The sequence below is a fragment of the Arthrobacter sp. Helios genome (assembly GCF_023167125.1).
GTDB classification, from domain to species: Bacteria; Actinomycetota; Actinomycetes; order Actinomycetales; family Micrococcaceae; genus Arthrobacter_B; species Arthrobacter_B luteolus.
In genome coordinates, this window is record NZ_CP095402.1 from 917,573 (window position 1) to 1,146,678 (window position 229,106).

Consider the following 229,106-nt stretch of genomic DNA (forward strand, 5'->3'; position numbering starts at 1 on the left):
GACTGAGTGGTCGAAGCTCCCTGCCCGGCCAGCAGCAGGCGGTACTCACGGTAGGCGGCGAGCTTGGCGCTGAACACGGCAAACGTGAACGGCTTGATCAGATACTGCGCTATTCCGGCCGACATCGCCTGCCGGACCACCGGCAGTTCCCGGACAGCGGTAATTGCGATGACGTCCGCCGGGATTCCGCTGCCCCGGATCCGCCGCAGCAGGTCCAGGCCGTGCAGGTCCGGCAGGTTCATGTCCAGCAGGATCAGGTCGCAGGCTGAACCCGGCGCCGTCAGGAACCCCAGGGCCTCCGCAGCCGTGTGGGCGACACCGGCCAGGGCAAATCCCTCGCAGCGCCGCACATACTCGGCGTGGGCTTCGGCCACCACGGGTTCGTCCTCCACCACCAAAACGGTGACCTGATCTGCCGCGTTCACTGCCGCACCCCTGCCGGAAGCGGGATCCGCACCGTAAACCTGGCACCGCCGCCGTCCGCGTCATCGAGCACCAGTGTGCCGCCAAGCCGCATGACTGCCTGCCGGACCAGGGGCAGCCCGAAGCCCCGGCCAGCCCCGGCGGAGAACGCCCCCGCCGCGTCCTTGGTGCTGAATCCCTGTTCGAAGATCTTCTCCCGGGACGACGGCGGTATGCCGGGACCGCTGTCCTGGACACTGATTTCGAAACCGTACCCGGTGCTGTCGCGGTCCACGGCCAGCCGGACGGCCACCCACGGTGACGGAAGCCCCTGGACAGCGTCGAAGGCGTTGTCGAGCAGATTGCCCAGAACCGTCACCAGTTCACCGGACTCCAGCAGCGCCGGCCCGGTTTCCGCGGCCGGATCATCGGCGAGTTCGATCCCTACCCGGATTCCCCGCTCCCTCGCCTGTGCCTTCTTGCCGGCCAGCAGCGCCGCCAGCGCGGGATCCCCCACGGAGGCGGCGACGTCGTCCGCCAGCTGCTGGGCGTGCGCCAGGTCCCGGGTGGCGAACTCGAGTGCTTCCTTCGGGCGGTTCAGCTCAATCAGGGACACCACCGTGTGGAGGCGGTTGGCGTGCTCGTGTGCCTGGGACTGCAGTGCATCGGTCAGGGTGCGCATGGACTGAAGCTCGCCGGTGAGGGCCTCCACCTCGGTATGGTCGCGCAGTGTGGTCACCGTCCCCATCCGGCGGGGTGCCGCAGCAGCCAGGGGCCGGCCGATCCACCTCCGGCCCGGCGTGCCGTTCGTGCCCGGCGGCGGCACCGCGGGGGACTGGTTCACCACCAGGATCCGGTCCCGGGTGAAGTGGAATTCGTCCTGGGCGCTCCGGCCGGTGTGCAGCAGGTCGGCGAGGGGAGCGGGCAGTCCGAGGTGCCGCGGATCCTCCGGTTCGGTGCCGCTGCTGAGCTGCAGGCCCAGCAGCTCAGCGGCATGCTCGTTCCAGAGCACCAGCCGGCCGTCGTTGTCCAGGAGCAGCAGGCCTTCGCGCAGGGAGTGCAGCGCGGAGTCGTAGAACGTGAACATATCCCGCAGTTCCTCCGGGTTGCGGTCCCGGGTGGTGCGCCGCAGGTACCGGCTGAGCCCGTAGGCTGCCAGGGACCCGCAGGCCAGCGCGGCCAGCGAAATGATGAACGCGGCCGGGAGCTGGGCGTCCCGGGCAATCCCCACCCGGTCCACTGTGATGCCGGCTGACACCAGGGCGGTCACGGAGCCGTCCGGCCCCATGACCGGAGTGATGGCCCGCACCGAGGGGCCGAGGGTGCCGGTGTACACCTCGGTGAAGGGCTCTCCGCTCAGTGCCTCGTCAATCGACCCCAGGTAAATCCTGCCGATCTGCTCCTCGCTCCGGTGGGTAAACCGGGTCCCGTCGGGAGCCATGATGGTCAGAAAATCAATTCCGGCGGCGTCCATGACCGCGCGGGCAAAGGGCTGCAGTGTGCTGCTTGGATCCGGGGAGGAAGCGGCGGAGAGCACAAATGGATCCGCTGCCACTGTCTCGGAGATGGCCAGCATCCGTGCAGCGGTCTCCGTATAACTGCGCTTTTCTGCCTGGTGGTAGAGCGCCCAGGACAGGCCTGCGGACAGGCAGACGATAAAAACCAGCTGCCCGATGAGCAGCCGGCTGGCGAGACTCCACTTCCCCACACAAACTCCGATGACTTATTCCAGGTGCCCGCTGCTGTGCGGCCGGGCTGCGAACAGTATGACCACAACCGTGACAGCGATCACATTGCGCGGCGACGATATTGAGGAGCGATCCCGTCCCCGGGGAACAGGCCGGCTCCGAAGACGGAGGCGGCGCAGAACCTGCCGTGCGGACGGATCAACAACCAAAGCCTAGGAGCCGTACCCCCATGGCATCTGCCACCCCTCCCAACGGCGCCGGCTCACCGACGAGCCGCCGCACCAAGGATAAAACGCATTTCCTCTACATTGCCGTCATCCTGGCGGTGGTCCTCGGCGCTGTCCTGGGCCTGCTGAGCCCGGACTTCGCCAAGGGGTTGAAGCCCATGGGAACGGCCTTCATCGCCCTCATTAAGATGATGATCGCCCCGGTGATCTTCTGCACGATTGTCCTCGGTATCGGCTCCATCGCCAAAGCGGCCACGGTCGGCAAGGTGGGTGGGCTGGCGCTGGGCTACTTCATCCTGATGTCCACCTTCGCCCTGGCCATCGGCCTGCTGGTGGGAAACCTGATCCACCCCGGGACCGGCCTGAACCTCGAAGCCAGCGCTGCTGATGCTCCCGCCGCTCCGGAGGACAGTGAAGGGCTGGTCGGATTTGTCCTCAGCATCATACCCGCCACGCTCCTGGCCTCACTGACCGGTGAGAGCATCCTGCAGACTCTCTTCGTTGCCCTGCTGGTTGGCTTCGCCCTGCAGAAGATGGGTCCCGCCGGTGCGCCCATCCTGACCGGCATCGGCCACCTCCAGAAGCTCGTCTTCCGCATCCTCGCCATGGTGATGTGGCTGGCGCCGATCGGAGCCTTCGGTGCGATTGCCGCCGTCGTCGGCGAAACCGGTGTAGGTGCGATCAAGAGCATGGCCGTACTGATGATCGCCTTCTACATCACCTGCATCCTCTTTATTGCCGTTGTCCTGGGCAGTGTGCTCAAGCTCTGCACCGGGGTGAACATCTTCAAGCTGATGCGCTACCTGGGCCGTGAATACCTGCTGATTTTCTCCACGTCCTCTTCGGAAGTCGCACTGCCGCGCCTGATCGCCAAGATGGAACACCTCGGCGTTTCCAAGCCAGTGGTCGGCGTGACCGTTCCCACCGGCTACTCGTTCAACCTGGACGGCACGGCCATCTACCTGACCATGGCGGCTCTCTTCGTGGCCTCGGCCATGAACAAGCCGCTGGAATTCGGTGAGCAGATCTCCCTGCTGGTCTTTATGATCATCGCTTCCAAGGGTGCGGCCGGTGTCACCGGGGCCGGTCTGGCCACGCTGGCGGGCGGCCTGCAGTCCCACCGCCCGGACCTGGTGGAAGGCGTCGGCCTGATCGTCGGAATCGACCGCTTTATGTCCGAAGGCCGCGCGCTGACCAACTTCACCGGCAACGCCGTCGCCACCGTCCTGATCGGCACCTGGACCAAGGAAATCGACAAGGAGCAGGTCAACGCCGTCCTGAACCGGGAGCGCCCGTTCGACGAAGCCACCATGGATGACGATCACCACCAGCCCGCGGCTCCCGCAGCGGATCCCGAGCTGGAAACCGCCACGGTCCGCTAAGACCGCTCACAGCTTCGGTATCCGGTGCAGGGTCCGGATACCGGGCCAAAGGGCGCTCCCGCAGTCAGCGGGGGCGCCCTTTGTGCTGGGCGGGGCAGCCGGGTGTCCGGGGCGATGTTGGGGAACCCCTACCGGGCGGCGGCCGCCGGCGGGGACAATGGTTGGATCAGCACAAATCCGCCTGGGAGGGTACGCCCGCAGGAGGAAACGCTCTCCCAGGCTCTTGAGAAGGAGGGGTTATTTTGCTGAAGGAACAAGAGATCATGGCGGTCCTCCCCGCCACGGACATGGCAAGGGCCAGCGATTTCTACGGAAACGTGCTGGGCCTCGATCCGCCGCAGGTCCTGGACGATGAGAACCTGCTCTATCACAGCGGGAATGGAACGGGATTCCTGCTGTACAAAACCGACAACGCCGGCAGTGCCAAGAACACCCAGATGGGGTGGGAGACCAACGATCTTGACGGTGAAGTGGCCGATCTTCGGAGCCGCGGCGTTGTCTTCGAGGAGTACGATTTCCCGGGCCTGAAAACAGAAGGCGGCATTGCCTCGACTCCCGTGGGGAAAGCCGCCTGGTTTACGGATACGGAGGGCAACATCCTGAACCTTTTCCAGCGCTTGTAGCCATCCGGGCGCTGGGTCCCTTTCAGTGGTTCCAGCCGGCTGCCCCGGCGACGGCGGCTGGCCTGCTGAGGGCGGGTCCGGTGCCCGCCGTCCAAAGCTTCTAGTTAAGGTTGAGCGTCAAGGCTCGCGGCGTTCCACGCCGCTGATTCGCGGTATCGGTGTTGCACAGTTGTAATCTTGGAGAGGACAGCCGCAGGACAGCTAGAGACGGAAGCGTGGATTTATACGTGAGCAGCGAACAGAGTTCCACAACTCTGCAGGGGCCAACGCAGGGCGCAACCGATGAAGCCATGGGTCCGACCGGCCGCCCGCTGACGGAATTCCCCGAGCCTCCGGTCCTGACCTCCCACGGTCCGGCCCGCATCATCGCCATGGTGAACCAGAAGGGCGGAGTCGGTAAAACGACGTCGACCATTAATCTTGGTGCCGCCCTCGCCGAAGCCGGACGGAAAGTCCTGCTGGTGGACTTTGACCCGCAGGGAGCCCTCTCCGCAGGGCTGGGTACCAACCCGCATGAACTGGACGTGACCGTCTATAACGTGCTGATGGACCGCAAGGTGGACATCCGCGATGCCATCCAGGAGACGCACGTCGAGAACATCGACCTGCTCCCCGCCAACATCGACCTCTCGGCCGCAGAAGTCCAGCTGGTCAACGAGGTAGCCCGCGAGCAGGTGCTGGAGCGCGCGCTGCGCCGGGTCTCGGATGACTACGACGTCATCCTGATCGACTGCCAGCCTTCCCTGGGCCTGCTGACCGTGAACGCGCTGACCGCCGCCCACGGCGTGATCATTCCGCTGATCTGTGAGTTCTTCGCCCTGCGCGCGGTGGCGCTGCTGGTGGAAACCATCGAGAAGGTCCAGGACCGGCTGAACCCGGGACTGCAGGTCGACGGCGTGCTGGCCACCATGTACGACGCACGGACCCTGCACAGCCGCGAAGTGATCGGCCGCCTGGTCGAGGCCTTCGGCGACAAGGTCTTCGAGACCGTCATCAAGCGCACCATCAAGTTCGCCGACGCCACCGTCGCCGCCGAGCCGATCACCTCCTACGCCGGCAACCACGCCGGTGCGGAGTCCTACCGCCGCCTTGCCAAGGAACTGATTGCCCGCGGCGGCGCACCCTAGCCTCGCGGCGGACGCCGGGGCAGGGGAGACCCAGGAGCAGGCAGCAGACGCAGACGGACACCAGCCCGGCGGATTTGAAGTCCGGCTGGAAAACTTCCGCGGACCCTTCGACGTGCTGCTGGGCCTGATCTCCAAGCACGAGCTGGACATCACCGAAATCGCCCTGGCCACGGTCACGGACGAGTTCATTGCCTATATCCGTGCCCTGACCGCTTCCGGCCAAGGTTGGGCCCTCGATGAAGCCAGCGAGTTCCTGGTTATTGCGGCCACGCTCCTGGACCTCAAGGCAGCCCGGCTGCTGCCTGCCGGGGATGTGGAAGACGACGAAGACGTTGCCCTGCTGGAAGCACGGGACCTGCTCTTCGCCCGGCTGCTGCAGTACCGCGCGTTCAAGGAAGTGGCTTCGCTGATGGGCACCCGGCTGGCCGAGGAAGGGCTGCGGTTCCCGCGCGATACCGCCCTGGAACCGCACTTGGCAGCGATGCTGCCGGAGCTGGTCTGGCGGACACCGCCCGAAGAATTTGCGCGGCTGGCGGTCAAGGCGCTGGAACCCAAACCCGGAATACCCACCGAAGTGGGGCTGGCGCACCTGCACGCTCCGCGCGTCAGCGTCCGGGAACAGGCACAGATCATCAGCGGCCGCCTGGCGGAGCGCAGCCCGCTGACCTTCACCGAACTCACCGGCGGGGCAACACCGCTGGAAACCGTGGCCCGGTTCCTGGCCCTGCTGGAAATGTTCCGGGACGGAGTCCTGGCCTTTGACCAGCCGGAGCCGCTGGGCGAACTGCGGATTATCTGGACCGGGGCACCCGGTGCGGATGGAGAATGGTCCGCGGAAGCGCTGACGGAAGAATACGACGAGGAGATGCATGCAGCACCCGCCGACGCCTGAGCCGAACAGCATCCATTCCCGGCCCGGCGGACTCCGGGCAGCGGCGGAAGCCGTGCTGATGGTGATCAACGAACCCGTGACCGCCGCCCAGCTGGCCGCAGCCCTGGAGGTTCCCGCAGCCGAGGTGGCCCAGGTCCTCGCCGATCTGCGCGAAGACTATGACGGCTATACTGGGGGTGGATCCACCGGGCTGCGCGATTCCCAACCGCGGGGCTTCGAGCTCCGCGAAGTGGCCGGCGGCTGGCGCATTTACTCGCGTCCCGGCTTTGCGGACATCGTCGGGCAGTTTGTGCTGGAAGGGCAAAGTGCCCGCCTCTCGCAGGCAGCACTGGAAACCCTGGCCGTGATCGCCTACCGCCAACCGGTGTCCCGGGGACAGGTATCAGCTATCCGGGGAGTCAACGTGGACTCCGTGGTCCGAACGCTTATCCAGCGCGGGCTCGTCGAGGAAGCGGGTACCGAACCGGAGACCGGTTCGCTGCTCTACGTCACGACACCGTACTTCCTGGAGAAACTGGGGCTGGGCAGCTTGGAGGAGCTGCCGCAGATCGCACCCCACCTGCCCGGGCTGGAAAACCTTGCAGAATTTGAAGAGACTACTTACTAACCGCTACACCCGAAGGATTCTTAATGACACAGGCACCCCGTTCCGGAGCAGGCCGCAGCAATCCGCGCGGCGGAGGGGCCTCAGGCGGCAGCCGGGGCTTCGGCAAGGGCTCCAAGCCCTCCACCGGCCGCACCGGCGGACCGAAGTCCGCGTCGGACCGCGGCGCCCCCTCCGAGGGCTACAAGTCCGACGGTTTCAAGTCCGGTGCACCCCGGTCGGGCGGTTTCAAGTCCGGTGCGCCTAAGTCCGGCGGTTTCAAGCCGGGCGCACCCAGGCCGGCCCGCGACGAGGCGCCCGCAGCTGACGGCTACCGGTCCGGCGCCCCCAAAACCGGCGGTTACAAGTCCGGTGCGCCTAAGTCCGGTGGCTTCAAGTCCGGCGGTCCCAAGAAGGGCGGCGGCGACCGTGCCTTCCGCAACGAACGCTTCGGACAGAACCTGGGCCCGGTTACCAAGCGTCCGCACACCCGCCGCCCGGGCAAGCCCGTGGTGTCCGAACATCACGATCCCGAAGGCATCCGGCTGCAGAAGGTCATGGCCAGTGCAGGCGTAGCCTCCCGCCGCGTGTGCGAGGAAATGATCCAGGAAGGCCGGGTGGAGGTCGACGGCGAAGTCGTTACCGAACTCGGTGTGCGCGTTGACCCCAAGACGGTTTCCATCCATGTGGACGGTATGAGCCTGCAGCTGGACGAGACGCAGAAGTACTACGTCTTCAACAAGCCCCGCGGCGTCATCTCCACCATGGAGGACCCGGAAGGCCGTCCCTGCATCAGCGACTACCTCAAGAGCACCAACAAGCATGAGCGCCTCTTCCATGTCGGCCGCCTGGACAACAACACCGAGGGCCTGCTGCTGCTGACCAACGACGGCGAGCTGGCCAACCGCCTGACCCACCCCTCCTACGAGGTTCCGAAGACGTACCTGGTGCAGGTCCGCGGTCCCATGGCCCACGGCGTCGGCGCCCAGATGCGCGAAGGCCTGGAACTCGAAGACGGTTTCGCCAAGGTGGACTCCTTCCGCCTGGTCGATTCCACTCCGGGCCACATCCTGGTGGAAGTTGTGCTGCACTCCGGCCGGAACCGGATTGTCCGCCGCCTGTTCGAGGCCGTTGGACACCCGGTCGAGCGCCTGGTGCGCACCCAGATGGGTCCGATCCGCCTCAACGACCAGCGCCAGGGCAGCATCCGCGTCCTCGGCCGCCATGAAGTGGGCCACCTGCTGGCTTCCGTAGGGCTGTAGCCGGTGACGGTACTGGTTAACGGGGGTACACACCTGTCCGGGCCGGTCCTGGTGATCGGCACCGGCCTGCTCGGCGCCAGCATCGGCCTGGGCCTGCGGGCCCGGGGGATCGACGTCGTGCTCTCGGACATCTCTCCCTCCACAGAGGCGGTGGCGAAGGACATCGGTGCCGGGCGGCTGCTGTCCGGCGTCGAGGCGGGCTTCGCGCCCCAGCTCGTTGTTGTCGCAGCTCCGCCGGATGTGACCGCGCCCCTCGTGGCGCAGGCGCTGAAGGACTGGCCGTCCGCCGTCGTCGTCGACATCGCCAGCGTGAAGGCCGCCGTCCTGGCCGGCCTCGAAGGCACCGGAGCCGACCTGTCCCGTTATGTGGGAACGCACCCGATGGCCGGACGCGAAAAGTCCGGTCCGGTGGCCGCCCTGGGTGACCTTTTTATGTCCAATCCGTGGGTGATCTGCGCCGGGGAGCACAGCTCAGCCGAGGCGGTGAAGACCGCGGAGGCCCTGGCCATCGACCTTGGTGCCGTTGTGTCGCGCATGGACGCCGAGGACCATGACCAGTCCGTTGCGCTGATTTCGCACCTGCCGCAGGTGATGTCCTCGCTGGTGGCCAGCCGGCTGCAGGAAACTCCTCCGTCGTCGCTGGCGCTGGCCGGCAACGGGCTGCGCGACGTGACCCGGATCGCGGCCAGTGATCCGAAGCTGTGGGTGCAGATCCTCAGCGGCAACGCGCCTCGGCTGGTCTCCATCCTGCAGGGGGTACGCGAGGACCTGAACCGGCTGATCAACACGCTGAAAAACCCGGAGGCGGACGGCGCCCGGCTGGACATGGCCCAGCTGATCGCGGAAGGCAACACCGGACAGGCCCGGATTCCGGGCAAGCACGGAACACCGCCGCAGTCCTTTACCAGCTTCACGGTCCTGGTTGATGACACCCCGGGCCAGATCGCGCAGCTGCTGACCGAAATCGGTGAAATCGGCGTCAACCTGGAAGACCTCCGGCTGGAGCACGCCTCCGGACGCCAGGTTGGCCGGGCGGAAATCTCGGTTCTGCCGAGCAAGGTGCACGGGCTGGTCAGTGAACTGACCTCGCGCGGGTGGAAGGTAGTGGAGTGAGCGAAGAACGTAATCCGGCCCAGTTCCGGCTGGGCAAGCCACTGGTGGTCGCCATCGACGGTCCGTCCGGATCCGGCAAGTCCAGCATCAGCCGGGAAGCGGCCCGCCGTTTGCGCGCCGCCTACCTCGACACCGGTGCGATGTACCGTGCCGTCACCATCGCCTGCATGCGTGCCGGGATCGACCTGACCGACGCCGTCGCCGTCGAGGCCGCCACCCGTGCGGCGGACATCCAGCTGAGCACCCACCCTGACCAGGAATGGGTGCGGGTTGGGGGAGAGGACGTCACCCAGGCGATCCGCGAACCCGAGGTGTCCTCCAACGTCAGCGCCGTGGCCACCACCCTCGGTGCCCGCGCGGACCTGGTCCGCCGGCAGCAGCAGCTGATCAAGGACTCCGGACTGCGCATCGTCGCCGAGGGACGGGACATCACCACGGTGGTGGCGCCCACGGCTGAGGTGCGGATCTTGCTCACTGCTTCGGAAGAGGCACGCCTGCGCCGCCGCGGCGTCCAGCTGGGCGGATCACAGACCGCCGCGCAGCTGCGCGAACAGGTCCTGACCCGCGATGTAAAGGACTCCACAGTGGTGAACTTCCAGAAGGCGGCCGACGGCGTGGTGACCATCGATTCCTCCGACCTGGACTTTGAAGAAACTGTCCAGGCAGTCCTGGACGTTGTCTACAGCAGCACACACTGACATTTGCAGCGGTGAAGCGCCGGGCCCCAATGGGGTCCGGCGCTCCTTGCCGTGTTTCAATGGACTGGTGGCTGCACGGGAATCTTCGTGCATTAACCCCAAAATACTTACCCGGGCTGAACGTCCGGAGACGGCCGGGCGCGTATGTGCTGAGGCCTCAACGGAAAGAAAGCAATAGTTTATGAACGCCAACCCTACCTTTGACGGCGACTCCGGCGAGGAGTACGTGCCCGCAGGCGAGGACCAGATCGACGAGCGGCTTGCCGCCCTCGACGACGACGAAGCCGAACTGCGCGCGGAAACCCTGCGCGCCGGGCTCTCCGACTACGAACTCGATGAGGAAGACGCTGCGCTGCTGGCCGGCGGCTTCGACGAGATCGACGATGACGCTCCGGTCCTGCTGGATCCCGTGGTCGCCATTGTTGGACGCCCGAACGTCGGCAAGTCCACCCTGGTTAACCGCATCCTGGGCCGCCGCGAGGCGGTAGTGGAAGACACCCCGGGTGTCACCCGCGACCGCGTGTCCTACCCTGCCACCTGGAACGGCGTGAACTTCACGCTCGTAGACACAGGCGGCTGGGAGCACGACGCCCGCGGCATCCACGCCCGCGTCGCCGACCAGGCCGAGATCGCCGTCGACGTCGCCGACGCCGTGATGCTGGTTGTTGACGCCACTGTGGGTATCACCGCCACCGACGAAGCCGTCGTGAAGATGCTGCGCAGCAAGGGCAAGCCAGTCGTCGTCGTTGCCAATAAGGTGGACGACATCCAGAACGAAGCCGACGCCTCCACCCTCTGGGGCCTGGGCTTCGGCGAGCCGTACCCCGTCTCCGCGCTGCACGGCCGCGGCACGGCCGACATGCTCGACGCCGTCCTGGACGTCCTGCCGGAGTACTCCGCGTACGGCGGGCTGGACCGCAGCGGCGGCCCGCGCCGCATTGCCCTCATCGGCCGCCCGAACGTCGGCAAGTCCTCCCTGCTGAACAAGCTCGCAGGTTCTGAGCGTGTGGTTGTGGATGACACGGCCGGCACCACCCGCGACCCGGTCGACGAAATGATTGAACTGGGCGGGCGCACCTGGCGCTTCGTTGACACCGCCGGCATCCGCCGCCGCCAGCACATGGCCCAGGGTGCCGACTTCTACGCCTCCCTGCGCACGCAGGCCGCGCTGGAAAAGGCGGAGGTCGCCGTCGTCCTCCTCGCCGTGGACGAAGTCCTCTCCGAACAGGATGTGCGCATCCTGCAGCTCGCCATCGATTCCGGCCGCGCACTGGTGCTGGCGTTCAATAAGTGGGACCTGCTCGACGACGAACGCCGCCGCTACCTCCAGATCGAGATTGAGCGCGACCTGGCACACGTTGAGTGGGCGCCGAGCGTAAACATCTCCGCCAAGACCGGCTGGCACAAGGATAAGCTCGTCCCCGCCCTGGACCTTGCCCTGGAGAACTGGGACAAGCGCATTCCCACCGGCAAGCTCAACGCCTTCCTGGGCGAACTCGTGGCAGCCCACCCGCACCCCGTGCGCGGCGGCAAGCAGCCCCGCATCCTGTTTGGCACGCAGGCCTCCTCGCGTCCGCCGAAGTTCGTGCTCTTCACCACCGGGTTCCTGGATCCCGGCTACCGCCGCTTCATCACGCGCCGCCTGCGGGAGACCTTCGGCTTCGAAGGCACGCCTATTGAGGTCAACATGCGGGTGCGCGAGAAGCGCGGCAAGAACAGCAGGCGCTAGCAGTCTTTAGCATAGGGAGCTGCCCCGGAGCCAATATGAACTCCGGGGCCGCCCCGATGCGGGGAATTCGGCAAGTCTGTTGTAGAGTATTTGAGTTGGTTCGGCCGGGAATGCTCCGGCTAGCGGGTCAATGAAGTAACGGGTTGTGGCGCAGCTTGGTAGCGCACTTGACTGGGGGTCAAGGGGTCGCAGGTTCAAATCCTGTCAACCCGACGATAAGCCTGATGGAACGTAAGTTCTGTCGGGCTTTTGTCGTTTCCGGGGGGTCTGCCACAGGATCCGCTGGGCGGCGCTGTGGGTTGGAGCTGGAGTCATCGCCATAATGCGATATGATCGCCCTATGGCGATCATAAAGCAGGGGTTGGCGCCCCTCGACGATGCGGCAACGGCCGCGTATGCACATCTGTTCCAGGCCTTCGCGGAGCCGACACGCCTCGCGATCGTCCAGCATCTCGCTTCGGGCGAGCACCGGGTCCGGGACCTGGTAGACCACATAGGCCTCGCCCAGTCGACGGTGAGTAAGCACGTCGGCTTCCTGGTTGAATGCGGCCTCGCGGCCATGCGTCCCGAAGGGCGTTCGACCTGGTACTCGCTGACACAGCCGGAGCTGCTGCGCACCCTCATCGCTGCCGCCGAAAACCTCCTCGACGCGACCGGCACACAGGCCACGCTGTGCACGCACCTGCGGCTCCCGCATACTCACACCGCGTCATTTGCGGAGGAGATATAGCCATGGGTGCAGGACATCATCACGGTGCCGCTGCCGGCGGATCCGGACATCCCGGGGACTTCCGCAGGAAGCTGTGGATCGCCTTCTCCCTGACGGCTGTCATCGTTCTTGCCCAGGCGGTGGGCTCGGTCATGACCGGCAGTCTGGCCCTGCTGACCGATACCGCCCACGCCGTCGCAGATTCGACCGGGCTCCTGGTCGCACTGATCGCCGCCACCCTGATGCTCAAACCCGCAAACTCCACGCGGACCTGGGGGTTCCGGCGGATCGAGGTGATCGCCGCTCTTGGCCAGTCGACCCTGCTTCTTGTGGTTGGAACCTATGCGGTCATCGAGGGCATCCGGCGGCTGTTCGAACCCGCAGAGGTGCCCGCCGGCGAGCTGCTCATCTTCGGCCTCGTTGGCCTCGCAGCGAACATCATCGCGATCGCAGTCCTTGCCTCCGGCCGGGACTCGAACTTCAACATGCGGGCGGCCTTTCTCGAAGTCCTCAACGATGCACTCGGCTCCCTTGGAGTGGTTGTCGCGGCAATTGTCATCGCCACGACCGGCTTTATGCAGGCCGACGCCATTGCCGGACTGCTCATCGCGGCCCTGATTGTGCCACGCGCCTTCAAACTCATGCGGGAGACGACCAGGGTGCTGATGGAGTTCACCCCCAAGGGCCTCGACCTGGACGAGGTGCGCACGCACATCCTCGAACTCGACCACGTCAAGGACGTGCATGACCTGCATGCCTCCACCGTCGCGACGGGCCTGCCTATCCTGACCGCCCACGTCGTCGTCGACGACGAGTGCTTCACCGACGGCCACGCTGCCGAGACGCTTGAACAGGTCAAGGCCTGCGTCGCCGGACACTTCGAGGTCTCGATCCACCATTCGACCTTCCAAATCGAGACCGAGCACATTGCCGAGCACGAGCCGGCGGGATGCCGGCACGGCTGACACGCGTCGCCTGCGTGGATGAATGCCTTGCTAGCCTGAGGCCATGACAACGTTCTACGAGCCCACCCCCACCGAACTGAACCACCTGCGCCGCTGCGCCGAACTTGCCCGCGCTGCCTGGGAGGACGGCGACGAGCCGTTCGGCTCGCTGCTCGTTGATTCCGACGGCAAAGTGCTCTTCGAAGACCGGAACCGCGTCAAGGACGGCGACGCCACCCGTCACCCCGAGTTCGAGATCGCCCGGTGGGCTGCCGAGCACCAAACCCCCGCCGAGCGCGCAGCCAGCACGGTCTACACCTCCGGGGAGCACTGCCCGATGTGCGCGGCGGCCCACGGCTGGGTGGGGCTTGGACGCATAGTCTACGCGGCCAGCGGCGCACAGCTCTCGGAATGGCTGACGGAGTGGGGAGTACCGGCAGTGCCGGTCGCCAACCTGCCGATCACCGCCGTCGTCCCCGGAGCTGAAACAGCCGGCCCGGTCGCTCAGCTGCGGGACGAAATGCGTGCGCTCCACGCACTCCAGAACGGGCGCTGAACCCACCTGCAGCGAGGGCGGGCGGTCCTGGACACACGGGTCTATGTCCCGGGCGAAGTTGCCTAACTTTTGGGTGGGAACCGCCGATTATTACTTCGGTGAGGGATCTGCCCCGCTACGGGTTGCCTGAACTGGTTACGAAGGATAAATGCGGTTAGCTGCACATGAATAAGGTAGGCCAAAACATGAGATCGTACCGGGAGACAAGTATTGAGACGTCTGCTCTGTGCGTTCTGTTCGTGGTTGTGATGTTGGTGTTGACCTTTTCCTTCACAGGTGAGGCCGTTCCCTTGTGGGAAAATGAGTCGACTATCAGTGCTGGAGATGTTCTCTTCGATCAGCTCGGATGGGTGCTGACTGTTTATATCACGGTCTTGTTGGGATTCTATGCTGCATCTTTGGGGAGACAATTTTACAGTGACCAGCAACTCGCTGATAAGTCCAGGAATGAGTTGGGATTCGCCGCTGAAATGATGACAGCGGCCGCGGCAACCATGATTGTCTTCATTGCTCTCGGGTCCTTCAACCGACCGGAACGCTTTGGGATGATCATTGTTGTTGTTCCAACATTCTGCCTGATGTTCTTTCTGGCCACGAACCTGGGTCGTTTTGTTGTGGTAGGCAAAGTATCTGCGAGCCGGCTTCATGGGGACTTGAGCAAGGTTGCGGCCAGGTCAACGGGATTGGGCAGGGGCGCGCGTGGACGGCCACTGCTGGTCATGGTGGGCAATGTCCTCTTCATCACCGTGGCAGCAGCTTTTCCGGCGTTCAACGAGCCGGCTCAGGTGCCTGGCGTTCTTCTTTTCAATTTAATTCCAACCACTGTGCTGGTGGGCGCATACGCTTATGCTCGGTACAATTTCCTCACAGAATTCTATACTGTCGTCAGATGGGGTTCATGGATATTTCCGCTTTGCGCTGTCCTCTCCTTGGTCATGACCGTGGCAGTTGCGTTGCTTGGCGAAATATCCATGCCGTGGGAAATTATCATTGCTCTCGCGTTAATTATGGTGTCCGTGCCGGTAAGTACTTTTATTTATTCCAGACGGGAAAAGTCTCGGATTCCGAATTGGTCGCTTAATGGTGCAGTCAACGCATTGGCACGTAAATCTCTGGCCGAGGCGAGCGTGCGGATATCTGGTGAAATCAATGATCTGGAGGACTCGCCAGGCAGCAACGTCGAAGCCGAACAGGTAGCCGAACGGGTACCTGTCTCTGTTGGTTGCAGCTGCAGTTCCCAGGGCGAAGCTATCGAACGCCTGCAGTCGCAGTTGGAAGGTCGGGAGCTTCGCGACACAAAAGCCCGCAGAATGGTTGCCGTTGGCTGCGCTGTATCGGTGGGGGCATTTCTCGGCTGGCGCGGGGGCACCCGGCAGGGCCGGCTCTAAGCTGGAACCTCCTGTCAGGAGGCACCGCGGACTACCAGCCGATCGACGCCGTGTCTTCCGTGACTGCCCCCATCCGGCCCTGGAACTGATGGCCCCCGGAAGGGTGCCGGCGCACGATGGCGGCAGCAGCGACTCGAGCCGGTCCACGTGATCAATGGGGACCGTGCCGTCGTCACGGCAATGGTGCAGGAACATCGGCAGACCAGCTGGTGCCTCGAAGCCGGGAGGTAACGCGTACTCGCCTGTCAGCCCTCAGGCCCCCAGAACGGCGTCGCCAGGAGGACCATGGCCCCGGGGCAACTCGCCGGGCCAGCCGTCCGCGAGCCGGAGCAGCAGAATCGACGCCCCGAAGGAGTGTCCAACGATTACCAGCTCCGGTCCGAGGGATTCCAACTGCCGGTCCAGCACTTCCCGCCAGGCCGCCGCAGACATGTCCCCGTCCGGGAAGCGCGGCATCTCAACGTTGTCCAAGGTGGACCGCAGCTCAGCGGCCAAGGCCTGGTCATCCAGCCAGCCCCCGGCACCGTGGACAAATAGGACTTTCATACTGCACGACTGTCCCGTACGCGACGTCTCCCATCCAGTCCCGGGGGGGGGGGGCGTTAACGACGACGACGGCTCACCTCAGCCGGAAGGCCGCGACAATATTCGCTGGATGAGGAAAACGCATGCCTGCCACCCGGTTGCCGCCGCTAGAATCGGGAACGGCCGTGCTGGAGTTAAAGGAGGTGGTACCCGTGAACGGATCGACGTTGGTGCTCCTCAGCGGGGTCAGGGCAGGGCGGTAGCCGCCCGGGCGCGCCATTCAGAGAGCACTCCCGAAAAGGCGCCACCATGCACTTCACTTCAGCAGAACAGAACGGCGACGTCGACTAACGCGAATTCACCCTCGGCGGGATCCCGGGCATCCTATGGGCGCCCGCCTTCGCCTCGGCCACCATCGAACTTCCCGATGCCGGAATGGCGGGCCGACATGGACGCTCTTCTGGCACTCCCCGGGATTCGCGGCCCGGTGGGGCTTTCGGGCGGCGTGACCGCCATTGGTATCCGGCTGGCGCTGGTCGAACCGCGCATCGCGGCCGCCGGCCTTTTCTCCGGGAGCTTCGTGCCTCGGATACTCAACTGACCTGCGTGAGCGCCTCGTCGACGAGCGACTCCACCGCCTCGCGGGCACCCGCACGATCGGCGGCGACGAGGCCGATGCGGGTGCGCCGGTCAAGCACATCGTTGGCGTCCAGTGCGCCTTCGGCGAGCACCGCGAATTCGATCTCAGCGCGGGTGACATCGATGCCGGGTGCAATGAGCGCGGCCGGGTTGGCGATGCGCGCCAGGGCGAGCACGGCGGGCGCCTCGGCGCCGAACCGTGCCACGAGCGAGGGTGGCAGAGCCGCATCCGTGGCACCAGATGGATCTGACCGCGTCACCGCAACGGGTGACCCCGGCGCGCCGACGAGCGGCAACGCGCGTGTGCGGCACTCGCCGCCGTTGAGTCCGCCGTGCCGCATAGCCAGACCCACGGCGTCCTCGGCCATCGCCCGGTAGGTGGTGAGCTTGCCGCCGAGCACGTTGACAATGCCGCCGGGAGAGACGCCCACATGGTGGCGCCGCGACAAGTCAGCCGTCGCGCCCCCGCCTGAGTCGATGAGGGGACGCAGGCCTGCGAAGGCGCCGAGCACGTCGACGCGCGCCAGCTCGCGTTCGAGTGCGGTGGAGAGCGTCGCGAGCAGGAAGTCGATCTCGCCGTCGGTCGGTGCCGGCACCTCCGGCACCGGCCCCGGTGCATCTTCATCGGTGAGGCCCACGACCACCCGTCCGAGCTGCTGGGGCAGGGCGAAGACATAGCGGCTGATGGAACCCGGGTGCGGCACTGTGAGTGCGGCGAGGGGATTTCCCATAGCCGCCGCGTCGAGCACGAGGTGTGTCCCGCGGCTCGGGCGCAGCCGGATGCCCGGGTCAATCTCGCCCGCCCAGACGCCGGCCGCATTCACGACGGTCCTGGCGCGCACCCGCAGCGATCCGCCGCCGAGCGCATCCTCGAGCAGGGCGCCGTCAGCCGTTACCGAGGTGGCCCGCATCCGCGTGAGGACAGCCGCGCCGAGCGCCGCCGCGGTGCGGGCTATAGCGATGACGAGCCGGGCGTCGTCGACGAGTTGCCCGTCGTAGGAGAGCAGCCCGCCGCGCAGGCCCTCGCGCCGGGTGGCGGGAGCGAGCCGCAGGGTCTCGCCGCGGCCGATGCGACGCGGGTGGGGCAGCACCGAGCCGGGGGTGCCGGCGGTCAGCCGCAGGCCGTCGCCGAGGCCGAACCCGAGGCCGCCGAGGACCCGCTGCCGCGTCGTCACCGCGGGCACGAGGGGCACGAGCTGGGGGAGTGTGCGGACCAGATGGGGTGCTGTGCGGGTCATCAGGAGGTGCCGCTCGATGGCACTCTCGCGGGCGACGCCCAGGTTGCCCGAGGCGAGGTAGCGAAGGCCCCCGTGCACGAGCTTCGAACTCCAGCGGCTGGTGCCGAACGCGAGGTCGTGCGCTTCGACGAGCACAACCGAGAGCCCACGCGCGGCCGCATCGAGCGCGACCCCGGCACCCGTGACGCCGCCGCCGATCACGAGCACGTCGACGGGGGAACCGCCTGCGCTGAGCGCGTCGAGCTCGCGCGCCCGGCGGCCCGCGTTAAGGGCGGCGGAGCCGGGTGCGGCCTGGCTTAGGGGCGCAGATGCCCGTCGAGTGCGTGCCATAGTTCAGTGCTCCAATGTGACTCGTCGATGAGGGTGGAGACGGTGTTGTGCGACAGGATCGCGGACTGTGCAATGAGCAGGAGCATGACCGAGATGTCCCCGGGGTTGCCTTCCCGGACGGTGCCGCCGCGCTGGGCGGCCGTGATCGCGGCGGTGAGCCAGTGCAGGATAACGCGCTGGCTCGTGCCGATGCGCTGCAGCGTGTAGCGCATAAACACCTCGGGTTCGCGTTCGAGCAGGCGGCCGTAGAGCGCATCCTCGCGGAAGAGCTCCGAGAAGCGCAGCACATCGCGCACGATCTCGGCCCGGGTCGTTGCGGGCGCGCCGAAACCGTCAATGATGCCGACGGCGGCGCGCAGCAGGGCAGCGCGAACGATGTCGTCGGCGCTCGCCCAGCGGCGGTAGACGGTTGGGCGGCTCACCGCAGCATTGCGGGCGACCTCCGCGATGGTGACGCCGTGCACTCCCCGTGCCGCGATGAGCTCGGCGGCGGCATCGAGCATCCGCTGCTCGGTCGCGTCCCATACGGGCCACTCAACGGCCTGCCTGGCAGACCAGGGGCGGGCCTGGGTACCTGAGATAGCACCTGCTGCGTCTTGACGATGTTCCATAATCTGTCACACTGTAACGCATGCTCGACGATGACGCAGCCCACAGTGTAAATCCCAGTGCCGCCCCCGGACCGATGCGCTGGAACGGCTGGGGTGACCCCGCCAAGGCCAAAGACCTGCCCGGCGCGGTGCGGGCTCTGCTGCCCGTCAAGCTTGGCCGTATCCCGCGCCCCGCACCCGCCGTCTCCATCGATGAGGTCGAACTCGCGGACTCCGCTCTTTCCGAGGCCGACAGGCTTGCGTTGGCAGCCATCGTCGGCGAAGAACATGTGCGCACCGACCGCGAGGCACGCATCCGGCATGCGGGCGGTAAGTCAACGCTGGACCTGCTGCGGCGCCGCGAGGTGCGGCAGCACGCGCCGGATGCGGTCGTCGACCCGGCCGACGACGCCGAGATCGCCGCGGTGCTGCGGCTCGCGGGTGAGCGCGGGATCGCCGTAGTGCCGTTCGGCGGGGGAACGTCCGTTGTCGGCGGGCTGGACCCCGAGGGCGGGACCGGCCGCGGCGGCAGTCACCGCCGCGCCGTCGTCAGCCTCAAACTGCACCGGCTCTCCGGGCTCGTCTCACTCGACGTGCTGAGCGGCGAGGCGACCCTCCGCGCGGGCACGACCGCGCCGGAGGCTGAGGCGCTGCTTGCCGCGCACGGCTTCGAACTTGGGCACTACCCGCAGAGTTTCCGCTACGCGACGATCGGCGGTTTCTCGGCCACCCGCTCCTCCGGCCAGAACTCCTCGGGGTACGGCCGTTTCGACGCAATGGTCACGGGGCTGCGTGTTGTGACCCCGAGCGGCGAACTCGATCTTGGGCGCGCGCCGGGTTCGGCTGCCGGCCCCGACCTCGTGCAGCTTTTCCTGGGTTCCGAAGGTGCCTTCGGCGTCATCACCGAGGTACGGCTGCGTGTGCACCCGGTGCCGGAGGTGCGGCTGCACGACGCGTGGACCTTCCGCGACTTCACCGCGGGCGCGGACGCACTGCGGCAGGTCGCGCAGCTCGGCACCGGGCCGACCGTCATCCGCCTCTCCGATGAGGCCGAGACGGGGGTGAGCCTCGCGCAGGTGGGGCGCATCGGCAAGGCGCTCACGAAGGGATGCAGCGTCATCACGGTCTTCGAGGGCGAGGCCGCCATCACGGCCGACCGGCGGGCGCGCACGGCCGCCGTCCTCACGGCCGCGGGTGGGACGCACGCAGGAGAGCGGCCAGCCGAAGAGTGGGTGCACGGCCGGTTCAACGCGCCGTACCTGCGCGATTCGCTGCTCGATCACGGGGTTTTCTGCGAAACCCTGGAGACCGCCACGACCTGGTCCAACCTCGAGCGGCTGAAGCGCGAGGTTACCGAGGCGATCACCCTCGGCTTCTCCGCGCACCGGGCGAAATCGCTGGTGCTTTCCCACGTCTCGCACGTCTATCCCACGGGCGCTGCGCTCTACTTCACGGTCCTCGCGGGAGTGAAGGGCGACGCCCTTGAGGTCTGGGACGAGGTGAAGCCGCGCGTGAACGACGCAATCATGGCCGGCGGCGGCACGATCAGCCATCATCACGCCGTCGGCCGCGACCATGCCCCCTGGCTAGAGCGCGAGATCGGCGGACTCGGCCTGCGCGTGCTCAGCGCGGTGAAGGCCGAGCTCGACCCCGCCGGGATCCTCAATCCGGGTGCGCTGCTGGCGGCAGGTGCCGCCGAAACCCGGAGCCGCTGAGGTGCCCGGGCACATCGCCTTGCTCGTGAATCCGGTGTCGGGCCGTGGCCGCGGCACCACAGCGGCCGATACCGCGGTCGCCCGGCTCCGTGAGCTCGGCGCCGAGGTGCGGGAGTTCACGGGCACCTCCGTCGACGACACCCGCGCCCTGGCCTCCCAGGCGGCCGCCGGCCGGCCCCGCGCCCTCGTTGTGGTCGGCGGCGACGGCACCCTGTCGTCGGTGCTGGACGTGGTCGTCGGCGCAGGCATTCCCATTGCACTCGTGCCGGCAGGTACCGGCAACGATCTCGCCCGCGCGCTCGGGCTCCCGTACGAGTCCTCTGCTGCCGCCGTCGCAGCTGCTGCCGAACTCGCGCTCAGCGGAGTGCCGCGCCGCATCGACATCGGACTGGCTGAGACGGCTGGCGGGGTGCGGCGGTTCCTCACGGTCGCAGCGCTCGGCTTTGATGCCCGGGTGAGCGAGCGCACCAACCGCCTGCGCTGGCCGCGCGGGACGGCGCGCTACTACCTTGCCCTTTTCGTGGAGCTCGTCCGGCTGCGCCCGGTGCCGTTTTCAATCGGCGTCGACGGTGCACCCCGGCAGCACCTGCCGGGCACCCTCATAGCAGTCGGCAACACGGCGAGCTACGGCGGCGGCATGCCCGTCTGCCCCGCCGCCAACCCGTGCGACGGACTGCTCGAAATCACACACATCGCGCCGCTTGGCCGCCTCAAACTCATCCGCCTTTTCCCGCTGCTGCTGCGCGGCCGTCACATCGAACGCAGCGAGGTGACGTCGACGGCGGCCGGCACGATCGAAGTCGACGCGCCAGGGCTCGTGGTGTACGCCGACGGCGAGCGGCTCGGCGGCGGTGCGGTGCGCTTCTCGCTGCTCCCGGGCGCTCTCACGGTGCTGGTGCCCGGCACCGTGCCCGGCGCCGTGCCGGACGCCGCGCCGGACGCCGCCGTCGCCCCGCGGAGGCAGGTATGAGCAAGGCCATGGGCGGGGCCCGGTTTGACCATGACGTCGTGATCATCGGCTCGGGATTCGGCGGCTCGGTCGCTGCTCTTCGGCTCCGCGCCAAGGGCTACGGAGTGCACGTCTACGAGGCCGGCCGCCGATTCGCCGATGAAGACTTCGCGAAAACCTCATGGAATGTGCGCCGCTACCTGTGGGCTCCTGCGCTCGGGTGCTTCGGGGTGCAGCGCATTCACAAGCTGCCGCACGTTATGGTGCTCGCCGGTGCCGGTGTCGGCGGCGGCTCGCTGAACTACGCGAACACGCTCTACGAGCCGGGCGGGGTGTTCTTCGCCGACCGGCAGTGGGCGCACATCGCCGACTGGCGGGCCGAGCTCGCGCCACACTACGCGACCGCAAAACGGATGCTCGGCGTCGTCGAGGAGTATCCCCACGAGGGGCCGGTGGAGCGCATCATGGCGGGTGCCGCGGAAGATCTCGGCGTTGGCCACACCTTCCGGCGCGCCCCGGTCGGCATCTGGTTCGGCAAGCCGGGCGAGACGGTGCCTGACCCGTTCTTCGGCGGCGAGGGTCCCGGACGCACGGGGTGCACACTGTGCGGCAACTGCATGGTCGGCTGCCGCGTCGGGGCGAAGAACACGCTGGTGAAGAACTACCTTGCGCTTGCCGAGCGGCTCGGCACGGTGATCGAACCGCTCCGCACCGTAACCGAGGTGCGGGCGCTCGACGGCGGCGGATACCGGGTCACCACGGAACGCTCCGGTGCGTGGCTGCGCCGGGACCGGCGCTCGGTCACGGCAGAGCAGGTGGTTTTTGCCGCGGGAACCTGGGGAACGCAACAGCTGCTGCATCGCATGAAGGCCTCCGGCGCTCTGCCCGGACTCTCCGACTCGCTGGGCCGGCTCACCCGGACGAACTCTGAAGCGCTCGACGGCGCGGTCGCCGTCTCGCTGCCTGCTGGGCTCGAGCTCGCGCGCGGGGCCGCGATCACCACTTCGTTCCATGTCGACGAGACGACGCATGTCGAGAATGTGCGTTACGGTCCGGGCTCGAACCTCATGGGCGGGCTCGCGACCGGACTCGTGCCGGGTGATGCCCCACTCCGTGCGCGGCTCGCCGCCCTCATCGGCGGGTTCCTCCGGGCACCCGTCACGGCCCTGCGGCTCGGCTCGCTCCGCCGCTGGAGCGAGCGGGGCATCATCGCGCTCGTGATGCAGACAGCCGACAACTCGCTCACGCTCTCGCTGAAGCGGAGCTTCGGCCGCCGCGTGCTCACGAGCGCGCAGGGACACGGTGAGCCGAACCCGAGCCACCTCCCGGGTGCGCACCGGGCGGTCCAGGCCATCGCCGCCCGGCTTGAGCGCGACGGCGGTGTGCCCGCGGCGGCGCGCGGCTCATGGCCCGAGGTGTTCGGCATCCCGATGACCGCACACTTCCTGGGCGGGGCAGTCGTCTCGGACTCGCCCGAGCACGGCGTCATCGACCAGTTCCACCGGGTGTGGGGCCATCCGGGCCTGCACATCGTCGACGGGGCGGCGGTGCCCGCGAACCCGGGCGTGAACCCCTCGCTCACGATCACCGCGCTGGCCGAGCGGGCGATGTCATTCTGGCCACGCCGCGGGCAGCCGGACGTCCGGCCCGGGCAGGAGACCCTGCATTCCGGCGTCGAACACCGCTAATACCGTGAGTTCCGTCAGCCCGCCGATACACCTGACCGAACGTGTGCTTCGTCGGGCGTTGTCGTTTCCGGACCTCGCTTTCCACTTCCGCAGACCTTTAGGCTGGCCCCGTGGACGCCGTGTGGGTCTCTCTAGGTGTCGTCGTTTTGGGTCTGACTCTCCTCGACGTGTTCCTTACCGCGCTTGACTACGACGAAGCGGGTTTTCTGGCCGGCCGACTGGCCAAGTGGCAGTGGAGTCTCACGAGGCAAATAACGCGCCGGATACCTCGGCGCCGGCGCCCAGCAGTGTTGCGGCAAGTGACCGGCCTTCAGATCATGGTCAGCATCCTGGCGTGGCTGAGCGGGGTGATCGTGGGATTTGGGCTGATCAACCTGGGTCTGATGCAGGGAACGTCCCAGCTCACGCCGAACACCGATGTGTTGCGTTTACTGTCGATCGTGGAAACGATCACGGGCGTTGTGCTCGTGTCACTGATCCTCACGTTTCTCCTCGGCACTTACGGAGTGATCAGCAATCTCCGTGCGCTGTCGGAGCAGTTCTTCAGCGCGGGCGGTGGGGTTGGCGAACCCATCGCGAGCCTGGAACCGTACTTTCCACACGGGAAAGCACGTGGCCTCGATTCTCATCTCCAGTCAATCTCGGAAAGCTTCAGCTCGTACAGCAACGGCATCCGCCTGCACCACGCCGCCTACTATTTCCAGAGCGGCCGCGACACCTTCTCCCTTCCGTACTCGATCCGCATGATGGGTGGGGTGATCGGCGGGCTGCGCTGGGGGTTGCCAGGGAGTAACGCCGTGACTCAAGCGCCAGCGCTGCTGCCCCTGACCCAGCAGTTTGAGCAATTTGAGGACTACATGCATCCGTTGCTCAACTGGACCAGCAGTGCGGTGCCGGAAACGGTGGAGCTGAAAGAATTTCGCCGGATGATCGCTTTGGACGCCCAGCGGCATGCCGTCCAGCCCGTCAGGAAGGCCCCCCGGTGGCACACGGCCGACGATGACGGGCTGGACCGGTGGGTGCGCGAATTCGCGAAAGTGAACCGTGAGATGTCCGCTCTTGTCCACGGCGAAGCGCTCGTCAATATTGAGGAGGCCTACCAGCGTTATATGGCCTGGCTGCCATTTGCGTACCGGGCGCAGCAATTCACAGCAGCCGTCAGCCGGGATCTCGACTATCAGCCAGTGCTCACGGGCGGTACAGCCGGCGACACGGAGGCAGCCGTGCCTGCCTCGCCGCCTCGGAAGCACCATGGATCCTGGTTAGCGCATCTCAGCCGTCGAATGACACTCATTGATCCTGGCAACATTCGGCTCCTCGGAGCCTTGAGGGCGCTGGGGGCAGCAACCGCGACGGTGTGCGTGCTCGGGCTAGGCTTCAACGCCTTCGGGCTTCCGCTCATGCCAGCGGCGGTATTCGGCGGAATGATCTCCATGTTCGCGGGTTTGGGTTCCGGGCGAAGCCCCGGCAAGAAAGGTCCGGCCCTATTGGCCGGACTCGTGGGGATCGTCCCTGTGTCCGCAGCGATCGGACTGAACGCCGTCATTCCCCGCGGGCCCCTCGCCTCGGCGATTGCACTGGTCGTGCTCGCCTTCGTGGGCATGGGGCTTGCCCAATTCGGCCCTGTTCTCCGGGGTATGGGACAACTCGCATTCTTCACTTTTTATTTTGCGTTGTTGCTTCGGCTGCGCCCGGGCGAAGCATGGCTCTACTTGGCGGCGGGTCTTGCGGGTGTGCTTATCGCGGTGCTCATTCAGGCGATCCCGGATCGTCACGCGCATTCACGGCTTGTGCTGGACGGTGTTAATGCCTTTGAACAACGAGTAGCCCGCCTCTTCAATCCGCTCATCGACGCCGTCTCGGCAGCACGCTGGGACCCTGACCTGCGCAGGCGCACGCAGGCAGAACTTAAACAGATTCATCACAACGCGGCCTTCCTGACCGGTCAACTCGCTGGGAACGATCCGGAGCTGGGTTTGACCATGGAGCAGACTGATGCCCTGCGGATGCGGGTGTTCGGTGCCGAACTCGCGGCGGTTAATCTTGCGGCCGCAGCGCGGGAAGCAACGGGGACGGGGGTCCGGCTCCAACTGCGTGGACATTTGGCAGGTGAGCTCGATCAGGTGCGGCGGCGCGTGGGGCACTATCCTGCGCTGCCATTATGGGCCGACAGGACCATGAACAGGGAGGTACCACCGGCGCCTTCACCCCTTGAACTCACCGAAGCACCAGCCAACTGGCCTGCACCAGCGCGTCGTCTGCAGCTGGCGATCAATGAGATGAGTGCTGCCGCCGAGGCATTGCAGAACACGCGGGCCGGTGATCTTGGTCCAGCAACGGGCGGGAACGCCGGCCCGGGCTCCGCTTCGGCTGAATCAGCTCCTACCGGCGCAGGAGTCCGGGACAGCACCGGAGAAAACTCCGGGAGCCACCAGACCACAGCAACGCCGGAGAGACGAAACCGGCTGCGGCGTGCGGTGCAGGCAGCACTCTCGACGGGGCTCGCGCTGTGGGTTGGATCGCTCGTCTCAGTGAGCTACCAGTACTGGGCAGCGCTGCCGGCATTCCAGGTACTGGGGGGAACCGACGGCGAAACTTTCGTGAAGGCGATGCAGCGCATCGTCGGCACCGTGGCGGGGGCGGCCGTCGGCTTTGGCCTGGCTATTGCTGTGGGTTCCCATCCGGCCGTGCTGCTGCCCGTTCTGGGACTATGCGTTTTTGCCTCGACGTATTTCCGCCCGGTTTCGGCACCACTGGCAACCTTTTGGCAGACCATGATGTTCGCCCAGCTTTACGAGCTGCTCGGCAAGCTCGACACCGAGACCATTGAGTTGCGCATCCTGGAAACCGTGATTGGGGCGGTCATTGCGCTGGCGGTTGCAGCGCTGATCTGGCCGACACATACACGGAGCAAATTAGCGGCAGACACTTCGCGGTTCGTGCGCACGGCAAAGGGAGTGGTGACCATGTGCCTCCTGCGTTTGAAGGGGAACGAAGCAGGAGCTTATGACGCTGCTGAATTCTCCCGCCAGGAACTGGTGATGACGGAACAACTGCGGAAGGTGCAGACAACCGCAGCACCGCTGCGCCGCTCGTGGGGGGCGCTCGATGTTCGCGGCGTTGAGGGGCAGCTGACGGCGTTATGGGCGCTCCTTTTCTACACGAACCACTTCATCGCGGCCGGCGAGAAGCTCTCGGCACGAGAGAACACACTTTCCCCGGAACAATGGTCGGAACTGCAGAGAATGACCGAGGACAATTTTGACGCCCTGCTGGCTGCCCTCGAAGGACGTTTGGCGGGCGTGGTGCATGGCGATCTGAGGCTGGCCCACGATGCTGTCTTCCCGCAGAGCCGGGACCTGCACAGGGTATTGCATGCACTGGAGCGGATCATGCAAACCACTGCGGTCCTCCTGCAGGACGTACAACCGTCACGGACCGATTCCGGATCAACCCGCTGAGAGCGCTGGGGATTTCCCAGCTGCCCAGAAGCGGCACAATCTACGATTCGGGCCGTCATCACACAGTCCGTGGCGGTTGAGAACGGATTCCCAACCCGAGTCTGGATAGGCCTGTGGGTGAAGCGTATGGTCGCAAGAGTGGGCCAGGGCGGCTGGCTTGGGGAGTCCCAGCAGCGGGCCCAAGCGGCAGCCTTGGGGGAGCGGAAACACCCCCTGAAACAACGGCGAACGGCGGATATGAAATGAACCTCACTCCACGCGAAATCGACAAACTCATGGTCTACCAAGTGGCGGAGCTCGCACGACGGCGGCGGGATCGGGGAACAAAGCTCAACGTAAGCGAAGCCACGGCTTTGATCACCGAGGCGATTCTCGAGGGGGCCCGCGATGGCCGCTCGGTCGCCGAAGTCATGGAACTGGGCAAGACAATCGTCTCTGAACAAGACTGCATGGATGGCGTGCGGGAACGGCTGGCCCTGCTCCAGGTTGAGGCGACCTTCCTCGACGGCAGCAAGCTCGTTTCCTGCCACGACCCGATCGGTGTCTAAGGTGGCCCCGCCCACTTCCGCGCACACGGCAGTCGTGCTCGTGGGGAGCCATGAAAGCGCGAACGGCGCCGATCTCCTGTCCCTAAAAGACGACGATCCCAGTGTCATCGTCACCACGGCGGGGCGCCCGCTGCACAACGTGGTCGCCCAGCTCTCGGCCGGAGACGGGCAAATCGTCGTCATTCCGATGACATTTGGCCGCAATCCCACCTTCGTCGCAGACACTGCGAAAACCCTGAAATGGCTCTCAGCAGGTGCGGAGGGACGTCTGGTGCTCGCCGATGCGTTCGGGAGCATCGACCACCTCACGGCCTGGCTGCGCACGGCTGCCAGCGAGGTGCGCAAACGCGACCCCGAGGCCGCGCTGGTGATCAGTGCCGATGCGGCCAATCCTTTTGACGATGCCGAGCTTTTCCGCATCGCCCATCTGGTGTGCACGCACGGAGCGGGCAATGTCGTCGAAGTGGCTGTTATGGAGACGGAAGCGGACTTGCTGGCCGTTCTGGACAGGCTGCGGCTCCTGGGCAGCGGCCGTGCCGTCATTGTCCCTGCCGGCTTTCAACGGGAGTCATCGACCGCGTTCGGACGAGACGGTTTTGCCGGCGCCCAGTTCTACGGTCCGCTGATGAGCAGCCAGGCGGTTCTGCGCGTGATCCGGCAGCGCACCCGGGACGCCCTGCACGAGCTGAGCCACGGCCGCACCGGCATCGCGGCTGGCCTGCAGGCAGACCACGGGCACGGTTACGCACACTCACATGCCTTCGAAGAATCCCAGGGCAAGGGGCACAACCACCCTCAGGGCCACTCTCATGGCCGGTCCACGCTCACACACACCCACTGACCACCCACTGACCGAATTCCGTCAGGTGAAGCACTGAAGCACGACTCTCCGCGAGGGAAGGAAGCATCATGCTAGGCAGTCCGAAATATCAGCACAGGGAAGACGAGATCGAAATCAACGCCGGGCGGCCGAGCGTGACGCTGCTGGTGAGTAACACCGGCGACCGGGCGGTACAGGTTGGTTCGCACTTCCACTTCTTTGAAGTGAATAAGGCGCTGCTCTTTGAACGGGAACAGGCCTACGGCATGCACCTCGATCTCCCGGCTGGAACCGGTATCCGTTTCGAGGCAGGTGACACCAAGGAAGTCACTCTTACCGCCTATGCCGGGAGCCGGTACGTCATCGGCTTCAACAATCTGGTGGACGGCGGACTGGACTCGGCGGCCACGAGGATTAAGGCAATCGCGCTTATGAACGAACTCAAGTTCCAGAACGGGAAGCCAACGGCGCACACGAGCGCAAAAACCGCGAAGAGTAAGGCAAAGGGGAAGAAATAATGGCGATCATCTCCCGCAAGCAATATACCGATCTCTTCGGACCGACAGTTGGCGACCGGGTGACCCTGGCCGACACGAACCTGGTCATCGAGATAGAGAAGGACTTCAACGAGGGCCACTACGGCGACGAAGTTGTCTACGGCGGTGGCAAAACCGCCCGCGACGGCATGGCCGCTGACCCGCAGGCAACCGGGGCGCAGGGGGTGCTTGACCTCGTTATTACCAACGCGATCATTCTCGACCCCGTGCTTGGTGTCATCAAGGGCGATATCGGGGTGCGGGACGGGAAGATCGCGGGCATCGGCAAGTCCGGCAATCCCCACACCCAGCATGGGGTCGACCCGCGCCTTGTGGTTGGGACGGGTACCGAGATTCTGGCAGGTGAGCACCTCATCGCAACCGCCGGGGGCATCGACTCGCATGTGCATTACATATCGCCGCAGCAGGCACAGGCGGCGCTCTCGAACGGCATCACGACGCTGTTCGGGGGTGGCACCGGGCCAACCGACGCCACCAACGGTGTCACCACCACTCCCGGGGCGTGGAACCTGGCGCGTCTGCTGGAATCTGCTGAGGCAATGCCCGTGAACATGGGCTTTCACGGCAAAGGTAATGGTTCGCTGCCCGATGCTCTTGTCGAACAACTCAGGGCGGGAGCATCAAGCCTGAAAGTCCACGAAGACTTTGGTGCCACTCCGGCAGCCTTGAGCTGCGCACTCGACGTAGCCGACCGCTTTGATGTTCAGGTTTCCCTGCACTCGGACAGCCTGAATGAGGCTGGCTACGTTGAAGACACGCTCGACGCCATCAACGGCCGCACGATTCACACGTACCACACGGAGGGCGCCGGCGGCGGGCACGCTCCCGACATCATCAAAGTAGCGGGCCATCCCAACGTGCTGCCGTCATCGACCAACCCGACGCTGCCCTACACCGTGAACTCCGTTGATGAGCTGCTTGACATGGTGATGGTCTGCCACCACCTCTCGCATGACATTCCCGAGGACGTATCCTTCGCTGATTCCCGGGTGCGCGCGGAGACTATCGCTGCTGAGACGGTGTTCCAGGACGAGGGCATCATCTCGATGGTCTCCTCCGACTCTCAGGCGATGGGCCGCGTGGGGGAGTCCTTCCTTCGCACGTTCCAGGTCGCGCACCACTGCAAGGACCAGCGCGGCAAGCTGCCGGAAGACTCGGAGAGCAACGACAACTTCCGTGTGCTGCGCTACCTGGCAAAGATCACCATCAACCCCGCCATCACGCAAGGGATCTCCGACTACGTGGGTTCACTCGAAGCCGGCAAGATTGCTGACATTGTGCTCTGGCCCGTTAACTCGTTTGGTGCAAAGCCCAAGCTCGTCGTGAAGGGCGGTCTCATTAACTGGTCGCTGATGGGCGATCCGAACGCCTCGCTGCCAACGCCGCAGCCGGTGTACTACCGGCCGATGTTCGGGGCGCAGGGCAAAACGCTTCAAAGCACGCGGGTGACGTTCATGTCCAAGGCCGCAATCGAGGACGGTGTTCCCGAACGGCTGGGCTTGAACAGCCAAGTGCTTCCCGTTCAACGCTGCCGCGGCATCGGAAAAGAACATATGGTGCGCAACAGCTCGATGCCCAAGATCGAAGTCGACCCCGAAACATATGAAGTGACGTGCGACGGCGTGTTGACGACGATCGCGCCGGCAAAAACACTGCCTCTGACCCGGCTCTTCTTCCTGGCATAGAAGGGCAACATGGCGAACTCGGAAGTGCGGCAGCTGCTCTCGAGCCTGCAGTTCTCAGACTCTGCCTTTCCCAGCGGCTTCTACACGATGTCCCACGGCCTGGAAGGGTTCAGTCAAGCGAAGCTCGTCGCCCGGGGCGGCCTGCCGGAATTGCTGGCTGACCTGCTGACCCATTCGGTGGGGCCGGGGGATGCCACAGCCCTTGCCACGGCCCACCGCGCTGCTGCCGCGGGCAACTGGTCACTGGTGCAGGAAATAGATCAGCGGCTCTTTGCCTCGAAACTCAATGCGGAAATGCGGAAAGCCTCAGTGCGCAGCGGGCATCAGCTCGCCGATCTCGCATCTGAAGTGCTCGGCGGAGAGGCGCTCACCGACTTCGGAGCTCGGGTGAAGGCGCGCTCCACGCCCGGCTGCCAGCCAGTGGTGAGCGCGGTTGTTTATGCGGCCAGCGGAGTAGGGACAGAGCTGGCGGTGGCCTCGGACCTCTTCGCCTTTGCGGTGAGTTTTGTGGGCGCGGGACTGCGGATGAGGCTCACCGACCACCGGGACGCGCAGGTGATTCTTCACGGGACTGCTCCCGTGATTGAACGGGTTGCAGCTGATGCCCTGGCCCGCGGTATAGAGGACATCGGAGGGTGCGCGCCCCTGGCAGACATCATGTCTGCCCAGCACGAGCGGGCTGAAGCGAGGTTGTTCGCCAGCTGATCACGCACGAAGCCACGCACGAAGCACTGTGCAGAAACGAGCGGCACGAGGGAATGAGGAAACCATGAGCGAGAACGTCCTGAGAATCGGTATCGGCGGCCCGGTAGGTTCGGGCAAGACGGCGCTGACGGAGGCGCTCGTGCCGTTGCTGATCGCAGCGGGCCGTACGCCCGCAGTGATCACGAACGACATCTACACGCAGGAAGATGCGGAACACGTGCGGCGTGAGCTCGCTGGCGTCCTCAGCCCAGACCGCGTAGCCGGGGTGGAGACCGGTGCCTGTCCCCACACAGCAGTGCGGGACGATCCCACGATGAACCTCGCCGTGGGGGCCGAAATGCTTGAGCGCTTTCCTGACGTTGACACGCTGATCTACGAATCGGGCGGAGACAACCTCACGCTCACCTTCTCACCGGCGCTCGCCGATGTGTTCGTGTTCGTGCTCGACACGGCCGAGGGGGAGAAGATGCCCCGCAAACGTGGCCCGGGAATCACCGAGAGCGACATTCTCGTGATCAACAAGATCGACATTGCGCAGTACGTGCGCACCAACCTTGAGGTGATGGAGAGCGACGCCCACCGGGTGCGCGACGGCAAACCGGTGGTGCTCACGAATTCGCTGACAGGCCAGGGACTCGACGAGCTGCTGAACCAGATCATGAGCCACTGGAACAGCACCGGAGCAGAACTCGTCGGATGACGGCCCTGAGCACGGCGGCGGTGAATGCCCCAAACCCAGGTGGATACCGCCTGGAGCCGGAATTTTACGAACCCTCCCACGTGCCGATCGAGGTGCGGCGGCATGCCGGGCAGCCACCGAGTCTGCCGGTCGGCAGTCCGGGAAAGGTGGGTGTCCTGCAACTGGGCTTCGCGCAGAACCGCGGACGCACTGAGCTTGTGCAGCACTACCAAAAATCACCGCTGCAGATTATGCATCCGCTGTACTTCAACCCCTTGCGCAGCGACATGGCCTACACCTACCTGATGTCACCGGGCGGTGGTGTGCTGCAGGGAGACCGGCTCCGTACCGACCTGGACTTTGGGCCGGGAACCTCGGCTCATGTGACGAGCCAGGCGCACACCAGGGTCTATCGCATGGAGCATGGCTACGCCACGGCGATGATGAACATCAGGGCGGAAGCGGATGCCTATGTGGAGTACCTGCCCGAGCCCGTTGTGCCTTTCGCCCAGTCGCGTTTCTATCAGCAGACCTCGGTTGTGCTAGCTCAAAGCGCATCGCTGCTGCTGGGCGAGACGGTTTATGCCGGCCGGCTGGCGCGTGGAGAAAGACACCAGTACGAGGTGTACGCGTCAGACCTTGAGGTACGGAGGCCGGATGGCACGCTCGTGGCACTCGACCGGGTGCGGCTCTGCCCGGGCGAGACAGCACCGGGTACGGGCGGGGTAGCCGGGCTTGGGGTGCTCGCGGACCACGATGTGCTCGCCATGCTCTACGTTCTCACGCCGCTCGTGCCCGTGGCTGAGCTGGCCGACGCATTGCACCAGACTCTCGCCGGCGCATTCGACGGCGACGTGATCTTCGGAGTGAGTGCGCTGCCCGGTGACGCCGGTGTGTGGATGCGTCTGGTCGGCAATGACACAGTCGCGGTAGCACGCGCCAATACTGCAGCGGCTTCCGTCGTTCATGAACTTCTCACGGGCAAAGCGGCCCCGGTGATTCGCAAGAGCTAGGGCGGCAACAACCAGTTAAAGGGGCTGACGATGCAGAAGCAAGCGTTGCGACAGCGATCGTACCGGGCGCAGGTGCTCGTGGCGTTCATTCCCGTGGTGCTCATACACATCGTGGGTTTCGGGGTCTTCTTCATCCTGGTGGAGCCGCTGCACCTGGAATTGGGCTCGTCTGTATTCGGCGTCGGCATTGCGGTGGTGGCCTATGTGCTCGGCATCAGGCATGCTTTCGACGCCGATCACATAGCGGCGATCGATAACACCACCCGGAAGCTGGTTGATTTGAATCGGCCGGCAGCCGGCGTTGGCCTGTTCTTTTCGCTGGGGCACTCAACCATTGTCTTTTTGATGGCAGCGCTTTTGGCGCTCGGCGTGAGCTGGGCCGTGGGGCTGACGGATGACGGAAACGGGGTGCGCAACGGGCTGGGGGTCTTTGGCACAGTGGTGTCCGGGGTGTTCCTCCTGCTCATCGGATTGATCAACGCCGTCGCATTTATGGGGCTCCTCAAAGTCTGGCGGGCCTCGCGCGACGGCAAACTCGATGAAGCGGAGCTCGAGAAGCATCTGCAGGGCCGCGGATTCATGACCCGCATCATCGGACCCATGATGAAATCGATCGACCGGCCGGGAAAGATGTACTTCGTTGGCTTTCTGTTCGGTCTCGGCTTCGACACTGCCAGCGAGATCGCCCTGCTGGTGCTCGCGGGAACCGGCGCAGCAACCGGCCTGCCCTGGTACGCGATTCTCTGCCTCCCGCTGATCTTTGCCGCAGGTATGAGCCTTTTCGATACCCTCGACTCGGCCATCATGGTGAAGGCCTATGGCTGGGCAACAATCAACCCGATTCGCAGGGTCTATTACAGCCTCACGATCACGGGCCTCTCGGTGATGATCGCCGTGATGATCGGCGGCATCGAGCTGGTGGGGCTGCTCAACGAGAAGATGGGGCTCAGCGATCCGCTCACCGGCTGGATCGCAAGCATCGACCTGGAAAACGTGGGATACATCATTGTGGGCACGCTGCTCATAGCATGGCTCGTCTCGACCGCTTATTGGAAGTTCGGCAAGGTCGAGGAGCGTTGGGCGGCCGCGAAGGCACAGCCCCGCCCGCCAAGGCCGGAAGGAGGTGCTTCATGAGCGCTGTCGAACCTGCTCAGAGTCTGGGCCTTCCCGACTGGATCCGCGGAGGCGGGCGCGGCCTTTCGCAGATATTCTTCCAGGCCAATCTCCTGACAGCGCTGCTGATTCTGGCGGCCTTCGCCGTGGCAGATTGGCGTATGGCGGTACTGGTTGTGCTGGGATGTGCCGCGTCAACAGTGGCTGGCCGGCTGCTGGGCGCCGCAGCATCCGATATCACCGCAGGCTTGCAGGGCTTTTGCGGAGCACTCGTCGGCGCAGCCACGTTCTCTGCCATCGGCGGGCAGTGGGCGGCATACCCTATCGCCATCGCCGCAGGGGCGCTCTGCGCACCGGTCACATGGCTCGTCGTCGCACTCTTCACAAAGACCCCGTTGAAGGTCTACGCGCTGCCCTCGACGACCGCTCCGTTCTGCATCGTCGCGACTGGCGTGCTGCTGAGCACTCAGCCGCTGCATGTCAGTTCGACGGCCTCCGAGACCATTGACTCTGTGCCGCTGGCGTTCGCCCGCTCGCTGCTCACCAACGTTTCAGAGGTGGTGCTCATCAACAATGTGTGGGCGGGCGCTCTCATTTTGCTGGGATTGTTCGTGGCAGGTTGGAAAGTGGGCGCCGCGGCCCTTATCGGCAGTGTGATCGGCAGCTTGTGTGCCCTCGCCCTCGGGGAGGGGCTCACGGAAACGGCCAACGGTTTGGGCGGGTACTCGGGTGTGCTCACCGCAATCGCGCTCGCCGTGGTATTTCTTCAGAGCAGCACTGTTTCATGGGTGCTGGCCGTGATCGGCACTATCGTGACTGCCCTGGTGACCCTGCTGATGCACCAGATCTCGGCCCCCACCTACACCTGGCCGTACATTCTCACAACGTGGGTGCTGCTGGTGGCTGCATACTATATTCCGGCAGCCAGGCGGCCGTAGCGAAACCAGTGCAGGCATAGAGCTAGAGGGACGTTCCTATCCAGAGGCCCAGTACAGCGGCAGCCACCGAAAGCACCAGCATCCCGAGTCCGCTGATGAACGATGCCATATGCCTGCCCTGCTTGATGAGTTGTACTGTCTCATAGCTGGCCGTGCTGAAGGTCGTGTACCCGCCAAGGAAGCCGGTTCCGATGACAATGCTGAGATCCGTCGGCAGCACCCGGACCAGGGTGAGCCCGGTGAGGAAACCGAGCACCAGCGAACCGGAAACGTTAATGATCGTCGTCGCCCATGGAAAAGCGGTCTTGAGGTGCGAGCGAATGAGCCCGTCGAAGAGGAAGCGCACCGCAGCGCCAACTCCGCCGGCCAGGGCCAGGAGCAGGAAGATGAGCGGAGTCATGCTGAATCCCCCTGCTCAGTTGCCCGGTGCTCAGCTGGCGCCTCCGGCGCTGCGGTTTGCCGTCTCCGGGAATTACTCCTGCTGGCCACGGCAATGCCAAGCCAGGTGGCGCATGCACCTATCAACACCGTTCCGACCGAGTAGGCGGCGGCAACCCACGGCAGTCCGTCGCGGAAAAGCACGGCCGTGTCCGTGGCGAGTGAACTGTAGGTGGTGAAACCGCCGCAGTAGCCGGTGCCGAGAAGGAGTTTGAGGTTTTTACCCGTGGGCTTTGCACTGTCCAGGCGGGTGACCGCTTCGTAGAGATAGCCGAGAAGAAACGCGCCGATCACATTAATGATGGCGATGGAGATGGGTACTTCGCCGAGCTTGGGAATAACGAGTGAGAGTCCCTCACGGCTGGCTGCACCGAAGGCACCGCCAATGGCCACGAGGGCGATGGGCGCCCAGCGCAGGTGTGCTGGGCGGATGCCCGGCCTCACGCTTCGGCCCAAGGGGGCGGCGCGGTGGCTCCGGAGGAAAGCGAGGGAATGATGACGACGGGGCGCAGCTGCTGGTGTGCGAGATTAACGCCGACCGAGCGGTTGAAGAACTCCTGGATTGTGCCGCTGAAAGAGCGCTCGTGGGCGCCGACCACAATCATCGCCGCGTCGAGGGTGTCTCCGAGGCGGCCAAGCGCTGCGGCCACGTCCCCGGCAAGGACGACAGTGCGCCAGTTCACGTCGCTGTCCGCCAGGATCCCGCCGAGCCCATCGGCCAGCCGGGCGTCAAAAGCGAGCTCGCGCTCGTCTGCGAAGTCGGGATCAATCGATGCTGTGAGCAATGAGCCGTCCTGGGACTCTGACGTGACGAAACGGCCAGGATTCACATGCGCGCACACCAAGTCAGTGTCGAATCGGGCGGCGAAGCGCGCCGCGTGCAGAACGACATGCGGAGGCTGGCCGGGGGATACTCCGGCAATGACTGGATGCATTCGCTGATTCTCGGCATGCGTGCCCACACATCGACGCTACCCTCAGGCCGCACAGGGTACAAGGATCGACGGCGATCGGCCGGCGCCGGGGACGTGAGGCCGTGCTTGACGGGCAGCGGGCCGGCGCCACGGGCGCTGAGCTCAGTGACGGAAGAGCGGCGGGTATGGCGCAGGTCCAGCGGCCGCGGCTAAAGTTTAGTCAGCCGTGCCGGAGAGTGAGGAGGTGGTACCCGTGAACAAACTGATGTGGGTGCTCCTCGCTGCAGTCATGGCCGGGCGATAGGTCGTCCGGGAGCGCCGTAGAAAGCACTCCCGAAAGGCACGACCATGCACTTGACTTTTGAACGCTTCACTTTTGAACACTTCGCTTCCGAACACGTCACTTCCGAACAACTCACTTCCGAACAGGGTCTCGAAGACGGCGTCCTCGAACGCGGATTCACCCTCGGCGGGATCCCCGGCATTCTGTGGACTCCCGCATCCGCGTCAGCATCCGCTCCGGCGCCGCTGATCCTGCTGGGCCACCCCGGGGGGCTGCGGGCGATGCATTCCCGGCTGGCGGGACGGGCCCGGCAATCCGCGGCGAACGGCTTCGCCACGGCCAGCATCGAACTCCCGGGCGGCGCAGGCAGGTCCCGGATGCCTGGGATTGAGCAGGCCCGGAGTGATCTGCACGCGGCGTTAGCGGCCGGAAAACCGGTAACCGGGATCGTTGACCGGCTGGTCCTCCCGCTCGTGGAGAAAGCAGTTCCGGAATGGCAGACTACCCTCGACGCGCTCCTGGCTCTGCCGGAGATCCGCGGGCCGGTGGGGTTCTCCGGCGGGGTCATCGCCATCGGAATCCGGCTGGCACTGGTGGAATCACGCATAGCGGCAGCCGGTCTCTTTGCCGGGAGTTTCGTGCCCCGGGTGATGTTCGACGACGCCCGTCAGGTCACGATTCCGCTGCACTTCCTGCTGCAGTGGGACGACAAAGGAAACGACCGGCAGCAGGCGCTGGATCTGTTCGACGCCTTCGGGTCCCAGGAAAAGACGCTGCAGGCCAATATGGGTGGACACACCGGGGTCCCGGAGTTCGCGGGGGAGGATGCGGCCAGGTTCTTCATCCGGCACCTGAATTAGCCGGCTGTCCAGCGGATGAAAGCCGCCGCGTCCTCTGCGGCTGACGCCATCCGGCCCTCGAACTGGTGGCCGCCGGTAGGGTGCCGGCGAACGACGGCGTCCGGGAGCAGGGATTCCAGGCGGGCAAGGTGATCGAAGGGCACCACGTCGTCGTCACGGCAGTGGTGCAGGAAGAGTGGCATGCCCGCCGGGGGTTCAAAGCCCGCCGGCAGTGCGTACTCGGCCTGCCAGCCCTCGGATCCCCAGAACGGTGTCGCCAGGAGGACGAGTCCACGCGGCGGGGGATCCTGCCAACCCGTGGCCAGGTGGAGCAGTGCCATGGACGCGCCGAAGGAGTGCCCGATGATCACCACATCCGGACCGAGGGTATTCCGCTGGCGGTCCAGTTCATCGAACCAGGCGGCAGCGGACATCTCATCGTCCGGGAAACGGGGCATCGCCACAGGAACCCCCAGGCGCTGCCGCAGCTCCTCGGCCAGCGGCTGGTCATCACTCCAGCCGCCGGCACCGTGGGCAAAGAGGAATTCCATGCTCCTCTCCTCCTCGAAAGTTGATCCTGCCGGCGGACGCCGCCAGTACCACTTTCCTACAATGGGAGCGGTCCAGCCAGCACCGTCGCCCGCACTGCCTGCCTGATTCGGCAACAGGGTCACCGGAGCTTCGGTCCCTCGTTGCGTTATACCCTCCAGGGGTATACAGTCTGTTACGGATACCCAGTAGGGGTATACGCACACGGAAGGAAAAGCGCAATGGCCACCAATGAATACCAGGTAACCGGAATGACCTGCGGGCACTGCGAACTGTCGGTCCGCGAAGAAGTGGAACTGATCCCCGGAGTCGAGGACATCCAGGTCAGCGCCCAGACCGGCAAGCTCGCTGTCACGGCCTCCGAACCGCTCGACGATGCCAAGATCCTCGCTGCAGTGGAGGAAGCAGGCTATTCGGCCGTGCGGACAGCATGAACACCGGCACGCGCCTGGGGCTTTACGGAGCGGGCCTGCTGGTGGCGTTCGGCGGTGCCTTCGGAGTGGCCGGCGCCGTGGTACCTGACAGCGCGGTCAACGGCTGGACGGAAAACAGCCGGACTGGAGGGGACGATATGAAAGCCCACAGTGAAGGGCAGCAAACCCCCGCCAGGGGAGCTGCCGCAGGCCCGTCTCTGCCGGACGGCGTCAAGGGCCTCGCAGCCGGGACCGACGGATACCTCCTGTCCCCGGTCCAGGCACCCGGAGCAGCGGGGGAGACGGGCACCCTCAGCTTCCAGATCCAGGACGCTGCCGGGAAACCGGTCACGGACTACCAAACCTCGCACGAGCAGGACCTGCACCTGATCGTTGCCCGTTCAGACGGCAGCCACTTCCGCCATGTGCACCCGGTGCTCGATGAATCCACCGGTACCTGGTCAATCCCCTGGGGATGGACTGACGCCGGCAGCTACCGTGTCTACGCGGACTTCACACCGGCGGCAGCCGGTGCCGACGCAGGGTCCCTGACGCTGACGCGAACGGTCCAGGTGGCCGGAGACTTCACGCCCACAGCACCGCAGCCCACCCGGTCGGCCCAGGTGGATGGCTTCACCGTCTCGCTTGGCGGTGACCTGACCGCGGGCACCTCCAGTGACCTCACTCTCACGGTCACCCGCGACGGGGAGCCGGTCACCACCCTGGAACCCTATCTGGGCGCCTTTGGGCACCTCGTGGCGCTCCGCGACGGGGACCTGGCCTATCTGCATGTCCACCCCCAGGGCGAGGAACCTGCACCGGGAGAGACTTCCGGGCCGGAGATCGGATTCGCCGCCGAGGCCCCCACTGCGGGCCGCTACCTGCTGTATCTGGATTTCCAGGTGGATGGCCAGGTCCACACCGCCTCCTTTGTGCTGGACGCCGCGCACGGCAGCTCCACCAGCAGCGGCCGCGCCTCCCCGGACACCGGAAGCGGACCGCATTCTGAACCCGGCCACTGACCCGGTCCCGGCAAACAACCCGCCCCAGCAGACAAGCTAAGCGAAGGAACAACACATGAGCACATCAACATCCCCGGGCGTGGGCACCGGCATCGAGCTGGAGATCGGCGGAATGACCTGCGCTTCCTGCGCCATGCGGATCGAGAAAAAGCTCAACAAGCTCGACGGCGTCACTGCGACCGTGAACTACGCCACCGAAAAGGCGAAAGTCACCGTCCCGGAGGGTTACGACCCTGCGCAGCTGATCGCGGAGGTGGAAAAAACCGGGTACACCGCCGTCGTGACCGCGCCGAAGGGCGGCAAGGATGGCGGCGCTGCATCCAGCGCCGCCGGGGACGAAGACCCCGAGCTGGTCTCGCTGCGCCACCGGCTGATCGGCGCGGTTGTGCTGACGGTGCCGGTGATCGCCATGGCCATGATCCCGGCGCTGCAGTTCACCTACTGGCAGTGGGCGTCGCTGGCACTGGCTGCCCCGGTGATCGTGTGGGGGGCATGGCCCTTCCATAAGGCGGCCTGGGCCAACCTCAAGCAGGGCGCCGCCACCATGGACACACTCATCTCCATGGGCACCTCGGCCGCCTTCCTCTGGTCCCTGTACGCGCTGTTCTTCGGCACCGCCGGCACCCCCGGCATGACGCACCCGTTCGAATTCGCGCTGGCACCGTCCGACGGCGCCGCGAACATCTACCTGGAAGTCGGCGCCGGGGTAACAATGTTCATCCTGGCCGGCCGCTACTTCGAGAAGCGGTCCAAAAAGCAGGCCGGCGCCGCCCTGCGCGCACTCCTCGAACTCGGCGCCAAGGAAGTTTCAGTGCTGCGCGGCGGAGTGGAAACGAAGATCCCCGTCGAAGAGCTGCAGGCCGGCGACGAATTCATCGTCCGGCCGGGAGAGAAGATCGCCACCGACGGGGTGGTGGTTTCCGGCACCTCCGCAGTGGACGCATCAATGCTCACCGGCGAATCGGTCCCCGTCGAGGTTGCTGAAGGCGACACTGTCACCGGCGCCACCACGAACGCCGGCGGCCGGCTGGTGGTCCGCGCCACGCGGATCGGAGCGGACACACAGCTGGCGCAGATGGCCAGGCTCGTCGAGGATGCCCAAACCGGGAAGGCCGAGGTACAGCGCCTCGCCGACCGGATTTCGGGTGTGTTCGTACCGGTTGTGATCGTGATCGCGGTCATCGCCCTTGGGGGCTGGCTGGGAGCCGGCTTCCCCGTGACAGCGGCATTCACCGCAGCCGTCGCCGTGCTGGTGATCGCGTGCCCCTGTGCCCTGGGCCTGGCCACACCGACGGCACTGCTGGTCGGCACGGGCCGCGGCGCCCAGATGGGTGTGCTGATCAAGGGCCCGGAGGTGCTGGAATCCACCCGTAAAGTCGACACAGTTGTCCTGGATAAGACCGGTACCGTCACCACCGGCAAAATGACGCTGGTCGACGCGGTCGCTGAGCCCGGCACCGGCCGGGCCGAGCTGCTCCGGCTGGCTGGAGCGCTGGAAGACGCCTCGGAACATCCGATCGCCCAGGCCATTGCCAAGGGTGCTGTCCAGGAGACCGGCCCGCTGCCGGCACCTGAGGACTTCGCGAACGTGGAAGGCAAAGGCGTCCAGGGTGTCGTGGACGGGCACGCCGTCGTGGTGGGCCGCGAGTCGCTGCTCGCCGAATGGTCCCTGAAGCTGAGCCCCGGACTAACCGCCCTGAAGGCCCAGGCAGAGGGTGAAGGCAAAACCGTCGTCGCGGTGGGCTGGGACGGGCAGGCCCGGGGCATCCTGGTTGTGGCGGACACAGTGAAGCCGACCAGCGCCGAAGCCATTGCACAGTTCAAGGCAATTGGCCTCACTCCGGTTCTGCTCACCGGCGACAACGACGCCGTCGCCCGGCAGATTGCCGCCGAGGTGGGCATCGAGGAAGTCATTGCCGAGGTCCTCCCGCAGGACAAGGTCGACGTCGTCCGCCGGCTCCAGGCCGAAGGCAAGGTGGTCGCGATGATCGGCGACGGCGTCAACGATGCCCCGGCCCTCGCCCAGGCGGACCTTGGCCTGGCCATGGGCACCGGCGCGGACGTCGCCATCGAAGCCTCCGACATCACGCTGGTGCGCGGTGACCTCCGCAGCGCGGTCGATGCCATCCGCTTGTCCCGCAAGACCCTCGGAACCATCAAAACCAACCTGTTCTGGGCCTTTGCCTACAACGTCGCCGCTGTTCCGGTCGCGGCGCTCGGGATGCTCAATCCCATGCTCGCCGGAGCCGCGATGGCCCTGTCCAGCGTCTTCGTCGTCGGCAACAGCCTGCGGCTGCGTGGCTTCAAGAGCACCGCCAAGCAGTAGCCGGGCCCAGGGCATCAATTCCCATCAATCACGCAGAACACGAGAGGCACACCATGACGAATGACTCCCAGGCGGCCGCCAGCTGCTGCGGTACCAGCGCTCCCAACCCGGCCGCGGCAGGCAACGGCCGCGGGAACCTGCTCGGCAGCCAGGCGGATGACCTAACCACCTGTCCGGTGATGGCCGGCAGCCCCGTCAGTAAAACGGCCGCCGAGGCAGCCGGTCTCTACCGGGACTACGAAGGGGAGCGCTACTACTTCTGCTGTGCCGGCTGCGGACCCGCCTTTGACGCGGATCCGGCCGGGTACGCCGCCAGCATGGCCTGACTGCGGGGCTTCTGCAGGGCCTGCATCCCGTTCCCGGACGGAGAGCGGGCCCTGCAGGCAGTTCCGAAGGGCAGCAGCTACAGAGCCCGGACATCGGGGTTACACCGTCATAATGCGAAATCTTGGACTCAGTCCAAGAAGATGGTGGTGTGAAGACAACTCAAGACGCGGTAGCCGAGCCTGCCGGAACCGTTGATACCCACTCACGCGGCCGCGCGCGGGTCATGACCTACGTGGCACTGTTCGCCGGAGTGCTGGTGGTGAACGCGGCACTGTTTGTGTGGGGCCTCGCCGCCGGCTGGTGGCAGCCGCACGCCCGCAGCCTGCAGGTGATCGCGGCAATCTCCCAAATCAACATCCTGTTCTCCATCCTCCCGCGGCAGCACTGGATGGTGAACCTGATTTCCTACCTGGCCACCAGGGCTCCAACCTCGTGGCCGCTGCGGCTGCGCTGGCGGCTCGCGCAGTACTACCACGTCGGCGGACTGCACGTCGGCGGCGCCATTGCCGGAACCTTCTGGTACGTGGCGTACGTCGTGCTGCTGGCCCCGGCCTGGGCCGACGGGGAAGCCGGGTACGACGACGTCTCGGTTGCCCTGGCGCTCGTCGTCTCCGCGGTGCTCATCACCATCTGCGTCCTGGCCAATCCCGGATTCCGGACCCGCCACCACGACGTCTTCGAAGCGTCGCACCGCTTCGGCACCTGGACCGTGCTGGTGCTCGGCTGGACCAACGCGCTGCTCCTCGCCAAGCTGCAGACGCCGGCGCGCAGCTTCAGCGAAGCGCTGCTGACTTCTCCGATTTTTTGGATGCTTGTGATCTCCACCGGCCTCGCCGTATGGCCGTGGATCCTGCTGCGCAGGGTTCCGATCACCACCGAGCGCCCCTCCGACCACACGATTATTGTGCGTCTCAACCATGGCTACGTTCCACGGGTTGGCACCACACGGGCGATGAGCCGGCATCCGCTCCTGGGCTGGCACCCGTTCGCCTGTGTACCGGCCGCGCCGGGGGAGTCCGGCTACCGCATGGTGGTTTCCCGGGCGGGAGGCTGGACCGGCGATTTCATCAACAACCCGCCGACACACGTCTGGGTCCGCGGCATCCCCACCGTGGGTGTCGCGAACGCGAAGCGCCTCTTCAAACGCGTGCTCTACGTGACCACGGGCAGTGGGATCGGTCCCGCCCTGGGTCACCTGCTCACCGACACCCAGGGTGCCCGGCTGGTGTGGGTCACCAAGACTCCGCGGGCAACCTACGGCGACGCCCTGGTCGACGAGGTGGAGGCCGCGCAGCCTGACGCCGTCATCTGGAACACCACGGAGCAGGGCAAACCCGATGTGTTCGAACTGTCCTATGACGCGTTTGTGGCGTCCGGAGCGGACGCGGTGATTATTGTTTCCAACAAGTCCGTCACCGGGCGGGTCGTCAGCGAGTTCGAACGCCGCGGCATTCCGGCCTTCGGCCCCATCTGGGACTCCTAGAACGAAACTGGCTGCTGCCGTCCCGGGCCGGGACGGCAGGGACAGCAGCGGGAGATGGGGGCCGGGCCGGGCGGAAGGCGGCAGGCCGCAGGTGACTGCCGGCCCCGGCACTGCTAGCGTCGTCCCACCGGGAACCGGAGCGGGTTCCCGGGTCTGCCTCACGACAGGAGCAGGTCCATGGCGGCTGACGCGCCCGCACAAAAGGTCATCATCCACGGCGCCGGCGGCGCGATTGGCGGGGCCGTGGCGGAGGAGTTCGCCCGCCACGGCGCGGAGCTGTTCCTGGCCGGCCTCCACCGGAACTCCGTGAATGCAACAGCGGAGCGGATCCGGGCGGCCGGGACGGCACGGGTGCACGTGAGCGAGGTGGACGCCAGCGATCCGCTGGCGGTAGACGCCCACACCAACGCCGTCGTTGATGAGGCCGGCCGTATCGACGTGCTGCTCAATGCTGTGAGTCTTCCGCTGGTGCAGGGGACCCCGCTGCTGGACATGTCCGTGGAGGACGTCACCGCTCCGGCAGCGGCCTGGCTGCGGACGCAGTTCATCACCGCGAGGGCGGCCGCAGCCCAGATGGTGCCACGGGGGAGCGGGGTCATCCTGACCCTGTCCGCGTCACCGGCCCGCGTCGCGATTGCCGGTGTAGGCGGTTTCGCCGCGGCCTGCTCCGCCGTTGAGGCGCTGACAAGGACGTTCGCGGCCGAGCTGGGGCCGGCGGGCGTGCGGGTGGTCTGCCTGCGTCCCCAGCGCATCCTGGAAACCATCGGCAGCACACCGGACCTGCCCATGCCTTTGGGGGAATTCACCCGCTTCCTCGAAGCGCTCACCACCACGGGGAAGCTTCCGACGCTCAGCGAAGTGGCCAAAGCAGCCGTCTTCCTCGCCCACGGCGGCGCGGACAGCCTGAACGGCTCCGTCCTCAACCTGACCGCCGGAATGAGCGCGGACTGAGGCGGCAGCAGGCAATGAACGGACGACGGCGCCTGGCCGCCTGGACCGCTGCCGCCGCGTTTACCGTCCCCACCATGGCAGGCTGCACGGCAGGGGAACCGGAACCTCAGGTGTCCTCTCCGGCATCCCCAGAGGCAGACGCCACCGGAGTGGAGGGCGCCCAGGAGGTCCTCGCGGCTGGACTCGACGCGCCCTGGTCGATCGCTTTCCACGACGGTACTGCGCTGATCAGCGAACGGGACTCCGCCCGGATCCTCGAACTCAGCGGTGGAACCCTCCGCGAGGCCGGCACCATCGGCAACGCAGCCGGGCAGGGAGAGGGCGGCCTGCTGGGAATCGCAGTGCGGGACGGCTTCCTCTATTCCTACCTCACCGCCGGCGGGGAGAGCCGCATCGAGCGCCGCACTTTGACAGGCAGCCCGGGGTCCCTGGGCCTGGGTCAGGTCGAAACAATCCTCGACGGCATCGAGGCCGGGCCCATCCACAACGGCGGGCGCATGGCCTTCGGTCCGGACGGGGCGCTTTACGCCACCACCGGGGACGCCGGTGACCGGGCCAGTGCGCAGGACCTGCAGTCCCTGAACGGGAAGATTCTGCGCCTTGCCCCGGACGGCTCCGTCCCGGAAGGCAATCCGTTTCCCGGATCGCTTGTCTACAGCTATGGGCACCGCAACCCGCAGGGCCTCGCCTGGGACGCAGGAGGTACCCTCTACGCCAGCGAATTCGGACAGAACACCTGGGATGAACTGAACGTGATCCTGCCCGGCGGGAACTACGGCTGGCCGGAGGTTGAGGGGATTGCCGGGGAGAGCCGTTACCTTGATCCCGTCCAGCAGTGGGTCCCGGCCGATGCCAGTCCCAGCGGCATTGCCGTCACCGGCGGTTCCGTCTTCATCGCGAATCTGCGCGGGGAACGGTTACGGGAGGTGCCGCTGGACGCGCTGGAATCATCTACGGAACACCTGGCCGGCCGGCACGGGCGGCTCCGCGACGTCGTCAACGCGCCGGACGGTTCACTCTGGATCCTCACGAACAACACCGATGGGCGGGGCGATCCCGGACCGGACGACGATCAGGTGCTGCGCCTGGACCCCGCTCAGTGGATTAGCCCGTCAGTGGAGGGCGTTCATTCCCGGCGAGGGTGCGGAATTCCGGACCCGGGACCCGGTAGCTGAGGCACCAGCATGCGGCGGTGGCAGGTTTCCTGGCCGCCAGGACAGCGGTGAGGTCATCGAAACGGTCGACCGTGGCGGGATGAACCTCAACCCGGGGTAGGCGCGCATCGGCATTCATTGCCCCACTGTAACTCCCGGCCCTTTCCAGTTTAGGCGCGGACGCGGGGCTTGCGGCAAGACCGGGGTCCGCGGGGAGAATGGTCAGCCGCGGCCGGAAAAGCGCGGCAACCACCTGCCGTCCTGCCGGGACCACGGATTGCGAACCGAGGTGCAGCATGATCGACGTCATTATTGCCGGGGCCGGACCCACCGGGGTTTTCCTGGCCAGTGAACTGCGGCTCCAGGGATTGGAGGTCCTGGTGCTGGACAAGGAAGAGGCACCCACCGAGGTAGTCCGCGGGCTCGGCCTGCACGCGCGCAGCCTCGAGATCCTGGACCAGCGCGGTATTGCCGATGAGTTCCTGGACCTCGGCACGAAGCACCCGCTCGCCGGCTTCTTCGCCGGTATCACCACCTCCCAGCCAGAAGGTCTCGACACCACGCACCCCTACGTCCTCGGGATTCCGCAGACCACCACCGAACGACTGCTGACGCAGCATGCCCTGGACCTCGGCGTCGAAATCCGGCGCGGGACGGAGGTTACCGGATTCACCCAGGACGAGGACGGCGTGGAGGCCGTGCTCAGCGGGAGCACGCGGCTGCGCTCGCGGTATCTGGTGGGGTGCGACGGCGGCAGGAGCACGGTGCGGCGGCAGCTCGGCGTGGGCTTCCCCGGGGAACCGAGCCGGCGCGACCACCTCTTGGGGGAGCTGGAGCTGACAGCCGCCCCGGAGACAGTGGCCGCCGTTGTGGCTGAAGTCCGCAAAACGCATAGGGACTTCGGTGCCGGGCCGGCCGGGAACGGCGCCTACCGGGTTGTGGTGCCCGCCGCCGGCGTGGCCGGGGACCGGACTGTCCCACCCGCGCTGGAGGAGCTGTCAGCGCAGCTGATCCGGCTGGCGGGCACGGATTTCGGGGCGCACTCGCCGCGCTGGCTGTCTCGCTTCGGCGACGCCACCCGGCTGGCGGAACGCTACCGGTCCGGACGGGTCCTCCTGGCCGGGGACGCTGCCCATGTTCATCCGCCGTTCGGCGGGCAGGGGCTGAACCTGGGGATCCAGGATGCGTTCAACCTTGGCTGGAAACTGGCGGCCCAGATCACCGGTTGGGCGCCGCCGGAGCTGCTGGACAGCTATGCGGCCGAGCGGCGTCCGGTGGCGGCGCAGGTGCTGGACAGCACCAGGGCCCAGTCGGAGCTCACGTTGTCCGAGCCTGGCCCGCAGGCGGTCCGCCGGCTGCTGGCTGAGCTGATGGAGTTTGCGGAGGTGAACCGGTACCTGACCGAGAAGGTCACGGCCACCGGCCTGCGCTACGACTTTGGTGAAGGGCACAGGCTGCTGGGCCGGCGGCTGCCGGATGTGCAGCTGGCCCACGGCCGGCTCTACGAACGGATGCACACCGGGCGCGGCATCCTGCTGGACACGTCCGGGCAGCTCTCCGCCGCTGGCTGGGAGGACCGGGTGGACCTCGTCACCGAGTTGGGCGGCCAGGGACAGGAGCTGGCCCGGAAACTCGAAGCCCCCGCGTTATTGCTGCGGCCGGACGGCCACGTTGCCTGGGCCGGTGCCGGTACCGGTGGTGGCAGCCAGGCGGAACTGCCTGCGGCTGCGGTCCGCTGGTTCGGGCCGCCGGCCGGATCAGCGGGAACCGGCCTGCCAGGGGAAACCGGTCACGGGAAACCCGGGGGATGGCGGCCGGACAGCCCCGGTACGCCTACCGGACGCCGCGGCTTCATGTGATCGTTTGGGGATGACATCCATCCAGCGCCTCCGCCCAGAGGGGCTCGTTGTGAGCCCTGCCTTCAGCCACGTTGCCGTCGTGCCGCCCGGAGCGGCGACCATTTACATCGGCGGCCAGAACGCCGTTGACTCCTCCGGTTCACTGATCGGCGGCAGCGATACGGGTGCGCAGTCCGCCCGGGCCCTGCAAAACGCTAAAACCGCGCTCGCGGCTGCCGGGGCGAGCCTCACCGACGTCGTGCAGTGGACGGTCCTTTTCACCGAGGGCGCGGACCTCGCGGCGGGCTACGGGGCGGTGGCACAGGAACTCGCCGCCGACGAACCAGCCCTGGTGCTGGCCGCCCGCGTCAGCGAATTGGGTGTGCCGGGCGCGCTCGTGGAAATCAGCGCCATCGCTGCCGTACTCCCCGACGCTTAGGAGCTGGACACGGCTCCGGGAGTCGGTCGCGGGCCTCACTGGCCGGCCAGAACCTCCGCATCGCGGGCGTCGTCGTACCTGTCCCGTGCCTCCAGGATGGTGGGAACGTGGTTTTCGGCCCATTTCCTCAACTGAGCCATCGGCTCCAGGAGTGAACGGCCCGTGTCTGTGAGCTCGTAGTCGACTCGGGGCGGCACCTGGGCATAAACGGTCCTGGTGATCAGCCCGTCGCGCTCCAACGTCCGCAGGGTCTGGGTGAGCACCTTGGGGCTCACTGCCCGGACCTTGGCGCGCAGGTCGGAGAACCGGACCGGCCCATCGGCGAGAACCTGGACAATGAGTCCGGTCCATTTATCTCCGATGCGCTGGAAGATCACCCGCGAGGGGCAGTTCGGGTCAAAAATGTTGACCTCATTGGTATCCAATAGGTAATCCAGTTTCTTTGAGGCTATCAGTATCAAATAGATACTCTCATGAGTGTCAAAGGGACAGCAGCACCGAGCGTTACTTGAGGAGTACCAATGAAAATTGCCGTTTATGGAGCCACAGGCATGGTCGGAAGCCAGATTGCCGCAGAGGCGCTGCGCCGCGGACATGACGTCACGGCGGTCTCCCGCAGCATCTCGGAGATTCCCGGGGCGCTCAGCCGCCAGGCAGACCTGGGCGATGCCGCCGTGTTCGCCGAAATTGCCGGCGCGCACGACGCCGTCGTCCTGGCCACCGGACCCAGCCGCACAGGCGGAGATCACGGTGACTGGCTAAAGGCCATGAAGCAGGCCTACAGCAGTGCCGGCAGTACCCGGCTGCTCATAGTGGGAGGCGCCGGGGCCCTGGAGGTTGACGGCAAGCGGCTAGTTGACACCGCCGGGTTCCCGGAGGAATACCGGGCCGAGGCACTCACCTTGGCCGAGGCCTACGAGGCGGTCCTGGCAGCTCCGGCACAGCTGGACTGGACCATGCTCGCTGCCGCCCCGGAGATTGCGCCCGGCGTCCGGACCGGCTCCTACATCACGGCCAAGGACTCTCCCGCCGGCGGCAGTATTTCCACCCAGGACTACGCGGTGGCCATGCTCGACGAAATTGAACGTCCCGCCCACCGCAGGGAGCGCTTCACCGCCGCGAACTGACCCGGCTCCGTTCCGGACCGCGGGAGCAGGGGTGCAGATGCTTCCGCGGTCCACTGGGAGAGGCACTGCAGACTAAACAGTTTCCTGTACAGACCATTTGGTCGGCTACACTGAACGCATGTCACGAACGACTGCCCCGCCCTCTTCCGCCGGACCCCGTGAATGGGCCTCACTGGGCGTACTCACGCTCGCGGTGATGCTTCTGGCTGTGGACGGCACGGTTCTTGCACTGGCAGTGCCCTCCCTCAGCGCTTCCCTGGAGCCGACCTCTACGCAGCTGCTCTGGATCGGCGACATTTATTCCTTCGCGTTGGCGGGCCTGCTGGTGACCATGGGTAACGTGGCGGACCGGATCGGCCGCAAACGGCTCCTGCTGATCGGCGCAGCCGGATTCGGTGTCGCCTCGGCGCTCGCGGCATTCGCTCCCACCCCGGAGATCCTGATTGCGGCCCGTGCACTGCTGGGTATCAGCGGCGCCACCATCATGCCCTCGACCCTTTCGATTATCCGGAACGTGTTCGCTGTGCCGGCGGAGCGGACCCGTGCTATCGCCGTCTGGTCCGTCGGTGCCGGCGGCGGGGCGGCGCTGGGCCCCCTGATCGGTGGAATTCTCCTGGAGAACTACTGGTGGGGATCGGTCTTCCTGATCAACATCCCCGTGATGCTCCTGCTGCTGGTCAGCGGCGCCATCCTGCTGCCGGAGTCCCGGAATCCCGCGCCGGGCAAGCTGGACCTGTTCTCGGCGGTCCTCTCGATTGCCGCGATCGTGCCGATTGTCTACGCCGTCAAGCGGGCGTTCGGCTACGGTATTGAACCCCTTGGCATCGCCGCACTGCTGGTGGGACTGGTTTCCGGCTGGATCTTCATTCACCGCCAGCGCATCGTCCCGGATCCGATGCTGGACGTGGAGCTGTTCCGGCGTCCGGCGTTCCGCGGAGCCGTCATCGCCAACGGTCTATCCATCTTTGCCCTGAGCGGCCTGCTGTTCTTCTTCTCCCAGTACCTGCAGCTGGTGCGCGGCTTCGGGCCGCTACAGGCGGGCCTTGCCGAGCTGCCGGTGACCTTGGCCATGATGGCCGTCGTTTTTGTAGTTGGTACTTTGGGGGCCCGCACCGGGGTTGGCCCAGCGATCGGCGGCGGCCTGATCCTTGGAGGGGTGGGCCTGGTCCTGCTGTCCATCGCTGAGGGGTTCGAAGGCTATATCGGCATTGCGGCCGCACTGGCGCTGACCGGACTGGGTATTGGTGTGGCCATGACTCTGTCCACTGACGCAGTGGTCGCTTCTGCCCCGCGGGAGCGGGCTGGTGCTGCGTCCTCGGTCTCCGAGACCGCCTATGAACTCGGGGTTGCCCTGGGAATCGCCGTGCTGGGCTCTGTGCTGTCGGCCCTCTACCGGACCGGACTCCCGGACTTGTCTGCCCTGCCGGCGGATACCCGTGCAGGCGTGACAGACTCCTTGGCTTCCGCCCTCAGCGCCCTCAAGGGTGGTCAAACCGGGTTGATCGCTGAAGTCCAGCACGCCTTCACCGGCGCCATGCAGATCACCGCACTGGTCGCTGCCGCGATCCTGCTGATCGCCGGCACCATCGCCTGGCGCGTCATCCCCGCGGTCCTTGAGACCAACGACGGCGGCGCCGTCAACGGGGCTGTTGGAACCAACGGAGCTGTTGAAGCCAGCGACGCCCGGGAAGCCAGCGAGGCGGGGGAACCCAGCGCCGCGGCGACAACCAACGCCGGCGCGGTACCGGAACCGGCCGAGGAAGGAACAGCGGCCGGCACGGATCCGCAGGTTTCCGGACGGAGGGAGCAGCCGTGACGGATACTGACGGGAAGCGGAACGCCGAACGGACCCGGCGCTCCGTACTCGATGCCGCGGTCAGTGTGCTGGCAGAACGCGGGACTGCCGCGACACTGCAGGACATTGCCACCGCCGCGGGTCTGTCCAAGAGCGGCCTGCTGCACCATTTCCCCGACCGTGAGGCACTGCTCTGCGCGGTGGCGGAGGATTACCTGGAACGGTTCCGGGCTCGGGTCCTGGAGCTGGTGGACCTGTCTGAGAACCGTCCGGGCAAAGTGCTTCGTGCCTACGTGCGTGCGCTCTGCGGAACGGACTCCGGTCTCCTGGCCGAGTACGGAACGTTTGGCGGTATCTGGCCCGCCCTGGAGAAAATCCCCGGCGTTCAGGCTCTCAGCGACGCGGACAGCGACAGCTGGTTCACCCTGTTTGAACAGGACGGTCTGGACCCGGACCGGATCCTGGTAGTCCGGTACGCCGCTGAGGGGCTGGCCATTGCCCACTCCTACGACGCGAACGTCTCCACCCGGGTGCTGGAGCGGGCCCGTACGGTGCTGCTCGGGCTCATCGATGAAGCGGCGGAGTAGGCCATGCGGGAAGGAAAAACCTGCGCCAGTACCCGCTGTCCCGGTTCCGGAGTACCTTCGTCTCCATGACGAAGGTCAGTTACGCGGAGTTCGAGAGGCGCTGCGCACTGGTGATCGGCACCCTCCGCGGCACGGTGCTGGAGATCGGGGCGGGCTCGGGCGGCAACCTTGGGCTACTGGCGGCCGACGCCGACTGGATCGGTCTGGAGCCGGACGCCGGCCGGCGCCGGGAACTGGACGCGGCCGCAGCAGCCCATGGCTACCCGGCAGCGCTGGCCCGGAATGCTGAGGACACCGGACTGGCTGCGGGGAGCGTCGACGCCGTACTGGCTACAAAGGTGCTGTGTTCGGTCGCGGATCCGCAGGCAGTGCTGGCAGAGGTCCTGCGGGTCCTGAAACCGGATGGCCGTGCCGTCTTCGCAGAGCACGTGGCGGCACCGGAGGGAAGCTTCAAGCGGGGGCTGCAGCGGGCGGCGTCGCCTTTCAGTGCCAAATGGGATCACGGGTGCCGCTGGGACCGGGATTCCGCCGTCCTGCTGGCTGATGCAGGCTTCCGCGGACGGATGGAGAGCCTCGACGTCAGTCAGGGGATCCTCCCCTCCGTCCCGGTCATCCTCTTTGACGGCACACCGCCCGCCTAGCAGGACGGGGACGAAAAATCTCCTGTGCCGCCCGGGCCGTGTAACAGGTAGGCTAAGACAGCCGGTAAGGCACGAACGGTAAGCGAAATAGATCAGGGTAAATCAGGCCAGCCGCAAACCAACGCGGGATGGCCGGTTCTTTTTGGGGAGGAAACACCATGGCGGGCGAGGACTACAACGCCGCACGTGCGGATGATCAGCGTGGCTTCAGTGCGGAGGACACGACGTCGATCAGCCTTCCGCCCATCTCGGATGCGGCGTCGATCGAGCCTAAGCTCAGTGCTGACGAGCGTGCCGCGGTTGCTGCACTTCCCGCAGGTTCGGCCCTCCTGATCGCCCACTCCGGCCCCAACGCCGGAGCCCGCTTCCTGCTCGATCAGGATGTCACCAGTGCCGGACGCCACCCAAACGCAGACGTCTTCCTGGATGACGTCACCGTTTCACGCAAGCACGTCGAGTTCCGGCGCAGCGCCGAAGGATTCCGGGTTGTCGACTCCATGAGCCTTAACGGCACCTACGTCAACAACGACCGTGTGGACACCTTGCTGCTGCGCACCGGAAACGAAGTCCAGATCGGCAAGTTCCGGCTCACTTTCTACGCTGCACGTCCGGCTGCCGGTACGGCCTAAAGGCGGAATCGAATGCCAGGACCAGAGGCTGCGCGGCGCGCCGTCGGAACCGCCGCGGAGCGTGCGCGTCCGCGTGTGCTCAACATCGGCCAGGTCCTTGCCGACCTCAGCGGCGAGTTCCCCGGGATCAGCGCCTCCAAAATCCGGTTCCTGGAGGAGAAAGGCCTGGTAGCGCCGCAGCGCACCGCCGCGGGCTACCGGAAATACTCCATCCAGGACGTTGAACGGCTGCGCTTTGTCCTGGCACTGCAGCGGGACCAGTACCTGCCGCTGAAAGTCATTAAGGACTACCTCGACGCGATCGACAGGGGAGAGCGCCCGGAATCGCTGCCCGGCGGTATCAGCCTGGCGCCGCGGGCCGTTTCAGAACAGCTTGCGGAGGAACTCGCCGCCCGGACTAGGGCGCGGCTGTTCACTTTCGATGAACTGGTTGCCGAATCCGGTGCCACGGCGGAGCTGGTCCGAAGCCTCATCAGTTTTGGCCTTATCAGCGCCCCGGCCCAGCAGTATGATGAACACGCCCTGAAAGTCGCCAGAGCCTGCACACAGCTGGAAGCCCACGGCATAGAGCCACGCCATTTGCGGCCCTTCCGTGCCGCTGCAGACCGGGAACTGGGGCTGGTGGAGCGGGTGATCGCACCCGTTGCCTCACGCAGGGACGTCGCCTCGAAAGCGCGGGCGGCAGAAACAGCGCGGGAGATCAGCGAACTTTGCCTGAACCTGCACAGCGCCCTGGTCAACGGCCAGATAGCCCGGATGGAGAGCTGAAGCCGATGCAGGAAGTCGAAGTGGTAGGCGTGCGGATCGAGCTGCCGTCCAATCAACCCCTGGTGCTCTTGAAAGAACTGGAGGGTGAACGCCACCTGCCAATCTGGATCGGGGCCCCCGAGGCCAGCGCCATCGCCTTCGTACAGCAGGGGATTGTGCCACCGCGCCCCATGACGCACGATCTGATGGTCAGCGTCATCAAGGCACTGCAGCACCTCGTCACCGAAGTCCGGCTGGTCTCGGTGGAAGACACGGTCTTCCATGCGGAGCTGGTGTTCGACGACGGTACCCGGGTCTCCTCCCGGGCTTCCGATGCGATCGCCGTCGCCCTGCGTGTTCCCTGCCCGATTTTCTGTGCCGAAACCGTGCTGGATGAGGCGGGAGTACGCATCACGGAGGCTGACGCCGATGAGGATGAGGACGAGCAGGAAAACGCAGAGCAGGAACTGCGCCAGTTCCGTGAGTTCCTTGCCGACGTTGAACCCGAGGATTTTGAGCGCTGAGCGGCTCGACACGCCTAGAGAAAAAGAGGCCGCATCTTTGACCTTGGGCGTCCACGGATCTAACGTCGAAGCATAGAGTTCCCATTGCGCTAATGGGTCATCAGGAAGACACTTAGACGAAAACTGAGACAGGGTCCGCAGGGGCTGGTTGAGACACCGGCCACGGCAGCAAACCTACCCAGAGTGCCTCACAGGCAAGTGTCTAACTGGGTTACACCAGTCCCGATGACCTCTGGCAGCCGCCGACTTCACGGGGACCATTACTAGGAGGAACAGTGAGTCCGAAAGGCGATGCCGGCGAACACCGCGCCGTTGCACCCGGAAAGGTACTTCCGGCCAGTGCCCAGGGACTGCTGTTCACCGAAGACCTGCCGGTCCTGGATGAAGATGCCGGCTACCGCGGTCCCACCGCCTGCAAGGCGGCCGGGATCACCTACCGCCAGCTGGACTACTGGGCACGCACCGGACTGGTGGAGCCCGCCGTCCGCGGCGCTTCGGGGTCCGGCACCCAGCGCCTTTACAGTTTCCGGGACATCTTGGTCCTGAAGGTCGTCAAGCGGCTTCTTGACACCGGTGTTTCGCTGCAGCAGATCCGCACCGCCGTCGAGCACCTGCGGGAGCGCGGGGTGGAGGATCTGGCTCAGATCACTTTGATGAGTGACGGCGCCAGCGTCTACGAGTGCACCTCCGCTGACGAGGTCATCGATCTGGTCCAGGGCGGACAGGGCGTCTTCGGTATCGCCGTCGGCCGGGTCTGGCGCGAGGTCGAAGGAAGCCTGGCCCAGTTGCCCAGTGAGCACGTTGATGATCATTCCTACGCTGAGGACGAACTCAGCCGGCGGCGCGCCGCCCGCAAAATCAGCTGATCTTTAAACGCAAGAGGCCGCTTCCTCCGGGAAGCGGCCTCTTGCGTTGTGTCTGGCGGCCGGCCGGGAGCCGGCAGCGGCCCTTAGCTGGCCGGGCGGCGCATCACCCGGTTGCGGACGCTGCCGGTCTGCACCAGGTTCTTCAGCAGGGCATCGAAGGTTCCCGCAGCCTGCTTCGCCGATTCTCCGGGCCAGTGGTGCACCGAATGCGCAGCGCCCTGGATCTGCTGCCAGTTGGCCTGCTCGGCGATAGTCGGATCCAGGACCAGGTCACCGAACATCTGCTTCATTTCCGCGAGGCGGAAGGTGTGTTCGTTGGAGGTCGAGCGGACCCGGTTGGCCACAATGCCCGAGGGCGCCAGGTTCGGGGCGAACTCCTGGCGGAACAGGTCCAGGGCACGCATGGTCCGTTCGGTGCCCGCCACTGAAAAGAGCCCGGGTTCGGCTACGAGGAGCACGCGGTTGCTGGCCGTCCATGCCATCCGTGTGAGGCCGTTGAGGGACGGCGGGCAGTCAATGAGGACCAGCCCGTAGCCGCTGATCTTTGCGAGCAGGGTGGAGAGGCGCTTCAGGTCCCGCTTGCCGAGGTCCGGGCGGTCGTAGATGCCGGAGAACGCTGATCCCATCGCGACGTCGAGGACGGGCTGGCGGGGAGTGCCCTGCCCATTGAGTTTGCGCGCCGTTTCGGCCCACCCGCTGGGGACCACGTTGGCGGCCAGATCCGCCCTGCGCGCAGTGCGGAGCATCTCTCCGATGCCCAGGTGGTCTCCCGCAGAGACTGCCAGGCCGGTGGTGGCATCTGCATGTGGATCCAGATCCACGACCAGGGTAGGAATTCCGGCAGCCAGTGCGGCTGATGCCAGGCCCAGCGTCACGGAGGTCTTGCCGACGCCGCCCTTCAGGCTGCTGATGCTCACTACTTGCACTTGTTGAACCAATACCTAACGTGTCGAGGATCACGGGCGCTGGGTCCGTGCCGGGGAACCACACTCATTCTATGTGACGTGTGCCGACAAGCCGGGCAGGCTCGGGTTTGCACATCTGCGCCCGGGCCTGAACTATGCTCGAAGTGATCTGTCTCACTGGTTCTTGCCGTTTCCGGCGGCCGTCATGAGACTGAAAGCTGATGGCTGGTCCGCTTCACCCACCCGAAACTGTGCAGGAGTGCAATGTTCTCGAAGATCCTGGTCGCCAACCGCGGCGAAATCGCCATCCGCGCCTTCCGCGCAGCCTATGAGCTTGGCGCGAAGACAGTTGCGGTTTTCCCTCATGAGGACCGCAACTCCATTCATCGGCAGAAGGCCGATGAGGCCTATCTGATCGGCAGCGAAGGCCATCCCGTCCGGGCCTACCTCGACGTGGATGAGATCCTGCGCGTGGCGCGGGAGGCCGGCTGCGACGCGATTTACCCGGGGTACGGGTTCCTCTCCGAAAATGCCCAGCTGGCCAAGGCGGCCCAGGAAGCGGGCATCACCTTCATCGGTCCCGGAGCGGATGTCCTGGAGCTGGCCGGGCACAAGGTCCATGCCCTGAATGCCGCCCGGGAGGCCGGGATCCCGGTCCTCCGTTCCACCGAACCGAGCGCTGACCCGGAGGAACTGCTCGCCAAAGCGGAGGACATCGGTTTCCCCATCTTCGTCAAGGCCGTTGCCGGCGGCGGCGGCCGCGGTATGCGGCGGGTGGATACTGCCAGGGATCTCCCGGAAGCGCTGAACGCCGCCATGCGGGAAGCGGACACCGCGTTCGGCGACCCCACCGTGTTCCTGGAGCAGGCCGTGCTGCGCCCGCGCCACATTGAGGTGCAGATCCTGGCGGACAAGGAAGGCAACGTTGTCCACCTGTTTGAACGTGACTGCTCGCTGCAGCGCCGTCACCAGAAGGTCATTGAGATCGCTCCGGCACCGAACCTGGATGAAGGGATCCGGCAGGCGCTGTACCGGGACGCCGTCACCTTCGCCAAATCGCTGAACTACGTCAACGCCGGCACGGTCGAGTTCCTGGTGGACACCATCGGCGAACGGGCCGGCCAGCACGTTTTCATCGAGATGAACCCCCGCATCCAGGTTGAGCACACGGTCACGGAGGAAATCACCGACGTGGACCTGGTTCAGGCGCAGATGCGCATCGCGGCCGGGGAGAACCTCGCCGACCTGGGTCTGGTGCAGGACGAACTGCAGATCCGCGGTGCGGCCCTGCAGTGCCGCATCACCACCGAAGATCCGGCCAACGGTTTCCGGCCCGACGTCGGCAAGATCAGCGCCTACCGCTCCGCCGGCGGTGCCGGCGTACGGCTCGACGGCGGCACCGTGTACGCCGGTGCCGAGATCAGCCCGCACTTCGACTCGATGCTGGTGAAGCTCACCTGCCGCGGGCGGACCTATCCCGCCGCGGTGAACCGGGCCCGCCGTGCCTTGGCGGAGTTCCGGATCCGCGGCGTTTCGAGCAATATTTCCTTCCTCCAGGCGGTCCTGGATGACCCCGACTTCATAGCCGGGGACGTTGCCACCTCCTTCATTGAAGAGCGGCCGGAACTGCTCAACGCCCGCGGACCCGCAGACCGCGGAACCAAGCTGCTGAACTGGCTGGCCGATGTCACCGTGCACAAACCGCATGGCGAACTGCCGGCGCAGGTTAACCCGCTGGAGAAACTCCCCAAGGACCTGCCGGAACCCCGCCCCGGCTCCCGGCAGCGGCTGCAGGAACTGGGACCGGAGAAGTTCGCTGCGGCCCTTCGCGCGCAGCAGGCCCTTGCCGTCACCGACACCACGTTCCGGGATGCCCACCAGTCGCTGCTGGCCACCCGGGTCCGCACCCGCGACCTGATTGGCGCGGCGCCTGCTGTGGCCGCCCTGACTCCGGAACTGCTCTCGGTGGAGGCCTGGGGCGGAGCGACCTATGACGTAGCGCTCCGCTTCCTGGGCGAGGACCCGTGGGAGCGGCTGGACGCGCTCCGCCAGGCGCTGCCTAACGTGTGCATCCAGATGCTGCTGCGCGGGCGGAACACCGTGGGTTACACGCCGTATCCCACCGAGGTGTCGGATGCGTTCGTCGAAGAGGCGGCCGCAGCCGGCGTCGACATCTTCCGCATCTTCGATGCGCTGAACGACGTGAGCCAGATGGCACCCGCCATTGAAGCGGTGCGCCGGACCGGCACCGCCGTCGCCGAAGCGGCGCTTTGCTACACCGCAGACATGCTTGATCCCAAGGAAACCCTCTACACGCTGGACTACTACCTGGACCTGGCGCAGAAGATGGTGGATGCCGGAGCGCACATCCTGGCGATCAAGGACATGGCCGGGCTGCTCCGGCCGGCTGCAGCGGCGAAACTGGTGGCAGCCCTCCGCGAGCGTTTCGACCTTCCGGTCCACCTCCACACGCACGACACCGCCGGCGGGCAGCTGGCCACCCTCCTGGCAGCCGCTGAGGCGGGGGTGGACGCAGTGGACGTCGCCAGTGCCACACTGGCCGGCACCACCAGCCAGCCCTCGGCGTCGTCCCTCGTGGCCGCCCTGGCCAACACCCCGCGGGACACCGGGCTGAGCCTGGATGCCGTCAGCTCGATGGAACCGTACTGGGAAGCGGTCCGCCGCGTGTACGCCCCGTTTGAGTCAGGGCTGGCCGGCCCCACCGGGCGGGTATACCAGCACGAGATTCCCGGCGGACAGCTGTCCAACCTGCGCCAGCAGGCCATTGCCCTCGGCCTGGGGGAGCGGTTCGAAGCCATCGAGGACATGTACACCGCCGCCGACCGGATCCTGGGCCGCCTGGTCAAGGTGACGCCCTCGTCCAAGGTCGTCGGGGACCTCGCACTCCAGCTCGTCGGCAGCAATGTCTCACCGGACGACTTCGAAGAGAATCCGCAGAACTACGACATCCCGGACTCGGTTATCGGTTTCCTCAGCGGCGAACTGGGTGACCCTCCCGGCGGATGGCCCGAACCTTTCCGCACCAAGGCACTCCAGGGACGGACGCCCAAGCCGCGGATGGTGGAGCTCACCGACGTTGATGAACAGGGGCTGGCCGGAGATTCCGCCACCCGGCGGGCAACCTTGAACCGCCTGCTCTTTGCCGGCCCGGCCCGCGAGTTCGCCGCGGCCCGGGAAGCTTACGGGGACCTCTCGGTCCTGGACACGCGGGATTACCTGTACGGCCTTCGGCCAGGGGTGGAGCACGTCGTCGAGCTGGAAAAGGGTGTGCGCCTGATTGCCACGCTGGAAGCTGTCTCCGAACCCGATGACAAGGGCATGCGGACGGTCATGACGACCCTGAACGGGCAGATGCGCCCGGTCATGGTGCGGGACCGCCGCGTGGAGAGCAGCGCCAAGGCAGCGGAACGGGCTGATTCGACGCAGGCCGGCCATGTGGCCGCACCCTTTGCCGGAGCAGTGACCCTGACCGTTGAGGAAGGCGCGGAGGTCGCTGCGGGGGAGACAGTCGCCACCATTGAGGCCATGAAGATGGAGGCTTCAATCACAGCTCCGGTGGCCGGAACCGTCAAGCGGCTCGCCATCGCCGGCGTGCAGCAGGTGGATGGCGGGGACCTGCTGGTGGTCATCGAGACCAGCTGACATTGCCGGGGCCCGAGGCCCGGAGCCGGCCGCCGATAGACTGGCTGAGTGACTCATTTTGATCTCGCCATTATCGGCTCCGGCTCCGGCAACTCCCTGATCACCCCGGAATGGGACGGCCGGAAAGTTGCCGTCATTGACGGCGGTACCTTCGGTGGAACCTGCCTGAACGTCGGCTGCATCCCCACCAAAATGTTCGTTTATCCCGCCCAGCTCGCCGGCTCCACAGCGGAGGCCGGGCGCCTGGGTGTGGACCTGCGTCTCGACGGCGTGCGGTGGCAGGAGATCCGCGACCGCATCTTCGGGCGGATCGATGCCATTTCCGACGGCGGACGGCGCTACCGTGCCGATGAGCTGGAGAACGTCACCCTCTACAGCGAGTACGTCCGGTTCACCGGCTCCCACCGCCTGGAGACGGCATCCGGTGAGGAGATTACGGCAGACCAGATCGTGATCGCCGCCGGATCACGGCCGGTACTGCCGCAGATCCCCGGGATCGACCTGCCGCAGGTCCATACCTCCGACACAGTGATGCGCGTTGATGACCTGCCCGAACGGATCCTGATCCTGGGCGGCGGCTACATCGCGGCCGAGTTCGGCTTCGTCTTCTCTGCGTTCGGCTCGCAGGTCACCATGGCCGTCCGTTCCGGCGCGCTGCTCCGGGCACAGGATGAAACCGTCTCGGAACGCTTCACCGCCGCCGCTGCGGCCCAGTGGGACGTCCGGCTGCACCACACGCTCGATTCGCTGGCGGAGAACGCCGACGGATCGGTCCGCGCTGTTCTGTCCGGACCCTCCGGAGCGGCCGAAATCGACGTCGACCTGGTCCTCGTCGCCACCGGCCGGACTCCCAATACCGACCGGCTCGACGTGACGGCCGCAGGCCTCGACCTCGAGGAAGACGGCCGGCTGGCCGTCGATGAATACCAGCGCGTGCTCAGCGGCGGCCGGCCCGTCTCCGGGATCTGGGCACTGGGCGACGTGAGCAGCGAACATCAGCTGAAGCATGTTGCCAACTACGAAGCCCGGGTAGTCAGCCACAACCTGCTGCATCCAGGGGAGCTCCAGGCTTCTTCGCACCGCTTCGTTCCGGCTGCAGTCTTCAGCCATCCGCAGGTCGCCTCCGTGGGCCTCACCGAGGCGCAGGCGAGGGCGTATGCCGCTGCACACGGACTCGAGCTGGCAACGGTGGTGCAGGAGTACGGTTCGACGGCGTACGGCTGGGCAATGGAGGACACCACGGGGTTTGTGAAGCTCCTGGCCGACCGCTCCAGCGGACGCCTGCTCGGGGCCCACATCATGGGACACGAGGCTTCCATGCTGTTGCAGCCGCTGGTCCAGGCGATGGTCTTCGGCCTGGATGCACACACCATGGCGCGGGGCCAGTACTGGATCCACCCGGCACTCACCGAGGTGGTAGAGAACGCCTTGTTGTCCCTGGAGACCCAGCCGCAGGAACCGGCCGCGATCCGGCCCTAGCAGCGCACCCGGAACGGAAAACCGGCACCGGAACCACGGAGGACAAGAACAGCAGGGGCACGGGAGGAATCCCGTGCCCCTGCTGTTCGCTGGCCGGTGCGGCCGTGCAGCGCGGCTAGACGCGCTGCCCGGAGTAGATCTCTTCGACCACGTCCGAGAAGTCCTTGAGCACCTGCGCACGCTTGATTTTCATGGACGGTGTCAAGTGGCCGCTGGCCTCCGTGAAGTCGGTGGACACCACCCGGAACACCTTGATGGCCTCGGCCTTGGAAACAGCCTGGTTCGCTCCATCCACCAGTGCCTGCAGTTCATCCTGCAGCTGCTGCGTCTGAGCGGCTTCGGCCACGGTGGTCCCGGCCGGAAGGCTGTGCCGCTCCAGCCATCCCGGCAGCGCCTCCTCGTCCAGGGTAATGAGCGCGGAGATGAACGGCCGGTGGTCGCCCACCACAACGCACTGCGAGACGATCGCGTCGGCGCGGATGGCGTCTTCCAGCACGGCGGGAATCACGTTCTTGCCGCTGGCAGTGACGATGATTTCCTTCTTGCGGCCGGTGATCTTCAGGAATCCGTCGGAGTCGAGCTGGCCGATGTCACCGGTGCGGAACCAGCCATCAACGAAGTTCTCCTCCGTCAGGTCCGGGCGCTTGAAGTACCCCTTCATCACGCTGACACCCTTGGCCAGGATTTCTCCGTCGTCGGCGATCCGGACCGCGTTGCCGGGCAGCGGGGCACCGACGGTGCCGATCTTGATCAGCTTCGGCGTGCTGACGCTGACCGGCGCCGTGGTTTCGGTGAGCCCGTAGCCCTCCAGGACCATCACGCCGATGCCGTTGAAGAAGTGGCCCAGGCGGTCGCCCAGCGGTGCGCCGCCGGACACGGCGTACTGGACGCGTCCGCCCATGGCCGTGCGGATTTTGGAGTAGAGCAGTTTGTCGAACAGGGCGTGCCGCAGTTTCAGGCCAAGCGGAATCTTGCCCTCCTCCTTGGCCTTGGACCACTCGATGGCGGTCTGGGCGCCGGCGTGGAAAATCTTGCCCTTGCCGCCGTCTTCGGCTTTGAGCATTGAGGAGTTGTAGACCTTTTCAAAGACGCGCGGCACTACCAGGAGGAAGGAGGGCTGGTAGCTCTGCAGATCGGGCAGCAGGCTCTTGACGTCGGGTGTGTGGGCAACCGTAGCTCCCGCGGCGACGCACAGCACGGAGATGAACCGGGCAAAAACGTGCGCCAGCGGCAGGAACATAATCGTCTGGGCGCCCTCCCGGGCGACCTCCGGCAGCGCCGCCATGGCGTTGCGGGAGAGCTCGACGAAGTTGCTGTGCGTCAGCTCGCAGCCCTTGGGCTTGCCGGTGGTCCCGGAGGTGTAGATGATCGTGGCGGTGTCTTCCAGGTTCGCCAGCGACCGCCGGGCTTCAAGCTCTTCATCGGTGATGGCTGCTCCGGCTTCGCGGAGCTGGTCCAGCCCGCCGCCGTCCAGCTGCCAGACATGCTTCACCCCCGAGAGGTCTTCATCGGCGGCCGCCTGGCGGACGACGTTTTCATGCCGTGCTGCCTCGACGATGATGGCGCTGGCTTCGGAATCACCGAGGATCCAGGCGACCTGTGCGGGGGAGGAGGTCTCATACACGGGTACGGAGATGCCACCGGCAAACCAGATGGCGAAGTCGACCAGGGTCCATTCATACCGGGTGCGGGCCATGATGCCGACGCGGTCACCGGCACCTATGCCGGAGGCCATGAGCCCCTTGGCGATCCGCTTGACATCGGCAAGGAACTCGGTGGCGCTGATATTCGTCCATGCATCACCGGTTGAGCGCACGGCGAAAAGAGCGGGGTTGGAGGGCTTGGCAGCCTGTTCCAGAAGCAGGTCCGTTGTGTTCGTGTCCGGTGAGGACTCCACCAGGACGGGGACGCTGTATTCGCGCACGATAGCTCCTTCGATATCATTTCGGACGGCGGGGTGTTCCCCACCCTATAACTTAGATCACATTTTCGTACTCGCTGGTAACTTTCGAAACCATAACGCTTGACGGTGCCGGAACCGGGTGCAGCCGGGGCGCCTAGAATTGGTTGTTGATGCCTCCCGTAAATCCAGCTCCTGTTCCCCCTTTCCCTGCTGCCCGGTGGTCCCGGCGCGCGGATCCCTTCCGGCCGCGGCGGACCGCCCGGCTTTCCAGTCCGATGCGCCGGCGGGGCCTGGCCATCGGCATAGACATCGGCGGCACGAAGGTAGCGGCTGGGCTGGTCGATTCCAGCGGGCGGGTCCTTGCGGAAGTCCGCCGCTCCACTCCGGGGCAGAACCCCCGGGAGGTTGAGCAGGTCATCGTGGAACTGGTCCGGGAACTCTCGGCGGAGAAACACGTCTGGTCCGTGGGAATTGGTGCCGCCGGGTGGATGGACCTGGCCGGCAGCACGGTGCTCTTCAGTCCGCACCTCGCCTGGCGGAATGAACCGCTCCAGGCCAACCTGGAAAAGCTGCTCAAGCGGCGCGTGTACCTGGCCAATGACGCCGACGGCGCGGCCTGGGCGGAGTGGCGCTTTGGCGCCGGGGCGGGGGAGAGCAGGATGGTCTGCATCACCCTGGGCACCGGGATCGGCGGGGCCATGATCATGGACGGGCGGCTGGAGCGGGGCCGCTTCGGTGTGGCCGGCGAGTTCGGGCACCAGATCATCATGCCGCAGGGCCGGCGCTGCGAATGCGGCAACCGCGGATGCTGGGAGCAGTATGCCTCGGGTAATGCGCTGGGCAGGGAAGCCCGCGAACTGGCGGAGGCCAATTCGCCGGTGGCTCAGGAACTGCTGCGCAGCGTCGACGGCCGGATCCCTGACATTACCGGCGCCGTCGTGACCCGCCTTGCCCTCGAGGGGGACCGGACGGCCATCGAGCTCCTCGGCGAAGTTGGGGAGTGGCTGGGCCTGGGACTCGCGAACCTCGCAGCCGCCCTTGACCCCGGGATGTTCGTCATCGGCGGCGGCCTCAGCGACGCCGGCAACCTCCTCCTGGAACCGGCCCGGCGGTCCTTCTCCCGCAACCTCACGGGGCGGGGGTTCCGGCCCGAGGCCAGGATCGAGAAGGCCGCCCTCGGCCCGTCCGCGGGCCTGATCGGCGCGGCCGACCTTTCCCGGGTGGCCGCCCGGCGCTGACTGGTTCCCGCTGCGGCTAGACCGCAGCGCCGTCGTCGTCCTCATCCCGGTGCTGGGGAAGGCGGTAGAGCAGGTAGCCGGAGGACGCGACAAACAGGGCCACGATGCCCAGCACAACGGTGAGCGGAGCGCTGCGCCAGAACATGGCGAAGAGCAGGAGCAGCAGCGGTCCACCCGCGGCGCCGAGCCAGGCGAGGATGACCAGGGGCTCCCCGCTGCCCAGCGGCGGCGGTTCCTCCGGGACGAAGCTGCCGTCGGACTCGTCCTCCTGCGGGCTGTAGTCGCGCGGCCCGGTGCTCGGACCGGTCAGCGGTTCGCGGCGCAGGGGCTGGTTTTCGAAGATGGCGCGCGTGCGTTCGGCCGGTGTCCTCGGGTCAGGCGGAGTGCGGGTGTCCGGCTGCACAGCTGCGGCCGGTCCGGGATGGGCGCCCCGCTCCGGGGTGTCCGCCCCGGGGTCTAGGTCCGGGGTCTCCTGCAGCCGGGCCACCAGATCCTGCCAGGTGGCGTCGTCAGTGGATTCGTTGCGTTCCGGTTCGCGGTCAGTCATGCCGGGGCACCTGCACTCACCCGTTGGATAAATTCATGGGAGCGTTCAAAGATCAAAGGAGCATCGTGGTCCATGGTGGCCACGTGGTAACTGTTTTCCAAAGGGACAACCTCGAGTTCGGTACTTCCGATCAGCTTCCGCAGCAGATCCATGCTTGATTCCGGTACCACCGGATCCACTGTGGAACGGAAAGCGATGACGGGTGCGGTGACGCTGGGCAGGTGAGCCGCGGTGTCCCTAAACAACCGCAGGAGTTCAGCCACGGCGCCCACGGGGGTGCGGGCGTACGCGATTTCATCCTGACCCGGCAGCTTGATGCTGTTGCCAATAGCCGGAACGGAAGGCATCACGTATTTGAGCAGGCGGGCGTACCGCGCGCGGGGATCTGCCACAGTCAGTCCGGGATTTACGACGGCGACGCCGGCTACCGGGCGGAGGGCAGCCAGGCGGAGCGCCAGCGCCCCGCCCATCGACAAACCTGCCGCCACGACCCGGTCGGTCCGGTCAGCGAGGCTGGCATAGGCATCGTCATAGGCCTGGTACCAGTGCTCCCACGGGGTGCGCGCCAGCTCCTGCCAGGTTGTCCCGTGTCCCGGAAGGAGCGGAAGGCTGACGGCGTAGCCGGCATCGGCCAAATAGCGGGCCCAGCCCAGCATGCTCACGGTTGAGCCGGTGAAGCCGTGGCTCAGCAGCACGCCGGTGGCAGCATTCGGGCCGTCGCCGGCGCTCGAAAACGGCGTCGGGCCCCCAGGGGATGTCATAGCTCTATGGTTGCATTAGGATGCTGATTTTCCACCCCGCAGATAACAAAGTTCCGGGCCCGCGCCGCGGCAGAAATCCTATGCCATGCCTGCGGCCCTTACAGTAGTACGTAGGGGAGCCAAACAGGCGCCCAAAAGTGTTTGTCCGGACGGGAGAGCTGGCCGCGTGTTCTATTGGGTGATGAAGACGATTTTCATCGGACCGGTGGTGAATCTCCTGTTCCGGCCGTGGGTCAAAGGCATGGACAACGTACCTGCCACCGGACCGGCGATCCTCGTCAGCAACCATCTCTCCTTCTCCGACTCGATCTTCCTGCCCCTCGCGGTTCCGCGCCCGGTGAGTTTTCTGGCCAAGTCGGAGTACTTCACCGGCAAGGGACTCAAAGGCAAGCTGACCGCCATGTTCTTCCGGCTGACCAATCAGCTGCCGATCGACCGGTCCGGAGGGGCCGCATCGGAGGCTGCCCTGCGCGCCGGCGTCAAGGTCCTCGAAGGCGGGAACCTGCTCGGTATTTATCCCGAAGGTACCCGCAGCCCGGACGGCCGGCTGTACCGGGGCAAGACGGGGGTTGCCAAGATGGCGCTGCAGACGGGGGTCCCCGTGATTCCCGTAGCCATGATCGGCACCGACAAGGTCCAGCCGATCGGACGCCGGATCCCCAACATCCGCCGCATCGGCATTATCGTCGGTGAACCCCTGGACTTCTCCCGCTACGCCGGGCTGGAAAATGACCGCTTTGTGCAGCGCTCCGTGACGGACGAGATCATGTACGAACTGATGCGGCTCTCCGGGCAGGAATACGTTGATGTGTACGCGAGCACGGTCAAGGACAGAATGGCCGCGGCACGCAAGGCCTCCAAAACCGCCGAATCTCGCAGCGCCGCCGTCCGGCTGCCTGCCCCGGACGAGCCGGAGACCGGCGTGGGCCCCGCGGCCGGCCGGCGCAGGAACCACAAGGAACCCGGTGAAGTCACCGTGATTGGCGCACCGGAGGCCGCTCAGCCCGCCCCCACGGACATCAGTCCGCACGGCCCGCAGGAAACCGGCGGAGCAGAACAGACGCCGCACAGCGCCTAGGGGTTGTCCCGGCAGGCTGCGTAACAGGACACATTTGATCGCCCCGCGTCCCTGCCTGCCAGTAGGATTTAACCCGTGAGCCATACACCTGCAGAACTCGACCCCAGTTTCCCTCCTTCGTCCGGCGCGGCCGTGTATCCGGGCCTGGATGAATGGCGGTCCCTGCCGATCTCCCAGCAGCCCACGTGGCAGGACGATCCGGGGTATGCCGCAGCAGTGGCAGAGCTTTCCATGGTTCCGCCGCTGGTCTTTGCCGGTGAGGTGGACATCCTCCGCGACCGCCTCGCCCAGGCTGCCCAGGGCAAAGCCTTCCTGCTCCAGGGCGGCGACTGCGCAGAGACCTTCGAAGCCGCCACGGCAGACAAGATCAGCGCGCGGGTACGCACCATCCTGCAGATGTCCGTGGTCCTGACCTACGGCGCCTCCCTCCCGGTCATCAAGATGGGCCGCATGGCCGGCCAGTTCGCCAAGCCGCGCTCCTCCAACGATGAGACACGGGGCGGAACCACGCTTCCGGCCTACCGCGGCGACATGGTCAACGGCTTCGAATTCACGCCGGAATCCCGCCGCCACGACCCGGCACGCATGGTCCGGGCCTACCACACCTCGGCATCCACGCTGAACCTGATCCGGGCCTTCACCCAGGGCGGTTTCGCCGACCTGCGGCTGGTCCATCACTGGAACCGGGGCTTCACGGCCAACCCCGCCCACTCCCGCTACGAATCCCTGGCGCGGGACATCGACCGCGCCGTGCGCTTTATGGACGTCTGCGGAGCAGATTTCGAAGCACTGAAGCGGGTGGAGTTCTTCGCCAGCCACGAGGCCCTGCTGCTGGACTACGAACGCGCGCTGACCCGGATTGATTCGCGCACCGGACAGCCCTATGACACGTCGGCACATTTCCTGTGGATCGGGGAGCGTACCCGGGACCTGGATTCCGCCCACGTCGACTTCCTTTCCCGCGTCCGCAACCCCATCGGCGTAAAGCTTGGTCCGAACAGCACTCCCGAGGACGCCCTGGCCCTGATCGACAAGCTGGATCCGAACCGCGAACCCGGACGCCTGACCTTCATTACCCGGATGGGTGCCCAGAACATCCGCGAGAAGCTGCCCACGCTGGTGGAGAAGGTAACTGCTTCCGGGGCCCAGGTCCTGTGGGTCACCGATCCCATGCACGGCAACACCGTGACCTCGCCGAACGGCTACAAAACCCGCAACTTCGACGATGTTATGGATGAAGTCCGCGGGTTCTTCGAAGTGCACAACGCACTGGGTACGTTCCCCGGCGGCCTGCATGTGGAAATGACCGGAGACGACGTGTCCGAATGCCTCGGCGGCGCCGATCCGGTTGACCAGGAAGCGTTCGTGGAAGGCTACGAATCGGTCTGCGATCCCCGCCTGAACCACATGCAGTCCCTGGAAATGGCATTCCTGGTAGCAGGGGCACTGGCCGAGAAAGGCTAGTTTCTCCGGCCCTCCGGCTAGACGACGGTCAGCGTGATAACCGAGCCTTCGGGCGCGGTTCCGCTGGAGGGATCCTGGGCGCGGACGGTTCCGAAGAACCCGCCCAGGATCTCGTTCACCTGGACCCGGAAGCCCAGTGCCTCAAGCTCTTCGCGGGCGGTGTCGGCCTGCTTGCCGACGTAGCTGGGAACCTGGATCATCCGCGGTCCGTCCGAAATGGTCAGGGTGACCGTTCCGCCGCGTTCCAGTAGACCGGATGCCGGTGTCTGGGTCACAACGGAGCCCTTCGGGACATCTGTGCTGTTGACCCGGCTGGGCGCGACGGAGGCTGTGAGTCCTGCGCTTTCCAGCGCCTCTACGGCGTCGTCCTCTGTTTTGCCAACAACGGACGGCACCTCCACGGGGGCCGGCCCCTTGGATACTGTCAGATCCACCGGAGTGCCCCGCCGCAGTTCCGCATCAGCAGCCGGGACCTGGGCAATGATCTGGCCCGCCGGTACGGTTTCGTTGAATTCCTCAGTGACCTTCCCGGCAGTCAGGCCCGCCTCGGCGAGCTCATCCCCGGCCGATTCCACGGTGCGCTGGATAACGTTGGGAACGGTGAACAGCTCCGGACCCCTGGACACGAGCAGCGTGACGGTCTGGAACCGCCGGACCTGCTGCGGGGCGGCGGGATCCGTGCCGATGGCCAGACCGGCAGCAACCACCTCGTCATAGACCTCGTTCGTGGTGTACCGCAGCCCCTCATCGCCCAGGCGGGCGGAGGCCGCAGCAGCGGATGTGTTGGCGACCTCCGGGATGGAGACCAGTGCACCCGGACCGGCTCCGAAGAACCAGCCGGTGAAAGCGGCCGCCGCCACCAGGAGGAAGAGCAGGAGGCCCACCAGCACACCGCGCCGGCGCGGGCTGCCGGACCGAAGTGACACCTCGGGACGCTGGGCGTCCCGGCTGGACTGCTTCTGCTGTGCCTTGAAGTCCCTGCGCGCCTGCCGCCGCCCCGCCCGGGCAGAGACCACCGGATAGCCGCCGCCCTCGTCCTCATCGCCGTCGTCGTAGTCCTGTTCATCGGCCTGGGCCCGCAGCCCCGGCATGACACTCGTGGCGTTATCAGCGCGCTGGATGACCTCGGTGGCGTGGGGTTCGGCGCGGCCAATCACTTCGGTGGCACCGGCGGGGGCTCCCGGGCGGACCACGGCCGTCCGGGCCGTGGCGCCGTCCTGCTGACTTGGAAGTGCCGCCTGCGTTGGGTTTCCGGCTGGATGTCCGGGCGCGGGCGTACCGGGAGCGTGGAAGTCCAGCTGCTCGTCGGTGAGGGACGTGCGGATATGCCGGAGTTCCCCCAGGAGTGCCCGGCCGTCCACGGGACGTTCCTCCGGGTCCTGGGCGGTGCACCACTGCACCAGCTCATCGAGATCCTGGGCGAGGCCGGGGCAGGCTGCAGATGGTGCGGGCACGGTGGAGTGCACATGCGCGAAGGCCACCTGGATGGGTACCTCGCCGGTGAAGGGCTGGGAGCCGGTAAGCATCTCATAGAGCATGATGCCCGCTGAGTAGATGTCGCTGCGTTCATCCGCACCGTCCCCGGTGACCAGCTCCGGCGCCAGATAGGCGACAGTGCCAACCAGGGTTCCGGTGTTGGTGCTGGTGGTGACGGCCCGGGCAAGGCCAAAGTCGGCAATCTTGATGGCGCCGCTGCTGGCCAGCAACACGTTTTCGGGCTTTACATCGCGGTGCACCAGGCCAGCTTCATGGGCCGCGGCGAGGCCGTCGACCACTGCATCCATCATCGCCAGGGCGAGCCGAGGGGTGAGGCGCGTGCGTTCGTTCAGGACGTCCCGCAGGGTGTGCCCCGGGACGTACTCCATGACCAGGTAGGCCAGCGATTCCTCGATCCCCTGATCCAGCACACCGACGACATGGGGGTGGGACAACCGGGCTGCGGATTTGGCCTCCCGCTCGAAGCGGTCGAGGAAGCCGCGGTCCGCAGCGAGATGCGGATAGAGCACCTTCAGCGCCACGTCCCGGTCCAGCCGGGTGTCTGTGGCGAGATAGACCGTGGACATTCCGCCGCGGGCAATACGGGAGCGCACCAGATAGCGGTTATCTACCAGGGTCTCCAGAAGTGGGTCATTCACGGGCTCATGCACCCTTTGATCCTATAAGCGCAGACGGGCAGGAGGAGGATCGACACCCGATCCCGCCTCCTGCCCTTTGTTTGTCCTACGCTCAGCGTGGTTCCTGCTAAGGCCTAAAACGTTGCCCGGTGTGCGAGGACGGAAGCCACGTAGGCCTCCGTATCCGCATACATGCCCTGGGTCGTTACCGAGTACTGGCCCTGGTAATACGAGGCAATCGCGATTTCGAGGCTGGAGCTGGTGCGGATCAGGGAACGGATGATCGCGACGCCGGCGGTAACGTTGTCCTGCGGGTCCAGAAGGTTGAGCTGGCGGCCGACCAGGCCAGATGCCCACTCTCCGGAAGAAGGAATGACCTGCATGGTGCCGATGGCGTTGGCGGGGGAGACCGCCCGCTGGTCGAAGCCGGATTCCTGGAAAGCGAAAGCCTGGGCCAGGGCCGGATCCACGCCCATGGACAGGGCGGTTTCCGCTACCAGCTGCTGCATCTGGGCACGGGAGGGAACCTCAACGGAGTTCAGTGCCTGCTTGTTGAGGTTCGCACCAGCCACGACGTGCTGCGGGTAGGTGTAATGCAGGAACGTGCTGGGCACCAGGTCAGTGGGAGCCTCAGCCGCGGGGGCGGCAGGCGCTGACGGGGTGGCCAGGGTGGTGACGGAGGAAGATCCGCCGAGGGCCAGCTCCTGGCCGGGGCGGATGACCGAGTTCATGTTCAGGCCGTTGGCCTCCAGGACGGACTGCAGTTCGACACCGTGCTTGGCAGCGATGCCTCCGAGCGTGTCACCTGCGGCAACCGTGTAGGTCCCAGCAGATGCCGGAGCTGCGGGCGCTGCGGCCGGTGCCCTGGATGCGGTGGAGATTTCGGCGGCGCCGGAGCCCAGGGAGATTTCCTGGCCCGGCTGAATGATCGAGGTCATGTTCAGGCCGTTGGCCTCCAGGAGCGACTGCAGGGAGACATCGTGCTTGGCTGCGATCGCGCTCAGCGTGTCTCCCGGGACCACGGTGTAAGCCGCTGCGGGGGCAGCAGCCTCGGGGGCCTTGGCCGTTCCGGTCAGCTTCAGTTCCTTGCCGGCGTAGATTACCGAGGCCGGCTGCAGGTTGTTGGCACGGAGAACCTCGTTCATGTCGAGGCCGTACCGGGCAGCGATGGAGCTGACGGTATCGCCCGGAACGATGCGGTGCGTCGCGGGGACGGCGGACTCAGCAGCGACCGTGGCGGGCATCTGCGTGGCCAGCTGGGCAGCCGGGATGGTTGCGCCGGCGGCAATGTTCTTCTGCGCCTGCAGGGGAAGCTGCGGGAAGAGGGCCTTCGCCGGTGTCTGCGGCTGGACTGCTTCTGCGGTTTCCGCCAAAGCCAGGGAGGACATCATGACGGCGGGAATCGCTGCCGTAGTGACGGCGACGCTCAGTTTGCGGGGCATTCCCGCGGTCGCTGAACGCGGCCGGGGTTTGGGCTGCACGGTCATAAGGGGTTGTTTCCTCATCTGTTGGCGGTGCGGCCTTTACCGCAGTCCGTGTGACAAAAAACAAGTAGTGATACGGGTGATGCTCGTGTGAATACTGTGACTTATGTGAATTTACACGAGAATGGGGCTTCCGCAATACCCGAGTAGCAATAAATCCAGGACCGGGCAGCGGCAAAACGGTGTCGACTGGCCCGCTCCGCCACAGGCGTGGCAATCTTGGGAGGGTGAATGAACTTGAGGAACTGGTTTCCGACTGGCTAACCCTGCCCGACGTGGCTGAACAACTAGATATCTCCATCAGCAAGGTGCACAGCCTGCTGGAGGAGCGTGCGCTCCTGGCGCTCCGCCTGGGCGAACGGAAAATCCGCAGCGTTCCAGCCGCCTTTATTAACGACGGCGCCATCCTGGACAGCCTTAAAGGAACCATTTCGGTGCTTACCGATGCGGGCTTTACTGACGAGGAAATGATCCGCTGGCTTTTCACAGCGGACGAAACCCTGCCCGGCCGTCCCGTGGACGCGCTGCTGGAAGGACGCAAGACGGAAATCCGCCGCCGCGCCCAGGCCCTGGCCTGGTAGCAGGCTTCGGTTAGGAGGTCCTGGTTACGGCTGCATGCGCCAAGGATTCCAGAGCTGAGCGGGTCTGTTCGTCCACTGCCATAGTGGCAAGGGTGCTGAACGCCTGCTCTGTATGCTCTGCGATCAGCGACTCGGTCGTAGCCAGGGCTCCGCTGTCCTCGATGATCCGGCGAAGCGACGCCACGGCGTCGTCGCTGAGATCCGGGCGGCCGAGCCCGGCGGTGATTTCGCGCCGCGCCGTATCGGAACTGCCGAGGGCATAGGCGATCAGCACGGTGCGCTTGCCTTCGCGCAGGTCATCTCCGGCAGGCTTCCCGGTAACCGCGGGATCGCCAAAAACCCCCAGCACATCGTCACGAAGCTGGAAGGCTTCTCCCAGCGGCAGGGAAAATGCGGAGTAGGAGGCCAGCAGTTCCTCGCTGGCTCCTGCCAGGGCACCGCCAATAGCCAGTGGATGCTCGATGCTGTACTTGGCTGACTTATAGCGCAGGATGTTGCGCGCCCGCACGACGGCCCGCTCCGGCTCATGTCCGGGGCCGACAACCTCTTCCAAGATGTCCAGGTACTGCCCGGCCATGACCTCGGTGCGCATCCTGTTGAACACGGCGCGGGCCCGGGTCGCGTACCCCGCCCGGTCTCCCACTGACGTAAAGGCCTCTTCGCTGAGGGCCAGGCAGAGATCTCCGGCCAGGATGGCTGCGGAGGAACCAAAATGGGATCCGTCCAGGAACCAGGCCGCTTCCGCATGCCGGTTGGCAAAGTGCCGGTGGACGCTTGGCGCCCCACGGCGGGTGTCGGAGCGGTCAATGATGTCGTCGTGGATCAGGGCCGCACTCTGGAAGAGTTCCAGTGCGACTCCGGCTCGCACAGCGGGTGCCCCCAGCGTTTCTCCGCCCGCACCGCGCCAGCCCCAGTAATTCAGCAGCGCACGCATCCGCTTTCCACCCTTTGCCAGCGAGTGGACAGCGTCCAGCAGCGGCACGGATTCCTCCGAGACGTCTTCGAGAACCTCCCGCTGCCGGCCGAAGAAATCTTCCAGATCGGCGGCAAGCTGCTTCCGGTAGGCGTCCTGTTCACGGGAGGCCTGGTCTGCTCCCGTTGTGGGTGCCTGGGCCTGGCTCATGGCTGTGTCCTACTCCGCGGATTCAGGAAGCACGTTGGCTCCCACTGTATAAATGGTCTGCCCCTCGCGGCTCACCATCGAAACGTTGGCGGTTTCGGTCTCCGTGCCGGTGGTCCGGGCGAAGTCCTTGGTGCTGGTGGAGTCCACCGCATCGCCTTCCAGCGCGGCGAAGCCCTGGGCCTCGAAATGCTGCGTGTAGAAGGCTGCGATTTCCTCCGGAGCCGCGGCAGAGGAGGCGGTCAGGGAGGCGGTCAGCAGCTTGCCGTCTTCAGCAAAACTCGTGGCAGTCGGGGTGGAGCCGGCAAACAGTGGGATCAGGGTCTGCGGAAACCCTTCGGCGATGGCCGGGGATTCAGACGGCGACGGCGACGCGGACTGCGGTGCCGAGGGCTCCGGTGACGCCGCGGCAGACTTCGGTGCGGTCGGGGAGGAGGACGCACCCGAAGACGGGCTGTCGCCCGAACCGCATCCGGCTAAGCCGGCGATCATGGCCGCACTGCCGGCAAGGACAAGTAGTTTCTTCTTCATTCGGACTCCGCATCGACGAAGGGACAGGGCCTGGGATCCAGTCTAGGCGACGGCCCGGAACCTCCCGGCGGCACGGCGGGGAAAGGAGGGCGGCGTCCGGCTACTGCTGTCACCGCTGCGCTTTAGGATGAAATGGTGGGAACAGAGCCGAACGCCGTGGGGGAAAACCGCAACTGCGCCATCATGCACGTGGACATGGATGCTTTCTATGTTTCCGTGGAACTGCTGCGCCGTCCGGACCTAGTGGGTGCCCCCGTCATTGTCGGCGGCCTGGGCGGTCGGTCGGTGGTGCTGTCCGCCTCCTACGAAGCCCGGAAATTCGGCGTCCGTTCGGCCATGCCCATGGCCAACGCGCGCCGCCTGTGTCCGCAGGCCACAGTCCTGGAACCCCACCAGGAGGTCTACCGCCGGGTCTCGGCCCAGCTGATGGGAATCTTTGACTCCATCACACCGCTGGTGGAACCCCTCAGCGTCGACGAAGCCTTCCTGGACATTGCCGGGTCCATGCGCCGGCTTGGACCGCCGCGCGGGATTGGCGAGCTGATCCGGGCCCGCGTGTCCGACGAGCTGGGCATCACCGCCAGTGTGGGGATCGCCGCCACGAAGTTCGTGGCCAAGATCGCCTCCACCCGCTCCAAACCCGACGGACTGCTGCTGGTTCCTAAGGCAGACACGATCCGTTTCCTGCATTCGCTTGACGTCTCGGCTCTTTGGGGGGTGGGGGCCAAAACCCGTGAGGCCCTGGCACGCGTGGGGATTTCCACCGTCGCCGACGTCGCGAACACGCCGCCCGCGGTCCTGCAGCGGCTCCTGGGTGCGGCCGGCCTGCACGTGTATGAGCTCTCCTGGGGCCGGGATCCGCGGGTTGTTACACCTGTTCGGGTGGAAAAGAGCATTGGTGCCGAGGAGACGTTCGCCCGGGACGTGGACAGGGATGAAATTCTGGAAACGGAACTGCTGCGCCTGGCCCACCGCACAGCAGCCCGGATGCGTGCAGCCGGACTGCAGTGCAGATCGGTGGCACTCAAGCTGCGGTACGAGGATTTCACCACGCTGACCCGGACCAGGACCCTGACGGAACCGGTTGACAGTGCGCAACTGCTCTACGAAGCCGTGCGGGGGCTGCTGAAGGCGCTGGGACGCAGGCCCATGAGCGTCCGGCTCGTCGGGCTGCGTGCGGAAAACCTTGAACCGGCGCAGGGTGCGGCCCAGCAGCTGACCCTGGACGGGCGCGACGACAACTGGCGCTCCGCGGAAGACGCCCTGGACCGGATCAACCGCAGGTTCGGAGACAGTGGAATCATGCCTGCCCGGCTCCTGAAGCCGGAAAAACCGGGAACCAGGGGTGCCGGCGATAAGCAGGCTTAGCCGTGGGTTTCCCCTGACCCAAATGCAACCTATCCTTGAAGTAGTGCAGATCAGCGTCGAGACCTCAGCGGGAACAACCGCCACGTCGGGTTCGTTGCTTGGTTTACAGGGCATATTTGGACCGCAAGGAGGCAGTGATGGCACTCTCAGAACACGAGCAGCGCTTGCTTGATCAGCTGGAGCAGCAATTGCACGCCGAAGACCCCAAGTTCGCCAATTCCATGGCGACGTCGGGCGGCCGTGGAATGTCGACCCGGCGCATCGTCCTGGGCGCACTCGTGGCAGTGGCAGGCATAGCCGTCCTGATCCTGGGAATTTCCCTCGAGAGCCCGTTCAATATCGTCGTCGGAATCCTTGGCTTTATGGTCATGGGAGCCGGTATGTACTACGCGACCACCAAGGGCAAGCAGAGCCAACCGCACGTACCCGCAGGTAAGAAGGAACGTGAAGCCGCTCCGCGGGGCTTTATGTCCAACCTTGAAAACAAATGGGATGAACGCAAGCGGGACCAGCCGTAGGTCCGCCTTCAACCACTTTCCTCCCCAGCGTTCCGCTGGAACCTGAAAAGACCCGCCTTGGCGGGTTTTTTTCGTTTAACCCGGTCCCGGTGACGCCTTTTCCCTCCACAGTGCCCCCTGCCGGTCCTTCCCGCGCCATTACTGGGAAGCGGCGGCACGCCGCGCCGGAAACCGTTATCGAATTGCGTTGACTGTGGAGCAAAGTGGAGTAAAGTGGGGGACGTAAGAGGGTAGGGGCGGTGCAGGAGGGGTAAAACTCCCATATCGGACAGGCGGTGGCTGATGTTCCTCGGAACTCATTCACCGCGCCTGGACGAGAAGGGGCGAATCATCCTTCCCGCCAAATTCCGCGATGAGCTGGCCGACGGGCTGGTTTTGACCCGGGGCCAGGAACGCTGCATCTACGTCTTCAGCCAGAAGGAATTCGAAAAGGTCCACGAGCAGATGAGGCAGGCGCCGCTGTCATCACGCCAGGCCCGTGACTACATTCGTGTTTTTCTGTCCGGAGCCTCGGACGAAATCCCTGACAAGCAGGGCCGGATCACCATCCCGCCGGCACTGCGCTCGTATGCCGGGCTCGGTCGTGAACTCGCCGTAATCGGTGCGGGCACCCGTGCTGAGATCTGGGATGCCACGGCATGGCAGACCTATCTGGAGGAGCAGGAAAACGCCTTCTCGGAAACCGATGAAGACGCGATGCCAGGGATCTTCTAGAAGCAAGATCAGCGGGACAGCAGTAAACAGCAGGAAACAAAGTACAGGCACCAAATACAGGAACCGGGAAGCCGGCGGGATCTTGAACGAGATCTCCAGCCGCCCCGCGGAATGTTCACCTGGCTCACCTTCCCCGGAGCCAGGCGGGCACCGTGAGGCGCGGATGGGGATCTGGTCCAAGAACCGCCGTACCGGATCAGCAGCGGAAGGAGAGACCAATGAGCGAAGACCGTCCCACCGAAGACCGGCACATCCCCGTCCTGCGGGACCGCTGCATTAACCTGCTCGCCCCGGGCATTGAGGCCGCTGAAGCGGCAGGCCGGACCGCCGTCGTCGTTGACGCGACCCTGGGCATGGGCGGGCACACCGAAGCGACGCTGGAGCGCTTTCCCAAACTCCACGTGATCGGCATTGACCGGGACCAGCAGGCACTGGCCCTGGCAGGGGAACGGTTGGCCGCATATCAGGACCGGACTGACCTGGTCCACGCGGTCTACGACGAAGTCGGCGACGTCGTCCGGGACCTCGGGTTCGACTTCATTGACGGCGCACTCTTCGACCTGGGCGTCTCTTCCATGCAGCTGGACGAGCGGGACCGCGGGTTCGCCTACTCCTACGACGCACCGCTGGACATGCGCATGGATACCAGCCGCGGCCGTACGGCTGCGGACATCGTCAACACCTATGACGAAGCCGAACTGGTTTCCATCATCCGCCGCTGGGGCGAAGAGAAGTTCGCCGGCCGGATTGCCTCGGCAATCGTGGCTGCCCGGGCCAAGACACCCTTCACCACCACCGGCGAACTGGTCGAAGCCATCCGCTCTGTTGTTCCCGCCGCCGCCGCGCGCACCGGAGGGCACCCCGCCAAGCGGACCTTCCAGGCCCTGCGGATCGAAGTCAATGAGGAACTGGACGTCCTGGAACGCGCCATCCCCTCCGCACTGTCGGTGCTGGGCGTCGGAGGCCGGATCGTCGTGATGTCATATCACTCGCTCGAAGACCGCATCGTGAAGGACATCTTCGCGTCGGGCTCCCGGTCCTCGGCACCCAAGGGCTTCCCCGTGGAACTCGAAGAGCACAAGGCGCAGCTGAAGCGGCTGACCAAGGGCACCGAGGTTCCCACGGAGCAGGAGATTGGCGAAAACCCGCGGGCGGCGTCCGCCAAGCTGCGGGCAGTTGAGCGCATTCGGGCAACCATGGACGGGGCACGGTCATGACTGAAGAGACACGGCGGCACCGTCCGGCGGCACCGCTGCGCGCGGTCCAGGGAAATCTGGCACGCAGCGAGCAGTGGGAACCGGCAGAGCCGCAGGCGCCGGCCCCGCGCCGCAGGACCCCGCTCTCCCTTGTGCCAGCGGCGGCCCGCAGGCGGCGGGTCCCCGTCGCGGCCCTGTGTTTCGTATTCCTGGCAGCAGGCCTGGCAGCGGTGCTGCTCCTGAACATCTCCGTGTCCAGCGGCCAGTATCAGCTGGTTCAGCTGCAGAACCAGCGCACGGAACTCGTACAGAAGAACGAAGCCCTCACCCAGCAGGTGGAAAATCACCAGGCACCCCAGGTGCTGGCGGCCACGGCCGCTGAACTGGGAATGGTGTCGTCCCCGTCATTCGGTACGATCGATCTGCAGACCCTGGCCGTCACGGGCAACCCCGAGCCGGCCAAGGAGGGCACCAAGCGCGAAGCTCTCATCGGCCTGCCGCAGGTCCTGACCCAGCCGGTCACCCCGGCCCAGGCCCAGCCGGCAGAGCCGGAGAAACCGGTGGAGAACGTCCGGGCTGCGGAGGCACAGGACAGTGCGCCGGCAGCCGCGGATGCATCCCCGGAGGCACCGGCACCTGCCGCCCCCGAAGCAGACCTGAACGGCGGCACCATTCCGGCCCCGAGCCAGAGAAGCGGACAGTAACCACCAAATACCCACGAGGACACGTTGTGGCAAGAGCAGGACAGACTCCGGCCCCGGAGGACCACAGGGTGTTCCTCGTCTCCGGACGGCTTCGCGCAGGACTGGTGATAGCCCTTGTTCTGCTCACCTTGCTTGGGGTCCGGCTGTTCCAGGTCCAGGGCCTGGACCCGGAAGGCAAAGCAGAAGCCGCCGTCGCCAACCGGCTGGTAACCACCACCGTTCCCGCCCTGCGCGGCGGAATCCTCGATGCCAACGGCAACTACCTGGCGCGCAGCGTGGAACGCTTCGACATAGTGGTGGACCAGCGGTTGTCCCAGGACAAAGACGAGTACCCCCGCCGGACCCCTGAAGGTGAGTGGGAGGACGTCACCTTCGACCAGGCGTTCGATGAGCTCTCCGCGATCCTGGGACAGGACGCAGACACACTGCGCCGTTCCATCCTGGGGGAGAAGGGCTTCAACTTCGTCGCGAAGACCGTCACTCCGGAGATCCGCGACAAGGTGCTCGCCGTCAAATTCCCCGGAGTCTACGCCGACCGCACCACCCTCCGCACCTACCCCTCCGGGGCAGTCGCCGGCTCGATCGTCGGTTTCCTCGGCACGGAGGGAGCCCAGGAAGGGCTGGAGCTGACACAGGACAGCATCCTGGCGGGCGAGGCAGGCAGTAAGACCTATGAAATCGGCGGCGACGGCATCCGCATTCCCTACGCCACGAACGAAGACGTCCCCGTGAAGGACGGCGACTCGATCAAGCTCACGATCGACCAGGACCTGCAGTGGTTTGCCCAGGACGCTATTGCGGCCCAGACACGGGAATACAACGCGGAGTGGGGCAACGTGGTGGTGGTCGAGGTGGCGACCGGCAACATACTGGCCATGGCCGAATCCACCACGGTTGATCCTAACAACCCCGGCGCCACCGAAGCGGATTCCCGCAAGGCGCGGTCCGTCACGGATTCCTTTGAACCCGGTTCCACCACCAAGGTCATCACCATGGCGGCCGCAATCGAAGAGGGGCTCATCACCCCGACCTCCCCCTTCCTGATCAACTCGAACTACACCGTCGACGGGCAGACGTTCAAGGACGCGTACGAACACGGCACGCTGCAGATGACAGCCTCCGGCATCCTGGCCAATTCGCTGAACACCGGAACGGTGATGGTCGGCGAGCAGCTGACCCCGCAGGAACGCTACGACTGGATGCGGAAGTTCGGCATTGGAACCGAGCTCGGCACCGGCCTCAACGGCGAGACCTCGGGACTGCTGGCAAAACCGGAGCTGTGGGACAGCCGCCAGCAGTACACCGTCCTCTTCGGTCAGGGCCTGACCCAGACGGCGCTGCACACCGCCATGGTCTACCAGACGATCGCCAACGACGGCGTGCGGCTGGCCCCCCGCCTGGTCGACTCGACCATCGATGCCGACGGCGGGGAGCACACCATCGACAGCGGTGAGGGTACCCGTGTGGTCTCGAAGAAAACCGCCGAGGAGGTCCAGCGCATGCTGGAGACCGTCACGGTGGAAGGATCCGGTTCCTCGGGTGCCCTGGAAAAGTACCGTGTCGGTGCAAAAACGGGTACAGCTGAGGCTCCCAGCCCCAACGGCGGATATGACGGCGTCACCGTCTCCTATGCTGGTATTGCACCCATGGACGATCCGAAGTACGTCGCCGTTGTGACCATTCAGCGCCCCAAAGGCGACCTCTACTACGTCGAACCGGGCAAGACCTTCCAGAAGGTCATGGAACAGGTTCTGACCACCCACAACGTTGCCCCCTCCACGGGGGAACCGGACATTTACCCCATCGAGTACTAAAGCTGGAGCAGTGCAGTGCCACATAGCAATAATCAGCGCGCCGGAAGCGGCATGCGCCCCGAACGGGTCCGCCCGGTCACCCTGGGCGATGCCGCGGCAGCGCTGCCCCCGGGAGCTCCTGCGATCCAGGCTGCTCCCGGCACCGGCGCGTCCGGGTGGGGAACAGAACTGACCGGCGTGAGCATCAACTCACGCCAGATTGTTCCCGGAGACCTTTACCTGGCCCTTCCGGGCGCCCGCCACCACGGCGCGGTCTTCGCCGGCGATGCCGCGGCCGCCGGAGCTGCAGCGGTGCTCACCGACAGTGCAGGGCTGGCTCAGCTTCCCGAGACAGGGCTGCCGGTCTTCACCGCCGAGGACATCCGGCGGCTCGTCGGGCCGCTGTCGGCAGCGGTCTTCAACAGCCAGCCGCGTGACGGCTCCGCGCCCGTGCTGTTCGGCATCACCGGAACGAACGGTAAAACCACCACTACTTACTTCATCAACTCTCTGCTGCAGGCGCTGGGGAAGTCCACCGGGCTGATCGGCACCATCGAAATCCTGGCCGGTGGTGAACCCATTCCCAGCGTCCTGACGACGCCGGAATCACCCCAGGTCCACGGGCTGCTTGCGCTGATGCGCGAGCGGGGACTGGATGCGGCCGCCATGGAAGTCTCATCCCACGCGATCTCCTACCGCCGCGTGGACGGGGTCGTTTTCGACGTTGCCGGCTTCACCAACCTCACCCAGGACCACCTGGACCTGCACGGTTCCATGGAAGAGTACTTCGAGGCGAAAGCCGCGCTGTTCAGCGCCGGCAGGTGCCGCCGGGCCGTCGTAACCGTTGACGACGCGTGGGGCCGGCAGATGGCCGACGTGGCGGGGGAGCGCGGCATCACTCTCTCCACCAGCGGCGAGGCCACCGGCGCCGACTGGCAGGTCCGTGCCGTCACCCGCGACGGGCTCGGCCACACGTTCGAACTGCGCCCGCTGCAGGGCGAGCCGCTGCGGGTCAGGACCGGCCTGCCGGGAACCTTCAACGTTTCCAACGCCGCCCTGGCGCTGGCCATGGTCCTGCAGACAGGCGCCTCCGTGGAGGACGTCCAGCGGGCGCTGGATGAGCACGATCCGTTTACTGTCGAGGTGCCCGGACGCATGCAGCTCATCAGCGAGTCCCCGGCAGCGATCGTCGATTTTGCCCACAACCCCGATGCGCTGTCGCGCACACTGGAATCCGTCCGGCGCCCCGGCGGCCGGGTGATCGTGGTTTTTGGTGCCACCGGTGAGCGGGACCAGACCAAACGGCCGCTGATGGGTGCCATCGCGGCCAGGCTCGCCGACGTGGTAATTGTCACCGACGATGACCCGCACGACGAGGACGAGGCAGCCATCCGGGCGGATGTGCTCCGCGGTGCGCACAGTCAGCAGTCCGCCTCCGGACGCAGCTGCACCATCCTGGAGGTTGCTCCGCGTGCTGCCGCCATTGCCCGTGCCGTGGAGGCTGCCGGACCGCAGGACACTGTCCTGGTGGCCGGGCGCGGCCACGAGGTCTGGCAGGAGGTCAAAGGAGTGAACCATGCTCTGGATGACCGGGTCGAACTGCGGGCCGCCCTGGCCCAGGCCGGATTCACGGTGCTTTCAGGCGACGGGGTAGAGTCCTAAATCGTCATGATTGAACTTAATGCAGCCGAAATAGCGGCCATCACGGGCGGCACACTGGTGGGGGCAGCAGCCACCGACCCGTCCATCTCAGTGACGTCAGCCACGACCGACTCCCGCGGGGCGGGGGAAGGCACGCTGTTTATCGCCAAGCCCGGCGAGGTTTCCGACGGCCACCTCTTCGTGGCCCAGGCCTTCGAAGCCGGTGCTTCCCTGGCGCTGACGGAACGCCCCGTCACCGATGCCGGCGGCACCGTATTCCCCGGAATCGTGGTGCCGGACGCCGTCCTGGCCATGGGCGGCATCGCCGCGGAGATCGTGCGGCGGCTGCGGGCCGACGGCCCGCTGACCGTCATCGGCATCACGGGGTCCGCCGGCAAGACCACCACCAAGGATCTGCTGGCCGGCATCCTGTCAGCCCACGGAGAGACCGTTGCCCCGGTGGGCTCCTACAACGGGGAGGTCGGCGTTCCGCTGACCATCTTCAGCTCCGGCCACGGCACCCGCTACCTGGTAGTGGAAATGGGCGCCACGGGCATTGGGCACATCTCCTACCTGGCGGACATGGTCCGTCCGGACATCGGTGTGGTCCTTTGCGTCGGCACAGCACACGCCGGTGAGTTCGGCGGCGTGGAGAACATTGCCCAGGCCAAGGGTGAACTTGCGGAGGCCATCGCGCCTGAAGGGACAGTCATCCTCAACGGGGACGATATCCGCGTCGCCGCCATGGACAAGCGCACCACCGCGAAGGTCCTGCTCTTTACCTCTTCCTCCGACGAACTCCCGGGCGGCCACCAAACCCTCCGGGCCGTCGACGCCGGCACCGATTCCGAGGGCCGGCCGGTGTTCAGCCTCCGCTTCCCCGACGGCAGCTCACACCGGGTCGAATCCGGCCTGATCGGTATGCACCACACAGCGAACCTGCTCGCCGCCGCCGGTGCGGCGTGGGCCGCCGGCATTGCCCCCGCGGACATCGCCGCCGGCCTTTCCGGGCAGAAAGCCGCCAGCCGCTGGCGGATGGAACGGACCGACCGGCCCGACGGCGTCACTGTGATCAACGATGCCTACAACGCCAACCCCGAATCCATGCGGGCCGCCCTGCGCACCCTTGCGGAACTCGGCAAAGGCCGCCGGACCTGGGCTGTGCTGGGCGAAATGCTCGAACTCGGCCCGGAATCCGTCACCGAACACGACGCGATCGGCCGGTACGCCGTGCGCCTGAATATCTCCAAACTCATCGTCGTCGGAACCGGAGCCCGGGCCCTGCACACGGGTGCCGTCATGGAAGGTTCCTGGGGTGACGAGTCCCAGTTCGTCCAGAGCCCCGAAGAGGCGCAGGCGGTTCTTGAAGCCGCCCTGGAACCCGGCGACATCGTTCTCTTTAAATCTTCCAACGGAGCCGGCCTGCGGTTCCTTGGTGATCGGATTGCCTTGAATACCCCACTCGAAGGTCCAGCTGCCGCGGAGACTTCCGCTGATCCCTCCCTGCGGGGTGGACTGTGATGATTTCACTCCTGATCGGCTGCTCCCTCGCGCTGGTCCTGGCCTTCGCGGGCACACCGCTGTTCATCCGTTTCCTCGTCCGCAAGGGCTACGGACAGTTCGTCCGCGACGACGGTCCGACGTCGCACCACACCAAGCGCGGTACACCCACCATGGGCGGGGCAGTGATTGTCGCCTCCGTGGTGGCCTCCTACTTCGTCACGCACCTCATCAGCCACGCCATCAACCCGACCAGCTTCGGCCCGTCCGCCTCCGGACTCCTGGTGCTGTTCCTGATGGTGGGAATGGGGCTGGTCGGGTTCATTGACGACTACACCAAGATCTCCCGGCAGCGCTCCCTCGGCCTGAACGCGAAAGCCAAGATCACGCTGCAGGCGATCGTTGGCATTGTCTTTGCCGTGCTGGCGCTGCAGTTCCCGGACGAGGGCGGACTCACGCCTGCCTCGACCAACATTTCCTTTGTCCGCGACACCGCCATCGACCTGGCGTTCGCGGGAACCATCATCGGTGCGATCCTCTTCATCCTCTGGTCCAGCATCATCATCACCGCGGCCACCAACGGCGTAAACCTTGCCGACGGGCTGGACGGCCTTGCCGCCGGAGCCTCGGTGCTGGTCTTCGGCGCCTACTTCCTGATCGGCATCTGGCAGTCCAACCAGAGCTGCCTGGGCGCCCCCGCCGACGCGGGCGTCTGCTACGAAGTCCGCGACCCGCTGGACCTGGCACTGCTCGCGGGTGCCATGGCCGGAGCGCTGATCGGCTTCCTCTGGTGGAACACCTCTCCGGCAAAAATCTTCATGGGCGACACCGGGTCGCTGGCGATCGGCGGCGCCATTGCGGCCTTCGCCATCCTGTCGCGGACCGAACTTCTGCTGGTCATCCTGGCCGGGCTGTTCGTCATCATCTCCGCCTCCGTCATCATCCAGGTGGGGTACTTCAAGCTCAGCGGCGGTAAACGCGTTTTCAAAATGGCACCGCTGCAGCATCACTTCGAGCTCAAGGGCTGGGCGGAAGTCACGGTGGTGGTCCGCTTCTGGATCATCGGCGGGCTCTGCGTCGCGCTGGCCCTGGGACTCTTCTACGCCGATTGGGTGGCCGGACAATGAGCACTCCCTACACCGAGACCCCCCGCCTCGCACCGCTGACCACCTGGGATGCGGACTGGCGCGGACTGCGGGTGGTGGTGGCCGGGATCGGCCTCTCCGGATTCTCCGCAGCAGACACGCTGATTGAGCTCGGCGCCCGGGTGGTGGTGTTTGACGGCCGTGACAACGAAGAGAACCGCGGCAAGGCAGACACCCTGCGGATCGTCGGTGCCCACGACGTCCTGCTTGGTCCGGAACATGCGCAGACCCTGCCGCTGGTGGCGGGCGAGCAGGCCGAGCTGGTTGTGACCTCCCCGGGCTTCAGCCCGGCCCATCCGGTGCTGGCCGAAGCCGCTGCCGCCGGCGTGCCGGTATGGGGCGACGTCGAGCTGGCCTGGCGCGTGAGGATCCGTGAAGGACGGCCGACAGCTCCCTGGCTGGCGATCACCGGTACCAATGGAAAAACGACCACGGTCTCGATGACGGAAAGCATGCTGCGCGCAGCCGGGCTCCGCGCCATCGCCGCCGGGAACGTCGGCACTCCGATCCTTGACGCCATCCGCGACCCGCAGGGCTGGGACGCAATCGCCGTCGAGCTCTCCAGTTTCCAGCTGCACTGGACCCACACCATGTCCCCGCTGGCGAGCGTCTGCCTGAACGTGGCCGAAGACCATGTGGACTGGCACGGAGGGTACGAGGCATACCTGGCTGACAAGGCCAAGGTTTACGAAAACACGCAGGTTGCGTGCATCTACAACGCCGAGCAGGCCGAAACCGAGCGCATGGTCGAGGAAGCCGACGTCGTGGAAGGCTGCCGCGCCGTGGGCTTCACCACCGGAATGCCTGCCATCAGCATGGTCGGGATCGTGGAAGGGCTGCTCGTGGACCGCGCGTTCATCGAACAGCGCCGCGACTCGGCCGCCGAACTGGCCTCGCTCGGGGATCTCGGGGACCACACACCGCGCCACCTGGCCGCCAACGCCCTGGCGGCGGCCGCGCTGGTCCGGGCCTTCGGCGTCGAACCTGTGGCCGTCCGCGACGGACTGCGCAACTATGCCCCCGGCGGGCACCGGATCGAGCCGGTTGCCAAGCTTCATGATGTGCTGTGGGTCAACGATTCAAAGGCCACCAACCCGCATGCGGCCGCGGCCTCCCTGGCAGCGTTCCAGCCCGTTGTGTGGATCGCCGGCGGGCTTTCCAAAGGTGTGCATTATGACGGCCTCATCCAGGCCCACCGCGGCCGGCTCCGCGCCGTCGTGCTCATCGGGACCGATTCGAGTGAGCTGCGCGGCGCTTTGGCCCGACACGCCCCCGACGTTCCCGTGATCGACGCTGCGGGAGCGGACACTGGAAGAGAAGGCCCGCCCACCGGCGAGGCAGTCATGGCCGCAGCAGTTGCGGCCGCGGCCGCCGCGGCGGAGGCCGGAGACACGGTCCTGATGGCGCCGGCATCGGCGTCCATGGACCAGTTCCGTTCCTATGCCCACCGCGGTGAGGCCTTCATCGAAGCTGTCCGCGGTTACGTGGAAGGACAGGCGCAGACCACCAAGGAGCCGTAGATGGTGACCACGCCCACGGGCAAGGCCCGGAAGCCGGCGGCGCGGAAACGCCCGGCGGCCCCCGCAGCCACACCGGGCCCAAAACCGGGCACCAGACCAGGCAAGGGGCCAGCAGCCGGGAAGGCTGCTGGCAAAACCGTCGCTCCGGTCCCTAAGCGGCGGCTCAAGGACCACCTGGAGCGTTTTATGGTCCTGCTGGAGGGCAGCGACGCGAAGGCCACCGGGTCCAGCTATTACATGATCCTCGGATCGACGCTGGCGCTGACCGTGATCGGGCTGATGATGGTGCTCTCCGCCTCCTCCGTGGAAGCGATCGCTGCGGCCGCCGGTTCCGGTGCTAATGCGGCCAGCACCTTCGATCTTTTCGTCAAGCAGCTGATTTTCGCCGCCATCGGTGTTGCGGCCATGCTCATGCTCTCCAAATTCGGTCCGCGTTTCTACCGTTTCATCGCCTGGCCCGCGCTGCTTGGTGCGGCCTTCCTGCTGGTCCTGGTGCTGATCGTCGGTGAAGAGGTCAACGGCAACAAGAACTGGCTGACCTTCGGACCGGTTACCGGACAGCCCTCGGAGGCTGCCAAGCTGGCCATGGCGATCTGGCTGGCCATGGTCCTGTCCCGCAAGAAAGGCCTCATCGACCAGCCGCTGCATGCCCTGATTCCGGCCGTTCCCGGTGCCGGCATCCTGGTGGCGCTCGTGATGGCCGGCCACGACCTCGGCACCGTGCTGATTATGGGCGCCATTATGCTCGCCGCCCTCTTCTTCGCCGGTGTGCGCTTGAAGCTCCTTGGCCTCCTGGCGCTGGCGGCCGGCGCCGGCGGCCTGCTGATGTCCGCCATCAGTGGAAACCGCACCAGCCGGATCAGTGCGTGGCTCCAGATCGATTGCTCCGCCGGGCTCTGCGACCAGGCCAACGCGGGGATGTACGCGCTGGCATCGGGCGGCTGGCTGGGCGTTGGCATCGGCCAGAGCCGGCAGAAGTGGACGTGGATCCCCGAAGCCCACAACGACTTCATCTTCGCCATCATCGGCGAGGAGTTCGGCCTGCTCGGCACCCTGGTGGTCCTGGCGCTCTTCGGTATCCTTGCAGTGGCCACCGTGCGGGTGACCATGCGCCACACCCAGCCGTTCATCCGGATCGTCTGCGGCTGCATCCTGGTGTGGATCATCGGCCAGGCCTTCGTCAACATCGCCATGGTCACCGGACTGTTTCCCGTGATCGGCGTTCCGCTTCCGTTCATCTCCTACGGCGGGTCCTCGCTGACCTTCACGCTGGCAGCCGTTGGAGTCCTTCTGTCCTTTGCCCGCACTATCCCTGAAAGGGAACCCGCAGCTCCATGACGCAGTCCCCACTTTCCGTTGTTCTCGCCGGAGGCGGCACAGCAGGGCACATCAGCCCGCTGCTGGCCATTGCCGACGCCGTTAGGCAGTTGCGGCCCGAGGCCCGCATAAAGGTGGTGGGCACGTCCTCCGGCATGGAGACCCGTCTGGTTCCGGCGGCCGGCTACGAGCTGGCCGTGATTGACCGGGTTCCCATGCCGCGCCGCCCCAGCGGCGACCTTGCCCGGCTTCCGGCCAGGCTCTCGCGCGCCGTGCGGCAGGCAGGCGACATTCTGGACGAGGCCCAGGCCGACGTCGTCGTAGGGGTTGGCGGCTACGTTTCGACTCCGGTCTATCTCGCGGCCCGCAAGCGCCGGATCCCGATCATCGTGCACGAGGCCAATGCCCGTCCCGGCCTGGCCAACCGGGTCGGCGCCCGGAACGCCGAAGTCGTGGGGGTGGCCTTCGAAGAGACCAAGCTGCCCGGTGCCCGCTGGGTAGGGATGCCCATGCGCCGGGAGATCTCCCAGCTGGACCGGACCGCCGCCCGCGGTACCGCCCGTTCCGCGCTCGGCCTGGACCCGGACCTGCCCACCCTGGTGGTGACGGGCGGGTCCTCCGGTGCCGCCAGCATCAACGCTGCCATCACCGCCGCCCTGCCGGCCCTCGCGGCGGCCGGAATCCAGACCCTTCACGTGACCGGCCGCGGCAAAGCTGCGGCGGACGCCGAAGGCAAGGCACTGACGGCACCCCTCTACCGCCAGGTGGAGTACGTGGACGGCATGGAACTGGCCTATGCGGCAGCTGACCTGCTGCTGGCCCGTTCCGGTGCCGGAACCGTCAGCGAAATTTCCGCCGTCGGGCTGCCCGCAGTCCTGGTGCCGCTGCCGCACGGCAACGGTGAGCAGGCGCTCAATGCCGCCGGGCTGGTGGAGGCCGGAGGCGCCCTGCTGGTCCGCGACTCCCTGTTCACCCCCGAATGGATTTCGGAGAAGCTCATACCGCTGCTGCTGGATCCGGCGGCGCTGGCAACCATGGCAGCCGCATCCGCCGCCCGGGGCATCCGGGACGCCGATACACAGATGGCTGCGCTGATCCTGGAAGCAGCGGAACGGAAAGAAGCATGAGCACGATCGATCTTCCGGCACTGGGCCGCGTCCACTTCATCGGCCTCGGCGGCGCCGGAATGTCCGCCGTCGCGCGGGTGATGCTGGGCCGCGGAGCGGCAGTCTCCGGATCCGACGCCAAGGACTCAGCCGGGCTGCGTGCCCTGGAAGCCCTGGGCGCCAGGATCTCGGTGGGGCACGACGCCGCCAACGTCCGGGACGTTGACACCGTGGTGGTGTCCACGGCCATCCGTCCGGACAACCCCGAGCTGGCCGCCGCCGAATCCGCGGGCCTGCGGATCATCCACCGCTCGGTGGCACTCGCCGCAGCGATGGGCAGCCAGGACCTGGTGGCCGTCGCAGGGACCCACGGCAAGACCACAACGACGGCGATGATCACCGTCCTGCTGCGCGAAGCGGGCCTCGACCCCTCCTTCGCCATCGGCGGGGACGTCGCAGCGCTGGGGGTGAATGCCGCCGCCGGGTCAGGCAGCGTATTTGTCGCCGAAGCGGACGAGTCCGACGGGTCCTTCCTGAACTACTCACCGCAGATCACCGTGGTGACCAACGTCGAAGCCGACCACCTGGACCACTACGGAACCGCCGAGGCTGTTTTCGCGTCCTTCGACAGATTCGTCGAGCTGCTTCCCGCCGACGGGCTGCTCGTCGCCTGCGCCGACGATCCGGGCGTCCGGGACCTGCTGGCGCGGAACTCACCCCCGCGGACCAGGACCTACGGCTACTCGCCGGACGCGGACGTGCGGATCAGCGGCACCACCGCGGACGGCCGGACCAGTTCCAGCACACTGCATTTCTCCGCCGCGGGCCGCGGATTCGAGCAGCAGCTGCAGCTGCAGGTTCCCGGCCGGCACAATATCCTCAACGCGGCTGCCGCCTTTACCGTGGCACTGGATCTGGGGGTTGACCCCCAGACCGCCGCGGACGGGCTGGCCGCTTTCACCGGAGCCGCCCGGCGGTTCGAAGCCAAGGGCACATCACGCGGCGTCCGCGTTTTTGATGATTACGCCCACCACCCCACCGAGGTTGCCGCTGCCATGCAGGCAGCCCGTGCGGTAGCGGGGGACAACGCCGTGCACGTGCTCTTCCAGCCCCACCTGTTCAGCCGCACCCGGAACTTCGCCGCAGAGTTTGCCGCCGCTTTGGACCTGGCCGACTCCGTAACGGTGCTGGAGATCTATCCTGCCCGCGAGGATCCGATTCCCGGCGTCACCAGCGGGCTCATCACCGACCTGCTGAGCACCCCCGGAGAAGTCGCGCCGGATCCCCTCTCCGCTGTGCGGGCCATCGCAGGCCGTGCCGTTGAAGGGGACATTGTCCTGACCGTCGGGGCCGGTGACGTCACCCAGTACGGACCGGTCATCCTTGAGGCACTCAGCGCAGCCGGTAACGGAGCGGAAAGCGGTGCCGATGGCAGGTAGGAAGCCCAGACAGCCTCCTGCCGGCGCGGGCGGAGAGCTCCGGCCGCCTTCAACTGTCCGCCGGGGCAGGGCTGCGGCCTCCCCGGATTCCCTGGCTGGAAGCACCGCTGCCGGCCGCCCCGGTCCGGAGGCACCGGGACAGGAGCCAGCGGCTTCGTCCGCCGGTCCACGTTCCGCCGCGAACTCCTCCAAGGTGCAGCTTCTGCCCAGCGAAGGTGCCCAGATCCACGAACTCTGGCCCGGCGCGGCAGCCGCTGGAGCCGGGGCGCCCGGGAAAACCGGTGCGGACGGGGCCCCCGGGAATATCGGTGCCTCCCGGGACTGGGAGCCGGCGGCAGCCCCCTCCGCCCGGTCCGTCGGCAGCCGGGGCACTGCCGCAGCAGATAAGCAGTCAGGCCCGGCGGACGGGATCCAGGGATCCGCCGCCGAAGCCAGCATCCTGGCCTTCCCGGAACCCCCGGTGCGGCGCCGGCGCCGGTACGTGCTGATCGGCACCGGGGTGTCCGCCGCGCTGCTCGCTGCCCTGTTCGCGGTGCTGTTTTTCTCTCCGGCGCTGGAGGTCAAGAACCTCCAGGTGCAGGGCAATTCACTCCTGACCGTGGAAGAAGCCGAAGCGGCACTTGCTCCGCTGCTGGGTACCCCGCTGACCCTCATTTCCGATGCGGATGCCGGAGAACTGCTGGCGGCCCGCCCGGAAGTGGAAAAAGTTGAGGTGGCGGCGGTGCCGCCCTCGGACCTGCTGGTCACCATCACCGAACGCGTGCCGGTGGCCGTGCTGCAGAACGGCCGCGAGTTCCTGCTCATCGATGAAGACGGACGTCAGCTCAAAGCCGTGGGGGAGCGGGGAGCGGCGGCTTTGCCGCTGATCGACGGCGGCGCGGATGCGGTCAACAGCGAGGTTTTCTCCACGGTGACCGCGGTGCTGGCAGCCCTGCCCCAGGGTGTGCTGGCGCAGCTCGACCATGCCTCGGCAGAGACCCTCGACTCGGTTGAACTCAAGCTGGCCAACGGCCAGACGGTTTTTTGGGGCAGCTCGGACGCCAACGCGGCAAAAGCGAAGGCACTGGAAGCCCTGCTGCTGGTTCCGGCCACGGATCCGCCGGTCCAGGTGTTCGATGTGAGCACCCCGAACCGGCCGGTAACCCGGTGACCGGACACCGCCGGGAAATACCGGCAAAAGATTCTGACCGACACGCGCGGGACGGTAATTGCGGAAGCTATCGCAGCCCCATAGCGTCGTGGATAGAGCATTACTTGACATAACTATAACCCTCAACTCGAGGGTTAAGGTTGTTCGGTTGAAGGTTTTGGCTGGGGAAGTCCCGGCCGCATTGATCAGTTGCACAGATTCGAACAAGGGACACAGGACGTGGCAGCACCGCAGAATTACTTGGCCGTCATCAAGGTCGTCGGCATCGGCGGCGGTGGCGTGAATGCCGTAAACCGAATGATCGACGTCGGACTCCGCGGAGTGGAGTTCATTGCCATCAATACTGATGCGCAGGCTCTGCTGATGAGCGACGCCGACGTCAAGCTCGATGTTGGACGTGAACTGACCCGCGGCCTCGGCGCCGGCGCGGATCCCGAAGTTGGCCGCAAGGCTGCCGAGGACCATGCCGAGGAAATCGAAGAGGTGCTGCGCGGTGCGGACATGGTCTTCGTGACCGCAGGCGAAGGCGGCGGAACCGGCACCGGCGGAGCGCCCGTGGTGGCCCGGATCGCACGCTCGCTGGGTGCCCTGACCATCGGCGTTGTGACCCGGCCCTTCACCTTCGAAGGCCGCCGTCGTTCCAACCAGGCCGAATCGGGCATCGACACCCTGCGGGACGAAGTCGATACCCTCATCGTCATCCCCAACGACCGCCTGCTCTCGATCAGCGACCGCAACGTATCCATGCTGGACGCGTTCCGTTCGGCGGACCAGGTGCTGCTGTCCGGCGTCCAGGGCATCACCGACCTGATCACCACTCCGGGCCTGATCAACCTTGACTTCGCCGACGTCAAGTCTGTGATGCAGGGTGCCGGATCGGCGCTCATGGGCATCGGCTCGGCCAGGGGAGAGGACCGCGCCGTCAAGGCCGCGGAACTGGCCATTGCTTCGCCGCTGCTTGAGGCATCGATTGACGGCGCCCACGGCGTCCTGCTTTCGATCCAGGGTGGTTCCGACCTCGGTCTGTTCGAGATCAACGAGGCAGCCCGCCTGGTCCAGGAAGTCGCCCACCCCGAAGCCAACATCATCTTCGGTGCCGTCATTGACGATGCCCTGGGCGACGAAGCGCGCGTCACGGTCATTGCCGCCGGTTTCGACCAGGTGGACGTCACGTCCCAGCCGTCTGCAGCCAAGCCGGCCGAACCGCTGACTCCTCCGGCTGCCGCGGCCGCCGGTGTTGCGGGCGGAACCTCCGCCTGGGCCCAGCGCCCGCAGGTGAGCGATATTCCCGCAGACGCCGGATTCGACATCGACCTTCCGGCCGTCGTCGAGCCCGACCTGAGTGCAGGACGCCAGGACGACCTGGATGTTCCCGACTTCCTGAAGTAAGAACCAGCTGAAGTAAAAGCAGAACGCAGTACCTGCAGATCGGCGCGAGGTTGTCTGAGCGAATGTTTTGGTGGGAGGGGCACGGCCCCGGCGGCCTTCGGGTTGCATTCACCGGCACTCCCGCAGGCAACCTCGCGCTGCATGTCGGCGATGATCCGGGGGCCGTCCGTGAGCGCCGCCGCTCCCTGGAGGAGCACATGGGGATCCTTCCGGGATCCCTCAGATTCATGGAGCAGGTCCACTCCGCCACCGTCGCCCGGATCCCGGCCCTGGACGGGGCTCAGGAAGAGGGGCCGGAAGAAGCGCCCCCGGTCGCTGACGCCCTGCTCAGCCCTGACGGATCGGCCCCGCTGGCAGTGATGGTGGCCGACTGCGTGCCCGTGGTCCTTGCTGGAACCCGCACTGCCGGTGCACCGGTAACCGCAGCCGCCCATGCCGGGCGTGCCGGGCTGCTCGGCGGGATCCTGCCCAACACCGTCCAGGCCATGCGGGCCGCCGGAGCCGGAGAGCTGACGGCCTGGATCGGCCCCAGCGTTTGTGGACGCTGCTATGAGGTCCCCGAAGCCATGCTCGCCGACGCAGCCCACCTCCCGGGTGCCGCGTCCCGGACCAGCTGGGGTACCCCCGCGCTGGACCTTCCGGCCGCAGCTGCGGCCCAGCTCCAGGGCCTCGGGGTGGACACGTTCCGGCTTCCCGGATGCACCATGGAAGAACCGGACCTTTTCTCGCACCGCCGGGACGCACCCACCGGCCGGTTCGCCGGACTGATCTGGCACCCCCAAACGACCTAGCAGTCCAGGGCCTCCCCGCCGCGGAAGAACTTCCGCCGCGGCGCCGACGGACCGCACACGCAATACCCGCACACGCAACACAAGGAAGACATGAGCAGCGCAATTCCGGACCGGGCCGCCGATCTCCAGGCCCGCCTGACATCCGTCCGCCGGCGGATTTCCGACGCCGCGGCAGCCGCCGGGCGCGAGGAACCCCGCCTGATCGTGGTCACCAAATACTTCCCGGCGTCCGACGCCGCGCTCCTGGCCGGAATGGGTGTGCGCGATGTAGGTGAAAACAAGGCCCAGGAGGCCGAGTCGAAGGCGGCTGAGCTCCCCGGATCCGGGTTGAACTGGCACTTCATCGGCCAGCTGCAGACCAACAAGGCAAAGTCGGTGGTGAAGTACGCCCGGGCGGTGCACTCAGTTGACCGTCCCGGTCTGATCACAGCCCTGGCGAAGGCGATGGCCGCCGAGGACGCCAGGCGCCGGGAAGCAGGCGGGGAAGGGCGGGAGCCGCTGGAATGCTACCTGCAGATGGACCTGCGCACGCAGCCCGACGAGGCCGCGGGGCGCGGGGGTGCCAGGCCCCAGAACATGCTTGAACTTGCCGCTGCCGTTGAGCGCGAGCCGGCACTGCGGCTGAAGGGCCTAATGGCCGTCGCTCCGCTGGGGGAGGACCCCGCCGCAGCCTTCGGCCGGCTCCAGGAACTCTCCCGCGAATTGACCGCCCGCCACCCCGCCGCAGCCGGCATTTCCGCGGGTATGAGCCAGGACCTGGAAAGCGCCGTCGCCTGCGGCGCGACACACCTGCGGATTGGGTCCGATATTCTCGGTCCCCGCCCCGCCGTGAGGTAGCGTCAAGCATGGCGGGTCCCATTTTGCGGGCCGCCGCAAACAGGCGAAAACAATGCCCACACTGGACAACGCGGGACGCTGAAGGACTGAAGGAGCAACCATGGCTGGCGCAATGCGCAGGACGATGATCTACCTTGGGCTCGCCGACGGCGATGAGCTGTACGAGGACGAGCAGAAGCCTGTGCGGGAGGCTGCGGCCAGGGACGAGGAACGCGCACCGGAAGACGAGCGGACCGACCGTGAACCGGCCGCCGCAGCGCAGCTGGCCCGTTCCACCGCGGTAGAGGAATACCGCGCGCCCGTTACACCCATCAAGCGTGCCCCCTCATCGGCAAAGGAAGACGTGGCAGGATTGCGGCAGATTACCACTGTTCACCCCCGTTCCTACAACGACGCCAAGCTCATTGGCGAGAGCTTCCGCGACGGAATCCCCGTCATCATGAACGTCACCGACATGGGAGAGGCCGATGCCAAGCGCCTCGTTGACTTCTCCGCGGGACTTGTCTTTGGTTTGCGCGGTACGATCGAACGGGTGACCAACAAGGTCTTCCTGCTCTCGCCGTCCTACGTCGAGGTGCTGGGAGACGACAAGAAGGTCAGTGAATCCCAGTCGGCCTTCTTCAACCAGAGCTGACCGCCGTCCCGGTCCCTGGGACCGTGCGGACAGCCTGACCTCCTACGGCGGAAACGAAAACACGCGTGAGTATTATTTTTGCCCTGCTGTATCTGGTGCTGATGCTTTTTCAGCTCGCCCTGATTCTGCGGATTGTCTACGACGCGGTGCAGATGTTCGCCCGCCAGTGGCGGCCCAAGGGTCCGGCCCTCGTGCTGGCCACGGTCGTTTACGGCGCTACGGACCCGCCCGTCCGGGCACTCCGCCGGATTATCCCGCCCCTCCGCCTGGGGGGTGTGTCCTTGGACCTTGCGTTCCTGGTGCTCTTTATCGTGGTCGGAATCGCCATGCAAATCGTGGTGGCGGCCAGCTAGGGCCGAGCAGCGCCGGGGACGCCCCGGTTCGTCATCAGTTCACAAAAGATATAATGTGAAAAATATAGTGAATTGATCCCTGATTTTATGTTCGAGATTCTGTACCTAGACAACCCGTCAACACGGGCAAGTCTTATAACCAGTATGAGGTGACCAGATGGCTCTGACGCCAGAAGATGTTGTCAACAAGCGGTTCCAGCCGACTAAGTTCCGAGAAGGCTACGACCAGGATGAGGTGGATGACTTCCTCGACGAGATCGTCGTCGAACTCCGCCGCCTGAACGCCGAAAACGAAGACCTGCGCCGGCAGCTTGCCGAGGCAGTGGCTGGTGCTCCTGCAGGCACCCAGGTCCCGGCACCGGTTTCCGCCGCTTCCAAGACCGAGCAGGTAACCCAGCCGGTCAAGGAAGAGAAGAAGCCCGAGCCTGAGCCCGAAGCCAAGCCGGAGCCCAAGGTTGAGGCTCCCAAGGCTGAAGCTCCCCGCCAGCAGGAATCGGCTCCGGTGTCCAACCCGGCCGAGTCGGCTGCCGGTATCCTCGCGATGGCTCAGAAGATGCACGACGACTACGTCGGCGCCGGCGTGGAGCAGCGGGACAAGATCATCGCCGAAGCGCAGATCGAAGCCAGCGGCCTCGTGACCGAAGCCCAGGAGAAGAGCCGGAAGATCCTCAGCTCGCTCGAACAGCAGAAGGCTCTCCTGGAACGCAAGGTCGAGCAGCTGCGTGGCTTCGAGCGTGACTACCGTTCACGCCTGAAGGCGTACATCGAAGGCCAGCTGCGCGATCTGGATTCCCGCGGCTCGGTTGCCTCGGAGACTGCGGACGCGTAGAGCGCTTCACGCTTCGTTCGGTCCGTCTGGACGGATATGAATCAGGATTAGACTGGTAACAGAATTGCGGGCCGGTGGCCGGGATCTCCCGGCCACCGGCCCGACCTGTTCCAGTGCGCAGTGTTCCACACTTGCGCACGAAGCACCTTCAGTGCCGGCATTTTCCGCCTGCCCGACCCCGAAAGCACCATGACAGATTCCTCTGACGCACCCGCCGAGCAGCCGCTGCCGCCGCCGCGCCCGAAAGCCGCGCTGACCCGCTACGCACTGATCATGGCCTGCATCGCGCTGGCCGCCTGGATCCTGGACCAGCTGACCAAAATCTGGGTGGTTTCCACCATGACCGAGGGCCAGGTCACGGATGTCCTGCCCCCGCTGCTCCGCTGGCACTTCATCCGCAACCCGGGAGCTGCCTTCTCGATCGGTACGGATTACACCTGGATCTTCACCATCATCATGGTGCTGGTCTCCGGATTCCTGGTGTACCTGATGTTCCGCCTGCGGTCCGTGGGCTGGTCCATCGCCCTCGGCCTGGTCCTGGCCGGTGCCACAGGGAACCTCACCGACCGGCTGTTCCGTGAACCCTCCTTCGGCCAGGGACACGTGGTCGATTTCATCGCTCTGCCGAATTTCGCGATCTTCAACATCGCGGACATGTGCGTGGTGTCCGGCGTGATCCTCGTCTGCCTGCTCACCCTGCGCGGCATCAACATGGACGGCACCCGCGCCGTTTCCGGCAAGGACAACGCAGATGCCTGAAATCCACTCCCGTTTCACCATCAGCGAGGAACACGACGGCGGCCGGGCCGACGCCGTGTTCGCCAAGCTGCTGGACATCTCCCGCTCCACCGCGGCCACCTGGTGCGGCGAAGGCTGGCTGACCCGTTCAGGCAAACCCGTGGCTAAGTCGGACCGGCTGCACACCGGTGACGAGGTAGCCGCGGACGTACCCGAGCTGCCCGACCCGCTGGCCGTCGTCGTCGAACCCGTTGAGGACCTCAAAATCCTGGCCGACGACGAGCACTTCGTTGTCATCGACAAGCCCGTCGGTGTTGCCGCCCACCCGTCTCCGGGCTGGGTCGGACCCACCGTTGTGGGGGCCCTGGCCGCCGCCGGCTACCGGATTTCGACCTCCGGCGCCGGGGAACGGCAGGGGATTGTCCACCGGCTCGACGTCGGTACCTCCGGGGTGATGGTTGTGGCCAAGACCGAACACGCCTACACCCTGCTGAAACAGGCCTTCCGGGACCGCACCGTGGAGAAGGAATACCATGCCCTGGTCCAGGGCCTGCCGGACCCGCTGGAAGGAACGATCGACGCACCGATCGGCCGGCACCCCGGCCACGACTGGCGGTTCGCCGTCCTGGACGACGGGCGGGCATCGGTGACGCATTACAAGGTTCTGGAGGCCTTCGGCCGGGCCTCCCTGGTGGAAGTGCACCTGGAAACCGGCCGCACGCACCAGATCCGCGTGCATTTCTCCGCCCTGAGGCACCCCTGTGCAGGTGACCTTACCTACGGTGCGGATCCCCGGCTCGCAGCCGAACTCGGACTCACCCGGCAGTGGCTGCACGCCCGGAAACTGGGGTTTACCCATCCAGGCACCGGAAACTGGGTGGAGTTCGTCAGCGACTATCCCCAGGATTTGCAGTATGCCCTCGACGCGCTGGACAGCGGGCTCGTCTAAGCGCCCCCGCGGGACACCTAGAATGGTTAGGTGGCTTCAGTAACTAGTTCGTCGAAATCGTTTGTCCATCTTCACAACCACACCGAATACTCCATGCTGGACGGTGCCGCGCGGCTGACCGACCTGTTCAGCCACGCTGATGAGCTGGGCATGAATGCGCTGGCGACGACTGACCATGGGTTCGTCTTCGGTGCCTTCGACTTCTGGAACAAAGCCAGGAACTCCGGCATCAAGCCGATCATCGGCGTCGAGGCCTACCTGACGCCGGGCACGGCCCGCCAGGACAAGACCCGTGTGAAGTGGGGCGGCGGCGGACGCGACGACGTCTCCGGTGCGGGTGCCTACACCCACATGACCATGTGGGCTGAATCCACCGAAGGCATGCACAACCTGTTCCGCATGTCCTCGCTGGCCTCCCTGGAAGGCCAGCTCTACAAGCCGCGCATGGACCGGGACCTGCTGCAGACCTACGGCAAGGGCCTGATCGCCACGACCGGCTGCCCGTCGGGTGAAGTGCAGACCAAGCTCCGTCTGGGGCTCTACAAGGAAGCCGTGCAGGCTGCCTCCGACTTCCGGGATATTTTCGGCACGGAGAATTTCTTCTGTGAACTCATGGACCATGGCCTGGACATCGAACGCAGCGTCCAGGCGGACCTGATCAAGCTGGCCCGCGAACTGAACCTGCCGCTGGTGGCCACGAACGACCTCCACTACACGCACGCCGAGGATGCCAAGGCCCACGCCGCCCTGTTGTGCGTGCAGTCCGGTTCCACCCTTGCGGACCCCAAGCGGTTCAAGTTCGACGCCGACGAGTTCTACCTCAAGTCCCCGGCCGAGATGCGGGCCGTGTTCCGCGACTACCCGGAAGCCTGCGACAACACACTGCTGATCGCCGAGCGGTGCGACGTCGAGTTCAACACCAAAGCCAACTACATGCCGCGGTTCCCGACCCCCGAGGGCGAGAACGAGGAGTCCTGGTTCGTCAAGGAAGTCGAAAAGGGCCTGCAGTTCCGCTACCCGGGCGGCATCTCCGACGACGTCCGCAAGCGTGCCGACTACGAAGTCGGCATCATTGCCCAGATGGGCTTCCCTGGCTACTTCCTGGTGGTGGCCGACTTCATCAACTGGGCCAAGAAGAACGGCATCCGTGTTGGTCCGGGCCGCGGCTCCGGCGCCGGTTCCATGGCCGCCTACGCCATGGGCATCACCGACATCGATCCGCTGCAGCACGGCCTGATCTTTGAGCGGTTCCTGAACCCGGACCGCGTTTCCATGCCTGACTTCGACGTCGACTTCGATGATCGGCGCCGTTCCGAAGTGATCCACTACGTCACCGAGAAGTACGGCGACGAGCGCGTGGCCATGATCGTTACCTACGGCACGATCAAGGCCAAGCAGGCGCTGAAGGACTCCTCCCGGGTGATGGGCTACCCGTTCTCCGTGGGTGAGCGCCTGACCAAGGCCATGCCGCCGGACGTGATGGGCAAGGGTCTATCCCTGGCTGATGTGCACAACAAGGAAGCCAAGCGGTACGGCGAGGCCGAGGAACTGCGGGAACTGCTGCGCACCGATCCCGATTCCCAGCGCGTGTTCGAAACCGCACTGGGCCTTGAGGGCCTGAAGCGCCAGTGGGGCGTGCACGCCGCCGGCGTGATCATGTCCTCGGACCCGCTCATCGACATCATCCCGATCATGCGCCGTGAACAGGACGGGCAGGTCATCACGCAGTTTGACTACCCAACCTGCGAAGGCCTGGGGCTGATCAAGATGGACTTCCTCGGGCTGCGGAACCTGACGATCGTCTCCGACGCCGTGGAGAACATCAAGGCCAACCGCGGCGAGGACCTGGTCCTGGAAGACCTGCCGCTGGATTTGAAGGAAGCCTACGAACTGCTGGCCAGCGGCGACACCCTGGGCGTGTTCCAGCTCGACGGCGGGCCCATGCGGTCGCTGCTCAAGAGCATGCGCCCGGACAACTTCGAAGACATCTCAGCCGTCATCGCCCTGTACCGTCCCGGACCCATGGGTGCCAACTCGCACACCAACTACGCGCTGCGCAAAACCGGGCTGCAGGAAATCACTCCGATCCATCCGGAGCTCGAGGAACCGCTGGCGGAAATCCTGGACACCACCTACGGCCTGATTGTCTATCAGGAGCAGGTGATGGCCATCGCCCAGAAGGTGGCCGGCTTCAGCCTCGGCCAGGCAGATATCCTCCGCCGCGCCATGGGCAAGAAGAAAAAATCGGAGCTGGACAAGCAGTATGCCGGTTTCCACCAGGGAATGGTCGACCGCGGCTACTCCGAGGCCGCCATCAAGGCGCTCTGGGACATTCTGCTGCCCTTCTCCGACTACGCCTTCAACAAGGCCCACTCCGCCGCATACGGCGTGGTGTCCTACTGGACTGCCTACCTGAAAGCGGTCTATCCGGCCGAGTACATGGCCGCCCTGCTCACCTCTGTCGGTGATGACAAGGACAAACTGGCCATGTACCTGAACGAGTGCCGCAAGATGGGCATCACCGTGCTGCCGCCGGACGTCAACGAGTCCTCCGTGAACTTCACCCCTGTCGGCAAGGACATCCGCTTCGGTATGGGTGCCATCCGCAACGTCGGTGCCAACGTGGTCCATGCCATGGTTGGTGCCCGGGAGGAGAAGGGCGCTTACACCAACTTCAAGGACTTCCTGATGAAGGTCCCGGCGGTGGTCTGCAACAAGCGGACCATCGAATCCCTGATCAAGGCTGGCGCCTTCGACTCCATGGGCCACGCCCGGCGGCCGCTGGCGATGATTCACGAAGAAGCCATCGACTCCGTGGTGGTGCTCAAACGGAACGAGGCCGTGGGCCAGTTCGATCTGTTCGCCGGGATCGGCGAGGCCGAACCCGAGGCCTCCATCAGCATCGACATTCCGGACCTCCCCGAATGGGAGAAAAAGGACAAGCTGTCCTTCGAACGGGACATGCTCGGGCTCTACGTTTCCGATCACCCGCTGCAGGGCCTGGAAGGCATCCTGAGCCAGCACGCCGATTCCTCGATTACCTCGATCGTGGGGGAGGAAGGCCCGCAGGACGGCGCCATCGTCACGATTGCGGGCATGATCACCTCCCTCCAGCGCCGGATCGCGAAGAACAGCGGCAACGCATATGCCCGCTGTGAAATCGAAGACCTCGCCGGCTCCATGGAAGTGATGTTCTTCGGCCAGGTGTACGGTCCGATCGCCGCCGTGCTGGCGGAGGACCTCATCGTCGTCGTCCGCGGCCGGCTGCAGCGCCGGGACGACGGTGCTGTAACCCTGAACGCGCAGGAACTTACCGTTCCGGACCTCAGCGAGGGGCATTCGGGACCAGTGGTTATCTCGATGGCGACCTACAAGGCCACCGAAACCGTGGTCACCCAGCTGGGTGACGTCCTGCGGACCCATCCCGGAACGTCCGAGGTGCAGATCAGGCTCAACGGCAGCCGCACCGTGGAGGTCATGAAGCTGGGCGTGGACATGCGCGTTAACCCGACGCCGTCACTCTTCGGTGACTTGAAAGTCCTGCTGGGACCGGCGTGCCTCGATGGCTAGGTAGAATGGAAGATGTGACTTCCTCCACCCCAGATGTACGTTCCGACCAGCCGTATTCGGCCCTGCGCACTATCGACCTGCGCGGCAGGGAGCTTTCCCCGGCAGAGCTGAAGGCGGCCATGCCGCGGGCCGAGACCACCACTGACGCAGCCGCTGACGCGGTGACCGCGATCATTGGCGACGTCCGCACCCGGGGCTTTGCCGCCCTGGCCGACCTGGCGTCGAAGTTCGACGGCGTTGAGCAGACGCATCCGCTGGTCCCGCGGGAGGCGCTGCGCGCTGCCCTGGACAGCCTGGACCCCGAGGTACGCGCCGGCTTGGAAGAATCCATCCGCCGCGCACGGATGTTCGCCGACGCTCAGCGTCCCGGTGACGTAAAGGTTGCCATTGCCGACGGCGCCACGGTCACCCAGCGCTGGGTTCCGGTTCGCCGGGTGGGACTGTATGTTCCGGGCGGCTTGGCCGTCTACCCGTCCTCCGTAGTGATGAATGTGGTGCCCGCGCAGGCAGCCGGGGTGGCCTCGCTGGCGCTGGCTTCTCCGCCCCAGAAGGAATTCGGCGGACTGCCGCACCCAACCATCCTGGCGGCCGCGGAACTTCTCGGCATTGACGAGGTCTACGCCGTCGGCGGTGCCCAGGCCATCGCGGCGTTCGCCTACGGCATCCCCGCAGCTGCCGGCGGTCCGGCGCTGGAACCGGTCGACGTCGTCACCGGACCGGGCAACGTCTTCGTTGCGACCGCCAAACGGCTGGTCAAGGGAGTCGTCGGCATCGACGCCGAGGCCGGCCCCACCGAGATCGCCGTGCTGGCCGATGCCACGGCCGATCCCCGGCTCGTGGCTGCGGACCTGATCAGCCAGGCCGAGCACGATCCCAATGCAGCCTCCGTCCTTGTCACCGATTCGCCGGAGCTGGCCGACGCCGTGCGGGCCGAACTGGAGGTTCAGGTTCCGGCGACCAAACACTCAGAGCGGGTGCGCACGGCGCTGGCGGGAGGGCAGTCCGCCGTCGTGCTGGTGGACGGCCTGGACGCCGGAATCGCTGTCTGCAACGCTTACGGCGCCGAACACCTGGAGGTCCAGACCGCTGATGCCGCGGCGGCTGCCGCCCGGATCACCAGCGCCGGAGCGGTCTTCGTAGGCAGTTACAGCCCGGTCAGCCTCGGCGATTACTGCTCCGGCTCCAACCATGTGCTCCCCACCGCCGGAACCGCGGCGTTTTCCTCCGGCCTGAACGTCACCACGTTTATGCGCGCCATCCAGGTCATCGACTACAGCCGGGACGCCCTGCGTGAGGTGAGCGGTCACGTGGTGGCGCTCTCCCGTGCGGAGGACCTGCCCGCCCACGGCGACGCGGTGAGTATCCGCTTCGCAGGGTAGTGCGCGCCGCAACGTCCTGCTGTCGGCTGTAGATTAGCCCTAAGACAGCTTTTGAACGGGGTGCGCGAAGCACCCCGCCGCATGCGCTTGAAAGGACCGAGGAATGTACTGTCCGTTCTGCCGGAACGCTGACTCCCGGGTTGTGGACAGCCGTCTGGCCGATGACGGTTCCGCGATCCGCCGCCGCCGGCAATGCCCGGAGTGCGGCCGGCGGTTCAGCACCGTGGAGACCACCAGCCTCAGCGTCATCAAACGTTCCGGGGTGGCCGAACCGTTCAGCCGCAGCAAGGTGATCAACGGTGCCCGCAAGGCCTGCCAGGGCCGTCCGGTGAGCGAGGATGACCTGGCGCTGCTGGCCCAGGAAGTCGAGGAGACCATCCGCGCCTCCGGGGTGGCGGAGATCCAGGCGCACGAGGTTGGCCTGGCCATCCTGCAGCCGCTGCAGAAGCTGGACCAGGTGGCCTACCTCCGGTTCGCCAGCGTCTACCAGTCCTTCGAGTCACTCGAGGACTTCGAGGCTGCCATCGCGGCGCTGCGGGCCGAGTCGGCGCGGCTGGGCAGCGTCCCGGCCGGCGCCCAGCGCCCGCTCACAGCTCAGTAGCCAGGCCAGCGCAGTAAACCCCGGCCGCCGCCGTGCGGCGCCCGGGGTGCGCAGGGAGAGTTACTTCAGGTATTTGAAGTGCAGGGCGGCCTGGAGAGCCGCTCCGACAATGCCGGCGTTGTTTTTCAGGTTGGCGGTCACCATCGGCGTGCGCAGGTCCAGCATCGGCAGGAAGTCTTCGCTGCGCTTGGAGATGCCGCCGCCGACGATGAAGAGGTCCGGGGAGAACAGGAACTCCACGTGGGAGAAGTAGCGCTGCAGGCGCTTGGAGTACTCTTCCCAGGAAATATCGTCCCGCTCCCGGGCTGAGGCCGAGGCACGCGTCTCCGCGTCGTAGCCGTCAATTTCCAGATGCCCGAGTTCGGCATTGGGCACCAGGTTGCCGTTGGAGATCAGGGCCGATCCGATGCCGGTGCCCAGCGTGATAACCAGGACCGTTCCCTGGACGCCCTTGCCGGCACCGTAGCGGGCCTCAGCCAGGCCGGCGGCGTCGGCGTCGTTCATTACCTGCACTTCGCGGTTCAGTGCCTTGGTGAGCAGGGCATCGACGTCGGTGTCCACCCAGCTCTTGTCCACGTTTGCCGCCGAGCGGGCCACGCCGTGCTGGATGATCGCGGGAAAGGTGACGCCAACCGGAACGTCGCTGCCTGGGCCGTCCGTGCGGGAGGAAAGCTCGGCAACGATCTGGCCGACGACGCCCGCCACTGCTTCGGGAGTTGCCGGCTGAGGAGTGGGAATCCGGAAGCGTTCGCCGATGAGCTTGCCCTTGGCAAGGTCGACGATTCCGCCCTTGATTCCTGTGCCGCCGATGTCGATCCCGATGACGGCGTCGTGCTTGGTTTTATGCTTCTTGGCCATGGTTCTCCAGTGCTAGGGCGTAACGCTACGGCAGGGTCAGGATTTCAGCACCGCTGTCTGTGACGAGCAGGGTGTGTTCGAACTGTGCGGTGCGCTTCCGGTCCTTGGTGAGCACGGTCCAGTTGTCGTCCCACATGTCCCACTCAACGGTCCCGAGAGTGAGCATAGGCTCAATGGTAAACACCATCCCGGTTTCGATGAGCCGGCTGTAGGCCGGCGCGGCGTCGTAGTGCGGAATGATGAGGCCGGTGTGGAAGGCCTCGCCCACACCATGGCCGGTGAAGTCGCGCACCACGCCATAGCCGAAGCGCTTGGCGTAGGACTCGATCGCCCGGCCGATGACGTTGATTTCGCGGCCCGGCATAACCGCCTTGATCGCGCGGCGGAGGGATTCGGCCGTCCGCTCGACCAGGAGCCGGGATTCTTCATCAACGTCACCGACCAGGAAGGTGAAGTTCGTGTCGCCGTGGACCCCGTTGATGTAAGCGGTGATATCCACGTTGACGATATCCCCGTCCTGCAGCACGGTCGTGTCGGGGATGCCGTGGCAGATCACCTCGTTGACAGACGTGCAGATCGACTTGGGAAAATGCCGGTATCCGAGGGTTGAGGGGTATGCCCGGTTATCCAGCAGGAACTCATGGGCCACGGCGTCCAGCGCGTCGGTGGTGACGCCGGGCTGGATGTGGTTGCCGACCTCCACGATGGCCTGGGCAGCGATCCGGCTGGCAATGCGGATCTTTTCGATCGTCTCCGCGGTCTTTACCTCGGATCCGGTGAATTTCGCCGGTGCGTCCTTGTCCACATACTCCGGACGGGGAATCGAGGACGGAACGCGGCGGCGGGGGCCGACCGTTCCGGGCTGGAGGCGTCCAAGAGGTGCTGTGGCAATATTCTGGGGCATAGTATCGATCTTATCGCCAGCGCTTCGTGCCGCCGCATGGACCGGACAATGTGCACTGTCTGTCAGCCTATCCGGGGCACGGGCGCCTAACAGAAGGAGGGCCCATGGCCGAGTACTGGTTCAACGTGCAGACCCACGAAGTCGAGGTTGGCCCGCAGTCGGACTGGACAAAGCTGATCGGCCCCTACCCGACGCGGGAAGAGGCCGAACTGGCGCTGCAAAAGGTCAAGGCCCGGAACGAAGCCTGGGATAAGGACGAAGACTGACCTGGTCGGGCTAGAAGCTGTGCTCCGGGCCCGGGAAGGTGCCGCTGCGTACCTCGTCGGCAAATTCACGGGCGGCAGCTGAGAGCACCGAGCGCACATCGGCGTAGGCCTTCACGAAGCGGGGGGCCTTGCCGCTGCCCATTCCGGCCATGTCCTGCCAGACCAGCACCTGCCCGGTTGTTGCGCTGCCCGCGCCGATGCCGATGGTCGGGACCGGAACGGCGGCGTCCACTGCGGCGGCCACTTCGGCCGGGACCATTTCCATCAGGACACAGAATGCTCCGGCCTCCACGAGGGCGGTGGCGTCATCCACCACGGCCTGCGCAGCGGAGCCGCGGCCCTGGACTTTGTATCCGCCCAAGGCATGCTCGCTCTGCGGTGTGAAGCCGACGTGCGCCATCACCGGGATGCCGGCAGCAGTCATCGCCCGGACGTGGCCGGCATAGTGTGCGCCGCCTTCCATCTTGACCGCCTGGACGCCGGCTTCCTTCATCAGCCGGACCGAGGACTCGATGGCCTGGGCGGGGGAGACCTCGTAGGACCCGAACGGCAGGTCGCAGACGATCAGGGCACGCTTGGCACCGGCCGAGACGGACTTCGCAAACACGATCATCTCGTCCAGCGTGATCGGCAGCGTCGTGTCATGGCCCATCACGTTGTTCGCCGCGGAATCGCCAATCAGCAGGGTCTCAATACCGGCTTCGTCGAAGATCGCAGCCGTGTACTGGTCGTAGGCGGTGAGCATGGCGAATTTTCCGCCGCTGTCCTTGAGCTGCTGGAGGTAGGAAATCCGTACGCGCTTGGGCGGAACAGGGGTCTGGGCCGTGTGGGTGCCGTACGGTTTGGGTTGTTCAGCGCTGGTCATCCTCTGAGCCTACTAAACCCGGGGCCGGACGTACGGCCCGCCAGCTGTTCAATGCCGCGCGTAATGTCCGGCCACACCACCCTCCTGGGCCGGAAAACCGGTCATGGCTGGGTAGAGTAATTTCAGATCCGCGAAAGCGACCACAGCGAAAGAGGTAAGGCATGAACCGCCAGCAGGAATTCGTTCTGCGAACGATCGAAGAGCGCGATGTGCGGTTCGTCCGGCTGTGGTTTACCGACGTCGTGGGTTCCATGAAATCCGTGGCGCTGGCACCCGCCGAAGTGGAGGGCGCCTTCGAAGAAGGGCTGGGGTTTGACGGTTCCTCGATCGAGGGCCTGGCCAGGGTCTTCGAATCGGACATGCTGGCCCAGCCGGATCCCTCCACTTTCCAGATTCTGCCCTGGCGCGGTGACGAGGAGCAGACCTCCCGGATGTTCTGCGACATCCTCACCCCGGACGGCCAGCCTTCCGCCGCGGACCCCCGAAACGTCCTGAAGCGGCAGCTGGCCAAGGCCGCTGACATGGGCTTCACCTGCTACACCCATCCGGAGATCGAGTTCTACCTGTTGAAGTCGGACCAGCCCGGACCCGACGGCGAACCCGTTCCCGTGGACCAGGCAGGCTACTTCGACCACGTTCCCGGCGGCGTGGCCCAGGATTTCCGCCGCACAGCCGTATCCATGCTGGAAGCCGTTGGCATTTCAGTGGAGTTCAGCCATCACGAGGCCGGGCCCGGGCAGAACGAGATCGACCTGCGCTACGCCGACGCACTGCAGACGGCGGACAACATCATGACCTTCCGGACCGTGGTCAAGGAAGTTGCGCTGATGACCAACTGCTACGCGACCTTCATGCCCAAGCCGTTCACCGCCCACCCCGGATCCGGGATGCACACCCACTTCTCCCTCTTCGAGGGCGATTCCAATGCCTTCTTTGAAGCCGGAGCCGAGTTCCAGCTGTCCTCCACAGCCCGCCAGTTCATGGCCGGCATCCTTCGGCACGCACCGGAATTCACGGCGGTAACCAACCAGTTCGTGAACTCCTACAAGCGTCTCTGGGGCGGCGGCGAAGCTCCCAGCTACCTGTCCTGGGGACACAACAACCGCTCGGCCCTGCTCCGCGTACCGCTGTACAAGCCCGGTAAGGGACAGTCAGCACGGATCGAATACCGCGGTATTGATTCCGCGGCCAACCCGTACCTTTCCTACGCCGTGCTGCTCGGCGCCGGCCTGAAGGGGATCGAGGAAGGCTACGAACTGCCGCCGGGTGCCGAAGACGACATCGAGTCTCTGAGCGCCGCTGAACGCCGCGCCATGGGACACGCGCCGCTGCCCTCCAGCCTCCACGACGCGATCCGCGTGATGGAGGATTCGGAACTGGTGGCGGACATCCTGGGCGAGCAGGTGTTCGAGAACTTCCTGCGCAACAAGCAGGCGGACTGGAACGAGTACCGGCAGCAGGTCACCGCCTTCGAACTGAAGAAGAACCTGAGTATCCTCTAGCGAAAGCGCTGCCATGAGCCTGACCAGACGCCTGATCGCAGCCGGATTCACCGACCTGGAGAAGAGCGAAAGGTTCCTTGGTGCGCCCGAACTCGCCGGGATCGACGGGGAGAGGCTGTTTGCCGGGTTTACCCGGGCGGCCAACCCGGATATGGCTCTGCAGTCCCTGGTACGGCTGCTGAGCCGGGTTCCGTCCCTGGGCGACCTGGTTAACGCCGGGCCGGACCGCAGCGAGGCCCTGTTCCGGGTGCTGGGGGCCTCCGAGGCCCTGGCCGAATTCGTGATGCGGCATCCGGAGAACGCGGATCTCCTGGATACGGAACTCTCCGCCGAGCCTCCGGAAGTTCCGGCCCGGGCCCTGCGGGCCTCGCTGCTGGAGTCTGTCCGGGCCGGAACCGGCCCGAACCCGGTGGCCGGGCTGACCGGGACAGATGCCTACATCCAGCTGCGGACACGGTACCGCCGCCACCTGCTGGACCTGGCGGTCCGGGACCTGGGTGCTGCCTCCCCGGAGGACATCATGCCCGCCGTAGGCCGGGAGCTCGCGGATCTGGCCGGCGCCGCGCTGGAAGCAGCGCTGGCCGTTTCGCGGGCCGAACTTGCAGGATCCTTCCAACCCGCCGACGTATCGGCGGTGCGCCTGTCCGTCATTGGCATGGGCAAATGCGGTGCCAGCGAACTTAACTACATCTCCGACGTCGACGTTATCTATGTGATCGACGCGCCGGACCTGGATGAAACCCTGGCCAGCCGGATCGGCACCGCAATGGCCGCGGGAATCTCGCGGGTCATCAACGCTTCGGCACCGGAACCCGGACTCTGGGACGTGGATGCGAACCTGCGGCCGGAGGGCAAGGACGGGCCCCTGGTCCGGACCCTGGACTCCCACCTGCACTACTACCAGCGCTGGGCGCACACCTGGGAGTTCCAGGCCCTGCTCAAGGCCCGTGCGGTTGCCGGCGATCCGGAGCTGGGGCGGCGCTACGAGGATGCGGTGGCACCGCTGATCTGGTCCAGCTCGGAGCGGGAGAACTTTGTCGAATCCGTCCAGGACATGCGCCGCCGGGTGACAGAGAACATTCCGTCCCACGAGGAAGCGCGGCAGATCAAGCTGGGCCCGGGCGGCCTGCGCGATGTGGAGTTCACTGTCCAGCTGCTCCAGCTGGTCCACGGCAGGGTGGATGAAACGCTGCGTGTGCAGACCACCACGTCCGCGATCGCCGCGCTGAGCGAGGGCGGCTACATCGGCCGGGGCGATGCCGCGGACCTCGACGCCGCCTACCGCTACCTCCGGGTGCTGGAGCACCGCATCCAGCTGGTGCACATGCGCCGAACCCATCTGATGCCGGAAGCCCCCTCCGCCCTGCGGGCACTGTCCAAGTCCTCAGCGGGTTCGCTGCAGCTGGTGCGGCCCAGTGCGGAGCGGCTGCTGGAAACCTGGCAGCGGACCAAACGGCTGGTGCGCCGGCTGCATGAGAGCATTTTCTATCGTCCGCTTCTGAACACTGCCTCCAACCTCTCCGAGGATGAAGTCCGGCTCACCCCCGAAGCCGCCCAGGCCCGCCTGGCTGCGCTGGGTTATGCCGATCCCAAGGGCGCCATGCGGCACATTGAGGCGCTGACCAAGGGGATCAGCCGCCGGGCGGCCCTGCAGCGGCAGCTGCTGCCGGTGCTGCTCGGCTGGCTGGCCGACGGCGTTGACCCCGACGCCGGGCTGCTCGGCTTCCGGCGGCTGAGCGAATCACTGGGGGACAGCCACTGGTACCTGGGGATGCTGCGGGACTCATCGGCGGCGGGGGAACGCCTCTGCCAGATTCTGTCCTCGAGCCGGTTCATCACCGACCTGCTGGAAGTTTCCCCGGAGTCCACGGCCTGGCTGGGTACCGACAAGGACCTGGCACCGGTCGGTTTCGACGCCCTGTGGCAGGAGATGCGCGCCAAGATGTCCCGGCACCCCCGGCCCGGGGAAGCGGTGCGGCTTATCCGGCTGATCCGCCGCAGGGAGATGCTCCGTATCGCCCTGGCCGACAGCGCCGGCCTGCTCTCCCAGGAGGAAGTGGGCAGGGCCCTGTCGGACAATGACCGCGCCGCCGTCCTGGGGACGCTGCACGCGGCGGAGAACGAGGTGTACGGCACGGAGGAACAGCTCACCGACATGCTGGTGGTGGCAATGGGCCGCCAGGGCGGGCGGGAAATCGGCTACGGGTCCGACGCCGACGTGCTCTATGTCCACCGGCCCCTTCCCGGAGCGGATGCCCAGGCTGCCCAGCGGCAGGCGGAGCGGATCGTCGGACAGATTTCGTCCCTGCTGCAGCAGCCCTGCCAGCCGGCGGTCCTGGCCGAACGGGTGCTGGAGCTCGACGCCGGGCTGCGTCCCGAGGGACGCCAGGGACCGCTGGTGCGCACGCTCGACTCCTACGCCGGGTACTACGAACGCTGGTCGCAGGCCTGGGAGGCCCAGGCCCTGCTCCGGGCCCGGCCCATGGCCGGGGATGACCGGTTGGCCGAGGACTTCATCTCGCTCATCGACCCGCTCCGCTATCCGGAGTCCCTGGATACAGCTGATGTGCGTGAGATCCGGCGGATCAAGGCCCGGGTTGAGTCTGAGCGGCTCCCGCGCGGGGCCGATCCCTCCCGGCACATCAAGCTGGGCCGCGGGGGACTCAGCGACGTCGAGTGGCTGGTCCAGCTCCTGCAGCTGCAGTATGCCCGTTCCTACCCGGCGCTGCGCACCACTGCGACGCTCGCGGCGCTGGACGCGATCGGCGACGCAGGGTTCCTCCCGGCCACTGATACGCAGATCCTGAGGGAGAGCTGGCTGCTGGCCAGCCGGATCCGTTGCGCAAATGTGATTCGCGGTGGACGAAACGCCGACGTGCTGCCATCTTCCCGCCGCGAACTCGAGGCTGTAGCCCGGTGGTGCGGCTACGCCGCAGGTCAGGGCGGGGTTTTGGAAGAAGATTATCTCCGGCTGACGCGGCGCGCACGCGGCGTCTTTGAGCGCTATTTCTACGGATACGGTGTCGAAGAGGACTGAGCAGCGGGCCCGGCGGTAATTTGGGTGCCCGCATTCCTAGTAAGGTTTTTTCTGGCGTTTGCTGCGCATCGCCGCGAACCATTAGCTAGGAGACGTTTACTTTGCACAGTGGCAAACGGGCGCTGAAAGGCCCCGCCTCACTCGCGGTTCCCCTCACCAGCCTGCTGGCGGCCTTGGCGCTGCTCCTGGGCATCCCTGCATCCGGGGCCTTCGCGGCCACGCAGGAGCCTGGCGGCGTAGAGGGTAAGACCTACACCATCGGCACCGATACTACGTTCGCACCCTTCGAGTTCCGGGAAAACGGCGAACTCGTGGGCATCGACATGGACCTCGTCAACGCCATCGCGGAAGACCAGGGCTTCGACGTCGAAATCCGTTCGCTGGGCTTCGACGCCGCACTTCAGGCCCTGCAGTCCAACCAGGTGGACGGCGTAATCGCCGGTATGTCCATCACGGAGGAACGCCAGAAGGTCTTCGACTTCTCGGACCCGTACTTCGAGTCCGGCATCCAGATGGCCGTAGCGGAGAACAACAATGATGTCTCCGGATATGAGGACCTCGAAGGCAAGCGTGTTGCCGTCAAGACCGGTACCGAAGGCCAGGCCTTCGCCGAGTCCATCAAGGACCAGTACGGCTTCGACGTGATTGCGTTCGCCCAGTCCGCGCAGATGTACGACGACGTCAAGGCCGGCTCCTCTGTCGCGGTCTTCGATGACTATCCCGTACTGGCCTACGGCATCAAGTCCGGCAACGGACTGAAAACCGTCACGGAAAAGGAAGCCGGTTCCTCCTACGGCTTCGCCGTTAACGCCGGCACCAACCCGGAGCTGCGGGAAGCGTTCAACGCCGGGCTGGCCAACCTGCAGGAAAGCGGCGAATACGAAGAGATCATGGACCGCTACCTGGACGCCGGCGCTGCCGACTCCAGTTTCTGGTCCCTGGTCGCAGACAACGCTCCGGCCTTCGCCAAGGGCCTCGGCCTGACCCTGCTGGCCACGGCACTCTCACTGTTCTTCGCGCTGATCCTGGGCGTGATCTTCGGTTTCTTCAAGGTCAGCTCCAAGGTGGTACTGCGCGGTATTGCCACCACCTACGTAAGCATTTTCCGCGGCACTCCGGTGCTGGTGCAGGCGTTCTTCTTCTACTTCGGCCTTCCGCAGCTGATCGGGCAGCCGGTCGACGTGCTGACTGCCGGGGTACTGACGCTGAGCCTGAACGCCGGTGCGTACATGACGGAGATCGTCCGCGGCGGCATCCAGTCCGTGGACCCGGGCCAGATGGAAGCCGCCCGCAGCCTCGGCCTTGGCTACGGCAAGACGATGCAGAAGGTTGTCATTCCGCAGGCCATCAAGATCATGACGCCCTCCTTTATCAACCAGTTTGTGATCACCCTGAAGGACACCTCGCTGCTGGCCGTCATCGGCTTCGCCGAACTGACCTACCAGGCGCAGCAGATCTACGCGGTGAACTTCCGTACCGCGGAGGTGCTGCTGATCGTCGCTGCCCTGTACTTCATCGTCATTACGCTGCTGACCAAGCTCGCGGACGTCCTGGATAAGAGGTTCAACAAGTGACCAAGATTCAAACCATCGGGCTGCGCAAGTCCTACGGATCCAACGAGGTCCTCAAAGGCCTGGACGTGTCCATCGCCGAGGGCGAAGTCGTGTGCGTGATCGGCCCGTCCGGCTCCGGCAAGTCCACGTTCCTGCGCTGCCTGAACAAGCTCGAAGACATCACCGCCGGCAAGGTCGTGGTGGACGGTTTCGACCTGACCGATCCCAAGGTCGACCTCAACAAGGTCCGCCAGCAGATCGGGATGGTGTTCCAGCACTTCAACCTCTTCCCGCATATGAGCGTCCTGCAGAACATCATGCTTGCGCCCGTGGAGCTGAAGAAGGGTTCCAAGGCCGAAGTGCGGAAGAATGCCCTCGCCCTGCTGGAACGTGTGGGGCTCGCCGACAAGGCGGATGCCCGCCCGGCACAGCTCTCCGGCGGCCAGAAGCAGCGAGTGGCGATCGCCCGCGCGCTGGCCATGAAGCCGGATGTAATGCTGTTCGACGAAGCCACCTCCGCGCTGGACCCGGAAATGGTCGGCGAGGTGCTGCAAGTCATCCGTGACCTGGCCAAGGAAGGCATGACCATGGTTGTCGTCACCCATGAGATGGGCTTCGCCCGCGAAGTCGCTGACCGGGTGATCTTTATGGCCGACGGACACATCGTGGAGGAAAACGCTCCCGAAGCCCTCTTCGACAGCCCTGAGTCCCCGCGCCTGCAGGACTTCCTGGCCAAGGTCCTCTAGGACTCCACAGAAGCAGCAATAGCAACAGCGCACGACGGCGGTGCGGTGGACGGTCTCAACAGGCCGGCACCGCACCGCCGTCGTTCCTGTTTGCGGATCTTCCTGCTTACCGGTTCCCGCCTGCGCGCAGAGCCCCGAACGGTTCCCAAAACCAGTCGAAACCGTCCGCGGGACCGGTGAGGAAACGCTGGGTGAACAGGACCCCGAGGTCCCCGTTCGGATAGACAGCGGCGCAGGTTCCCGAGCCCCCGGCCCATCCCCACATTCCAGGTTCCGACCACGGCGGCCCGGGAGCGGTCTGGACGGCCGTGAGGTAGCCCCAGGACTCGTCCAGGCCGGCCATGTCGGTGAATCCGGTGCGCTGGGTTTCTGTCAGCTGGCCGGAGGTCATCTCGTCCCGCAGCCCGGATGGGAGAAGGACGCCGTCGGCCAGCGCCGTCAGGAACCTCAGATAGTCGGGAACCGTGGAGATGAGGCCGCCGGCCAGCGACTCGAACGCCGGTGCTGCCGCGAACGCGTCCCGGTAGGCTTCCGCTTCCACCACCCCAGTGCCTGTGACCTCGTAGACGGCGGGGAACTGCTCACGCCCGGTAGCGAATCCGGTTCCGGTCAGGCCGAGCGGACCGGTGATCTGCTCGGCGAGCAGCTGACCCACTGACTTTCCGGCGGCCCTGGCGAGCAGGACTGAGAGCACATCGGCCCCCGCGTGGTACATCCATCGCTCGCCCGGCTGGGCCGCCAGCGGAAGGGCGCCCAGACGGGCCAGGTAGGTATCCGGGTCCATCGCAGGAGGATTTGGTCCCCACAGGAAGTCCCGGGTTGCCGCCGAATAGGGAGTCTGCCCGAAGTCCACCCCGAAGCCTGCGGTGAAGGTCAGCAGCTGGCGGAGGGTGATCGGCCCGCGGGCCGGAACGGTGCTGGAAAGCGGCGCATCGGGGGAGGTCAGCACCTGCAGCCCTGCCAGTTCGGGGAGCCAGCGGGCGACGTCGTCGTCCAGTTCCAGCATCCCGTCCGCTACCAGCCGCAGCGCCAGGGCACCGCCCACCAGCTTGCTCAGGGATGAGATCCGGAACGGCGTCTCTTCGGTCATTGGCTGGGAATCCTCAAAGCCGCAGCTGCCCAGGGCCAGGATTTCCGTCCCGCCGCCGATCCGCACGCCGGCCACCAAGCCGGGACACCAACCGGAGCCGATCTGGGCCTGCAGGGCCTGCCGCAGGCCGTTGCGTGTTTCAGGCATGGCCCTACCCTGCCCGTGGTCCAGGCTCTGGTCAACGGAAGAGCCGTGCGGGACGAAGAAGGCCCGCGCAGCAGGAGCTGCACGGGCCTTCTTGCTATCGGCGTTGAACGCCGGACGGGGGAGTCTTAGACGCCGTAGTAGAGCTCGAACTCGAAGGGGTTCGGGCGCAGTGACAGCGGGAAGATTTCCTGCTCGCGCTTGTACGTGATCCAGGCATCGATCATGTCCTGGGTGAACACGCCTCCGGCCTGCAGGAACTCGTTGTCGGCTTCCAGGGCCAGCAGGGCTTCCTCAAGGGAGCCCGGAGCCTTCTGGATGTGCTTGGCCTCTTCGGCGGGGAGCTCGTAGAGGTCCTTGTCGATCGGGTCAGCCGGCTCGATGCGGTTCTTGATGCCGTCCAGGCCGGCCATCAGCTGTGCAGCGAAGGCGAGGTACGGGTTGGAGGAGGGGTCCGGAGCGCGGAACTCAATGCGCTTGGCCTTCGGGTTGGACCCGGTGATGGGGATGCGGATACCGGCGGAGCGGTTGCCCTGCGAGTACACCATGTTGACGGGAGCTTCGAAGCCCTTGACCAGGCGGCGGTAGGAGTTCACCGTCGGGTTGGTGAAGGCCAGGACGGCGGAAGCGTGCTTGAGCAGGCCGCCGATGTACCAGCGGGCCAGATCGGACAGGCCGGCGTAGCCCTTCTCGTCATAGAAGAGCGGCTCGCCGCCGTTCCACAGCGACTGGTGGCAGTGCATGCCCGAGCCGTTGTCGTTGAAGACCGGCTTCGGCATGAAGGTGGCGGACTTGCCCCAGGCATCGGCAACGTTCTTGACGATGTACTTGAACTTCTGCAGGTCATCGGCTGCGTGAGTCAGCGTGGTGAACTTGTAGTTGATTTCGGCCTGGCCGGCGCCGCCCACCTCGTGGTGGGACCGCTCAACCTCAAGGCCGGCGTTGTCCAGCTCGACGCAGATCGCGTCGCGCAGGTCAGCCTGCTTGTCCACGGGGGAGACCGGGAAGTAGCCGCCCTTGAAGGGGGTCTTGTTGCCCAGGTTGCCGCCCTCTTCCTCGCGGCCGCTGTTCCACGGTGCTTCGATGGAATCAACCTTGTAGAAGCTGCCCTGCGGAGCGGATTCGTACTGGACGTTGTCGAAGATGAAGAACTCCGCCTCAGGAGCAAAGAAGGCGGTGTCCGCAATGCCGGTGGAGGCAAGGTAGGCCTCGGCGCGCTCGGCGACGCCGCGCGGATCGCGCAGGTAGGGCTCGCCGGTGCGCGGGTTCACGATGGAGAAGTTCAGCGCGAGGGTCTTCTCGATGCGGAACGGATCCAGGAACGCGGTGGTCACATCGGGAATCAGCTGCATGTCCGATTCGGCGATGCCCTGGAAACCGCGGATGGAAGAACCATCGAAGAGCTGGCCGTGGATGAAGAAGTCTGCGTCAACGGACTTAGCCGGCACATTGAAGTGCTGCTGCACGCCGGGCAGATCGGTGAACCGGATGTCGACGAACTTCACATCTTCGTCAGCGATGAACTTGAGGACCTCGTCCGCAGTCTTGAACATCGTGTCTATGCTCCTTATAAATGTTTGGGTGGCAAGGCCCCGGGCGGTGGACCTGTCCAGGCACCGGGCGGAAAATCCGCTGATCCGGTAACTCCAGTAACTCTAAGCTGGCCCGATTACCCGCCCGTGTCGCAAATGTTTCCGCGACGTTACATACGCCGGGCCGTTTCCTCCACCCTAGCGTGTGCCCGGTCACCGGAGCACACCGGAGCCGCAGTCATGACGGCGGGACGGGGCACCGGCCGCAGCCGGTAGTCTTAAACCGTGGTTGACAGACGAAGCATAGGTTCATGGCTCCAGGGCCCGCCGTCCGATGAAGACAACTGGCCCGGCCGCCGGCTCGGCCGCCCCCGGACAGGTCCCGGATCCATTGCCCGGGTAGGTCCCCGGCTCGGCGCGCTCATCATCGACTGGGCACTGGCATCCCTCATCTCCTATGCGTTCTTCGGGGGAACAGCAACGGCTAACCTGCTGGTATTCGCCGTGGAGCAGATCATTCTGGTGAGCCTCCTCGGCTACAGCATCGGGCACCGGGTCTTCAGTCTCCAGGTGCAAAAACTGGATGGTTCAGCCGCAGGTCCCCTTGCCGGCGTCGTCCGTTCCGTTCTGATCTGCCTGGTGATTCCAGCCCTGATTTTCGACGCCGACCAGCGCGGCCTGCACGACAAGGCCATGAACACCGTCCTGGTCCGGGTAAAGCACGGGAACCGATAAGCCACTGACAGGACAAGGTACGTACCAGAGGGGGCCCCTAAGAGGGGTCCTCTCTTTGTATGTTCGGGTGCCGGGTGCCGGCCGGCAGCATTTCCAGCGAGGACAGGTCCGTGCGCGCTGGTTGGGACAAATCGGATGGAATGGGACTTCCCTGCCGTTGCGCGCGCCAGGGAAGTCCCAAAGTGGCGGGGAGTCCACTAACGGAGGCTTTGACCAGCAACTGCCCCCCCCGAGTCCCGCCCACGAAAAAGGACCCTTCAACGAAGGGTCCTTTTCGATGTTCAGCTGTCCGCTGCCGGCATCCCGGCTAGCGTCCGCGTGCTGCCTTGCGGTCAGGACGGGCCTTGTAGGGATCGATGCCCTTGGGGATGGGAAGGCGCTGGCCCAGCGCGGACAGGCGCTTGTTGACGGCCTGGACTTCCTGCTTGGTCAGCGACTTCTTCAGCTTCCGGACCTTCTTGGCAACCTGCTGGAGCGGGACCTGGCCTTCGCCGCGGCCGGTCTGGATGACATGGATGGGAACGTTCGGCGCAATGCGGTTCATTTTCCGGCGTTCGCCGTCCACGAGTGTCCGCACCCGGTTGGACGGACCTTCGGTGACCAGCACGATGCCCGGGCGGCCAATCGCGCGGAATACGGCATCCTGGGTGCGCGGGCTGACGGCAACCGGCTGCTCTTCCAGGATCCAGCCGCGGCGCAGGACGCTCAGTGCTGCCCCCGATGCGCCGGGCTGGCCTTCAATCTGCGAAAAAGCTGCGCGTTCGGCACGCCGCGAGAGGATGAAGACAGCGGCCAGCAGACCCAGCGGGATGGCGATGATGAGCATCGTGACCCAGTTGTCGATCAGGAAGCCGATGGCCAGACCGAGGATGATGATGCCGAAGAAGGCACCTGCCATCCACCAGACCACGCTGGGATCGTTGCGCCGCGTCATCTTGAAGACATCGGCGATCTGTTTCATGCGGCCGGGCTGCTTGTTCTTCTTTTCCGCTTTCGGTTTGCGGGAGAAGAGGCCGCGGCGGGCGCCCTTGGATGCGTCGGAATCAGTGCTGTTGGCCATAATAAGTCAATTCTACGTGATGAAGGCGCGGCATCTTCTCCCTGTGACTCGGGTAGTCGGCGAGGATTGCAGCGGGTATTTGGTGTGGTGACGGAGGTCAGCGCCGGGCCAGGATGGAGGATGCTTCCTGGGCTGCCGTGCCGGAATCCTCGATGTGGGCCAGGTTGGGCGGAAGCTCGCGCCCCTTCTTGCGCATGGCTCCGGCCCAGAGCCGGCCAGCCCGGTAGGAAGAACGGACCAGCGGCCCGCTCATCACACCCAGGAAACCGAGCTCTGTGGCTTCGTCGCTGAGCTCGACGAATTCCTCGGGCTTGACCCAGCGGTCCACCGGCAGATGGCGTTCACTGGGGCGGAGGTACTGGGTAATGGTGAGCAGGTCGCAGCCGGCGCCCCTCAGGTCGCGCAGGGCTCCCGAGATCTCCTCACGGGTTTCGCCCATGCCCAGGATCAGGTTGGACTTGGTCACCATGCCCAGGGCCTGCCCCTGCGTGATGACGTCCAGGGAACGCTCATAGCGGAAGGCCGGGCGGATCCGCTTGAACAGGCGGGGAACCGTTTCCACATTGTGGGCAAACACCTCGGGCGATGCATCGCAGATCGCCTGGATATGTTCGGGTTTGCCGGAGAAATCAGGGATCAGGATCTCGACGCCGGTCCCCGGGTTTAGTGCGTGGATCTGGCGGATGGTTTCCGCGTAGAGCCAGGTGCCTTCGTCTGCCAGATCGTCGCGGGCCACCCCGGTGACCGTGGCATAGCGGAGGTTCATCGATTGGACGGACCGGGCCACTTTGAACGGCTCCATCCGGTCCACGGGTGAGGGCTTGCCGGTGTCAATCTGGCAGAAGTCGCAGCGCCGGGTGCACTCGGAACCCCCGATAAGGAAGGTAGCTTCCTTGTCTTCCCAGCACTCGAAAATATTCGGACAGCCAGCCTCTTCGCAGACGGTGTGCAGCCCTTCCTTTTTGACCTGGTTCTTAAGCTGGACGTACTCCGGGCCGATGTTGACTTTGGCTTTGATCCAGTCAGGTTTGCGTTCCACCGGCACGGCGACATTGCGCTGCTCAATCCGCAGGAGGCGGCGGCCTTCGGGGGCGAGTGTCACTTCAGGGCTCCTTCGTTCCGGACGGCGCCGGTGTCTGCTGTGGATGAGGGGGCTGCTCCCGGCTTGTTCACCAGGGCGCCGAGGGTGCGGAGGAGCTCGATTTCCACCCGGTCCCCGACGTCTGCCGGCGATACCGGCGCGCCGAGTTCCTCACTGATGGAGGTGGTTCCGGCATCGGTGATGCCGCAGGCGATGATTTGAGCGTAGGGATTGAGGTCATTGCTGCAGTTCAAGGCGAATCCATGCATGGTGACGCCATGGTCAACCCGGATTCCGACGGCGGCAATTTTCCGGTCCTGGCGGGTACCGTCCCCGCGGATCCAGACGCCGGAGCGTCCTTCGACACGTTCGCCATGAAGCCCGTAGTCTGCCAGCACCGTGAGCAGGGCGTCCTCCAGAGCGGCAACATAGTCCACCACCAGGACAGGATCGGGCAGGCGGAGGATGGGGTAGCCCACCAGCTGGCCGGGGCCGTGCCAGGTCAGTTTGCCGCCGCGGTCCACGTTGATAACGGGGGTGCCGTCGAAGGGGCGCTCATGTGCCTCGGTCCGCCGTCCTGCCGTATAAACGGCGAGATGTTCCAGCATCAGGACCGTTCCGGGCCGTGTGCCGGCGCTCACTTCAGTGTGTACGCTGCGTTGCAGATCCCAGCCATCCTGATAATCGACATAATCCGGGGCAAAGCCAACGCGTTGAAACTCCAACTCCATAGGGTCAGCGTAGCGCCTGTCACAGCCGGGAATGCTATGAGCCGCGTCACTTGCATGGCTGGCTGTGGATAACTTCTGCAGGAATCAGCAGTCCACGCTAGAACTGTCGGCATGGAAAGAGCAGGGCAGGAAAGCCAGGATGCAGGCAGGGAGATCCGCCTGCCCGCCGGAGCGCGGCTGGACACTGGCGAAGCCGCAGAAGCCGCAGAAGCCGCCACCGGGTCCATGAGCGCGGCGCGCCGTCCTTCGGTGCAGGATCCCGGGTGGCGGATCGGCAGATGCCTTGGCGAGGGCGGCGCGGCGGCAGTCTGGCTGGCCGAACGGCCGGCCGAAGGTACCCGTTTCGCCCTTAAAATCCCGCACAGCCCGGGGGACACCGACGAGTTTGAGCTGCGGCGGGAGCTGGCGATCCGCTCCAGGCTCAGGCATGAGAACCTCCTGGGGGTCCACGGGCTGCTGGCAACTGCGGACGGTCCGGGGCTGCTGCTGGAATACGCTCCCGGAGACAGTCTTGCCCGTCTGGTGGCCGTCCGGAAAACGCTGAGTGAGGGTGAGACCGTTACGGTCCTGGTCGCCGTCGCACGAGCATTGGCCTGCCTGCATGCGGAGGGAAACGCGCATGGCGACGTGGCACCCGGCAACGTGTTGTTTACCGCGAACGGCAAACCCCTGCTGGCCGACTTCGGCACCAGCCGGATGCTCGGAGAAGGACGCGACGCCGGAGTGGGGACCCCGGGGTTCACAGCGCCGCCGCCGCTGCCAGGCACGGAGGGCAAGGTTACCGGCGCTGCCCTTGACGCAGACGTTTACGCCCTTGGGGCGCTGGGATGGTTCATGCTGACAGGCCGTCCCCTGGTGCCGGGGCTGCGGCCGCCGCTGCGGGTGGTGCTGCCTGGACTGGCAGCAGAGCTGCGGACACTGCTGGACGCTGCCCTCGATGATGACCCGGCGCAGCGTCCGGCGGCGGAGAAATTCGCAGCGGAGGTGTTCCGGGCCAGACCGGCTGAACCGATCGATCTGCTGGCTGCAGTGCACCCAAGTGTCCGCCCCGAACTGCGCACCCGCCGGAGCATCTTGGAGCAGGGGAAGAAACCCCGAAAGCGCCGCCACGCACGGAAAGGGCGCCGGGCCAAGAACCCGCCGTGGGAGGAAGCTGACCGGCGGCGGGGCCGGCTTCCGCGAGCTGCGCGTCCGGCAGAACCCGCGGAGCTGCACCGCCGGCGCCGTGCCGGTGCACGGCGCGCCAGGAGCCCGGGGTGGCTGGGGGCAGCGGCCGTCCTCGTGGCCATGACAACCGGTCTTGGCGGAGTCGCGGTCCTGGCACCCGAAGTTCTGCGGCCCGCAGGCGAGGTGGAACTGCCGGGCGCCCTCGGGACTGCCGGCGGCCCGGTTGGTGCCGGTGAACCCAGCCAAGCAGATGAACCCAGCCCAGGTGCACCAAGCAGCGCCGGCGGGACGGGTGCCTCCAAGGCCCCGGCGGGAGCCGCTGCGGCAGCGGGAACCGGGGAGAACGGCTCACCGGCGGAGGCAGAGCTGTCCGTACTGTCGGGGGAGGACCCGGTGGCGGCCGTCCGGATATTGTCGGCCCTCCGGGCCCGGGCCTTTGCGGAGGGCGATCCGGTGATCCTGAGCTGGGTCAACCAGTCCGATTCAGCGGCGGAAGCGGCCGACCTCGCCGGGGTGGAGCTACTCCACAGCAGAGGCGAGCGGCTCGCTGGCCTCACGGTCGAGGTGGTGCGGGCCGAACGGCTTGGAACCTCTTCCAGCGGTCCGGGTCCCCGGGAGCAGGTAGCGCTCACTACTGAGAGTTCGGCCTACACCCAGGTGGGGGGAGACGGCGTCCCGACGGCGGCCCCGGGGACCGCCGGGCGGCAGGAAATTGTCCTCGAAGTCGTGCGGACCGGCCAGGGGTGGAGGATCGCAAGGGTGCTTCCTGCCGCGGCGGGGCTTGAGCCTGACGGGGGTGCACAAAGATAGGATCGGGATATGAGTTCAACTCCTTACCTCCGCTATCCCGACCTCCACGGCGACCGCGTGGCGTTTGTGGCTGAGGACGACGTCTGGGTTGCCCCGCTTTCCGGCGGCCGGGCCTGGCGCGTTTCCTCCCTGCAGCTGCCGGCCCGGAACCCGAAGTTCTCCCCAGACGGGTCACGGATTGCCTGGACGGTCGTGCAGGGCGGTGCCCCGGAAGTGGTCACCGCTGACACCGAGGGAGGGGATTTCCGGCAGTTGACGTTCTGGGGCAACCAGAACACACGCGTGCGCGGATTTAGTCCGGCCGGGAAAGTCATTGCCACGAGCCCGTTCGAATTCGAGGATTTCAGGCTGCGGTGGGCCTATGAGGTGCCGCTGGACGGTTCCGCGCCGGTGCGCCTGCCCTACGGTCCCCTTGACACGCTCGCCGAGGGCCCGGTGCTGGGTGACGAACGCCCCGTGGTCATCGGTTCAGTGCTTAGCCGGGAACCGGCCCGCTGGAAGCGGTACCGCGGCGGAACCGCCGGCAAACTGTGGATCGACGTCGACGGAAACGGCGAATTCACCCGCCTGGTGCCGGAGCTGGACGGCAACCTGGCCTATCCGATGTGGGTGCAGGGCCGGATCGCGTTCTTCTCCGACCACGAAGGCTACGGCAACATCTATTCGGTGACGCCGCAGGGCGCCGGCCTTCGCCGCCACACCGATTTCCAGGACTTCTATGTGCGGCATCCGTCCAGCGACGGGACCCGCATCATCTTCGAATCCGCGGGCGGACTGTGGCTGATGGAAGACCTGGACTCCGAACCGGCAAGACTGAATATCAGCCTTGGCTCCGCGGGCACCGGACGCCGCCCCCGCCCGCTCAATGCCGCCCGCAGCCTCGCCTCAGCCATGCCCGATGCCTCAGGTAAGTCCAGCGTCGTCGAAAGCCACGGAACGCTCCACTGGCTCACGCACAAGGACGGCCCTTCACGCGTCATCGAAGCAACTGCAGGCGTGCGTGCGCGGCTGGGCCGTCCGCTGCCGGGTGGGCGCGCTGTTTTCGTCGCCGATCCGGGTAACGAAGAGGCGCTGTTCATCAAGGACGTTTTCGCCTCCCTGCCTTCGGGCAGTCAGGCCCCGGCACCGGCGGCACCTGATCTGCCTGTTGCCGTTCAGGAGCAGCCGGAACTGCCCAGGCCCGTATCCGCGGCCGGCCGGTCGCTTGGCGGGCCGGAGGCCGAAACCGCCGGTACCGAAACCAGCCAGGCGGCGGCAGAAGACACCGGCGCCGGTGCGGTCAGCGGGGGCGGAGCCTCGGAAGCCGTCCTGGCATCGCAGGACACCGCTATGGAGACCGGAGTGTCCCGGATCGCCTTCGATGCTCCCACCCGCACGGCCGAACTGCTTCCCAGCCCCGATGGGAAACTGGTGGCCTTAGCCACGGAGAAGGGGCAGGTCTACCTGCTGGATGTCGACGCCCGCGAGCTCTCGCTCATCGCGGACGAAGGACACGGCGCTGTCGACGAGCTGGCGTTCAGCCCGGACTCGCGCTGGCTCGCGTGGGCCGAACCCGTGGTCGGCGAGGGCGCCCGTGCCCGGATCCGGCTGCGGGAAACCTCCGGGGCTGAGCCTGCCACCCTGGAAGTGACGGACGGACGGTTCCACGACCACAGTCCTTCCTTCACGCCGGACGGCCGCTTCCTTGCCTTCCTCTCAGAGCGGAGCTTTGACCCGGTCTACGACACCCACGGCTTTGATCTCGGGTTCCCGACCTCCACGAAACCCTTTATGGTGGCGCTGGCCGCGGTGACTCCCTCTCCGTTCGGGCCGGCCGCCCACGCCGTGGAGAAGCCGGAACCGGAACATGCGGTCGAATCGGATGATCCGGCGGCCCCCGGCAGCGAATCTGCCGTGGAGGTGCGGGTGGACCAGGAACGATTGGCGGAACGCCTGATCGCCGTGCCGGTTCCACAGGGGCGCTACTTCAAGCTCCGGGCGGCAGACGGCGCACTGCTCTGGCTCGCCGAGGATGTCTACGGCGTGACCGGGGACGGCCGGGCGAACTCCGGGGACCGGGCTCCGGGCAAACGGCTGGAACGTTTCGATCTGGAGAAGAAGGACGTCTCCGTGCTGGTGCCGGCGCTGGGGGACTATGAACTCAGCGGGGATGGCAGCACCGTGCTGCTGCAGCACGAACACCGCCTGCGGGCTGTGCCCGCCGCTGCACGCGCCGACGAAGACTCTGCCGAGAGCACCGACGTGGACCTGGCTCGTATCCGGGTCCTGCTGGAACCGGTCAAGGTCTGGGGACAGGCCTTCGATGAAGCATGGCGGCTGCAGCGGGACTTCTTCTGGACCCCGGACATGGGTGGCCTTGACTGGGAGGGTGTGCATGCACGCTACCGGCCGCTGGTGGAGAATCTGGGGTCCCACGACGACCTGGTTGACCTGCTGTGGGAACTGCACGGCGAGCTGGGGACCTCGCACGCGTACGTCACACCGGCCGGCGTGGCGGAGGCCGGAGCGGGTGCGCAGGGATTCCTGGGCGCAGATTTGCGGCCGGGTCCCGGAGGCTGGGAGGTTGTGCGGATCCTGGACCCGGAGTCCTCGGATCCCCAGGCCATCTCGCCGCTCAGCGCGCCGGGGGCCGACGTCCGGCCCGGTGACATTATTGCCGCTGTGGACGGTCTGCCGGTCCCGGCGGACAAGGGCCCTGCTGCGCTCCTGGTGGGCGCGGCTGGGCGGGTCGTCGAACTTACGGTCGTCCGCCCGGAGGAAGGAGCTGCCCCCGGGCAGCGCCGGATTGCCGTGGTGCCGCTGCGCAGCGAGGAGCGGCTGCGCTATCAGAACTGGGTCAACGGGAACCGCAGGGCGGTCCGGAGCGCCTCGGAGGGCAGATTCGGTTACCTCCACATTCCGGATATGGTTGCCAGCGGCTGGGCCCAGCTGCACCGGGATCTGGACAGCGAAGCTGCGAAGGATGCCCTGATCATCGACGTCCGGCATAACCGGGGTGGACACACCTCGCAGCTGGTGGCGGAGCTGATCGGCCGCAAGGTCACCGCCTGGAGCCTTCCGCGCGGGGAGCAGCCGGGTACGTATCCCGCCCAGTCGCCGCGGGGCCCGGTCGTCCTTCTGGCAGATGAGTTCGCGGGGTCGGACGGAGATATCGTCACCCAGGTGGCGAAGCTGCGGGGCATCGGCCCGGTGATCGGCACCCGGACGTGGGGCGGCGTCGTCGGCATCGACGGCAGGTTCGCGCTGGCGGACGGCACCGGAGTGACGCAGCCGAGGTACGCGTACTGGTTCACCGGTGGTATCGGCTTTGGGGTGGAGAACCGCGGCGTAGAGCCGGACATCGAAGTTCCTTACCCGCCGCACGCCTATGCCGCGGGGGAGGACCCGCAGCTCGAACACGGCGTGGGAATTCTCAAGGAGATGCTCTCCGAGCTTCCGACGGACCAGCCACCGGCGCGGGAGGGGTATCCCAGCCTGCGCCCGGCTCCGCTGCCGCCGCGTCCGCAGGACACCGCAGCGGACTCCTAGCCGGCTCCTGCAGCGGCAGAGGACCCCCTCCCGGACCGGGAGGGGGTCCTCTGCCGCTTGGGCAGCTGCCGGGGTGTTAGGACTCCAGTGAAGCTTCCATGGTGATGGTGACGCCGGCAAGTGCCTGGGACACGGGGCAGCCGGTCTTAGCGGACTCTGCGATGTCCGTGAATTCTTCGGCGGTCAGGCCCGGGACTGCCGCGGAGACACGCAGGTGGCTGCCGGTAATGCCGGTGCCGGGCACGAAGGTCACCTCTGCGGAGGTTTCGATGCGTTCGGCAGTCTTGCCGGCCTCCGCCAGGGCATTGCTGAAAGCCATGGAGAAGCAGGCCGAATGAGCCGCTGCAATCAGTTCCTCCGGGCTGGTCCTCCCGTCGGCTTCCTCCGCCCGTGCTTTCCAGGTGACGTCATAGGTGCCGAGGTTGGACGAATCGAGGGTGACTTCACCCCTGCCGTGGAAAAGATCGCCGTGCCAGACGGTGTGGGCTGAACGGACAGTAGCCATGGATGCTCCTCAGAATGGGATGGGTCTGGGGCCGGCAACGCCGGCGCTGCCGCCCATCCTTGCAGGTCATCCACGCAGGAGCCAGACCTCGGCCAGCCCGGGTTGCGCATCGACGGGGCCGCTTAAAGAGAATTCCTCCCCTCCGAAGGCGGAGAGGAGGAACCTTGAGGACTGCTGCTGCGGTCCCTGAGGAAAGGCTGTTACCACATGGTGGCTACAGCGATGTTCACAACGGCGAGGATGCCGACGCTGTTCGCCAGGGTGCGTGATACCGGCTCGTCCTTCTTGTACTTGCGCTGGCCGATGAACGCGAGAACTGCGATGGCCAGGGTGATGATGAGCTTGACGCCGATCTTGAGGTGGTTGACGTCGCCGTCACCCATCTCGTTCAGTCCGACCAGCGCCAGGCCGGTGACCAGCTGGAGCAGAGCGGCGTGGAACTGGCCGGGCATAACGGTCGGGTTCTTGATCCGTGCGATCCAGATGCCTACAACCATGGCAGCGCCAAGAATGTGCAGGAAGACAAGGAAGCTGTGAAGGAAATCCATATTCCGATCTTACCGACACTATGTCAGAGGTTCGTAATTTGCGGGGTAACTATTCTACAACGGGTAGAACAGTCGGAAAAGCGGGTTAACGCCGGCGGCGGACGGTCCCATAAAGGAGCCGCCCGCCGCCGGTATCAGGCTTAGAGGCCCAGATCAGCCTCGAAGTTGCCTTCTTCCAGCCGTGCCCGCAGGGTCTGCAGGAAGCGGCCGGCGTCGGCACCGTCCACCAGACGGTGGTCGTAGGTCAGGGAGAGGTACATCATCGAGCGGATGGCAATGGTGTCATTGCCGTCCGCATCGGTGCGGACCACCGGACGCTTGACGATCGCGCCGGTGCCCAGGATACCGACCTGAGGCTGGTTGATGATCGGCGTGTCAAAGAGGGCTCCGACGCTGCCGATGTTGGTGATGGTGAACGTTCCCCCGGACAGTTCATCCGGGCCGATCTTGTTGTTGCGGGTGCGTGCCCCGACATCGGCGATGCGCTTGGCAAGGCCGGCGATGTTCAGGTCTCCGGCATCGTTGATGACCGGAACCAGCAGACCCTTATCGGTATCCACCGCGATCGCCAGGTGCTCGGCGTCGTGATAGGTGATTTCCTGCTTCTCGGCATCGTAGGCGGCGTTGAGGACCGGGTGCTGCTTCAGTGCCTCAACGACAGCCTTGGCGATGAACGGCAGGAAGGTCAGGTTGGCGCCGTTCTGCGCCTTGAACCCGGCCTTGGCCTGCTGGCGCAGGGCAGCGATGCGGGTCATGTCCACTTCGTGGACCTGCGTCAGCTGGGCCGACGTATCCAGGGACTCGACCATCCGGCGGGCAATGGTCTGCCGGATCCGGGGAGCCTTGACCGTGGTGCCGCGCAGCTTGGCGCTTTCCTCGCTGATCTTGGCGGCCGGGGCAGCCTTTGCGGAGGACGAAGCGGCGGCCGGGGCCTGTGCTTCAGCCTTCTTCGCCTCGGCGGCAGCCAGGACATCCTGCTTGCGGATGCGGCCGGCTACGCCGCTGCCCTTGACGGTGGAGAGGTCGATGCCGTGCTCGTTGGCCAGCTTGCGGACCAGCGGGGTGACGTAGGTGCCCTCGGAGCCCGCAGCGTCTTCCTTCGCAGCTTCCTGCTTGGGGGCTTCCTTGGGTGCAGCCTTCGGGGCTTCTTCCTTGGGAGCTGCCTGCTTCGGCTCGGCGACCGGCTCTTCGCGTTCGGTCGACGGCGCGGCCGCAACCGGCTCGGCTTCCTTCGGCTCTGCCTTCGACGGTGCGGCGGCGCCGGAGCCGATGACTGCCAGGACGGAGCCAACCTCGGCGGTATCGTCTTCGTTCACCCGGATCTCCAGCAGCTTGCCGGCAACGGGGGACGGGATCTCGGTATCGACCTTGTCAGTGGAGACCTCAAGCAGCGGCTCGTCCACGGCAACGTCGTCGCCGACGGCCTTCAGCCAGCGGGTGACGGTGCCTTCGGTGACGCTCTCCCCGAGTGCCGGCAGCGTGACGTCAGTGCTGTCGCCGGAATCGGAGGAACCTGACTCCTGTGCCGGAGCCTCCTCTTCCGCCGGTGCTTCCGGAGCCTTCTCTTCAGCCGGTGCTTCCTCGGCCGGAGCTTCTGCCGCCGGGGCGTCGGAGGAGGAATCGGAGGAGCCGGACCCGTCGCCGATGCGCACGAGTGCCTCTCCGACCTCTGCGGTCTCGTCTTCAGCGACGAGGATTTCCTCAATAACGCCGGCGACGGGGGAGGGGATCTCGGTATCGACCTTGTCGGTGGAAACTTCGAGCAGGGGCTCGTCTACGGCGACGGTATCGCCTACCTGCTTCAGCCAGCGGGTGACGGTGCCTTCGGTGACGCTCTCACCGAGCGCGGGTAAGTTCACGGTTTCAGACATAGTGTCCCCGTTTCTCCTTGTTAGTTCTTTGACCAGCCGTGCCGCTGGTGCTGGTTGGTTTGAAGCCTAGTGCACCCGGCATCAATGCTGCCGGGTGCACCAGGGAATACTTGCTGTGTGTCAGCCGTGCAGCGGCTTGCCGGCAAGGGCCATGGCAGCCTCGCCGAGGGCTTCGTTCTGCGTGGGGTGGGCGTGGAGCAGGCCGGCCAGGTCCTCCGGGTAGGCTTCCCAGTTCACGATCAGCTGTGCTTCACCGATCTGCTCGCCGATGCGGCCGCCGATCATGTGGACACCAATGATGGGGCCATCCTTCTCCCGCACCATCTTGATCAGGCCGGAGCTGCCGAGAATCGAGGTCTTGCCGTTGCCGGCCAGGTTGTATTCCTGCACCTGGACGTTCTCGGCACCGAGCTTTTCCTTGGCCTTGGCCTCGGTCAGGCCAACCGAGGCGATTTCCGGCTCGCAGTACGTGACCTTCGGGATGTTGACGTCTTCGACCACAACGGGCTTCAGGCCGGCAATTTCCTCGGCCACAAAGATGCCCTGCTGGAAACCGCGGTGCGCCAGCTGCAGGCCAGGAACAATGTCGCCGACGGCGTAGACGTTGCCCACGCCGGTGTGCAGGCGGTCGTTGGTGATAACGAAGCCGCGGTCCATGGTGAGGCCGGCCTCTTCATAGCCCAGGTTGGCGGTGACGGGACCCCGGCCGACGGCGACCAGAAGCAGATCCGCTTCGAAGGTCTTGCCGTCCACCAGGGTGACTTTGACGCCGTCGTCGTTCTGCTCGACCTTGTCGAAGAAGGTGCCGGTGTTGAACTTGATGCCGCGCTTCTTGTAGGCGCGCTCCAGGTTCTTGATGATGGCCGCGTCTTCGTTGGGGACCAGGGAGGGAAGGCCCTCGATGATGGTGACGTCCACGCCGAAGGAGTTCCAGACCGAGGCAAATTCGACGCCGATGACGCCGCCGCCGAGGATGATGGCGCTCTTGGGGACGTAGTCCAGGTTCAGTGCCTGGTCCGACGTCAGCACGCGGCCGCCGATTTCCAGGCCCGGCAGTGAACGGGAGTAGGAACCGGTGGCGAGGATGATGTTGGAACCCGTGTAGGTTTCGCCGTTCACCTCAATGGTCTTTTCACTCGTGAGACGGCCTTCGCCCTCGATCACGGTGACGCCCTTGGACTTGATCAGGCCCTGCAGGCCGCGGAACTTGCCGGCAATGATGTTGTCCTTGTAGGAGTTCACTGCGTTCATGTCCACGGAGTCGAACGTGGCCTTGATCCCGTATTTCTCCGCCGTCTTTGCATTCTCGGCGATTTCCGCCGAGTGCAGCAGGGCCTTGGTCGGGATACAGCCGTTATGCAGGCAGGTGCCGCCGAGCTTCCCCTTCTCGATGAGGCCAACGGAAAAACCCAGTTCCACGGAACGCAGGGCTGCGGCGTATCCGCCGCTGCCCCCTCCGAGGATCAGGATGTCGAATTCTTGCGCAGTTGCCTTATCGGCCACGTGGACGCTCCCTCGCGTAATCGGTTGACGCACTTAGGGCGCGTCGGTTAGTGATTTGGGCGGTTGTGATCAGGTCTCACACTATCTCCCCCTTTGTGCCTCAGCCACTCGGCAATGGCAGCGGAATAGGGATTGTTAGGAGAAACACGCGCAACAATTGCCTAATACGTTGCGCAGGTAACAGTAATGGGTGTTATACCGAGCGCGAGATCACGTCTTCGGCGTAAGCAACCAGGGTGCGGACGGCGACGCCGGTCCCTTCCTTCGGCGTGTAGCCGTAGGGGGCGCTTTCGTTGAATGCGGGCCCGGCGATATCCAGGTGCGCCCAGGGGATCTTCACGCCGTCGACTTCGCCGACAAACTCGCGCAGGAAGACCGCTGCGGTCATCATGCCGCCGAAGCGTTCACCGATGTTCGCAAGGTCCGCTGTCTGTGAATCCAGGCTGGCTCGCAGCTCCTCCGGCAGGGGCATCGGCCAGAACAGTTCACCGGCGCGGTCCGCTGCGGCTTTCACCGCATCCCGGACGCCGTCTTCGCCCATCACAGCGGAGACGCGGTTGCCCAAGGCGACCATCTGGGCGCCGGTCAGGGTGGCGACGTCGATCAGGACATCCGGCGCCTCCTCGCTGGCGGCAGCCAGGCCGTCGGCCATCACCAGACGGCCTTCGGCGTCGGTATTGAGGACCTCCACGGTGCGCCCGCCGTAGGTGGTCAGCACATCGGAGGGCCGCTGCGCCGTTCCGGAAGGCATGTTTTCGGCCAGGCACAGCCAGGCTGTCACCTTCACGGGCAGCCCCAGTTCGGCAACCGCCAGCAGGGCGTTAAGGACGACGGCGGCGCCGCCCATGTCCGATTTCATGGCCTGCATGCCTGCGGCCGGTTTCAGCGAGATGCCGCCGGTATCGAAGGTGATGCCCTTGCCGACCAGGGCCAGCTTTGCTTTGGCCCGGGCAGGGGCATATTCGACTTTGACCAGGCGGGGCGGGCGGGCTGAGCCCTTGCCGACGCCAAGGATGCCGCCGAAGCCCTCGCGTTCCAGCTTCTTCTCGTCCCACACCGTCACTTTGACCGGCAGGGATTTGGCCGCCTCGCGGGCTGCCGCGGCGAAGCTCTCCGGGTAGAGGTGGCTGGGGGGCTGGTTAACCAGGGAGCGGGTGGCGTTGACGGCCCGGCCCAGGATCCGCGCCCGTTCAACTGCCGGTTTCAGGGCTGCGTCATTTGCCGCTGAGGTGACAACGGTAATCAGGGACACCGGGGCGGGAGCCTTCGAGGCATGCGCGCTGCGGTACTCAGTGAAGCTGTAGGCGCCGAGCAGGGCGCCTTCCGCGACGGCGGCTGCGTCCTCGATGGTGGCAGCCGGGAGTGCCAGGGCCACGCTCTTTGTCCCGGCCAGCTGACGCACCGCGGAACCGGCGGAGCGGCGGAGGGTTTCCGGGCTCAGGGATTCGCCGGCCGAAACCGGTCCAAGTCCGGCGAGAACCAGCATCTGGGCATCGTGCTCCGGCAGGCCCGGGATCCGGACGACCTGGTCCGGGGCACCGGTGACCCCGAGCAGGGCAAAGGAGCCGGCGAGGGCGGAAGACGCCTTCTGCGAAAGCGGACTGTCAACCAGCACAGGGCCATCCGGGCTTTGCCCAACCCCCACTACCAGGGCCTGCGCTGCGACCTTGCGCGCATCCCGGGAAACCACCTGCAGGTCGGGCTCACTGGCTTTGCTCACGAAGCTTCATCCTCACGTTTTTGTCTGTTTGGTAACGCTCTGCTGTACCGATCGTAGTCTCTCCGAAGCCCGGCACGCCGATGCCGCACGGCGGTCCGGAATGAATCGGGTCCCCGCTGACGTTTACCCTGTAGTAAGGGATAGACAACACCGCGCTTGTTTTGTAGAGCGCCGCCCGCCGACCAAACGGGACGAGTTGCAGGAAGGTAAGACCATGCTTGATCCGCTGACCCTGTTTAACCTGAACCCGGAACTGGCCGCATCCGCTGACCTGCGCGGCCTTCGGCTGATCGCCGGGTTCACCGGTTTCGGCGAGGCAGGCCACGTAGTAAGCCAGGTACGGGACGAACTGTTCGAGAACCTGGAGCACGAACTGGTGGCGACGTTCGATGCGGACCAGCTCATTGACTACCGGGCGCGCCGCCCCCAGCTGACTTTCGTGGAAGACCACTTCACCGGCTACGAGCCGCCGCGAATCGAGCTTCACCGCTTTTATGACGGGCTCGGGGAACCATTTCTTTTCCTCACCGGATTTGAACCGGACTTGCAATGGGAGCGGTTCACGGCCGCTGTTTTGCGGATCGTTGAAACCCTGGAGGTTTCGCTGGTGGCCTGGGTGCATTCCGTGCCCATGCCGGTGCCGCACACCCGGCCGATCGGCGTGACAGCCCACGGCAACCGTCCGGACCTGATCGAGGGAATCAGCTCCTGGAAGCCGACCGCCCAGATCCAGGCCGCCGTCGGGCATCTGCTCGAACTGCGGCTCACCGAAGCCGGCGTTGACGTCATTGGGCACGTGGTGCACGTACCGCACTATCTTTCCGACGCCGAGTTTCCACCAGCCGCCGTGGCGGCGCTCGAATACCTTGGTGCCGCCGCCAACCTGATGCTGCCCACCGACCGGCTCCGTGAGGCCGGACGCGAGGTTGGCAAGCAGATTGCAGAACAGGTTGAAGCGTCGGCGGAGGTCCGTGGTGTCGTCGCGACCCTCGAAAGCCGCTACGACGAGTTCACCGGCAGCACCGCCCGCCGCTCGCTCCTGGTCAAGGACAACGACGAGCTGCCCGACGCCGAAGAACTGGGCGCCGCCGTCGAGGCCTACCTTGCCAGCCCACAGGCCGAGGAAGAAACAGAGGCGCTGCTTGATGCGCTGGGCCAGGAATCCGCGGACGAGCCCGATCCGCAGCAGGTAACGAAGGACGAGGACACTGTTGAACCGAATGGCCCCACCGCGCTTCCCGGCAGGGACGAAGATCCCGGACGTTCCGGTGGAGCGGGGACGCCCCCGGCCGGGTAGCAGCCCCCGCGCTGCCGCGGGGAGGGCAGCGTGAAGCATAAGGGAGCCTGGCTCGTCTGGGGAGCCGGTGTTTTTGCGTACATGGTGGCCGTTACCCAGCGCACGGCCTTTGGCGTCGCCGGGGTTGAAGCAACCGAACGTTTCTCAGCGACGGCTTCGGTGCTGTCCGTTTTCACGGTTGTGCAGCTGCTGGTATATGCGGGCCTGCAGATCCCGGTGGGCATGCTGGTGGACCGGTTTGGCCCAAGGCTGCTGATTGCTGCCGGTGCAGCACTGATGTGTGCCGGCCAGTTTCAGCTCGCCGTTGCGGACTCCGTTACCGCCGGCATCGCGGGCCGTTCCCTGGTGGGTGCGGGAGACGCGCTGACCTTTATCTCGGTTCTCCGGCTGCTGCCGGCCTGGTTCCCGGCGGCAAGAGTGCCCATCCTGACGCAGTGGACCGGCATCGTCGGGCAGCTCGGGCAGATCGCCAGTGCTATCCCCTTCGCCTTCGTGCTGCGCAGTTTCGGCTGGAACACCGCGTTTATCAGCGCCGCGGCACTGTCTGTGCTGGCACTGGTCCTTGCGGCCGCGCTGATCCGCAACCGCCCCGCGGGCAGCAGTCCGGCGCCTGCTGCCGGGCAGGCCGGCGGTTCCTCCCTCGCAGCGGCCTGGCGGCATCCCGGCACCCGGCTGGGTCTCTGGACGCACTTCACCATCCAGTTCCCCGGCACGGTCTTCGTGATGATGTGGGGCTACCCGTACCTGGTCAGCGCTGAGAAGGTCACCCCGGCCACCGCCTCGTTCCTGATGACGTTCTTCGTCACCGTGGCAATCCTCTGCGGGCCCTGGCTGGGAACCTGGGTGGGCCGGCATCCGCTGCGCCGTTCCCTGATGGTGCTGCTGATCGCCGGAGCCATGGCCGCAGCCTGGCTTGCGGTGATGGTCTGGCCCGGCCCGGCGCCGGTCTGGCTGCTCCTGATTCTCGTGGCCGTGCTCGCAGTCGGCGGGCCGGGGTCCATGATCGGCTTTGACTTCGCCCGGACCTTCAATCCGAGCAGCCGCCTGGGAACGGCAACCGGAATCGTGAACATTGGCGGGTTCCTGGCGTCCCTGATCTCGATGTACCTGATCGGGCTGGTCCTGGACCTGCTGTATTCCAGCGGTTTTTCGAACGGTGACCTGTACAACCTCTCTTCCTTCCGCATCGCCCTCGCCGTCCAATTTGGTGTGATGGGCCTCGGTGTTGCCGGAATCCTGCGGAGCCGCAGCATGGTCCGCACGCGCATGGCCGGGGAGGGGCTGCACCTTCCCCCGCTGCGGGAAGCCCTGGCCCGGGAACGCCAGCGCCGGCGGGACGAGCGCCAAAGCCGGGGGAGCACCGGGCAGGACACTCCGGCCGGGGACTAGTCCGCCCGCCGCTCTGCCGCATCCCGCCCGCCGGCGGGCCGGATGTGACGGCGGCGTCTCCCTAGGCCCCGGTCCGCCAGCGGCACTGTTCTTCCAATACAGGGCTCCTCCAAAGCACCGGGGCTCCAAACACGGCTTCTTCAAACACTGCTCCTCCACATCCACTGCTCCTCCACATCGCAGTTCGGCGGCGGCAGGGGCCTGGCCCCGTCCACAACGGGGGCAGGCGCCGTCCGGCGCGCTCCTGCGCAGCGCAGGCTGGCCGGATGAACGAACCACACAGCTCCGGCAAGCCTCTGACGGGCGGTGCGGCACCAGGTCAGTCCGCCGCCGATCACGCCGCCTCAGACCACGTCACCTCCGATCACACCGGCCGTCGGGAACCACCTGGCCCGGGTGGCGCGCCGCTCCGTGCAGGAACCGGCTCTCCTGACGGTTCTGCTGCCGGCAGCGTCCCGGAGAAGCCGGCAGCCGCAGGGCCGGGGGCCTTTGGACCGGACCCGTTCGGGAGTGCCGGCAGCACCGGGCTGTCGGCGGGATCACCGGAAGACATCCTGGCGTTCGTGCCGCACTGCCTGGGCTTCGCGCCGGAGGAATCGCTGGTCCTTTTGGCCCTCCGCGGCCGCAGACTCGGGGCCACGCTGCGGCTCGATCTTCCGGGCCGTAACACCGGCACCCGCAGGGGAAAAGCTGGGCGGCGGACCGGAGACACCGGATTCGAAGCCGCTTACTGTGCCCGGATCTGCAGTCTCCTGGCCGGCGACGAAGAGGCTGATGGTGTCCTCGTGATTGTGTACACGGAGCAGCCCTGGGGTGCCGGAGAGCCCCCGCCGTACAACGGACTGGTGGGCCGCCTTCGGGAAGGCCTCGCGTCGCGGGGGCTGGAACTGCGGAACGGCTGGCTGTCCGGAAACGGTCACTGGCGGGATTACTTCTGCACCTCGCAGGAATGCTGTCCCTGGCCGGGCTTTCCGCTTGACCGGATTGCAGGAAGCCGGCTCAACGCTGAACTTGTTTTCCGGGGCAGCGCCTACGCCTCATCGCTGCGGGCTGATGCCGGGCTGCGGGGCATTAATTTCCCCGGCAGCGAACCGTCCGATCCCGTGACTGCCACGAGCCAGGCAGCCAGCCGGAGCCGCCTGGCAGGCAGATGGACAAAGCCTGAACATTTCATCCGGACGCTCGAGGCCTGGGACGAATGTTTCAAGGGGCACCGCACCCCGGAGCGTGACGGCCTGCTCCTTGCGAGCCTGGAATCCAAGCCAATCAGGGATGCGGTGCTGGTACTGGCGGCGATGGGTCTCCCGGCCGCGGCAGCCGGTGCCCGGTACTGGCTCGGCGGCGAGAAGCGGGGTGCAGGTGGGGAGGCCGGAAGCGGGAAGGGTTCCGGCCTGCCGCAGGCTGGATCCCTGGAAGCCGGCAGCGTCTTCCGCAATGTCCTGATTGGCCGCGGGAGCCTGGCCCCCGATTGGAACAGCCTGGACCGCGCACATGGGGCGCTCACATCCCTGCTGGGGCCCGCGTCCGGCGAATCGGCGGCAGCGGTGCTGACGCTGCTTGGTTGGCTGGAGTGGGCCCGTGGCCGCAGTTCCCGGGCAGATCTCTGTCTTTCCGGGGCCCTGCGCGTCCAGCCCGGCTACCGGCTGGCCCAGCTGCTGCAGGCCCTCCTGATGCGGGGTGAACTTCCGGAATGGTCGCAGTCTCCGCAGACCGCGTGGCGGGGTGGCGGTACAGGCTAGGCCCCGGCCGGATCCGCGCCTTTCAGCCCCCGTTCTCCGTCGGCAGACACGGTGTCCTCAGGCCCGGCCGTTGTGCTGGTGGTTGACCGAAAACATGCGACAATGGGAACCGAGACCCGGTTGGGTTCGTGTATCAAGTGTCGTTCCACACCTTCCGTTGACAAACGGAGGGAATAAGGAACCGGGCGCGGTGCGTTTTCATAGAAAGCATCCCGCGCACCGACCATTTGGTTTTAGCACGGACTTGACAGGGTCATAGTGGTGTTACCCCCATGGTGGCGCCGCAGCCCGCCGTATTGAAAGGTTTTCTGTGTCCGCGAGAAAGACAACTGCTGTCAAAGAGACTGACACTGTGACTGCCGCACCCGAGGTTGCCGAGGCAGCCACCGCCGCAGCCACCAAGACGGCCGCCAAACCAGCCCGCAAGCCGGCAGCCCGCAAGGCCCCGGCCAAGACCGCCGCCGCCAAGACCGCGGCAGCGAAGAAGGCAGCCGAGGACGCCGACGCCCAGTCTGAAGAGACTGAGGTTGATCCCGCCGACGTGGACACCGAAGCTGCCGAGGGTGACGCGCCTGAAGCTGCGCCCACCGGATCCGGATTCGTTTACTCCGACGCTGACGACGACGACGCCCCCGCCCAGCAGGTAGTGTCTGCGGGCGCCACGGCAGACCCCGTCAAGGATTATCTGAAGCAGATCGGCAAGGTCGCACTGCTTAACGCAGAGCAGGAAGTTGATCTGGCGCTGCGTATCGAGGCCGGTCTGTACGCCGAAGAGAAGATCGCGGCGGATCCGGACATGGATCCCAAGCTGAAGCGGGATCTGCAGCAGATCATCCACGACGGCAAGCGCGCCAAGAACCACCTGCTTGAAGCGAACCTGCGCCTGGTCGTGTCCCTGGCCAAGCGCTACACCGGCCGCGGCATGCTCTTCCTGGACCTGATCCAGGAAGGCAACCTGGGTCTGATCCGTGCGGTGGAGAAGTTCGACTACACCAAGGGCTTCAAGTTCTCGACGTACGCCACCTGGTGGATCCGTCAGGCGATCACACGCGCCATGGCTGACCAGGCACGCACCATCCGTATCCCGGTGCACATGGTTGAAGTCATCAACAAGCTTGCCCGTGTCCAGCGGCAGATGCTTCAGGACCTCGGCCGCGAACCGGCTCCTGAGGAACTGGCACTGGAACTGGACATGACGCCGGAAAAGGTTGTCGAGGTCCAGAAGTACGGCCGCGAGCCGATTTCGCTGCACACCCCCCTTGGCGAGGACGGCGACTCGGAGTTCGGCGACCTGATCGAGGACTCCGAAGCTGTGGTGCCGGCTGACGCAGTCAGCTTCACGCTGCTGCAGGAACAGCTGCATTCCGTCCTGGACACGCTGTCCGAGCGCGAAGCAGGCGTTGTGGCCATGCGTTTCGGCCTCACCGACGGTCAGCCCAAGACCCTGGATGAGATTGGCAAGGTTTACGGCGTGACCCGCGAGCGGATCCGCCAGATCGAGTCCAAGACCATGTCCAAGCTGCGTCACCCGTCACGGTCGCAGGTCCTGCGCGACTACCTGGACTAAGCCAGGCTGTTGCTGCCGCCGGCCGCGGCAGCAACAGTCTCCGGCGGCCGCGACGCATGGCAGCTGGGCAGCGGCAAAAGCACCGATAAAATGCACAGCTAAATAGGCACAGCCACGAGGGCCTGAATCCGGTAACACACCGGGCTCAGGCCCTTTTGTATGTCCTTGAGGCGGTTCATTGCCCAGGTGTTTGTGGGCTTCGCGCCCCAACATGACGCCGAAAAGGCCTTGCTGGAGAGCGATTCCCCAGAACCATTGAACACCCCTCTTCTCTAATGTAACTTAGCTCACATATTCCTCTCAGCGATAAGGAATATCCACGATGTGGAAGTCGATTTTGCGTACTCAAAGGTGAGTGCCCGGCTGCTGAGCTCAAAGGAGCAGACATTGGAAGAGAAAGTTGCGGAAGCTGGGAGTTCGAAAACCAGCCTCGGCCATCAGATAGAAGGCGCCTACCAGCGTATCGGCGTCACTGGGGCCCACCGCCAGATCGTGGTGATGATTCTGCTGGGCGTGTTCTTCGACGCGCTGGAACAGAACGCTGTGGGTATCACCGGCCCTGTCCTGCGCGAGTCCTGGGGTCTTGGGGCAGGTGAGATCGGATTCCTGAACACCATGACGTTCACAGCCACGGCTCTGGGACGGCTGGCTACCGGCCTCATTATGGACAAATACGGACGCCGGAACATGTTGATGATCAACCTCATCATTTTCGCCGGGGGATCACTGCTGTGTGCGCTGGCCCCGAACTACCCCGTCCTTGCCGCCGGCCGCTTCATTGTGGGATTCGGCCTGGGCGGTGAAATCGCAGTCGCGGTGATCATGATGGCCGAGTTCTTCGCGGCAAAGCACCGTGGAACGGCCGTTGGCCTGATCAACGTGACCGCCGCGGGCCTTGGCAACATGCTGGCGCCGGCCTTCGGCATCCTCGTCTTCACGCTTTTCGACGGTCCGGACAAGTGGAGGTGGGTCTTTGGCCTGCTCTTCATCCCGGCCCTCCTGGTGATGTTCTTCCGCCGTTATGTTCCGGAAACACCCCGGTTCCTGGCTTCCCAGGGGCGGCTCGACGAAGCGAACCTCGTGATCACCCGGCTGGCCCGGAACAAACTGGCCGGACGGATCGATGATCCGGACACCTACATCACGGCTCTTCCGGACCCCGTTGTCACCGGGTCCAAGGGCCACTGGAAGGACGCGCTGCGGGGCCGTCTGCTCCGAGGGACCGTGCTGATGTGCATCGCGGTGTGCATGTCCTACGCAGCCCAGATCTCCATGCTTACCCTGATGCCCACCATTTTGGTGTCCCGCGGCTATGAGGTGAACACCAGTCTCTGGTTCACCCTCATCATGCAGTCCGGGTCGCTCGTGGGCGCCTGCGCCGCCGCCTACATGGCCAGCCGTCTCCCGCGCAAAAAAGTCCTCACCGGTGCGGCGGTCCTGGGGTGTGCGGCGGGGCTGTCGATGGCCTTCCTGGCAACAGACATTTCCCTCGTCGTCCTCTTCGGCGCCATCTTCAACTTTGCGGTCATTATCCTCAATACGACCATCTGGCTGTTCGCCCCGGAACTGTACCCGACCCGCACCCGTGGCTTCGGCACCTCCATCATCCTGGCGGCGGGTTCGCTGTCGGGCGGGCTTTTCCCCCTGATCTCCGGCGTCATTTTTGATACTGCGGGACTCATGGGCATGTTTACGGCTCTGGCCTGCCTGTTCGTTATTCTGGCGATCGTTGTCCAGTTCCCGCCGGAGACGTTCGGCCAGCCGCTGGAGGAGGACGCTGATGAAGAAGCTGGAGCCATCTATGGGCACTAGGCCTGCCACAGGGGGCAAGGTGCTCCTGGTTAATCCCAACACCAACCAGGCGACGACCAGTCTGATGGCTGGAATTGCCACGGAAATCCTTGGACCCCGGGGGATCGAAGTGGTTGCCCTGACCGCCGCTGCCGGCCCGCGGATGATCCTTGATCCGGACGCGCTGGCAGAATCGGCACAGCATGTGCGGGACGCTGTCTTCGGCTATCTGGAGGGGCCGGACGCGCCGAACGTGAAGGCTGTGGTTGTTGCTGCCATCGGCGACCCGGGCAGGCGGGCGCTCGACGAAACGCTGGAAATCCCGGTGATCGGTATCGGCCAGGCCTCCATCCGGTCAGCCTGCGGAGCGGGGCGCCGATTTGGCATGGCAACCAGCACCCCGCTGCTGGCCGGTTCCCTGACGGCCCTGGTTGAGGAGCACGGCTGCGGCCAATGGTTTACAGGTGTTCGGCTCACCGGGTCCGCACCCCTGGTTCTCGCTGCCGACCCTGAGCAGCAGTTCCTCGAACTCGCAGCAGCGGTCCGGGAGTCCAGTCGGAACGACGGCGCCGAGTCGGTCATCATTGCCGGCGGCCCGCTCAGTGAAACGGCGCGCAGGCTCAGCCGGACCGGAATGGCACGGATCGTCGAGCCGGTTCCCAGCGCCTGCAGCGCGGTCCTGCAGGAACTGGCTCCGGAGCCGGACCTGGTCCACGGGCACCTGTCCGGGGAGGGGTAACAAGAGTGTCCCGCAGCAGCTGCTGCGGGACACTCTTGAGCCGGGGCACTGAAGTATCCGGGAGTATCCGGGCAAAAACGAAGGCCCCTCCCGCCGGGAGGGGCCTTCGTCAAGTCTGGAAATGCCGGTGTGGAATTACTCTTCCGAAACGCCGGCCTTCTGGTGCAGCCGTGCGCTTTCATCCTGCCACTCGGACGTCAGAGGCCGAAGATTGGCCTCCACCGCACGGGCATGATGAGCGCAGAAGAGAAGTTCCCCACCGGAGGATTCGAGTACCGCACGAACATACGCCTGTGCACCGCAGCGGTCACAGCGGTCCAGCGTGTTGAGATGACGGGTAGCAACTGCTGCTGTCATGAGTGCCTCCTTAAGGGTGTTGATACTTCATATAACCACCTTTGCGCGGCAAGCCTTTCCATCAGGGCGTGTCTTTCGCTCTGCGCGTAGGAAACCTGCCCTTCGGGCCCGGCCGTAGTGACGCGGACATCACCGGGAAAAGCCCCGGCGGCTGAGTCGCTGGCGGGCGGAGTCACCGCCGGGCATTAACCTAGAGAGAGGCCGGTTTCCGCCGGTTCCCAAGCCGTCAAGGCTATCCGCCGTACAACAGGCCGCGCCCCGGCCCGAGGAGTTCAGCACACGTGGTTCCCCTGGATACTGAGTACAACGCCCGACACCTTTCCGTGCTCGAGGGCCTGGAAGCCGTGCGCAAACGGCCCGGCATGTACATCGGCTCCACCGACTCCCGCGGTCTGATGCACTGCCTTTGGGAGATCATCGACAACTCGGTGGATGAGGCCCTCGCCGGCCACGGCCAGAGCATCCGGATCATCCTGCACGCGGATAACTCCGTGGAAATCCACGACGACGGCCGCGGCATCCCGGTGGACATCGAGCCAAAGACCGGCCTCTCCGGCGTCGAGGTCGTGTTCACCAAGCTGCACGCCGGCGGCAAATTCGGCGGCGGATCCTACGCAGCCTCCGGCGGCCTGCACGGCGTCGGCGCATCAGTTGTCAATGCACTCTCCTCCCGGCTTGATGTCCAGGTGGACCGGGCAGGCAAGACCTACCAGATGACCTTCCGCCGCGGAGAGCCGGGCGTTTTCGCCGACACCGGGTCCAAGCCGTCCCCGGACGCAAAATTCACGCCCTTCCTTGAGAGCTCCAAACTGGAAGTGGTCGGGAAAGCCAAGCGCGGGGTAACCGGCACCCGCATCCGGTACTGGGCCGACCGGCAGATCTTCACCCCCGACGCAAAATTCTCCTACCCGGAGCTCGAAGCGCGCGCCCGCCAGACATCCTTCCTGGTGCCCGGCCTGCGCATCACGCTGCGCGACGAACGCCGGCTGCCCGGCACTCCGGGGGAGGATGGCCCCGTCGAAGAGGTTTTCCACCACGACGGCGGCATCTCCGAGTTTGTCGACTTCCTCGCTGCGGATGCACCGGTCACGGACATCTGGCGGCTGCACGGCACCGGCAAGTTCAAGGAATCCGTTCCGGTCCTCGACGAGCGGGGGCACAGTCAGATTACCGAACTGGAACGCGACTGCGAGGTGGACATTGCCCTGCGCTGGGGGATTGGCTACGAAACCAACGTGCGCAGCTTCGTTAACATCATTGCCACGCCCAAGGGCGGCACGCACCAGGCCGGCTTCGAGCAGGCGGTCCTCAAGACCTTCCGCAAGGTGATCGAAGCCAACGTACGCAAGCTCAAGGCGGGCAGCGACAAGATCGAGAAAGACGACGTTTTCGCGGGCCTCACCGCAGTTCTCACCGTCCGGCTGGCCGAACCCCAGTTTGAAGGCCAGACCAAGGAGATCCTCGGGACCTCCGCCGTCCGGGCCATCGTGGCCAAAGTCGTCGAGAAGGAAATCACTGCCCGGCTGAATTCCACGGCCCGCGGAGACAAGGCCCAGGCAGCCCAGCTGCTGGAAAAAGTCGTCTCGGAAATGAAGTCCCGCATCTCCGCCCGCGTGCACAAGGAGACCCAGCGCCGCAAGAACGCGCTGGAGACGTCCTCCATGCCGGTCAAGCTGGCCGACTGCCGCATCGATGACCCGGAGCGTTCGGAACTGTTCATCGTGGAAGGTGACTCGGCGCTGGGTACAGCCAAGATGGCCCGCTCCTCGGATTACCAGGCGCTGCTGCCGATCCGCGGCAAGATCCTCAACGTGCAGAAGGCCTCCGTGGCGGACATGCTGTCCAACGCCGAATGCGCTGCCTTGATCCAGGTCGTCGGCGCGGGCTCGGGACGCAGTTTCCAGCTCGATGCGCGCCGCTACGGCAAGGTGATTTTCATGACCGACGCCGACGTCGACGGCGCGCACATCCGCACCCTGCTCCTTACCCTGTTCTTCCGCTACATGCGGCCCCTGGTAGAGGATGGCCGGGTGTATGCCGCCGTCCCGCCGCTGCACCGGGTGGAGGTAATCAACTCCGGTTCAAAGGCCAATGAGATGGTCTACACCTACAGCGAAAAAGAGCTGCACCAGCTGCTGTCCCGGCTGGAGAAGGAAGGCAAGCGCTACAAGGAACCCATCCAGCGCTACAAGGGCCTGGGTGAAATGGACGCCGACCAGCTGGCTGAAACCACCATGGACCCGCGGCACCGCACGCTGCGCCGGATCCGCCTCAGCGAGGCAGCCGAAGCTAATCAGCACGTGGACGAAGCCACGTTTGAACTGCTGATGGGCAGCGACGTAGCCCCCCGCAAGGACTTCATCATCGCAGGTGCCGCCCTGCTGGACCGGGACCGGATCGACGCCTAGGGTTTCCTAGGGCCGCCCCGGGAAGGGAGCCGGTTCAGCCAGGGGGCCGGCTCAGTGAATCAGGCCGGGCGCAAACAGGAGCACGGTAGGGACCGCCAGGAGCAGCACGGAACACGCCTGGATCAGCACACTGACCCACTGCGGCAGCGGAGGCTGCGGCGTGAGCAGCCGGCTCAGCCTTCCGGCGATACCGACGCCGGCGTCAGCGCTGCCGCCGCCGCTGACCGCAGCGGTGCCGGAAGCCGGGACGCCGGCTGCGGACTCTGACCCGGACCCCGATCCCACGATGGCCACGGCCCGGATGAGGGTCTGCCGGTCCACCTTCTTCAGGGCTTCGTCGTCGGCGAGCATCTCGATCAGCTCGTTGACGGACCGCTGTGCCAGCTGGGACGTCGGAAGCCAGGGAAGCGCAGCCCGCCACGCGGCAAACGCCCACAGCAGCAGGTGGTGACGCTGGCTCAGATGCGCCTTTTCATGCGTCATCACGGCGGACAGTTCCGACTCGGTGAGCATGTCCATCAGCCCGTCGGACAGCACCGTCACGGACTGCGCACCACCCGGCAGGCAGTACGCCACCGGTGACGGATGCGGGATAACCAGGGTTGCTGGTTTGTCCAGCGAAGGAGAACTGAGCAGGTTGAGCATGTCCCGGTGACGCCGCCGGGCGGTCTGGATCCGGTAAAACGTCAGCAGCAGCGTGAAGACGAGGTGGGCTGAGAGCAGCAGGGCCGCGCTGATGGCGAAAACATGGACCAGGCCCAGCGTCTCGGCCGGCCGGCGCTGGACCAGGATGTCCCAGAGTGCGGCGATGCCCTGCGCCAGATTGTCGCCAATGGGTTCAAGACCCCAGGTCAGCATCGCGCCGATCATGGAGAGTCCGCCCGCAAGGGCGATCGCCTGCCACAGCACCATGGCGGTGAAGGGGGAGCGCGCCGGCCATTTGGCGCGGGAAAGCACTACGGGCACGGGCCAGGCGAGGATGATCGCCAGCCCGGCGAGGAAATAAGAGGCCCAGAACATATGGCGCGCTGTCCGGCCGGACTAGGCGCCTTCCAGCAGCTTGCGCAGAGTCTGGGCTTCGGTGGCGGAAACGGAGCCGACAAACCGGGCCAGGACGGCCTCACGGTCGTTCGCGGACCCCAGCACCTCGTGCATGAGTTCGGCAGTGTGCTCCGCGCGCGACGTCACAGCGCGGTAGCGGTGCGGCCGGATGTCCCGTTCGCGGGCCACCAGGCCCTTTTTCTCGAGCCGGGACAGAACGGTCAGCACCGTGGTGACGGCGAGGCCCTTGGCTTCGGCGCGGCCGGCATCATTCTGTGCGAGCTGTTCCCGCAGTTCATTCGCGGTGGCTGCTTCGGGGGACTCCCACAGCAAGTCCATCATTGCCCGCTCAAGCTCTCCGAGAGTCGCCATGTTCCGTTCCTTCTTCGTTGGGTCCGTCCTTGGTTCCGGCCGGGGGTGTCCCCGGGCTGGATGTCCATCGAGGCCAGCCCCAGATAGTTGTGACGAGAGGGTTAACAATACCGTTTTTCAGGACTAGTCTCTACGTCTTGTAGAAATAAGTCTCCGAAGTGTTCTACGATCTGTAGAAGAACACTGTTCTACGTCTTGTAGAACTTGCCTCAACTGAAGGAATCCTCGCGTGGAAGCACTGGAGATTGCCCGCTGGCAATTCGGTATCACGACCGTTTATCACTTCCTGATGGTTCCGCTGACCATCGGCCTGGGCCTGGTGGTGGCCTCGCTGCAGACCGCCTGGGTCCGCACCGGCAAGGAGGAGTACCTCCGCCTCACCAAGTTCTGGGGAAAACTCTTCCTGATCAACTTCATCATGGGTGTGGCCACCGGCCTGGTGCAGGAATTCCAGTTCGGCATGGCCTGGAGCGAGTACAGCCGCTTTGTCGGCGACGTCTTCGGGGCCCCGCTGGCGCTTGAGTCGCTGCTGGCCTTCTTCACCGAATCGGTGTTCCTGGGGCTGTGGATCTTTGGCTGGCAAAGACTGCCCAAGAAGCTGCACCTGGCCACGATCTGGCTGGCCACCGGTGCCTCCGCCCTGTCCGCGTACTTCATCCTCGCGGCCAACTCCTGGATGCAGCACCCGGTTGGTGTTGAACTGGTCGACGGCCGCGCCGTGATGACTGACATCTGGGCAGTCCTGACCAACAACACGCTGCTGGTCGCCTTCCCGCACACCATTACCGGTGCCTTCGCAGTCGCCGGCGGGTTCCTGCTGGGCATCTCCTGGTACCACCTGTGGAAGCGGCGCCGCGACGGAATCGACACTGTCGATGAGAACGGCCGCGTTGTCGTTGGCGAGAACGCTGCCATCGGACGCGACAAGACGGACCATGCGGTCTGGATCAAAGCCCTCCGGGTTGGTGCCGCCGTCGCCGTCGTCGCGTTTGCCGGCACGGCGATCACCGGTGATCTGCAGGGCAAGCTGATGTTCGAGCAGCAGCCCATGAAGATGGCTGCAGCTGAAGCCGCCTGCCACAACGGAACAGCGTTCTCCGTCCTGTCCGTCGGTGACGTCGGCGCGAAGAACTGCGAAGACGTCAAGACCCTGATCGAGGTCCCGGGCCTGCTGTCCTTCCTGGCCAACGGAGACTTCGACACTCCCGTGGACGGCGTCAACACCCTGATCCCGGAGTACCAGGAGAAGTACGGCACCCATCTGCCGGATGATCCGATGTACGGCGAGCAGGCCGGGGCTGAAATTAACTACCTCCCCGTGATGGCCGTGACGTACTGGGGATTCCGGATCATGATCGGCTTCGGTGCCATCGCGGCTGCGGCCGCCGCCGTCGCCCTCTGGGTCACCCGCAAGGGAACCGTTCCGCAGTCCAAGTGGCTGATGCGCCTGGCCGTGTTCGGAATCCTTGCACCCTTCGGCGCCAACAGTGCCGGCTGGATCTTCACCGAAATGGGCCGCCAGCCGTTCGTCGTTGTGCCCAACCCCAGCTTCAGCGGCATCGACAACGTATTTATGTTCACCGCTGCCGCCGTCTCACCGGGCGTGAGCCGTGCCGAACTACTGTTCTCCGTCATCTCCTTCACGGTGGTCTACCTGGCGCTGCTGGTCGTGGAGGTGCGGCTGCTCTTCAAATACGTGCGGGGCGGTGTGCCCTCAGCGATGCCTGAGCTGGTCCATGCCGGCGGCTCCGGCGACGGTCCGGACTCTGAGGACACTCCGGACAAACCGGGCGGACGGAAGTCCGATGACGTCCTTGATTTCGCCTACTAGCGCCACCGGAGACAGAAAATGACGCTTCCAACAATCTGGTTCATCGTTATCGCCTTCCTGTGGGTCGGCTACCTCTTCCTCGAAGGCTTCGACCTGGGCGTGGGGATGCTCATGAAGCTCTTTGCCCGCAATGAACGAGAACGCCGGGTCCTGCTGAACACCATTGGACCCGTCTGGGACGGTAACGAAGTGTGGCTGATCACCGTCGGCGCCATGACGTTCGCGGCCTTCCCCTTCTGGTACGCAGCCCTGTTCTCCGCGCTCTACGTCCCGCTGGTCCTGGTGCTGCTCGGCCTGATCTTCCGTGCCGTGTCCATCGAATACCGCGGCAAGCGGGATTCGGACCGCTGGCGCGGCGGCTGGGACTGGGCAATGTCCCTGGGCTCTCTGGTCAGCGCCTTCGGCGTCGGTGCAGCACTGGCCCTGACCTCCACCGGCCTGCCGCTGAATGAGAATGGTGACCGGGTGGGCGGAGCCTTCGCCTGGCTCACGCCGTGGGCCGTGCTGGGCGGCCTCGCCGTCGTCGGCTTCAGCCTGATTCATGCCTGCGCCTTCCTGATGCTCAAGACCGACGGCGAAATCCGGGTCCGTGCCCGGCGCGCCCTGGTCCGCTGGCTGCCCCTGGGCATCCTGCCCCTGGCAGCCTGGGCAATCGGTGTGCAGCTGCTGAGCGGCGACTTCCTCTCGATGATTCCGCTGGCCGTCGCGGTCCTGGCAGTCCTCATCGCCTGGCGCATGGCGCAGCTTGAGAAGGAAGGCCTGACCTTCACCTTCCTCGGTCTGTTCCTGCTGGCAGGAGCCGTATCGATCTTCGCCGCCATGTATCCGGTGGTGCTGCCGTCCACGCTCGACTCGGCCTGGAACCTGACCGTGGAGAACGCATCGTCCAGCCCCTACACCCTCCAGGTCATGAGCTGGGTCTCCTTGTTCGGCCTGCCGATCGTGCTTCTCTACCAGGGCTGGACCTACTGGGTGTTCCGCAAGCGAGTCTCGGCGGACTCCATTCCCGCGGTCCACCGGATCAACGCCCAGTGAAACCCGTCCTTCCCGTCAGCGCCACCAGCCGCCGGGCCCTTTACCTGCTGGGCCTGCTCGCAGCTGTGAAAGCCGTGGGACTGGTCTTGCTCGCCACCGGCATCGCCGCTGGCATTGCCGGGCTGGCTGCCGGCGGCCCGGACTGGGGCTATGTCGCGGCGACCGGTGTGTCCGGTGCGCTGCTGCGCTCCCTGGCCATGTGGGCGCAGGAAACGGTGGCCCAGCGGGCGGCCGCCGGTGTGAAGGACGAACTGCGCAGCCGGCTCACCGACCGGGTGCTGGACGACGGCGGAACGGTTCCCGGGATGGGCAGCGGTGCGCTCAGCGTGCTCCTGACCCGCGGCCTGGACGGACTGGACAACTACTACGCCAAGTATCTGCCGGCGCTGGTTACCTGCGCCGTGGTGCCGCTGCTGGTGGGCGCACGCATCCTGGCCGCCGACTGGATCAGCGCCGTCGTCATTGTGCTGACCGTTCCGCTGGTACCTGTTTTTATGGTGCTGATCGGCCTGCACACCGGGGATAAGACCGCCAAGGCAATCGACGCCTTGAACCGTCTCTCCGACAACATGCTGGAACTGGCCAAGGGTCTGCCGGTGCTCGTGGGTCTGGGCCGCGCCAACGCCCAGACCCGCGCGCTCCGCGACGTCGCAGACCGGTACCGCAAAACCACACTGGAGACCCTGCGGGTCGCCTTCCTGTCTTCCCTGGCACTGGAACTCATTGCCACCATCTCCGTAGCCGTGGTGGCCGTTTTCATCGGCGTCCGCCTGGTCCACGGGGACATGCCGCTTGAAATGGGACTGCTGGCACTGATCCTGGCGCCCGAGTGCTACCAGCCGCTGCGCGATCTCGGGACCGCGCATCACGCCAGCGAAGACGGGCTGGAAGCCCTGAAGCGGACCAACGCCGTTCTGGACGTTCCCGAAACCAAACCGCTGACCCCGCCCGCGGCCGCGGCGGGGAACGCCGCCGGCCCCGGGCTAAACGTCCGGGGACTCACCGTCCGCTACCCGGGACGTGCTGAACCCGTGCTTCAGGATCTGGACCTCACGGTGCCCCAGGGCAGCATCGCCGCCCTGACCGGACCCAGCGGCAGTGGAAAAACCACGGTCCTGGAAATCCTGGCCGGCCTGCGCCGCAGCGGCTCGGGCACGGAAATTACCGGGCAGGTCGAGGGGATCGGCCGTGCTGAAACCGCTTGGATACCGCAGCACCCCGTGCTCGTCGAGGACACGGTGGAAGCAGAAATCGGACTGTACTCCGGACTGTCCGATCCCCGGGACCGGCGCCGGGCCGCGAGCCGGGCACTGGCTGAGATCGGAGCACTGCACCTGCTGGACGCGCAGTCCGGGGACCTGAGCCCCGGCGAACAGCGCCGGGTCGCCGTGGCCCGGGCGATAGCCCGCATCCAGAACGGCTCCGGCGTCCGGGTCCTGCTGGCCGACGAGCCCACCGCACACCTTGACTCCCGCAGCGCCGCCGCTGTCCGTGCCGCCCTGACCCGCCTGCGGGGAGACTGCACGGTCCTGCTGGTCGCCCATGATCCGGAAACGGCAGCCATTGCCGACACCGTCATCCCCGTCGCCGGCAGCGTGAACCCAGCGGCCACCCTTCCGCAGCCCGCTGGGGTGGCTGCCCCCGCGGCCGTACGCCAGGAGCCGGCTGACACCGTGGCCAGCCCGGGGACCGGCGACGCTCAGGGCACGAAGCACCAGCCGCTCTGGAAGAACCTGCTCATCCTGCGTCCCTGGAGCCCCCAGTTCCTGCAGGCACTCGCGTACGGCACCGGCGCCACCATCTTCGCCGTCGCGCTGAGCGCCCTGTCCGGGTGGCTCATCGTCAGAGCCTCCGAGCAGCCGCCCATCCTTTACCTGCTGACCGCGATCGTTGGTGTGCGGTTCTTCGGAATCGGACGCGCCGTCCTGCGCTACCGCGAACGCCTTCACCTGCACGACGCCGTTTTCCGGGCGACCAACTCCATCCGCATCCGGCTTTGGAACGGCCTCCTGAACCGCCCGGAGGGGTGGCGCCGGCTGTCCCGCGGCGGCGGAGCGCTGGAACGGCTGGTGGGCGACGTCGATGAACTGCGTGATATTGCTCCCCGGGTGGTGTTCGCACCACTCACTGGCTTTGTGACAGCGGTGGCGGCCTGCGCTGCGACCTGGATCCTGGTTCCCGAAGCCATCTGGGTGCAGATTGGCCTCTGCCTGATCGGACTGGTGGTCTCACCCCTGCTGGCTCACTGGGCGGATTCCTCCGCCCGTGCCCGGACTGTGACCCTGCAGTCCAGGGCCATGGCCGGCATGACCAAGCTGCTGGCTGCGGCGCCGGATCTGGAAGGCAACAGCAGCTCAGGGCCGGTGGTTGCCAGGCAGCGAAGCTACGATTCCGCTGCCGCCCGGGCCGTCCGCCGCAGCGCCTGGGCGCAGGGCCTCGCCAATGCAGTCACAGCCCTTGCCTGCGCCGGAGCCGCACTGTGGATCATGACCCTCGCCCAGGGCGCGCCTGCTACGGTCGCCGCGGTGATCGTCCTGATGCAGCTGGCACTGCTTGAATGCTTTGCTGCGGTAAACGCTTCGATCCAGCAACTCGGTGCCTGGCGGATCCTCGGCGACAAGGTCCTTCCGGATCTTGGTTCCAGCGAGGTTTACTCCGGAACTGCCCCGGAGGCCGGACCGCCCGCTGAGGTCGGCGAGCCCGGCACCGGACTCCGGACAGTGCCCACAAAGCCCGGCGCCTTGGAACTGCGAGGCATCCATTACCGCTATCCGGGTGCCGCCTCCGATGTGCTCGAGGGTGTGGACCTCAACCTGCAGCCCGGCGACTGGCTGGCAGTCACCGGCGAATCCGGCAGCGGGAAATCCACGCTGCTTGGCGTGCTGCTGGGCTTCCTGGAACCCCAGCAGGGCACCTTCCTGATCGATGGAAAACCGGCCTCGGAATTTCCGCGCGAGGCCCGCGGTATGGCCTGGTGTCCGCAGGAAGCCCACCTCTTCGACTCGACCCTGCGTGGGAACCTCCTGCTGGCCAGGGACCGGACGAAGGCTCCCTCCACGGCCGAGATGTTGGAAGTACTGGAGGCCGTTGGCCTGGGGCAGCTGCTTGCCGGGCTGGAAGACGGAATGGACACCAGGATCGGTAACGGAGGCCATTTCCTCTCCGGCGGCCAGCGCCAGCGGCTCGCCGTGGCCCGGGCACTGCTGACGGAAGCCGACGTCGTACTCCTGGACGAGCCGACCGCCCATCTGGACCCGGCCGCCGGACAACAGCTGATGGCAGACCTGCGGCACGGACTCAACGGCAAGTCCGTGGTGGTGGTGACGCACAACCCCGCTGATGCAGCATGGTGCGGCCGGCAGCTCGAACTGGGTTCAGCCGGACGGCCTCTTGCCGTACGCTAGGGCGCATGACTGTCCCGGAAAACGTGGAGCGCCCTGGGCCGCAGACCGGGTTGATCTGGCGTCCCATCACGCCGGAGGACCTGGATGGCTGGCACGCGCTGATCCGCCGGATGGCAGAGACGGACAAGCCCGGCTGGGTGGAGGACCGGGCCGACCTGGAACATATCCTCGCCCGGCCCAGCGACGACCCGGCGCTGGACACCCTCCTTGGCCATGACAGCAAAGGGACCATCCGGGCCTTCGGATCCGTGACCGCGAACCCAGGTTCCGGGCGGGTCCTGGGATTCGGCGGGGTGGACCCACAGTGGCGCCGTCGGGGGATCGGCACCGCGGTCTACCGCTGGCAGGCGTCCCGCGCCCGGAACCGGCTCACCGGTAAGGAAAAGGGCGACGCCGTACTGCGCAGTTTCGCGGAAGAGAACAACGCCTCACATGCGGCACTGCTTTCCTCCGCCGGGGCCCAAGCGGTCCGGTACTTCACGGAGATGACCCGACCACTGACCGGGGAGCTGCCCGATGTTCCACTGCCGGAAGGCATGGAGTTCGTGACCTTCCGGGAAGAGCTCTCTGAACGGTTCCGGCTGGCGCACAACGAGGCTTTCCTCGACCACTGGGGGAGCGAACCACGGGACGCGGAGAACTGGAAGTTCACGGTCACCCATCCGCAGTTCCGCGCCGACTGGAGCTTCGCTGTGGTGGAAAAGTCCTCGGGCGGCATCACCGCCTACCAGCTGGCGAGTTATGACCCGGAGACAAAGGACATCTTCGGCTACACCGAGGGTTACACCGAACTGCTGGGGGTCCTGCGGGACTGGCGCGGGATGCGGCTTGCACCGGCCATGCTCTCCGAAGCGATGCGCCGGTTCCGGGAGTCCGGGATGGAGCACGCCGGTCTCGGAGTTGACACAGAGAACCCCTCCGGAGCCCTGCGTATTTATGAGCAGCTGGGCTACACCCCGGTGAGCCGGCAGATTACCTTCGACCTGCCGCTGACCTGATCTGGCGCCGGCCTGACCTGCCGCTGACCTGATCTGCTGCTGGCGCCGGGAAACACCCGGAACTAGGCCGGAACCACCCAGATGGCCTCAGCTGCCGGCAGGCCGAGCTCCACCCGGTCGCCGCTGCGGTCGAGGGTGAGGGTTCCCGCGTAGGCCTGGCGTTCCACGATGCTGAGTTCTGCATCCAGTCCGAGTCCCATGCCGCCCAGATAGCGCAGCAGTTCCGGGCTGTCATCCGAGACCCGGGCGATCCGCAGGCGCCGGCCGGTCTCACTTTGGCTCAGCCGGGCTGCCTCCAGCGGAGGCAGGCTGCCGTCACGGGCCGGAATCGGGTCGCCGTGCGGGTCACGCACCGGGTTTCCCAACCGGAGGGCCAGCGCGTCGACCATCTTGTCGGAAACCGCGTGTTCCAGGTTTTCGGCTTCGTCGTGCACTTCGTCCCAGCCGTAGCCCAGGTACTCCACGAGGAAGGTTTCGATCAGCCGATGCCTGCGGACCATGTTGACTGCCGCTCGCTCGCCTTCCGGCGTCAGGGCCACAGAACCGTAGCGGGCGTGTGTCAGGAATCCCTGTGCAGCCAGTTTCTTGACGGCTTCCGAAACGGACGACGCGGAAAATCCAAGATGGGCTGAGAGCGCGGACACGGTGACGGGCTCATCCGTCCATTCCTGGGCGGTCCAGATGACCTTAAGGTAGTCCTCGCTGGCTGTACTCAGTACTTTCTTTCCCACGCGTCCCACCTTACGCCAGCGGCGCCCGCCCCCTTGGAAGGCAGGGGAGCGGGCGCCGCAGGTGTAAATCCAGCCAATCAGTCCTGGGTCAGGGAATCCACGAACTCCTGGTTATCTTCCATCCAGGCTTTGACCACGGCGGAGTAGTCCTTGCCGCCGTCTTCGCCGTTGAACATGGCGTTCTCGAGGGAGAACAGGGTCTCGGAATCCATGCTGAAGTCCTTGATCCACCCGGCCAGGGCGGGGAAATCAGCTTCGAAGTCCTTGCTTGCGAAGGAATGGATACCCTCAGCGTCTCCGAGCGTGCCCTTCGGATCGGCAAGGTCCTTGATCGGGAAGGCGTCATAGGCCCAGTGCGGGCGCCACAGGGTGACGGCGATGTTCTCACCGTTGGCCGTGGCACTCTTCAGCTCCGAGAGCATGGCCGGGGTCGAGGAGGTGAGGTATTCCATGGATTCCAGCCCGTAGCCGGGGATCACTTCGTTGCTGGTCGTCTCCGTGAGGCCAGCGGCGGGCTCGATGCCTACCAGTCGGTTGCTGAAGAGGTCGGCGTTGGCTGCCAGTTCCTCGAGCGAGTCGATGGGTGCATCCTCATTGACCGCGATCGTCAGCTTGGCATCGTCATTCCAGACCCCGAGGTCCACCATGTCCGCCCCGTACTTTTCCAGGTAGCTGGCGTGCGTGATGGGGAGCCAGGTATCCAGGGAGAGGTCATAGTCGCCGCTGGCCAGGCCCGCGTAGACCGGTGCCGGGTCCGCGTACTCGAGGTCGACGTTGTAGCCCTTTTCCTCCAGGACGGCCTTCCACAGCTCCGAGGCGGCAATGCCTTCGTCCCAGCCGTTGAAGACGGCGATGGTCAGGTCTTTCTTGTCTCCGTTCTCCGGTCCGGAGCTGGCGTCGGCGTCGGCGCCGCAGGCGGTGAGCGCCAGCGCGGCTACGGATACTGCGGCGGCAAGTTTAGCGAGGTTCTTCATTGGTTCTTTCCTTTCGCGGCTGTGCAGGGGTGCACAGGCTGTTTGAGGTCAGGTCAAGAGGCGCTGGCGGCAGCCGGGATGCGGCTGCGGGCCCGGCTGCCCAGGCTGGAGGTCAGGCGGTCCAGATACACGGCGAGGATGACGACGGCGATTCCGGCTTCGAAGCCGAGGGCCGGGTCCAGCCGGGTCAGGCTTGCGACGACGTCCTGGCCCAGGCCGCCCGCGCCCACCATGCCGGCGATAACCACCATGGAGAGGGAGAGCATGATGACCTGGTTAATGCCGGCCATGATGGTGGGCAGGGCCAGGGGCAGCTGGATCTGCCGCAGGATGCGGCCCGGTGTGGAGCCGAAGGCCGCACCGGCTTCGACCACTTCGGCGTCGACGCCGCGGATGCCCAGTTCGGTGAAGCGGACACCTGGTGCCATGGCGAAAATGATCGTCGCGACGATGCCCGGGACCACACCGACCCGGAAGATGATCAGTGCCGGGATGAGGTAGACCATTGCCGGCATGGTCTGCATAAAGTCGAGCACCGGGCGGATCGCCGCGGAGGCCGCGCGGGAGCGTGCCGCCAGGATGCCCAGCGGAATCCCGATGAGGACGGCGACGACGCTCGCGACGAGTACCAGGGCCAGTGTTTCCATGGCGTTTTCCCACTGGTCCACGCTGTAAATCAGCACGAAACCGGCAGCGGTCCCGGCCCCGAGCTTCCAGCCGCGCGAAAGCCAGGCCAGTCCGGCCAGGACAATCAGGACCGCCCAGAACGGGGGCGCCTGGAGGATCCATTCGAGGCCGTCATATGCGCCGCGGAAAGCCGTGCGGATGGCGTCGAAAAGCGGTCCGAAGACATCAATGACCCAGTCCAGGGCCACCTCAATCCAGCCACCGAGGGGAATGCGGAAGCCGTTCATGCGATGCCTCCTGCGGGGGCCGAGGAATCCAGTGTGGCGGTCACGAGGTTTTCGGGCAGGGGAGGCGGCGGGGCGTCCACCACCGGAATATCCGTGGTGGAGGACGGGACGTTGCCCAGGGCTGCCAGCAGTGTGACCCGGGGGACGGCACCCACCAGCCGGCCTGCGGCATCGGTGACCGGCAGCGGAACGGGACTTTCCACAGCCATGCCAAACAGCTGCGCCAGCGCCGTCTCGCCGTCCACGGGGGTACCGGGCCGGATGGCCGGAGCAAGATCGGGATTGCGCTGTTCGACCAGCGCCATCACGTCACGGTCGGTGACCGTTCCCAGGAAGGTGCGCCGGCGGTCGACGACGAACGCGGCAGAGGTCTGCAGGTCCCGCATGGTGCGCAGGGCACCGCGGGGCCCGCCGGAGAGCGTCACGACGGAACGTGCCGGTTCCATCACGCTGGCGGCGGTCAGCACCCGGGTGCGGTCCACATCCTGCACGAACTGGGCAACGTAATCGTTGGCCGGGTGGCTCAGGATGTCATCCGGGGTACCGATCTGCACGATCTCCCCGTCCTTCATCACCGCGATCCGGTCGCCGAGGAACATGGCCTCATTCAAGTCGTGGGTGATGAAGATGATGGTTTTTCCGAGGTCCTGCTGCAGCGAGACCAGCTGTTCCTGCATTTCCCGGCGGATCAGGGGATCCAGTGCGGAGAATGCTTCGTCCATCAGCAGGATGCCGGTTTCCGATGCCAGGGCGCGGGCCAGGCCGACGCGCTGCTGCATTCCGCCGGAGAGTTCGGACGGGTAACGGTGACCCCAGCTGCCCAGGCCTACGAGGTCCAGCACCTTGCCCGCGGCTTCCAGCCGTTCGGCCCGGGGCATGCCCTGGACTTCGAGTCCGTAGGCGGCGTTCTCCAAGACGGTGCGGTGTGGAAACAGAGCGAAGTGCTGGAAGACCATGGAGACCTGCTGCTGGCGTACCGCACGCAGCTCCTTGTCGGAAATGGTGGACAGGTCCGTGCCCTGGATGATGACCGAACCCGCAGTTGCAGGCTGAAGCCCGTTGAGGGTGCGCAGGAGGGTGGACTTCCCGGATCCGGAAAGTCCCATCACTACGAAAATTTCGCCGGCCTTGACCTCGAAGGAGGCGTTGATGACCGCTGCGGTGCCCAAACCCGCAACCTCGGACCGGGTGGCCCCGTCCCTGAGCGTGCGGACGGCTTCGGCGGGGCGTTTGCCGAAGACCTTGTAGACGTTCTCCACCTTCAGGACGGCGTCCCGGATGGTGTCGTTCTCACTCAATATCGTTCCCTTTCCATGCATGCCGGCACTGAAAATTCCAGCCCGCATGGGTTTCTGGTTCTGTGCTCAGCAACCTGCGCTGGCCGGATTCGGCGCGGCAGGGACCCGGAGAGGTCGTTGGCAACCCTAACAACGATCAGTTCGCTACCGGCGTAATTTTGAACGGTTCCCGCCGCGGCACTGTCCGTAAGGGTGCTCACATCCCGCGCCCTGACTGGGAAGCGCCGGAGTTATGGCATCGTGACCTTGAATACCCCTATGGGGTACCCGGTGGAGGCGGAGGAAGTGGCGGGAGGCAGTGTCCCGGCGTGGCCGGAGGGGCAAAAAGAGAGGCGAAAGAGACACGACAGGGAGGCGGAAGAGGCGGAAAAGGACGCAAAAAAGAGCTGAAAATGAGGCTAAAAAGGTAGAAAAGAGAGGTAAGCGAGACGCAAAAAACCGCCTGCGCGGTTTCGGTCCGTGGCCGAAACCGCGCAGGCGGTCTGCTGCTCTGTCTGCCCGGTTATTCCGGCTGGCTGAGGCTGGGGCCGATGTGGTCCACAGGGCTGGCCAGGGGTACGCCGGAACCGTCCCGCCGTCCGTGTTCGGTGGGCAGCGCCCGGGCCACACCGTTCGCTGCAGCAGCCTTGGCAGGCCCGTGGCCGGCCCAAGCCACCACCAGGGAGTCTTCGCCCTTGAGGAAGCGGTGAGCCCGGACTCCGGCGGTAGCGCGGCCCTTGGCCGGGTACTCGGCGAAATCGGTGACCTTGACCGACCCTCCCGGGGTTCCGGGCAGTGTCTCAGTACCGGAGGCGACGGTTACCACGACGGCGGCCGGGTCAGAATCGGACACCACACCAAAGAAGATGACCTCGTCGCCGCTGGCCAGCTTCATTCCGGCCACACCGCCGGCGGTCCTGCCCTGCGGCCGGACCAGCGAAGCGGAGAAGCGCAGCAGCTGTGCGTCCCTGGTGGCAAAAACGAGCTGGTCGTCGTCGTGGGCGGCGACCCCGGCACCGACTACTTCGTCGCCGGCCTTGAGCGTGATGGCTTCCCAGTCATCGCGGTTCAAGGGATAGTCGGGATTAATCCGCTTCACCACGCCGTTGCGGGTTCCCAGCGCCAGAACGGCGTTCAGCGGCACCAGCCCGATCAGCTTCTCACCCTTGGTCAGGGTCATGAAGTCCTTCGCCGGAACACCGCCGGCCAGGTTCGGCAGCCCGTTCGTAGGCGGAAGCGCAGGCATATCCATGACCTGGACCCTGACCATCCGCCCGGAGGAGGTCACCGCGCCTATTTCACCCCGCGCCGTCGTCGCCACCACGGAGCGGAACACATCGTGCCGGGTCCGCTGGCCGCCTTCCGTCAGCGGCTCCTGGTTGGAGGTGCGCGCCAGCTGGCCGGAAGCGGACAGGAGCACCCAGCAGGGATCATCCGGGATCTGCAGCGGGAGGACGGCCTTGGCGCCCTTGCCCGCCTTTACGGCAGCGGTTTCGGCAGCCAGGGGTGCTACGGCCTCCGACTCGAGCAGGACGGTCCGGCGCGGGGTGGCGTACTTGGCAGCCACCTCGCCCAGTTCATCGGAAACGAGTCCGCGGAGCCGTTCCTCCGAGTCCAGGATGGCCTGGAGCTCGCCGATCGCAGCCCGCAGCTCTTCCTGCTCTTTTTCCAGTTCAAGCCGCGAGTACTTGGTGAGCTGGCGCAGGCGCAGCTCCAGGATGTGGTTGGCCTGGATTTCGGTGAGATCGTAGATGGACATCAGCCGGGTCCGCGCTTCGGCCGTCTCATCCGAGCTGCGGATTACCTGGATGACCTCGTCAATGTCGACGATTGCGATCAGCAGGCCCTCGACCAGGTGCAGGCGGTCCTTTTTGCGTCCCAGCCGGTAGGCGGTGCGGCGGCGCACCACACCCAGGCGGTGCGCCACGTAGACCTGAAGGAGTTCCACCAGGCCCAGGGTCCGGGGCTGGCCATCCACCAGGGTCACATTGTTAATGCCGAAGGAATCCTCCATCGGGGTGTAGCGGTAAAGCTGGGCCAGCACGGCCTTGGGATTGAACCCGTTCTTCAGCTCGATCACCAGGCGCAGGCCGTTCATGCGGTCCGTCAGGTCCACCACATCGGAAATGCCCTGCAGCTTCTTGGAGGTGACGGCGTCCTTGATCTTCTCGACGACCTTTTCCGGTCCCACCATGTACGGCAGTTCGGTGACGACCAGGCCGGTGCGGCGCGCGCTGAGCTGCTCCACTTCGACCTTGGCCCGGGTCTTGAACGAACCGCGGCCGGTGGCATAGGCATCCCGGATGCCGTCCAGGCCCACGATCCGGCCGCCCGTGGGAAGATCCGGTCCTGGAACGAACCGCATCAGGTCCTCCAGCGATGCCCCCGGATGTTTGATCAGATGCTGCGTGGCGGCGATGACTTCGCCAAGGTTGTGCGGCGCCATGTTCGTGGCCATGCCGACAGCGATGCCCGTGGTGCCGTTGACCAGCAGGTTCGGGAACGCAGCCGGCAGAACCTCCGGCTGCAGCAGCTGGTTGTCGTAGTTGGGGACGAAGTCGACCACGTCTTCATCAAGGTGGTCGGTGAGGGTCAGCGCAGCGGCAGCCAGCCGGGCTTCCGTGTAACGGGAAGCAGCCGGACCATCATCAAGGGAGCCGAAGTTGCCGTGGCCGTCGATCAGCGGCAGGCGCAGTGCCCAGTCCTGCGCCATGCGGACCATCGCATCGTAGATAGCCGAGTCGCCGTGGGGGTGCAGCTTGCCCATGACCTCGCCGACAACCCGGGCGCTCTTGACGTGGCCCCGGTCCGGCCGCAGGCCCATTTCCGACATCATGTACAGGATGCGGCGCTGCACCGGTTTGAGGCCGTCGCGCGCATCGGGAAGGGCGCGGGAATAGATCACCGAGTACGCGTACTCGAGGAAGGATTCCTCCATCTCGGTGGAAACATCGATGTCGATGATGTTTTCGGCGATGGGTTCGCCGGGAGGGGGTGCGGAGGCGGAGCGCCGGGCCATGGAGTTGTTGCGTCCTTGCGGTTGTCGGTTGGAGTTTTGCCTGCCGTGGTGATCCGTTGCCGGGCCCAGGGGGGAATCCCGGTACGGATCACAGGCGGTTCGGTGGCGGGTTCTGAAAAATCCCCACTACGCTGAGTCTATGGCGGAGCAGGGACAATACCCCGAATATTGGGAAGCTGATGTCGTGTTGCGGGACGGCGGAACGGGTCATCTCCGGCCCGTCTCACCGGCCGACGCCGAGGCGTTGCAGGCATTCCACATGCGGCAGTCGCAGAGCTCCATCTATCTGAGGTTCTTCACCTACAAGGCTAAACTGAGCGGCCGGGAACTTAAGCGTTTTACCCACGTGGACTACCGCGACCGGGTTGCGTTTGTTCTCACAATCGGGTCCGAGATCGTCGGAATCGGCCGCTATGACCGGCTCGATGATCCCACCGAGGCGGAGGTCGCCTTCAACATCTCGGACGAGCACCAGGGCCGCGGCATCGGCTCGATCCTCCTGGAGCACCTGGCAGCTGCTGCCCGCGAGAACGGAATCCGCCGCTTCAGTGCCGAAGTGCTGCCGGAGAACCGGAAGATGCTCAGTGTTTTCGCCGATGCCGGCTACGAGGTCCGGCGGGCTTTCGACGACGGTGTTATCGCCCTGGACTTCGATATTGATCCCACGGACAAGTCCCGTGCCGTGATGGAAGCCCGTGAACACCGTGCGGAGGCGCGCAGCGTCGCGGACCTGCTGGCGCCGTCGTCCATTGCCGTGATCGGAGCCAGCCGGGAGTGGGGCACCGTGGGGTACCAGCTCATGGAACACATCGTGGAGGGCGGCTTCACCGGGTCCGTCTTTGCGGTGAACCCGGAGGCCTTTGAACTGGCCGGCATGGTCTCCTACGCGAAGATCTCCGAGATTCCCGAACCCGTCCAGCTGGCGGTCATCGCCGTCCCGCACGAACAGGTCCTCGGTGTCGCGGAGGAATGCGCGGCCGCGGGCGTGAAGCACCTGCTGGTGGTCAGTGCGGGGTTCGACGACGGGGAAGCAGGCCTGGCCCGCCAGCGCACCCTGGTGCGGCATGCCAGGGCCAACGGCATGCGGGTGCTCGGTCCGGCCTCCCTGGGCCTGATCAATACCCGGCCGGACGTGTCGCTGAACGCCTCCATGGCGCCGGCGCTGCCGCGGCGGGGAACGCTTGGCCTTTTCAGCCAGTCGGCCGCGATCGGGGTGCTGCTGTATGCCGCGGCCCAGCGCCGGCAGCTCGGAATTTCCTCAAAAATATCCGCCGGCAACCGCGCGGACGTCTCCGGCAACGACGCCATGCAGTACTGGGAAGACGACGCCGACACCCAGGTGGTGGGCCTGTATCTGGAATCCGTGGGCAACCCGCGTAAGTTCTCCCGGATTGCCCGCCGGCTGGCGAGCAGCAAACCTGTCATTGTGGCGAAGTCCGACGTCACCGGACTGCAGCTGCCGCCGGGGCATGCCGTCCGCCTGACCCAGGCCCCCAAGGGCGCCCTGGACGCGATGCTGCGCCAATCCGGCGTTATCCGCGTCGATACCAATGAAGAGCTGATGGACGTGGCCCAGATTGCCTGCAGCCAGCCGCTGCCGCGGGGCAAGGGGCTGGCGGTCCTGAGTAATTCCGTGGCTCTTGGCCGGGTGCTGGCCGACGCATCCGGCGCACTGGATTTGGAGACGGTGCACCTCCGCACGGACCTGGACCTGGACCGGGGCATGAGTGTTGCCCTTCCCCTGCTCCGCGACGCGGTGGCCAAGGCGCTGGCCGACGAGGCCGTCCACTCCGCCGTCGTGACCCTGCTGCCCTCACCCGGGCTGACCACCGACCGCATCGCCGAGTGCCTGCTGGACTGCGCGGCAGAGGCGGACAAACCCGTGGTCGCCGTCTTCACCGGCATCATGGACCCCAGCCACTTAGCCGAGGGCATCCTGGCAGCCCGCACTGAATCTGCAGGGACCGCCGCGCCGGCCAGCCGCGCGGCCGGCACGGGGGTAACCGGCAAAGCCCAAGCCGAAGAACCTGACGGCGGAGGACTCGAACCCGGGGGAGGGACAGCAGTGCGGCCGCCTGCCGGACTCCCGTCGTTCTCCAGTCCGGGCGCCGCGGTGAGCGCCCTGGCTGCGATCGTCCGCTACACCGAGTGGGCGGGGCGGGAACACGGTCACTTCACGGAACCTGCCGGTGTGGACACTGACGGGGCCCATGCCTTCATCGATGCCCAGATGACCCGGGTGTCCAATACCGATCTGCTCCGCCTCGGCCCGGAGGAAACCACTGAACTGCTGGCTTTCTACGGCATCCGGCTGCTGCCCTCGCTGCCCTTCTCCACCGAAGACGAAGCGGTGGCTGCGGCTGACCGGCTGGGCTGGCCGGTGGTCCTGAAAACCATGGATGAGCACCTGCGGCACCGGCTGGACCTGGGTGGGGTGCGGCTGAATATTTCCTCGCCGCAGTCGCTGCGGAGCAATATCTCCGAAATGCGGGCGGCCCTGGAACCCTATGGCCGGTTTGAACTCGAAGTCCAGTCCATGGCGCCGTCCGGCCAGGGCTGCGTCCTGCGCGCCATCGAAGATCCGCTGCTGGGGCCGGTGCTCTCCTTCGGTATTGCCGGGGATGCCGTCAACCTGCTGGACGACTGGGCGCACGGTATCCCGCCGCTGACCGACGTCGATATCGCCGACCTGGTCCGCGCGCCCCGCGCCTCCCGCCGCCTGTTCGGCTACCAGGGGCTGCCCAAGGTGGATGTTGCCGCACTGGAGGACGTTATTTCCCGGCTCGCGCTGCTGAAGGACGAGCACCCGGAGATTGCCCTGGTGGATATCAACCCCGTCCTTGTCTCGGTCCAGGGTGTCACAGTGCTCAGCGCCGACATCCGGCTGGGAAACCCCCAGCAGCGAACGGACAGCGCCCGCCGCGCGATGCGGGATTAGCCTGCCGGGCAGGGCCGCCCGGGGAACCGGCAGCAAGGTTGCGCGCGCCTTTTTAGGTGCACAGGCCCGGTCTGGGGGAAACTGGAGATATGTCGCCGCTACTTTCCGCTGAACGCCGCAGCCTTGACGCCTCCATGGAACGCGCCGGCTTCTATCCCACGTTGCTGGCTGACGTGGTCCACGATGCCCTGGACGGGCGTGAACCGCTCTCCCACATCATCCATCTGGAAACCCATTTCGAGCGCACTGAGGTGCACCGGCACATCACCGTCCTGGTCCTCACCGACGACATGCTGGTGATCACCCACGTGGATGACCAGCAGCTGGATGAGGAGGGGGAACAGATGATGGCCCAGGTCTCCACCGAATCCGTTCCGGTGGCCCAGATCCGCTCCGTCGTCCTTGGCTACATGTATTCCCAGCCGCAGAACTACAAGCCTTCCGACCAGGCACGTGAACTGACCCTTGCCATCGCCTGGTCCGGCGGGCAGCGGCTGGATATGGGACCCGCAGGCTGCGCCGATCCCCAGTGCGAAGCCGACCACGGCTACACCGGAACAATCGCCCAGGAAGACATTGTCCTGCGCGTCAGCGCCGAGGCCGACGGCATCCAGGCCGTCCAGAACGCGAAGGCGTTTGCCCGGGCCCTGCGCAAGGTCAACACCGACACCGTGAACATGCGCACCTTCGATTCCGCCGCCGACCGGCAGCGGATGCCGGGCATCGGCAGCCGCTTCAACCGCGGCCACCACCAGCGGTAAGGGGCATGGATTCAGCATCCGCTGCCGCGGAACCGCTGCCCAAGGCACCCGGGTACGGCCGAAGCTCTGTTGCCGAAGTCCTGACCAGTGCCGCTGCCGCCCTGCAGGTGCCCGGTTTTGCCAATACCCTGGGCCTTCCCGCCGCACGCCGCATCTGCGTGGTCATGGTGGACGGCCTGGGCCGCAGCCTGCTCAAACAGCGGGCCGGACATGCTCCCTACCTGCGTTCCCTGCTGGAGAGCGGGCGTACGCTGAGCGCTGCGTTCCCGACGACGACGGCGGCCTCGCTTGCCTCGCTGGGCACGGGCCTTCCGCCGGGGCAGCACGGAATGGTCGGCTACGACGTCCTTGATCCGGGTCAGGACAAAGTCGTCAACATGCTCGGCAACTGGGACCCCGGAGTAGACCCGACACTGTGGCAGCCGTTCCCGACCGTGCTGGAACGCGCGGCGGAGCAACTTCCCGTTGCCACCGTCAGCCTGCCCAGGTTCGGCGGCTCAGCAATGACACGCGCAGCGCTTCGCGGCGGGTCCTTCGTGGCCGGAACCGGAATCCATGCCCGGGTCCAGGCGGCGGCGGAAACGCTCGCCTCCGAAAAGCGGATGCTGATGTATTTCTACTTCAACGAACTGGACAAAGCCGGACACCGGTACGGTGCCCAGTCCTCCGAATGGGGCGGAACACTGGAAGAAATCGACTCGGCCCTGAAGCGGTTGAGCGCCAGGGTACCTCCGGACACCCTGGTGCTGCTGACCGGTGACCACGGCATGGTGGACACCGCCGTGCAGGACCGGATTGATTTCTCCGCTGATCCGTTGCTGGTGGACGGCGTCCGCCACACTGCCGGAGAGCCGCGCATGGTGCACCTGTATCTTGAACCCGACGCCCCGGCAGGCACCCTGGACCGCCTGGCGTCCGCCTGGCGCAGCGCCTACGGAACGAAGGCCTGGATCCTGACCCGGGCCGAGGCCATCGATGCCGGTCTCTTCGGGCCTGTCCGGCCGGAGGTCCTGCCGCGGATCGGGGACCTGCTTGTGGCTGCCCGGGAACCTATCGCCCTGTATGACCTGCGCCGGACCAATCCGTCTGCCCTGCAGATGGTTGGTCAGCACGGGTCACTCACACGAGCTGAACGTGAAGTCCCGCTCCTGACGCTGGCTCAGCCGGCCAAGGGCGGGCGGAAGTAGGTCATGGCCGAACTGGTTTTCTTCTCCGGCACCATGGACTGCGGCAAATCCACGCTGGCACTCCAAATGGACTACAACCACAGCGCCCGTGGAAGGGGCGGCATCCTCTTCAGCCGAAATGATCGTGCCGGTGATTCCGTCATCTCCAGCCGGCTGGGCCTGCGCACCCGCGCCGTCGAAGTGCGCGATAGCACCGACTTCTGGGAAGAGGTGGTCCGCCGCCGCAGCGCGGGGGACCGGGTGGACTACCTGATCTGTGATGAGGCCCAGTTTTACAGTGAAGAGCAGGTTGAACAACTGGCCCGGATCGTTGATGAGCTGGATGTGGACGTTTTCGCCTTCGGAATCGCCACGGACTTCCGCACCCGCCTCTTCCCCGGATCGCAGCGGCTGATCGAGCTGGCAGACCGGATTGAGGTGCTGCAGGTCAGAGCCTTGTGCTGGTGCGGGCGGCGGGCAACCCACAATGCCCGGACCGTGAATGGCGTGATGGTGGTGACCGGAGACCAGGTGGTCGTGGGTGACGTGGACAAGCGTTCCTCAGAGCCGGATCCGGAAGCCCTTTTCGCGCCGGAGGAAGCCGGGGCGGCCCCGGTCGTCGGTTACGAAACACTGTGCCGGCGCCACTACATGCGGCGGATGGGTGCCCAGCAGGCGGCCAGGTTCAAGGAGCTTGGCGGGGATCCCGGCGTCTGCGCCGTCGATACCCCGCACAGCTAGGGCGCTGACGAGGCACAGCTAGGACGCGGACGGCAGATGCGGTGGCGCCCCGCCGGGTGGGAACCCCGCCGGACGCGGACGCTTCGCCTGACCAGGACAGCCCGGCTGGCGAAAGCGTACGGGCGGCTAGTCGCCCTTGCGTCCAAACACAATTTCGTCCCAGCTGGGAACCGAGGAGCGCTTGGGCTTAATCGGACGGCGCTCCGTGGGTTCCTTCGGTGTCTCTTCTGCCTCGGGCTGATCCTCGCCGTCTTCGCGGCCCGCGCCGGGTTCCACCGGTTCCGGACGGCCGCCGCGCACCGGCCGGGCCAAAATGCTGATTTCGCGGGTGGAGGTGCTGACACCTTCATCAAGCCGCAGCGGGTCCGCTTCTGCCTCGGTGTCCTCGCCGGCCGTTTCCTCAACCGTGGGGAGGGCGGCGGGAGCGAGGCTCAGCCGGCCGGTCCGCGGGCGGAGAGCGGACTCGTCTTCAAGTTCGGCCTGCCCCTCACGGGGGTGGGCGGCCGGAATGCTGCCCTTGGCCAGGAGGGCGGCCAGGGCGTCGTCGCCGTCTTCGTCGGTGCCCAGCCGCTGCCCACGGCGGGAGCGCAGAACGTTCAGCAGCTCATCGGTCTCTTCCCCGGTGACGTTTCCGGGTTCTTCCAGCGGAGTGTCAGCTTCGAAATCGAACACCCGGTCTGCAACGGCCGAGAGCCGCCGGGAGGGAACCGGGGAGTCCACCGGCGCCAATTCACTGAGCAGCTGCGCCCAGCGGTTGGCATTGGTCACCTGCCGGCGCAGCGGGTTGTAGGTCCAGCGTGCCGGGGGTTCCTCGCCGACTGAAACCCGGGACTGCTCGCCGAGGCTGAAGCTGGCGACGACGTCCCAGGAACCTTCGGGGCGCCGCCAGGAATCCCATTCCACGGTCTCGGGATCGACGCCGAACGCCCGAAGCCGGTGGCTGACCATGTCGCCGAGGTTCACGGGGGAGTCGCCGAACGCGGAGCGGTGGCTGTCCTGGGTGGCGGACATCGGGGCTGCGACCTCAACGCCCTGGGCCTGGCGGGCGATGTGTTCCCGTTCAGCCAGGACCGGCCCCTCGTAGCGGTGGATGTGGGCGATGTCGTGTCCGGAGAGTTCGGCGACTTCTTCCGCGCTGGCACCTGCCCGGATCCGGGCCTGGATATCCCGGGGCGTCATGCTGGGGCCGGCGTCGGGTTCCGCGGGTGCACCTGCCCGGCGTCCGGTGCGGGACGCGGCAACACGCAGGGCTTCATCAATGCGCAGCCGGAAGGTCTCGCCTCCCCTTCCGCTCAGCAGCAGATGTTCGCCGCCCTCATGGATACCCACGAGTCGTAGATCCTGCATGAAAAAATCCTCCACCCGATAGCAACTCCTTCTTGAAACAATGCCACCCGGGCACCCAAAATCCTATCGTTTGGGCCGGTGTGGCGCGGATTCCGCACCCTGTGGGGCCATGGTTTAAGGCCTTCGGACGGCGCCGGGGAGTGGCGGGCTTGGCTATTTCGTTCTCCATCGGCAAAAATCTGTCTTCGGCGGGCACAAACGGTGCGTCCGCGGCGTTGATAATTCCTAGCCGCTCTAGCGACACCGGGCAGATCCCGGAGCCGGGGACCGGCTGGTATTACCCGTGCAGTACTGACACCGATGGTGAGAGATAGAGATTATGGCGACAGACTATGACGCGCCGCGCAAGGCCGACGAGGACGCCAGCGAAGAGTCGATTGAAGAGCTGAAGACCCGCCGGACCAATACCCAATCCGCCGTGGTGGATGAAGATGAAGCCGAGGCGGCCGACAGCTTCGAGCTCCCGGGCGCTGATCTGTCCGGCGAGGAACTCATGATCCGGGTCCTCCCGGCACAGTCCGATGAATTCACCTGTGCGTCCTGCTTCCTGGTCCGGCACAGGTCGCAGATAGCCAAGGAAAAAGACGGCCTCTACTACTGCGTTGAGTGCGAAGGCTGATCCAGGCTCCTTCCGGAAGCTAGGAACGCAGTGCGTCGACCAGCTTCTCCGGGTGCCGGGTGGAGGTAAGCCAGTACGGTGTGCGGTCCGCCGGGTCAGTGATTTCGATTTTCACGACCGGGCTGATCCAGCCGCGGATGCACAGGAACGCCGTGGCGTTCAGAGCCGGTCCGCGCTGCTGGGTGGCCGCCTCGCCGTGGAAGGCCTCGACGTCGCCGATCCAGCGCCGCTCGATCTGCGCGCGCCCCACCTGGAGGGTGTCCGGGGTCACCCGGATCACCGGGGTGGACATCAGCAGCAGCACGGTCAGGATCACAGCTGCGACGACCGCGACGACGACACCCACTGTCGGGCTGATCGGAATAAAGGCCAGGACAAATGTTCCGGCGATACCGGCGATGACCAGCCAGATCCACACAGCGGGCAGCAGCCGCTCGGAGTACAACACGGTCTGGGAGGGGCTCTGGTCGGCAGGGGTTGACATACCCCTAGCTTTTCACCTTTGTCCACCGTTTTCATCTTGGCTCTGCCACGCGGCCCTCCCCGCGCGCCGGGGGCCATGCGGGCAGGGGCAGGCGCTAAAGTGGGGGTGGCGCCTGCAGAGGCGCTGTTTTATGCCTTGAACCAACCCCCTTAGCGAATTCCGGAGACAGCTGTGCAGGAAGCAGGACCCAGCGTGAAAGTCCAGCTGAAAATGCTCGACGACGGCCTCGAAGCGCCAACCTACGCCCACCCCGGCGACGCCGGAGCGGACCTAAGGTCCAGCGTCGACGTCGAGCTGGCACCGGGAGAACGCCGGCTGGTGCCCACCGGGGTCTCGATCGCCCTCCCCTTCGGCTATGTGGCACTGATCCACCCCCGCTCGGGCCTGGCCACTAAGCACGGCCTGACGATTGTTAATGCACCCGGAACGGTCGACGCCGGTTACCGGGGTGAAATCTCCGTCACACTGTTAAATACAGATGTGTCAGAGCCGATCAGCCTCAAGCGCGGAGACCGGATCGCCCAGATGGTGATCCAGCGCGTGGAATACGCTGACTTCGAGCCGGTGGCTGAGCTCTCCGAGTCGGTTCGCGGAGCCGGGGGCTTCGGTTCGACCGGCGGCTTCGGCACACCCCCGGCCTAGGCCGGCACATCCCGGGCTGCAAGGGCCCGGCTCCAGATGAGGAAAGAGGACCAGGCGATGGCATTTGGGCGCCGTAAGAAAACCACAGCTGAACCGGCAGAGTCGGCAGGATCCGCTGAAGAGTCAGCAGCCGGCACGGAGAACGGTGCCGCCGGCGGGCCCGAACACGGACCCTTCGACGTGGCGGACCGGCCGTCGGAAGACGGCTACGTGGACCTTGGCGCGCTGCGCATCGCGGCAACCCAGGGCCTGGCCCTCCGGCTCGAAGTCGAGGAAAAGACCAAACGCGTCGTGGCGGTGACCCTGGATCTGGACGGTTCGAGCCTCCAGCTGCAGGCTTTCGCCGCTCCCCGGTCGGAAACCCTCTGGGATGAGATCCGCGCGCAGATCGTTAAGTCCGTCTCCTCACAGGGCGGCACCGCGGACGAACTCGAGGGCCGCCTGGGCACCGAGCTGCTGGCCAGGGTTCCCGCGCAGGCGCAGGACGGATCCAAGGGTTACCGGGTAGCCCGCTTCGTCGGCGTCGACGGTCCGCGGTGGTTCCTCCGCGGCGTCTTCGGCGGTCCCGCCGCCATGAACCCGGACGCCGCTGCGCCGCTCGAAGACGTATTCCGGAACGTCGTTGTGGTCCGTGGCGACGCCCCGCTGCCGCCCCGCGACCTGCTGCAGCTGACCCTGCCGCGCGACGCCTCACCGCTGCCCAAGCAGAACGCGGACTCAACGGGGGAAGCGTCGAAGCCGGAGCCGCCGCAGCGGGGCCCGGAAATCACGACCATTGGCTAGGACCGCCAGGCGGATGCCGCCGGCTGCGGGCGCTTCCTCCCTGCTCAGGATCGCGGATCTCCCGGACCGGGGCAGGGTGCACAGCCGCGGCTATGTCGAATCGGTCACCCTGGCTCCGGCGGGCGCCGCTCCACGTTTCTGCGCCGTCCTGGATGAACTTCAGGGTGTGTATAAGGATCCGGGTGCTGTTCAGGCCCGCCGCCGGGTGCGGCTGATATGGATTGGCCAGCGGCGCATCCCGGGGCTTGTTGCGGGAACGCAGGTAGCCTTCGAAGGCATGGTGAGCACGGTCGGGGGAATCCCCACTGTCTTCAACCCCCGCTATGAAATCATCGGACGTCCGGAAGGCGAACAATGAACACCAGCCCAGAACACGAAGGCAAGGACCGGGATAACCCCCAGCCTTCGATCAGTGAGCTGGCAGGTCAGTACGCCGCCCGCTCCGGGGTCGAACGCGGCGGCGACGGGCAGATTGACGTGCTGAAGTCCGTCGGCGGGGTCCGCGGGCTGGCTGAAGCCATCCTTCCCGGATTGCTCTTCACCCTGCTCTTCACGATTACGGGCGGACTGTATCTGTCCCTCGGCGCTGCCGTTGTGGCCGCCGGTGCCTTCGCGGTCGCGAACCTGGTGCAGAAACGTCCCCTGGTGCAGTCGCTGACGGGCGTCATCGGCGTGGCCATCTGCGCCTTCTTCGCGCTCCGCAGCGGCAGCGGCTCCACCTACTTTGTGCCCGGCTTTTACACCAACGGCGCCTACATCCTGGCCTTCGCCGTCTCCATCGCGGTGAGGTGGCCGGTCGCAGGGCTGCTGTTCGGCTTCATCCGCGGCGAGAACGTGGGCTGGCGCGCCGAACCGAAACGGCTGCGCGCCTATGCGCTGGCCACCTGGATCATTATTGCCGTCTTTGCGCTGCGCCTTGCCGTGCAGCTGCCGCTCTACCTTGCGGACAATGTTGCTGCGCTGGGGACCATGCGGCTGGCGATGGGGGTGCCGCTGTACGCGCTGGGCCTGTGGCTCGCCTGGGTGGTTTCCCGGCCGCAGCCGGCGAAGAGCCAGTAAGCAGCCAGTAATTACCAGCTAGGCGCCTCCGCCGGCCGAAGGCGCAAGCAGGGCGCGCAGATCATCCTCCGCAGCGATCGTCGTCACGAAGAACAGTTCGTCCCCGCCCTCGATCACGTCGTCGCTGCTGGGCGTGATGGGAGCGTCGTCGCGCAGGATCGCCACCAGCGTTGCGTCCTGCGGCCAGGGCACGGAGCCGACGCGGGAGCCTGCCATGGGCGAGGCCGCCGGAACCGTGAATTCCACCATTGACGCCACTCCGGTCTGCAGGGTCAGGAGCCGCACCAGGTCGCCGACTTCCACGGCCTCCTCGACGAGGGCAGTCATCAGCCGCGGCGTATTCACGGCAACGTCCACACCCCAGGAATCGTCGAACATCCAGTCGTTCTTCGGGTTGTTCACCCGCCCGACCGTCCGGGCCACGCCAAACTCGGTCTTGGCCAGCAGGGAAACCACCAGGTTGACCTTGTCATCCCCTGTCGCGGAGACCACGACGTCGGCTTCGTCCAGTTTCGCGTCCTTGAGCGTGGTGAGTTCGCAGGCGTCGCCGATCAGCCAGCGGGCGCCGTCGAGCCCGCTGCGGCCCTCCGTCTCAGGCTTCGGATCAATGAGCAGCACCTGGTGCCCGTGGGAGAGCAGTTCCTTGGCAATCGTGGATCCCACGCTTCCTGCCCCGGCAATCACGACTTTCACTGGTTCTCCTTAGCGGGGGCGTTGGACAGGATCCTGCTGATTTCGGCCGTACGGTCCACGTTCATCATGGCGTGCAGCACATCGCCCTGCTGGTAGCTGGTATCGGGGCGGGGAAGCATGCCTTCACCGAAGCGGGTGACATAGGCGATCCGCACGCCGGCGGCTGCTTCAACGGCATGCAGCGGGTGGCCAAGCCAGGACGGGTCAAGGGAAAGTTCGCCCAGGATCAGCCGCCCGGAAGACTCGCGGAAGTCACCGTTGATGCTCTGCTCGGGAAGGATCCGGCGCAGCACCTGATCTGCGCTCCAGCGGACGGCCGCGACGGTGGGAATGCCCAGGCGCTGGTAGATTTCCGCCCGCCCCGGGTCGTAGATGCGGGCAACAACGTGCGGCACGTGGAAGGTCTCCCGGGCCACCCGGGTGGCCAGGATATTGGAGTTATCGCCGCTGGACACCGCAGCGAAGGCGAAGGCCTTTTCGATCCCGGCCTGCGTCAGCGTGGTCCGGTCGAAACCCACGCCGGTAACCTGGGTCCCGCCGAAAGTGGGACGCAGCCTGCGGAAGGCCCGTGGCTCCTGGTCGATGACCGCCACGGAATGACCGGCATTGTCGAGGGTATGGGCCAGCATGGCCCCGACCCTGCCGCATCCCATGATCACGTAATGCGCCACCCTGCTACACCTCGGTTTCCCGGCGGATGCACCGCCTGCTGCTGCTGCCCGTTTTGGGCCAAGGGACAGCTTAGTCCGGCCGCGGGCGGAAATCGTGGTGTGATGGTGTTTTGGCACCAACACGGAAGTCCCACAGCCATGCCCCAGGAAACCATGCCCATCGAGCTTGAATTGACCATTGGCGCAGCCGCGCACGGAGGACACTTTGTGGCCCGGCACGAGGGGCGGGTTATTTTTGTCCGGCACGCGCTGCCGGGCGAACGCGTCCGGGCACGGCTGACCGATGCGGGGGAGAAGGCCAAGTTCTGGCGGGCCGACACCGTGGAGGTCCTCGAGGCATCGCCGCACCGGGTGGAGCATTTCTGGGCCCCCGCCGACGCGCTGCGCGCTGCCGGCCGGGACCGGCTGCCCGTGGGCGGCGCGGAGTTCGGTCATATTGAACTTGCGGAGCAGCGCCGGATCAAAGGTGCAATCTTCGCGGAACAGCTGCAGCGCCTTGGCGGGGTCCAGCAGGACGTGTCCGTGGAAGCCGCTCCGCAGGAGAGTGCTGACGGGCTGGGCTGGCGCACCCGCGCAAGCTTCTCTGTGGCCCCGGGCGGCAAGCTTGCCATGCACCCGCACCGCTCCGAGGACCTGATTCCCGTCCAGGAGATGCCGCTGGCCTCCGGTGCCATCAACGCCCTGAAACTGTGGGAGGTGGACTTCACCGGTGCGGACCGGGTGGAGGTTGCTGCCCCCGCGGCAGGCGGTGCGCCGCTGGTTCTTCTCATTCCGTCGCCGGGCACACATCCGCGCACGCTGGCCCGCATCGCCGGGGAAATCGGAACTGCTGCCGACGCCGGGGCCGGGGAAACCGTGTCGGTGGCGGCCTGGGATCCCGAAGAGCACGTCCTGACCCGGCTGCGCGGCCGCACCTGGGTCCGGGAAACCGTCCTCGGGCATGATTTCCGCGTGACCGGTGCCGGGTTCTGGCAGATTCACCGCAGCGCCCCTGAGGTGCTGGCGTCCGCCGTCCGCGGCGGGCTCGCGGTACAGCCCGGTGAGCGGGTGGCTGACCTCTTCGCCGGTGCGGGCCTGTTCACCGCACCACTGGCCGACGCCGCCGGTGAAACCGGGCACGTGCTCTCGGTTGAAGGTTCCCCCGGCGCCAGCCGGGATGCCCGGAAGAACCTCTTCGCCGCTCCGCAGGTCGAGGTTGTCCAGGGCCGGGTCGACAAGGTGCTGCGCGGACACGAAGGTGCCCTGGACGTTGTCCTGCTGGATCCGCCGCGCACCGGTGCGGGCCGAACCGTCGTCGAACAGATCAATGCTGCCGCGCCGCGCGTCGTCGGCTACATCTCCTGCGACCCGGCGTCTTTTGCCCGGGACCTGGGCTGGTTCCGGGAAGCCGGCTGGGAACTGGATTCCTTCCGCGTCTTCGACCTGTACCCCCACACGCACCACATGGAGTCCTTCGCGGTCCTGCGCCGCCCCTGACAGCTCCGGCGGAAGCCGGCAGGACTGGCCTGCCGGCTTGGTGCATGGATGTGGCGAGCCTAATGCGGCAGCCCGGCGCGGTGGGCCGGGCTGCCGAACCTGCTTCCGGCTAGGATGGGGAGTAGTTGTCTGGCTCCGTGCCGTAGGGATTCCCGCTGGGGCGCTATGCACGGCAGGGGAACCGACCTGCCAGGGGAATCACCCACCATTCCCCGGCCGGCCCCTTCAGCTCTGCCGGTTAGGAAATCCTAACTGGCGTGCGGCGGATCACTGGACAAAGATAAAACGGTGGCGAGAGGAGTCCTGTTATGAGTAATGTGGACAGCTTCGGTTCCAAAGGCGTCTTGAACGTCGGTGGGAACGAGTATGAAATTTTCCGGCTGAATTCCGTCGAAGGCGCCCAGAGCCTTCCGTTCAGCCTCAAGGTCCTGCTGGAGAACCTGCTGCGCACCGAAGACGGTGCCAACATCACCGCCGACCACGTGCGGGCCCTGGCCAGCTGGGATGCCGAGGCGGAGCCCAGCACCGAAATCCAGTTCACCCCCGCCCGGGTGATCATGCAGGACTTCACCGGTGTGCCCTGCATCGTGGACCTTGCAACCATGAGGGAAGCCGTTGCCGATCTTGGCGGCGACCCCAAGCGCGTGAACCCGCTGGCACCGGCGGAAATGGTCATCGACCACTCCGTGCAGATTGATGCCTTCGGCAACGCCGGCGCCCTCGAGCGCAACATGGAAATCGAATACCAGCGCAACGGCGAGCGTTACCAGTTCCTGCGCTGGGGCCAGACCGCATTCGATGACTTCAAGGTTGTTCCCCCGGGAATGGGCATCGTGCACCAGGTCAACATCGAATACCTGGCACGCACCGTGATGACCCGCGAAGTTGACGGCAAGCTCCGCGCCTACCCGGACACCTGCGTCGGCACCGACTCCCACACCACCATGGTCAACGGCCTGGGCGTGCTCGGCTGGGGCGTTGGCGGCATCGAAGCCGAAGCTGCCATGCTCGGCCAGCCCGTCTCCATGCTGATCCCGCGCGTTGTTGGCTTCAAGCTCACCGGTGAGATCCCGGCCGGCGCCACCGCCACCGACGTCGTCCTGACGATCACCGAAATGCTGCGCAAGCACGGCGTTGTCGGCAAGTTCGTGGAGTTCTACGGCGAAGGCGTTGCTTCGGTGCCGCTGGCCAACCGCGCCACCATCGGCAACATGAGCCCCGAATTCGGTTCCACGGCTGCGATCTTCCCGATCGATGACGTCACCTTGGACTACCTGCGCCTCACCGGCCGTTCCGATGACAGTGTTGCCCTGGTGGAGTCCTATGCCAAGGAACAGGGTCTCTGGCACGATCCCTCCACGGAGATCAAGTACTCCGAGTACCTGGAACTGGACCTCTCCACGGTGGTTCCCTCCATCGCCGGCCCCAAGCGTCCCCAGGACCGTGTGGAACTCACCAGCGCCAAGGCACAGTTCCGCAAGGACCTGCGCAACTACGTCGACCATGAGGTCGAAGCAGTCGGTGCAACCGTGGACGAGGCCCTGGAAGAGTCCTTCCCGGCCTCGGATTCCCCGACCTACACGGACGCCGGAACCCACGTGGAGGATTCCCCGCACGACCTGGTCTCCGTTTCCGACCGCAGCGCAGGCCGAGTCGAGAACAGCGTGCCCGTCACGATGCCCGACGGCCGCAGCTTCGAACTGGACCACGGCGCAGTGACGATCGCCTCGATCACCTCCTGCACCAACACGTCCAACCCGTCCGTCATGATGGCTGCCGCCGTCCTGGCCCGGAACGCCGTCGAAAAGGGCCTCACCGCCCAGCCGTGGGTCAAGACCTCCATTGCACCGGGTTCCAAGGTAGTCACCGACTACTACGAAAAGTCCGGCCTTATTCCGTACCTGGAAAAGCTCGGCTTCTTTGTGGTCGGCTACGGCTGCGCCACCTGCATCGGCAACTCGGGCCCGCTCGAGGACGAAATCTCCACCGCGATCAACGACGCCGACCTGGCCGTAACCGCTGTGCTCTCGGGTAACCGCAACTTCGAAGGCCGCATCAACCCGGACGTAAAGATGAACTACCTGGCCTCCCCGCCGCTGGTAGTCGCCTACGCCCTGGCCGGCACCATGGACTTCGACTTCGAAAACGACCCGCTGGGCCAGGACGAAGCCGGCAACGACATCTTCCTGAAGGACATCTGGCCGAACCCGGCCGAGGTCCAGCAGATCATCGATGCCTCCATCGACCAGCAGATGTTCACCGACAGCTACGCCACCATCTTCGAAGGTGACGACCGCTGGAAGTCGCTGCCGACCCCCGAGGGTGCAACCTTCGAATGGGATTCGGAGTCCACGTACGTGCGGAAGCCCCCGTACTTCGAGGGTATGAAGGCACAGCCGGAGCCGGTCCAGAACATCGAAGGTGCCCGCGTGCTCCTGAAGCTGGGCGACTCGGTCACCACCGACCACATCTCCCCGGCCGGTTCCTTCAAGTCCGACACCCCGGCAGGACGCTACCTGCTGGACCACGGTGTGGCGCGCAAGGACTTCAACTCCTACGGCTCCCGCCGCGGCAACCACGAAGTCATGATCCGCGGCACGTTCGCCAACATCCGGATCAAGAACCAGCTGCTCGACGGTGTCGAGGGCGGGTTCACCCGTGACTTCAGCCAGGCCGACGCACCGCAGGCCGCTGTGTACGACGCTTCGGTGAACTACCAGGCCGCCGGCATCCCGCTGGTTGTCCTGGCAGGCAAGGAATACGGTTCCGGTTCCTCGCGTGACTGGGCTGCCAAGGGCACCGCCCTGCTGGGCGTCAAGGCCGTCATCGCCGAGAGCTACGAGCGGATCCACCGCTCCAACCTCATCGGCATGGGCGTCCTGCCGCTGCAGTACCCGGCCGGCGTCAACGCCGATTCCCTGGGCCTCACCGGCACCGAGACCTTCTCGGTAGAGGGTGTCACCGAACTCAACAACGGCAACACCCCCAAGACGGTCAAGGTCACCGCAACACCCGAAAACGGTGAAGCGGTCACGTTCGACGCCGTCCTGCGCATCGACACCCCCGGTGAAGCCGATTACTACCGCAACGGCGGAATCCTGCAGTACGTTCTGCGCCAGATTTCGGCAAAGTAGGTAAATCAGCTCCAGTAAGACGCCCCGTTTCGCTAGGCTTTCGAGTAATCGAAGCCCTGAAACGGGGCGTTTTGCGTGCCGGCGGAAATGCCGGGCCGTGTGCAGGCGTTAGAATTAGTGGTTGTGACGGTGCGTTTGCCCGTTGCCTAAGACGCAAGGGAGGCGCCCTTTTGGGACTTCTGGAAACCATCCGTGATCCGCGGGACCTCAGCAAACTGAGCGCCTCCCAGCTGTCGGCCCTGGCCGGAGAGATCAGGTCCTTCCTCATCACGAATGTGGCCCAGACCGGCGGACACCTCGGACCCAACCTCGGCGTCGTTGAACTGACCATGGGCATCCACCGGGTTTTCGATTCCCCGCGCGACAGCATTGTGTTCGACACCGGACACCAGTCCTACGTCCATAAGATGCTGACCGGCCGGCAGAACTTCGAAACCCTGCGGCAGCAGGGAGGCCTCTCGGGATATCCGGCCCGGGCGGAATCCGTGCACGACATCGTTGAAAGCTCCCACGCGTCGTCGTCCCTCTCCTGGGCGGACGGAATCTCCCGCGCCCGGCAGCTGACCGGCGAAGGCGACCGTTACACCGTGGTGATGGTCGGCGACGGCGCCCTGACCGGCGGTATGGCATGGGAAGCCCTGAACAATATTGCCGCGGACCAGCGCCGCCGCGTAGTGATCGTGGTGAATGACAACGGCCGCTCCTACGCCCCGACCATCGGCGGCGTGGCGGACTACCTCGCGTCCCTGCGGCCGACCCTGGACACCGTGCGCACCCACCACATGTATGAGAACACCATGGACTGGTGGAAGGGACGGCTGCAGAGCGGCGGCCCGGTCGGCCGGTTCGCCTATCACAGCCTGCATGCCGCCAAGAAGGGCATCAAGGACTGGTGGGCGCCCCAGGGTCTGTTCGAAGACATCGGCATGAAGTACGTCGGACCGGTGGACGGCCATGACCTGGCCGCGGTGGAGCAGGCACTGCTTACCGCGAAGAACTACGGCGGTCCGGTGATCGTGCACGCCATCACCGAAAAGGGCCACGGCTACGCTCCGGCCCGGGCGAACGACGAGGACCAGTTCCACGCCGTCGGCATTATCGACCCCGAAACCGGTGCGCCCGTCGCCCCGGGCGGCAAGCAGTCCTGGACCTCCGTCTTCGCCACGGAGATCGCGGAGATCGCCGACGAACGCCAGGACATCGTGGGGATCACCGGTGCCATGCTGATTCCCGTCGGCCTGCACCGCTTCGCCGCCAAGCACCCGGACCGGGTGTTCGACGTCGGCATCGCCGAGCAGCATGCGCTGACCTCCGCTGCGGGAATGGCCTACGGGGGCCTGCACCCGGTGGTGGCCCTGTATGCGACCTTCCTGAACCGCGCCTTTGACCAGCTGCTGATGGACGTGGCCCTGCACAAGGCAGGCGTCACCATCGTCCTGGACCGTGCCGGCGTGACCGGGCCCGACGGTCCCAGCCACCACGGCATGTGGGACATGTCCATGCTGCAGATCGTCCCCGGCCTGCATCTGGCTGCACCCCGGGACGCCACCCGGCTCAAGGAAGAACTGCGCGAAGCCGTGGCGATTTCCGATGCGCCCAGCGTGGTGCGGTTCTCCAAGGGCACCGTAGGTCCTGATCTTGATGCCGAGGAGCGCACGGAAGACGGCGTGGATGTCCTGGCCCGCAGGCCTTCCGGTGACACCCGCAATGACGTCCTGATCGTCAGCGTTGGCGCGATGGCCGAGATGGCACTCGACGTCGCCGAGCGGCTGGGTGCCCAGGGCATCAGTTCCACCGTGGTTGACCCGCGGTGGGTGCTGCCCGTTCCGAAGTCGATCATCAGCTTGGCCGCGGCCCACCGGATTGTCATCGTCATCGAAGACGGGGTGCGCGCCGGCGGCGTCGGATCCCGGATCCGGCAGGAAATGCGTGCGGCCGGCGTGGACACGGCCCTGAACGAGGTAGGTTTGCCGGCCGAATTCCTGGACCACGGTACGCGTGCGGAGGTGCTTGAACGGGTGGGACTGACCGCCCGCCAGGTGGCCAACGACGTCGTCGCCCAGGTCCTCGGCACGAAGGTACCGTTCGCCCGTCCGCTGCCAGGCCAGCAGGCGCCCACCGGACAGATTCCGAAAATCAAGTAGGCTCCGCGGCCCGGCGGGGCAGGAAAGAGCGCCACCATGGCACAGAACAGTCCCACCCTCGCCGTCACCGGAGCCACCGGAGCGCTCGGGGGCGCCGTGGCCCGGCTGCTCGCCGATGCCGGCATACCGCACCGTCTGCTGGCGCGGCACGCCGCCCGGATCTCTCCGCCGCCGGACACCCCGGTCTTCGCGCTCTCCTACGCGGACCGGGACCATGCTGTCAGGGCCCTGGAGGGTGTGGAGACCCTCTTTATGGTCTCGGCAGCTGAGAATCCGTACCGGGCACAGGATCAGCGGACGTTTGTTGATGCAGCGGTGGACGCGGGTGTGCGGCACATTGTGTACACATCCTTTATGGGCGCGGGCCCGGATGACGTTTTTACCCTCGGACGGGACCATTGGGACACCGAGCAGCACATTAAAGCGCGGGGCCTGAAGCACACCTTCCTGCGGGACTGCTTCTACCAGGACATCCTGCCCTCCTTCGTGGGACGCGACGGCGTGATCAGGGGGCCGGCTGCCGACGGCAGGTTCGCTCCAGTCGCCCGGAGCGACGTCGCTGCTTCCGCAGTCCAGATTCTTCGGGATCCTCAGGCCCATGCCGGCGCGACGTATACGCTCACGGGGCCGCAGTCCATCACCATGCAGGACGTCGCGGATACGCTCACCCGGGTCACCGGACAGCAGGTGACCTACCATGCCGAATCGCTCGACGAGGCGGTCGAATCCCGCCGCGCCGCCGGTGCCGCTGAATGGCAGGCTGTGGCCTGGGCCACCAGCTATGCGGCCATCGCCACCGGGGAACTCGCGCAGGTCAGCGACGACGTGGCCGAGCTGACGGGCACGGCACCCTTGAGCTTCGAAGACCATCTGCGCAGCAGGGGTTAGTGTTCACCTGCCGGACCCTTCCCAACCACTGGGCCCGTGGCTAGGGTCGAAGTATGGATCAGGTACTAGACGGCCCAGTCGCGGACTTCCTGCGGGAATGCACAATCACCGGACTGGATGAGACCGAAGCTACGCCCGCTGCGGACCTCTACGGGATGTACATAATCTGGTGCGAGCAGGCGGAACAGGAACCCGTTTCCTCGGCCGTGTTTTCCCGTCAGGTGCAGGCCTCCGGGAGTCAGCCGCGGCGGCGTCACCATGAGCGTGTCTACCCCGGAATCCTGCCCACCGGGCCGATTCCCATCCAGTACATTCTGGAGACCGATAAACCCCCCAGCCTGAACGGCCCCCTCAACACGTACGGGACCTGACGCCAGGTTATGCGCGGCCGCCTGCCCGGTTGATAGCGTGGGACGATGACCACATACAACAGACTTGGTAACTCCGGCCTCACCGTCTCCACCGTCGGACTTGGCTGCAACAACCTGGGCCGTCCCGGCACCGCCACCGAATCGCAGGAGGGCACCGATGCCGTCGTGCATGCCGCGGTCGACGCCGGAATCACCCTTTTTGACACGGCAGACACGTATGGAGCGGTTCCCGGCCTGAGCGAGGAGCGGCTCGGCAAAGCGCTCGGTTCCCGCCGGAGTGACGTGGTCCTGGCCACGAAGTTCGGCATGGATATGAAGGGCGTCAACGGGCCCGACTTCGATGCCCGCGGTTCGCGCCGATACATCATGACGGCGGTGGAGGCGTCCCTGCGCCGGCTGGGTACGGACTGGATTGATCTGTACCAGTTCCATACCCCGGACCCGCTGACGCCGATTGATGAGACGCTGGCTGCCCTGGATGACCTCGTCACCAGCGGCAAGGTCCGCTACATCGGGCACTCCAACCGGGCCGGCTGGCAGATCGCCGAAGCAGAGTTCACCGCCCGTGCCGCCGGGAGCACCCGCTTCATCTCCGCGCAGAACCACTACAATCTGCTGGACCGCCGCGCCGAACTCGAAGTGACTCCGGCTGCTGAGGCCTACGGCCTGGGTGTGCTGCCGTACTTCCCGCTGGCCAACGGCCTGCTCACCGGGAAATACAGTTCCGGTTCGGCCCCCGAGGGAAGCCGCCTGACCCACTCGCGGACAAACCTGCTGCAGGACGCCGACTACGACCAGCTGCGCGAATTCGGGCAGTTCGCCGCAGAGCGTGGTCTGAGCGAAATCCAGGTGGCGTTCTCCTGGCTCGCGTCGCGTCCGTCGGTGTCCTCGGTGATCGCCGGCGCGACCAAGCCCGAGCAGATCCGGCAAAACGCAGAAGCCGCGTCCTGGGTGCCTTCGGACAAGGACCTGGAAGAACTGGACCGGATCTTCCCGCAGGCTCCGAAGGTTGCGCTCTTCTAACCGCCTTGCCCCGTGTGTGTGGCGGGCGGAGGCGCTGGGCCGGCAACCTGACCGTTCGGGCAGGGGAGGGGCACCTTGAGTCAGAGAGACGTCATGGACGCCTACCGGGAACGGGCCGGCGAATACACGCAGCTGCTCGGGTCCCTCGACGCCACCGCTGCGGCAGATCAGGACCTGATTTCGGCCTGGGGCAGTAGCCTCGATGGTCCGGCGGTTGATGCCGGCTGCGGACCCGGACACTGGACCAAGTTCCTGCGGGACCAGGGAGTTGCCGTGGAAGGCATCGACATGGTTCCCGAATTCCTCGCCGAAGCCTCCGCCCGCTTCCAGGACGTGCCGTTCCGCAGCGGAACCCTGGAGGCACTGCCGGTTCCGGACGGCAGCCTTGCCGGGATCCTTGCCTGGTACTCGCTCATCCACCTGCCGCCTGCAAGTGTGCACGGCGTGCTGACCGGGTTTGCGCGCAGCCTGCGGCCGGGCGGCTCACTGTTGCTTGGATTCTTCGAAGGTGCACGTGTGGCGCCGTTCGCGCACGCCGTTGTCACCGCGTATTTCTGGCCTGTACCGGCCATGCACCCGCTTCTCGCGGCGGCCGGGTTCGACGTCATTGAGACGAACACCCGCACCGATCCCGGCCACCGCCCGCACGCCGCCGTGCTGGCCCGGCGTCAGTCCCGGACCGCGGCCTCGATGAGGCTCCGGAACTCCTCGGTGCTGGACGGCTGAATCAGCCGGCCCTCAAGGAAGAACGTGGGGGTTCCTTGGACGTCCAGGGCCACGCCGTCGTTCTTGTCCGCGTTGATCCGTTCCATGGTGGCGGGGTCCGCGATCGCCGCATCGTAGGCCGTCATGTCCAGACCCAGGGATGAGGCGTAGCCGCGGAAGGTTTCGGCCTGCGACTCGGCGTTGTGTGACCATTCGGTCTGCTTCTCGAACATGAGGGCGTGCATCTGCTGGAACTGGCCCTGCTGGGCAGCTGCCTCGACAGCTGCCGCCGAAGTTCCCGAGTTGGGGTGGCCCGGCAAGGGGAAGTACCGGGACACAACGGTGAGGTTTTCCCCGTGTTCAGCGATGAGTTCTTCCACCAGGGGATGGGCCGCGAGGCAGGCTTCGCACTCGAAGTCGAGGAACTCCACCAGCACCGCTTTCTCCTCCGGCGCCTCGTGCAGGCGGTGGCTGTCATCCCGGACCACCTGCGCCTGGGTGGCATCGGCCCCTGCTGGCTCACCGCCGGCCCGGAGATTGGCGATGACGATAATCGCGACGGCGGCCAGAGCTGCGGCAAGCAGCAGGCCGACGGCGATGCGGTTTTGCAGGCTCAGGCGCCGGTTTGAAGCGGAGGCAGGCACAGAAGTGTCTCCTTAGGTTGTTGTTGTGGGGTATTTGAGGGCGGTGCAGAGGATTTACATCCACTTCTTCGCTTTGAAAACGAAGTAGAGCGTCAGCGCGAAGGCCACCATGGCACCCAAAGCCACGGGATAACCGAAGGCCCAGTGCAGTTCCGGCATGTGATCGAAGTTCATTCCGTAGATGGCGCCGATGAGCGTTGGCGCAAAGAGGATTGCTGCCCAGCCGGAGATCTTCTTCATATCCTCGTTTTGCCGCTGCGCGACAAGGGTCGAATTCACGCCGAGGATCTGTGAAAGCGCGTCGCGCAGTTCGGCTACGCGCATGCCGGCATGTGTGAGGTGATCAGCAACGTCCTGCAGATAGACCTGCAGTGGTTCCGGAACCTCGTAGCGGTCAAACCCCTGCCGCAGTTCGACCAGAACGTCAGCCATCGACGACGTGGTGTGCTGCAGGTCAATGACCTCCTGGCTCAGGCGGTAGATACGTTCCGCAACGGCGGCATCTCCGCTGAACACCTGGCGTTCGATTTGCTCCTTATCAATGGCGAGCCCCCGGAGTACCGGAGTGTAACCGTCGACGATCGCATCGAGGAGCCGGTATGCCACGGCTTCGGGCCCCAGCGTGAGGAGGTGCTCGTCGTCGAGCAGGGTGCGTCCGCCGCGGTCCGCGATGTCCGCCGGGTTACCGGCCAGGGCGGCTTCATCGGTCCCGTCGATCCACCGTTTGTCCTGGCAGAGGACCGCGATGGCGTGCGGGCGGACCAGGACATGGAACTCGGAGAAATCCACGTCCTCGGCGGCGTCGTCGTACCGCGCGGACCGCACGACCATAAAGAGGACATTCCCGTAGCGTTCCAGCTTCGGGCGCTGACCCCCGTGCCGCAGGTCTTCCACCAGCAGCGGGTGGAGATCCCATGCCTCGGCGAGCTCATCGATGTCATGTGGTGTCGGTGCCGGGAAGAGGCACAACGCCATCCGGTTGGGCTCAGTTTCCGCGAAATCGAGTGCCTCGGCAACAGACGCACTCTCGGGCGTGGGGCTTAGCCGTCCATCGATGACGAACCGGGTCCGCCTCGAGGAAACTGCTGCTTCAGCCCGGTCCAGGACAGGCCTCCGGTGGAACAGCGTGCGCCGCCGTGAGGACTCGTCGCTGTAACGCTGGGGCATAGGTGTAATCCTCCTGGATGTATCAGATGGGCTCTAACCCCAGTTAGGCCGGTGCACGCCCCACCTGTGGATGCCGGGATGCGCGCCGGCTTTGTGCGGCACTGAATCTAACTTATCCCGGTGGGTCAGTGGGTCCTGACCGGGAGCTGCAGGTAGGAAGCGCGCTCGGTGCCGCGCCGTGTATCTCTCAGCTGCAACACTTGCCTTAACGCCCTGCGCGAACCCCGGCCCAAATCGCCGGATGACGACCACGCCCCCTGTTAGCGTCGAAGGGGTGAGCACCAAACCTGTACCAGCCGTCCAGTCCGCTCCCAACCCCCGCAGTGCCGCCAGTACGTCCGGCAACGGCATGGTCCGTGTCCGCGGTGCGGAGGAGAACAACCTCCGCAGCGTCGACGTCGACATTCCCCGGGACGCGATCGTGGCCTTCACCGGCATCTCCGGTTCCGGCAAATCCTCGCTGGCTTTTGGCACCATCTATGCCGAAGCGCAGAAGCGGTACTTCGAATCCGTCGCGCCCTACGCCCGCCGGCTGATCTCCCAGGGCCACAACCCCAAGGTGGAGCAGATTACGGGGCTGCCGCCCGCCGTCGCGCTCCAGCAGCGGCGCGGGACCGCCAGTTCCCGCTCAACGGTGGGAACGCTCACCACCCTGTCCAACTCGATGCGCATGCTCTTCTCCCGCGGCGGCACCTACCCGGCTGACGCAGTCCCCGGCAGCCTGGACTCCGACGCCTTCTCGCCCAACACCGCGGCGGGCGCCTGCCGCGAATGCTCCGGACTGGGCATCGCACACACCGTCACCGAAGACTCCCTGGTCCCGGATCCCAACCTGACCATCCGCGAAGGTGCCATTGCAGCCTGGCCGGGTGCCTGGCAGGGCAAGAACCTCCGGGACATCCTCATCCACCTCGGCTACGACGTCGATGTGCCCTGGCGGAAGCTGCCGAAGGAGGACCGCGACTGGATCCTCTTCACCGACGAACAGCCGGTGGTGACCATCACCCCGCAGCGGGACCGGGTCGCCAAACCGTACAAGGGCCGGTTCTGGAGCGCGAAGAGCTACGTACTGCACACCCTCGCCGATTCGGGCAGCGCCAAGATGCGCGAACGGGTGCTGGAATGCATGGTCTCCGGTCCCTGCCCGGTCTGCGGGGGAGCGGGCCTGCGCCCGGAGGCGCTGGCCGTCACGTTCGCCGGCCGGAATATCGCGGAACTGAATGGGGCCACCCTGGGCGAGCTGGCGGAAATTATCCGGCCGACGGCGGAGCTCAAGGCGGCCGGCACCGCCTCCCGGGCGGCTGCATCGAATGAGGACACCGACGTGGCAGTCACCATCACCCGCGACCTGCTCGCCCGGCTGGAAGTGCTGACTTCCCTGGGCCTGGGCTACCTCAGCCTCTCCCGCGCCACCCCCACACTCTCCCCGGGAGAGATGCAGCGGCTGCGGATCGCCACCCAGCTGCGCTCCGGCCTGTTCGGCGTCGTCTACGTCCTGGATGAGCCCTCCGCCGGACTGCACCCTGCGGATGCCGAGCCGCTGCTGGCGGTCCTGCAGGAACTCAAGGACGCCGGGAACTCGGTCTTTGTGGTGGAGCACAACATGGACGTGGTGCGCAGCGCCGAATGGATCGTGGACGTTGGCCCGCAGGCCGGCGACGGCGGCGGGACAGTCCTCTACAGCGGTCCGGTGGCGGGGCTCGCCGACGTCGCGGAGAGCGCCACCCGCCCCTTCCTTTTCGGTGAAGCGCAGGAATCCGTTCCCGCCCGCCGCCGCGCCGAGCAGTGGCTCTCGCTGAAGGGCATCACCCGGCACAACCTCACGGACCTCGACGCCGAAATCCCCCTCGGCGTCCTGACCGCCGTCACCGGGGTCTCCGGCTCCGGGAAGTCAACGCTGGTCAGCCAGGTGCTGGCCGAAGCGGTCGGCACCCGGGTCAACGGCGCTCCGCCGGAACCGGAAGTGACTGACGAAGCCGGTGACGCCGCCGCCCGGGACGAGGACCCCGGCGTCCAGGTCCGCAGTATTGCCGGACTGGAACACCTGGACCGGCTCGTCCGGGTGGACCAGCGGCCCATCGGACGCACACCGCGCTCCAACCTCGCCACGTACACCGGCCTGTTCGACGCCGTCCGCAAGCTCTACGCGGGCACGGATGAGGCCCGCGCCCGCGGCTACAGCGCCGGCCGGTTTTCCTTCAACGTGGCCGGCGGGCGCTGCGAAACCTGCCAGGGCGAGGGATTCCTTGCCGTCGAACTGCTGTTCCTGCCCGGCACCTACGGCCCCTGCCCGGCCTGCCACGGCGCGCGCTACAACGAGGAAACCCTCGAGGTCACCTACCGGGGCAAGTCCATCGCAGAGGTCCTGGGCATGCGCGTGGAGACCGCGGCGGAGTTCCTGGCCGATGTACCGGCGGCTGCCCGCAGCCTCCGGACCCTGCTCGACGTCGGCCTGGGCTACCTGCGGCTCGGTCAGCCCGCCACGGAACTCTCCGGCGGCGAAGCCCAGCGGATCAAACTTGCCACCGAACTGCAGCGGGCCCGCCGCGGCCACACCCTGTACCTGCTGGACGAGCCGACCACCGGGCTCCACCCCCAGGACGTGCAGCTGCTGCTGGCGCAGCTGAACCGGCTGGTGGACGCTGGCAACACCGTGGTGGTGGTGGAGCACTCGATGAACGTGGTGGCTGCCACGGACTGGGTGATCGACATGGGCCCGGCAGGCGGCGACGACGGCGGCCGGATTATCTGTGCCGGAACCGCGGACGAGGTGGCTGCCTGCGAAGCCTCGCGTACAGCGCCGTACCTGGCAGCTGCGCTAAAGCGGCTCGGCTGAGCTGCTGTAGGTCACGGTGGTCCCGGCCGGTGGGCCAAGTGGCGGCCGGAGGGTCCGGAACGGCGGCAACGAAACTCCCCGCTCGCAGAGCTCGCAGGGAGTATTAAAGCCGCCTAACCCGGACCTTCCTGCCGCCGGTAACGGTGGCTGGCTTGGGCGGTTCGGTTCGCTGCTGCAGGACTAAGCGGATGGGTCGCGTCCTTGGTCACCGGGGAGAGGCTACAGTACGGAAGTGCCAAGATGGGGGAGTGAACTTCCCCCGGCTCGTTGAACGCATGGACCGGCACCAAATCGGGCTTTACTTTGGGGCGCTTCTCGCAGGTGCCGTGATTGGCTGGTTCCTTCCGGCGGCCGCGCCGGCGTTCGAGTTCTCCGTCAACCCGGCGCTGGGCGCGCTGTTGTATACAACGTTTCTCGGGATTCCGTTCGGCAGGCTGATCGAGGCACTCCACGACGGCAGGTTTATGGCTGCGGTACTCGTCCTGAACTTCCTGCTGGTACCGGTTGTTGTATATGTGCTGACCCGCTTCATCGCAGGGGAGCAGGCATTGCTGGTCGGAGTGTCGATGGTGCTCCTGACTCCATGCATTGACTACGTGATTGTCTTCTCCGGCCTGGCTGGCGGATCCAGCGATCGGCTTCTGGCTGCCGCACCCGTGCTCATGCTGCTCCAAATGCTCCTTTTGCCTCTCTACCTGCTGGTTATTGTGGGCCCGGGCATTGGCTCGGTCCTTGAACCCGGACCGTTTTTGGCGGCTCTCGTGTGGCTGATCCTGGTCCCGCTGGTCCTGGCGGTGATGACGCAGGCGGCCAGCCGGAATTCCGACGCCGCGGGGAAGTTCACGCGCTTTGTTCAGGACCTGATGGTGCCTCTCATGATGCTCACCCTCGCCGTTGTGGTTGGCTCGCAGATCAGTGCCGTCGGCGGTCAACTCCCTTCGCTGCTCCCCGTTGTGCCCCTGTACGCAGCTTTCCTCGCAGTCATGGTCCCCCTTGGCCTGGGCCTGGCCAAGGCATTCAGGCTGGATGTCCCCGGGACCCGGGCGGTCATCTTCAGCGGAGCTACCCGGAATTCCCTGGTGGTTCTTCCCCTGGCACTCGTCCTCCCTGCGCCGCTGGGGTTGGCGCCTCTCGCCGTCGTCACCCAAACCCTGGTTGAACTGGCCGGCATGCTGCTCCTGGTGCGGCTCATCCCACGGCTTGTTCGTGCTCCGGAAAGAAGCGCTTGCCAGCATCAGCCAGAGGCGTAGGGTGCACCCATGAGCGACGCACCGGTGCAGCTGACTGACCCAACCCCTGACGCGGTTGTTGAGTTCATTGGCCGGGTACGTGAGACCCCTGGCCCGAGGATGCCGCCGCATTTACGGCATCGGCCTTGCCCGGCGCAGCGTAGAGGCTTTGTACAACGTGAGCGCCCGGCACGCTGACCGAAGGTAGGCTGGAATTTCAGCGGATGAAGAGAGCAAAAATGGCTGCGACAGAAACGACCGCCACCACAGTTGATGAGGTGCTGGCCCAGCTGGCCGCGCTGGAGGATCCGAAGGCCCGGGCAGTCAACGAAAAGCACGGTGACGATCACGGCGTGAGCCTGAGCAAGCTCCGCGCCGTCGCAAAGCAGTTGAAGACGCAGCAGGAACTTGCCCGGGAGCTGTGGTCGACGGGTGACACCGCGGCCCGGCTGGTGGCGCTGCTGATCTGCCGCCCGAAAGCGTTCGAACGCGGCGAACTGGACACCATGCTGCGCGAGGCCCGCGTGCCCAAAGTGCACGACTGGTTCGTCAACTATGTTGTGAGGAAGAGTCCGCATGCGGAAGAACTGCGGCTTCTCTGGTTTGCGGATCCGGATCCGGTAGTGGCCAGCGCCGGCTGGGCGTTGACCAGTGAGCGGGTATCCAAGAGTCCCGACGGGCTGGATCTGCCTGGCCTGCTGGACACGATTGAGGCGGAGATGAAAGATGCCCCGGACCGCCTGCAATGGGCGATGAACAACTGCCTGGCCCAGATCGGCATCTCCCACCCTGGGCTTCGCGCCCGGGCCATCAGCATTGGCGAACGGCTGGAAGTGCTCAAGGACTACCCGACGCCGCCAAACTGCACCTCGCCGTACGCACCCATCTGGATCACGGAAATCGTGCGCCGGCAGCAGGAGGACTGAGGGCCACTGATTAAAAGGCAGCCGGGTCCGCCGGTCTACGCGACAACCGGGCTGCCGCATATGTGAAGGAGCACATCGTGGGAAGACTATCGCTGGACCTGTTCATCACGCTCGACGGCGTGTACCAGGCCCCCGGGGGCCCCGATGAGGATCCGGAGGGCGGATTCGAATACGGCGGCTGGCAGGCAGCATATTCCGACGAGGAGACCGGCGCGTCGATCATGGCGAACATCGACAGCATGGACGCGTTGCTCCTCGGCCGGAAAACCTATGACATTTTTGCCGCGTTTTGGCCCGTCCAAAGCGCAGGGGATCCCATCGCGGCCAAATTCAATGCCATGCCCAAATTCGTTGTGTCCCGCTCCCTGGCCGATCCCGCCTGGGACGGTACCGCGGTGCTGAGAGGCCCCGCGGACGTGGCTGAGCTCAAGGACCGGTTCAACGACATTCATGTGATTGGCAGCGGAGACCTGGCACGCCCGCTGCTCGAGGCGGGGCTTATCGACAGACTCAACCTCTTCCTGTATCCGCTGACCTTCGGCACCGGCAAACGGCTGTTTCCTGACGGCGCCGGGGTTCCGGCGGCCTTCGCCCTGGCTGAGGCGCCCAAGGGCTTCCCCAAGGGAGCGGTCTCCCTGGTCTACGAACTTGCGGGCGACCCCATTACGGGCATTGACATCAGCCAGGCGTAGCGGAGCGAGGGCAGGTCAGCCGTCTCGCAGTTTCAGGGCGCGGTAGATTGTGTCGTGAATCGGCACGCGCACTCCGTACTGCCCCGCAATCCGCACAACGGCCCCCGTCTGCTCGTCGATCTCCGAGGGCCTGCCGGCGGCTAGATCACGCTGCATCGAAGAAGTGCTGCCGGGATCGAAGGCGTCGTACAGGTGCATCATCGCCACGACGTCGCTTTCGTCCAGGGGAGTGCCGGCAGCCGTGGCAAGGTTGGCCACTTCCCTCATCGCGTCCCGGACGAGGCTCCGGCTGAGCGGGTTGGTACGCGTCCGGCCCACCGGTTCCCGGGACAGGGCTCCCACTCCGCCGTAGGAGGTGATCAGCATGAACTTCCGCCACATATCGGCAGTGATGTGCGCGGAGATGGTGGTCTGCACCTGGGCGTCCGAGAGCGCCGCCGCCAGTTTTTCAACCCGGCTGGTGACCTTCCCGTTCAGTTCTCCCAGGGTGATGCCCGGCTGGCCGCCGACGTGATGCACGATCCCCGGTTCGGTCAGGTAGGAGATGATGATGCAGACTCCGCCCAGCGCGTGACCCTCGCCGACTGCGTCGGTGATCTGGTGTGCGGCGCTCACCCCGTTTTGCAGCGGGAGGACCGCAGTATCAGCCCCGACCAAGGCCTTGGCCTCCAGCAGCGCCTCGCGGACCTGGCCGGCCTTGCTGGCCACAATTACCGCATCGCAGGCACCAATCGCCGCCGCATTTGTGCTGATACTGGCCGGCCTTGCCATGAACCCCTCCGACCCGTCTCCTCTGGTGACGCGGATTCCGCAGGACCGGATGGGCTCGATATGCCGCGGTGTCGCCACCAAGTGCACTTCGTGGCCGGCGCGTGCCAGCGCCGCGGCGAAATAGGCGCCCACCCCTCCGGCTCCCACGACCCCGATCTTCAGGGTCTGTCCACTCGTCTGTGTCTCCGGGGAATTCGTCATGCCCCCAACGTAGTGCCATCACCCCGCGGCGGCGCGGAAGGCAGGCCTGACCTATGGGTGGGGCGCCCCTACCGTACGAGGCCAACGATGAGGGTGATGATCATCCCGGTGCCCAGCAGTACGAGGAAACCCCCAGCTGCCTTCGTGATCCAGGGCAGGAAACGGGAGAGCTTCGCCAGCGCCCGGTCAGATCCCAGCGCGACGGCTATGAACAGGTCCCAGACCAGGACGACGGCGAACATCCAGGCGCCGTAGAGCATCAATTCGCCGGTGCCGGCGCCGGAGAGCCCAGTGGCGAGGGCGACGTAGAAGAGCGCGTTCTTCGGGTTGAGCAGGCCGGAGGCTAACCCGAGTCCCAGATTCTTTCCCCAGGTGTTGCCAGGCGCTGCAGGTTCGTTCATGACACTGATGCGGGCACTGGAACGGAGGAACGCGATGCCAATGTAGGTCAGAAACAGCCCGCCGGCCGTTTGGACAATGCCGAGCAGCGTCGGATGCGAGACCAGGGACAGCCCGGAGAACGCGGCAGCGATAAAGACGCCGTTGGCCAGTGCGATCCCGAGGCACGCGCCGCTGGCGGTCCGCCATCCGCTGCTCACCGCGCTGCGGGCGATCAGGAAGAAATCCACCCCGGGGATCAGCAAGGCCAAAAAATGTGCTGCTGCCACAGCAAAGAACTGCTCCATCTATCCCCAGCTATCTCGACGACGTACCTCGTTCAGGATGCGGGTTGGGTCAGGGAGCAGTCTTGTACGAAATTGCGGTTAGCCGCGGTAGGTTCCCGGAGACGCGGCCACGTGGGCGCGGAAGACCCTGTGGAAGTGGCTCTGGTCCACGAACCCCAGGGCATGGGCGGTGTCGGCCAGGGCCCGGCCTTCGCGGAGCATCCGCCGCGACGCTATGACGCGTTCGTTTTGGCGCCAGGCCAGCGGTGCCAGCCCGGTCTGGCGCTTCATGGCCCGGATGAGCTGGTATTTTCCCATTCCCGCCAGCGCGGCCAGGTCCTCGAGGGACGGGTTCGATTCATCCTGCCGCAGCCGGACAAAGACCGGAAGCAGACGGGCAAGAAGCTCTGCATCGCCGTCGGCAGCCAGTCGGTACGTCGGTTCAAGCGCCGCACATTGATGCAGGCCGGCCCGGAACCCGGTTTCGGTTCCGCTGGGTTCAGCATCGTTGAACAGCAGATTGTTGATGGCGGTGAACCGACGGTAAATCTCCGGCTGCCGGTACACCCTGATTCCGGCCAGGAGATGTGCCGCCGTCGGAGGCAGAAGGGCCGTGATCCAGTTCTGGTCCGCCTGGATCATTTGGTACTGCCAGCGGCCTTCATCCGGGTTGCAGGCGTGGACGTGGCCTGCCGGAATGAGGATGACGTCGCCGGCCGTCAGCCGGACCGGGTCTCCCACGGCACCGCTGAACACGGTGGTACCCGAGTCGATCAGGCCTATCGAGAACCGGTCATGGGTGTGAGGGCGGTAGCAGGCACTGTCCCGGCAGGACCGGCGCGATTCCAGATGCGGCACCTGCCTGCTGTGCCAGAACTCTGTCACGCGTTTCCTGCCTCTTTCCGCTGGACTGGGTTTTCGTGAGCCTCGACATCCTCCGGCGGCCTTCGCCACTCCAAGAGTCGCAAAGGCACCAATCAAAGCTGTGGCAGTCTATCTGACTCCAACCTCGACTCCTTCACGGCAGCGGCATGATCACGGTCCCCCCCCCCCCCCATGTACTGCACCGGCAATCCAAGAATGCCCAGAGCGGGATCCCGGCACCGGAGAGAACCTTTCCCGCTGGACGGTGCTGGAGTGGGGGCATACTTTCCGGACTGCTACGCTGCGGGCCATGGTGGATTCGGCAACAGGCGAACGGTGGAGGGCCGAGTAGGCGGCTGTTACCGGGCTGATCATGATTGCCTGTTATGCGACCGTCGGGGCCTTCCAAGTGCTGGCCTGGAATCCGCAGGCGGCTGTGCCCGGGGCAACGCTCGACGAAATCCGGACAGCTATGGCCGGAGCCAACGAGTCCCTAGCCATGCCTCTGGTACTCGCTTGGGCCGTCACTGGGATGCTGCTCGCAGGATTGGTCCTCATCGCATCACAGCGGGGTCCCGGACTCTGGGTGAGCACGGTCGTCAGGATGGATTTACTGCTTTTGGTCCTTGCGGCGCCGTCACATTGGTTCGCCTCGTTCCCCGCCGGTATGGGGATTGCCGATACCTTTGCCACAACCGGCGGTGACCATTCGCCCTGGGGCATGCTGCTCTACCTCGTGAGCGCCGTTGCCCTGATTGCGCTGGTGGTCGTCATGCTCCTAGGCAGGCGGCGACCGCCTTCTCGCCGCCCGGCAGGCCCATAGGCCTTACTGCTCAGGGCGGCGTACCCGGCTCCAGATGTCGTCGTTGTGGTCCCGGTGCCAGTGCTGGCGCGGGGCATCTTCCTCGCGGGCGGCATCCGCAAGCCACAGTGTGGAATCGGGGTCCCATCCGGCAAGGACTGACGCCGTGTCTGGACCCACCTGGAGCGCCCGGCCTGCAGTATGAAGATAGCCGGAGATCGTGAGGTGGACTGCGTCCCACTCCCCGGCAACCTGCTGCCAGTCCGGGATGACCCAGCGGCCGTCCCGTCCGGTGGTGTGGAACCAATCGTGTCTGCGGGAGGCAGTGACGTCCAGCGGATAGGCGCGGCAGAGGAAGATCCAGTCATCCGCTGTGCGGATCTCGAAGGTCCGGCCAGCCCCGTATACCGGAATCACGGTTGCCTCCTCCCAACCGAGGGAATCTTCCACCAGGGTGAGGGCCTGCGGGATTGCACCCACTGTCCGGAGGAGGCGGAGGGGGAAGGACCACCAGCTTCCAGAGAAATTGGCGTAAACGCTCTCAGGGCGGTCGCGTGCGGCCCGGGCTTCCTCAGCCCGTATCTCTTCCGCCCACCTGCTCAACGCCTGCTGCGGCTCCCGTGGCAGCGGCGCCGGGTCCTCCGCTGACCGCCAATCAATAGCCCACTGTTCCGGCCGGCGGGACTGGGACCATTCCCGCCACGTGGGGGTTGCCAGGACCTGCTCGGCGAGCGGGCGGAAAGCTTCGACGATGGCTGGGAGCCCAGCGAGCACGTCTTCCCCATCGGGTTCCTGCCAGTAGCGGGCGTTACCTACCGAGCACTCAAGCGCCGCCATCAGCTGCGCCTCCGTGAGACTGGAAGCATCGATGGAACTCAGTGCCGCCGCCAGGTCTTCCAGCGACGGGGATTCGCCCGGACCTGTGGAATCGCCCGGGCCGTCGCTGGACAACGCGAACAGGACAGTGGATGTCCCTTTGCCCGGGTCCAGTTCGTACCCCAGCCGGAAGACGGCGTTCCTGACGCCGGGATCAAGTTCCATCGCGAGCTCAAGGCACAGGCGCCGGCCACGGGGACCGTCAAGAAGCAACTCGGGCTGGGCTTTCATCCGCCCATCTTCGCATGGCCGCTCTAACGCGAAAGCGCCGGACGGACCGGGTTAGGCGGCTTTAATATTCCCTGCGAGCTCTGCGAGCGGGAATTTCGTTGCCGCCGTTCCGGTCCGCCCGGCGCGTGCCCAGCGAATCAGCCAGATGAAGCGGAAAGGACTATGCAGCAGCCACCGGAACAGCACCGGCGTTGAACAGCTTTCCGTTGACCCGGTCGGAGGCCCCCACCCGGTCCAGGTACGGCGTAATGCCGCCCAGATGCATCGGCCAGCCGGCACCGAGGATGACGCACAGGTCGATGTCCTCGGGGCCCGCCACCACGCCCTCGTCCAGCATCAGGCCGATTTCCTCAGCGAGGGCGTCCTGCGTGCGGCGCAGCACCTCCTCCGCGGTTGACGGTGAGTCGCCGAAGGAAAGGAGTGCGAGGGTCTCCTCCGGGACGTACGGCTTCCCGTCGGCGTCCTGCTGCCACAGCGACTTGATGCCGGCGTCGATCAGCTTCTGCGAATTTTCCGAGACATGGAACCGGTCGCCGAAGGCAGCGTGCAGGGATTCCTGCACATGCTGTCCCACCGGCAGGCCCACCAGGGCCAGCAGGTTGAACGGCGTCATCGGCAGTCCCATGGGGCGCAGTGCGTTGTCCGCCGTCGCGGCGTCGGTGCCCTCATCGAAGACCTTCGTGATTTCGCCGAACATCCGGCCGAGGATGCGGTTGACCACAAACGCGGCGGCATCCTTGACCAATACGGCGGTCTTCTTCAGCTGCTTCGCGAGGACAAATGCGGTGGCCAGCACGGCGTCGTCGGTCTTCGGGGCGCGCACAATCTCCAGCAGCGGCATGACGGCCACCGGGTTGAAGAAGTGGAAGCCCACCACGCGCTCGGGGTGCTGCAGGTCCGCTGCCATTTCGGTGACGGACAGGGAAGACGTGTTGGTAGCGAGGATGCACTCGGGGGAGACGACGGCCTCCACCTCGGCGAAGACCTGTTTCTTCACGGACATTTCCTCGAACACTGCCTCGATCACGAAGTCGGCGTCGGCGAAGGCTTCCTTGGACACCGATCCGGTGACCAGAGCCTTGGTGCGGTTCGCAGCGTCGGGGGAGATGCGGCCCTTGCCGAGCAGCTTGTCCACCTCGGCGTGGACGTAGCCCACACCCTTGTCCACCCGCTCTTGGTCGATGTCCGTCATCACCACGGGAACCTTCAGGTTCTTCGCGAACAGCAGGGCGAGCTGGCTGGCCATCAGGCCTGCGCCCACGACGCCGACCTTGGTCACCGGCCGGGCCAGCTTCTTGTCCGGCGCGCCGGCCGGACGCTTGCCGCGCTTCTGCACGAGGTCCAGGAAGGCATACACGGTGGACTGGAACTGCGGAGTCTGCATCAGTTCAGCCAGCGCATCGCATTCGGCCTCGCGGGACTGCTCGCGGGTCCAGTTCTTTCCGGCTTCGAAGATGTCCAGCACCTTGGCCGGGGCCGGAGCTGCGTTGGAGGTGCGTGCCTCCACGAAGGCCCGGCCGGCGGCAACTGCGGCGTCCCAGCGGTCGCCAACGTCGGAAGGCTCGACGGCGTTCGGCCGGTTCACGGTCTCCGCGCCGGTAATGACCCGGGACGCCCAGGCGAGGGACTGCTCCAGGAAGTCGGCCGGCTCAAACAGGGCATCCGCCACACCGAGCTTGTAGGCCGCTGGACCGGACAGGGTCCGGTTGTTGCTCAGGGGGTTCTCGATCATTACCTTGACGGCATTCTCGGGACCGATCAGGCGCGGCAGCAGGTACACGCCGCCCCAGCCCGGCACCAGGCCGATAAACGCTTCCGGCAGCGCCAGGGCGCCGGCGCCGGTGGAAACCGTGCGGAAATCGGACTGCAGGGCAATCTCCAGCCCGCCGCCGAGCGCCACGCCGTTGATGAACGCGAAGCTGGGAACGCCCAGGTTACCGAGCTTGCTGTAGACCTCGTGGCCCAGGGCTGCCATGGCCACGCCGTCCTCGTACTCGGCCAGGGTTTTCACTGCCGAAAGGTCAGCGCCCGCCACGAGGTAGTGGGGCTTGCCGGTCACGCCGACGCCCACGATCTCGCCCCGGCCGGCCCGTTCTTTGAGGAAATCGAGCACACTGCCGAGCTCCAGCAGGGTGTTCGGGCCCAGCGTGGTGGGGCGCGAGTGATCGACGTCGTTGTCCAGCGTGATGAGCGCAAAGGTGCCCGCTCCGCCGGGCAGTTCCACGTCACTGACGTAGGAGTGGGTGACAACCTCGTTCGGGAAGAGCCCGGCCAGGCGCTGGTAATCAGGTGCGGTCATTACTTCGAAGCCTCCGTGGACTCGGTGTTGTAATCGGGGTGGTTGGGGTTTTCCCAGATGACGGTGGCGCCCATGCCCAGGCCGATGCACATGGTGGTCATGCCGTAGCGCACCGAGGGGTCTTCCTCGAACTGGCGGGCCAGCTGGGTCATCAGCCGGACGCCGGACGACGCCAGGGGATGCCCGACGGCGATCGCGCCGCCGTAGCGGTTGACCCGGGGATCGTCGTCGGCGATGCCGAAGTGGTCCAGGAAGGACAGGACCTGCACGGCGAAGGCCTCGTTGATTTCGAACAGGCCGATGTCCTCAATGCTCAGTCCGGTCTGCTTCAGTGCCTTCTCGGTGGCCGGGACCGGGCCAATGCCCATCACCTCGGGCTCGACGCCGGCGAAAGCGTAGCCGACCAGGCGCATCTTCACGGGCAGGCCGAGTTCCTCAGCGGCATCCGCGGAGGCCAGCAGGGCCGTGGTGGCGCCGTCGTTCAGTCCTGAGGCGTTGCCGGCCGTCACGCGGCCGTGCGGCCGGAACGGGGTACGCAGTTCTGCCAGATCCTCAACGGTGGTGCCCGGGCGGGGGCCTTCGTCGACGCTGCTGAGGGTCCAGCCGGCGCCGGGCTTTTTGGTGACTACGGGCACCAGATCCGGCTGGATCTGATTGCCGGCGTAGGCCTTGGCCAGCTTTTCCTGGCTCGCGGCGGCGTACGCGTCGGTGCGGTCCTTGGTGATCTCCGGAAAGCGGTCGTGCAGGTTCTCCGCGGTGTTGCCCATGTTCAGGGCAGCCGGATCCACCAGCCGCTCGGTAACGAAGCGCGGGTTCGGGTCCGCGCCCACACCCATCGGATGGTGGCCCATGTGCTCCACGCCGCCGGCAATCACGACGTCGTAGGCGCCGAAACCGATACCCGACGCCGTCGTCGTTACGGCGGTCATGGCACCGGCGCACATCCGGTCGATCGCGAAGCCGGGAACCGTGCGGGGGAGCCCGGCCAGCAAGGCTGCGGTGCGGCCGATGGTCAGGCCCTGGTCGCCGGTCTGGGTGGTGGCGGCGATGGCTACCTCGTCAACGCGCTCCGGCGGCAGCGACGGGTTGCGGCGCAGGAGTTCGCGGATGCACTTGACCACCAGGTCATCGGCGCGGGTGTCGGCGTACATGCCCTTCTCGCCGGCTCTTCCAAACGGGGTCCGAACGCCGTCGACGAAAACAACGTCCCTGATTTGCCGTGCTCGGCTCTGTGGGCTCACGTACTGCTCCTCTTTGAGGTCTTGACGGGGAACGCGGAAATGAGTTCCCCGCCAATGTTACTCGTCAGTAACTTAGGCTGCAAGGGTCCGGGGCGGGGGAGAACCCCCGCCCCGGATACTACAGCCAGGCTACGGCGCCTGGGCAGGCAGCCCGACGATGGTGGAGAAGCTCTGACCGCCATCGGCTGAATGCTCCAGGCCGGCGTCGGTCATAACCCAGATCTGCAGCCCGTCTACCGTCTCGGCGGCTGTCACCGCCACCGGGTAGCCGGAGACTTTCCCCGCCGGGACCCAGGTACCGCCCTGGTCCTCACTCGTGACAATGCCGCCATCCGGGAGGACACCGACAATCCGGGACTGATCCGTCACCGCGGCCAGCATGATCACAGGCGCGCCGGAGATTGCGCTCCAGGTGAGCCCGGCATCCTGGGACCGGTAGGGGCCCGCTTCCGTGGTGGCAACGGCCAGTGTGCCCGACGGCGATCCGGCCAGGTTATAGGGCGTGAGCTGCGTCTGTGAGTCGGTCCACTGCCCACCGTCCCGGCTAAGGCGCAGGGTTCCGTCGAAACCGATGATGCCGCCGCCAGTGACCGCGAGTGCATGGAAATCGGATTCGCCGCCCAGGGATTCCACGCTCCAGGACTCTCCGTCCGTGGAACGGATCAGGCCGGCGGGTTCCGGCAGGTCGACTCCCGGACCCGGGTGCCCGGAGGCAAGGTAGTCACCGTTCCCGGCAACAGCAAAGCCCATCAGGTCAATGTTGGTGCCGGTGGGGTGCAGCTCGCTGCCGGAGACTTCGAAGATTCCCTCGTGGGAAGCGACGATCACATCCGTGGTCCCCGGCTTCAGTGCCAGTGCGTGCACGTGGCTGGGAAACGGCGGCGAGGCGTCCGCCTCCCGGCTGCCGGCGGGTGAGGAACAGGCGGTCAGGGCCAGAAGCACGACGGCGGCGGCGGCACCGCTGCGGCCGCTGAATCCCAGCCTCATGCCAGGCCCTGCAGCAGGCTCTGCATCTGGGCAATTTCGGCGTTCTGGCTGGCCACAATGTCCTCGGCCAGCTGCACGGCGCCGGGGTTTGAGCCGGCCGCAGCTTCCTCTTCTGCCATCTTCACGGCACCTTCATGGTGTTCGATCATCTGGGCCAGGAACAGTTTTGCCGCTTCCATCCCCTGGGCTGCTTCCAGGGTGGCCAGGTCCTCGTTGGAGAGCATGCCATCCATTTCATGATGTCCGGACATTTCCCGGGGCTCGCCCCAGGCCGCCAGCCAGTCATCCATCTTCTGGATTTCCGGGCCCTGGGCGGCCTTGATGTCCGTTGCCAGTTCCACGATTCGGGGGTCGAGTCCCTCCTTGGCCAGCATCATGGCGCTCATGGTGACCGCCTGTTCGTGGTGCGGGATCATCATCTGGGCGAACATGGTGTCCGCGCTGTTGTGGTCCGCAGCGGCGTCGGGCGAATTGCTGCTGCCGTGGTGGCCCATACTCTCCGCCGCTGGGCTCGATTCCGGGGCGCTGGTGTCTGCTCCGCAACCCGCCAGAAGGAGGGCGGCGGCGAGGGCAGCGGCAGATACAGGGGCAAGCTTCTTCATGGTGGTTCCTTCGGTAAGTTCATACTTTTTGGGCAATCAGCACTGCCACGGTGGGCAGGCACACAAAAGGGGCTCCGCAGAATTCGCGAAGCCGGAATTTTACGTACGGCTGATGCAGAGTTGAACGAGCGAAGGAGCGGCCGGGGGAGCCTGGAAGACGGGGAAGGCCCGGGGTGGGTCCGGACGGTCCGGATTCCGGTACCGGCGGGACGTCAGCAGACCAAGTACCGCCGTGATGCTGACCAGCACCAGGAACATCATGCAGAGGCCTGCTGCGCAGCCGGCAGGTCCGCAATCGGGGCATGCCCCGGAGGCGTGCCCGCCGCCGTCGGAGGCAGGTGCAGCAGCGGGTGCCGGATCGGCATCGTGGCGCAGTGCCGTCCCGGCGGAGTGCGCAGTGGTACCGGGCTGGCCGGAAACCGAGTGACTGGCACCGGAGTGGCTTGCTGCTGCCTGCGGGTCGGCGAGCATATGCATGCCCAGAATTCCGGCCAGGATCGCCAGGAGGCCAAGGGCGGTGCTGAACAGCTGCGGCGTCGACCGGAGAGTCAACGCATGGCCAGCTGCGGCCCGAATACCTGCCCTCATAATGAGCGCCAGTCTACAGGAGGGCAGGTCTGGGCCGGTGTGGATCCGTTGGGTGGTGGAACGCACCGGGGCTGGGACCGATCAACACGGTCCCAGCCCCCGGCATCGGCGCCAACAAGCTAGACGCTGGTGGCGTCCTGCACTTCGCCGACGAGTTCCTCGATGATGTCTTCGAGGAACAGGACACCGGTGATGGTGCCGTCGGCGTCCAGCACGCGGGCCACGTGGGCTCCGGTGCGGCGCATGGTCTCGAGGGCGTCCTCAAGTTCACTGCCGCGGTAGGCGCTGGCCAGCCGTCTGATGCGCTTGGCCGGGACCGGAGTGTTGAACCGCTCCGGTTCCACCAGGTCCATCACGTCCTTGAGGTGCAGGTACCCGGTCAGGTCGCCGTCGTCGTCGGCCAGGATGTAGCGGGAGTAGCCGTGGCTGCCCACCGCCTTCTGGATGTCGGCGGGCGTGGCTCCGGCCGGGACCAGGACCATGTCCGCGATCGGCACCTCAACGTCGGCCACGGTCTTGGAGGTGAATTCGAAGGCCGCGGTGAGCGTTCCGCTGGAATCCTCCAGCACGCCTTCCCTGGTCGACTGCTCCACGATCGTGGCAACTTCGTCCAGGGTGTAGGTGCTGGTGGCTTCATCCTTCGGTTCCACCTTGAACAGACGCAGGACCGAGTTGGCGACGGCGTTCAGGCCCCAGATCACGGGCTTGAAGATGCGGGCCACGATGACCAGCGGCGGAGCCAGGAGCAGGGCTGCCCGGGTGGGAACGGAGAAGGAGATGTTCTTCGGGATCATCTCACCGACCACCACGTGCAGGAAGGTGACCAGCAGCAGTGCCACGATAAACGCCGTAAAGCTGATCGCTTCGGGAGTCAGGGGAGTCCCGGCGAGCGGAATTTCCAGCAGGTGGTGGATCGCCGGTTCGGAGACGTTCAGGATCAGCAGCGAGCACACGGTGATGCCCAGCTGGCTGGTGGCCAGCATCAGGGTGGCATGTTCCATGGCCCACAGGGTGGTTTTGGCGGCCTTGCTGCCCTGGGCGGCCTTCGGTTCAATCTGGGAACGGCGGGCAGAGATGACAGCGAACTCGGCGCCGACAAAAAACGCGTTGACGGCCAGCAGCACCACCAGCCAGATAATGCCGGGGAGGTACTCACTCATGGATGATGTCCTTCGTCAGGGTATCGACCAGGCGGTCGTGCGCACTGCGCGGTGATTCGGAGCCGGTGTTCGGGGTGAAGCGCAGCCGCTCGACATGGGTGCCGAGGACGCGCTCGACGCGGAGCACGCCGTCGTCCACTTCCACCTCGTCGCCGAGTTCCGGCATCCGGTCCAGGGAGTGCGTGACGAAGCCGGCGAGTGTCTCGTAGTCCTCGCCGTCCGGAACGGTGATGCCGGCGCGGTCCAGGAGCTCGTCCGGGCGCAGGGAAGCGTCAAAGGTGACGGAGCGTCCGGTGCGGACGACGCCAACTCTCGCACGGTCGTGTTCGTCCTCCAGCTCGCCCACGATTTCCTCTACGAGATCCTCGAGCGTGACGACGCCGGCGGTGCCGCCGTGTTCGTCGGTCACGATGGCGATCTGCAGGCCCTGGGCCCGCAGGACGCCCAGGAGGGTATCCACGCCCATTGATTCAGGAACGCGGAGCGGCGCCACCATGACGTCAGCCGCCGTCGTCGTTGCCCGTTCAGTGAGCGGAAGGGCGAACGCCTGCTTGACGTGCAGCACGCCCAGGATGTCATCCGAATCCCGGCCGATGACCGGGAAACGCGAGTAGCCGGTGGAAACCGCCGTGGCGATGATTTCCTCCGCCGTATCCGTCGCGGGGATGCAGACCATCCGCACGCGCGGGGTCATCACGTCCTCAGCGGTGTGGTCGGAGAAGCGCAGCGTGCGGTGCAGCAGCTCCGCGTGGTCCTGATCCAGGACACCTTCCAGCGCCGATCTGCGGACCAGGAAGCTGAGCTCCTCGGCGCTGCGGGCACCGGAGAGCTCTTCCTTCGGCTCGATGCCGAAGGAACGGATGACCGCGTTGGCGGTGTTGTTGCACAGGAGGATGACGGGTTTGAAGATGGCGGTGAACAGGGCCTGGAAGGGGATGACCAGCTTGGCCGTGGCCAGGGGCAGCGCCAGCGCGAAGTTCTTCGGCACGAGTTCGCCGATGATCATGGAGAACAGCGTGGCCAGCAGGACGCCGATCACCGTGCCCACGCCGCCGACTGCGGCTTCGGGAACACCCGCGGCCAGCATGGGGCTGCGCAGCAGGGAGCTGATGGCGGGTTCGAAGGTGTAGCCGGTGAGCAGCGTGGTGAGCGTAATGCCCAGCTGTGCACCGGAGAGATGGGTCGAGGTGATTTTCAGGGCCTTGATGGTGGGGCCCAGCCGCTTTTCACCGGCCGCCTGACGCGATTCGAGATCGTTGCGGTCAAGGTTGACAAGGGCGAATTCCGAGGCAACGAACAATCCGGTGCCAACAGTCAGGAGCAGGCCGATGCCGACCATGATCCATTCATAGGAGTCATTCATGGGGCTGCCCTCCCCGATCCAAAACAGCTGGAGCACAGGAGGGCATGGGTTTATGAGAAGGGTCGTCCATAGTAGGAAAAATCATAACGGCACCGGCTTGGAGAATCCTGAAAAGCGCAGGTCGAAGCCGCATTCTTCGGGAATTGTTGCAGACCTGTCACAAAAAACAGTGCCGCGGTGTCTTATGGGCAGGCCGGAAATGCCGGCGGCTGAAATGGGAGCAAGGGAGAATTCTGATGGACACCACGGCAGTAGTCCTCGGCGGCGGATACGCGGGCGTTATGGCAGCGAACCGGCTGGCCGGACGGGGGCACCCGGTCCGGCTGGTGACCCCGGAGGGGAGGTTCACCCAGCGGATCCGGCTGCACGAATACACCGCCGGAACCCGCGCTGACCCCACAGTGGATTACGCAACCCTGCTCAACCCGGGCGTCCAGGTACTCACCGACCGGGCCGAAGCGGTCAGCGCCGCGGCACACACCGTGCGCCTGGCCTCCGGGGACCGGCTGGACTACGGGTACCTCGTGTACGCCGTGGGCAGCGGAGAAAGCCGGGTCCCGCCCGGCACCCTCGCCCCGGACCGGCTCTCCGGCGCCGCGGGAGCGAGGGCACGCCTCTCGCGGCTGGCTCCGGGGGAGCGGATCGTCGTGATCGGCGGTGGCCTCACCGCCGTCGAGGTGGCCGCCGAAACGGCGCGGGCCTACCCGGATAATCCGCTCACGCTGTACAGCGGCGGCGCGCCGGTGCCGCACTTCTCCGCCGGGGCGCGCGCAGGCCTGCTGCGGAGCCTGCACCGCGCCGGCATCCGTGTCCGCACCGGAACGGTGGACCCGGAGGGGCTCCCGGAAGCCGCCGTCGTTCTCTGGTGCGCCGGCTTCGGCGTGCCGCAGCTGGCCGCCCGCAGCGGACTGCCTGTCGACGCCGACGGCCGGCTTGCCGTCGACGCCACCCTGCGGGTTCACGGACAGGACCGGATCTTCGGTGCCGGCGATGCCGCGGTGATCACGGATCCCGGCTACGGCTACCTGCCCATGACCTGTGCGTCCGCGATGCCCATGGGGGCCGAGGCCGCCGGGAACATCCTGCGGTCCGCCGCCGGAACGCCGCTGTCCCGCCACAACAGCGGTTTCCTGGGCCAGTGCGTCAGCCTGGGGCGGCGGGACGGAGCGGTCCAGTTTCTGACTGCGGGCTACACGCCGCGGAGTTTCCACCTTCATGGCCGCTCCGCTGCCGTGCTTAAAGAGGTAATCTGCCGCATGACCCTGCGGTGGATCCGAGGGGAAGCCACAAAGAGCGGAGCATACACATGGCCGGCCGGTCCCACGATGACGCCGCAGCCCACAGCCCCGGCAGCGTGGAGCTGAACCGGGACAGCGACTTCCTGGCCCACCGCGGACTGGTGTTCGCCATCGCCTACGACATCACCGGTACGGTCACCGATGCGGAGGACGTGGTGCAGGAGACCTATCTGCGGTTCGCAGCGGTACCCGGCCAGGTGGACAACCCGCGCGCCTACCTCGCCCGGACCGCGGCCAGGCAGGCGCTCAACGCCGTCCGGAGCGCGGCCCGGCGGAGGGAGGATTACATCGGGGACTGGCTGCCGGAGCCCCTCCGCACCGGCCCCGGCGGCGGGGAGAGCTCCGATCCGCAGGTCGCTGCGCTGACGGCAGCGGAGGTCTCCACGGCGATGCTGGTCCTGATGCAGAACCTGTCCGGGCCTGAACGGGCGGCGTTCCTGCTGCGCGAGGTGTTCGGTTTTTCCTACTCCGAGGTGGCAGCCGCGCTGGAATCCAGCGAGGCCGCGGCCCGCCAGACGGTGCACCGGGCCCGGGAACGGGTCCGCGCGGGGACGCCGCGGAAACAGCCGGAGAAGAGCGAGCACCGCGCCGCCGTCGAACGCTTCCTGGAAGCGGCCATGACCGGGCAGGTGCAGGCACTGCTGGACGTGCTGGCCCCGGACGTTGTGCTGGTTTCCGACGGCGGCGGCAAAGTCAGTGCCGCCCGCAAGCCGGTGCGCGGCCCGGAGCGGGTCGCGGCACTGCTGCTGGGACTGGCCGGTAAATACAGTGCCGGTGCCGTTCCGGAGTTTATTGAGCTCAACGGCCTGCCGGCGGTTGCCTTCCGCGAGGGCGGGACCGTGACCACCGTCTTCCAGGCCACTTCAGAGGGCGGGAAGATTACCGGTGTTTATGCGATGCGGAATCCGGACAAGCTCCTGCGCCTGCAGTAGCCGGTTACTCCTTTTCCTTCTCCACCAGCGGATCCGGGTCCAGGAAAGCAACCGTCAGCACCGCAGCAGTCTGGTCGATCTGCCATTCCCTGGCCCCGAGGTTCCGCAGTGCGTCGCTGATGGTGTCCAGGTTGATCTCTGCCGGCGGCCGCCAGGCCACCCGGCGCAGGTGATCCGGGGTCAGCAGGTTCTCCACCGGCAGGTTCAACCGTTCCGCCAGCGCGGCCAGCCGCGGCTTGGCCGTCTGGAGGCGCGCTGCGGCGGCGGGATCGTTCCGGGCCCAGACACGCGGCGGCGGCGGGGCATGGGTGGGCACATGCAGTGCGGGCAGGTCCTTGGTCTCCCGGGCCGCAGCGATGCAGCGCAGCCAGCGCGGCGCTTCGCGCTGGGCCGCGCGGCCGTGGAAGCCGGGGGTGCCCAGCAGCTGCGGGACCGTGTTGGGCATGGCCCGGGCGGCAGCAACAATGGCGGAATCCGGAATAAGGCGGCCGGGGGCGGTGTCGCGGCGCTCGGCCAGCTGCTCTCGTTCCAGCCACAGCTCACGCACGGCCGCCAGCTGCCGGCGGTCACGCAGCTGATGCATGCCGGACGTCCGGCGCCACGGGTCGGTGCGCGGCGGCGCCGGCTCCGCGGTCCGGATGGCTTCAAACTCCTCTTCGGCGAAGGCCAGCTTGCCGTCGGCTTCGAGCAGTTTGACCAGTTCTTCGCGCAGCTCGGCTAGGACTTCGACGTCGAGGGCGGCATACCGGAGCCAGGGCTCGGGCAGGGGCCGGGTGGACCAGTCCGCGGCGGAGTGTTCCTTGGCGAGGCTGAAGCCCAGCAGCTGTTCGATGACGGCGGCGAGCCCAACCCGGGGCAGCCCGGCGAGGCGCGCGGCAAGTTCGGTGTCGAAAAGCTTGTCCGGCCACATTCCCAGCTCTGACAGGCAGGGCAGGTCCTGGGTGGCGGCGTGCAGGATCCATTCCACGCCGTGCAGGGCCTCATTGATGATGCTGAGGTCGCGCAGCGGTTCAGGATCAATCAGCCAGGTGCCGGCCCCTTCGCGGCGGATCTGCACCAGGAAGGCACGCTGGCCGTAGCGGAAACCAGAGGCCCGTTCAGCGTCTACGCCTGCCGGGCCGGTTCCGCCAGCCAGGGCCCGGGCCGCCCGTTCCAGCCCTTGCGGGGTGTCGATGACCAGCGGTACACCATCACGCGGAGTCTCGAGAACGGTCAGGGGGGCAGCTGCCTCAGGCTCGTCTGCGGGCGATTCGGAAAGGGCGTTGCCGGAAGTTTGCGCGGTCATAAGGCTTCCAGTCTATCGAGTGCAGCGGGGTGGTCCCGTCTCGGGGGCCGCTGAAGCTAGTTGAGGCGGCGTCGCGGAAGCGGGGAAACGCCGTCGGGAAGAGGTGGAAGCCCGGCAAAAGTGCACACCATATCGGACCAGGCTTCCAAGTGGGACTGCACATCGGCGCCGTCCGGGGTCCAGGAAGCGCGCAGCTCGATGTCGATGGCGTCGCTGCGCCCGGCCAGGGTGCCGTAGCTTTCGGAAAGGATCCTGGTCGCCGTGCCGCCGGCGGAGGAGTACCGGGCACCGTGTTCCTGCAGGGCGTCCACCAGCCAGGTCCAGGCAACCGAACCGAGCATCTGGTCGTTTCCCATATCCGGTTCGAGCTCGGCGCGGATATAGGTGACGATCCGGAAGTTGCCGTTCCAGACAGCGCTGCCCTCGGGGTCGTACAGCAGGATGAACCGGCCGGTGGCCAGCTCCTGGCTCTCGGGCAGCACCGGACCGACCGGTCCGTGGAAGGTTCCGTTGACCGGCTGCGGGCCGGAACAAACGACGTCGGCGGCCAGCGACACGGCGAAAGGTGCCAGCCGGGTGGGGGCAGGAATCTCTTCCAGCCGCACCTCGGGCCGGCACTTAGCTCGGCGCAGCGCCCCTAGGGCTGTCAGAAATTCCGGGGGCACCTGTGACAGGTCACCAATTGCACTCACCCTCGAAGGTTACGGCGGGCCCCGCGCCCTTCGGTGCAGGCTCGCCGGAAAGTCCCAATCGTTACGGGCAACAGCTTACGTACCGCTGCTGCCCGGCCGACAGTGCAGCGGCTCAGCGCGCGGCGGAAACCTCCGAGGCGATGGCCGCAGCGAAGGCATCCACATCCGCCTCGGTGGTGTCGAACGTGCACATCCAGCGCACCTCGCCGGTGGCCTGGTCCCAGTCGTAGAAGCGGAAGGCGTCCCGGAGCTTGTCCGCCACACCGGCCGGCAGGGTGGCGAACACGGCGTTGGCTTCGGTGGGCTGGGTGAGGGTGACGCCGTCGATCTTTTCCACCGCGGCGCGCAGCCGGGCCGCCATGGCGTTGGCCGTGGAGGCCGAGCGCTGCCAGAGATCCGTGCCGTACAGGGCGATGAACTGGGCCGAGACGAACCGCATCTTGGAAGCCAGCTGCATGTTCATCTTGCGCAGGTATTCCAGGCCGGGGGCGGCATCCGGATCCAGGGCGACGATGCACTCGCCGTACATCATGCCGTTCTTGGTTCCGCCCAGGGAGAGGATATCGACGCCCGCGTCGGTGGTGATGGCGCGCAGGGGCACACCCAACGCTGCGGCGGCGTTGCCCAGCCGGGCCCCGTCCATATGCAGCTTCATGCCGCGGGCGTGGATGTGCTCGGAAATCGCCTGGATCTCCTCCACGGTGTACAGGGTTCCCAGCTCGGTGGACTGGGTGATCGACACGGCCAGCGGCTGGGCACGGTGCTCGTCCCCCCAGCCCCAGGCCTCGCGGTCAATCAGTTCGGGGGTGAGCTTGCCGTCCGGGGTGGGGACATTGAGCAGCTTCATGCCGCCGATGCGTTCGGGGGCGCCATTTTCGTCCACGTTGATATGGGCGGTGGAGGCGCAGATGACGGCGCCCCAGCGGGGCAGCAGGGACTGCAGGCTGGTGACGTTGGCACCGGTGCCGTTGAAGACCGGGAAAGCCCGCATCCGGTTGCCGAAGTGCCCGGTGAAGACGTCCCGGAGCTTCGCCGTGTACACGTCCTCTCCATAGGCGACCTGGTGGCCGAGGTTGGCGGCAGCCAGGGCGTCCATGATTTCGGGGTGGACGCCGGAGTAGTTATCCGAGGCAAAGGCGCGCAGGGCAGGGTCATGCAGGGAAGTGGTTTCTATCACGGGTGTCAGTATTCCTCACATTGGGGCAGGGCCGGAAATGGCCCTCAGCTGTAGTCGGACGGCAGCAGGCTGATCCGCCTGCCGTTGAGGGACGCAGCCGGTGTGCTGAACAACCGGACCGCGGCCCGGCCCAGCTCGGAAACGTCGGTGAAGTCGGGGAACTTCCGGTCCGGCTGGGCGGCGCGCATGGCATCGTCCACCAGGGCTTTGACCACCAGCACGACGGCGGCGGCATCGGTTCCGTCGAATCCGGCGGCGATGGACTGCACCCAGGTTTCAGCTGCGGCTTTGGCGGCCGCGTACCCGGCGTTGCCGGGTGTGGGGGAGTCGACGGCGGTGGAGGAGACGATCGCCAGCCGTCCGTGCGGGGAGGCAGCCAGCTGATCGTAGAAGCTGCGGCTGGTGTTGCGCAGGGTGTTGAGGATGTTGTTCTGCAGGAAGTCCCAGTCCGCATCGCTCTGCTCCTGCAGGGAGCTGCCGCCGCGCCAGCCGCCCACCAGGTGGATCAGCCCGTCGATGCCGCCTTCATCCGCCAGGTCCGCGGCGAGGCCGGCGACGTCACCGGGGCGGCTGAGGTCGCAGGTGCGAAGTTCTGCTCCGGGCAGTGCGGCGAGGGCGCCTTCCAGCCGGGCGGCGTTGGAGCCGACGGCCACCACCTTGGCCCCGCCGGCCGCCAGGGCGGTGCAGACTGCGGTGCCGGAGGCAGAGGCTGCCCCGGCGACGAGGACGGTCAGTCCCTGAAGGGCGGTTTCCCCTGCTCCGGCAGTGGTCATAGCGTGCTGCTCCCCGTAATTCCGGCGGTGGATTCGATGACCGGTGCCATCTTCTTGGACAGTGCTTCGTAGAACATGGACAGCGGGAATTCGTCGTCGAGCACTTCGTCCGTGAGGGCGCGCGGCGGGCCGTCCAGCGGCAGGGCATCCGGTCCCTTGGCCCAGCGCGAGGCCGGGTTGGGGGTCAGCGTTCCTGAGACTAGATCGTAGGCTGCCAGCCAGTGCGCTGTCTTGGGCCGGTCGATGGAACGCCAGTACAGTTCCTCGATTTCTTCGCCCAGGCGGACGACGACGGCGGGGGCTTCGTCCCAGTCGATGCTCAGCTTGCCGTCGGTCCAGTGCAGGACCCGGTGCTGGTGCATCCAGGCAAAGAGCAGCTGCCCGCCCAGGCCGTCGTAGTTGCGTACGCGTGATCCGGTGATGGCAAACCGGAAGATCCGGTCGAAGATCACGGCGTACTGCACCAGCTGCGCCGTTCGCCGGGCCTGCGGATCGGCGTCGTCGTTGTGCTGGATCTTGACCGACTCACGGAACGCGGTGAGATCGCAGCGCAGCTCCTCGAGGGAATAGAGGAAGAAGGGCATGCGCTGCTTGATCATGAACGGATCGAAGGGCAGGTCACCGCGCATGTGGGTGCGGTCGTGGATGAGGTCCCACATCACGAAGGTCTCTTCGGTCAGGGCCTGGTTGTCCAGGAACTCTGCGGCGCCTTCGGGAAGTTCGAGCGAGGTGATCTCCGCGGCGGCGCGCAGCACCCTGCGGAAGCGGGCGGCCTCCCGGTCCGCGAAGATTGCACCCCAGGTGAAGGCCGGTGTCTCGCGGACGGCGACGGTTTCGGGGAACAGGACGGCGGAGTTGGTGTCATAGCCGGGAGTGAAGCCCCGGAAGCGGATCGGCACGAAGAGTTTGTTGGAGTAGTCCCCGGCTTCGAGTCCGGCGATGAATTCCGGCCAGATGACCTCTACGATCACGGCTTCGAGCAGGCGGGAACGGGACCCGTTCTGCGTGTACATGGGGAAGATGACCAGGTGCAGCAGTCCATCGGTGCGGTTCAGCTGCGGCTGGAAGGCCAGCAGGGAATCGAGGAAGTCCGGAACGCCCAGTCCGGCTTCGAGCCAGCGGTCCAGGTCCTGCACCGCGAGGTCGAGGTATTCGGCGTCGTGTCCGAAGGCGGGAGTGAGTTCCCGGACGGCGTCCCGGACGGTTTCGAGCAGAGGTCCGGCGGCGTCGTGGTGCTCTTCGGGGACGGAGCCGTCCTGTTCCTGGAGCTGCGCGAACCCGGTGGCGGCGCTCTTCAGCCGCTGCCAGGCCGCGGAATCCTCCGGGGCCGACGCGAGCTGGCTTGCTGGAGAATGCAGCGTTGCTGATGACATGGCTGAGACCTTCCGGTAGCAGGATCCCCCCGCGGGAAGCTGATGCTCCCAGCCTAGCCATATGTCACGATTACTTAGTCTCAAATTAGTTTGAGGTTAGGAACCTTTATGCTCGGCAGGTCCGCAGCGGTCTGATTGACCAGAGCGGCTTCGGCTTGGGCGGGGAGGAAGTCCGGGCTGACGGGCTCGGCGGCAGCCTCCGGAATCAGTAGCCGGCGCTGTTTGGGGATTCGGTGCCGATTTCAGTCAGCGGCACCTCGGGGTGGTTCTTCTGTACCCGGCGCAGCGCCCAGATGTCGTTGAAAACGGCCACGTAGGCGCCGTCGGTGCGGATCAGCACCTCGGCGCCGTGGACGTTACTCAGGACCTCCGCGGCCGAAGCCTCGGTGAGCCGGGCCAGTGAGTAGTTGAGCTGCTCCATCCGCATCGGCGCGTTGAAGTCCTGCGTCATGCGGTCTTCCACCACTTCGAACTGCATGGGGCCAACGGCGGCCAGCACCGGGGCCTGATCGCCCCGCCGGTCGGAGCGCAGCACCTGGATGATGCCCTCGTGCTCCAGCTGGTCGATCCCGCGGCGGAACTGCTTGTACCGGCTGGGGTCCTGGGAGCGGGCCACCCGGAAGTGTTCGGGGCTGAAGAACGGAATCGGCGGGTACTGGACGGGTTCCTCGACGTACAGGCTGTCACCAACCCGCAGGGCGGAGGCATTCACCAGCCCGACGACGTCGCCCGGGTACGCCTGGTCGATCACCTCGCGTTCGCGGCCGAACAGGTGCTGGGCGTATTTGGTGGCGAACGTTTTGCCGGTGTTGGAGTGGGTGACCACCATGCCGCGTTCGAAGATGCCGGAGCAGACACGGATAAAAGCGACGTGGTCCCGGTGGGCCTTGTTCATGCCGGCCTGGACCTTGAAGACGAAGCCGGAGAACGGTGCGTCGACCGGACGCTGGTTTCCTGCCTCGTCCACCCGGGGTCCGGCGGGAGGGGCCAGATCCACCAGGGTGTCCAGGATCTGCTTCACGCCGAAGTTCAGGGCGGCGGAGGAGAACAGGATCGGCGTGGCCTTCGCGTCCAGGAAGGCCTGGCGGTCAAACTCGCTTCCGTCGATGACCAGCTCCGCTTCACCCACCGACTCGTCCCAGACATCGCCCTCGGCCGCAGCGGCTTCCTCGGTGCTGAAGTGTTCCTCCAACGCCAGGGAGGCGCCGGAATTCTGCCGGGTGAAGCGCACGTATTCGTCCTTGGACCGGTCCCAGACACCGCGGAAGTCACCGGCGATGCCGACTGCCCAGGTCAGCGGCATGGGTGCCAGGCCGGTGCGCTCGGTGATCTCATCCATCAGCGCCAGCGGATCCAGTCCGGGGCGGTCCCACTTGTTGATTACGGTGATGATCGGCAGGTTCCGTGAGCGGCAGACCTCGAAGAGCTTCATGGTCTGGGTTTCCAGTCCCTTGGCGGCGTCCACCAGCATCACGGCACAGTCAACGGCGGCCAGGACGCGGTAGGTGTCCTCGGAGAAGTCGGCGTGGCCGGGGGTGTCCAGCAGGTTGATTACGGTGTCCCGGTAGGCGAACTGCAGGGCCGTGGAACTGATGGAGATGCCGCGGTCCTTCTCCATCTGCATCCAGTCGGAGACCGTTTCCCGGCGGTTGTCCTTGCCGTTGGTGGCGCCGGCGGTGCCGATGACACGGGCATGCAGGGCAAGCGCCTCGGTCAGCGTGGACTTGCCGGCGTCAGGGTGGGAGATGACGGCGAAGGTGCGCCGGCGGACGGCTTCCTTGCCGATCGCCGGGTTGGCGCTCGCACGGACGGGGGTCTGGACCTGTGAGGACACTGCCGCTGCTTTCAGGTGTGGTGGGATTTCGGGACTGCCCAAATGGCAGCTTTTCCAGTTTACCGGCCGTGCGCAAACCGGAAGCGCCTGCCGGGGCGGCCGGGCCTGGCCTAGTGTGGTGAAGGGTACAGATCAACCACGGCAAAGGGGCCAGCCATGGCAGAAGCATTCATCGTCGACGCGGTCCGCACACCCGTCGGCCGGCGGGGCGGCGGACTAAGCGGCGTCCACCCCGCGGACCTCGCTGCCGCGGTGATCGGCGAAACCGTGCGGCGCACCGGGATTGACTCTGATGAATTCGATGAGGTGATTCTGGGCTCGATCGACCAGGTGGGACCGCAGTCCATGGATATCGCCAGGACGGCCTGGCTGGCCGCCGGGCTCTCCGAACGCGTACCCGGGACGACGGTGGAACGCCAGTGCGGCTCCGGCCAGCAGGCCATTTCCTACGCGGCGCAGGCCGTGATGAGCGGAACAGCTGACCTGGTGGTGGCGGGCGGTGTGCAGAACATGTCCGCCGTACCCATCGGCTACGCCAACACCGCCGCCGCGGAGCTGGGCTTCCCCAACCCGTTCGCAGGCTCCGCCGGCTGGGAAGCGCGGTACGGTACGCAGCCGATTTCCCAGTTCATCGGCGCTGAAATGATGGTTCAGCGCTGGGGTCTCTCCCGCAGCGAGCTGGAGGATTACGCCGTCGAATCCCACCTCCGGGCACTCGCAGCCCAGGCCGAGGGCCGGTTCGACCGGGAAATCCTGCCCCTGGCGGGCCTCAGCGCCGACGAAGGGCCGCGTACCCCCGACCGGGCCAAGATCGCCTCCCTTGCACCGCTGCGGGAGGGCGGCACGCTGACGGCCGCGACGTCGTCGCAGATTTCCGACGCCGCCGCCGTGCTGCTGCTCGCCTCCGGGGACGCCGTCCGCCGGTACGGGCTGCGGCCGAGGGCGCGGATCCACCACCTGTCGGCCCGCGGCGATGATCCGGTCATGATGCTCAGCGCACCGATCGAGGCCACCAGGCATGCCCTCAAGCGCACGGGGATGTCACTGGCGGAGATGGACCTGATCGAAATCAATGAAGCCTTTGCCTCGGTGGTCCTGGCCTGGCAGCGTGAGCTGGATGCGGACCTGTCCAGGGTGAACGTCAACGGAGGCGGCATTTCCCTGGGTCATCCCATCGGCGCCACCGGTGCCCGGCTCATGACCACCCTGCTGCATGAGCTGGAGCGTACCGGCGGACGCTACGGGCTGCAGACCATGTGCGAGGGCGGCGGGCAGGCTAACGTCACCATCATCGAACGGCTCGGCTGAGGGCTGCGGCGCGCCTGACCCGCCCGTCGGGCCGGCTGAGCAGCAGGTCGGCTGCGGCTGCCGCGGCCGCACCGGCGGCATAGGCGGCGAGGTCCCAGGCGTTGAAGGTGCTGCCGAACACCAGGTGCAGCGGCGGCCAGGCCTCACCCAGCCGGGCCGGCCAGGGCGTGAGCTGGAACAGCTCCACCAGCCAGCACAGCACGACGGCGGTGGCAGCAAGCCGGAGGGGCGCGGCGCTGCGGCGCAGCAGGACCAGCGCGGCCAGGCCGGCCAGCAGATACACCAGCACGGCGTACAGGACACCCCCGGCGGCGTCGCCGGCAAGCCCCGGCAGTCCCCGCGCCGCGAGTCCGCCGGCCACAACGGCTGCTGCGGCCGCCATGAACCACAGGCCACGGACGGCTGGACGGCGGAACGGATACACGGCGGCGGGCGGGGCAGCTGGTGCAGCGGAGTCGGGCATACCTGGATCCTAGATGCTGCCAGCCGCCCAGCGCAGGCGCAGGCTTTCCTCCAGCTCCTGCTCGGCGAGGCTGCGCTGGATCCGTGCGAGGTCATCTTCCAGCCGGGGAATCCAGCGGTTTTCCACGGCACGCTGCCGGGTCCGGGTATCAGCGAGTTCCCGGGTGACCAGCAGCAGCGCGCGGGCGTCCGCTGCATGGACGACGGCGGCAGCGAGCGCTTCCCGGTGGGTTGCGGCGGCGTAGGCCAGAGCGGAGGAGCCCGCGGTTGGAGCTTCGGGAGGCAGGGCAACGGAGGCGTCCTCGGGATAGCTGATTCCCATGGCACCGCCCCAGGCCACCGAAGCTTCGGCAAGGAATGCCGGAACCGCTTCCCGGACACGGCCAAGCCCGTCAAGCGCCAGGGCGCGGCCCAGCCATGGCCCGGCCGCGCTGGCCGCCTCTTCCCAGCGGCGCCGGCTGGCCTCCGCCCGGTCCGCACGGTTCTGGATGGCGATCCGCAGGATCCGCTGCTTCCGGTCCAGCAGTTCGGCCCCGCGCCGGGCCGTTTCCAGCCGCCGTTCGACTTCCGCCCGGGCGGCCCGTCCGGTGCCGCTCACAGCGCCGGCCTCACAGCGTCGCCCTCACAGTCCGGTCCCGCCCTCGGGCGCGGGGAGATACCGGTCCAGGAACTCGGGAGAGAGCATGCTCAGCTCGCGGCGGGGAAGGACACCGAGGGCCTCCCAGGCCAGGTCCAGGGTTTCTTCCAGGGACCGGTACTCCTCCCGGCCCTGGTTGAGGAGTTTGCCCTCCACCACGGACCGGAACTCGATGTAGGCCCGGTCCGCCTCGCCCAGGGCTGCCTGTCCCACCAGCTCCGCGAGCTCAGCGGCCTGCCGTGCCCGGGCCATGGCAGCCAGGACCTGGGCGGCAACATCCAGGTGGTCCTCCCGGGTGCGGCCCTTCCCGGCGCCGGAACGCATCAGCCGGGACAGGGAGGAAAGCACATCCACAGGCGGGTAGATGCCCCGGGCATCAACGTCCGGGGAGAGCACTACCTGCCCCTCGGTGATGTAACCGGTCAGGTCCGGCACGGGATGCGTCATATCCCCGGAGGGCATCGTCAGCACCGGGACCACCGTGACTGAACCGTCCCGGCCCTGGACCCGGCCACAGCGTTCATAGAGGGTGGCCAAGTCGCTGTAGAGATAGCCGGGATAGCCCCGCCGGGCCGGGATCTCCTTGCGGGCGGCGGAGACTTCGCGCACCGCCTCTGCGTAGCTGGTCATGTCGCTCATCACCACCAGGACGTCGCTGCCTCCCTCATAGGCCAGGTTCTCGGCGATGCTCAGGGCGATCCGGGGAGTGAGGATGCGTTCGATCACCGGATCATCGGCGGCGTTGAGCAGCAGCACCAGCTCACCCGCAGCGGAACGTTCCTCCAGCCGGTCCCGGACATAAGCGATGTCCGCGTGCGTCATGCCCATGGCGGCGAAAACCACGCGGAAGTTCCGCCCCTTGGTCGTGGCCTGGGCGGCGATCTGGGTGGCCAGGGTCAGATGCGGCAGCCCGGCGACGGAGAAGATCGGCAGTTTCTGTCCGCGGACCAGCGTGGTCAGGGCGTCGATGGCCGAGATCCCGGTGATCACGGCCTCCTGCGGGGGAATCCGGTACACGGGGTTCAGCGGCCACCCGCTGACCGGCTCCACCGTGTCCGCAGTAACCGGCGGACCGCCGTCGAGCGGTTCCCCGCGTCCGTTGCAGACCCGGCCCAGCCATTCCGGCCCCACCGGCAGGTGCAGCGGACGGCCCTGGAAACGCACGGAGATTCCGCCGAGCCGCATCCCCTCGGTCCCTTCCAGGACCTGCAGCACCGATTCCCCGCCGTTGACCTCCAGGACCAGGCCGTGCCGGTCGGGGCCGCCGCTGACCTCCACGGTGGCGAATTCATCCCAGCCCACGCCCGCAGTGTCACCCACCACCATCAGCGGGCCGCGGAGCTCGCGGATATCGCTGTGGGAAACCAGGTGCCTCGGGTCCAGGGTCATTGCAGCTCCTTCAGTCCGGCGAGGAAACGTGCGGCGAGTTCGGTGACGCCGCCGGCGTCGTTGGGCCCCGCTGACTCACGCAGCCGGAGCAGGGGAGAGAAGTCATAGTTCTCCAGCGTTGCGGCCGCGACGCCGGCCGCGACCAGGTCCTGGCAGGTACCGATGGTGTCCAGCACCGCCTGGAGCAGCGCAGAGCCCTTGGCGGCGGAGCAGTAGCCGTCGTTCGGGCTGAGCGCGTTCTGGACCAGCACGCCGTCGCGCAGCAGCCGCCCGCCGAGCAGGACCACCTGTTCGTGGGCCGGCAGCGAACCCGCGCCGATGATTTCGGCGAGCGCAGACAGCCGGTCCGCTTCTGCGAGCACCAGCGACGCCTCGGCCCGCCGCCCGGCCCACTCCGGGTCGCCGCTGGCGGCGTGCCAGCGGCCCAGTGCGTCGGCGTCACGGGAGAAGGATCCCCGCCAGCTGACGGCCGGATAGTGCCGGGAGTAGGCCAGATCCCGGTCCAGCTGCCAGAGCGACCGCACAAACCGCTGGGTCCCGGTGGTCACCGGCTCGCTCATGTCTCCGCCCGGCGGGGACACGGCGCCGATCACGGTGACCGACGCCGTCGCCCCTCCCAGCGTGGTGGCCAGGGATGCGCGCTCGTAGAACGCGGCCAGTTCCGAAGCCAGCGACGCCGGGTAGCCTTCCTCCGCCGGGAGATCGCCGTTGCGGTTGGCGAACTCACGCAGCGCCTCCGCCCAGCGGGAGGTGGAATCGGCGATCACCACCGCGTGATAACCCATGTCGCGGAAGAACTCGGCCACGGTGACCCCGGTGTTGATGCTCGCCTCCCGGGCCATCATCGGCATGTTGGAGGTGTTGGCGATGATCACGGTCCGCTCCAGCAGCGCTCCGCCGGTGCGTGGGTCCTCCAGATGGCCCAGACCGTCCAGCACGTCGGCCATTTCGTTGCCGCGCTCGCCGCAGCCCACGTAGACGATCACATCGGCGTCGGACCATTTGGCGATCTGCTGCAGCAGCAGGGTCTTGCCGGTGCCGAATCCGCCCGGAACGGCTGCCGCGGCGCCGCGCGGCAGCGGGTACATGAGGTCCAGGACCCGCTGCCCGGTGTGCATCGGCACCGCATCAGAGAGCCGCGCGGCGACCGGGCGCGGGCGGTGAACAGGCCAGCGCTGAGCGAGGGGAACGCCGGTCCCGCCGACTTCAGCGGCTGTCTCCAGCGCCCGGAGCGGCCCGTCAGCCAGCCAGCTGACCGTTCCGGAGACCCCCGGGGGCACCAGGACCCGGAACTGGACGCTGCCGGCCCCCGGAATCGTCCCGAGCACGTCTCCGGGGGAGAGGGCATCCCCGAGGGCCGCCTGCGGAACAAACTGCCACTGCCGGTCCAGGACCTGGCGGTCCTCCGCGGCGTCCTCCCGGTCAGCGGTCAGCCACATCGGGGCCGAGGAGAGGGGACGGAGCAGCCCGTCGAACACCTGGCCGAGCAGGCCGGGCCCCAGCAGAGCGGAGAGCTGGTGCCCGGTGCCCTCAGCGGCGTCGCCGGCTTTCAGCCCGCCGGTGTACTCATAGGCCTGCAGGGTGGCATCGGTGCCGTTGACCGCGATGGTCTCCGCAGCAATGCGGTCCGGCCCCAGCGCCACCAGCTCGAGCATGGACACGTCGGCCAGGCCGCTGACCTCCACCAGCGGCCCGCTGACGCGCCGGATCCTGGCGCCGTCCGGATTCCCGGCGCTGTTCACTGCTGCCATAGCTCCCGCACCTCCTTGGCGTGGCGTTCCAATGCGGCGCCGGCGAGCGCCGGAAGGGAGAGGTCCACGCTGCGGGAGCCCAGCGCACCGGTGATCCCGCCCGGCGGGGCCTCCTGGAGGTGCGCGCCGGGGCCCAGGAGTGCCCGGGCCTGTTCGCGCAGCGCCTCCAGGAGCAGGGGATACCGCGGATCGGACCTGAGTGCATCCGCCTCGGCGAGGACCCGGGCCCGCAGCTCTTCGCGGAGTTCTTCCTCGCGGGCGAGCACAATGCGCCCGGCACGGCGGCGGGCCCGGGCGGAGCGCAGGGCCGCCTCCGTGTGGGCGGAAGCCCGGCCCTCCGCGTCTGCCCGGGCACGGATCCGGTCCGCTTCGGTCCGCCCCCGGACACGGATCTCCTCAGCCTGCCGGAGGGCCTCCGCCAGGATTTCCTGCGCCTGGTCCCCGGAGCCGCGGTGCAGTTCCGCGCGGACCGGGAGCAGGGCAGCGGCTGCGCTGCGGGGCAGGCTGCTCATGCGGGCAGCGTGACGGTCAGCGGAACCGCCGGATCGTCCAGCCTGTCGGCCAGGGCGGCGGCGGCTTCCGGTGTCAGGATGACGACGGCGGTGTCTGCGGGGAGCAGGTCCCAGGCCTGCCGGATTTCCTCCGGGCTCCGTGCGGGAACCAGCCGCGCCCCGGCGAGTTCGTAGCCGGCCAGCGCATCCGGTGCTCCGAGTGCGGCCACGGCGGTGGGGCGGACCGTGCCGGGGCTGGCCATGGCTTGCCTGGTCATGCCTGACCAATGAGGATGATGGAAATGATCAGGCCGTAGATGGCGATGCCTTCCGCCAGCCCCACCACCACCATGGCCCGGCCGAAGATCTCCGGCCGCTCGCTCATGGCGGCCAGCGCCGCCGAGCCGGTGTAGGCCACCGCGATCGCGGCCCCGATGGAGGAACCGGCGACGGCGATGGCCGCGCCGATCAGCGCCGCGCTGCTGCTGTCGCTGCCTTCGGTGGCCATTGCGACGGCGGCTTCCGCGGAGCCGCCCGAGGCCGTGGCCGGCCCCGCGTTGAACGCTGCCGCGAGCAGCGCGAGAGCGCCGGCCATGATCAGTCCGTTCACGCCGAGCATCACTTTGATGCCGGCGCGCCGGCGGCGGCGTAGCAGGAACACCGCCCCGGCCGCCAGCAAAACGGTGAGGATCAGCGCCAGGGGGATGCCGGCAAACCAGGGATTCATGGCGTTTGCCTTTCGGAGTCAGTGGATCCGGGAGGGACGGAGTCCGGCAGTCGCGGGCTCCAGGGCTTGAACGGACGGCCTTCATCCGTGAAGACGCGGGAGAAAAGCTCGTAATACTCCAGCCGCAGGGCCTGGATCGCGGCGACCAGCCCTTCGAGCGCGAACGTGATGGCATTGCCCACGAGGAAGACCAGGACGGCCAGGACCGCCCGCCAGTCCGGGTGCCACAGCGCCGTCGTGGCCTGCCAGACGATCATCATCAGGGCTGCATGGGTGAGTCCGAAGGCCGCGAGGCGGGTAAAGGAAACGATGTTCGAAGCGAGCTGGACGACGGTATCGACCAGTTCCACGGAGGCCTGCATCGTCCCCGTCGCGCCGCCCCCGGCCTCCACGAACAGACCGGTGAAAATCAGGACCAGTGCCACCGCCGCGATGATCCCGGCAACGGCAACCAGGCCGGGTATCCCCGCAGCCAGCCCGCCGGCCAGCAGCCCGACGGCGAGGAACAGCAGCGCCCCTGCGAGTCCGGTCCGGGCGTAGAGGGCATAGGCCCAGCCGCCCTCCCTGACCCGGTTGATGGTGCCGATGGTGTAGGCCCCGGCCAGCAGCACGGCGCCGAAGACCAGGGCGGCGATCATCGGGGGAATGGGGTTCTCCACCGGTTCCAGCCAGATCACCGGGATCACGTGGGTGGGACCGAAGAACTCCCCGTAAAGGATTCCGAAGAAGACTGCCGCAAGCCCGGCGCCGAAGATGAACAGCCAGGTCTTCTGGAAGCGGCGCAGCGCCTTGATCCAGCCCCACCGGATGATCAGTCCAAACAGGACCAGCAGCAGGCCCTGCCCGGCGTCGCCGAACATCATTCCGAACATCACCACGTAGGCCAGTCCGGCGAGCCGGGCCGGGTCCAGGTCCGAGTAGGGGACGGTGGTGTAGGTATCCACCAGCAGCCGGGAGAGCCGGGGCGCTTTCCTGGCCCGGCGTTCGATTCCGGTGAGCAGGGTGGGCGGCTGGACCCCGCGGGGCGTTTTCAGGGGTACGACGCCGGCGCCCAGCGGTTTCAGTGCGTCCTGGAGTACTGGTACCCGCCGCGCGGGAGCCCAGCCGACCAGCCCGGACACCGGACCGTTTTCCACGGCAGCCTCAGCTGCCCGGTCGAGTTCCTCCGGGCCGTCTCCGGGCGGGTACGGCAGATCCAGTTCCACGGCTGCACTGCGGGCAACCTCAGCGAGGGCAGCACGCGTGCGGTCCGTCGGGGCGATGACCGCCACGCGTTCCATCCGGATGGGGGTGAGCGTCTCACGCCACGGCATCAAGGACCTCGCTTCCTCCGCCGGACGCGGCGGCTGCCAGCGCCGCCCTCACCCGCCAGCCGTCGACGGCCAGGACGGCCATGGCTCCGACGCTTATGTCCGGGCCGGGCAGGCCGGAGCGCAGCAGCACGAACGCGTCGTCTTCCACCGTGGTCCGTAACGCGGCCTCGGCCCGCCACAGGTCTGCGGGCTGTTCTACCCCGGCCAAAGCGGGTGCGGCGGAGCGGGGAAGCGCGGCGCGGAAGGAGTCCGCATCCTCAGCTGAGGACCAATCGCTGCCCAGTACCGGACGGAGCAGGGTGGCCAGCCGGTCCGTGTTTCCCGGCGGGGTGCCCGGCGAACCGGACATCGTCCGGTCAACGAGGATCCGGCGGGCGGCAATCAAGGCTGCGGCGGACGTCGTCCAGCTGCGGGTCTGCGGAGCGGCGGCGGCCAGCCGGCGAAGCCAGACGACGGACAGGGTGTCGGCCATGCTGCCGGCGTCTCCGGGATCGCCCCAGGGACTCGTTCCGAGCCGGGCGGCAAGATCCGCCGTCGAACCGGCTCCGGCCAGCCGCGGCCAGGCCGTGGCGAGCCCGCCGAGTTCGAAGTACTCCGGGAGCTGGACGGTCCTGGCCGCGGCGCGCTCCGGGCCGGAGCCGGCAGCTTCGGTTTCCTGCAGCCGGCGGGCGAGGACCAGGATGTTGGCCAGTTCGTAGGCAGCACCGGCAGCACGGACCATGCGCGCGCCGGAAACCGGCAGCCAGCCGGCCAGCACCCGCAGCTGCCACAGCGTGCTCCGGCGCGTCGCCTGCTGTGCGTTGGCGAGGTCGTCGGCGCCGGCGAGTTCGGAAGCGTAGGCAGTAGCGGCGAAGACCTCGAGGGCCTGCTCCAGGGTGGCCAGGGCCGCGGCTTCGCGGCAGGTGCCGGCGCCGGCCCGCCGTCGTGCCATGGCCCTGGCCCGGACCGTGGCCGCGACCCAGTCCGACCTCATGGCCCGCCTCCGGAACCGAGGTAATCCTCGAGCACGGAGGCGGCAATCCTGCGGGCCAGCGGCTGGAGCTTTGCCTCGGCTGCGGCACTGATCCTCCCGGCGCGCTGCTGCGCCTGTTCCAGCAGCTCAATGTCCCGGGCTGCCGCCTCGCGGGACACCTGCTCGGCGGCGTGCGCACGGACGGCACCGGAATCCAGCCGCGCCTGCGCGATGTCCGCGTCCGCCTGGCGCCGGGCCTCGGCCAGCAGCGTCCGCGCCTGCCCGGCGGCGTCCTCGAGGCGCCGGCGGGCTGCTTCGGTGTCGGGCCCGAGTGCCTCAAATACGGGCAGCAGTTCGGCTTCGGGTCCCTCGCTGTCCGTGGAGGGGACACCCGCAGGACCGGAGGGCCCCGGTGCGCCGACCGGCCGGAACCGGTCCAGAATGGATGGGCGGGCCACGGGCCAAGCACCTCCCGGTTGCTAAGGGGTCTCCCAGGGGAGAAGGGGGTCAGGCGGTGGGGGCCGTCATTCGTCCTTGGTCGCTGCCGCTTCGGATGCTTCTCCGTGCTGGACGATGTCCCCCTCGGTGAACAGGATGCCCCGGGCGATCGCCCGCCACTCCGGGGTTCTCCGGAGCAGGAACTCCAGTTCCATGGAGAAGTGCTTGAACTCCTCGCCCAGGGAGTCCTTCATGATGTCCCGGGACTCCTCGTCAGGTTCCACCGAAATCCGCTGGACGTACCAGCCGATCGCTTCGGCTTCTTCGCTGAGGCTGGCGCACATTCTGGCGAAGGTGCGCGTCTCGGCTGAGAGTTCGGCAGGGGGCTCGTGGTACTGGTCTGTTCCCATTGGGTCTCCCATGGTGGGACCGGGACCGCGCGGGCACGGCAAAGCCCGCCGCACGCTGAACCGGCAAACTTAAAGGACCGGATAATCGAGCGTACGGCGGGCTTCCCGGGGCACACAATGGCCGGTGCCGAACTACCCGGCCCGGAGAGGGAGTCGCCGCTACTGCGGGGCGCCGCCGTCGTCGGGTGAGCCGCCGTTCCGGGCACCATCCTGTGCGTCATCCTTGGGCTTCAGCCGGATGGACACCGAGTTGATGCAGAATCGCTGGTCCGTGGGGGTGTTGAAGCCTTCGCCCTCGAACAGGTGTCCCATATGCGAGTCGCAGTTTGCACAGCGCACCTCGATGCGGTCCATTCCCATGCTGCGGTCGTGCAGGTAGCGGACCGTGCCCTCGGCCAGGGGCGCGAAGAAGGACGGCCAGCCGCAGTGTGAATCGAACTTTTCGTTGCTGGTGAACAGTTCCGCTCCGCAGGCCCGGCATTCGTAGACGCCTTCGGTCTTGGTGTCCCAGTACTCGCCGGTGTAGGGCCGTTCGGTTCCGGCCTGCCGCAGCACCTGGTATTCCATCGGCGTCAGTTCACTGCGCCACTCCTCATCGGATTTCTGGACCGGGAGCTGCGCGCCGGTGCTGCTGTTGATGTTCCCGCCAGTGGTCATGCCGTCCATGGTGATCCTCTATCGACTTTCAGTGCTTATATTCGCCCCAACGCTCACAGGCCGGGAATAATGCCCGGCCTACGAGTCCCCGATAAATCCGGACCCGGAGTACAGGTGCAGCACCGGCACGCCGAGCCTGTCCTGTGCTTCGTTCGCCCAGTCCGTGCGGAACGTGTCCTCGATGGCGTGCGGAGTGGTGATGACAACGACCTGCTGGGCATCCGAGCCCTTGGCCTCCTCGACCACCGCCTCCACCGGGTTCTCCCCGGTCACCCGGCCATCGGCGTCGAACCCCAGTCCGCGCAGCAGGTCCAGGGACTCGGCGAGTTCCTGCTCGGCGGCCTTCACCTCCTGTTTGGCAGAAAGGTGCGGGCCGGCGATGTTCCGGTAGGCAGCGGCGAAGTCCAGGAGACTCAGGTTATCCAGGACGTCCACCAGCATGTTCCGGCCCGGGTCAGCGGGCACCAGCACCTCGAAACGCACCGGATTGTTCTCCGCCAGGTAGCCGAGGTTCTGCGCGTCGGCTTCGTTCAGGACTTCTTCGGTCAGCACCACGATCGTCGCGTTCATGCGGCAAGCCTAGCGCCAGCTCATGGACGGGTGAAAGAACCGCCGGTGACATGGGATTTTCCATGCTTGGCGCCAACGTCAGTCACAATGAAGGCATGCTTCTCTCTGCTTCCGAGGTGCCCCAGGAAACCGCCGCAGCCCTGACCGCTCCGTGGGTCAAATGGACGGCCTTCGGCGCCGGCGTGGGGGCGGCTGCCTCCACGGCCGTACTGGCAGCGACGTCCGGTCTCGCGGTGTATTTTGCCCGGCAGATCGTGACTCCGCGGCAGGTGCGGGACGCCAACCTGGAAATCCTCGCCGTGATCGATTCCCCGGACGGGCTGCAGATCATCCTGCCCGCCAACGAGGACACCACTGTCGAGGGCACCTACGGCCTGTATTTCGACGGCGGCGCCGGGTACGCGCGGATCGGCGCGATCCGTTCCTATGTGCCCCGCGAGGGGACCGTGCAGCGCGACGTCGAACACGTCTACTCCGGGGACCTGGCCAAGGCCGTGCGCGGCTGGTGGTCCGGCACGATCCATCCGACGCCGTCGGCCGCCGGCTTCCCGCAGGAAGACGTGGAAATCGACGTCGAAAACGGCAAGGCGCCGGCTTGGCTGGTGCGCTCACTTGACGGCTCGGACACCTGGGCGATCATGGTGCACGGCAGGGGAGCCCAGCGCACCGAAACGATCCGCGGTCTCGGGGCCGCCCGACGCGCCGGGATGACCAGCCTGCTCATCTCCTACCGCAACGACGGCGAAGCTCCGTATGCCACAGACGGCCGGTACGGCCTGGGCCTCACGGAATGGCACGACGTCGAAGCCGCCATCCGCTATGCGCTCGCCAACGGAGCACGCGACGTCGTGCTTTTTGGCTGGTCCATGGGCGGGGCCATTGCTCTTCAGACCGCGGACAAGTCCGAACTGAGCCGGCACATCCGTGCCCTGGTGCTGGATGGTCCGGTGGTGAACTGGGTGGAGGTGCTGGCCCACCATGCCCGGCTGAACCGGATTCCGGCGCAGGTGGGCAGACTCGGGCAGTGGCTGATTTCCAATGCGGCCGGCCGGACCCTGACCGGTCTTGCGGCACCCCTGGACCTCAAGAGCATGGACTGGGTGTCCCGGGCAGAGGAAATCCGGACCCCGGTGCTGATTGTGCACAGCGAACGGGACGAATTCGTGCCCGTTGGGCCGTCTGCGGACCTGGCCGAGAAGAATCCCGAGCTCGTGACCTTTGTCCGGTTCCCGCACGGCGGGCACACCCGCGAATACAACGTGGACCCCGAACACTGGGAGGACACCGTAGCCGGCTGGCTGGACACCGCCCTGGGACGGACGCGGCGGCCCGCTGAGCGCAGGGGGTAGCTGTCTGCTGGTGCAAGTGGGAGCATCGGTGGAGGGACCTTAGGGAGTTACGGGAACAGACGGTACGGGACGCACGGCGCCCGGCACTCACGGGACGCACGGCGCCCGGGGGAATCCCGCAGTATCCACGGCCCGCAGGGAGGAACCATGCTCGTTGCAGCTTCGGTTTTTGCGCTTATCGCAGCCGCCATCCATGTGTATATCTTCGTGCTGGAATCGATTCGGTGGATGGCGCCGGCGACGAGGACGCTGTTCGGGATCTCCTCCGACGAGCAGGCGGACCATACCCGTCCGCTCGCCTACAACCAGGGCTTCTATAACCTGTTTCTTGCTACCGGTACGGTTATTGGGGTCATCCTCCTGGGGCTGGGGAACGTTGTGGTCGGCGCGACCATGATTGTGTTTGCTGCGTCCTCCATGGCGCTCGCGGGGCTGGTGCTGCTTCTCAGCGATCCCCGGATGCTCCGGCCGGCCCTGATCCAGGCGGTGCCGGCTGTGCTCGCCCTGGTGTTCGTTATTGCCGGGCTCTGATAGGTGCTGCCTCTGGTTGGTGCGGCCGGGGAACAGCGGGCGGGGGCTGCCAGTAACTGCGCGCGGAGGGTGCGCCGTCGTCGTTATCCCACTGTGCTAGGTTGCCCTGACTGGGGCGGGGTGCCCCTGACGCGGTATGAGCCGGGGGAGCCGAGAGGTCAGGGCATGGGGGACACAGGAACAGCGGAACACACTCAGAGCCAGGAAATTGCGAAGGCCCTGTACGCGGACAAGTCCGCAGGTATGTGGCTGATGCGCGCGGCTGGAGCGGGCGCGGTCTACTCCCTGTTTCTCGAACTAAGCGGCAACGCCGGATTCCGTCCGCCCTGGGAAACCCTCGACCTGACGTGGTTTCCGTTGTGGCCCTACCACCAGATGCTCATGCCGGCCGGACTCATTTTTGCCGCCTACCTTATGACCGCCAGGGGTGAGAAGAAGCTCGGTATCCGCCAGCAGCGGGGTGCGCTCGCGGTATTGGTGTTCGCTGCGCTTTTCCTGCCGCTGGGCGGTGTCTTCGCTGCCACCTATGGGGTGTCCCTTCTGGCTCTGTCGGTGCGTACCCGGGAGACCCTGACCGTGGTGACCGGAATGATGGCTGTGGTTGCGTGGGTAGCCGTGTCCTTCCTGTCGTCTCCGGTTCCGGGGGACCACGAGCCGGACCTGCTCACCGACCTCGCCGGCCCCGGGGTGCTGGGGCTGATGGGTGCCGCCCTGTTCATCGCGGCCGCCAAGGTCAACCCCGGGCGGTGGCAGGACGCCGCAGTGCGGGAGCCGGTACGGGACGGGGTCGGGGTTGGTGGCTGGACGGGGCCGGGCTTGGTGACTGGGCGCCAGGCTGGGGAGGAACAGTAGCGGGTTGTGGCTCGTGGCCCGGGGCCCGTTGGATGCAGGGAGGCAGGGTGGCAGGGCGGTACCTGGTCCGGACACCTGCTAGGAAACCGGTCCTGGCACTGGGGGCGGGTCCGATCTGGAGGAGAACACTCGATCCGGGGTGGAAAGGTAAGAGTTCGGTGCTGGAAGCTGGACCGGAGACCTGCCGATCCGGGGTCCGAGGCAGGTTTGGGAGAACGCTTCGGGTCAGGGCTTGGAAGCAGGGCGGTACCTGGTCCGGACTGTATGAAACGGGTCTGGAGGGAGGGAAAAACGAGTAGGCGAGCCAGTAGGTTCGCCCTGTTATGGCTATGGCGAGACTAATAGACTCGAACACATGTTCGAATCATTTTGGCGGGATCCAATTGAGCGGGATCCAATTGAGCGGGGCCCAATTGAGCGGGGCCCAATCGAGCGGGCTCCAATTGAGTGGGAGTCCACCCTCGTGCCCGTGCGGGGTTCTCTCAGGCTCGCGTCATCGACCCGCATGAGCGGACCTATAACGGCCCCAGCTTGGTCCCCTGGTAAGCACCCGCAAACAGGAACTGTGCGTAATCCAATGCGTACTCCAAAGTGGACCGCTTCGGCGGACGGCCCGTCCGGCAAGCACAACCCACCGGAAGATTCTTCAGCCGCTGATGCAGAGGACGCCGTCGAACCTGTAGGCACCGCCGTGCTGTACGAGTGGCTCGCCGCGCTCGCAGATGCCGGGCTCCCGCAATCAGACACCGCGCTGATCGATCAGATCCGTGCTTTGGAAGAACTCAAATCTGCCTGCGCAGCGGTACAGGCACGCGCGGCGGCTGCGTTTGATGCTTCCCAGCGCAAGGCCCAGGCCCGCGCCGGGCTGCCCGCCGCCCAGCTTGGGCGCGGTGTTGGAGCGCAGATCGCGCTGGCCCGAAGGGACTCACCCCACCGTGGGGGCCGGCACCTCGGCCTAGGCAAGGCCCTTGTTCACGAGATGCCCCACACTCTCCGTGCCTTATCCGCCGGAGTCCTCAGTGAATGGCGCGCCACCCTCCTGGTCCGGGAAACCGCCTGCCTCGAGGTGGAAGACCGCCGCCGGATCGATGCCCTGATCTGCGGGAACCCGGCCGCATTGGAAGGGGTCGGAGACCGCAAACTCATAGCCAGGATCCGGTCCCTCACCCAGGCCATCGATCCCGCCTCGCAGGTGCGCCGGCACGCCAAAGCCGTCGCAGACAGATACGTGTCCTGCCGCCCGGCACCGGACACCATGTCCTATCTGACCGGGCTGCTGCCCGTCGCCCAGGGAGTAGCCGTGTTCACCGCCCTGTCCCGGACCGCTGATAGCTTGCGCTCCTCCGGGGACGAACGAGGCCGGGGCCAGATCATGGCCGACACCCTCGTCGAGCGAATCACCGGGCAGGCCACCGCATCCCAGGTTCCGGTCGAGGTCCAGCTCGTCATGACCGACCGGACCCTCTTCGGCAGGGTCCTCGAGCCTGAACCGCCAGGTCCTGGCGCAAGAGATGGCATGATCCCCGGGTATCAGGCTTTCCGGGCCCCAATACCGGGCCAGGTTTCAGCAGGCGCTCCGGACACTGCCGTTGCTTCTGCCCCGGCCCCGGCCTCGGCCCCGAACGATGCGGCAGAGAACGTTCGATTCCAAGAAGCCGCGGTCCCACGAACTGGTCACGGTCCATCTGCCGGCAGGATGAACGGCGCGACGTGCACTGCACTGCCAAAACTTCCGTGGGAGGAGCCTGCGTACTTCCCCGGCTACGGGACCGTTCCCGGGCAATGGGCCAGGGATCTCATCGCCGGCACGCTTCACGGACAGGACCCGGAACTGGACTTAGAACCACGCCAGGTTCCGCCACCGGAGCATGGCCGCGGTCAGACACGGGTGGACGCCGATGGTCCTGATTCCGGAGGTCGTGATGCCCCGGATCACCTCAGCGTGCAAGCCCGCGTGACCCTGCGCCGGCTCTATCTGGATCCCGCCACCGGTGAACTGGTTGCCATGGACTCCAAAGCCCGGTACTTCCCGCCCGGACTGGCCAGAATGATCCGTACCCGCGACCAGACCTGTCGGACACCGTGGTGTGATGCGCCGATCCGGCACATCGACCACGTCCAGCCCCACACTGCCGGCGGGCGCACCAGCTACGCCAACGGACAAGGACTCTGCGAAGCCTGCAACCACGCCAAGCAAGCACCCGGCTGGACCACGGACACCACATGCACTCCGGGCCAACGCCACACCGTCCGGACCGAAACGCCCACAGGCCACACGTACCTCTCCACCTCACCGCCCCTGCCCGGGGCGCCGCCCACCCACTAACGGCAGATCCGACCTGCACGTCTCGCGAAAGACTGACCGAAGCCGCTGCCTGCCGCCGAGCCACAGGACTTCCGGGGCCTGATACCATGACCGGCGTGATTGATTCGATTTCCGCACCCAGCTGCCCCGATGCAGCGGAGAGGCTGGTGGGCTGCACGCCCTGCAGTGCGCCCCTGTCCTAGCGACGCACACCAGCTGTCCGTTTCCACCGTCCGTGGGCACCTCTAGCCCGCCCCGAGGACGCATCACCCTGCCCGCGGCCCGGCCCGGCACACACCGGCCCGGCACGCTCTGCCCCGGCCTCGGGCGCCGAAATCGAACGAAAGCCCATCACCATGCAACCCGTAACTGAAGCTGTCATCCGCAAGTCCTTCATCAACGCCAGCCGCTCCCAGGTCGCCGCGCTCAACTTCCCGCCGGACTTCGCCGAAACCGACTGGGAGAACCTGGATCAGATCGGCTGGCAGGATCACAAAATGCCGCAGCGCTCCTACCTCGTGCTTCCGGTGGACAACAAGCCAGTGGCGATCCTGCTCCGCGCGCCTGAGCTGGTGTCGGCGAGCAAACGGGCGCTCTGCGCCCTCTGCGAGGACCTGATCAGCGAGGACGATGTTTATCTCTTCGTGGCTCCGAAGGCTGGAGCCTCCGGGAAAAACGGCAACTCGGTCGGCACGCTGATCCACAGCACGTTTTCCTGCTCCCGCAATGTCCGCGCCGAGGTGAAACCGACCGTCATCCATCCGGATCCGGAACTGGTGAAGGCCGAGCGTATCCGTGGCCTGCAGGAGCGTACGCTGCAGTTCGTGCAGAAGGTGCGCGGCTAGGGGTTTGAGCGGGCTCCGGGCCTACTTGTAGACGGTGATCGGCCCTGCCACGGCATCCGTCAGCCGGATCAGGTCGGCAGGGGACAGCACTATCTCAAACCCGCGTTTCCCGCCGGAAACGTAGATCGACTCCAGTGCCTCGGCACTGGAGTCGATCACGGCCGGAGACGGAAGCCTCTGACCGAGCGGTGAGATCCCACCCACCACGTACCCGGTCCGCTTCTCTGCTTCGGCGCGGTCGGCGATAGCTGCCTTGCGGGAACCGAGCAGCGAGGCAACCTTCTTCAGGTCCAGAGTGCCTGCCACCGGAATCATGGCGACCGCCAGCCGGCCTTCCACGGACACCATCAGGGTCTTGAACACGGCCTCCGCCGGAACACCAAGCTTCTCCGCGGCTTCCAAACCGTAGGACGCCACCGAAGCATCATGCTCGTAGCTCATCGTCCGGTAAGCGACGCCGGCGGCGTCAAGGACACGTGTTGCGGGCGTGGCGCTGCGCCCGCCCTTCTTCCCGCCGCCGGCCATGACTACGCCTGAGCTTCCGCTGCCGAAGCCTCGGCAATCTTCCGTTTGATCCGGCCGAGCATGGCCGACATCCCGCGCATCCGCAGCGGAGTGATAGCCCGGGTCAGGCCCAGCCGGTCGGGAACATCGGCCGGCACAGCCAGGATCTCCGCGGCCGGCAGGCCGTTCAGCCCTTCATGCAGCACACCGGCGAACCCCCGGGTGGTGGGAGCCTCAGGCGGCGCAGAGAAGAACAGCTCCACCGGATTCCCGGGGCCGTCGCCAACCTCCACGGTCAGGAACAGCGGCGACTGGCACTCGACAACCTGCTCCAGCATTTCCGGATGGTCAGCAAGATGCGCCGGAAGAGCCGGCAGGGAACGGGAGAACTCGAGCAGCAGTTCCAGCCGTTCGGGTTCGGTGAGTTCCTGGAAGTCTTCGACGATTTCCTGCAGCTGGGCAGGAATGGTGGACGGGGTGGACGAAGTGGTGCTCATGGAAAACGCGCTTTCAGTTGTAGCTGGCGGAGGGTGATCAGCGCGGTGCCGGACCGGGCTCGGTGCCGCGGACGATGGGCACGCGCACGGCGTTGCCCCATTCGGTCCAGGATCCGTCGTAGTTCCGCACCGTCTCGAAGCCGAGCAGGTGCCTGAGTACAAACCAAGTATGGCTCGAACGCTCACCAATCCGACAGTAGGCAACGACGTCGTCGCCCGGCTTCAGCCCAGCCTCCCCGCCGTAGAGCGCCTCGAGTTCGGTCCGGGTGCGGAAGGTGCCGTCCTCGGCTGCGGCCTTGGCCCACGGAACCGACACGGCCGTGGGAATGTGGCCGCCCTTCATGGCACCTTCGTCCATGTAGTCGGGCATGTGCGTACGTTCGCCGGTGTATTCGGCGGGGGAGCGGACGTCGATGAGCGGTCCCGTCCCCAGGTGCGCCAGGACGTCCGGCAGGTACGCGCGGATGGGGGCGTCATTGCGTTCGACGACGGGGTAGTCCACTGCCTCTACCTCCGGTTTGTCAGTGGTCACCTCGCGCCCTTCGGCAATCCACTTATCCCGGCCGCCGTCGAGCAGGCGGACATCTTCGTGGCCGAAGAGAGTGAACACCCAGAGGGCGTAGGCGGCCCACCAGTTGCTCTTGTCTCCGTAGAGCACCACCGTCGTGTCGCGGCTGATGCCTTTGTCCCCCATGAGTTTCGCGAAAGCTGCACCGTCAACGAAATCCCGGGTGTCGGCGTCGTTCAAATCGGTGTGCCAGTCGATCTTCCGGGCGCCGGGAATATGCCCCGTGTCGTAGAGCAGGATGTCCTCGTTGGATTCCAGGACCACCAGGCCCGGAGAACCGAGGTGCGCTGCGAGCCAGTCGGTGGACACGAGGCGGTCCGGATTGGCGTAGTCGGCGAACTTGGGATTCGGATCTGCGGGCAACGGCATGATGGGTCCTTACGTTTATGCGGCCGGTTTACTAACTACCCTAACGACGGCGGCGTCCCAAAGCTTCCTGCGGAGTCGGGACACCGGCCACGGTGGCGTATCGTTGCTACGGCAGCAAATGCCGTACCCCTAGCAGAATCGGATGGATGGATTGGGCGCAGCAGGACAAGTGGAGCAGCTTTCGAAGCGGACTCCCCAGGTTTCCACGGACGAACTCCTGCAGGGCTTCTTCCCCTCACCGCGCTTTGGCAGTGTCTCCTTCGACACCTACATTCCGGACCCGTCCCAGCCCTCCCAGGCACAGGCAGTTACCGCCATGCGGGCCTTCGCCGAGAGCGTTGACACCCCGGCTCCCAGCGGCTTCCGCAAGCTGTTCGGCGCCAAGAAAGCCGTAACCAAGGCAGGCTTCTACCTCGACGGCGGCTTCGGCGTCGGCAAAACGCACCTCCTCGCGTCCCTCTGGCATGCGGTGGAAGGCCCCAAGGCCTTCGGCACGTTCGTGGAATACACCAACCTGGTGGGGGCCCTCTCCTTCCGCAAAACCGTGGAGGCCCTCTCAGCGTACAAACTGGTCTGCATCGACGAATTTGAACTGGATGACCCTGGAGACACGGTCCTGATGTCCCGTCTGATGCGGGAACTGTCCGACGCCGGTGTGAAACTGGCTGCCACGTCCAACACCCTGCCGGGTTCGCTGGGAGAGGGCCGGTTCGCTGCGGTCGACTTCCAGCGGGAGATCCAGGTGCTGGCCGACCAGTTCGACGTCGTGCGGATCGATGGCGAGGATTACCGCCACCGCGGCCTGCCTGAGTCCCCGCCGCCGCTGGACGACGCCGGTATGGCTGCGCGGATTGCCTCGGAATACGACGGCAGGACTGTCGCCGAAGATGAGTTCGCGGACCTCGTGAACCACCTCGCGGACGTTCACCCCAGCCGCTACCGCCAGCTCATCGACGGTATTGACGCCGTTGCCTGGCACAACGTGCACACGATTTCGGAGCAGTCCGTCGCCCTGCGCTTTGTGGTGCTGGCCGACCGGCTCTATGACAAGGATGTTCCGATCCTTGCCAGCGGGGTGCCGTTCGACCAGCTGTTCACCAAGGAGATGATGGCCGGCGGTTACATGAAAAAGTACTACCGCGCCGTCTCCCGGCTCACCGCACTGGCCCGTGAAGGCCAGACAGGCGAAGCCTCCTAGGTTTCTGGCAGGAAACCTTCCACGAAGGAAAAGCCCCGGTACCGCTGATTTCGCGGTACCGGGGCTTTCTGCCGTGCTCTTGGTTTAGCTGGCCGGAGGTGTAGGGCCGGCTGGGGGCGGTTCGCCCGGTCCCCGTTCGCGGTCTGCCTTATCAACCGCTTCGGAGGCCTTGCGCTGGAATCCATCAACCTTATCGGCGTACTTTCCGCCGGTCTTCTGGTCGACGAAATTTCCGGCCTGGTCGATGCCGCCCTTGATCTTGTCGGCGTTCTGGCCCACAAGCTCGGTCGCCTTGTCCTTCAGCTCTCCGGCCTTGCCCTTGAGCCCGTCAAATACAGACACGGACCACCTCCTTTCGCTGGGGAAGCCAACCGCTTCCCGTTCAGGTCAATGGTAAGCCCCCTGAGTATGAGCGCCAAGGCGCACTTTCTCCGGGCTTGGCGGGAAAGAGGGGTGCACGGCTGCCCACCTGCCTTTAAAACAAAAATGGAGCAGACCGTGAGGCCTGCTCCATTTACGCTGTTCCGAGCGGACGACGGGATTCGAACCCGCGACATCCACCTTGGCAAGGTGGTGCTCTAGCCAGCTGAGCTACGTCCGCAAATAAAAGTCCGGCACTGTGTTATCCACAAGTACAGAACTTCCGTGCGCGATACTGGGATCGAACCAGTGACCTCTTCCGTGTCAGGGAAGCGCGCTACCGCTGCGCCAATCGCGCCTGATACTGGCAGGTT

203 protein-coding genes, 3 tRNA genes and 1 pseudogene (1 of these 207 cut by a window edge) are annotated in these 229,106 nt (G+C 66.1%); 126 read left to right on the plus strand and 81 right to left on the minus strand.

Annotated elements, in window-relative coordinates; all coding sequences use genetic code 11:
* Positions 1–425, minus strand: partial view of a response regulator gene (locus ArtHe_RS04010; RefSeq protein WP_248318867.1) — the 5' portion only. Its footprint begins 271 nt before the window's first position; only the first 425 of its 696 coding nucleotides appear in the window; the start codon lies at positions 423–425; the stop codon falls past the left edge of the window.
* Complete coding sequence (locus ArtHe_RS04015) at positions 422–2,110, minus strand: ATP-binding protein (protein ID WP_248318868.1); 1,689 nt, start codon at positions 2,108–2,110, stop codon at positions 422–424. The genes ArtHe_RS04010 and ArtHe_RS04015 overlap by 4 nt, the downstream gene beginning before the upstream one ends.
* A 209-nt stretch (positions 2,111–2,319) precedes the next feature.
* Here ArtHe_RS04015 and ArtHe_RS04020 point away from each other — a divergent pair, with 209 nt between their 5' ends.
* The 14 genes from ArtHe_RS04020 to ArtHe_RS04085 all read left to right on the plus strand — a co-directional run bounded on the left by ArtHe_RS04020 (position 2,320) and on the right by ArtHe_RS04085 (position 15,323).
* Positions 2,320–3,699, plus strand: coding sequence for a cation:dicarboxylase symporter family transporter (locus ArtHe_RS04020; RefSeq protein WP_248318869.1), 1,380 nt, complete (start codon positions 2,320–2,322; stop codon positions 3,697–3,699).
* A 242-nt stretch (positions 3,700–3,941) separates the two neighbouring features.
* Positions 3,942–4,322, plus strand: a complete 381-nt coding sequence (locus ArtHe_RS04025) for a VOC family protein (RefSeq protein ID WP_248318870.1) — start codon at positions 3,942–3,944, stop codon at positions 4,320–4,322.
* 227 nt (positions 4,323–4,549) lie between these two features.
* Entirely contained in the window at positions 4,550–5,449 is a 900-nt protein-coding gene (locus ArtHe_RS04030; RefSeq protein ID WP_191748377.1) for an AAA family ATPase, read from the plus strand.
* Between the two features lie 85 nt (positions 5,450–5,534).
* Entirely contained in the window at positions 5,535–6,341 is an 807-nt protein-coding gene (locus ArtHe_RS04035) for a segregation/condensation protein A (protein WP_248319664.1), read from the plus strand.
* The gene (gene scpB, locus ArtHe_RS04040; RefSeq protein WP_248318871.1) at positions 6,319–6,948 is read left to right on the plus strand and encodes an SMC-Scp complex subunit ScpB; all 630 of its coding nucleotides are present in this window, start codon (positions 6,319–6,321) and stop codon (positions 6,946–6,948) included. The genes ArtHe_RS04035 and scpB overlap by 23 nt, the downstream gene beginning before the upstream one ends.
* Positions 6,949–6,971: 23 nt before the next feature.
* Positions 6,972–8,186 carry a pseudouridine synthase gene (locus tag ArtHe_RS04045; RefSeq protein WP_248318872.1) on the plus strand — a complete coding sequence of 405 codons (1,215 nt, stop codon included), beginning with the start codon at positions 6,972–6,974 and terminating at the stop codon, positions 8,184–8,186.
* A gap of 3 nt (positions 8,187–8,189) precedes the next feature.
* Positions 8,190–9,299, plus strand: a complete 1,110-nt coding sequence (locus ArtHe_RS04050) for a prephenate dehydrogenase (protein WP_248318873.1) — start codon at positions 8,190–8,192, stop codon at positions 9,297–9,299.
* Positions 9,296–9,997, plus strand: coding sequence for a (d)CMP kinase (cmk, locus tag ArtHe_RS04055; RefSeq protein WP_248318874.1), 702 nt, complete (start codon positions 9,296–9,298; stop codon positions 9,995–9,997). The genes ArtHe_RS04050 and cmk overlap by 4 nt, the downstream gene beginning before the upstream one ends.
* Positions 9,998–10,178: 181 nt before the next feature.
* Positions 10,179–11,726 carry a ribosome biogenesis GTPase Der gene (gene der / locus ArtHe_RS04060; RefSeq protein ID WP_248318875.1) on the plus strand — a complete coding sequence of 516 codons (1,548 nt, stop codon included), beginning with the start codon at positions 10,179–10,181 and terminating at the stop codon, positions 11,724–11,726.
* Between the two features lie 139 nt (positions 11,727–11,865).
* Positions 11,866–11,939 (plus strand) — tRNA-Pro (locus ArtHe_RS04065).
* A 127-nt stretch (positions 11,940–12,066) separates the two neighbouring features.
* Positions 12,067–12,456 carry a metalloregulator ArsR/SmtB family transcription factor gene (locus tag ArtHe_RS04070; protein WP_248318876.1) on the plus strand — a complete coding sequence of 130 codons (390 nt, stop codon included), beginning with the start codon at positions 12,067–12,069 and terminating at the stop codon, positions 12,454–12,456.
* A 2-nt stretch (positions 12,457–12,458) separates the two neighbouring features.
* Entirely contained in the window at positions 12,459–13,400 is a 942-nt protein-coding gene (locus ArtHe_RS04075) for a cation diffusion facilitator family transporter (protein WP_248318877.1), read from the plus strand.
* Between the two features lie 43 nt (positions 13,401–13,443).
* A complete protein-coding gene (locus ArtHe_RS04080) occupies positions 13,444–13,935 on the plus strand; it encodes a nucleoside deaminase (RefSeq protein ID WP_248318878.1) in 492 nt (163 codons plus the stop codon).
* Positions 13,936–14,120: 185 nt separating this feature from the next.
* A complete protein-coding gene (locus ArtHe_RS04085) occupies positions 14,121–15,323 on the plus strand; it encodes a hypothetical protein (protein ID WP_248318879.1) in 1,203 nt (400 codons plus the stop codon).
* Between the two features lie 252 nt (positions 15,324–15,575).
* Here the strand turns inward: ArtHe_RS04085 and ArtHe_RS04090 are convergent, their stop codons facing one another.
* Positions 15,576–15,869 carry an alpha/beta fold hydrolase gene (locus ArtHe_RS04090; protein WP_248318880.1) on the minus strand — a complete coding sequence of 98 codons (294 nt, stop codon included), beginning with the start codon at positions 15,867–15,869 and terminating at the stop codon, positions 15,576–15,578.
* A 427-nt stretch (positions 15,870–16,296) separates the two neighbouring features.
* On the opposite strand from ArtHe_RS04090, the gene ArtHe_RS04095 reads away from it, so the two are divergent.
* Complete coding sequence (locus tag ArtHe_RS04095) at positions 16,297–16,449, plus strand: hypothetical protein (RefSeq protein WP_248318881.1); 153 nt, start codon at positions 16,297–16,299, stop codon at positions 16,447–16,449.
* Here the strand turns inward: ArtHe_RS04095 and ArtHe_RS04100 are convergent.
* Together ArtHe_RS04100 and ArtHe_RS04105 are read right to left on the minus strand one after the other, a co-directional pair.
* Positions 16,442–18,055 (minus strand): glycerol-3-phosphate dehydrogenase/oxidase, encoded by a 1,614-nt coding sequence (locus ArtHe_RS04100; protein WP_248318882.1) that lies wholly within the window; start codon positions 18,053–18,055, stop codon positions 16,442–16,444. The two genes, ArtHe_RS04095 and ArtHe_RS04100, sit on opposite strands and share 8 nt — an antisense overlap.
* Positions 18,022–18,666 (minus strand): TetR/AcrR family transcriptional regulator, encoded by a 645-nt coding sequence (locus ArtHe_RS04105; RefSeq protein WP_248318883.1) that lies wholly within the window; start codon positions 18,664–18,666, stop codon positions 18,022–18,024. The genes ArtHe_RS04100 and ArtHe_RS04105 overlap by 34 nt, the downstream gene beginning before the upstream one ends.
* A 20-nt stretch (positions 18,667–18,686) precedes the next feature.
* Here ArtHe_RS04105 and ArtHe_RS04110 point away from each other — a divergent pair, with 20 nt between their 5' ends.
* From ArtHe_RS04110 to ArtHe_RS04170, 13 genes are all read left to right on the plus strand, one after another.
* Positions 18,687–20,360, plus strand: a complete 1,674-nt coding sequence (locus ArtHe_RS04110; protein WP_248318884.1) for an FAD-binding oxidoreductase — start codon at positions 18,687–18,689, stop codon at positions 20,358–20,360.
* The gene (locus tag ArtHe_RS04115; RefSeq protein WP_248318885.1) at positions 20,335–21,330 is read left to right on the plus strand and encodes a diacylglycerol kinase family protein; all 996 of its coding nucleotides are present in this window, start codon (positions 20,335–20,337) and stop codon (positions 21,328–21,330) included. Before ArtHe_RS04110 ends, ArtHe_RS04115 begins: the two co-directional genes overlap by 26 nt.
* On the plus strand, positions 21,327–22,997 hold the full coding sequence (locus ArtHe_RS04120; protein WP_248318886.1) for a GMC family oxidoreductase: 1,671 nt from the start codon (positions 21,327–21,329) through the stop codon (positions 22,995–22,997). The genes ArtHe_RS04115 and ArtHe_RS04120 overlap by 4 nt, the downstream gene beginning before the upstream one ends.
* 299 nt (positions 22,998–23,296) lie before the next feature.
* The gene (locus ArtHe_RS04125) at positions 23,297–26,458 is read left to right on the plus strand and encodes an FUSC family protein (RefSeq protein ID WP_248318887.1); all 3,162 of its coding nucleotides are present in this window, start codon (positions 23,297–23,299) and stop codon (positions 26,456–26,458) included.
* 242 nt (positions 26,459–26,700) lie between these two features.
* Positions 26,701–27,006: an urease subunit gamma gene (locus ArtHe_RS04130; RefSeq protein WP_248318888.1), complete on the plus strand. Its 306-nt coding sequence runs from the start codon at positions 26,701–26,703 to the stop codon at positions 27,004–27,006.
* A gap of 1 nt (position 27,007) precedes the next feature.
* The gene (locus tag ArtHe_RS04135) at positions 27,008–27,847 is read left to right on the plus strand and encodes a hypothetical protein (protein WP_248318889.1); all 840 of its coding nucleotides are present in this window, start codon (positions 27,008–27,010) and stop codon (positions 27,845–27,847) included.
* 68 nt (positions 27,848–27,915) lie between these two features.
* The gene (locus tag ArtHe_RS04140; RefSeq protein ID WP_248318890.1) at positions 27,916–28,344 is read left to right on the plus strand and encodes an urease subunit beta; all 429 of its coding nucleotides are present in this window, start codon (positions 27,916–27,918) and stop codon (positions 28,342–28,344) included.
* Positions 28,341–30,068, plus strand: a complete 1,728-nt coding sequence (gene ureC / locus ArtHe_RS04145; RefSeq protein WP_282568727.1) for an urease subunit alpha — start codon at positions 28,341–28,343, stop codon at positions 30,066–30,068. The genes ArtHe_RS04140 and ureC overlap by 4 nt, the downstream gene beginning before the upstream one ends.
* Positions 30,069–30,077: 9 nt before the next feature.
* Complete coding sequence (locus ArtHe_RS04150) at positions 30,078–30,773, plus strand: urease accessory UreF family protein (RefSeq protein ID WP_248318892.1); 696 nt, start codon at positions 30,078–30,080, stop codon at positions 30,771–30,773.
* 64 nt (positions 30,774–30,837) lie between these two features.
* The gene (gene ureG, locus ArtHe_RS04155) at positions 30,838–31,473 is read left to right on the plus strand and encodes an urease accessory protein UreG (RefSeq protein WP_248318893.1); all 636 of its coding nucleotides are present in this window, start codon (positions 30,838–30,840) and stop codon (positions 31,471–31,473) included.
* A gap of 146 nt (positions 31,474–31,619) precedes the next feature.
* Complete coding sequence (locus tag ArtHe_RS04160; protein ID WP_248318894.1) at positions 31,620–32,465, plus strand: urease accessory protein UreD; 846 nt, start codon at positions 31,620–31,622, stop codon at positions 32,463–32,465.
* 30 nt (positions 32,466–32,495) lie between these two features.
* Entirely contained in the window at positions 32,496–33,599 is a 1,104-nt protein-coding gene (locus ArtHe_RS04165; protein WP_248318895.1) for a HoxN/HupN/NixA family nickel/cobalt transporter, read from the plus strand.
* Positions 33,596–34,516: an urea transporter gene (locus ArtHe_RS04170; protein WP_248318896.1), complete on the plus strand. Its 921-nt coding sequence runs from the start codon at positions 33,596–33,598 to the stop codon at positions 34,514–34,516. Before ArtHe_RS04165 ends, ArtHe_RS04170 begins: the two co-directional genes overlap by 4 nt.
* 22 nt (positions 34,517–34,538) lie before the next feature.
* Here ArtHe_RS04170 and crcB read toward each other — a convergent pair whose 3' ends face one another.
* The 3 genes from crcB to ArtHe_RS04185 are packed head-to-tail and all read right to left on the minus strand — an operon-like array spanning position 34,539 to position 35,889.
* On the minus strand, positions 34,539–34,916 hold the full coding sequence (crcB, locus tag ArtHe_RS04175; RefSeq protein WP_248318897.1) for a fluoride efflux transporter CrcB: 378 nt from the start codon (positions 34,914–34,916) through the stop codon (positions 34,539–34,541).
* Positions 34,913–35,398: a CrcB family protein gene (locus tag ArtHe_RS04180; protein WP_248318898.1), complete on the minus strand. Its 486-nt coding sequence runs from the start codon at positions 35,396–35,398 to the stop codon at positions 34,913–34,915. Before ArtHe_RS04180 ends, crcB begins: the two co-directional genes overlap by 4 nt.
* Positions 35,395–35,889, minus strand: a complete 495-nt coding sequence (locus tag ArtHe_RS04185; protein WP_248318899.1) for a universal stress protein — start codon at positions 35,887–35,889, stop codon at positions 35,395–35,397. The genes ArtHe_RS04180 and ArtHe_RS04185 overlap by 4 nt, the downstream gene beginning before the upstream one ends.
* 327 nt (positions 35,890–36,216) lie before the next feature.
* Here ArtHe_RS04185 and ArtHe_RS04190 point away from each other — a divergent pair, with 327 nt between their 5' ends.
* Entirely contained in the window at positions 36,217–37,011 is a 795-nt protein-coding gene (locus tag ArtHe_RS04190) for an alpha/beta hydrolase (RefSeq protein ID WP_248318900.1), read from the plus strand.
* Here the strand turns inward: ArtHe_RS04190 and ArtHe_RS04195 are convergent.
* Positions 37,008–37,541: an alpha/beta fold hydrolase gene (locus ArtHe_RS04195; RefSeq protein ID WP_248318901.1), complete on the minus strand. Its 534-nt coding sequence runs from the start codon at positions 37,539–37,541 to the stop codon at positions 37,008–37,010. The two genes, ArtHe_RS04190 and ArtHe_RS04195, sit on opposite strands and share 4 nt — an antisense overlap.
* A gap of 219 nt (positions 37,542–37,760) precedes the next feature.
* Here ArtHe_RS04195 and ArtHe_RS04200 point away from each other — a divergent pair, with 219 nt between their 5' ends.
* The 9 genes from ArtHe_RS04200 (at position 37,761) to ArtHe_RS04240 (ending at position 47,492) form a co-directional block, all read left to right on the plus strand.
* On the plus strand, positions 37,761–37,973 hold the full coding sequence (locus ArtHe_RS04200) for a heavy metal-associated domain-containing protein (protein ID WP_248318902.1): 213 nt from the start codon (positions 37,761–37,763) through the stop codon (positions 37,971–37,973).
* Entirely contained in the window at positions 37,970–38,974 is a 1,005-nt protein-coding gene (locus ArtHe_RS04205; protein WP_248318903.1) for a heavy-metal-associated domain-containing protein, read from the plus strand. The genes ArtHe_RS04200 and ArtHe_RS04205 overlap by 4 nt, the downstream gene beginning before the upstream one ends.
* A gap of 55 nt (positions 38,975–39,029) precedes the next feature.
* Positions 39,030–41,300 (plus strand): heavy metal translocating P-type ATPase, encoded by a 2,271-nt coding sequence (locus tag ArtHe_RS04210; protein ID WP_248318904.1) that lies wholly within the window; start codon positions 39,030–39,032, stop codon positions 41,298–41,300.
* A gap of 53 nt (positions 41,301–41,353) precedes the next feature.
* The gene (locus ArtHe_RS04215) at positions 41,354–41,626 is read left to right on the plus strand and encodes a YHS domain-containing protein (protein ID WP_248318905.1); all 273 of its coding nucleotides are present in this window, start codon (positions 41,354–41,356) and stop codon (positions 41,624–41,626) included.
* A gap of 149 nt (positions 41,627–41,775) precedes the next feature.
* Positions 41,776–43,110, plus strand: coding sequence for a hypothetical protein (locus tag ArtHe_RS04220; protein WP_248318906.1), 1,335 nt, complete (start codon positions 41,776–41,778; stop codon positions 43,108–43,110).
* 177 nt (positions 43,111–43,287) lie between these two features.
* Positions 43,288–44,061: an SDR family oxidoreductase gene (locus ArtHe_RS04225; RefSeq protein ID WP_248318907.1), complete on the plus strand. Its 774-nt coding sequence runs from the start codon at positions 43,288–43,290 to the stop codon at positions 44,059–44,061.
* Positions 44,062–44,075: 14 nt separating this feature from the next.
* Complete coding sequence (locus ArtHe_RS04230) at positions 44,076–45,236, plus strand: PQQ-dependent sugar dehydrogenase (protein ID WP_248318908.1); 1,161 nt, start codon at positions 44,076–44,078, stop codon at positions 45,234–45,236.
* A 275-nt stretch (positions 45,237–45,511) separates the two neighbouring features.
* Positions 45,512–47,074, plus strand: coding sequence for an FAD-dependent monooxygenase (locus ArtHe_RS04235; protein ID WP_248318909.1), 1,563 nt, complete (start codon positions 45,512–45,514; stop codon positions 47,072–47,074).
* A 10-nt stretch (positions 47,075–47,084) separates the two neighbouring features.
* Positions 47,085–47,492 (plus strand): RidA family protein, encoded by a 408-nt coding sequence (locus tag ArtHe_RS04240; RefSeq protein WP_248318910.1) that lies wholly within the window; start codon positions 47,085–47,087, stop codon positions 47,490–47,492.
* Positions 47,493–47,527: 35 nt separating this feature from the next.
* Here the strand turns inward: ArtHe_RS04240 and ArtHe_RS04245 are convergent, their stop codons facing one another.
* Positions 47,528–47,917: a helix-turn-helix domain-containing protein gene (locus tag ArtHe_RS04245; protein WP_248318911.1), complete on the minus strand. Its 390-nt coding sequence runs from the start codon at positions 47,915–47,917 to the stop codon at positions 47,528–47,530.
* A 96-nt stretch (positions 47,918–48,013) separates the two neighbouring features.
* Here ArtHe_RS04245 and ArtHe_RS04250 point away from each other — a divergent pair, with 96 nt between their 5' ends.
* The 8 genes from ArtHe_RS04250 (at position 48,014) to ArtHe_RS04285 (ending at position 54,408) form a co-directional block, all read left to right on the plus strand.
* On the plus strand, positions 48,014–48,619 hold the full coding sequence (locus ArtHe_RS04250; RefSeq protein WP_248318912.1) for an NAD(P)H-binding protein: 606 nt from the start codon (positions 48,014–48,016) through the stop codon (positions 48,617–48,619).
* Between the two features lie 118 nt (positions 48,620–48,737).
* Positions 48,738–50,435 carry an MFS transporter gene (locus tag ArtHe_RS04255; RefSeq protein WP_248318913.1) on the plus strand — a complete coding sequence of 566 codons (1,698 nt, stop codon included), beginning with the start codon at positions 48,738–48,740 and terminating at the stop codon, positions 50,433–50,435.
* Complete coding sequence (locus tag ArtHe_RS04260; RefSeq protein WP_248318914.1) at positions 50,432–51,001, plus strand: TetR/AcrR family transcriptional regulator; 570 nt, start codon at positions 50,432–50,434, stop codon at positions 50,999–51,001. Before ArtHe_RS04255 ends, ArtHe_RS04260 begins: the two co-directional genes overlap by 4 nt.
* A 65-nt stretch (positions 51,002–51,066) precedes the next feature.
* Complete coding sequence (locus tag ArtHe_RS04265; RefSeq protein ID WP_248318915.1) at positions 51,067–51,642, plus strand: class I SAM-dependent methyltransferase; 576 nt, start codon at positions 51,067–51,069, stop codon at positions 51,640–51,642.
* A 158-nt stretch (positions 51,643–51,800) separates the two neighbouring features.
* Positions 51,801–52,271: an FHA domain-containing protein gene (locus tag ArtHe_RS04270; RefSeq protein ID WP_248318916.1), complete on the plus strand. Its 471-nt coding sequence runs from the start codon at positions 51,801–51,803 to the stop codon at positions 52,269–52,271.
* Positions 52,272–52,283: 12 nt separating this feature from the next.
* Positions 52,284–53,039 carry a MerR family transcriptional regulator gene (locus ArtHe_RS04275; RefSeq protein WP_248318917.1) on the plus strand — a complete coding sequence of 252 codons (756 nt, stop codon included), beginning with the start codon at positions 52,284–52,286 and terminating at the stop codon, positions 53,037–53,039.
* A 5-nt stretch (positions 53,040–53,044) separates the two neighbouring features.
* A complete protein-coding gene (locus ArtHe_RS04280) occupies positions 53,045–53,542 on the plus strand; it encodes a bifunctional nuclease family protein (RefSeq protein ID WP_066301348.1) in 498 nt (165 codons plus the stop codon).
* Positions 53,543–53,817: 275 nt separating this feature from the next.
* Positions 53,818–54,408, plus strand: a complete 591-nt coding sequence (locus ArtHe_RS04285) for a MerR family transcriptional regulator (RefSeq protein ID WP_066301345.1) — start codon at positions 53,818–53,820, stop codon at positions 54,406–54,408.
* Positions 54,409–54,491: 83 nt separating this feature from the next.
* On the opposite strand, the gene ArtHe_RS04290 is transcribed toward ArtHe_RS04285, so the two are convergent.
* Positions 54,492–55,334 carry a ParA family protein gene (locus tag ArtHe_RS04290; protein WP_248318918.1) on the minus strand — a complete coding sequence of 281 codons (843 nt, stop codon included), beginning with the start codon at positions 55,332–55,334 and terminating at the stop codon, positions 54,492–54,494.
* 243 nt (positions 55,335–55,577) lie between these two features.
* On the opposite strand from ArtHe_RS04290, the gene ArtHe_RS04295 reads away from it, so the two are divergent.
* Together ArtHe_RS04295 and ArtHe_RS04300 are read left to right on the plus strand one after the other, a co-directional pair.
* The gene (locus ArtHe_RS04295) at positions 55,578–58,976 is read left to right on the plus strand and encodes a pyruvate carboxylase (protein ID WP_248318919.1); all 3,399 of its coding nucleotides are present in this window, start codon (positions 55,578–55,580) and stop codon (positions 58,974–58,976) included.
* Between the two features lie 48 nt (positions 58,977–59,024).
* Positions 59,025–60,455, plus strand: coding sequence for a mycothione reductase (locus ArtHe_RS04300; protein WP_248318920.1), 1,431 nt, complete (start codon positions 59,025–59,027; stop codon positions 60,453–60,455).
* 115 nt (positions 60,456–60,570) lie between these two features.
* Here the strand turns inward: ArtHe_RS04300 and ArtHe_RS04305 are convergent, their stop codons facing one another.
* Positions 60,571–62,379 (minus strand): AMP-dependent synthetase/ligase, encoded by a 1,809-nt coding sequence (locus ArtHe_RS04305; protein ID WP_248318921.1) that lies wholly within the window; start codon positions 62,377–62,379, stop codon positions 60,571–60,573.
* Positions 62,380–62,633: 254 nt separating this feature from the next.
* Here ArtHe_RS04305 and ArtHe_RS04310 point away from each other — a divergent pair, with 254 nt between their 5' ends.
* Entirely contained in the window at positions 62,634–63,596 is a 963-nt protein-coding gene (locus ArtHe_RS04310) for an ROK family glucokinase (RefSeq protein ID WP_248319665.1), read from the plus strand.
* A 16-nt stretch (positions 63,597–63,612) separates the two neighbouring features.
* Here ArtHe_RS04310 and ArtHe_RS04315 read toward each other — a convergent pair whose 3' ends face one another.
* Both ArtHe_RS04315 and ArtHe_RS04320 read right to left on the minus strand, forming a co-directional pair.
* Positions 63,613–64,143: a hypothetical protein gene (locus tag ArtHe_RS04315; RefSeq protein WP_248318922.1), complete on the minus strand. Its 531-nt coding sequence runs from the start codon at positions 64,141–64,143 to the stop codon at positions 63,613–63,615.
* A complete protein-coding gene (locus ArtHe_RS04320; RefSeq protein WP_248318923.1) occupies positions 64,140–64,904 on the minus strand; it encodes an alpha/beta fold hydrolase in 765 nt (254 codons plus the stop codon). The genes ArtHe_RS04315 and ArtHe_RS04320 overlap by 4 nt, the downstream gene beginning before the upstream one ends.
* Positions 64,905–65,070: 166 nt before the next feature.
* On the opposite strand from ArtHe_RS04320, the gene ArtHe_RS04325 reads away from it, so the two are divergent.
* Together ArtHe_RS04325 and ArtHe_RS04330 are read left to right on the plus strand one after the other, a co-directional pair.
* Entirely contained in the window at positions 65,071–65,982 is a 912-nt protein-coding gene (locus ArtHe_RS04325; protein WP_248318924.1) for a lysophospholipid acyltransferase family protein, read from the plus strand.
* Between the two features lie 75 nt (positions 65,983–66,057).
* Positions 66,058–67,446 carry a 3-deoxy-7-phosphoheptulonate synthase class II gene (locus ArtHe_RS04330; RefSeq protein WP_248318925.1) on the plus strand — a complete coding sequence of 463 codons (1,389 nt, stop codon included), beginning with the start codon at positions 66,058–66,060 and terminating at the stop codon, positions 67,444–67,446.
* Positions 67,447–67,463: 17 nt separating this feature from the next.
* On the opposite strand, the gene ArtHe_RS04335 is transcribed toward ArtHe_RS04330, so the two are convergent.
* Both ArtHe_RS04335 and ArtHe_RS04340 read right to left on the minus strand, forming a co-directional pair.
* Positions 67,464–69,581 (minus strand): PASTA domain-containing protein, encoded by a 2,118-nt coding sequence (locus tag ArtHe_RS04335; RefSeq protein WP_248318926.1) that lies wholly within the window; start codon positions 69,579–69,581, stop codon positions 67,464–67,466.
* A gap of 113 nt (positions 69,582–69,694) precedes the next feature.
* Positions 69,695–71,002 (minus strand): LysM peptidoglycan-binding domain-containing protein, encoded by a 1,308-nt coding sequence (locus ArtHe_RS04340; RefSeq protein ID WP_248318927.1) that lies wholly within the window; start codon positions 71,000–71,002, stop codon positions 69,695–69,697.
* Positions 71,003–71,271: 269 nt separating this feature from the next.
* On the opposite strand from ArtHe_RS04340, the gene ArtHe_RS04345 reads away from it, so the two are divergent.
* Entirely contained in the window at positions 71,272–71,625 is a 354-nt protein-coding gene (locus ArtHe_RS04345) for an Rv2175c family DNA-binding protein (protein WP_066301324.1), read from the plus strand.
* A 10-nt stretch (positions 71,626–71,635) separates the two neighbouring features.
* Here ArtHe_RS04345 and ArtHe_RS04350 read toward each other — a convergent pair whose 3' ends face one another.
* Both ArtHe_RS04350 and ArtHe_RS04355 read right to left on the minus strand, forming a co-directional pair.
* Positions 71,636–72,748 carry a polyprenyl synthetase family protein gene (locus tag ArtHe_RS04350; RefSeq protein ID WP_248318928.1) on the minus strand — a complete coding sequence of 371 codons (1,113 nt, stop codon included), beginning with the start codon at positions 72,746–72,748 and terminating at the stop codon, positions 71,636–71,638.
* 9 nt (positions 72,749–72,757) lie between these two features.
* On the minus strand, positions 72,758–73,276 hold the full coding sequence (locus ArtHe_RS04355) for a hypothetical protein (protein WP_248318929.1): 519 nt from the start codon (positions 73,274–73,276) through the stop codon (positions 72,758–72,760).
* Between the two features lie 132 nt (positions 73,277–73,408).
* Between ArtHe_RS04355 and dinB the strand changes: the two genes are divergently transcribed.
* From dinB to nrdR, 25 genes are all read left to right on the plus strand, one after another.
* Positions 73,409–74,644 carry a DNA polymerase IV gene (gene dinB / locus ArtHe_RS04360; protein WP_248318930.1) on the plus strand — a complete coding sequence of 412 codons (1,236 nt, stop codon included), beginning with the start codon at positions 73,409–73,411 and terminating at the stop codon, positions 74,642–74,644.
* 137 nt (positions 74,645–74,781) lie between these two features.
* Entirely contained in the window at positions 74,782–75,162 is a 381-nt protein-coding gene (locus ArtHe_RS04365; RefSeq protein WP_066301313.1) for a DUF3040 domain-containing protein, read from the plus strand.
* Between the two features lie 282 nt (positions 75,163–75,444).
* Positions 75,445–75,876 carry a division/cell wall cluster transcriptional repressor MraZ gene (mraZ, locus tag ArtHe_RS04370; protein WP_248318931.1) on the plus strand — a complete coding sequence of 144 codons (432 nt, stop codon included), beginning with the start codon at positions 75,445–75,447 and terminating at the stop codon, positions 75,874–75,876.
* Between the two features lie 218 nt (positions 75,877–76,094).
* On the plus strand, positions 76,095–77,093 hold the full coding sequence (gene rsmH, locus ArtHe_RS04375) for a 16S rRNA (cytosine(1402)-N(4))-methyltransferase RsmH (protein ID WP_248318932.1): 999 nt from the start codon (positions 76,095–76,097) through the stop codon (positions 77,091–77,093).
* On the plus strand, positions 77,090–77,776 hold the full coding sequence (locus ArtHe_RS04380; RefSeq protein WP_248318933.1) for a hypothetical protein: 687 nt from the start codon (positions 77,090–77,092) through the stop codon (positions 77,774–77,776). The genes rsmH and ArtHe_RS04380 overlap by 4 nt, the downstream gene beginning before the upstream one ends.
* A 26-nt stretch (positions 77,777–77,802) precedes the next feature.
* A complete protein-coding gene (locus ArtHe_RS04385; RefSeq protein WP_248318934.1) occupies positions 77,803–79,590 on the plus strand; it encodes a penicillin-binding protein 2 in 1,788 nt (595 codons plus the stop codon).
* Positions 79,591–79,641: 51 nt separating this feature from the next.
* Positions 79,642–81,231 (plus strand): UDP-N-acetylmuramoyl-L-alanyl-D-glutamate--2,6-diaminopimelate ligase, encoded by a 1,590-nt coding sequence (locus ArtHe_RS04390; RefSeq protein WP_248319666.1) that lies wholly within the window; start codon positions 79,642–79,644, stop codon positions 81,229–81,231.
* A gap of 6 nt (positions 81,232–81,237) precedes the next feature.
* A complete protein-coding gene (gene murF, locus ArtHe_RS04395; RefSeq protein ID WP_248318935.1) occupies positions 81,238–82,731 on the plus strand; it encodes a UDP-N-acetylmuramoyl-tripeptide--D-alanyl-D-alanine ligase in 1,494 nt (497 codons plus the stop codon).
* On the plus strand, positions 82,731–83,837 hold the full coding sequence (mraY, locus tag ArtHe_RS04400) for a phospho-N-acetylmuramoyl-pentapeptide-transferase (RefSeq protein WP_248318936.1): 1,107 nt from the start codon (positions 82,731–82,733) through the stop codon (positions 83,835–83,837). Before murF ends, mraY begins: the two co-directional genes overlap by 1 nt.
* A complete protein-coding gene (murD, locus tag ArtHe_RS04405; protein ID WP_248318937.1) occupies positions 83,834–85,375 on the plus strand; it encodes a UDP-N-acetylmuramoyl-L-alanine--D-glutamate ligase in 1,542 nt (513 codons plus the stop codon). The genes mraY and murD overlap by 4 nt, the downstream gene beginning before the upstream one ends.
* On the plus strand, positions 85,376–86,713 hold the full coding sequence (gene ftsW / locus ArtHe_RS04410) for a putative lipid II flippase FtsW (RefSeq protein ID WP_248318938.1): 1,338 nt from the start codon (positions 85,376–85,378) through the stop codon (positions 86,711–86,713).
* On the plus strand, positions 86,710–87,819 hold the full coding sequence (gene murG / locus ArtHe_RS04415; protein WP_248318939.1) for an undecaprenyldiphospho-muramoylpentapeptide beta-N-acetylglucosaminyltransferase: 1,110 nt from the start codon (positions 86,710–86,712) through the stop codon (positions 87,817–87,819). The genes ftsW and murG overlap by 4 nt, the downstream gene beginning before the upstream one ends.
* Positions 87,816–89,237 carry a UDP-N-acetylmuramate--L-alanine ligase gene (gene murC, locus ArtHe_RS04420; RefSeq protein WP_248318940.1) on the plus strand — a complete coding sequence of 474 codons (1,422 nt, stop codon included), beginning with the start codon at positions 87,816–87,818 and terminating at the stop codon, positions 89,235–89,237. The genes murG and murC overlap by 4 nt, the downstream gene beginning before the upstream one ends.
* 193 nt (positions 89,238–89,430) lie before the next feature.
* On the plus strand, positions 89,431–90,387 hold the full coding sequence (locus ArtHe_RS04425) for a cell division protein FtsQ/DivIB (protein WP_248318941.1): 957 nt from the start codon (positions 89,431–89,433) through the stop codon (positions 90,385–90,387).
* A 219-nt stretch (positions 90,388–90,606) separates the two neighbouring features.
* A complete protein-coding gene (ftsZ, locus tag ArtHe_RS04430; RefSeq protein ID WP_066301280.1) occupies positions 90,607–91,776 on the plus strand; it encodes a cell division protein FtsZ in 1,170 nt (389 codons plus the stop codon).
* Positions 91,777–91,838: 62 nt separating this feature from the next.
* Positions 91,839–92,567 (plus strand): polyphenol oxidase family protein, encoded by a 729-nt coding sequence (locus tag ArtHe_RS04435; RefSeq protein WP_248318942.1) that lies wholly within the window; start codon positions 91,839–91,841, stop codon positions 92,565–92,567.
* 90 nt (positions 92,568–92,657) lie between these two features.
* Positions 92,658–93,404, plus strand: a complete 747-nt coding sequence (locus tag ArtHe_RS04440; RefSeq protein ID WP_248318943.1) for a YggS family pyridoxal phosphate-dependent enzyme — start codon at positions 92,658–92,660, stop codon at positions 93,402–93,404.
* Positions 93,405–93,504: 100 nt separating this feature from the next.
* Positions 93,505–94,038, plus strand: coding sequence for a cell division protein SepF (sepF, locus tag ArtHe_RS04445; RefSeq protein WP_248318944.1), 534 nt, complete (start codon positions 93,505–93,507; stop codon positions 94,036–94,038).
* Between the two features lie 65 nt (positions 94,039–94,103).
* Entirely contained in the window at positions 94,104–94,391 is a 288-nt protein-coding gene (locus ArtHe_RS04450) for a YggT family protein (protein ID WP_248318945.1), read from the plus strand.
* 157 nt (positions 94,392–94,548) lie between these two features.
* Positions 94,549–95,220, plus strand: a complete 672-nt coding sequence (locus tag ArtHe_RS04455; protein ID WP_248318946.1) for a DivIVA domain-containing protein — start codon at positions 94,549–94,551, stop codon at positions 95,218–95,220.
* Positions 95,221–95,409: 189 nt separating this feature from the next.
* A complete protein-coding gene (lspA, locus tag ArtHe_RS04460; RefSeq protein WP_066301263.1) occupies positions 95,410–95,979 on the plus strand; it encodes a signal peptidase II in 570 nt (189 codons plus the stop codon).
* A complete protein-coding gene (locus ArtHe_RS04465) occupies positions 95,972–96,907 on the plus strand; it encodes an RluA family pseudouridine synthase (protein WP_248318947.1) in 936 nt (311 codons plus the stop codon). The genes lspA and ArtHe_RS04465 overlap by 8 nt, the downstream gene beginning before the upstream one ends.
* Positions 96,908–96,937: 30 nt before the next feature.
* Positions 96,938–100,477: a DNA polymerase III subunit alpha gene (gene dnaE / locus ArtHe_RS04470; protein ID WP_282568712.1), complete on the plus strand. Its 3,540-nt coding sequence runs from the start codon at positions 96,938–96,940 to the stop codon at positions 100,475–100,477.
* A gap of 14 nt (positions 100,478–100,491) precedes the next feature.
* On the plus strand, positions 100,492–101,856 hold the full coding sequence (gene hisD, locus ArtHe_RS04475; protein WP_248318948.1) for a histidinol dehydrogenase: 1,365 nt from the start codon (positions 100,492–100,494) through the stop codon (positions 101,854–101,856).
* A 103-nt stretch (positions 101,857–101,959) separates the two neighbouring features.
* The gene (gene nrdR, locus ArtHe_RS04480) at positions 101,960–102,457 is read left to right on the plus strand and encodes a transcriptional regulator NrdR (RefSeq protein WP_066301252.1); all 498 of its coding nucleotides are present in this window, start codon (positions 101,960–101,962) and stop codon (positions 102,455–102,457) included.
* Positions 102,458–102,517: 60 nt separating this feature from the next.
* Here the strand turns inward: nrdR and ppgK are convergent, their stop codons facing one another.
* Positions 102,518–103,315: a polyphosphate--glucose phosphotransferase gene (gene ppgK / locus ArtHe_RS04485; protein ID WP_066301249.1), complete on the minus strand. Its 798-nt coding sequence runs from the start codon at positions 103,313–103,315 to the stop codon at positions 102,518–102,520.
* Positions 103,316–103,340: 25 nt separating this feature from the next.
* On the minus strand, positions 103,341–104,219 hold the full coding sequence (gene map / locus ArtHe_RS04490; protein WP_248318949.1) for a type I methionyl aminopeptidase: 879 nt from the start codon (positions 104,217–104,219) through the stop codon (positions 103,341–103,343).
* Between the two features lie 104 nt (positions 104,220–104,323).
* On the opposite strand from map, the gene ArtHe_RS04495 reads away from it, so the two are divergent.
* Positions 104,324–104,485 (plus strand): SPOR domain-containing protein, encoded by a 162-nt coding sequence (locus ArtHe_RS04495; protein WP_151723923.1) that lies wholly within the window; start codon positions 104,324–104,326, stop codon positions 104,483–104,485.
* Positions 104,486–104,495: 10 nt separating this feature from the next.
* On the opposite strand, the gene panB is transcribed toward ArtHe_RS04495, so the two are convergent.
* Complete coding sequence (panB, locus tag ArtHe_RS04500) at positions 104,496–105,350, minus strand: 3-methyl-2-oxobutanoate hydroxymethyltransferase (RefSeq protein ID WP_248318950.1); 855 nt, start codon at positions 105,348–105,350, stop codon at positions 104,496–104,498.
* A 161-nt stretch (positions 105,351–105,511) separates the two neighbouring features.
* On the opposite strand from panB, the gene ArtHe_RS04505 reads away from it, so the two are divergent.
* From ArtHe_RS04505 to ArtHe_RS04520, 4 genes are all read left to right on the plus strand, one after another.
* The gene (locus tag ArtHe_RS04505) at positions 105,512–106,852 is read left to right on the plus strand and encodes a glutamine synthetase family protein (RefSeq protein WP_066301238.1); all 1,341 of its coding nucleotides are present in this window, start codon (positions 105,512–105,514) and stop codon (positions 106,850–106,852) included.
* Positions 106,853–106,865: 13 nt separating this feature from the next.
* Positions 106,866–109,889 carry a bifunctional [glutamine synthetase] adenylyltransferase/[glutamine synthetase]-adenylyl-L-tyrosine phosphorylase gene (locus ArtHe_RS04510; protein WP_248318951.1) on the plus strand — a complete coding sequence of 1,008 codons (3,024 nt, stop codon included), beginning with the start codon at positions 106,866–106,868 and terminating at the stop codon, positions 109,887–109,889.
* Positions 109,890–109,990: 101 nt separating this feature from the next.
* Complete coding sequence (locus ArtHe_RS04515) at positions 109,991–111,463, plus strand: amino acid ABC transporter substrate-binding protein/permease (protein WP_248318952.1); 1,473 nt, start codon at positions 109,991–109,993, stop codon at positions 111,461–111,463.
* A complete protein-coding gene (locus ArtHe_RS04520) occupies positions 111,460–112,188 on the plus strand; it encodes an amino acid ABC transporter ATP-binding protein (RefSeq protein WP_066301233.1) in 729 nt (242 codons plus the stop codon). The genes ArtHe_RS04515 and ArtHe_RS04520 overlap by 4 nt, the downstream gene beginning before the upstream one ends.
* A 106-nt stretch (positions 112,189–112,294) precedes the next feature.
* Here the strand turns inward: ArtHe_RS04520 and ArtHe_RS04525 are convergent, their stop codons facing one another.
* Positions 112,295–113,425: a serine hydrolase domain-containing protein gene (locus ArtHe_RS04525; protein WP_248318953.1), complete on the minus strand. Its 1,131-nt coding sequence runs from the start codon at positions 113,423–113,425 to the stop codon at positions 112,295–112,297.
* 125 nt (positions 113,426–113,550) lie between these two features.
* Positions 113,551–114,975 carry a type I glutamate--ammonia ligase gene (gene glnA / locus ArtHe_RS04530; protein WP_066301230.1) on the minus strand — a complete coding sequence of 475 codons (1,425 nt, stop codon included), beginning with the start codon at positions 114,973–114,975 and terminating at the stop codon, positions 113,551–113,553.
* A gap of 264 nt (positions 114,976–115,239) precedes the next feature.
* Here glnA and ArtHe_RS04535 point away from each other — a divergent pair, with 264 nt between their 5' ends.
* A complete protein-coding gene (locus tag ArtHe_RS04535; protein ID WP_248318954.1) occupies positions 115,240–115,689 on the plus strand; it encodes an RDD family protein in 450 nt (149 codons plus the stop codon).
* 307 nt (positions 115,690–115,996) lie between these two features.
* On the opposite strand, the gene ArtHe_RS04540 is transcribed toward ArtHe_RS04535, so the two are convergent.
* The 3 genes from ArtHe_RS04540 to lipB form a co-directional block, all read right to left on the minus strand.
* Complete coding sequence (locus tag ArtHe_RS04540) at positions 115,997–116,749, minus strand: DUF4191 domain-containing protein (protein ID WP_066301225.1); 753 nt, start codon at positions 116,747–116,749, stop codon at positions 115,997–115,999.
* Between the two features lie 97 nt (positions 116,750–116,846).
* Positions 116,847–117,851, minus strand: a complete 1,005-nt coding sequence (gene lipA, locus ArtHe_RS04545) for a lipoyl synthase (protein WP_066301223.1) — start codon at positions 117,849–117,851, stop codon at positions 116,847–116,849.
* Positions 117,848–118,561: a lipoyl(octanoyl) transferase LipB gene (lipB, locus tag ArtHe_RS04550; protein WP_248318955.1), complete on the minus strand. Its 714-nt coding sequence runs from the start codon at positions 118,559–118,561 to the stop codon at positions 117,848–117,850. Before lipB ends, lipA begins: the two co-directional genes overlap by 4 nt.
* A gap of 111 nt (positions 118,562–118,672) precedes the next feature.
* Between lipB and ArtHe_RS04555 the strand changes: the two genes are divergently transcribed.
* Together ArtHe_RS04555 and ArtHe_RS04560 are read left to right on the plus strand one after the other, a co-directional pair.
* Entirely contained in the window at positions 118,673–120,538 is a 1,866-nt protein-coding gene (locus ArtHe_RS04555; protein WP_248318956.1) for a serine/threonine-protein kinase, read from the plus strand.
* A 9-nt stretch (positions 120,539–120,547) separates the two neighbouring features.
* On the plus strand, positions 120,548–124,066 hold the full coding sequence (locus ArtHe_RS04560) for a S41 family peptidase (RefSeq protein WP_248318957.1): 3,519 nt from the start codon (positions 120,548–120,550) through the stop codon (positions 124,064–124,066).
* Positions 124,067–124,142: 76 nt separating this feature from the next.
* On the opposite strand, the gene ArtHe_RS04565 is transcribed toward ArtHe_RS04560, so the two are convergent.
* From ArtHe_RS04565 to ArtHe_RS04585, 5 genes are all read right to left on the minus strand, one after another.
* Positions 124,143–124,571: an OsmC family protein gene (locus ArtHe_RS04565; protein WP_066301208.1), complete on the minus strand. Its 429-nt coding sequence runs from the start codon at positions 124,569–124,571 to the stop codon at positions 124,143–124,145.
* 200 nt (positions 124,572–124,771) lie between these two features.
* Positions 124,772–125,119 (minus strand): hypothetical protein, encoded by a 348-nt coding sequence (locus tag ArtHe_RS04570; RefSeq protein ID WP_066301207.1) that lies wholly within the window; start codon positions 125,117–125,119, stop codon positions 124,772–124,774.
* Positions 125,120–125,259: 140 nt separating this feature from the next.
* Positions 125,260–126,990, minus strand: coding sequence for a 2-oxoglutarate dehydrogenase, E2 component, dihydrolipoamide succinyltransferase (gene sucB, locus ArtHe_RS04575; protein ID WP_248318958.1), 1,731 nt, complete (start codon positions 126,988–126,990; stop codon positions 125,260–125,262).
* 120 nt (positions 126,991–127,110) lie between these two features.
* Positions 127,111–128,493: a dihydrolipoyl dehydrogenase gene (gene lpdA, locus ArtHe_RS04580; RefSeq protein ID WP_066301204.1), complete on the minus strand. Its 1,383-nt coding sequence runs from the start codon at positions 128,491–128,493 to the stop codon at positions 127,111–127,113.
* A gap of 193 nt (positions 128,494–128,686) precedes the next feature.
* Entirely contained in the window at positions 128,687–130,213 is a 1,527-nt protein-coding gene (locus ArtHe_RS04585) for a leucyl aminopeptidase (protein WP_248318959.1), read from the minus strand.
* A gap of 214 nt (positions 130,214–130,427) precedes the next feature.
* Here ArtHe_RS04585 and ArtHe_RS04590 point away from each other — a divergent pair.
* From ArtHe_RS04590 to ArtHe_RS04615, 6 genes and pseudogenes are all read left to right on the plus strand, one after another.
* Positions 130,428–131,321 (plus strand): annotated as a pseudogene (locus ArtHe_RS04590) (PAC2 family protein); the annotation flags it as partial.
* A 270-nt stretch (positions 131,322–131,591) separates the two neighbouring features.
* A complete protein-coding gene (locus tag ArtHe_RS04595; protein WP_248319668.1) occupies positions 131,592–132,899 on the plus strand; it encodes an MFS transporter in 1,308 nt (435 codons plus the stop codon).
* 266 nt (positions 132,900–133,165) lie between these two features.
* Positions 133,166–134,638 carry a DUF4192 domain-containing protein gene (locus tag ArtHe_RS04600; RefSeq protein WP_248318960.1) on the plus strand — a complete coding sequence of 491 codons (1,473 nt, stop codon included), beginning with the start codon at positions 133,166–133,168 and terminating at the stop codon, positions 134,636–134,638.
* 310 nt (positions 134,639–134,948) lie between these two features.
* On the plus strand, positions 134,949–136,205 hold the full coding sequence (locus tag ArtHe_RS04605; protein WP_282568713.1) for an RNA polymerase sigma factor: 1,257 nt from the start codon (positions 134,949–134,951) through the stop codon (positions 136,203–136,205).
* A gap of 387 nt (positions 136,206–136,592) precedes the next feature.
* On the plus strand, positions 136,593–138,017 hold the full coding sequence (locus tag ArtHe_RS04610) for an MFS transporter (protein ID WP_248318962.1): 1,425 nt from the start codon (positions 136,593–136,595) through the stop codon (positions 138,015–138,017).
* Positions 138,007–138,735, plus strand: a complete 729-nt coding sequence (locus ArtHe_RS04615) for an aspartate/glutamate racemase family protein (protein WP_248318963.1) — start codon at positions 138,007–138,009, stop codon at positions 138,733–138,735. The genes ArtHe_RS04610 and ArtHe_RS04615 overlap by 11 nt, the downstream gene beginning before the upstream one ends.
* Positions 138,736–138,870: 135 nt before the next feature.
* Here the strand turns inward: ArtHe_RS04615 and ArtHe_RS04620 are convergent, their stop codons facing one another.
* The gene (locus tag ArtHe_RS04620; RefSeq protein WP_066301192.1) at positions 138,871–139,092 is read right to left on the minus strand and encodes a hypothetical protein; all 222 of its coding nucleotides are present in this window, start codon (positions 139,090–139,092) and stop codon (positions 138,871–138,873) included.
* A 281-nt stretch (positions 139,093–139,373) separates the two neighbouring features.
* Between ArtHe_RS04620 and ArtHe_RS04625 the strand changes: the two genes are divergently transcribed.
* Positions 139,374–141,500 carry a DNA topoisomerase IV subunit B gene (locus ArtHe_RS04625; RefSeq protein WP_248318964.1) on the plus strand — a complete coding sequence of 709 codons (2,127 nt, stop codon included), beginning with the start codon at positions 139,374–139,376 and terminating at the stop codon, positions 141,498–141,500.
* A gap of 51 nt (positions 141,501–141,551) precedes the next feature.
* On the opposite strand, the gene ArtHe_RS04630 is transcribed toward ArtHe_RS04625, so the two are convergent.
* Positions 141,552–142,520 (minus strand): M56 family metallopeptidase, encoded by a 969-nt coding sequence (locus ArtHe_RS04630; RefSeq protein ID WP_066301187.1) that lies wholly within the window; start codon positions 142,518–142,520, stop codon positions 141,552–141,554.
* Positions 142,521–142,541: 21 nt separating this feature from the next.
* On the minus strand, positions 142,542–142,913 hold the full coding sequence (locus ArtHe_RS04635) for a BlaI/MecI/CopY family transcriptional regulator (protein WP_066301185.1): 372 nt from the start codon (positions 142,911–142,913) through the stop codon (positions 142,542–142,544).
* 229 nt (positions 142,914–143,142) lie between these two features.
* Between ArtHe_RS04635 and ArtHe_RS04640 the strand changes: the two genes are divergently transcribed.
* Genes ArtHe_RS04640 through ArtHe_RS04655 form a run of 4 tightly spaced genes read left to right on the plus strand, consistent with a single transcriptional unit; the run spans position 143,143 to position 150,181 of the window.
* On the plus strand, positions 143,143–144,744 hold the full coding sequence (locus tag ArtHe_RS04640; protein ID WP_248318965.1) for a cytochrome ubiquinol oxidase subunit I: 1,602 nt from the start codon (positions 143,143–143,145) through the stop codon (positions 144,742–144,744).
* An 18-nt stretch (positions 144,745–144,762) separates the two neighbouring features.
* On the plus strand, positions 144,763–145,779 hold the full coding sequence (gene cydB / locus ArtHe_RS04645) for a cytochrome d ubiquinol oxidase subunit II (RefSeq protein ID WP_248318966.1): 1,017 nt from the start codon (positions 144,763–144,765) through the stop codon (positions 145,777–145,779).
* Entirely contained in the window at positions 145,776–149,183 is a 3,408-nt protein-coding gene (gene cydD / locus ArtHe_RS04650; RefSeq protein WP_248318967.1) for a thiol reductant ABC exporter subunit CydD, read from the plus strand. Before cydB ends, cydD begins: the two co-directional genes overlap by 4 nt.
* 5 nt (positions 149,184–149,188) lie before the next feature.
* On the plus strand, positions 149,189–150,181 hold the full coding sequence (locus tag ArtHe_RS04655) for a GNAT family N-acetyltransferase (RefSeq protein ID WP_248318968.1): 993 nt from the start codon (positions 149,189–149,191) through the stop codon (positions 150,179–150,181).
* A gap of 62 nt (positions 150,182–150,243) precedes the next feature.
* On the opposite strand, the gene ArtHe_RS04660 is transcribed toward ArtHe_RS04655, so the two are convergent.
* The 5 genes from ArtHe_RS04660 to ArtHe_RS04680 form a co-directional block, all read right to left on the minus strand.
* A complete protein-coding gene (locus tag ArtHe_RS04660; protein ID WP_248318969.1) occupies positions 150,244–150,912 on the minus strand; it encodes a metal-dependent transcriptional regulator in 669 nt (222 codons plus the stop codon).
* 77 nt (positions 150,913–150,989) lie between these two features.
* Positions 150,990–151,886: a glycine betaine ABC transporter substrate-binding protein gene (locus tag ArtHe_RS04665; protein ID WP_066301173.1), complete on the minus strand. Its 897-nt coding sequence runs from the start codon at positions 151,884–151,886 to the stop codon at positions 150,990–150,992.
* A 53-nt stretch (positions 151,887–151,939) separates the two neighbouring features.
* Positions 151,940–152,800: an ABC transporter permease subunit gene (locus ArtHe_RS04670; protein ID WP_248318970.1), complete on the minus strand. Its 861-nt coding sequence runs from the start codon at positions 152,798–152,800 to the stop codon at positions 151,940–151,942.
* A complete protein-coding gene (locus ArtHe_RS04675; protein ID WP_248318971.1) occupies positions 152,797–154,098 on the minus strand; it encodes a glycine betaine/L-proline ABC transporter ATP-binding protein in 1,302 nt (433 codons plus the stop codon). Before ArtHe_RS04675 ends, ArtHe_RS04670 begins: the two co-directional genes overlap by 4 nt.
* 502 nt (positions 154,099–154,600) lie before the next feature.
* Positions 154,601–157,096, minus strand: coding sequence for a DNA topoisomerase IV subunit A (locus ArtHe_RS04680; protein WP_248318972.1), 2,496 nt, complete (start codon positions 157,094–157,096; stop codon positions 154,601–154,603).
* Between the two features lie 139 nt (positions 157,097–157,235).
* Here ArtHe_RS04680 and ArtHe_RS04685 point away from each other — a divergent pair, with 139 nt between their 5' ends.
* The 4 genes from ArtHe_RS04685 to ArtHe_RS04700 all read left to right on the plus strand — a co-directional run bounded on the left by ArtHe_RS04685 (position 157,236) and on the right by ArtHe_RS04700 (position 162,702).
* Positions 157,236–160,034 (plus strand): bifunctional GNAT family N-acetyltransferase/acetate--CoA ligase family protein, encoded by a 2,799-nt coding sequence (locus ArtHe_RS04685; protein ID WP_248318973.1) that lies wholly within the window; start codon positions 157,236–157,238, stop codon positions 160,032–160,034.
* 89 nt (positions 160,035–160,123) lie between these two features.
* Positions 160,124–160,795 carry a DUF5998 family protein gene (locus ArtHe_RS04690; protein ID WP_248318974.1) on the plus strand — a complete coding sequence of 224 codons (672 nt, stop codon included), beginning with the start codon at positions 160,124–160,126 and terminating at the stop codon, positions 160,793–160,795.
* Positions 160,796–160,800: 5 nt separating this feature from the next.
* Positions 160,801–161,982 carry a nucleotide pyrophosphatase/phosphodiesterase family protein gene (locus ArtHe_RS04695; protein ID WP_248318975.1) on the plus strand — a complete coding sequence of 394 codons (1,182 nt, stop codon included), beginning with the start codon at positions 160,801–160,803 and terminating at the stop codon, positions 161,980–161,982.
* A gap of 3 nt (positions 161,983–161,985) precedes the next feature.
* Positions 161,986–162,702, plus strand: a complete 717-nt coding sequence (locus tag ArtHe_RS04700) for a thymidine kinase (protein WP_066301159.1) — start codon at positions 161,986–161,988, stop codon at positions 162,700–162,702.
* 126 nt (positions 162,703–162,828) lie between these two features.
* On the opposite strand, the gene sepH is transcribed toward ArtHe_RS04700, so the two are convergent.
* Positions 162,829–164,049, minus strand: a complete 1,221-nt coding sequence (gene sepH, locus ArtHe_RS04705) for a septation protein SepH (protein ID WP_248318976.1) — start codon at positions 164,047–164,049, stop codon at positions 162,829–162,831.
* Positions 164,050–164,368: 319 nt separating this feature from the next.
* On the opposite strand from sepH, the gene ArtHe_RS04710 reads away from it, so the two are divergent.
* On the plus strand, positions 164,369–164,668 hold the full coding sequence (locus ArtHe_RS04710; protein ID WP_066301157.1) for a DUF4193 domain-containing protein: 300 nt from the start codon (positions 164,369–164,371) through the stop codon (positions 164,666–164,668).
* 19 nt (positions 164,669–164,687) lie between these two features.
* On the opposite strand, the gene ArtHe_RS04715 is transcribed toward ArtHe_RS04710, so the two are convergent.
* On the minus strand, positions 164,688–165,152 hold the full coding sequence (locus ArtHe_RS04715; protein WP_248318977.1) for a DUF3093 domain-containing protein: 465 nt from the start codon (positions 165,150–165,152) through the stop codon (positions 164,688–164,690).
* A 156-nt stretch (positions 165,153–165,308) separates the two neighbouring features.
* Here ArtHe_RS04715 and dut point away from each other — a divergent pair, with 156 nt between their 5' ends.
* Genes dut through ArtHe_RS04735 form a run of 4 tightly spaced genes read left to right on the plus strand, consistent with a single transcriptional unit; the run spans position 165,309 to position 167,636 of the window.
* A complete protein-coding gene (gene dut / locus ArtHe_RS04720; protein WP_248319669.1) occupies positions 165,309–165,794 on the plus strand; it encodes a dUTP diphosphatase in 486 nt (161 codons plus the stop codon).
* A 57-nt stretch (positions 165,795–165,851) separates the two neighbouring features.
* The gene (locus tag ArtHe_RS04725) at positions 165,852–166,577 is read left to right on the plus strand and encodes a DUF3710 domain-containing protein (protein ID WP_248319670.1); all 726 of its coding nucleotides are present in this window, start codon (positions 165,852–165,854) and stop codon (positions 166,575–166,577) included.
* A gap of 13 nt (positions 166,578–166,590) precedes the next feature.
* Complete coding sequence (locus ArtHe_RS04730) at positions 166,591–166,935, plus strand: hypothetical protein (protein ID WP_248318978.1); 345 nt, start codon at positions 166,591–166,593, stop codon at positions 166,933–166,935.
* The gene (locus ArtHe_RS04735; protein WP_248318979.1) at positions 166,932–167,636 is read left to right on the plus strand and encodes a DUF3159 domain-containing protein; all 705 of its coding nucleotides are present in this window, start codon (positions 166,932–166,934) and stop codon (positions 167,634–167,636) included. Before ArtHe_RS04730 ends, ArtHe_RS04735 begins: the two co-directional genes overlap by 4 nt.
* Positions 167,637–167,654: 18 nt before the next feature.
* Here the strand turns inward: ArtHe_RS04735 and ArtHe_RS04740 are convergent, their stop codons facing one another.
* Together ArtHe_RS04740 and ArtHe_RS04745 are read right to left on the minus strand one after the other, a co-directional pair.
* Positions 167,655–168,329: a TrkA family potassium uptake protein gene (locus ArtHe_RS04740; RefSeq protein WP_248318980.1), complete on the minus strand. Its 675-nt coding sequence runs from the start codon at positions 168,327–168,329 to the stop codon at positions 167,655–167,657.
* Positions 168,326–169,000, minus strand: coding sequence for a TrkA family potassium uptake protein (locus ArtHe_RS04745; RefSeq protein WP_248318981.1), 675 nt, complete (start codon positions 168,998–169,000; stop codon positions 168,326–168,328). Before ArtHe_RS04745 ends, ArtHe_RS04740 begins: the two co-directional genes overlap by 4 nt.
* A 138-nt stretch (positions 169,001–169,138) precedes the next feature.
* Between ArtHe_RS04745 and ArtHe_RS04750 the strand changes: the two genes are divergently transcribed.
* The 7 genes from ArtHe_RS04750 (at position 169,139) to ArtHe_RS04780 (ending at position 178,762) form a co-directional block, all read left to right on the plus strand.
* Positions 169,139–170,476 carry a TRAM domain-containing protein gene (locus ArtHe_RS04750; protein ID WP_248318982.1) on the plus strand — a complete coding sequence of 446 codons (1,338 nt, stop codon included), beginning with the start codon at positions 169,139–169,141 and terminating at the stop codon, positions 170,474–170,476.
* 308 nt (positions 170,477–170,784) lie between these two features.
* Positions 170,785–173,610 (plus strand): aconitate hydratase, encoded by a 2,826-nt coding sequence (locus ArtHe_RS04755; RefSeq protein ID WP_248318983.1) that lies wholly within the window; start codon positions 170,785–170,787, stop codon positions 173,608–173,610.
* A 170-nt stretch (positions 173,611–173,780) separates the two neighbouring features.
* On the plus strand, positions 173,781–175,754 hold the full coding sequence (dxs, locus tag ArtHe_RS04760) for a 1-deoxy-D-xylulose-5-phosphate synthase (RefSeq protein WP_248318984.1): 1,974 nt from the start codon (positions 173,781–173,783) through the stop codon (positions 175,752–175,754).
* Between the two features lie 36 nt (positions 175,755–175,790).
* Positions 175,791–176,642: an SDR family oxidoreductase gene (locus ArtHe_RS04765; protein ID WP_248318985.1), complete on the plus strand. Its 852-nt coding sequence runs from the start codon at positions 175,791–175,793 to the stop codon at positions 176,640–176,642.
* A 53-nt stretch (positions 176,643–176,695) separates the two neighbouring features.
* Positions 176,696–177,013: a hypothetical protein gene (locus ArtHe_RS04770; RefSeq protein ID WP_248318986.1), complete on the plus strand. Its 318-nt coding sequence runs from the start codon at positions 176,696–176,698 to the stop codon at positions 177,011–177,013.
* Between the two features lie 45 nt (positions 177,014–177,058).
* A complete protein-coding gene (locus ArtHe_RS04775; protein WP_248318987.1) occupies positions 177,059–178,036 on the plus strand; it encodes an aldo/keto reductase in 978 nt (325 codons plus the stop codon).
* Between the two features lie 75 nt (positions 178,037–178,111).
* Positions 178,112–178,762, plus strand: coding sequence for a class I SAM-dependent methyltransferase (locus ArtHe_RS04780; protein WP_248318988.1), 651 nt, complete (start codon positions 178,112–178,114; stop codon positions 178,760–178,762).
* Here the strand turns inward: ArtHe_RS04780 and ArtHe_RS04785 are convergent.
* Positions 178,705–179,385 carry a thioredoxin domain-containing protein gene (locus tag ArtHe_RS04785; RefSeq protein ID WP_248318989.1) on the minus strand — a complete coding sequence of 227 codons (681 nt, stop codon included), beginning with the start codon at positions 179,383–179,385 and terminating at the stop codon, positions 178,705–178,707. The genes ArtHe_RS04780 and ArtHe_RS04785 overlap by 58 nt on opposite strands.
* A gap of 54 nt (positions 179,386–179,439) precedes the next feature.
* A complete protein-coding gene (locus ArtHe_RS04790; RefSeq protein WP_248318990.1) occupies positions 179,440–180,552 on the minus strand; it encodes a magnesium and cobalt transport protein CorA in 1,113 nt (370 codons plus the stop codon).
* A gap of 349 nt (positions 180,553–180,901) precedes the next feature.
* On the opposite strand from ArtHe_RS04790, the gene uvrA reads away from it, so the two are divergent.
* The 4 genes from uvrA (at position 180,902) to ArtHe_RS04810 (ending at position 186,235) form a co-directional block, all read left to right on the plus strand.
* On the plus strand, positions 180,902–183,388 hold the full coding sequence (gene uvrA, locus ArtHe_RS04795; protein ID WP_248319671.1) for an excinuclease ABC subunit UvrA: 2,487 nt from the start codon (positions 180,902–180,904) through the stop codon (positions 183,386–183,388).
* 275 nt (positions 183,389–183,663) lie between these two features.
* A complete protein-coding gene (locus tag ArtHe_RS04800; RefSeq protein ID WP_248319672.1) occupies positions 183,664–184,638 on the plus strand; it encodes a bile acid:sodium symporter in 975 nt (324 codons plus the stop codon).
* A gap of 218 nt (positions 184,639–184,856) precedes the next feature.
* Complete coding sequence (locus tag ArtHe_RS04805; RefSeq protein ID WP_248318991.1) at positions 184,857–185,543, plus strand: DNA alkylation repair protein; 687 nt, start codon at positions 184,857–184,859, stop codon at positions 185,541–185,543.
* Between the two features lie 77 nt (positions 185,544–185,620).
* A complete protein-coding gene (locus tag ArtHe_RS04810) occupies positions 185,621–186,235 on the plus strand; it encodes a dihydrofolate reductase family protein (RefSeq protein WP_248318992.1) in 615 nt (204 codons plus the stop codon).
* 15 nt (positions 186,236–186,250) lie between these two features.
* Here ArtHe_RS04810 and ArtHe_RS04815 read toward each other — a convergent pair whose 3' ends face one another.
* The 3 genes from ArtHe_RS04815 to ArtHe_RS04825 all read right to left on the minus strand — a co-directional run bounded on the left by ArtHe_RS04815 (position 186,251) and on the right by ArtHe_RS04825 (position 188,757).
* Positions 186,251–187,207 (minus strand): 2-dehydropantoate 2-reductase, encoded by a 957-nt coding sequence (locus ArtHe_RS04815; protein ID WP_248318993.1) that lies wholly within the window; start codon positions 187,205–187,207, stop codon positions 186,251–186,253.
* 68 nt (positions 187,208–187,275) lie between these two features.
* The gene (locus tag ArtHe_RS04820) at positions 187,276–187,875 is read right to left on the minus strand and encodes a LysE family translocator (protein WP_248318994.1); all 600 of its coding nucleotides are present in this window, start codon (positions 187,873–187,875) and stop codon (positions 187,276–187,278) included.
* A 96-nt stretch (positions 187,876–187,971) separates the two neighbouring features.
* On the minus strand, positions 187,972–188,757 hold the full coding sequence (locus tag ArtHe_RS04825; RefSeq protein ID WP_066301114.1) for an AraC family transcriptional regulator: 786 nt from the start codon (positions 188,755–188,757) through the stop codon (positions 187,972–187,974).
* A 352-nt stretch (positions 188,758–189,109) separates the two neighbouring features.
* Here ArtHe_RS04825 and ArtHe_RS04830 point away from each other — a divergent pair, with 352 nt between their 5' ends.
* The gene (locus ArtHe_RS04830; protein WP_248318995.1) at positions 189,110–189,559 is read left to right on the plus strand and encodes a hypothetical protein; all 450 of its coding nucleotides are present in this window, start codon (positions 189,110–189,112) and stop codon (positions 189,557–189,559) included.
* 3 nt (positions 189,560–189,562) lie between these two features.
* Here the strand turns inward: ArtHe_RS04830 and ArtHe_RS04835 are convergent, their stop codons facing one another.
* From ArtHe_RS04835 to ArtHe_RS04870, 8 genes are all read right to left on the minus strand, one after another.
* The gene (locus tag ArtHe_RS04835) at positions 189,563–190,645 is read right to left on the minus strand and encodes a hypothetical protein (protein ID WP_248318996.1); all 1,083 of its coding nucleotides are present in this window, start codon (positions 190,643–190,645) and stop codon (positions 189,563–189,565) included.
* Positions 190,646–190,805: 160 nt separating this feature from the next.
* Complete coding sequence (locus tag ArtHe_RS04840) at positions 190,806–192,944, minus strand: 3-hydroxyacyl-CoA dehydrogenase NAD-binding domain-containing protein (protein ID WP_248318997.1); 2,139 nt, start codon at positions 192,942–192,944, stop codon at positions 190,806–190,808.
* On the minus strand, positions 192,944–194,185 hold the full coding sequence (locus ArtHe_RS04845) for a thiolase family protein (RefSeq protein WP_248318998.1): 1,242 nt from the start codon (positions 194,183–194,185) through the stop codon (positions 192,944–192,946). Before ArtHe_RS04845 ends, ArtHe_RS04840 begins: the two co-directional genes overlap by 1 nt.
* A 129-nt stretch (positions 194,186–194,314) precedes the next feature.
* On the minus strand, positions 194,315–195,172 hold the full coding sequence (locus ArtHe_RS04850) for a F510_1955 family glycosylhydrolase (protein ID WP_248318999.1): 858 nt from the start codon (positions 195,170–195,172) through the stop codon (positions 194,315–194,317).
* Positions 195,169–195,774: a DUF305 domain-containing protein gene (locus ArtHe_RS04855; RefSeq protein WP_248319000.1), complete on the minus strand. Its 606-nt coding sequence runs from the start codon at positions 195,772–195,774 to the stop codon at positions 195,169–195,171. The genes ArtHe_RS04850 and ArtHe_RS04855 overlap by 4 nt, the downstream gene beginning before the upstream one ends.
* A gap of 99 nt (positions 195,775–195,873) precedes the next feature.
* Positions 195,874–196,362: a DUF6153 family protein gene (locus tag ArtHe_RS04860; RefSeq protein WP_248319001.1), complete on the minus strand. Its 489-nt coding sequence runs from the start codon at positions 196,360–196,362 to the stop codon at positions 195,874–195,876.
* A 119-nt stretch (positions 196,363–196,481) separates the two neighbouring features.
* Positions 196,482–197,522: a hemolysin family protein gene (locus ArtHe_RS04865; protein ID WP_248319002.1), complete on the minus strand. Its 1,041-nt coding sequence runs from the start codon at positions 197,520–197,522 to the stop codon at positions 196,482–196,484.
* Positions 197,515–198,885: a hemolysin family protein gene (locus ArtHe_RS04870; protein ID WP_248319003.1), complete on the minus strand. Its 1,371-nt coding sequence runs from the start codon at positions 198,883–198,885 to the stop codon at positions 197,515–197,517. The genes ArtHe_RS04865 and ArtHe_RS04870 overlap by 8 nt, the downstream gene beginning before the upstream one ends.
* A 236-nt stretch (positions 198,886–199,121) precedes the next feature.
* Here ArtHe_RS04870 and ArtHe_RS04875 point away from each other — a divergent pair, with 236 nt between their 5' ends.
* Positions 199,122–200,249 carry an FAD-dependent oxidoreductase gene (locus ArtHe_RS04875; RefSeq protein WP_248319004.1) on the plus strand — a complete coding sequence of 376 codons (1,128 nt, stop codon included), beginning with the start codon at positions 199,122–199,124 and terminating at the stop codon, positions 200,247–200,249.
* Complete coding sequence (gene sigJ / locus ArtHe_RS04880) at positions 200,192–201,115, plus strand: RNA polymerase sigma factor SigJ (RefSeq protein WP_248319005.1); 924 nt, start codon at positions 200,192–200,194, stop codon at positions 201,113–201,115. Before ArtHe_RS04875 ends, sigJ begins: the two co-directional genes overlap by 58 nt.
* Positions 201,116–201,119: 4 nt before the next feature.
* On the opposite strand, the gene ArtHe_RS04885 is transcribed toward sigJ, so the two are convergent.
* From ArtHe_RS04885 to ArtHe_RS04910, 6 genes are all read right to left on the minus strand, one after another.
* Entirely contained in the window at positions 201,120–202,400 is a 1,281-nt protein-coding gene (locus tag ArtHe_RS04885; RefSeq protein WP_248319006.1) for an HRDC domain-containing protein, read from the minus strand.
* A gap of 56 nt (positions 202,401–202,456) precedes the next feature.
* Entirely contained in the window at positions 202,457–203,083 is a 627-nt protein-coding gene (locus ArtHe_RS04890) for a DUF3000 domain-containing protein (RefSeq protein WP_066301505.1), read from the minus strand.
* 121 nt (positions 203,084–203,204) lie between these two features.
* Positions 203,205–204,269, minus strand: a complete 1,065-nt coding sequence (locus ArtHe_RS04895) for a low specificity L-threonine aldolase (RefSeq protein WP_248319007.1) — start codon at positions 204,267–204,269, stop codon at positions 203,205–203,207.
* Positions 204,270–204,313: 44 nt separating this feature from the next.
* Positions 204,314–205,042 (minus strand): SDR family oxidoreductase, encoded by a 729-nt coding sequence (locus ArtHe_RS04900; RefSeq protein ID WP_248319008.1) that lies wholly within the window; start codon positions 205,040–205,042, stop codon positions 204,314–204,316.
* Positions 205,039–206,415 (minus strand): DUF6421 family protein, encoded by a 1,377-nt coding sequence (locus ArtHe_RS04905; protein ID WP_248319009.1) that lies wholly within the window; start codon positions 206,413–206,415, stop codon positions 205,039–205,041. Before ArtHe_RS04905 ends, ArtHe_RS04900 begins: the two co-directional genes overlap by 4 nt.
* 205 nt (positions 206,416–206,620) lie before the next feature.
* A complete protein-coding gene (locus tag ArtHe_RS04910; RefSeq protein ID WP_066301086.1) occupies positions 206,621–208,249 on the minus strand; it encodes a peptide chain release factor 3 in 1,629 nt (542 codons plus the stop codon).
* 156 nt (positions 208,250–208,405) lie between these two features.
* Between ArtHe_RS04910 and ArtHe_RS04915 the strand changes: the two genes are divergently transcribed.
* The gene (locus tag ArtHe_RS04915) at positions 208,406–209,557 is read left to right on the plus strand and encodes an acetyl-CoA C-acetyltransferase (RefSeq protein WP_248319010.1); all 1,152 of its coding nucleotides are present in this window, start codon (positions 208,406–208,408) and stop codon (positions 209,555–209,557) included.
* On the opposite strand, the gene ArtHe_RS04920 is transcribed toward ArtHe_RS04915, so the two are convergent.
* The 13 genes from ArtHe_RS04920 to ArtHe_RS04980 form a co-directional block, all read right to left on the minus strand.
* On the minus strand, positions 209,538–210,020 hold the full coding sequence (locus ArtHe_RS04920) for a DUF2809 domain-containing protein (protein WP_248319011.1): 483 nt from the start codon (positions 210,018–210,020) through the stop codon (positions 209,538–209,540). The genes ArtHe_RS04915 and ArtHe_RS04920 overlap by 20 nt on opposite strands.
* Before the next feature lie 9 nt (positions 210,021–210,029).
* Positions 210,030–210,617 (minus strand): V-type ATP synthase subunit D, encoded by a 588-nt coding sequence (locus ArtHe_RS04925; protein ID WP_248319012.1) that lies wholly within the window; start codon positions 210,615–210,617, stop codon positions 210,030–210,032.
* A gap of 24 nt (positions 210,618–210,641) precedes the next feature.
* Positions 210,642–212,045 carry a V-type ATP synthase subunit B gene (locus ArtHe_RS04930; protein WP_248319013.1) on the minus strand — a complete coding sequence of 468 codons (1,404 nt, stop codon included), beginning with the start codon at positions 212,043–212,045 and terminating at the stop codon, positions 210,642–210,644.
* Positions 212,042–213,796: a V-type ATP synthase subunit A gene (locus ArtHe_RS04935; protein ID WP_248319014.1), complete on the minus strand. Its 1,755-nt coding sequence runs from the start codon at positions 213,794–213,796 to the stop codon at positions 212,042–212,044. Before ArtHe_RS04935 ends, ArtHe_RS04930 begins: the two co-directional genes overlap by 4 nt.
* Positions 213,784–214,308 (minus strand): hypothetical protein, encoded by a 525-nt coding sequence (locus ArtHe_RS04940; protein ID WP_248319015.1) that lies wholly within the window; start codon positions 214,306–214,308, stop codon positions 213,784–213,786. The genes ArtHe_RS04935 and ArtHe_RS04940 overlap by 13 nt, the downstream gene beginning before the upstream one ends.
* Positions 214,305–214,565 carry a V-type ATP synthase subunit F gene (locus ArtHe_RS04945; protein ID WP_248319016.1) on the minus strand — a complete coding sequence of 87 codons (261 nt, stop codon included), beginning with the start codon at positions 214,563–214,565 and terminating at the stop codon, positions 214,305–214,307. Before ArtHe_RS04945 ends, ArtHe_RS04940 begins: the two co-directional genes overlap by 4 nt.
* Complete coding sequence (locus tag ArtHe_RS04950) at positions 214,562–215,014, minus strand: ATP synthase subunit C (protein ID WP_248319017.1); 453 nt, start codon at positions 215,012–215,014, stop codon at positions 214,562–214,564. The genes ArtHe_RS04945 and ArtHe_RS04950 overlap by 4 nt, the downstream gene beginning before the upstream one ends.
* A complete protein-coding gene (locus tag ArtHe_RS04955) occupies positions 215,011–216,327 on the minus strand; it encodes a V-type ATPase 116kDa subunit family protein (protein WP_248319018.1) in 1,317 nt (438 codons plus the stop codon). The genes ArtHe_RS04950 and ArtHe_RS04955 overlap by 4 nt, the downstream gene beginning before the upstream one ends.
* Entirely contained in the window at positions 216,314–217,300 is a 987-nt protein-coding gene (locus tag ArtHe_RS04960) for a hypothetical protein (protein WP_248319019.1), read from the minus strand. The genes ArtHe_RS04955 and ArtHe_RS04960 overlap by 14 nt, the downstream gene beginning before the upstream one ends.
* Positions 217,297–217,737: a hypothetical protein gene (locus ArtHe_RS04965; RefSeq protein ID WP_248319020.1), complete on the minus strand. Its 441-nt coding sequence runs from the start codon at positions 217,735–217,737 to the stop codon at positions 217,297–217,299. The genes ArtHe_RS04960 and ArtHe_RS04965 overlap by 4 nt, the downstream gene beginning before the upstream one ends.
* A 66-nt stretch (positions 217,738–217,803) precedes the next feature.
* The gene (locus ArtHe_RS04970; RefSeq protein WP_248319021.1) at positions 217,804–218,127 is read right to left on the minus strand and encodes a hypothetical protein; all 324 of its coding nucleotides are present in this window, start codon (positions 218,125–218,127) and stop codon (positions 217,804–217,806) included.
* 159 nt (positions 218,128–218,286) lie between these two features.
* Complete coding sequence (gene msrB / locus ArtHe_RS04975; protein WP_248319673.1) at positions 218,287–218,784, minus strand: peptide-methionine (R)-S-oxide reductase MsrB; 498 nt, start codon at positions 218,782–218,784, stop codon at positions 218,287–218,289.
* A gap of 78 nt (positions 218,785–218,862) precedes the next feature.
* The gene (locus ArtHe_RS04980; RefSeq protein WP_248319022.1) at positions 218,863–219,354 is read right to left on the minus strand and encodes a hypothetical protein; all 492 of its coding nucleotides are present in this window, start codon (positions 219,352–219,354) and stop codon (positions 218,863–218,865) included.
* Positions 219,355–219,404: 50 nt separating this feature from the next.
* Between ArtHe_RS04980 and ArtHe_RS04985 the strand changes: the two genes are divergently transcribed.
* From ArtHe_RS04985 to ArtHe_RS05005, 5 genes are all read left to right on the plus strand, one after another.
* Complete coding sequence (locus ArtHe_RS04985) at positions 219,405–220,703, plus strand: alpha/beta fold hydrolase (protein ID WP_248319023.1); 1,299 nt, start codon at positions 219,405–219,407, stop codon at positions 220,701–220,703.
* A gap of 147 nt (positions 220,704–220,850) precedes the next feature.
* Positions 220,851–221,234 carry a DUF1304 domain-containing protein gene (locus ArtHe_RS04990; RefSeq protein ID WP_066303623.1) on the plus strand — a complete coding sequence of 128 codons (384 nt, stop codon included), beginning with the start codon at positions 220,851–220,853 and terminating at the stop codon, positions 221,232–221,234.
* Positions 221,235–221,399: 165 nt separating this feature from the next.
* Positions 221,400–222,086: a hypothetical protein gene (locus tag ArtHe_RS04995; RefSeq protein ID WP_248319024.1), complete on the plus strand. Its 687-nt coding sequence runs from the start codon at positions 221,400–221,402 to the stop codon at positions 222,084–222,086.
* 577 nt (positions 222,087–222,663) lie between these two features.
* Positions 222,664–224,412 carry an HNH endonuclease signature motif containing protein gene (locus ArtHe_RS05000; RefSeq protein WP_248319025.1) on the plus strand — a complete coding sequence of 583 codons (1,749 nt, stop codon included), beginning with the start codon at positions 222,664–222,666 and terminating at the stop codon, positions 224,410–224,412.
* Positions 224,413–224,747: 335 nt separating this feature from the next.
* Entirely contained in the window at positions 224,748–225,236 is a 489-nt protein-coding gene (locus ArtHe_RS05005) for an FBP domain-containing protein (RefSeq protein WP_248319026.1), read from the plus strand.
* Positions 225,237–225,257: 21 nt separating this feature from the next.
* Here ArtHe_RS05005 and ybaK read toward each other — a convergent pair whose 3' ends face one another.
* The 3 genes from ybaK to ArtHe_RS05020 are packed head-to-tail and all read right to left on the minus strand — an operon-like array spanning position 225,258 to position 227,174.
* Positions 225,258–225,761, minus strand: coding sequence for a Cys-tRNA(Pro) deacylase (gene ybaK / locus ArtHe_RS05010; RefSeq protein WP_248319027.1), 504 nt, complete (start codon positions 225,759–225,761; stop codon positions 225,258–225,260).
* Between the two features lie 2 nt (positions 225,762–225,763).
* A complete protein-coding gene (locus ArtHe_RS05015) occupies positions 225,764–226,237 on the minus strand; it encodes a SufE family protein (RefSeq protein WP_248319028.1) in 474 nt (157 codons plus the stop codon).
* Between the two features lie 37 nt (positions 226,238–226,274).
* Positions 226,275–227,174 (minus strand): sulfurtransferase, encoded by a 900-nt coding sequence (locus ArtHe_RS05020; protein ID WP_248319029.1) that lies wholly within the window; start codon positions 227,172–227,174, stop codon positions 226,275–226,277.
* A gap of 142 nt (positions 227,175–227,316) precedes the next feature.
* Here ArtHe_RS05020 and zapE point away from each other — a divergent pair, with 142 nt between their 5' ends.
* On the plus strand, positions 227,317–228,372 hold the full coding sequence (zapE, locus tag ArtHe_RS05025; protein ID WP_248319030.1) for a cell division protein ZapE: 1,056 nt from the start codon (positions 227,317–227,319) through the stop codon (positions 228,370–228,372).
* 84 nt (positions 228,373–228,456) lie between these two features.
* Here zapE and ArtHe_RS05030 read toward each other — a convergent pair whose 3' ends face one another.
* From ArtHe_RS05030 to ArtHe_RS05040, 3 genes are all read right to left on the minus strand, one after another.
* Positions 228,457–228,714, minus strand: a complete 258-nt coding sequence (locus tag ArtHe_RS05030; protein WP_248319031.1) for an antitoxin — start codon at positions 228,712–228,714, stop codon at positions 228,457–228,459.
* A gap of 185 nt (positions 228,715–228,899) precedes the next feature.
* A tRNA-Gly gene (locus ArtHe_RS05035) sits at positions 228,900–228,973 on the minus strand.
* A 45-nt stretch (positions 228,974–229,018) separates the two neighbouring features.
* Positions 229,019–229,090 (minus strand) — tRNA-Val (locus ArtHe_RS05040).
* Positions 229,091–229,106 lie beyond the last annotated feature (16 nt).

What these genes read in the sequence shown, in the direction of transcription:
- murG (WP_248318939.1), top strand. Translation starts at nt 86,710, where the DNA reads ATGACGCAGTCCCCACTTTCCGTTGTTCTCGCCGGAGGCGGCACAGCA.
- ArtHe_RS04900 (WP_248319008.1), bottom strand. Translation starts at nt 205,042, where the DNA reads ATGACCACTGCCGGAGCAGGGGAAACCGCCCTTCAGGGACTGACCGTC.
- ArtHe_RS04205 (WP_248318903.1), top strand. Translation starts at nt 37,970, where the DNA reads ATGAACACCGGCACGCGCCTGGGGCTTTACGGAGCGGGCCTGCTGGTG.
- ArtHe_RS04755 (WP_248318983.1), top strand. Translation starts at nt 170,785, where the DNA reads ATGAGTAATGTGGACAGCTTCGGTTCCAAAGGCGTCTTGAACGTCGGT.
- ArtHe_RS04960 (WP_248319019.1), bottom strand. Translation starts at nt 217,300, where the DNA reads ATGAGGTCGGACTGGGTCGCGGCCACGGTCCGGGCCAGGGCCATGGCA.
- ArtHe_RS04210 (WP_248318904.1), top strand. Translation starts at nt 39,030, where the DNA reads ATGAGCACATCAACATCCCCGGGCGTGGGCACCGGCATCGAGCTGGAG.
- nrdR (WP_066301252.1), top strand. Translation starts at nt 101,960, where the DNA reads ATGTACTGTCCGTTCTGCCGGAACGCTGACTCCCGGGTTGTGGACAGC.
- murC (WP_248318940.1), top strand. Translation starts at nt 87,816, where the DNA reads ATGAGCACGATCGATCTTCCGGCACTGGGCCGCGTCCACTTCATCGGC.
- ArtHe_RS04940 (WP_248319015.1), bottom strand. Translation starts at nt 214,308, where the DNA reads ATGAGCAGCCTGCCCCGCAGCGCAGCCGCTGCCCTGCTCCCGGTCCGC.
- rsmH (WP_248318932.1), top strand. Translation starts at nt 76,095, where the DNA reads ATGAGCGAAGACCGTCCCACCGAAGACCGGCACATCCCCGTCCTGCGG.
- lipB (WP_248318955.1), bottom strand. Translation starts at nt 118,561, where the DNA reads ATGGAGTTGGAGTTTCAACGCGTTGGCTTTGCCCCGGATTATGTCGAT.
- murD (WP_248318937.1), top strand. Translation starts at nt 83,834, where the DNA reads ATGAGCACTCCCTACACCGAGACCCCCCGCCTCGCACCGCTGACCACC.
- map (WP_248318949.1), bottom strand. Translation starts at nt 104,219, where the DNA reads ATGCCCCAGAATATTGCCACAGCACCTCTTGGACGCCTCCAGCCCGGA.
- ArtHe_RS04915 (WP_248319010.1), top strand. Translation starts at nt 208,406, where the DNA reads ATGGCAGAAGCATTCATCGTCGACGCGGTCCGCACACCCGTCGGCCGG.
- ArtHe_RS04750 (WP_248318982.1), top strand. Translation starts at nt 169,139, where the DNA reads ATGCCCCAGGAAACCATGCCCATCGAGCTTGAATTGACCATTGGCGCA.
- ArtHe_RS04100 (WP_248318882.1), bottom strand. Translation starts at nt 18,055, where the DNA reads ATGGCACGCACTCGACGGGCATCTGCGCCCCTAAGCCAGGCCGCACCC.
- ArtHe_RS04255 (WP_248318913.1), top strand. Translation starts at nt 48,738, where the DNA reads ATGTCACGAACGACTGCCCCGCCCTCTTCCGCCGGACCCCGTGAATGG.
- ArtHe_RS04130 (WP_248318888.1), top strand. Translation starts at nt 26,701, where the DNA reads ATGAACCTCACTCCACGCGAAATCGACAAACTCATGGTCTACCAAGTG.
- mraZ (WP_248318931.1), top strand. Translation starts at nt 75,445, where the DNA reads ATGTTCCTCGGAACTCATTCACCGCGCCTGGACGAGAAGGGGCGAATC.
- ArtHe_RS04120 (WP_248318886.1), top strand. Translation starts at nt 21,327, where the DNA reads ATGAGCAAGGCCATGGGCGGGGCCCGGTTTGACCATGACGTCGTGATC.
- ArtHe_RS04070 (WP_248318876.1), top strand. Translation starts at nt 12,067, where the DNA reads ATGGCGATCATAAAGCAGGGGTTGGCGCCCCTCGACGATGCGGCAACG.
- ArtHe_RS04775 (WP_248318987.1), top strand. Translation starts at nt 177,059, where the DNA reads ATGACCACATACAACAGACTTGGTAACTCCGGCCTCACCGTCTCCACC.
- ArtHe_RS04200 (WP_248318902.1), top strand. Translation starts at nt 37,761, where the DNA reads ATGGCCACCAATGAATACCAGGTAACCGGAATGACCTGCGGGCACTGC.
- ArtHe_RS04510 (WP_248318951.1), top strand. Translation starts at nt 106,866, where the DNA reads ATGAGCCTGACCAGACGCCTGATCGCAGCCGGATTCACCGACCTGGAG.
- ArtHe_RS04635 (WP_066301185.1), bottom strand. Translation starts at nt 142,913, where the DNA reads ATGGCGACTCTCGGAGAGCTTGAGCGGGCAATGATGGACTTGCTGTGG.
- ArtHe_RS04340 (WP_248318927.1), bottom strand. Translation starts at nt 71,002, where the DNA reads ATGCCCCGCAAACTGAGCGTCGCCGTCACTACGGCAGCGATTCCCGCC.
- ArtHe_RS04170 (WP_248318896.1), top strand. Translation starts at nt 33,596, where the DNA reads ATGAGCGCTGTCGAACCTGCTCAGAGTCTGGGCCTTCCCGACTGGATC.
- ArtHe_RS04085 (WP_248318879.1), top strand. Translation starts at nt 14,121, where the DNA reads ATGAGATCGTACCGGGAGACAAGTATTGAGACGTCTGCTCTGTGCGTT.
- ArtHe_RS04555 (WP_248318956.1), top strand. Translation starts at nt 118,673, where the DNA reads ATGGAAAGAGCAGGGCAGGAAAGCCAGGATGCAGGCAGGGAGATCCGC.
- ArtHe_RS04020 (WP_248318869.1), top strand. Translation starts at nt 2,320, where the DNA reads ATGGCATCTGCCACCCCTCCCAACGGCGCCGGCTCACCGACGAGCCGC.
- ArtHe_RS04700 (WP_066301159.1), top strand. Translation starts at nt 161,986, where the DNA reads ATGGCCGAACTGGTTTTCTTCTCCGGCACCATGGACTGCGGCAAATCC.
- ybaK (WP_248319027.1), bottom strand. Translation starts at nt 225,761, where the DNA reads ATGGCCGGCGGCGGGAAGAAGGGCGGGCGCAGCGCCACGCCCGCAACA.
- sepH (WP_248318976.1), bottom strand. Translation starts at nt 164,049, where the DNA reads ATGCAGGATCTACGACTCGTGGGTATCCATGAGGGCGGCGAACATCTG.
- ArtHe_RS04855 (WP_248319000.1), bottom strand. Translation starts at nt 195,774, where the DNA reads ATGAAGAAGCTTGCCCCTGTATCTGCCGCTGCCCTCGCCGCCGCCCTC.
- mraY (WP_248318936.1), top strand. Translation starts at nt 82,731, where the DNA reads ATGATTTCACTCCTGATCGGCTGCTCCCTCGCGCTGGTCCTGGCCTTC.
- ArtHe_RS04840 (WP_248318997.1), bottom strand. Translation starts at nt 192,944, where the DNA reads ATGACCGCACCTGATTACCAGCGCCTGGCCGGGCTCTTCCCGAACGAG.
- ArtHe_RS04860 (WP_248319001.1), bottom strand. Translation starts at nt 196,362, where the DNA reads ATGAGGGCAGGTATTCGGGCCGCAGCTGGCCATGCGTTGACTCTCCGG.
- ArtHe_RS04045 (WP_248318872.1), top strand. Translation starts at nt 6,972, where the DNA reads ATGACACAGGCACCCCGTTCCGGAGCAGGCCGCAGCAATCCGCGCGGC.
- ArtHe_RS04995 (WP_248319024.1), top strand. Translation starts at nt 221,400, where the DNA reads ATGGGGGACACAGGAACAGCGGAACACACTCAGAGCCAGGAAATTGCG.
- ArtHe_RS04595 (WP_248319668.1), top strand. Translation starts at nt 131,592, where the DNA reads ATGGTGGCCGTTACCCAGCGCACGGCCTTTGGCGTCGCCGGGGTTGAA.
- ArtHe_RS04905 (WP_248319009.1), bottom strand. Translation starts at nt 206,415, where the DNA reads ATGTCATCAGCAACGCTGCATTCTCCAGCAAGCCAGCTCGCGTCGGCC.
- ArtHe_RS04770 (WP_248318986.1), top strand. Translation starts at nt 176,696, where the DNA reads ATGGATCAGGTACTAGACGGCCCAGTCGCGGACTTCCTGCGGGAATGC.
- ArtHe_RS04850 (WP_248318999.1), bottom strand. Translation starts at nt 195,172, where the DNA reads ATGAGGCTGGGATTCAGCGGCCGCAGCGGTGCCGCCGCCGCCGTCGTG.
- ArtHe_RS04680 (WP_248318972.1), bottom strand. Translation starts at nt 157,096, where the DNA reads ATGGCCCGGCGCTCCGCCTCCGCACCCCCTCCCGGCGAACCCATCGCC.
- ArtHe_RS04440 (WP_248318943.1), top strand. Translation starts at nt 92,658, where the DNA reads ATGAGCAGCGCAATTCCGGACCGGGCCGCCGATCTCCAGGCCCGCCTG.
- ppgK (WP_066301249.1), bottom strand. Translation starts at nt 103,315, where the DNA reads ATGGCCAAGAAGCATAAAACCAAGCACGACGCCGTCATCGGGATCGAC.
- ArtHe_RS04735 (WP_248318979.1), top strand. Translation starts at nt 166,932, where the DNA reads ATGAACACCAGCCCAGAACACGAAGGCAAGGACCGGGATAACCCCCAG.
- sigJ (WP_248319005.1), top strand. Translation starts at nt 200,192, where the DNA reads ATGGCCGGCCGGTCCCACGATGACGCCGCAGCCCACAGCCCCGGCAGC.
- sucB (WP_248318958.1), bottom strand. Translation starts at nt 126,990, where the DNA reads ATGTCTGAAACCGTGAACTTACCCGCGCTCGGTGAGAGCGTCACCGAA.
- lspA (WP_066301263.1), top strand. Translation starts at nt 95,410, where the DNA reads ATGACAGATTCCTCTGACGCACCCGCCGAGCAGCCGCTGCCGCCGCCG.
- ArtHe_RS04805 (WP_248318991.1), top strand. Translation starts at nt 184,857, where the DNA reads ATGGCTGCGACAGAAACGACCGCCACCACAGTTGATGAGGTGCTGGCC.
- zapE (WP_248319030.1), top strand. Translation starts at nt 227,317, where the DNA reads ATGGATGGATTGGGCGCAGCAGGACAAGTGGAGCAGCTTTCGAAGCGG.
- ArtHe_RS04270 (WP_248318916.1), top strand. Translation starts at nt 51,801, where the DNA reads ATGGCGGGCGAGGACTACAACGCCGCACGTGCGGATGATCAGCGTGGC.
- der (WP_248318875.1), top strand. Translation starts at nt 10,179, where the DNA reads ATGAACGCCAACCCTACCTTTGACGGCGACTCCGGCGAGGAGTACGTG.
- ArtHe_RS04540 (WP_066301225.1), bottom strand. Translation starts at nt 116,749, where the DNA reads ATGGCCAACAGCACTGATTCCGACGCATCCAAGGGCGCCCGCCGCGGC.
- ArtHe_RS04455 (WP_248318946.1), top strand. Translation starts at nt 94,549, where the DNA reads ATGGCTCTGACGCCAGAAGATGTTGTCAACAAGCGGTTCCAGCCGACT.
- ArtHe_RS04295 (WP_248318919.1), top strand. Translation starts at nt 55,578, where the DNA reads ATGTTCTCGAAGATCCTGGTCGCCAACCGCGGCGAAATCGCCATCCGC.
- ArtHe_RS04080 (WP_248318878.1), top strand. Translation starts at nt 13,444, where the DNA reads ATGACAACGTTCTACGAGCCCACCCCCACCGAACTGAACCACCTGCGC.
- msrB (WP_248319673.1), bottom strand. Translation starts at nt 218,784, where the DNA reads ATGACCACTGGCGGGAACATCAACAGCAGCACCGGCGCGCAGCTCCCG.
- ArtHe_RS04315 (WP_248318922.1), bottom strand. Translation starts at nt 64,143, where the DNA reads ATGACTGACCGCGAACCGGAACGCAACGAATCCACTGACGACGCCACC.
- ArtHe_RS04835 (WP_248318996.1), bottom strand. Translation starts at nt 190,645, where the DNA reads ATGAAAGCCCAGCCCGAGTTGCTTCTTGACGGTCCCCGTGGCCGGCGC.
- ArtHe_RS04655 (WP_248318968.1), top strand. Translation starts at nt 149,189, where the DNA reads ATGACTGTCCCGGAAAACGTGGAGCGCCCTGGGCCGCAGACCGGGTTG.
- scpB (WP_248318871.1), top strand. Translation starts at nt 6,319, where the DNA reads ATGCAGCACCCGCCGACGCCTGAGCCGAACAGCATCCATTCCCGGCCC.
- ArtHe_RS04505 (WP_066301238.1), top strand. Translation starts at nt 105,512, where the DNA reads ATGAACCGCCAGCAGGAATTCGTTCTGCGAACGATCGAAGAGCGCGAT.
- ArtHe_RS04390 (WP_248319666.1), top strand. Translation starts at nt 79,642, where the DNA reads ATGCGCCCCGAACGGGTCCGCCCGGTCACCCTGGGCGATGCCGCGGCA.
- ArtHe_RS04250 (WP_248318912.1), top strand. Translation starts at nt 48,014, where the DNA reads ATGAAAATTGCCGTTTATGGAGCCACAGGCATGGTCGGAAGCCAGATT.
- ArtHe_RS04800 (WP_248319672.1), top strand. Translation starts at nt 183,664, where the DNA reads ATGGACCGGCACCAAATCGGGCTTTACTTTGGGGCGCTTCTCGCAGGT.
- ArtHe_RS04710 (WP_066301157.1), top strand. Translation starts at nt 164,369, where the DNA reads ATGGCGACAGACTATGACGCGCCGCGCAAGGCCGACGAGGACGCCAGC.
- ArtHe_RS04140 (WP_248318890.1), top strand. Translation starts at nt 27,916, where the DNA reads ATGCTAGGCAGTCCGAAATATCAGCACAGGGAAGACGAGATCGAAATC.
- ftsW (WP_248318938.1), top strand. Translation starts at nt 85,376, where the DNA reads ATGGTGACCACGCCCACGGGCAAGGCCCGGAAGCCGGCGGCGCGGAAA.
- murF (WP_248318935.1), top strand. Translation starts at nt 81,238, where the DNA reads ATGATTGAACTTAATGCAGCCGAAATAGCGGCCATCACGGGCGGCACA.
- ArtHe_RS04465 (WP_248318947.1), top strand. Translation starts at nt 95,972, where the DNA reads ATGCCTGAAATCCACTCCCGTTTCACCATCAGCGAGGAACACGACGGC.
- ArtHe_RS04765 (WP_248318985.1), top strand. Translation starts at nt 175,791, where the DNA reads ATGGCACAGAACAGTCCCACCCTCGCCGTCACCGGAGCCACCGGAGCG.
- ArtHe_RS04980 (WP_248319022.1), bottom strand. Translation starts at nt 219,354, where the DNA reads ATGAACGCGACGATCGTGGTGCTGACCGAAGAAGTCCTGAACGAAGCC.
- ArtHe_RS04715 (WP_248318977.1), bottom strand. Translation starts at nt 165,152, where the DNA reads ATGTCAACCCCTGCCGACCAGAGCCCCTCCCAGACCGTGTTGTACTCC.
- ArtHe_RS04985 (WP_248319023.1), top strand. Translation starts at nt 219,405, where the DNA reads ATGGGATTTTCCATGCTTGGCGCCAACGTCAGTCACAATGAAGGCATG.
- ArtHe_RS04560 (WP_248318957.1), top strand. Translation starts at nt 120,548, where the DNA reads ATGAGTTCAACTCCTTACCTCCGCTATCCCGACCTCCACGGCGACCGC.
- ArtHe_RS04280 (WP_066301348.1), top strand. Translation starts at nt 53,045, where the DNA reads ATGCAGGAAGTCGAAGTGGTAGGCGTGCGGATCGAGCTGCCGTCCAAT.
- ureG (WP_248318893.1), top strand. Translation starts at nt 30,838, where the DNA reads ATGAGCGAGAACGTCCTGAGAATCGGTATCGGCGGCCCGGTAGGTTCG.
- ArtHe_RS04150 (WP_248318892.1), top strand. Translation starts at nt 30,078, where the DNA reads ATGGCGAACTCGGAAGTGCGGCAGCTGCTCTCGAGCCTGCAGTTCTCA.
- ArtHe_RS04865 (WP_248319002.1), bottom strand. Translation starts at nt 197,522, where the DNA reads ATGAGTGAGTACCTCCCCGGCATTATCTGGCTGGTGGTGCTGCTGGCC.
- dinB (WP_248318930.1), top strand. Translation starts at nt 73,409, where the DNA reads ATGGTGGGAACAGAGCCGAACGCCGTGGGGGAAAACCGCAACTGCGCC.
- ArtHe_RS04265 (WP_248318915.1), top strand. Translation starts at nt 51,067, where the DNA reads ATGACGAAGGTCAGTTACGCGGAGTTCGAGAGGCGCTGCGCACTGGTG.
- ArtHe_RS04875 (WP_248319004.1), top strand. Translation starts at nt 199,122, where the DNA reads ATGGACACCACGGCAGTAGTCCTCGGCGGCGGATACGCGGGCGTTATG.
- ArtHe_RS04930 (WP_248319013.1), bottom strand. Translation starts at nt 212,045, where the DNA reads ATGACCCTGGACCCGAGGCACCTGGTTTCCCACAGCGATATCCGCGAG.
- ArtHe_RS04615 (WP_248318963.1), top strand. Translation starts at nt 138,007, where the DNA reads ATGGGCACTAGGCCTGCCACAGGGGGCAAGGTGCTCCTGGTTAATCCC.
- ArtHe_RS04230 (WP_248318908.1), top strand. Translation starts at nt 44,076, where the DNA reads ATGAACGGACGACGGCGCCTGGCCGCCTGGACCGCTGCCGCCGCGTTT.
- ArtHe_RS04730 (WP_248318978.1), top strand. Translation starts at nt 166,591, where the DNA reads ATGCCGCCGGCTGCGGGCGCTTCCTCCCTGCTCAGGATCGCGGATCTC.
- ArtHe_RS04380 (WP_248318933.1), top strand. Translation starts at nt 77,090, where the DNA reads ATGACTGAAGAGACACGGCGGCACCGTCCGGCGGCACCGCTGCGCGCG.
- ArtHe_RS04970 (WP_248319021.1), bottom strand. Translation starts at nt 218,127, where the DNA reads ATGGGAACAGACCAGTACCACGAGCCCCCTGCCGAACTCTCAGCCGAG.
- ArtHe_RS04620 (WP_066301192.1), bottom strand. Translation starts at nt 139,092, where the DNA reads ATGACAGCAGCAGTTGCTACCCGTCATCTCAACACGCTGGACCGCTGT.
- ArtHe_RS04725 (WP_248319670.1), top strand. Translation starts at nt 165,852, where the DNA reads ATGGCATTTGGGCGCCGTAAGAAAACCACAGCTGAACCGGCAGAGTCG.
- ArtHe_RS04565 (WP_066301208.1), bottom strand. Translation starts at nt 124,571, where the DNA reads ATGGCTACTGTCCGTTCAGCCCACACCGTCTGGCACGGCGATCTTTTC.
- ArtHe_RS04815 (WP_248318993.1), bottom strand. Translation starts at nt 187,207, where the DNA reads ATGACGAATTCCCCGGAGACACAGACGAGTGGACAGACCCTGAAGATC.
- ArtHe_RS04215 (WP_248318905.1), top strand. Translation starts at nt 41,354, where the DNA reads ATGACGAATGACTCCCAGGCGGCCGCCAGCTGCTGCGGTACCAGCGCT.
- ArtHe_RS04240 (WP_248318910.1), top strand. Translation starts at nt 47,085, where the DNA reads ATGACATCCATCCAGCGCCTCCGCCCAGAGGGGCTCGTTGTGAGCCCT.
- ArtHe_RS04195 (WP_248318901.1), bottom strand. Translation starts at nt 37,541, where the DNA reads ATGGAATTCCTCTTTGCCCACGGTGCCGGCGGCTGGAGTGATGACCAG.
- ArtHe_RS04225 (WP_248318907.1), top strand. Translation starts at nt 43,288, where the DNA reads ATGGCGGCTGACGCGCCCGCACAAAAGGTCATCATCCACGGCGCCGGC.
- ArtHe_RS04830 (WP_248318995.1), top strand. Translation starts at nt 189,110, where the DNA reads ATGATTGCCTGTTATGCGACCGTCGGGGCCTTCCAAGTGCTGGCCTGG.
- ArtHe_RS04190 (WP_248318900.1), top strand. Translation starts at nt 36,217, where the DNA reads ATGCACTTGACTTTTGAACGCTTCACTTTTGAACACTTCGCTTCCGAA.
- ArtHe_RS04885 (WP_248319006.1), bottom strand. Translation starts at nt 202,400, where the DNA reads ATGACCGCGCAAACTTCCGGCAACGCCCTTTCCGAATCGCCCGCAGAC.
- ArtHe_RS04185 (WP_248318899.1), bottom strand. Translation starts at nt 35,889, where the DNA reads ATGCATCCAGTCATTGCCGGAGTATCCCCCGGCCAGCCTCCGCATGTC.
- ArtHe_RS04105 (WP_248318883.1), bottom strand. Translation starts at nt 18,666, where the DNA reads ATGGAACATCGTCAAGACGCAGCAGGTGCTATCTCAGGTACCCAGGCC.
- ArtHe_RS04090 (WP_248318880.1), bottom strand. Translation starts at nt 15,869, where the DNA reads ATGAAAGTCCTATTTGTCCACGGTGCCGGGGGCTGGCTGGATGACCAG.
- ArtHe_RS04630 (WP_066301187.1), bottom strand. Translation starts at nt 142,520, where the DNA reads ATGTTCTGGGCCTCTTATTTCCTCGCCGGGCTGGCGATCATCCTCGCC.
- ArtHe_RS04950 (WP_248319017.1), bottom strand. Translation starts at nt 215,014, where the DNA reads ATGAATCCCTGGTTTGCCGGCATCCCCCTGGCGCTGATCCTCACCGTT.
- ArtHe_RS04790 (WP_248318990.1), bottom strand. Translation starts at nt 180,552, where the DNA reads ATGCCCCAGCGTTACAGCGACGAGTCCTCACGGCGGCGCACGCTGTTC.
- ArtHe_RS04165 (WP_248318895.1), top strand. Translation starts at nt 32,496, where the DNA reads ATGCAGAAGCAAGCGTTGCGACAGCGATCGTACCGGGCGCAGGTGCTC.
- glnA (WP_066301230.1), bottom strand. Translation starts at nt 114,975, where the DNA reads ATGTTCAAGACTGCGGACGAGGTCCTCAAGTTCATCGCTGACGAAGAT.
- ArtHe_RS04275 (WP_248318917.1), top strand. Translation starts at nt 52,284, where the DNA reads ATGCCAGGACCAGAGGCTGCGCGGCGCGCCGTCGGAACCGCCGCGGAG.
- ArtHe_RS04945 (WP_248319016.1), bottom strand. Translation starts at nt 214,565, where the DNA reads ATGACCAGGCAAGCCATGGCCAGCCCCGGCACGGTCCGCCCCACCGCC.
- ArtHe_RS04920 (WP_248319011.1), bottom strand. Translation starts at nt 210,020, where the DNA reads ATGCCCGACTCCGCTGCACCAGCTGCCCCGCCCGCCGCCGTGTATCCG.
- ArtHe_RS04665 (WP_066301173.1), bottom strand. Translation starts at nt 151,886, where the DNA reads ATGAAGAACCTCGCTAAACTTGCCGCCGCAGTATCCGTAGCCGCGCTG.
- ArtHe_RS04355 (WP_248318929.1), bottom strand. Translation starts at nt 73,276, where the DNA reads ATGAAGAAGAAACTACTTGTCCTTGCCGGCAGTGCGGCCATGATCGCC.
- ArtHe_RS04690 (WP_248318974.1), top strand. Translation starts at nt 160,124, where the DNA reads ATGTCGCCGCTACTTTCCGCTGAACGCCGCAGCCTTGACGCCTCCATG.
- ArtHe_RS04495 (WP_151723923.1), top strand. Translation starts at nt 104,324, where the DNA reads ATGGCCGAGTACTGGTTCAACGTGCAGACCCACGAAGTCGAGGTTGGC.
- panB (WP_248318950.1), bottom strand. Translation starts at nt 105,350, where the DNA reads ATGACCAGCGCTGAACAACCCAAACCGTACGGCACCCACACGGCCCAG.
- ArtHe_RS04095 (WP_248318881.1), top strand. Translation starts at nt 16,297, where the DNA reads ATGGACGCTCTTCTGGCACTCCCCGGGATTCGCGGCCCGGTGGGGCTT.
- ArtHe_RS05020 (WP_248319029.1), bottom strand. Translation starts at nt 227,174, where the DNA reads ATGCCGTTGCCCGCAGATCCGAATCCCAAGTTCGCCGACTACGCCAAT.
- ArtHe_RS04935 (WP_248319014.1), bottom strand. Translation starts at nt 213,796, where the DNA reads ATGGCAGCAGTGAACAGCGCCGGGAATCCGGACGGCGCCAGGATCCGG.
- ArtHe_RS04075 (WP_248318877.1), top strand. Translation starts at nt 12,459, where the DNA reads ATGGGTGCAGGACATCATCACGGTGCCGCTGCCGGCGGATCCGGACAT.
- ArtHe_RS05000 (WP_248319025.1), top strand. Translation starts at nt 222,664, where the DNA reads ATGCGTACTCCAAAGTGGACCGCTTCGGCGGACGGCCCGTCCGGCAAG.
- ArtHe_RS04685 (WP_248318973.1), top strand. Translation starts at nt 157,236, where the DNA reads ATGGCGGAGCAGGGACAATACCCCGAATATTGGGAAGCTGATGTCGTG.
- ArtHe_RS04235 (WP_248318909.1), top strand. Translation starts at nt 45,512, where the DNA reads ATGATCGACGTCATTATTGCCGGGGCCGGACCCACCGGGGTTTTCCTG.
- ArtHe_RS04570 (WP_066301207.1), bottom strand. Translation starts at nt 125,119, where the DNA reads ATGGATTTCCTTCACAGCTTCCTTGTCTTCCTGCACATTCTTGGCGCT.
- ArtHe_RS04310 (WP_248319665.1), top strand. Translation starts at nt 62,634, where the DNA reads ATGCGCCGGCGGGGCCTGGCCATCGGCATAGACATCGGCGGCACGAAG.
- crcB (WP_248318897.1), bottom strand. Translation starts at nt 34,916, where the DNA reads ATGACTCCGCTCATCTTCCTGCTCCTGGCCCTGGCCGGCGGAGTTGGC.
- ArtHe_RS05005 (WP_248319026.1), top strand. Translation starts at nt 224,748, where the DNA reads ATGCAACCCGTAACTGAAGCTGTCATCCGCAAGTCCTTCATCAACGCC.
- ArtHe_RS04110 (WP_248318884.1), top strand. Translation starts at nt 18,687, where the DNA reads ATGCTCGACGATGACGCAGCCCACAGTGTAAATCCCAGTGCCGCCCCC.
- ArtHe_RS04990 (WP_066303623.1), top strand. Translation starts at nt 220,851, where the DNA reads ATGCTCGTTGCAGCTTCGGTTTTTGCGCTTATCGCAGCCGCCATCCAT.
- ArtHe_RS04525 (WP_248318953.1), bottom strand. Translation starts at nt 113,425, where the DNA reads ATGCCTGAAACACGCAACGGCCTGCGGCAGGCCCTGCAGGCCCAGATC.
- ArtHe_RS04670 (WP_248318970.1), bottom strand. Translation starts at nt 152,800, where the DNA reads ATGAACGGCTTCCGCATTCCCCTCGGTGGCTGGATTGAGGTGGCCCTG.
- ArtHe_RS04870 (WP_248319003.1), bottom strand. Translation starts at nt 198,885, where the DNA reads ATGAATGACTCCTATGAATGGATCATGGTCGGCATCGGCCTGCTCCTG.
- ArtHe_RS04695 (WP_248318975.1), top strand. Translation starts at nt 160,801, where the DNA reads ATGGATTCAGCATCCGCTGCCGCGGAACCGCTGCCCAAGGCACCCGGG.
- cydB (WP_248318966.1), top strand. Translation starts at nt 144,763, where the DNA reads ATGACGCTTCCAACAATCTGGTTCATCGTTATCGCCTTCCTGTGGGTC.
- ArtHe_RS05015 (WP_248319028.1), bottom strand. Translation starts at nt 226,237, where the DNA reads ATGAGCACCACTTCGTCCACCCCGTCCACCATTCCTGCCCAGCTGCAG.
- ArtHe_RS04435 (WP_248318942.1), top strand. Translation starts at nt 91,839, where the DNA reads ATGTTTTGGTGGGAGGGGCACGGCCCCGGCGGCCTTCGGGTTGCATTC.
- ArtHe_RS04955 (WP_248319018.1), bottom strand. Translation starts at nt 216,327, where the DNA reads ATGCCGTGGCGTGAGACGCTCACCCCCATCCGGATGGAACGCGTGGCG.
- sepF (WP_248318944.1), top strand. Translation starts at nt 93,505, where the DNA reads ATGGCTGGCGCAATGCGCAGGACGATGATCTACCTTGGGCTCGCCGAC.
- ArtHe_RS04600 (WP_248318960.1), top strand. Translation starts at nt 133,166, where the DNA reads ATGAACGAACCACACAGCTCCGGCAAGCCTCTGACGGGCGGTGCGGCA.
- uvrA (WP_248319671.1), top strand. Translation starts at nt 180,902, where the DNA reads ATGGTCCGTGTCCGCGGTGCGGAGGAGAACAACCTCCGCAGCGTCGAC.
- ArtHe_RS04365 (WP_066301313.1), top strand. Translation starts at nt 74,782, where the DNA reads ATGGCACTCTCAGAACACGAGCAGCGCTTGCTTGATCAGCTGGAGCAG.
- ArtHe_RS04320 (WP_248318923.1), bottom strand. Translation starts at nt 64,904, where the DNA reads ATGACATCCCCTGGGGGCCCGACGCCGTTTTCGAGCGCCGGCGACGGC.
- ArtHe_RS04350 (WP_248318928.1), bottom strand. Translation starts at nt 72,748, where the DNA reads ATGAGCCAGGCCCAGGCACCCACAACGGGAGCAGACCAGGCCTCCCGT.